The organism is Mesorhizobium muleiense (genome assembly GCF_900099905.1).
GTDB lineage: Bacteria > Pseudomonadota > Alphaproteobacteria > Rhizobiales > Rhizobiaceae > Mesorhizobium > Mesorhizobium muleiense.
The window spans coordinates 225,028-423,368 of sequence record NZ_FNEE01000003.1 but is presented as its reverse complement, the minus strand read 5'-3'; the positions used below and the strand labels follow the sequence as shown (position 1 = coordinate 423,368).

Annotated in this window: 192 protein-coding genes, 1 tRNA gene and 1 pseudogene (1 of these 194 running past the window's edge); 84 read left to right on the top strand and 110 right to left on the bottom strand. The window is 63.8% G+C overall.

Annotated features, from left to right (window positions below; genetic code table 11):
* Window positions 1–15: 15 nt before the first annotated feature.
* The 3 genes from BLT09_RS09590 to BLT09_RS09580 all read right to left on the bottom strand — a co-directional run bounded on the left by BLT09_RS09590 (window position 16) and on the right by BLT09_RS09580 (window position 3,698).
* Window positions 16–962, bottom strand: a protein-coding gene (locus tag BLT09_RS09590; RefSeq protein WP_091600579.1) for an IS630 family transposase whose coding sequence is annotated in 2 segments (ribosomal slippage) — window positions 16–621 and window positions 624–962 — 945 coding nt in all. Because the reading frame shifts where the segments join, the coding sequence is not laid out codon by codon here.
* 108 nt (window positions 963–1,070) lie between these two features.
* On the bottom strand, window positions 1,071–2,489 hold the full coding sequence (locus BLT09_RS09585) for a pilus assembly protein (RefSeq protein ID WP_091592507.1): 1,419 nt from the start codon (window positions 2,487–2,489) through the stop codon (window positions 1,071–1,073).
* Window positions 2,490–2,828: 339 nt separating this feature from the next.
* Window positions 2,829–3,698 (bottom strand): transglutaminase-like domain-containing protein, encoded by an 870-nt coding sequence (locus BLT09_RS09580; protein ID WP_091592407.1) that lies wholly within the window; start codon window positions 3,696–3,698, stop codon window positions 2,829–2,831.
* A gap of 172 nt (window positions 3,699–3,870) precedes the next feature.
* On the opposite strand from BLT09_RS09580, the gene BLT09_RS09575 reads away from it, so the two are divergent.
* Window positions 3,871–4,536, top strand: a complete 666-nt coding sequence (locus BLT09_RS09575) for an HAD-IA family hydrolase (protein ID WP_091592405.1) — start codon at window positions 3,871–3,873, stop codon at window positions 4,534–4,536.
* Between the two features lie 180 nt (window positions 4,537–4,716).
* Here the strand turns inward: BLT09_RS09575 and BLT09_RS09570 are convergent, their stop codons facing one another.
* The gene (locus BLT09_RS09570) at window positions 4,717–4,956 is read right to left on the bottom strand and encodes a DUF1674 domain-containing protein (protein ID WP_091592403.1); all 240 of its coding nucleotides are present in this window, start codon (window positions 4,954–4,956) and stop codon (window positions 4,717–4,719) included.
* A gap of 124 nt (window positions 4,957–5,080) precedes the next feature.
* Here BLT09_RS09570 and htpX point away from each other — a divergent pair, with 124 nt between their 5' ends.
* The 4 genes from htpX to purH all read left to right on the top strand — a co-directional run bounded on the left by htpX (window position 5,081) and on the right by purH (window position 11,050).
* A complete protein-coding gene (gene htpX, locus BLT09_RS09565; RefSeq protein ID WP_091592400.1) occupies window positions 5,081–6,094 on the top strand; it encodes a zinc metalloprotease HtpX in 1,014 nt (337 codons plus the stop codon).
* Window positions 6,085–7,485 carry an RsmB/NOP family class I SAM-dependent RNA methyltransferase gene (locus BLT09_RS09560; protein ID WP_167366381.1) on the top strand — a complete coding sequence of 467 codons (1,401 nt, stop codon included), beginning with the start codon at window positions 6,085–6,087 and terminating at the stop codon, window positions 7,483–7,485. Before htpX ends, BLT09_RS09560 begins: the two co-directional genes overlap by 10 nt.
* A gap of 133 nt (window positions 7,486–7,618) precedes the next feature.
* Complete coding sequence (locus tag BLT09_RS09555; protein WP_091592396.1) at window positions 7,619–9,343, top strand: heparinase II/III family protein; 1,725 nt, start codon at window positions 7,619–7,621, stop codon at window positions 9,341–9,343.
* 90 nt (window positions 9,344–9,433) lie between these two features.
* The gene (gene purH, locus BLT09_RS09550) at window positions 9,434–11,050 is read left to right on the top strand and encodes a bifunctional phosphoribosylaminoimidazolecarboxamide formyltransferase/IMP cyclohydrolase (protein WP_091592505.1); all 1,617 of its coding nucleotides are present in this window, start codon (window positions 9,434–9,436) and stop codon (window positions 11,048–11,050) included.
* Between the two features lie 155 nt (window positions 11,051–11,205).
* Here purH and BLT09_RS09545 read toward each other — a convergent pair whose 3' ends face one another.
* Both BLT09_RS09545 and BLT09_RS09540 read right to left on the bottom strand, forming a co-directional pair.
* On the bottom strand, window positions 11,206–12,582 hold the full coding sequence (locus BLT09_RS09545; protein ID WP_091592394.1) for an MFS transporter: 1,377 nt from the start codon (window positions 12,580–12,582) through the stop codon (window positions 11,206–11,208).
* A gap of 92 nt (window positions 12,583–12,674) precedes the next feature.
* Window positions 12,675–17,483 (bottom strand): NAD-glutamate dehydrogenase, encoded by a 4,809-nt coding sequence (locus tag BLT09_RS09540; protein WP_091592392.1) that lies wholly within the window; start codon window positions 17,481–17,483, stop codon window positions 12,675–12,677.
* Between the two features lie 136 nt (window positions 17,484–17,619).
* Between BLT09_RS09540 and BLT09_RS09535 the strand changes: the two are divergent.
* Together BLT09_RS09535 and BLT09_RS09530 are read left to right on the top strand one after the other, a co-directional pair.
* Window positions 17,620–17,787, top strand: a pseudogene (locus BLT09_RS09535) (peroxidase-related enzyme); the annotation flags it as partial.
* A gap of 159 nt (window positions 17,788–17,946) precedes the next feature.
* A complete protein-coding gene (locus BLT09_RS09530) occupies window positions 17,947–18,270 on the top strand; it encodes a YciI family protein (RefSeq protein WP_091592503.1) in 324 nt (107 codons plus the stop codon).
* A gap of 9 nt (window positions 18,271–18,279) precedes the next feature.
* On the opposite strand, the gene BLT09_RS09525 is transcribed toward BLT09_RS09530, so the two are convergent.
* Window positions 18,280–18,894 (bottom strand): LysE family translocator, encoded by a 615-nt coding sequence (locus tag BLT09_RS09525; RefSeq protein WP_023800471.1) that lies wholly within the window; start codon window positions 18,892–18,894, stop codon window positions 18,280–18,282.
* 396 nt (window positions 18,895–19,290) lie between these two features.
* On the opposite strand from BLT09_RS09525, the gene BLT09_RS09520 reads away from it, so the two are divergent.
* On the top strand, window positions 19,291–19,917 hold the full coding sequence (locus BLT09_RS09520) for a DUF1062 domain-containing protein (protein ID WP_091592390.1): 627 nt from the start codon (window positions 19,291–19,293) through the stop codon (window positions 19,915–19,917).
* A gap of 60 nt (window positions 19,918–19,977) precedes the next feature.
* On the opposite strand, the gene typA is transcribed toward BLT09_RS09520, so the two are convergent.
* Window positions 19,978–21,807 carry a translational GTPase TypA gene (typA, locus tag BLT09_RS09515; protein WP_027154593.1) on the bottom strand — a complete coding sequence of 610 codons (1,830 nt, stop codon included), beginning with the start codon at window positions 21,805–21,807 and terminating at the stop codon, window positions 19,978–19,980.
* A gap of 200 nt (window positions 21,808–22,007) precedes the next feature.
* Between typA and BLT09_RS09510 the strand changes: the two genes are divergently transcribed.
* Window positions 22,008–22,283, top strand: coding sequence for a hypothetical protein (locus BLT09_RS09510; RefSeq protein WP_091592388.1), 276 nt, complete (start codon window positions 22,008–22,010; stop codon window positions 22,281–22,283).
* Between the two features lie 274 nt (window positions 22,284–22,557).
* Here BLT09_RS09510 and BLT09_RS09505 read toward each other — a convergent pair whose 3' ends face one another.
* On the bottom strand, window positions 22,558–24,126 hold the full coding sequence (locus BLT09_RS09505) for an alkaline phosphatase D family protein (protein WP_091592386.1): 1,569 nt from the start codon (window positions 24,124–24,126) through the stop codon (window positions 22,558–22,560).
* Window positions 24,127–24,397: 271 nt separating this feature from the next.
* Complete coding sequence (locus BLT09_RS09500) at window positions 24,398–25,681, bottom strand: MFS transporter (RefSeq protein WP_091592384.1); 1,284 nt, start codon at window positions 25,679–25,681, stop codon at window positions 24,398–24,400.
* Window positions 25,682–25,762: 81 nt separating this feature from the next.
* On the opposite strand from BLT09_RS09500, the gene BLT09_RS09495 reads away from it, so the two are divergent.
* The 3 genes from BLT09_RS09495 (at window position 25,763) to BLT09_RS09485 (ending at window position 27,486) form a co-directional block, all read left to right on the top strand.
* Window positions 25,763–26,362 carry a TetR/AcrR family transcriptional regulator gene (locus tag BLT09_RS09495; RefSeq protein WP_091592382.1) on the top strand — a complete coding sequence of 200 codons (600 nt, stop codon included), beginning with the start codon at window positions 25,763–25,765 and terminating at the stop codon, window positions 26,360–26,362.
* Between the two features lie 76 nt (window positions 26,363–26,438).
* Complete coding sequence (locus tag BLT09_RS09490; protein WP_091592381.1) at window positions 26,439–26,879, top strand: hypothetical protein; 441 nt, start codon at window positions 26,439–26,441, stop codon at window positions 26,877–26,879.
* Between the two features lie 16 nt (window positions 26,880–26,895).
* A complete protein-coding gene (locus BLT09_RS09485) occupies window positions 26,896–27,486 on the top strand; it encodes a hypothetical protein (RefSeq protein ID WP_091592501.1) in 591 nt (196 codons plus the stop codon).
* A gap of 245 nt (window positions 27,487–27,731) precedes the next feature.
* On the opposite strand, the gene ppa is transcribed toward BLT09_RS09485, so the two are convergent.
* From ppa to BLT09_RS09460, 5 genes are all read right to left on the bottom strand, one after another.
* A complete protein-coding gene (gene ppa / locus BLT09_RS09480) occupies window positions 27,732–28,265 on the bottom strand; it encodes an inorganic diphosphatase (RefSeq protein WP_091592380.1) in 534 nt (177 codons plus the stop codon).
* A 112-nt stretch (window positions 28,266–28,377) separates the two neighbouring features.
* Window positions 28,378–28,884 (bottom strand): GNAT family N-acetyltransferase, encoded by a 507-nt coding sequence (locus BLT09_RS09475; RefSeq protein ID WP_023800479.1) that lies wholly within the window; start codon window positions 28,882–28,884, stop codon window positions 28,378–28,380.
* 116 nt (window positions 28,885–29,000) lie between these two features.
* Window positions 29,001–29,639 (bottom strand): TPM domain-containing protein, encoded by a 639-nt coding sequence (locus BLT09_RS09470; protein ID WP_091592378.1) that lies wholly within the window; start codon window positions 29,637–29,639, stop codon window positions 29,001–29,003.
* Window positions 29,640–29,647: 8 nt separating this feature from the next.
* Window positions 29,648–30,475: a TPM domain-containing protein gene (locus BLT09_RS09465; protein ID WP_208602486.1), complete on the bottom strand. Its 828-nt coding sequence runs from the start codon at window positions 30,473–30,475 to the stop codon at window positions 29,648–29,650.
* Between the two features lie 85 nt (window positions 30,476–30,560).
* Window positions 30,561–31,193 (bottom strand): LemA family protein, encoded by a 633-nt coding sequence (locus BLT09_RS09460; RefSeq protein WP_091592377.1) that lies wholly within the window; start codon window positions 31,191–31,193, stop codon window positions 30,561–30,563.
* A gap of 161 nt (window positions 31,194–31,354) precedes the next feature.
* On the opposite strand from BLT09_RS09460, the gene BLT09_RS09455 reads away from it, so the two are divergent.
* The 6 genes from BLT09_RS09455 (at window position 31,355) to BLT09_RS09430 (ending at window position 36,616) form a co-directional block, all read left to right on the top strand.
* The gene (locus BLT09_RS09455; RefSeq protein WP_091592375.1) at window positions 31,355–31,597 is read left to right on the top strand and encodes a hypothetical protein; all 243 of its coding nucleotides are present in this window, start codon (window positions 31,355–31,357) and stop codon (window positions 31,595–31,597) included.
* 7 nt (window positions 31,598–31,604) lie between these two features.
* Entirely contained in the window at window positions 31,605–32,489 is an 885-nt protein-coding gene (gene pdxY / locus BLT09_RS09450) for a pyridoxal kinase PdxY (RefSeq protein ID WP_091592373.1), read from the top strand.
* Window positions 32,486–33,241 (top strand): DUF429 domain-containing protein, encoded by a 756-nt coding sequence (locus BLT09_RS09445; RefSeq protein WP_091592371.1) that lies wholly within the window; start codon window positions 32,486–32,488, stop codon window positions 33,239–33,241. Before pdxY ends, BLT09_RS09445 begins: the two co-directional genes overlap by 4 nt.
* A gap of 154 nt (window positions 33,242–33,395) precedes the next feature.
* Window positions 33,396–34,040, top strand: a complete 645-nt coding sequence (locus BLT09_RS09440; protein ID WP_027154606.1) for a carbonic anhydrase — start codon at window positions 33,396–33,398, stop codon at window positions 34,038–34,040.
* 9 nt (window positions 34,041–34,049) lie between these two features.
* Window positions 34,050–34,460 (top strand): hypothetical protein, encoded by a 411-nt coding sequence (locus BLT09_RS09435; RefSeq protein ID WP_091592369.1) that lies wholly within the window; start codon window positions 34,050–34,052, stop codon window positions 34,458–34,460.
* Between the two features lie 101 nt (window positions 34,461–34,561).
* A complete protein-coding gene (locus BLT09_RS09430; protein WP_091592367.1) occupies window positions 34,562–36,616 on the top strand; it encodes a M3 family metallopeptidase in 2,055 nt (684 codons plus the stop codon).
* Between the two features lie 94 nt (window positions 36,617–36,710).
* Here BLT09_RS09430 and BLT09_RS09425 read toward each other — a convergent pair whose 3' ends face one another.
* Window positions 36,711–37,025, bottom strand: a complete 315-nt coding sequence (locus tag BLT09_RS09425; protein ID WP_091592365.1) for a DUF167 domain-containing protein — start codon at window positions 37,023–37,025, stop codon at window positions 36,711–36,713.
* A gap of 10 nt (window positions 37,026–37,035) precedes the next feature.
* The gene (locus BLT09_RS09420) at window positions 37,036–37,326 is read right to left on the bottom strand and encodes a YggT family protein (protein ID WP_023800489.1); all 291 of its coding nucleotides are present in this window, start codon (window positions 37,324–37,326) and stop codon (window positions 37,036–37,038) included.
* A 161-nt stretch (window positions 37,327–37,487) separates the two neighbouring features.
* Here BLT09_RS09420 and BLT09_RS09415 point away from each other — a divergent pair.
* The 7 genes from BLT09_RS09415 to BLT09_RS09385 all read left to right on the top strand — a co-directional run bounded on the left by BLT09_RS09415 (window position 37,488) and on the right by BLT09_RS09385 (window position 45,531).
* Window positions 37,488–37,563, top strand: a tRNA-Ala gene (locus tag BLT09_RS09415).
* A 515-nt stretch (window positions 37,564–38,078) separates the two neighbouring features.
* Window positions 38,079–38,993, top strand: a complete 915-nt coding sequence (locus BLT09_RS09410; protein ID WP_091592363.1) for a sugar phosphate isomerase/epimerase family protein — start codon at window positions 38,079–38,081, stop codon at window positions 38,991–38,993.
* A 46-nt stretch (window positions 38,994–39,039) separates the two neighbouring features.
* Window positions 39,040–40,074: an ABC transporter substrate-binding protein gene (locus BLT09_RS09405; RefSeq protein ID WP_091592362.1), complete on the top strand. Its 1,035-nt coding sequence runs from the start codon at window positions 39,040–39,042 to the stop codon at window positions 40,072–40,074.
* 202 nt (window positions 40,075–40,276) lie between these two features.
* Window positions 40,277–41,815: a sugar ABC transporter ATP-binding protein gene (locus BLT09_RS09400; RefSeq protein ID WP_091592359.1), complete on the top strand. Its 1,539-nt coding sequence runs from the start codon at window positions 40,277–40,279 to the stop codon at window positions 41,813–41,815.
* A complete protein-coding gene (locus BLT09_RS09395) occupies window positions 41,812–42,780 on the top strand; it encodes an ABC transporter permease (protein WP_091592357.1) in 969 nt (322 codons plus the stop codon). Before BLT09_RS09400 ends, BLT09_RS09395 begins: the two co-directional genes overlap by 4 nt.
* Before the next feature lie 280 nt (window positions 42,781–43,060).
* Window positions 43,061–44,041, top strand: a complete 981-nt coding sequence (locus BLT09_RS09390; RefSeq protein WP_091592356.1) for an ABC transporter permease — start codon at window positions 43,061–43,063, stop codon at window positions 44,039–44,041.
* A gap of 356 nt (window positions 44,042–44,397) precedes the next feature.
* Entirely contained in the window at window positions 44,398–45,531 is a 1,134-nt protein-coding gene (locus BLT09_RS09385; RefSeq protein WP_167366380.1) for an adenylate/guanylate cyclase domain-containing protein, read from the top strand.
* A 660-nt stretch (window positions 45,532–46,191) separates the two neighbouring features.
* On the opposite strand, the gene BLT09_RS09380 is transcribed toward BLT09_RS09385, so the two are convergent.
* The 20 genes from BLT09_RS09380 to BLT09_RS09280 all read right to left on the bottom strand — a co-directional run bounded on the left by BLT09_RS09380 (window position 46,192) and on the right by BLT09_RS09280 (window position 65,802).
* Window positions 46,192–46,626: an FKBP-type peptidyl-prolyl cis-trans isomerase gene (locus BLT09_RS09380; protein ID WP_077381007.1), complete on the bottom strand. Its 435-nt coding sequence runs from the start codon at window positions 46,624–46,626 to the stop codon at window positions 46,192–46,194.
* An 800-nt stretch (window positions 46,627–47,426) separates the two neighbouring features.
* On the bottom strand, window positions 47,427–48,233 hold the full coding sequence (locus BLT09_RS09375) for a cytochrome c oxidase subunit 3 (protein ID WP_091592351.1): 807 nt from the start codon (window positions 48,231–48,233) through the stop codon (window positions 47,427–47,429).
* The gene (locus BLT09_RS09370) at window positions 48,230–49,804 is read right to left on the bottom strand and encodes a cytochrome c oxidase subunit I (RefSeq protein ID WP_091592349.1); all 1,575 of its coding nucleotides are present in this window, start codon (window positions 49,802–49,804) and stop codon (window positions 48,230–48,232) included. Before BLT09_RS09370 ends, BLT09_RS09375 begins: the two co-directional genes overlap by 4 nt.
* Window positions 49,801–50,625, bottom strand: a complete 825-nt coding sequence (gene coxB / locus BLT09_RS09365) for a cytochrome c oxidase subunit II (RefSeq protein WP_091592347.1) — start codon at window positions 50,623–50,625, stop codon at window positions 49,801–49,803. Before coxB ends, BLT09_RS09370 begins: the two co-directional genes overlap by 4 nt.
* Window positions 50,626–50,630: 5 nt before the next feature.
* A complete protein-coding gene (locus tag BLT09_RS09360; RefSeq protein WP_091592497.1) occupies window positions 50,631–52,244 on the bottom strand; it encodes a GMC family oxidoreductase in 1,614 nt (537 codons plus the stop codon).
* Window positions 52,241–52,789 carry a sugar dehydrogenase complex small subunit gene (locus BLT09_RS09355; RefSeq protein ID WP_091592345.1) on the bottom strand — a complete coding sequence of 183 codons (549 nt, stop codon included), beginning with the start codon at window positions 52,787–52,789 and terminating at the stop codon, window positions 52,241–52,243. The genes BLT09_RS09360 and BLT09_RS09355 overlap by 4 nt, the downstream gene beginning before the upstream one ends.
* Before the next feature lie 315 nt (window positions 52,790–53,104).
* A complete protein-coding gene (gene ampH, locus BLT09_RS09345) occupies window positions 53,105–54,256 on the bottom strand; it encodes a D-alanyl-D-alanine-carboxypeptidase/endopeptidase AmpH (RefSeq protein ID WP_091592341.1) in 1,152 nt (383 codons plus the stop codon).
* A gap of 461 nt (window positions 54,257–54,717) precedes the next feature.
* Window positions 54,718–56,217 carry a helicase HerA domain-containing protein gene (locus tag BLT09_RS09340; RefSeq protein WP_091592339.1) on the bottom strand — a complete coding sequence of 500 codons (1,500 nt, stop codon included), beginning with the start codon at window positions 56,215–56,217 and terminating at the stop codon, window positions 54,718–54,720.
* 287 nt (window positions 56,218–56,504) lie between these two features.
* Window positions 56,505–57,719 (bottom strand): MFS transporter, encoded by a 1,215-nt coding sequence (locus BLT09_RS09335; protein WP_091592337.1) that lies wholly within the window; start codon window positions 57,717–57,719, stop codon window positions 56,505–56,507.
* Complete coding sequence (locus BLT09_RS09330; RefSeq protein ID WP_091592335.1) at window positions 57,716–59,104, bottom strand: NAD(P)-binding domain-containing protein; 1,389 nt, start codon at window positions 59,102–59,104, stop codon at window positions 57,716–57,718. Before BLT09_RS09330 ends, BLT09_RS09335 begins: the two co-directional genes overlap by 4 nt.
* 51 nt (window positions 59,105–59,155) lie before the next feature.
* The gene (locus BLT09_RS09325; protein WP_091592333.1) at window positions 59,156–59,476 is read right to left on the bottom strand and encodes an ArsR/SmtB family transcription factor; all 321 of its coding nucleotides are present in this window, start codon (window positions 59,474–59,476) and stop codon (window positions 59,156–59,158) included.
* Between the two features lie 87 nt (window positions 59,477–59,563).
* A complete protein-coding gene (arsH, locus tag BLT09_RS09320) occupies window positions 59,564–60,292 on the bottom strand; it encodes an arsenical resistance protein ArsH (protein WP_280141145.1) in 729 nt (242 codons plus the stop codon).
* Window positions 60,285–60,707 (bottom strand): arsenate reductase (glutaredoxin), encoded by a 423-nt coding sequence (arsC, locus tag BLT09_RS09315; protein WP_091592329.1) that lies wholly within the window; start codon window positions 60,705–60,707, stop codon window positions 60,285–60,287. Before arsC ends, arsH begins: the two co-directional genes overlap by 8 nt.
* A complete protein-coding gene (locus BLT09_RS09310; RefSeq protein ID WP_091592495.1) occupies window positions 60,704–61,393 on the bottom strand; it encodes an aquaporin in 690 nt (229 codons plus the stop codon). Before BLT09_RS09310 ends, arsC begins: the two co-directional genes overlap by 4 nt.
* Before the next feature lie 4 nt (window positions 61,394–61,397).
* Window positions 61,398–61,904, bottom strand: coding sequence for an arsenate reductase ArsC (locus BLT09_RS09305; protein ID WP_091592327.1), 507 nt, complete (start codon window positions 61,902–61,904; stop codon window positions 61,398–61,400).
* 16 nt (window positions 61,905–61,920) lie between these two features.
* Window positions 61,921–62,253 carry an ArsR/SmtB family transcription factor gene (locus BLT09_RS09300; protein ID WP_091592325.1) on the bottom strand — a complete coding sequence of 111 codons (333 nt, stop codon included), beginning with the start codon at window positions 62,251–62,253 and terminating at the stop codon, window positions 61,921–61,923.
* A gap of 278 nt (window positions 62,254–62,531) precedes the next feature.
* Window positions 62,532–63,515 (bottom strand): TonB family protein, encoded by a 984-nt coding sequence (locus BLT09_RS09295; protein ID WP_091592322.1) that lies wholly within the window; start codon window positions 63,513–63,515, stop codon window positions 62,532–62,534.
* Window positions 63,515–63,973, bottom strand: a complete 459-nt coding sequence (exbD, locus tag BLT09_RS09290) for a TonB system transport protein ExbD (protein ID WP_091592320.1) — start codon at window positions 63,971–63,973, stop codon at window positions 63,515–63,517. Before exbD ends, BLT09_RS09295 begins: the two co-directional genes overlap by 1 nt.
* Before the next feature lie 15 nt (window positions 63,974–63,988).
* Window positions 63,989–64,948, bottom strand: coding sequence for a tonB-system energizer ExbB (exbB, locus tag BLT09_RS09285; RefSeq protein ID WP_091592319.1), 960 nt, complete (start codon window positions 64,946–64,948; stop codon window positions 63,989–63,991).
* Window positions 64,949–64,977: 29 nt separating this feature from the next.
* Window positions 64,978–65,802, bottom strand: a complete 825-nt coding sequence (locus tag BLT09_RS09280; RefSeq protein WP_091592493.1) for an ATP-binding cassette domain-containing protein — start codon at window positions 65,800–65,802, stop codon at window positions 64,978–64,980.
* A gap of 199 nt (window positions 65,803–66,001) precedes the next feature.
* Here BLT09_RS09280 and BLT09_RS09275 point away from each other — a divergent pair, with 199 nt between their 5' ends.
* Genes BLT09_RS09275 through fhuB form a run of 3 tightly spaced genes read left to right on the top strand, consistent with a single transcriptional unit; the run spans window position 66,002 to window position 71,068 of the window.
* Window positions 66,002–68,176, top strand: a complete 2,175-nt coding sequence (locus BLT09_RS09275; RefSeq protein ID WP_236473020.1) for a TonB-dependent siderophore receptor — start codon at window positions 66,002–66,004, stop codon at window positions 68,174–68,176.
* Window positions 68,177–68,183: 7 nt separating this feature from the next.
* Window positions 68,184–69,065, top strand: a complete 882-nt coding sequence (locus BLT09_RS09270; protein WP_236473019.1) for an ABC transporter substrate-binding protein — start codon at window positions 68,184–68,186, stop codon at window positions 69,063–69,065.
* A 5-nt stretch (window positions 69,066–69,070) separates the two neighbouring features.
* Window positions 69,071–71,068, top strand: a complete 1,998-nt coding sequence (gene fhuB / locus BLT09_RS09265; RefSeq protein WP_091592489.1) for a Fe(3+)-hydroxamate ABC transporter permease FhuB — start codon at window positions 69,071–69,073, stop codon at window positions 71,066–71,068.
* 52 nt (window positions 71,069–71,120) lie between these two features.
* Here the strand turns inward: fhuB and BLT09_RS09260 are convergent, their stop codons facing one another.
* The 3 genes from BLT09_RS09260 to BLT09_RS09250 form a co-directional block, all read right to left on the bottom strand.
* A complete protein-coding gene (locus tag BLT09_RS09260) occupies window positions 71,121–72,059 on the bottom strand; it encodes an LLM class flavin-dependent oxidoreductase (RefSeq protein ID WP_091592487.1) in 939 nt (312 codons plus the stop codon).
* A 132-nt stretch (window positions 72,060–72,191) separates the two neighbouring features.
* Window positions 72,192–72,347: a hypothetical protein gene (locus tag BLT09_RS09255; protein ID WP_091592315.1), complete on the bottom strand. Its 156-nt coding sequence runs from the start codon at window positions 72,345–72,347 to the stop codon at window positions 72,192–72,194.
* A gap of 201 nt (window positions 72,348–72,548) precedes the next feature.
* A complete protein-coding gene (locus BLT09_RS09250; protein ID WP_023800517.1) occupies window positions 72,549–72,941 on the bottom strand; it encodes a hypothetical protein in 393 nt (130 codons plus the stop codon).
* A gap of 299 nt (window positions 72,942–73,240) precedes the next feature.
* On the opposite strand from BLT09_RS09250, the gene BLT09_RS09245 reads away from it, so the two are divergent.
* A complete protein-coding gene (locus BLT09_RS09245) occupies window positions 73,241–75,391 on the top strand; it encodes a DUF294 nucleotidyltransferase-like domain-containing protein (RefSeq protein WP_236473018.1) in 2,151 nt (716 codons plus the stop codon).
* A 6-nt stretch (window positions 75,392–75,397) separates the two neighbouring features.
* Here the strand turns inward: BLT09_RS09245 and BLT09_RS09240 are convergent, their stop codons facing one another.
* On the bottom strand, window positions 75,398–76,030 hold the full coding sequence (locus tag BLT09_RS09240) for a hypothetical protein (RefSeq protein WP_091592313.1): 633 nt from the start codon (window positions 76,028–76,030) through the stop codon (window positions 75,398–75,400).
* Window positions 76,031–76,331: 301 nt separating this feature from the next.
* Between BLT09_RS09240 and BLT09_RS09235 the strand changes: the two genes are divergently transcribed.
* The 4 genes from BLT09_RS09235 (at window position 76,332) to BLT09_RS09220 (ending at window position 79,208) form a co-directional block, all read left to right on the top strand.
* Entirely contained in the window at window positions 76,332–76,586 is a 255-nt protein-coding gene (locus BLT09_RS09235) for a DUF4212 domain-containing protein (RefSeq protein WP_077380838.1), read from the top strand.
* A gap of 14 nt (window positions 76,587–76,600) precedes the next feature.
* Window positions 76,601–78,466 carry a sodium:solute symporter family protein gene (locus tag BLT09_RS09230; RefSeq protein WP_091592309.1) on the top strand — a complete coding sequence of 622 codons (1,866 nt, stop codon included), beginning with the start codon at window positions 76,601–76,603 and terminating at the stop codon, window positions 78,464–78,466.
* Window positions 78,467–78,574: 108 nt separating this feature from the next.
* On the top strand, window positions 78,575–78,883 hold the full coding sequence (locus tag BLT09_RS09225; RefSeq protein ID WP_091592308.1) for a YggT family protein: 309 nt from the start codon (window positions 78,575–78,577) through the stop codon (window positions 78,881–78,883).
* Between the two features lie 4 nt (window positions 78,884–78,887).
* On the top strand, window positions 78,888–79,208 hold the full coding sequence (locus BLT09_RS09220; RefSeq protein ID WP_091592307.1) for a hypothetical protein: 321 nt from the start codon (window positions 78,888–78,890) through the stop codon (window positions 79,206–79,208).
* 20 nt (window positions 79,209–79,228) lie between these two features.
* Here the strand turns inward: BLT09_RS09220 and BLT09_RS09215 are convergent, their stop codons facing one another.
* The 8 genes from BLT09_RS09215 to BLT09_RS09180 form a co-directional block, all read right to left on the bottom strand.
* Window positions 79,229–80,173 (bottom strand): ABC transporter permease, encoded by a 945-nt coding sequence (locus tag BLT09_RS09215; protein ID WP_023800524.1) that lies wholly within the window; start codon window positions 80,171–80,173, stop codon window positions 79,229–79,231.
* Entirely contained in the window at window positions 80,173–81,225 is a 1,053-nt protein-coding gene (locus BLT09_RS09210) for an ABC transporter permease (RefSeq protein WP_023800525.1), read from the bottom strand. The genes BLT09_RS09215 and BLT09_RS09210 overlap by 1 nt, the downstream gene beginning before the upstream one ends.
* Window positions 81,225–82,736: an ABC transporter ATP-binding protein gene (locus BLT09_RS09205; protein WP_091592305.1), complete on the bottom strand. Its 1,512-nt coding sequence runs from the start codon at window positions 82,734–82,736 to the stop codon at window positions 81,225–81,227. Before BLT09_RS09205 ends, BLT09_RS09210 begins: the two co-directional genes overlap by 1 nt.
* Window positions 82,737–82,925: 189 nt before the next feature.
* Window positions 82,926–83,957 carry a BMP family protein gene (locus BLT09_RS09200; RefSeq protein ID WP_091592304.1) on the bottom strand — a complete coding sequence of 344 codons (1,032 nt, stop codon included), beginning with the start codon at window positions 83,955–83,957 and terminating at the stop codon, window positions 82,926–82,928.
* A 165-nt stretch (window positions 83,958–84,122) separates the two neighbouring features.
* Window positions 84,123–85,412 carry an NAD(P)/FAD-dependent oxidoreductase gene (locus BLT09_RS09195; RefSeq protein ID WP_091592301.1) on the bottom strand — a complete coding sequence of 430 codons (1,290 nt, stop codon included), beginning with the start codon at window positions 85,410–85,412 and terminating at the stop codon, window positions 84,123–84,125.
* Window positions 85,412–86,764, bottom strand: coding sequence for a glutamine synthetase family protein (locus BLT09_RS09190; protein ID WP_091592483.1), 1,353 nt, complete (start codon window positions 86,762–86,764; stop codon window positions 85,412–85,414). The genes BLT09_RS09195 and BLT09_RS09190 overlap by 1 nt, the downstream gene beginning before the upstream one ends.
* A gap of 37 nt (window positions 86,765–86,801) precedes the next feature.
* Complete coding sequence (locus tag BLT09_RS09185; protein WP_091592299.1) at window positions 86,802–88,085, bottom strand: glycosyltransferase; 1,284 nt, start codon at window positions 88,083–88,085, stop codon at window positions 86,802–86,804.
* A gap of 17 nt (window positions 88,086–88,102) precedes the next feature.
* On the bottom strand, window positions 88,103–89,041 hold the full coding sequence (locus BLT09_RS09180) for a GntR family transcriptional regulator (RefSeq protein ID WP_091592481.1): 939 nt from the start codon (window positions 89,039–89,041) through the stop codon (window positions 88,103–88,105).
* Window positions 89,042–89,282: 241 nt separating this feature from the next.
* Between BLT09_RS09180 and BLT09_RS09175 the strand changes: the two genes are divergently transcribed.
* From BLT09_RS09175 to BLT09_RS09135, 8 genes are all read left to right on the top strand, one after another.
* On the top strand, window positions 89,283–90,347 hold the full coding sequence (locus tag BLT09_RS09175; RefSeq protein WP_091592297.1) for a polyamine ABC transporter substrate-binding protein: 1,065 nt from the start codon (window positions 89,283–89,285) through the stop codon (window positions 90,345–90,347).
* Window positions 90,348–90,712: 365 nt separating this feature from the next.
* Window positions 90,713–91,555: an ABC transporter permease gene (locus tag BLT09_RS09170; protein ID WP_036269997.1), complete on the top strand. Its 843-nt coding sequence runs from the start codon at window positions 90,713–90,715 to the stop codon at window positions 91,553–91,555.
* Complete coding sequence (locus tag BLT09_RS09165) at window positions 91,548–92,339, top strand: ABC transporter permease (RefSeq protein ID WP_091592295.1); 792 nt, start codon at window positions 91,548–91,550, stop codon at window positions 92,337–92,339. Before BLT09_RS09170 ends, BLT09_RS09165 begins: the two co-directional genes overlap by 8 nt.
* Window positions 92,339–93,412, top strand: a complete 1,074-nt coding sequence (locus BLT09_RS09160) for an ABC transporter ATP-binding protein (protein ID WP_091592293.1) — start codon at window positions 92,339–92,341, stop codon at window positions 93,410–93,412. Before BLT09_RS09165 ends, BLT09_RS09160 begins: the two co-directional genes overlap by 1 nt.
* A 16-nt stretch (window positions 93,413–93,428) precedes the next feature.
* On the top strand, window positions 93,429–94,703 hold the full coding sequence (locus tag BLT09_RS09155) for a glycosyltransferase (protein WP_091592291.1): 1,275 nt from the start codon (window positions 93,429–93,431) through the stop codon (window positions 94,701–94,703).
* 238 nt (window positions 94,704–94,941) lie between these two features.
* Window positions 94,942–95,292, top strand: a complete 351-nt coding sequence (locus BLT09_RS09145; protein ID WP_091592289.1) for a cupin domain-containing protein — start codon at window positions 94,942–94,944, stop codon at window positions 95,290–95,292.
* A 24-nt stretch (window positions 95,293–95,316) separates the two neighbouring features.
* Window positions 95,317–95,661, top strand: a complete 345-nt coding sequence (locus BLT09_RS09140; protein WP_091592288.1) for a cupin domain-containing protein — start codon at window positions 95,317–95,319, stop codon at window positions 95,659–95,661.
* Between the two features lie 19 nt (window positions 95,662–95,680).
* Window positions 95,681–97,189 (top strand): aldehyde dehydrogenase family protein, encoded by a 1,509-nt coding sequence (locus BLT09_RS09135; protein WP_091592286.1) that lies wholly within the window; start codon window positions 95,681–95,683, stop codon window positions 97,187–97,189.
* A gap of 37 nt (window positions 97,190–97,226) precedes the next feature.
* Here the strand turns inward: BLT09_RS09135 and BLT09_RS09130 are convergent, their stop codons facing one another.
* From BLT09_RS09130 to BLT09_RS09115, 4 genes are read right to left on the bottom strand one after another with little or no spacing between them, the layout of a single operon-like run.
* Window positions 97,227–98,174 (bottom strand): ABC transporter permease, encoded by a 948-nt coding sequence (locus BLT09_RS09130; protein WP_091592283.1) that lies wholly within the window; start codon window positions 98,172–98,174, stop codon window positions 97,227–97,229.
* A gap of 4 nt (window positions 98,175–98,178) precedes the next feature.
* Window positions 98,179–99,159 carry an ABC transporter permease gene (locus tag BLT09_RS09125; protein WP_167366378.1) on the bottom strand — a complete coding sequence of 327 codons (981 nt, stop codon included), beginning with the start codon at window positions 99,157–99,159 and terminating at the stop codon, window positions 98,179–98,181.
* 1 nt (window position 99,160) lies between these two features.
* Complete coding sequence (locus tag BLT09_RS09120; protein WP_236473016.1) at window positions 99,161–100,681, bottom strand: ATP-binding cassette domain-containing protein; 1,521 nt, start codon at window positions 100,679–100,681, stop codon at window positions 99,161–99,163.
* Window positions 100,682–100,730: 49 nt separating this feature from the next.
* Window positions 100,731–101,744 carry a substrate-binding domain-containing protein gene (locus BLT09_RS09115; protein ID WP_091592281.1) on the bottom strand — a complete coding sequence of 338 codons (1,014 nt, stop codon included), beginning with the start codon at window positions 101,742–101,744 and terminating at the stop codon, window positions 100,731–100,733.
* 201 nt (window positions 101,745–101,945) lie between these two features.
* Between BLT09_RS09115 and BLT09_RS09110 the strand changes: the two genes are divergently transcribed.
* The 6 genes from BLT09_RS09110 to BLT09_RS09080 all read left to right on the top strand — a co-directional run bounded on the left by BLT09_RS09110 (window position 101,946) and on the right by BLT09_RS09080 (window position 109,740).
* Entirely contained in the window at window positions 101,946–104,342 is a 2,397-nt protein-coding gene (locus BLT09_RS09110; RefSeq protein WP_091592477.1) for a glucan 1,4-alpha-glucosidase, read from the top strand.
* 119 nt (window positions 104,343–104,461) lie between these two features.
* Window positions 104,462–105,478 (top strand): phosphogluconate dehydrogenase (NAD(+)-dependent, decarboxylating), encoded by a 1,017-nt coding sequence (gnd, locus tag BLT09_RS09105; RefSeq protein WP_091592278.1) that lies wholly within the window; start codon window positions 104,462–104,464, stop codon window positions 105,476–105,478.
* A 16-nt stretch (window positions 105,479–105,494) separates the two neighbouring features.
* The gene (gene zwf, locus BLT09_RS09100) at window positions 105,495–106,871 is read left to right on the top strand and encodes a glucose-6-phosphate dehydrogenase (protein WP_091592276.1); all 1,377 of its coding nucleotides are present in this window, start codon (window positions 105,495–105,497) and stop codon (window positions 106,869–106,871) included.
* 16 nt (window positions 106,872–106,887) lie between these two features.
* Window positions 106,888–107,592 carry an ROK family protein gene (locus BLT09_RS09095; protein ID WP_091592274.1) on the top strand — a complete coding sequence of 235 codons (705 nt, stop codon included), beginning with the start codon at window positions 106,888–106,890 and terminating at the stop codon, window positions 107,590–107,592.
* A 147-nt stretch (window positions 107,593–107,739) separates the two neighbouring features.
* The gene (locus BLT09_RS09090) at window positions 107,740–108,201 is read left to right on the top strand and encodes a Ros/MucR family transcriptional regulator (RefSeq protein WP_023800548.1); all 462 of its coding nucleotides are present in this window, start codon (window positions 107,740–107,742) and stop codon (window positions 108,199–108,201) included.
* A 297-nt stretch (window positions 108,202–108,498) separates the two neighbouring features.
* Window positions 108,499–109,740, top strand: a complete 1,242-nt coding sequence (locus tag BLT09_RS09080; protein WP_091592269.1) for an MFS transporter — start codon at window positions 108,499–108,501, stop codon at window positions 109,738–109,740.
* A gap of 37 nt (window positions 109,741–109,777) precedes the next feature.
* Here BLT09_RS09080 and BLT09_RS09075 read toward each other — a convergent pair whose 3' ends face one another.
* The 6 genes from BLT09_RS09075 to hemC form a co-directional block, all read right to left on the bottom strand.
* A complete protein-coding gene (locus BLT09_RS09075; RefSeq protein WP_091592267.1) occupies window positions 109,778–110,494 on the bottom strand; it encodes a glutamine amidotransferase in 717 nt (238 codons plus the stop codon).
* A gap of 12 nt (window positions 110,495–110,506) precedes the next feature.
* Complete coding sequence (locus tag BLT09_RS09070) at window positions 110,507–110,986, bottom strand: tellurite resistance TerB family protein (protein WP_091592265.1); 480 nt, start codon at window positions 110,984–110,986, stop codon at window positions 110,507–110,509.
* 64 nt (window positions 110,987–111,050) lie between these two features.
* A complete protein-coding gene (locus BLT09_RS09065) occupies window positions 111,051–112,652 on the bottom strand; it encodes a heme biosynthesis protein HemY (RefSeq protein ID WP_091592263.1) in 1,602 nt (533 codons plus the stop codon).
* A gap of 10 nt (window positions 112,653–112,662) precedes the next feature.
* Window positions 112,663–114,156, bottom strand: a complete 1,494-nt coding sequence (locus BLT09_RS09060; protein WP_091592262.1) for a COG4223 family protein — start codon at window positions 114,154–114,156, stop codon at window positions 112,663–112,665.
* A 91-nt stretch (window positions 114,157–114,247) separates the two neighbouring features.
* Window positions 114,248–114,964, bottom strand: a complete 717-nt coding sequence (locus tag BLT09_RS09055; RefSeq protein WP_091592259.1) for a uroporphyrinogen-III synthase — start codon at window positions 114,962–114,964, stop codon at window positions 114,248–114,250.
* 1 nt (window position 114,965) lies between these two features.
* A complete protein-coding gene (gene hemC, locus BLT09_RS09050) occupies window positions 114,966–115,892 on the bottom strand; it encodes a hydroxymethylbilane synthase (protein ID WP_091592257.1) in 927 nt (308 codons plus the stop codon).
* A gap of 232 nt (window positions 115,893–116,124) precedes the next feature.
* Here hemC and tsaD point away from each other — a divergent pair, with 232 nt between their 5' ends.
* The 6 genes from tsaD to BLT09_RS09020 all read left to right on the top strand — a co-directional run bounded on the left by tsaD (window position 116,125) and on the right by BLT09_RS09020 (window position 120,297).
* Window positions 116,125–117,210 (top strand): tRNA (adenosine(37)-N6)-threonylcarbamoyltransferase complex transferase subunit TsaD, encoded by a 1,086-nt coding sequence (gene tsaD, locus BLT09_RS09045; protein ID WP_208602488.1) that lies wholly within the window; start codon window positions 116,125–116,127, stop codon window positions 117,208–117,210.
* Entirely contained in the window at window positions 117,207–118,217 is a 1,011-nt protein-coding gene (locus tag BLT09_RS09040) for an NAD(P)H-dependent glycerol-3-phosphate dehydrogenase (RefSeq protein WP_091592253.1), read from the top strand. The genes tsaD and BLT09_RS09040 overlap by 4 nt, the downstream gene beginning before the upstream one ends.
* 25 nt (window positions 118,218–118,242) lie before the next feature.
* The gene (locus tag BLT09_RS09035) at window positions 118,243–118,539 is read left to right on the top strand and encodes a YciI-like protein (protein WP_027154810.1); all 297 of its coding nucleotides are present in this window, start codon (window positions 118,243–118,245) and stop codon (window positions 118,537–118,539) included.
* 123 nt (window positions 118,540–118,662) lie between these two features.
* On the top strand, window positions 118,663–119,088 hold the full coding sequence (locus BLT09_RS09030) for an EVE domain-containing protein (RefSeq protein ID WP_091592251.1): 426 nt from the start codon (window positions 118,663–118,665) through the stop codon (window positions 119,086–119,088).
* A 53-nt stretch (window positions 119,089–119,141) separates the two neighbouring features.
* Complete coding sequence (locus BLT09_RS09025; protein ID WP_198032686.1) at window positions 119,142–119,741, top strand: class I SAM-dependent methyltransferase; 600 nt, start codon at window positions 119,142–119,144, stop codon at window positions 119,739–119,741.
* Window positions 119,742–119,889: 148 nt separating this feature from the next.
* On the top strand, window positions 119,890–120,297 hold the full coding sequence (locus tag BLT09_RS09020; RefSeq protein WP_091592248.1) for a DUF1761 domain-containing protein: 408 nt from the start codon (window positions 119,890–119,892) through the stop codon (window positions 120,295–120,297).
* Window positions 120,298–120,357: 60 nt separating this feature from the next.
* Here BLT09_RS09020 and gcvA read toward each other — a convergent pair whose 3' ends face one another.
* Window positions 120,358–121,293: a transcriptional regulator GcvA gene (gene gcvA / locus BLT09_RS09015; protein ID WP_091592246.1), complete on the bottom strand. Its 936-nt coding sequence runs from the start codon at window positions 121,291–121,293 to the stop codon at window positions 120,358–120,360.
* Window positions 121,294–121,457: 164 nt separating this feature from the next.
* Here gcvA and BLT09_RS09010 point away from each other — a divergent pair, with 164 nt between their 5' ends.
* Window positions 121,458–121,694: a hypothetical protein gene (locus BLT09_RS09010; RefSeq protein ID WP_091592244.1), complete on the top strand. Its 237-nt coding sequence runs from the start codon at window positions 121,458–121,460 to the stop codon at window positions 121,692–121,694.
* A 192-nt stretch (window positions 121,695–121,886) separates the two neighbouring features.
* On the opposite strand, the gene BLT09_RS09005 is transcribed toward BLT09_RS09010, so the two are convergent.
* A complete protein-coding gene (locus tag BLT09_RS09005) occupies window positions 121,887–122,483 on the bottom strand; it encodes a L,D-transpeptidase family protein (RefSeq protein ID WP_027155920.1) in 597 nt (198 codons plus the stop codon).
* 84 nt (window positions 122,484–122,567) lie between these two features.
* On the opposite strand from BLT09_RS09005, the gene BLT09_RS09000 reads away from it, so the two are divergent.
* Both BLT09_RS09000 and BLT09_RS08995 read left to right on the top strand, forming a co-directional pair.
* Window positions 122,568–123,251: a response regulator transcription factor gene (locus BLT09_RS09000; protein ID WP_027155919.1), complete on the top strand. Its 684-nt coding sequence runs from the start codon at window positions 122,568–122,570 to the stop codon at window positions 123,249–123,251.
* Window positions 123,252–123,483: 232 nt separating this feature from the next.
* A complete protein-coding gene (locus BLT09_RS08995; RefSeq protein ID WP_091592242.1) occupies window positions 123,484–123,939 on the top strand; it encodes a cyclic nucleotide-binding domain-containing protein in 456 nt (151 codons plus the stop codon).
* Window positions 123,940–124,148: 209 nt separating this feature from the next.
* On the opposite strand, the gene BLT09_RS08990 is transcribed toward BLT09_RS08995, so the two are convergent.
* The 6 genes from BLT09_RS08990 to tesB form a co-directional block, all read right to left on the bottom strand.
* The gene (locus BLT09_RS08990) at window positions 124,149–124,955 is read right to left on the bottom strand and encodes an exodeoxyribonuclease III (RefSeq protein ID WP_027155918.1); all 807 of its coding nucleotides are present in this window, start codon (window positions 124,953–124,955) and stop codon (window positions 124,149–124,151) included.
* Between the two features lie 355 nt (window positions 124,956–125,310).
* Window positions 125,311–125,994: an outer-membrane lipoprotein carrier protein LolA gene (locus tag BLT09_RS08985; protein WP_027155917.1), complete on the bottom strand. Its 684-nt coding sequence runs from the start codon at window positions 125,992–125,994 to the stop codon at window positions 125,311–125,313.
* A gap of 165 nt (window positions 125,995–126,159) precedes the next feature.
* Window positions 126,160–128,805, bottom strand: a complete 2,646-nt coding sequence (locus BLT09_RS08980) for an FtsK/SpoIIIE family DNA translocase (RefSeq protein WP_091592241.1) — start codon at window positions 128,803–128,805, stop codon at window positions 126,160–126,162.
* Window positions 128,806–129,175: 370 nt separating this feature from the next.
* Window positions 129,176–130,603, bottom strand: a complete 1,428-nt coding sequence (locus BLT09_RS08975) for an ammonium transporter (protein ID WP_091592240.1) — start codon at window positions 130,601–130,603, stop codon at window positions 129,176–129,178.
* A 31-nt stretch (window positions 130,604–130,634) separates the two neighbouring features.
* Window positions 130,635–130,973, bottom strand: coding sequence for a P-II family nitrogen regulator (locus tag BLT09_RS08970; RefSeq protein WP_023800571.1), 339 nt, complete (start codon window positions 130,971–130,973; stop codon window positions 130,635–130,637).
* Between the two features lie 220 nt (window positions 130,974–131,193).
* Window positions 131,194–132,069: an acyl-CoA thioesterase II gene (gene tesB, locus BLT09_RS08965; RefSeq protein WP_091592239.1), complete on the bottom strand. Its 876-nt coding sequence runs from the start codon at window positions 132,067–132,069 to the stop codon at window positions 131,194–131,196.
* A gap of 158 nt (window positions 132,070–132,227) precedes the next feature.
* On the opposite strand from tesB, the gene BLT09_RS08960 reads away from it, so the two are divergent.
* A complete protein-coding gene (locus BLT09_RS08960; RefSeq protein WP_091592475.1) occupies window positions 132,228–133,487 on the top strand; it encodes a ubiquinone biosynthesis hydroxylase in 1,260 nt (419 codons plus the stop codon).
* Window positions 133,488–133,529: 42 nt separating this feature from the next.
* Here the strand turns inward: BLT09_RS08960 and BLT09_RS08955 are convergent, their stop codons facing one another.
* The 3 genes from BLT09_RS08955 to BLT09_RS08945 form a co-directional block, all read right to left on the bottom strand.
* Window positions 133,530–134,057, bottom strand: coding sequence for a hypothetical protein (locus BLT09_RS08955; protein WP_091592238.1), 528 nt, complete (start codon window positions 134,055–134,057; stop codon window positions 133,530–133,532).
* A gap of 112 nt (window positions 134,058–134,169) precedes the next feature.
* The gene (locus BLT09_RS08950) at window positions 134,170–134,526 is read right to left on the bottom strand and encodes a YciI family protein (RefSeq protein ID WP_091592236.1); all 357 of its coding nucleotides are present in this window, start codon (window positions 134,524–134,526) and stop codon (window positions 134,170–134,172) included.
* Window positions 134,523–134,741 (bottom strand): hypothetical protein, encoded by a 219-nt coding sequence (locus BLT09_RS08945; protein ID WP_091592473.1) that lies wholly within the window; start codon window positions 134,739–134,741, stop codon window positions 134,523–134,525. The genes BLT09_RS08950 and BLT09_RS08945 overlap by 4 nt, the downstream gene beginning before the upstream one ends.
* Before the next feature lie 194 nt (window positions 134,742–134,935).
* Here BLT09_RS08945 and BLT09_RS08940 point away from each other — a divergent pair, with 194 nt between their 5' ends.
* Complete coding sequence (locus tag BLT09_RS08940; RefSeq protein WP_091592234.1) at window positions 134,936–135,361, top strand: OsmC family protein; 426 nt, start codon at window positions 134,936–134,938, stop codon at window positions 135,359–135,361.
* Between the two features lie 99 nt (window positions 135,362–135,460).
* Here the strand turns inward: BLT09_RS08940 and BLT09_RS08935 are convergent, their stop codons facing one another.
* From BLT09_RS08935 to BLT09_RS08910, 6 genes are all read right to left on the bottom strand, one after another.
* Window positions 135,461–136,099 (bottom strand): YceH family protein, encoded by a 639-nt coding sequence (locus tag BLT09_RS08935; RefSeq protein WP_091592231.1) that lies wholly within the window; start codon window positions 136,097–136,099, stop codon window positions 135,461–135,463.
* An 89-nt stretch (window positions 136,100–136,188) separates the two neighbouring features.
* Window positions 136,189–136,968: a succinate dehydrogenase iron-sulfur subunit gene (locus tag BLT09_RS08930; protein ID WP_023800578.1), complete on the bottom strand. Its 780-nt coding sequence runs from the start codon at window positions 136,966–136,968 to the stop codon at window positions 136,189–136,191.
* A 64-nt stretch (window positions 136,969–137,032) separates the two neighbouring features.
* Window positions 137,033–138,871: a succinate dehydrogenase flavoprotein subunit gene (sdhA, locus tag BLT09_RS08925; RefSeq protein WP_091592471.1), complete on the bottom strand. Its 1,839-nt coding sequence runs from the start codon at window positions 138,869–138,871 to the stop codon at window positions 137,033–137,035.
* Between the two features lie 4 nt (window positions 138,872–138,875).
* Window positions 138,876–139,250 (bottom strand): succinate dehydrogenase, hydrophobic membrane anchor protein, encoded by a 375-nt coding sequence (sdhD, locus tag BLT09_RS08920; RefSeq protein WP_268929907.1) that lies wholly within the window; start codon window positions 139,248–139,250, stop codon window positions 138,876–138,878.
* A 23-nt stretch (window positions 139,251–139,273) separates the two neighbouring features.
* Window positions 139,274–139,693: a succinate dehydrogenase, cytochrome b556 subunit gene (sdhC, locus tag BLT09_RS08915; protein WP_023800581.1), complete on the bottom strand. Its 420-nt coding sequence runs from the start codon at window positions 139,691–139,693 to the stop codon at window positions 139,274–139,276.
* Between the two features lie 387 nt (window positions 139,694–140,080).
* Window positions 140,081–140,425 carry a hypothetical protein gene (locus BLT09_RS08910; RefSeq protein WP_091592229.1) on the bottom strand — a complete coding sequence of 115 codons (345 nt, stop codon included), beginning with the start codon at window positions 140,423–140,425 and terminating at the stop codon, window positions 140,081–140,083.
* 229 nt (window positions 140,426–140,654) lie between these two features.
* On the opposite strand from BLT09_RS08910, the gene BLT09_RS08905 reads away from it, so the two are divergent.
* Window positions 140,655–141,023: a hypothetical protein gene (locus BLT09_RS08905; RefSeq protein WP_091592469.1), complete on the top strand. Its 369-nt coding sequence runs from the start codon at window positions 140,655–140,657 to the stop codon at window positions 141,021–141,023.
* Here the strand turns inward: BLT09_RS08905 and BLT09_RS08900 are convergent.
* Together BLT09_RS08900 and BLT09_RS08895 are read right to left on the bottom strand one after the other, a co-directional pair.
* Window positions 141,007–142,230, bottom strand: coding sequence for a GGDEF domain-containing protein (locus tag BLT09_RS08900; RefSeq protein WP_091592227.1), 1,224 nt, complete (start codon window positions 142,228–142,230; stop codon window positions 141,007–141,009). The two genes, BLT09_RS08905 and BLT09_RS08900, sit on opposite strands and share 17 nt — an antisense overlap.
* A 176-nt stretch (window positions 142,231–142,406) precedes the next feature.
* Entirely contained in the window at window positions 142,407–143,618 is a 1,212-nt protein-coding gene (locus tag BLT09_RS08895) for a GGDEF domain-containing protein (RefSeq protein WP_091592226.1), read from the bottom strand.
* 161 nt (window positions 143,619–143,779) lie between these two features.
* Between BLT09_RS08895 and BLT09_RS08890 the strand changes: the two genes are divergently transcribed.
* Complete coding sequence (locus BLT09_RS08890) at window positions 143,780–144,091, top strand: hypothetical protein (RefSeq protein WP_023800585.1); 312 nt, start codon at window positions 143,780–143,782, stop codon at window positions 144,089–144,091.
* Between the two features lie 50 nt (window positions 144,092–144,141).
* Here the strand turns inward: BLT09_RS08890 and leuC are convergent, their stop codons facing one another.
* The 5 genes from leuC to rplS form a co-directional block, all read right to left on the bottom strand.
* On the bottom strand, window positions 144,142–145,551 hold the full coding sequence (leuC, locus tag BLT09_RS08885) for a 3-isopropylmalate dehydratase large subunit (RefSeq protein ID WP_091592223.1): 1,410 nt from the start codon (window positions 145,549–145,551) through the stop codon (window positions 144,142–144,144).
* Between the two features lie 272 nt (window positions 145,552–145,823).
* Window positions 145,824–146,459 carry a class I SAM-dependent DNA methyltransferase gene (locus tag BLT09_RS08875; protein WP_023800588.1) on the bottom strand — a complete coding sequence of 212 codons (636 nt, stop codon included), beginning with the start codon at window positions 146,457–146,459 and terminating at the stop codon, window positions 145,824–145,826.
* Between the two features lie 57 nt (window positions 146,460–146,516).
* Window positions 146,517–147,332, bottom strand: coding sequence for an amino acid ABC transporter permease (locus tag BLT09_RS08870; protein WP_091592221.1), 816 nt, complete (start codon window positions 147,330–147,332; stop codon window positions 146,517–146,519).
* Between the two features lie 250 nt (window positions 147,333–147,582).
* A complete protein-coding gene (locus tag BLT09_RS08860) occupies window positions 147,583–148,380 on the bottom strand; it encodes a transporter substrate-binding domain-containing protein (protein WP_091592465.1) in 798 nt (265 codons plus the stop codon).
* 256 nt (window positions 148,381–148,636) lie between these two features.
* Complete coding sequence (gene rplS / locus BLT09_RS08855; protein WP_023800592.1) at window positions 148,637–149,176, bottom strand: 50S ribosomal protein L19; 540 nt, start codon at window positions 149,174–149,176, stop codon at window positions 148,637–148,639.
* A gap of 333 nt (window positions 149,177–149,509) precedes the next feature.
* Here rplS and BLT09_RS08850 point away from each other — a divergent pair, with 333 nt between their 5' ends.
* Complete coding sequence (locus tag BLT09_RS08850; protein ID WP_091592219.1) at window positions 149,510–150,262, top strand: sulfite exporter TauE/SafE family protein; 753 nt, start codon at window positions 149,510–149,512, stop codon at window positions 150,260–150,262.
* Here the strand turns inward: BLT09_RS08850 and trmD are convergent.
* Both trmD and rimM read right to left on the bottom strand, forming a co-directional pair.
* Complete coding sequence (gene trmD, locus BLT09_RS08845) at window positions 150,244–150,942, bottom strand: tRNA (guanosine(37)-N1)-methyltransferase TrmD (RefSeq protein ID WP_023800593.1); 699 nt, start codon at window positions 150,940–150,942, stop codon at window positions 150,244–150,246. The genes BLT09_RS08850 and trmD overlap by 19 nt on opposite strands.
* The gene (gene rimM, locus BLT09_RS08840; RefSeq protein WP_023800594.1) at window positions 150,939–151,538 is read right to left on the bottom strand and encodes a ribosome maturation factor RimM; all 600 of its coding nucleotides are present in this window, start codon (window positions 151,536–151,538) and stop codon (window positions 150,939–150,941) included. The genes trmD and rimM overlap by 4 nt, the downstream gene beginning before the upstream one ends.
* A gap of 132 nt (window positions 151,539–151,670) precedes the next feature.
* On the opposite strand from rimM, the gene BLT09_RS08835 reads away from it, so the two are divergent.
* Window positions 151,671–152,609, top strand: coding sequence for a tyrosine recombinase XerC (locus tag BLT09_RS08835; RefSeq protein WP_091592217.1), 939 nt, complete (start codon window positions 151,671–151,673; stop codon window positions 152,607–152,609).
* Window positions 152,610–152,722: 113 nt separating this feature from the next.
* Window positions 152,723–153,805, top strand: coding sequence for a TraB/GumN family protein (locus BLT09_RS08830; protein WP_091592215.1), 1,083 nt, complete (start codon window positions 152,723–152,725; stop codon window positions 153,803–153,805).
* Window positions 153,806–154,518: 713 nt separating this feature from the next.
* Here BLT09_RS08830 and lpdA read toward each other — a convergent pair.
* From lpdA to BLT09_RS08750, 13 genes are all read right to left on the bottom strand, one after another.
* On the bottom strand, window positions 154,519–155,925 hold the full coding sequence (gene lpdA / locus BLT09_RS08820; RefSeq protein ID WP_091592213.1) for a dihydrolipoyl dehydrogenase: 1,407 nt from the start codon (window positions 155,923–155,925) through the stop codon (window positions 154,519–154,521).
* 38 nt (window positions 155,926–155,963) lie between these two features.
* Entirely contained in the window at window positions 155,964–156,719 is a 756-nt protein-coding gene (locus BLT09_RS08815; RefSeq protein WP_091592211.1) for an SDR family oxidoreductase, read from the bottom strand.
* Window positions 156,716–157,204 (bottom strand): hypothetical protein, encoded by a 489-nt coding sequence (locus BLT09_RS08810; RefSeq protein WP_091592210.1) that lies wholly within the window; start codon window positions 157,202–157,204, stop codon window positions 156,716–156,718. Before BLT09_RS08810 ends, BLT09_RS08815 begins: the two co-directional genes overlap by 4 nt.
* A 68-nt stretch (window positions 157,205–157,272) precedes the next feature.
* Window positions 157,273–158,580: a 2-oxoglutarate dehydrogenase complex dihydrolipoyllysine-residue succinyltransferase gene (odhB, locus tag BLT09_RS08805; RefSeq protein ID WP_023803368.1), complete on the bottom strand. Its 1,308-nt coding sequence runs from the start codon at window positions 158,578–158,580 to the stop codon at window positions 157,273–157,275.
* Between the two features lie 50 nt (window positions 158,581–158,630).
* Window positions 158,631–161,615, bottom strand: a complete 2,985-nt coding sequence (locus BLT09_RS08800) for a 2-oxoglutarate dehydrogenase E1 component (RefSeq protein WP_091592208.1) — start codon at window positions 161,613–161,615, stop codon at window positions 158,631–158,633.
* 133 nt (window positions 161,616–161,748) lie between these two features.
* Window positions 161,749–162,651 carry a succinate--CoA ligase subunit alpha gene (gene sucD, locus BLT09_RS08795; RefSeq protein ID WP_091592206.1) on the bottom strand — a complete coding sequence of 301 codons (903 nt, stop codon included), beginning with the start codon at window positions 162,649–162,651 and terminating at the stop codon, window positions 161,749–161,751.
* 15 nt (window positions 162,652–162,666) lie between these two features.
* Window positions 162,667–162,861, bottom strand: a complete 195-nt coding sequence (locus BLT09_RS08790) for a PIN domain-containing protein (RefSeq protein ID WP_091592205.1) — start codon at window positions 162,859–162,861, stop codon at window positions 162,667–162,669.
* Window positions 162,851–163,081 (bottom strand): hypothetical protein, encoded by a 231-nt coding sequence (locus BLT09_RS08785; RefSeq protein WP_091592203.1) that lies wholly within the window; start codon window positions 163,079–163,081, stop codon window positions 162,851–162,853. The genes BLT09_RS08790 and BLT09_RS08785 overlap by 11 nt, the downstream gene beginning before the upstream one ends.
* Window positions 163,082–163,103: 22 nt before the next feature.
* Window positions 163,104–163,475: a cupin domain-containing protein gene (locus BLT09_RS08780; protein ID WP_091592200.1), complete on the bottom strand. Its 372-nt coding sequence runs from the start codon at window positions 163,473–163,475 to the stop codon at window positions 163,104–163,106.
* A 4-nt stretch (window positions 163,476–163,479) separates the two neighbouring features.
* Window positions 163,480–164,673 (bottom strand): ADP-forming succinate--CoA ligase subunit beta, encoded by a 1,194-nt coding sequence (gene sucC / locus BLT09_RS08775; RefSeq protein WP_091592198.1) that lies wholly within the window; start codon window positions 164,671–164,673, stop codon window positions 163,480–163,482.
* Window positions 164,674–164,720: 47 nt separating this feature from the next.
* The gene (gene mdh / locus BLT09_RS08770) at window positions 164,721–165,689 is read right to left on the bottom strand and encodes a malate dehydrogenase (protein ID WP_091592197.1); all 969 of its coding nucleotides are present in this window, start codon (window positions 165,687–165,689) and stop codon (window positions 164,721–164,723) included.
* A gap of 534 nt (window positions 165,690–166,223) precedes the next feature.
* Entirely contained in the window at window positions 166,224–167,420 is a 1,197-nt protein-coding gene (gene zapE, locus BLT09_RS08760) for a cell division protein ZapE (RefSeq protein ID WP_091592195.1), read from the bottom strand.
* A gap of 203 nt (window positions 167,421–167,623) precedes the next feature.
* Window positions 167,624–168,172, bottom strand: a complete 549-nt coding sequence (locus tag BLT09_RS08750) for a protease inhibitor Inh/omp19 family protein (protein ID WP_091592193.1) — start codon at window positions 168,170–168,172, stop codon at window positions 167,624–167,626.
* Between the two features lie 308 nt (window positions 168,173–168,480).
* Between BLT09_RS08750 and BLT09_RS08745 the strand changes: the two genes are divergently transcribed.
* The 8 genes from BLT09_RS08745 to BLT09_RS08710 all read left to right on the top strand — a co-directional run bounded on the left by BLT09_RS08745 (window position 168,481) and on the right by BLT09_RS08710 (window position 175,750).
* The gene (locus BLT09_RS08745) at window positions 168,481–169,491 is read left to right on the top strand and encodes an MBL fold metallo-hydrolase (protein ID WP_091592461.1); all 1,011 of its coding nucleotides are present in this window, start codon (window positions 168,481–168,483) and stop codon (window positions 169,489–169,491) included.
* Between the two features lie 96 nt (window positions 169,492–169,587).
* A complete protein-coding gene (locus tag BLT09_RS08740; RefSeq protein ID WP_023803355.1) occupies window positions 169,588–169,749 on the top strand; it encodes a DUF1328 family protein in 162 nt (53 codons plus the stop codon).
* 176 nt (window positions 169,750–169,925) lie between these two features.
* Window positions 169,926–170,810, top strand: coding sequence for a diaminopimelate epimerase (dapF, locus tag BLT09_RS08735; RefSeq protein ID WP_091592191.1), 885 nt, complete (start codon window positions 169,926–169,928; stop codon window positions 170,808–170,810).
* The gene (mtaB, locus tag BLT09_RS08730; protein ID WP_091592459.1) at window positions 170,810–172,147 is read left to right on the top strand and encodes a tRNA (N(6)-L-threonylcarbamoyladenosine(37)-C(2))-methylthiotransferase MtaB; all 1,338 of its coding nucleotides are present in this window, start codon (window positions 170,810–170,812) and stop codon (window positions 172,145–172,147) included. The genes dapF and mtaB overlap by 1 nt, the downstream gene beginning before the upstream one ends.
* A gap of 11 nt (window positions 172,148–172,158) precedes the next feature.
* Window positions 172,159–173,805, top strand: coding sequence for a signal recognition particle-docking protein FtsY (gene ftsY, locus BLT09_RS08725; protein ID WP_091592189.1), 1,647 nt, complete (start codon window positions 172,159–172,161; stop codon window positions 173,803–173,805).
* A 62-nt stretch (window positions 173,806–173,867) separates the two neighbouring features.
* On the top strand, window positions 173,868–174,542 hold the full coding sequence (locus BLT09_RS08720; protein WP_091592188.1) for a septation protein A: 675 nt from the start codon (window positions 173,868–173,870) through the stop codon (window positions 174,540–174,542).
* 16 nt (window positions 174,543–174,558) lie between these two features.
* Window positions 174,559–175,179, top strand: a complete 621-nt coding sequence (locus BLT09_RS08715) for a pyridoxamine 5'-phosphate oxidase family protein (RefSeq protein WP_027153702.1) — start codon at window positions 174,559–174,561, stop codon at window positions 175,177–175,179.
* Window positions 175,180–175,219: 40 nt separating this feature from the next.
* Window positions 175,220–175,750 (top strand): NADPH-dependent FMN reductase, encoded by a 531-nt coding sequence (locus BLT09_RS08710; protein WP_091592457.1) that lies wholly within the window; start codon window positions 175,220–175,222, stop codon window positions 175,748–175,750.
* Between the two features lie 222 nt (window positions 175,751–175,972).
* On the opposite strand, the gene BLT09_RS08705 is transcribed toward BLT09_RS08710, so the two are convergent.
* A complete protein-coding gene (locus tag BLT09_RS08705; protein ID WP_091592455.1) occupies window positions 175,973–176,890 on the bottom strand; it encodes an SMP-30/gluconolactonase/LRE family protein in 918 nt (305 codons plus the stop codon).
* A 272-nt stretch (window positions 176,891–177,162) separates the two neighbouring features.
* Between BLT09_RS08705 and BLT09_RS08700 the strand changes: the two genes are divergently transcribed.
* Window positions 177,163–177,330, top strand: a complete 168-nt coding sequence (locus BLT09_RS08700) for a hypothetical protein (protein ID WP_023803346.1) — start codon at window positions 177,163–177,165, stop codon at window positions 177,328–177,330.
* 89 nt (window positions 177,331–177,419) lie between these two features.
* Here BLT09_RS08700 and BLT09_RS08695 read toward each other — a convergent pair whose 3' ends face one another.
* The 4 genes from BLT09_RS08695 to ccmA form a co-directional block, all read right to left on the bottom strand.
* Window positions 177,420–177,998 (bottom strand): DsbE family thiol:disulfide interchange protein, encoded by a 579-nt coding sequence (locus BLT09_RS08695; protein ID WP_023803345.1) that lies wholly within the window; start codon window positions 177,996–177,998, stop codon window positions 177,420–177,422.
* Window positions 177,995–178,162 carry a heme exporter protein CcmD gene (ccmD, locus tag BLT09_RS08690; RefSeq protein WP_023803344.1) on the bottom strand — a complete coding sequence of 56 codons (168 nt, stop codon included), beginning with the start codon at window positions 178,160–178,162 and terminating at the stop codon, window positions 177,995–177,997. Before ccmD ends, BLT09_RS08695 begins: the two co-directional genes overlap by 4 nt.
* Window positions 178,163–178,312: 150 nt before the next feature.
* Window positions 178,313–178,978: a heme exporter protein CcmB gene (gene ccmB / locus BLT09_RS08685; RefSeq protein ID WP_091592185.1), complete on the bottom strand. Its 666-nt coding sequence runs from the start codon at window positions 178,976–178,978 to the stop codon at window positions 178,313–178,315.
* Window positions 178,979–179,015: 37 nt separating this feature from the next.
* Window positions 179,016–179,624 (bottom strand): heme ABC exporter ATP-binding protein CcmA, encoded by a 609-nt coding sequence (gene ccmA / locus BLT09_RS08680; protein ID WP_091592182.1) that lies wholly within the window; start codon window positions 179,622–179,624, stop codon window positions 179,016–179,018.
* 284 nt (window positions 179,625–179,908) lie between these two features.
* On the opposite strand from ccmA, the gene acnA reads away from it, so the two are divergent.
* Window positions 179,909–182,599 carry an aconitate hydratase AcnA gene (acnA, locus tag BLT09_RS08675; protein ID WP_091592179.1) on the top strand — a complete coding sequence of 897 codons (2,691 nt, stop codon included), beginning with the start codon at window positions 179,909–179,911 and terminating at the stop codon, window positions 182,597–182,599.
* Window positions 182,600–182,684: 85 nt separating this feature from the next.
* Here acnA and BLT09_RS08670 read toward each other — a convergent pair whose 3' ends face one another.
* Window positions 182,685–183,380 carry a ceramidase domain-containing protein gene (locus tag BLT09_RS08670; RefSeq protein ID WP_091592178.1) on the bottom strand — a complete coding sequence of 232 codons (696 nt, stop codon included), beginning with the start codon at window positions 183,378–183,380 and terminating at the stop codon, window positions 182,685–182,687.
* Window positions 183,381–183,558: 178 nt separating this feature from the next.
* On the opposite strand from BLT09_RS08670, the gene BLT09_RS08665 reads away from it, so the two are divergent.
* Both BLT09_RS08665 and BLT09_RS08660 read left to right on the top strand, forming a co-directional pair.
* Entirely contained in the window at window positions 183,559–184,353 is a 795-nt protein-coding gene (locus BLT09_RS08665) for a DUF1223 domain-containing protein (RefSeq protein WP_091592176.1), read from the top strand.
* Window positions 184,354–184,926: 573 nt separating this feature from the next.
* Window positions 184,927–185,313: a DUF2794 domain-containing protein gene (locus BLT09_RS08660; protein WP_023803338.1), complete on the top strand. Its 387-nt coding sequence runs from the start codon at window positions 184,927–184,929 to the stop codon at window positions 185,311–185,313.
* On the opposite strand, the gene BLT09_RS08655 is transcribed toward BLT09_RS08660, so the two are convergent.
* The 4 genes from BLT09_RS08655 to BLT09_RS08640 form a co-directional block, all read right to left on the bottom strand.
* Window positions 185,314–185,886 (bottom strand): GNAT family N-acetyltransferase, encoded by a 573-nt coding sequence (locus BLT09_RS08655; protein ID WP_091592173.1) that lies wholly within the window; start codon window positions 185,884–185,886, stop codon window positions 185,314–185,316.
* Between the two features lie 116 nt (window positions 185,887–186,002).
* Entirely contained in the window at window positions 186,003–186,782 is a 780-nt protein-coding gene (locus BLT09_RS08650) for a Bax inhibitor-1/YccA family protein (protein ID WP_091592171.1), read from the bottom strand.
* 241 nt (window positions 186,783–187,023) lie between these two features.
* Window positions 187,024–189,573: an ABC transporter permease gene (locus BLT09_RS08645; protein WP_091592169.1), complete on the bottom strand. Its 2,550-nt coding sequence runs from the start codon at window positions 189,571–189,573 to the stop codon at window positions 187,024–187,026.
* On the bottom strand, window positions 189,573–190,283 hold the full coding sequence (locus BLT09_RS08640) for an ABC transporter ATP-binding protein (RefSeq protein ID WP_091592167.1): 711 nt from the start codon (window positions 190,281–190,283) through the stop codon (window positions 189,573–189,575). The genes BLT09_RS08645 and BLT09_RS08640 overlap by 1 nt, the downstream gene beginning before the upstream one ends.
* 85 nt (window positions 190,284–190,368) lie before the next feature.
* Here BLT09_RS08640 and BLT09_RS08635 point away from each other — a divergent pair, with 85 nt between their 5' ends.
* Window positions 190,369–191,013 carry an arylesterase gene (locus tag BLT09_RS08635; RefSeq protein ID WP_091592453.1) on the top strand — a complete coding sequence of 215 codons (645 nt, stop codon included), beginning with the start codon at window positions 190,369–190,371 and terminating at the stop codon, window positions 191,011–191,013.
* Window positions 191,014–191,152: 139 nt separating this feature from the next.
* A complete protein-coding gene (thpR, locus tag BLT09_RS08630) occupies window positions 191,153–191,749 on the top strand; it encodes an RNA 2',3'-cyclic phosphodiesterase (RefSeq protein ID WP_027153691.1) in 597 nt (198 codons plus the stop codon).
* On the opposite strand, the gene BLT09_RS08625 is transcribed toward thpR, so the two are convergent.
* Window positions 191,653–192,171: a low molecular weight protein-tyrosine-phosphatase gene (locus BLT09_RS08625; protein ID WP_091592165.1), complete on the bottom strand. Its 519-nt coding sequence runs from the start codon at window positions 192,169–192,171 to the stop codon at window positions 191,653–191,655. The two genes, thpR and BLT09_RS08625, sit on opposite strands and share 97 nt — an antisense overlap.
* Before the next feature lie 52 nt (window positions 192,172–192,223).
* Here BLT09_RS08625 and BLT09_RS08620 point away from each other — a divergent pair, with 52 nt between their 5' ends.
* From BLT09_RS08620 to BLT09_RS08600, 5 genes are all read left to right on the top strand, one after another.
* A complete protein-coding gene (locus tag BLT09_RS08620) occupies window positions 192,224–192,544 on the top strand; it encodes a 4a-hydroxytetrahydrobiopterin dehydratase (RefSeq protein WP_091592162.1) in 321 nt (106 codons plus the stop codon).
* A 115-nt stretch (window positions 192,545–192,659) separates the two neighbouring features.
* A complete protein-coding gene (locus tag BLT09_RS08615; protein ID WP_023803329.1) occupies window positions 192,660–193,022 on the top strand; it encodes a YkvA family protein in 363 nt (120 codons plus the stop codon).
* Window positions 193,023–193,256: 234 nt separating this feature from the next.
* Window positions 193,257–193,760: an invasion associated locus B family protein gene (locus BLT09_RS08610; RefSeq protein ID WP_091592451.1), complete on the top strand. Its 504-nt coding sequence runs from the start codon at window positions 193,257–193,259 to the stop codon at window positions 193,758–193,760.
* A 269-nt stretch (window positions 193,761–194,029) separates the two neighbouring features.
* Entirely contained in the window at window positions 194,030–195,265 is a 1,236-nt protein-coding gene (rlmN, locus tag BLT09_RS08605; protein ID WP_091592160.1) for a dual-specificity RNA methyltransferase RlmN, read from the top strand.
* Window positions 195,262–195,714: a hypothetical protein gene (locus tag BLT09_RS08600; RefSeq protein ID WP_091592158.1), complete on the top strand. Its 453-nt coding sequence runs from the start codon at window positions 195,262–195,264 to the stop codon at window positions 195,712–195,714. Before rlmN ends, BLT09_RS08600 begins: the two co-directional genes overlap by 4 nt.
* A 55-nt stretch (window positions 195,715–195,769) precedes the next feature.
* On the opposite strand, the gene BLT09_RS08595 is transcribed toward BLT09_RS08600, so the two are convergent.
* Window positions 195,770–196,411: a LysE family translocator gene (locus BLT09_RS08595; RefSeq protein WP_091592156.1), complete on the bottom strand. Its 642-nt coding sequence runs from the start codon at window positions 196,409–196,411 to the stop codon at window positions 195,770–195,772.
* Window positions 196,412–196,838: 427 nt separating this feature from the next.
* On the opposite strand from BLT09_RS08595, the gene BLT09_RS08590 reads away from it, so the two are divergent.
* Both BLT09_RS08590 and BLT09_RS08585 read left to right on the top strand, forming a co-directional pair.
* Window positions 196,839–198,062, top strand: a complete 1,224-nt coding sequence (locus BLT09_RS08590) for an argininosuccinate synthase (protein WP_091592154.1) — start codon at window positions 196,839–196,841, stop codon at window positions 198,060–198,062.
* Between the two features lie 151 nt (window positions 198,063–198,213).
* Window positions 198,214–198,341, top strand: the 5' portion of a protein-coding gene (locus BLT09_RS08585) for a hypothetical protein (protein WP_091592153.1). 181 nt of this gene lie beyond the right edge of the window; only the first 128 of its 309 coding nucleotides appear in the window; its start codon is at window positions 198,214–198,216; its stop codon lies beyond the right edge, outside the window.

The following is a 198,341-nucleotide window of genomic DNA, read 5'->3' as shown; positions in this document are numbered from 1 at the left end:
TAGAGCGGGATGAATTTAGGTTGGCGCATAGCCGGCCTCGATGAAGTAATTTCTGCATTCGGTTGACGTGACAGTGCCGAGGATTTGGCCGATGGCGTCACAGACGGTCTCGACCGTTCGCCTGGCAGCCTTGCGCAGCCAATGCTTGAGCTTGGCGAAGAATTTCTCAATAGGGTTGAGGTCGGGGGAGTATTTGGGCAGCAAGAACAGCCTGGCGCCGGCCGAGCGGATGGCACGGCGCACAGCCTTGCCCTTGTGCGAACCGAGATTGTCCATGATGACGATGTCACCGGGCTTGAGGGTGGGGACGAGAACCTTGTCGACATAGAGCTGGAAACGCTCGCCGTTGATCGGTCCGTCGATCAGCCATGGTGCATCGACACGGTCGTGGCGCAGTGCCGCCAAGAAGGTCATGGTCTTCCAATGACCGTGCGGCACCTTGGCCTTGATCCTCTCGCCGCGCGGCGCCCATCCTCTGAGCGGCGCCATATTGGTCTTGGTCCAGGTCTCGTCGATGAACACCAGGCGGGAAGGATCGATGCGGTCCTGATACTTTGCCCACTGGACCCGCCGGCGCGCCACATCGGGGCGATCCTGCTCAGCCGCGATCAGCGTCTTTTTTTGTGACTGAGCTTCTCGGCGTGAACGAACTCCCATACCGAGCGGTAATCGACCTTCAGGCCGTGATCGCCAAGCTCGGCCACAAGACCGCGCAGCGTGAACTCCGCCGCCCGGCAGCGTACCAACAGCCACTCCCGATGCTCTCCGGCAATCTTCTTCGGTCTGTGCCCACCCATCTTGCCAGGTGTCAGCTTGTTCGTCTCGCGCAAGCGGCGCACCCATCGGATGACCGTGCTGATTCCAACCCCGTAGCGCTCTGCCGCCTGACGTCGCGACAGGCCCTCCTGCTCAACCGACGCTACCACCCGCGTGCGAAGATCCATCGAGTAAGGCTTGCCCATCCATGCCGGCCTCCTGACCCAGCCAGCAGGTTGAATCAGATTTGCTCGCCTTCGGGAATCCCCTTTCGATTCAGACTCAATTCATCCCGCTCTAGCCGTCGGGGAAGATCAGCGTTTGATGGCAAGCTTCTCGATATTCTTGCTGATCTCGTAGAAGGCAGCGGCCAGTTCCGTGCCGGTGGCGGCCTCGTAGTAGTGCTTCAGCGAGGACGTGTCCGCTGTAGAGCAATTCTTGAGGACGCTCTTTGCCTGATCTCGCTCGGTCGCCGTCATGGTCGGATCGTTCAGGTCGAAGCCGATCGTGAATATCTCAATCCAATCGCGCTTCATGTTGGCGCAGATGGCTTCGGCATTCTTTCGCGAGGTCTGGCCCTGACCCTGCGAGCTGGGCGCACCGGGTCCCTTGGCAAAAGCAGTGTTGAATTGGCCGTCGGTCATCAGGATGGCGATCTTGGCCACCCTTCTTTTGTCGAAATTGGCGGGGCCGGCACCCAGACCGGCATCGGCAATTGCCGAGCGCCACGACGGCGAAAGCATGTAATAGCCCCATTGCGCGGCGATACCGCCGGCCGTCACGCCATCCGCCCTGAAATCCGCGATTGTGTTGAGCAGTTTGTCTTTGTCGGCGGTCAGGGGGATGAGCTCGGCGGACGGGCAGCTCCGCATATTGTAGTCCCGATTGACTTTGGCCAGATAGGTTTTGCCATTGTTGTCCAGGCGCGGCGTGTAAGGGCCGTCGGCCGAATAATCGGCGTAACCATCCCTGTCCTTGCGTTCAGTGGCACATTTATCGGACGCCAATGTCAAGGACACCGAGACCGGAGCATCGATCGGGGGCGGCACCTTTGATCCATATCTCGTCTCGACGAATACCGCGCTGGCCAGACCGCCTGTGTTGACGGCTTCGGCGTAGGGAACGATGGCGATGCGTACGCGGGGATTGTTCTCGTCGCGGTTCCATTTGAGCAGGTCTTCCACGGCTCCTGAAGCCGCGTCCCGCAGGTCGCCAATTTTGTCGGTCTTCTTATACCAGCTTTCCTCCATCGATCCGGTCACGTCGAGCATCATGGCCACTTCAATCTGCCTGTCCGAATAGAGTGCTGTCGTCGATACCGTGACACGCTGCATATCGCCCATGCCGAAGATCGGAAAATAAAGGCCGACATTGACATGCACGTCCGCCTGAACCGTGTTGGCGGTCCTGTCGATGGTCAATTTGTCGAGGACGATCCGATCAGCCTGCAGCATGCCCGCTCGGCTGTTGGCATCGAGAAACGCCTGCACCGACTTGTTGGCGTCGGCCTCGTTGATGACGCCGGTGGTCAGGTCGCGTGCCGTCGAGGTCACCGCCGCATCGACCACGCCCTGCAAGCTCGATTTGGTGTTGTAGAGCTGCGAAACATTGACGGCAAAGCCGACGCCAAGCGCCAGCACCGACGCGGCCATGCCGAACAGAACCGCTAAATTTCCGCTTCGATCTCCGGCAAAGCCGCCGATCGCGTGAACAAGACCCCCAAAACGCCGCATGCTCGCCTCCATTCGCCACGACTCGAGCCGTGTGAAGGCCGCATTGCAGGATTCCGGCCGGACGGCGTCGTCATCGCAGCAAAAGCCGGCGGCTCATCGTCAAGCCATTGTTTTTGCTTGGTTTCGAAATGCGGCAATGTAAACAAATGGTAAACGACAAGCCGCTGCGGCAGTTTCGTTTACTAAGCGCTTACCATGATCCCGACCGCTGCCGTGGAGCACAACAGCCCGATCCCGATCCGGCACAGAGGGTCTGTGCCGAAGCGGATCAGGCGCATCATATCCGTAGGACAGCCGATGATCGTAACCGCCGGACGCGCCGTTCGCGCTTGCGCGCTTCTATGCCAGCATCTGCGCGCTGGCCGTCCTGTCGACGCCGCGATGAGGCGGGTTGAACAGATTGCTTTCCTGCTCGTAGGTCCAGATCTTGAACAGGCTGAGCCGGTGCGGGCCGAAACTGTGCAGCAGCGGCACGTCGGTCGCGTCGCGGCCGCGCGCGATGACGACGCGGCCGATCCTCGGCATGTTGTGGCGGGGGTCGAACGTGTACCACTTGCCTTCGAGGAACACTTCCAGCCACGCCGAAAAATCCATCGGTGCCGGGTCGACCGGCACGCCGATGTCGCCGAGATAACCGTTCACGTAGCGGGCTGGGATGTTCATGCAGCGGCAGAGCGTGATCGCCAGATGAGCGAAGTCGCGGCAGACGCCGACGCGCTCCTCATGCGCCTGCGCCGCCGTGCGGGTCGGGCGCGCATAGCCGTAGCCGAACGACAGACGGTTGTGGACATAGTCGACGATCGCCTGCACCCGGGCCCAGCCGGATGGAACAGGCCCGAAAACCTGCCAGGCCAGATCGCTGAGATGATCGGTTTCGCAATAGCGACTGCCGAGCAGATAACAGAGCACCTCGTCGGGCAACTCCGCCACCGGCACTTCCCTGGCCAGCGTGTTGACCTCGTCGGTCTCGCCGCTGTCCTCGATGACGGCGTCGTAAAGAATGCGAAAGCCTCCGCCAGGCGCGGTGAAGCGGCGGCAGGTGTTGCCATAAAGATCGTGATAGAGCCTGGTTGGGACGGAGGGCGAGGTCAGCACGCGCGTCTGCCGCTTGATGTCGGCCTGGCGCTGCTTGTGGATCTCGAGCAGCGAAATCACCGGGGTGGATTCAGCACAGTCGATGGCGATTTCGTAGCCGAGCCGAATCAGCATTGCGGTTCCCCTCTTGTGAGTGTCGTGGAAGGCGATTGGATTAACGCGAGATGGCCGGCCGTGGTTCCCTGGTCTGTCGAAAAAGGCGATCTCGTGCCTTCCCATGCCGCCGGTGCGACGTTACGGTCGATCGACAGGCTTTGGTTCCTTCCGAAACAACTTGGGATAGCAGATGTTCGCAGGCAGAAAATTCGCAGCCTTGCTGTTCGACATGGACGGCACGGTGGTCAATTCGATTGCCGCGGCAGAAAGGGTCTGGGCAGATTGGGCACGCCGGCAAGATCTCGACGTTGCCGCGTTCCTGCCAACGATCCACGGCGTGCGGGCGATCGAGACCATCGCTCGGCTGGCGCTTCCAGGCGTTGACCCGATGCGTGAAGCCGATGCGCTTCTGCAGGCCGAGGTGGCCGATATCGACGGCATCCTTCCGATCGCCGGCGCCGCGGCGTTTCTGGCGTCGCTGCCACCCGATCGCTGGGCAATCGTCACTTCGGCGCCGCGCGAGCTGGCTGTGCTGCGCATCGCCGCCGCCGGCATCCCGCTTCCCGCCACCCTTGTCGCGGCCGAGGACGTTTCCCGCGGCAAGCCGGCGCCGGATTGCTTCCGGCTGGCGGCCGAGCGGCTGGGCGTCGACGCGCGCGACTGCCTCGTTTTCGAAGATGCGCCCGCCGGGATAGCGGCGGCCGAGGCCGCGGGAGCCACCGTCGTGGTCATCAGCGCCACGCACCAGCATCCGTTGCAAACGCCGCATGCTGCGATCGCCGGTTATGAGGGGATCGGCGTCACCGTCGACGACCGCGGCTGGATTGTCCTCGGCGCGGAGCGCGCTGCGGCTTAGGGTATGTTGAGATTCAGGTCAGGCCGAGCCGGAGTCGAAGACGGGCGCGAAGCGACCAGACTAGGTAGGTTCCGAGAACCGGAACGGAGCGGACTTTCAGGTCCGTGAGAAGCGCAGGAATCCGCTGTTCGCAGGCCGGCATCACCTGAATATCGACATACCCTTAGAAATCGCTGGCCCTTAGAAATCGCTGGTCAGGCCCTTCACTTCCCAATCGCCATAGCGGCCGGGTTCCCTGCCGCCACGGCCGCCGAGTTCCCGGGGCATCGCGGCTTCCTGCTGGCGATAGTGTTCGCGCCGTGCTTCCGCTTCCGCCAAAGCGCGGCGGGCTGCCGATGTCAGCGTCCTTTGCGGCGCGTCGCGACCGGGGCCGGCGTCTGCATTGCTGGTTTCGCCTGTTTTATTGGTTTCGTCGATCATGCGATATTCCCGGCGATTGAAACACGGCCCCAATTGAAACAGGGCCACACGTTTCCCATCATATAGCGATGAGCCAACAAGGATCGACCCTTTTTCCGGAAGGCCGGCAGAAACGGAGCAGACAATGAACACACTTCGCACCGCCATGCTTTTGGCAGCGATGACCGCGCTGTTCATGGGCGTCGGCTATCTGATCGGCGGATCGGGCGGCATGGTGATCGCCTTGCTGATTGCCGCCGCGATGAACCTGTTCAGCTATTGGAACGCCGACAAGATGGTGCTGTCGATGAACCGCGCCGTCGAGGTCGACGAAAGGAACGCCCCGGAATATTACGCCATCGTGCAGAGCCTCGCCAGACAGGCCGGCCTGCCGATGCCGAAAACCTATCTGATCGACAACCCGCAGCCCAACGCTTTCGCCACCGGCCGCAACCCGCAGAATGCCGCGGTCGCCGCCACCACCGGACTGTTGCAGCAACTATCGCACGAGGAAGTCGCGGCGGTGATGGCGCACGAGCTCGCCCATGTGCAGCACCGCGACACGCTGACCATGACGATCGTCGCCACGCTTGCCGGCGCGATCTCGATGCTCGGCAATTTCGCCTTCTTTTTCGGCGGCAACCGCGACAACAACAATTCCCTTGGCATTATCGGTGTGCTGGTGGCGATGATCGTGGCGCCCTTTGCCGCGATGATCGTGCAGATGGCGGTCAGCCGCACCCGCGAATACGAGGCCGACCGGCGCGGCGCCGAGATCTGTGGACAGCCGCTCTGGCTTGCCTCGGCCCTTGACAAGATCGCTCGCGGCGCCGAACGCATCCGCAACCCGGATGCCGAGCGCAATCCGGCAACTGCCCACCTCTTCATCATCAATCCTCTTTCCGGCGAGCGCATGGACAGCCTGTTTTCGACCCACCCGAGCACCGACAACCGCATCGCCGCCCTGCAGGCGATGGCGCAGGACATGGCCGGTGGCGCATCCGCCTCCGCGCGGCCGCAAACGCCGATGCCGCGGCAGGCAGACGAACAGCGGCCATCGGGCCCGTGGGAGAAAGCTGAGCAGCCGGCTGAACCGGCCAGGCCGAAGTCCAATCCCTGGGGCCGCAATCCGACCGGACCCAAGGGTCCGTGGTCGTGAGCGAAGCGAAACGCCGGCACCGAATTTCAGGCGATCATGAAAACAATGCAGCGAGCCCCGGCGAACCTGTTGCGGGCCTGGCCGCGCGCAAGGCCGCGGCACGATTGCTGGCCGCCGTCATCGATGCGAGGACGCCGCTGGACGGGCTGACCGACCACGAGAACGGCCATCCGCAATACAAGGCGCTCGATCTGCGTGACCGGGCGCTGGTGCGCGCCATACTGGTCACTGCGCTGCGCTTCCGCATGACCATATCAGGGTTGCTGGCCCGCCGCCTGGAAAAGCCGCTGCCACCCAACGCCACCGCGCTTTCGCATATCCTGCATATAGCAGCGGCGCAGATCCTGTTCCTCGATGTTCCCGACAGCGCCGCAGTCGACCTTGCCGTGACCCACGCCAAGTCCGATCCGCGCACGGTGCGCTTCTCCGGTCTCGTCAATGGCGTGCTGCGCACGCTGGCGCGATCCAAGCAGGCCGAACTCGCTGCAGCGCTTGCCGCCACCGACGAAGCGCCGAAATGGTTTTCCGACCGGCTGAAAGCCGCCTATGGCACTGAGAAAGCCAGGCAAATCCTCGCCGCCCACAGATACGAGGCGCCGGTAGACTTCACGGTCAAGACCGATCCTGCGCTGTGGGCCGAGCGGCTCGGCGGCATCGTGCTGCCGACCGGCACTGTGCGCGTGGAGAAACTCAGCGCCTCGGTTACTGAACTGCCCGGCTTCGAAGACGGCGCCTGGTGGGTCCAGGATGCCGCCGCCAGCCTTCCGGCCCGGCTTTTCGGCGACGTGAGGGGTTTGCGCGTCGCCGATCTCTGCGCCGCCCCCGGCGGCAAGACCGCTCAGCTCATTCTCGGCGGCGCCACGGTCACCGCGATCGATTCCTCGAAGAACCGGTTGGCGCGGCTCTCGCAAAATCTCGAACGGCTCGGTTTGTCCGCAGAAATTGTCCAGGCCGATCTGCTCAAATACGAGCCGGAACAACTGTTCGACGCCGTCCTCCTCGACGCGCCCTGCTCCTCGACCGGCACGGTGCGGCGGCATCCCGACGTGCCCTGGACGAAGACGGCGGCCGACATCGAAAAACTCGCCGATCTGCAACGCAGGCTGCTCGCCCGCGCCGTCAGCCTGGTCAGGCCTGGCGGGCGCATCGTCTTTTCCAACTGCTCGCTCGACCCGCTCGAAGGCGAGGCGCTTCACCGCGCCTTCCTCGCCGGGACGGCTGACATTGTCGACGATCCGCTCCGCCCGGGCGAGATCGCCGGCATCGATCCGTTCCTGACGCCGCAGGGCACGCTGCGCACCACGCCCGCAGATCTGGAGCTCGGCTCACCGGAACGGTCCGGCCTGGATGGCTTCTTCGCCGCCCGCATGCGCAGAGCCGGCCAACGCTGAAAGTTTGAAGACTGTTTTAGGAAGAATCCTGCGGAAAACAGGCTGAATTCCAAGGCCTCCGTGGAATTCGCCTTCGCATAAGTTCTTGAATCACATAAGCTTGTCTTCGGATTGGGCGCTACGAGGAGGGCTTTTGGCGATCGCTGCCGGCAGCACGACGCGTCTATGGACGCTTGTCGCGAAGGAGTTTTGGCGCAAGACGCGCCGGCGCCTGCGTGGCGGGCCGATCCATCGCTGGCGCTACTCCGGCCGCACACCGGAACGGGTGTTGATCGCGCCGCCGGACCTGCGCCTGGCCGACCGGCAGATCGCGCTCGAGATTTATTATGGCCGCTATCCGCTGTCGGGACATCTGGTCGAAACCGGCGGCAAGTCGCCCTTCCAGATCGCGGTGGCCAATCCCGGCTGGCAAAAGGCCCTGCACGGCTTTCGCTGGCTGCGCCATATGCGCGCCGCCGGCACCGAGCTTGCCGCCGCCAATGCCCGCGCGCTGGTCTCCGACTGGATCACCATCCATGGCAGCAATATTTCCGGTGTCGCCTGGGAGCCCGGCACGACGGCCAAGCGCGTCATTGCCTGGCTGCAGCATTCCTCGGTGGTGCTGCAGGGTGCTGAATTTCCCTTCTACCGGGCCTTCCTGAAATCGCTGGCCATGCAGATCCGCTATCTCAGGGCGATGGCACGCGAGATGCCGGACGGCAAGGACAGGCTGCGCGCCCGCATAGCGCTTGCCTTTGCCGCTCTGTCGCTACCGGCGCCGGCGTCGGCGCTGCGCGGCGCGACCCGCAACCTCGCCGAGGAGCTCGACCGTCAGATTCTGCCGGATGGCGGCCATATTTCCCGCAATCCGATGGCCGTGCTTGAAATCCTCGCCGACCTTCTGCCGCTGCGCCAGACTTATGCCAATCAGGCCGAAACGCCGCCGGCGGCGCTGATGGGCGCCATCGATCGCATGCTGCCGGCGCTGCGTTTCTTTCGCCACCAGGACGGCAGCCTCGCCCGCTTCAACGGCATGGGCGCGACCATCCACAACCGCATCGCCACCATTCTGCGCCACGACGACACCGCCGGCGCGCCGTTGCTGCACGCACCGCATTCGGGCTACGAGCGCCTCTCCATGGGCGGCGTCACCGTGATCGCCGATACCGGCCCGCCACCGCGCATCGATGTTTCCAACGCGGCGCACGCCGGATGCCTTTCCTTCGAGCTGTCTTCCGGCCGCCGCCACTATATTGTCAATGCCGGCGTGGACACCTATGGCGCTGCCGAATTCCGGCCGCTTGCCCGCGCCACGGCCGCCCATTCGACCGCCACCATCAACGACACCTCGTCGGCGCGTTTCAGCCACTCGCTGCGCGTCAACGATCTGCTCGGCACGCCGCTGATCGGCGGCCCGCAGCATGTGCCTTGCAAGCGCACCGACCAGCAAGGCAGCCAGGGTTTTCTGGCTCGCCATGACGGCTATGTCGCGCGCTTCGGCTTGCTGCATGAGCGCGAACTGAAATTGTCGACGAACGGCAATGTGCTCGCCGGCAGGGATCGCCTTCTGCGGCCGGGCAATGCTGCGATCCGCAACAACGGCCGCGATTTCGTTACCGTGCGCTTCCACATCCATCCCGACATAGGCCTGCTCAAGGACGAGCACGATCGTCTGGTGCTGACCGCCGATGAAGCCGACACATGGGTGTTCACCTGCACCGAGGTGGCGCCCGAGGTCGAGGAATCCATCTATTTCGCCGGCCTTGGCGGCCCGCGCCGCAGCCGGCAGATCGTGCTGGCCTTCAAGGCGTCAGAGATTTCCGAAGTCCATTGGCAACTGACACGGACGGCCATCGCCGGTCATCCGGCAAAAAGCTGAGACTGCGGTAGCCCCGCAGTTTGATTTCCAGGCCTCATGTGCTACGGCGCGCGGACACTGTCCCAACCAGCCGTGAAAGGCCGCCAGCCCATGGCCGTCGCCGCCAAGAACATTCCCGCGCCCGACCTCGTTCCCGTTCGTCGCGCGCTGCTTTCCGTTTTCGACAAGACCGGGCTCATCGATTTCGCCAGGGCGCTGGCCGCTGCCGGCGTCGAGCTGGTCTCCACCGGCGGCACGGCAAAGGCGATCGCCGAGGCAGGCTTGGCTGTGCGCGACGTCTCCGAACTCACCGGCTTTCCCGAGATCATGGACGGCCGCGTCAAGACCCTGCATCCGTCCGTGCATGGCGCGTTGCTCGGCGTGCGCGACGATCCCGAACACGTCGCGGCGATGCGCGATCATGGCATCGAGCCAATCGATCTCGTCGTCTCCAATCTCTACCCTTTCGAGGATGTCCGCCGCTCCGGCGCCGCTTACGCGTCGATCGTCGAGAACATCGACATAGGCGGCCCGGCGATGATCCGCGCCGCCGCCAAGAACCACGCCTATGTCGCCATCGTCACCGATCCCGAGGACTATGCCTCGGTGCTCAACGCGCTGGAGATGAATTTCGGCTCGCTCTCGCTGGATTTCCGCAAGAAGCTGGCGGCCAAGGCCTTCGCCCGCACCGCGACCTATGATGCGGCGATTTCCGGCTGGTTCGCCGAAGCGCTGGAGATCGAGCATCCCACCTGGCGCGCCTTCGGCGGCAGGCTCGACCAGGTGATGCGCTACGGCGAGAACCCGCACCAGAGCGCCGGCTTCTACGTCGATGGCGACAAGCGACCGGGCGTCGCGACGGCGCGCCAGCTTCAAGGCAAGCAGCTTTCCTACAACAACATCAACGACACCGACGCCGCCTTCGAACTGGTCGGCGAGTTCGATCCGGCGCGCTCCGCCACCGTCGCCATCATCAAGCACGCCAACCCATGCGGCGTCGCTGAGGGCGCTTCGCTGAAGGCGGCCTATGCCAAAGCGCTTGCCTGCGATCCGGTGTCGGCCTTTGGCGGCATTGTCGCGATGAACCGCACCCTCGATGCCGAGGCAGCCGAAGAGATCGTCAAAACCTTCACCGAGGTCATCATCGCGCCGGGCGCCTCGGACGAAGCAATCCGCATCGTCGCCGCCAAGAAGAACCTGCGCTTGCTGGTCACCGGCGGCTTGCCCGATCCGCGCGCGGCCAGCTCCACTGTGAAATCCGTTTCCGGCGGGTTGCTCGTCCAGGGCCGCGACAATGCGGTGGTCGACGACCTCGACCTGAAAGTCGTGACCCGGCGCGCGCCGACGCCGGCCGAAATGGCCGATCTCAAATTCGCTTTCCGCGTCGCAAAGCACATCAAGTCGAACGCCATCGTCTATGTCAGGGACGGTGCCACCGTCGGCATCGGCGCCGGCCAGATGAGCCGCGTCGATTCCTCGCGCATCGCCGCGCGCAAGGCGCTCGACGCGGCCGAGGCAGCCGGCCTGGCCGAGCCGCTGACCAAGAATTCTGTCGTCGCATCGGATGCCTTTTTCCCGTTCGCCGACGGGCTTTTGTCTGCGATCGAAGCCGGCGCCACCGCGGTCATCCAGCCGGGCGGCTCGATGCGTGACGACGATGTCATCGCCGCCGCCGACGCCCACGGCATCGCCATGGTGTTTACTGGCGTCAGGCATTTCAGGCATTAGCGCCTCTTGCCTTCTCCCCTTCTTGTGAAGGTGGATTGGCGCGCAGCGCCAAGACGGTTGAGGGGTGCTGGACGGAGTGCTTTTGGTGCCAGCTGGAGCACCCCTCGTCCGTCGCCTTCGGCGACACCTTCTCCCACAAGAAGGAAAAGGCGCTCCTACTCCGCCGGCTGGTCCGCCGGATACGGCGTGCGGACCAGGATCGCCAGGCCAACGCCGAGGAACAGGATGATAGCCGCCATGCCGAGGCGCGCCGATCCACTGGCGGCGGTGATGGTCGCCACCATGAATGGAGCGAGAAAACTCGTAGCCCGTCCGGCCAGCGCATAGAGGCCGAAATAGCGGCCCGACTCGGCTGGGGTGACGCTGCGCGCCATGTAAGAGCGTGACGACGCCTGGACCGGTCCGAAGGCTAGTCCGATCAGCAAGCCGTAAAGAATGTAGGCCTTTTCCGCCGCCGTGCCGAACATGCCACCCGAATCGGCGGTGGACAGCGGCAGCGCTCCGAACAGCGTGAAGCCTGGCCCGGTCGAGACGATGCCGATCGTGGCGACCGACAACATGACAAGCGCGATCATGACCACACCCTTGGAGCCGAGCACCGTGTCGAGACGGGCGGCAACAAGACAGCCGATGATGGCAACGATATTGAGGATGATACCGAACAGGCCGATCTCGGGAATCGACCAGAGAAACATTGCCGCCGCGAACGTACCGCCGAGCGCCAGAAGCGCATTGACGCCGTCCTGATAGATCATGCGGGCGACGAGAAAGCGGAAGATGCCGCTGCGCTTGCGTACTTCGGCCAGCGTCGACTTCAATTCCGAAAGGCCCTCCCGCACCGCCGGCCGAAAGGGGATGCCTTTCATGGCATCGGGCGTGAAGAAGAACATCGGCAGGATGAACAGGAGATACCACGCCGCTGACATTGGTCCGCTTGCCCGCGCGTCTTCGCCGAGTCGCGGGTCGAGGCCAAGGACGGGGCTGAGGCCGAGGATCGTCTTGCCGGTGTCTGGCGAACCGGCCATGAACAAGACCACGAAGATCAGCGCGATCATGCCGCCAAGATAGCCAAGGCCCATGGCGATGTTGGAGATGCGGCCGATTTCACTCTTCGGCATTAGACGCGGCATCATCGAATCGTTGAACACCGTCGAGAATTCCGCCGCTACCGAAGCCAGCGAGAAAAACAGCACGACCAGGAAAACGTTCGAACCGGGGGCGGCGAACCACAGCATGCACAGGCTAGTTATCTGGATCACTGCGAAAAAGCCGATCCAAGGTTTGCGAGGGCCAGTTTGGTCGGCGATCGAGCCGAGGATCGGCGACAGAACAGCTATGACTAGTCCCGCGGCGGCAATGCCATAGCCCCAGGCTGCCTGACCCATGACTGGATTGCTTGCCATGCGCGAGACGAAATAGGGGCCGAAGATAAAAGTGGTGATAACCGTGAAGAGCGGCTGCGCTGCCCAGTCGAACAGCATCCAACCCCAGATGCCGCGTCCCGACGCCCGCTGCACTGCTACTTCGGCCATATCCCCTCCCACGAACGGTGCCCCGAAGCGGGGAACTGTTTCGCTCTATAGCGCAGTTCCTGCCGGCAATCGCGCGCGATGTAGAAGACTTCTCACAGCGCCGTCAGGTCGCTGATCAGCCCCGATGCCACCGATAGCCGCGACACGGTGATGTCGCCGCCCTCGGTCAGCGCCTGCAGCCGCTCGCGGATGCGCCCGACCCTCTCGCCGCCGGCCTCCAGCCATGCCGCCACCGGGTCCGCCGCCCCGGCATGGCCGGTGAGCGCCGCCACGGCGATGCCGCGCCTGGCTGCGCCGATCGTGTCGGTGGCGCGGAAAAGCGCCAATTGATCGTAGTAGTCGGACGGCGCGATCGAGCGCGCCGCATCCTCGACGCGCGGAATGCGGAAGGCATCGCTGACCGCGAAAAACGCCTTCGCGGCGGCGATGATGTCGGCATTCGCCGTTCGGGCCGTCAGCGCGATGTCAGGCACGACGCCGGCCACGTCGGTCAGCGCCAGATGTTCTGCCAGCTGTTCGGGTGCGCCGCCCTTGGCCAGACCATGCCGTCGCTCCTCTATCCGCTCGCGCGAGAACGCCGGAAGCAGCGAAGTGAGCTTCGGCTCCAGTGCCTTGCGGGCGTTCTGCAATTCGGCGATCCGTTGGCCGAGCGGAGCGGTGCTGGCATCGTTCTTGAGATACCAGCCGCTGGCGACATAGGTGAGGCGGCTGACCGCCTGATACAGGTCGAGCTGCACCTGTCCGTCGATCTGGTTGTCGAGCGCGTCGATCTGGCGATAGAGCGCCGGCAAGCCAAAGCCGTCGCGCACCACAGCGAAGGTCCGGACCACGTCGGCCGTGCTGCGGCCGGTTGCTTCCTGCAGCCTGTTGACGAAGGGGGGGCCGCCGCGATTGACCAGATCGTTGGCGACGACACGGGCGATGATTTCGCGGCGCAGGCGATGGCCATGGATTTCGGCCGCGAATTTCTTCGTCATACGGTCCGGAAAATAGCCCATCAGGTCACGGTCGAAATGCGGATCGTCCGGCACGTCGCTGGCGACGATGTCGGAAAACAGCACGATCTTGGCGTAGGCCAGGAGCACGCCGAGCTCGGCCCTGGTCAGCGGCTCGCCGCGCGTCTCGCGCTCGGCAAGGGCTGCCGGCGACGGCAGAGCTTCGACATTGCGGTCGAGCAGGCCGCGCGCCTCGAGCGCTGCCATGAAACGGCTCTGATGGGCGATATCGGCAAGGCCGCGCTTGCGGGCAAGGGACAACGCCAGCGTCTGCTCGTAATTGTTGGACAGCACCAGCGCGCTCACCTCGTCGGTCATTTCGGCGAGAAGCTTGTTGCGCGCTGGGCGGGTCAGCGCCCCCTTGCGCATGGCGGAAGCCAGCGCGATCTTGATGTTGACCTCGACGTCGGAGCAGTTGACGCCGCCCGAATTGTCGATGGCGTCGGAATTGCAGCGCCCGCCATTCAGCCCGAACTCGATGCGGGCCCGCTGCGTCGCGCCGAGATTGGCGCCCTCGCCGATGACCTTGGCGCGCACTTCGAGCGCAGTCACCCGAATGGCATCGTTGGCGCGATCGCCAGCGTCCTGGTTGGTTTCCGTCGATGCCCTGAGATAGGTGCCGATGCCGCCGAACCACAAAAGGTCGACCGGCGCCTTGAGGATGGCGCTCATGATCTCGACCGGCGAGGCGGTCGTCTTGCCGAGGCCGATTGCCGCGGCCGCGGCCGGCGGCAGGGTGATCGATTTCTGGCTGCGCGAGACGATGATGCCGCCTTCGGACAGTTTTGTCTTGTCGTAGTCCTGCCAGCTCGAACGGGCGAGGGCGAACATGCGCCGGCGCTCGGCCATCGAAACCGCCATGTCGGGAGCGGGATCGATGAAGATGTCACGATGGTCGAAGGCGGCGATCAGCCGGGTCTGCTCGGACAGGAGCATGCCGTTGCCGAACACGTCGCCCGACATGTCGCCGACGCCGACAACGGTGAAGGGTGTGGTCTGGATATCGCGGTTCATCTCGCGGAAATGCCGCTTGACTGCTTCCCAGGCGCCCTTGGCGGTGATGCCCATCTTCTTGTGGTCGTAGCCGGCCGAGCCGCCGCTGGCGAAGGCGTCGTCGAGCCAGAAGCCATGCTTCTCGCTGATGGCATTGGCGGTGTCGGAGAAGGTCGCCGTGCCCTTGTCGGCGGCGACGACGAAATAGGGATCGTCCTGGTCACGCCTGATCACACCGGCCGGCGGAATGACGCCGTCGAGGCCAATATTGTCGGTGATCGACAACAGGCTGGAGACGTAATTCTTGTAGGCGGACGCGCCGGCTTCGAAGATGGCGTCGCGGCCGGCGCCCATCGGCAGCTTCTTCGGATAGAAACCGCCCTTGGCGCCAACCGGCACGATCACGGCATTCTTGACCTGCTGCGCCTTGACCAAACCGAGCACCTCGGTGCGGTAGTCCTGGGCGCGGTCCGACCAGCGCAGGCCGCCGCGGGCGACCGGGCCGAAGCGCAGATGCACGCCCTCGACCTCGGAGCCGTAGACGAAGATTTCCCGCCATGGCCGCGGCGCCGGCAGGCCGTCGACCGCTTGCGAATCGAGCTTGATCGCCAGCGACTGGCCCTTCTCCTTCAGATCGGGAACGAAATGATTGGTGCGCAGCGAGGCTTCGATCAGGTTGAGGTAGCGACGGATGATGGTGTCGTCGTCGATGTTGGGAACCTCTTCCAGCGCATCCCTGATCTTGGCCTTGAGGTGCCTGGCCGCGACCGCCCCTTCCGTCTGCGCTGTCGGTCCGAGGCGGGCGACGAACAGCTCATGCAGGCCACGCGCGATCTCCGGATAGCGGTTGAGCGCGGCGGCAATGAAGTCCTGGCTCTGCGGAATGCCGGCCTGCTGCAGATAGCGGCCATAGGCGCGCAGGATAGAAATCTCGCTCGACCACAGGCCAGCGGTCTGGGCAAGGCCGTTATAGCCGTCATTGTCGATGTCGCCGCGCCAGACGGAAAGGAACGCATCCTCGAACAGCGCGCCGCGATCACCTAGGTCGATTGGCCTGCCGTAGCTGTTTTCAAGCTCCATGTCGTGGATGAAGACCATGCCCGGCTGATCACTATCGATCATGCCGGAAGCCTCGTCGCCGACCTCGAAGGTGCGCTCGCTGATAACGCGGAAACCGATGTTCTCCAGCACCGGCACCCGCCGCGACAACGCCACCGGGCTGCCATGGTGATAAATCTTCAGCGCCGCCTGATGCGGTTCCTGGTTGGCATGACGATAGTAGTCGATGGCGATCGGATTGGCCGCGCTGATCCTGGCGATGCGCCCGGCATCGGCCAACGCCTCCGCCGGCGAGAAGCTGTCGCGATAGCTTCCCGAGAAGCGCGAGGCGATCGCGGTGAGCGCCGCGTCGGCGCCGGTCTCTTCGGCGGTCTCGCGCAGAATGTCGTCCCAGGTCCGCACGATGGCGCGGATCGCCGCCTCGATCGTCGTCTGGTCGACCTTCGGCGTCTTGCCGCCGGAACGGCCGATGATGAAATGGACGCGCGCCAGCCCGCCTTCCGGAAAGGCCGGGTAGTAGGCCGAAAGCCGGCCCTGGAACACCGTCTTCAGATAGGTGCCGATCTTTTCGCGAACGACGCTGTCGTAGCGGTCGCGCGGCACGAAGACGAGGACCGAGACGAAGCGGTCGAACTGATCGGCGCGCACCAGCGCTCTGACGCGCGGCCGCTCGATCAACCCCAGAATGGCTTCGGCGTGCTTGCGCAGGATCGGCACCGGAACCTGGAACAGCTCGTCGCGCGGATAGCTCTCCAGCACGTTGATCAGTGCCTTGCCGGAGTGATCTTCAGGGTTGAAACCGGATTTGGCGATGATGGTTTCGGCTTTCGACCTGAGATAAGGGATCTTCATCACCGAGCGCGTGTAGGCGGTCGAGGTGAACAGGCCGACGATGCGCAACTCGCCGGCAAGCACGCCCTTGGCGGTGTAGGTCTTGACGCCGATGTAATCGAGGTAGATGCGGCGATGCACGGTCGATTTGGCGTTGGCCTTGGTGACGATCAGCGGCTCCGGCCCGTGCAGGAAGGCGCGGATTTCCGGCGTCGTCGACACCGCTTCGGTGCCGCGCCGCAGCACCAGCACGTCGGGATCGGAGAGGATGCCGAGGCCGGGCTTTTCGGTGCGCTCCAGGGTGCCGCTCTTCTCGCCGCCGGTATATTTGAACTCGCGCATGCCGAGGAAGGTGAAATTGTCGTCGCGCAGCCATTCGAGGAAGGCGATCGCCTGAGCGACGTTGGCCTTGTCGAGCGGCACCGGAGCGTAGCGGAACTCGGAGATTGCCTGGTCGAGGCGGGCCAGCATCGGCTTCCAGTCGGTGACGGCGGCGCGCACCTGGCCCAATATTTTCTTCAGCCGGTCAGCCAATGCCTCGGCCTGCTCGGACGAAACACGGCCGATATGGACGTGGATGACGCTCAGCCGTTCATGACTGTGATCGCCCTTGACAAAGCCGCCATCGCCGAGGATTTCGTCGACACCGCTCTTGCCGTGCCTGACGACGATGACCGGATGGGTAACCAGCAGCGGTTCGCCAGCGCTCTCGGTGATCTCGCCGAGGATGGAATCGAACAGGAACGGCATGTTGTCGTTGACGACGGTGATCACCGTCATCGGCCTGCCCTGGCGCACGACACCGGAATCAACCTCTATGGCGACGACACAATCGCCCTTCTTGTGCCTGGCGACGGCGCGTCCGGCGAGATCGGCGGCGCGTTCGAGGGCGGTGACCTCATAGGCGGCGACATCTTCGGCCGGCGCACGGGCCAGCAGGTAATCGGCAAGCCTGCCGGGTTTCTCGCTGCCCTTGGCCGTGCTTATCTTTTTCAACTGGCTTGCAGATTTCAGGCCGGCCATGTCGCTAAATCCCTCCCGTCATATGTTTTGCGACTATGGTAGCAGATGACCGATATTTGGCGACAAAGGTTTGACCGCTTGCGACGAAATGTCGGGATTCGCCGGTGGGTCACCGAAAATGAGGAGAAAATCCGCCATAAAAGACAAAATCATCGCACTTGACCTCGTGCCTGCGGAACTGAGCGAAGCGACGAAAGCCTATTTCGCCAAATGCGAGGAGAAGCTCGGTCTCGTTCCCAACGTGCTTTTGGCCTACGCTTTCGATGAGACGAAGCTGCGCGCCTTCACCGACATACCACGCGATGGCGCGGTGAGAGCATGGCGGTTGCGAGCCAACCGGACCTCACATTAGTGATTCGCATTCTCGTTGCTTGTTTTTCGGTTTGGTCCGATGATCGCCCTGCGGCGTGACCGCATGTCGGTTCGACGCCCGCCGATCAACGGAAGATCAACGGAGGAGAACATGGCGAAATTTCTCTATGTCTATCACGGCTCCGGCAAGATGCCGACCGACGAGGCCGAACGGCAAGCGGCGATGGATGCCTGGAACGGCTGGTACGGCAAGCTTGGCTCGGCCGTGGTCGACGGTGGCAATCCGGTCGGCATGTCGAAGACCGTGCTGCCCGGCGGCAAAGTCGAGAACAATGGCGGCAGCAATCCGACCGCCGGTTACACAATCATCGAAGCGAACGACATCGACGATGCCGTCGCCAAGGCCAAGGATTGTCCTATCCTGAAGGACCCGGGTTTCAGCGTCGAGATCGCGCCGATCATCGAAATGGGCTGACGCACCGGCTCAGGATCGAGCCGCAATCGCCGCCGCGGCACCGGCCATGGTGGTGGCGCTGACGCGGTTGGCGATCTTCATCGCCCGCCTGCTCTTCAAGAGTTTTCGCGCCTGCGCTGCCGCCAGCACCCAGGCCAGATCGATGGCGACCAGAACCACGGCCATGGTCAGCGTCAGCTCGATCCAGCCGACGACCGTCACCGAGGCGAGATCGATGATGGTCGGCAGCAGCGCCAGGTAGAACATCATGATCTTGGGATTGCCGAGCGTCACCGCCATGCCGGCAAAGAACAGTTTGACGGCCGACTCCTCGCGCGGCATCTCGCCTTCGCGCGCCTCGACCGGGGCCGTCCACATCTTCCAGGCGAGGTAGGCGAGATAGGCGACGCCGACCCATTTCAGCACAACGAAGGCGAGATGGAAGGTCTGCGCCACCACCGCCAGCCCGAACACCGCCAGCGACAGCCAGATGGCCTCGCCGATCCACATGGCGAGCAGGAATGGAAACACGTCGCGAAAGCCCTTTGCGATAACCCGCGCCACCAGGGCGGCAATCGACGGGCCGGGCGAGCCCGCGGCGACGAAAAGGGCGGCGGCGAAGATCAAAAGCGAGGTGACGTGCATGACCGGGATCTTTGCTTGAAACGTTGATCGGTTCAATTGTAGCGGAAGTGTTCCACCGGCGGTAGCATCGGTCAAGGAAGAGGCTTGCCGGCTTGACACCGCGCGGCTTGAAGTTTCGTCCCGACACAATTTCGAGCTTCACTTTGCCTACGTAACCGCCGGTCTCGTCAACTCCCCCGACACAATGCATGGCGCCGCATTCGCAGCGTCTGTTTCATATCATGTGTTCCTCAGGGCGGCGGTTCGAGACCGGTTTGGCACTGCTGAACCGCTGTCGCGTTTTGCCACCCGCGACATCTGATTCCCGACCACCGCAGCCTCTCGCCACGCCGTCCCCGCATGGGCATCTCGACATCGCCGATCTGACGAACTTCCCGACGGGAAGGGCTTTTCGGCATGTCTTCGACACTGCGTATCCGCTGGACGATCGCACCCAAAACCGCACCTCGACCGCACATCAACTGCAACCGTTGCAACAGCCTGAAGGCTTACCACAGCAGCGGGAAATTCCGCGTCAACGCCAACGGCAAACGCATCGATGCGTGGCTGATCTATCGCTGCGTCGATTGCGACAATTCCTGGAATTTCGGCATTCTGGAGCGGTGCAACCGCCGCGACATCGAGTCTGCGCTGCTGCACGCACTCGAAAGCAACGACCCGGCCATGGCGCGTCGCCATGCTTTCGATGCTGTCGCACTGCGAAGCAGGGTCGGGCGCGTCGAGGAGTTTCCTGAAGCCGCCGCTCACAAGCAGGTGCTCGGGGAGAGGCCGGAAAACACCACCGCTCTAGAGCTCCAGCTCAGGCTCGAAATGCCGACAGCGCTGCGGCTCGACCGGTTGCTCGCCGGTGAACTCGACATCTCGCGATCGCGGCTCCAGGCCTGGGACACGAAGAGACTGCTGGTCGTTGATCCGGATGGGGCCAAAGCCTTGCGCAAGCCGGCTCGAGCGGGAACGGTGATGCGCATCGATCTGGCCCGCGAACCCGATCGCGAAGCCATCATCTCGGCTGCCGGTGGGTAAAGTAAAATGGGAGGAAGCACGCGCGTGCTCCCTCCCTCATAACCGCTGAGAAGAAATGGCTTACGCCGCGCCGACCACTTTCGCCGACTTCTCAAAACGCTTGCGCTCGTTGGGGTCGAGGTAGAGCTTGCGCAGCCGGATGGTCTTCGGCGTCACCTCGACCAGCTCGTCGTCCTGGATCCAGGCCAGCGCGCGTTCCAGCGTCATGCGGATCGGCGGCGTCAGCTTAACCGCTTCATCCTTGCCAGCGGCGCGGATGTTGGTCAGCTTCTTGCCTTTCAGCACGTTCACTTCGAGGTCGTTGTCGCGTGAATGGATGCCGATGATCATGCCCTGATAGACCTTGACGCCCGGATCGATGACCATCGGGCCGCGGTCTTCCAGGTTCCACATCGCATAGGCCACCGACTCGCCCTGCTCGTTGGAGATCAGCACGCCGTTGGTGCGGCCCGGCAGCTCCCCCTTGTAAGGCTCGTAGGCATGGAACAGCCGGTTCATGACGGCTGTGCCGCGCGTATCGGTCAACAGTTCCGACTGATAGCCGATCAGGCCGCGCGTCGGCGCGTGGAAGACGATGCGCTGGCGGTTGCCGCCTGACGGGCGCAATTCGACCATCTCGGCCTTGCGCTCCGACATTTTTTGCACGACGACGCCGGCATGCTCCTCGTCGACGTCGATGACGACTTCCTCGACCGGCTCGAGCAACTCGCCGTTCTCGCCCTTCTGCATGACGACGCGCGGACGCGACACGGCAATCTCGAACCCTTCGCGGCGCATCGTCTCGATCAGAACGGCAAGCTGCAATTCGCCGCGGCCGGAGACGAAAAACGAATCCTTGTCAGGCGATTCCTCGATTTTCAGCGCGACATTGCCTTCGGCCTCGCGCAGCAGGCGGTCGCGGATAACGCGGCTGGTCACCTTGTCGCCCTCGGTGCCGGCCAGCGGGCTATCGTTGACGAGGAACGACATCGTCACGGTCGGCGGATCGATCGGCTGCGCATGCAGCGGCTCGGTCACCGACAGGTCGCAGAACGTGTCGGCGACGGTGCCCTTCGACAGGCCGGCGATGGCGACGATGTCACCCGCCTGCGCCTCGTCGATCGGCTGGCGCTCGAGCCCGCGGAAAGCCAGGATCTTCGAGATACGGCCGGTTTCGACCTGGGTGCCGTCATGATGCAGCACCTTGACCGCCTGGTTGGACTTCAGCGTGCCGGATTCGATGCGGCCGGTGATGATGCGGCCAAGGAACGGATTGGCTTCCAGGATGGTGCCGATCATGCGGAACGGGCCGGGGTGGACGGTCGGCGCCGGCACATGCTTGATGACCAGGTCGAACAGCGGCGCCAGGCCTTGGTCCTTCGGACCTTCGGGGTTTTCCGACACCCAACCGTCGCGGCCCGAGCCGTAAAGGATCGGGAAGTCGAGCTGCTCGTCGGTGGCGTCGAGCGCTGCAAACAGGTCGAACACTTCGTTGACCACCTCGACGTGGCGGGCGTCCGGCCGGTCGATCTTGTTGATGACGACGATCGGCTTCAATCCGACCTTGAGCGCCTTGCCGACGACGAATTTTGTCTGCGGCATCGGCCCTTCGGCGGCGTCGACCAGCACGATGGCTGAATCCACCATCGACAGGATGCGCTCGACTTCACCGCCGAAATCGGCGTGGCCGGGGGTGTCGACGATGTTGATGCGGGTGTCCTTCCAGTCGACCGAGGTCGCCTTGGCCAGGATGGTGATGCCGCGTTCCTTTTCGAGGTCGTTCGAATCCATGGCGCGTTCGGCAACGCGCTGGTTGTCGCGGAACGAACCGGACTGTTTCAGGAGCTGGTCGACGAGGGTGGTTTTCCCATGGTCGACGTGCGCGATGATCGCGATATTACGAATTTTCATGTTGTGGTCTCGGGAGCGTTGCAGGCAGCAGGCCAAAAGGCGCTGCCTCTTTCGGTTGGGCGGCTCATACAGGGTTTTTCGCAATTGCGAAAGAGGAGGCGTGCCACCAAATACATGGTCACCAAATCTTAAGCGTCTTGGTGTGAAATTGAATTATTAACCAAAGCGGAACCTTTCACGGTCGGGACAGTTCAAATTTCATGAGCAAAACGGGCATCAGATACCGGCCAATCCTTGCATGGGCTGCCCTCGCCGTTCTGCTTGCGGCAGGCGTGGCACAGTCGGCCGCGACGTCGAAGGAGCCTGCCCTGCCGTCCGACACCCGAACGGCGGAGCAGTTGTTTGCCGACGCTCCTGATGGCGTCGACCCGGTGGTGACCGGGCCGGTCAGCGCCGCCTTCAGGCAAAGGCAGGAGGCCGCCAACTGCGACAGCGCTGTTTGGCCCAATATTCCGACCGTTTGCTATCCGGATTAGGACTGCTTTCCGCACATTGTCGGAAAGGTCGGATCGACCCTTCCTGAAGTTTTGCCAACGCCGGCGCAGCCCCTCATCCGCCTGCCGGCACCTTCTCCCTGTAAACGGGGAGAAGCCCGCTGCGCGAAGTGTCGGCTCTCCTTCTGCAACGTTCGCGATTAGCGAAATCTTCGATGCGGGCCACTTTCTCCCCGTCTACGGGGAGAAATGCCCGGCAGGGCAATGAGGGGCAGCGCGACGTCACCCAGGATTGATACAAAGTGACCCAGTCCCCTCACGCCGAATGCACCGGGTCGAGCGTGACCTTGTAGAGTTCATTGTCGTCGCGATCCATCAGCCGCACCGTCATCTGTTCAGTGGCGCCATCGATGTCGACGAGGCCGAAGAACTGCAGGCCGGCCGAGGGTGGCAGGTTCTGCCCCTGCTCGGCGGTTGGCGCCTTGATGAATTTCAGCTCCGGGCCGAAGGTCATGTCGAAATCATTGGGTCCATAGGTGCCGGCATGGAGCGGACCCGAGACGAATTCCCAGAACGGATTGAAGTCCTGGAACTGCGCCTTGTCGGGATTGTAGTAATGCGCCGCCGTGTAGTGCACGTCGGCGGTCAGCCAGACGGTGTTGGTGATGCCGGCATTCTTTATGTAGCGAAGGAGGTCGGCAATTTCCAGTTCGCGGCCCTTGGCCGGGCCATTGTCGCCATTGCTGACGGCCTCGGCGCCGGCCTTGTTGGTGGCGTCGTTCCAGACGACGAGACCAAGCGGCATGTCGGCGGCGATGATTTTCCAGGTCGCGTTGGACTTTGCCAGTTCGCGCTTCAGCCACTTCATCTGCTGTTCGCCGAGGATGCGCGATTGCGGCGTCACCGTATCCTGCATGCCAGGACCGTTGGCGCCGCGATAGGAGCGCATGTCGAGGAAGAACACATCGAGCAGCGGCCCGTAGGCGATCTTGCGATAGACGCGGCCCGGTTCCGACGGCTCGTAGCGGATCGTCGTCATCTCGTGGAAGGCGCGTGCCGCGCGTGCCGCCAGCACATGGATGTTTTTTTCCGAGTAGCGGTCGTCGGCGCTCAGGTTCTTCGAATCCGACCAGTTGTTGACCACCTCGTGGTCGTCCCACTGATAGAAGGTCGGGCAGATGGCGTTGAGCCCCAGCACATGTCTGTCCATCATGTTGTACTTCCACTGGCCGCGGTACTCGTCCAGCGTCTCGGCAACCTTGCGCTTTTCGTCGATGAGGACCTTGTTCTTCCACTTGCTGCCGCCGGGCAGCTCGACCTCGTCCTTCATCGGGCCGTCGGCATAGATGGTGTCGCCGGAATGCAGGAAGAAGTCGGGCGTATGCTTGCCGATCGTGGCATAGGTCTTCATGCCGGTGTCGTCGATGCCCCAGCCCTGGCCGGCGGTATCGCCCGACCATGCGAAGCGGATGTCGCGTTTCGAGGCCGGCGCCGTGCGGAAGCGGCCGACGATCGGCTCGGAGACGGCGTTGATGTCGGCAAGATCGGCCGCGACCATGCGGTAGAAGATGTCCTGGTCGGAGGTAAGGTCGGTGAGCAGCCGCTTTACCGTGTAATCGCTGGCCGGCGACGTATCGAGCGGCGCAAGGCGCAAGGGATTGGCGAAATTCTCCGTCGACGAGACTTCGAACATGACGCGCGAAGGGCGGTCGGTCCGCGTCCACACCACGCCACTGGTTGCGTCGACATCGCCCGACTGGATGCCATGGGTGAAGGCGGGCCGCTGATTGGCGCGCGAATAATAGGGAAGCGCGAGGCCCGATACGCCGACGAGGCCGGCGGCACTCGCCGACGTGACAAAAGCGCGGCGTGAAATCCTGTTCATGGCTGTCTCCTGGATGGCTTAAACGTCGCCGCCAAGCTCCAGGGTCAATGTTTCAGGCACATCTCGAAACCATGAAGGTTTTATTACAGTGAACAGGTAGTCTCCCCTTGAGGGGGAGATGTCGCCGAAGGCGACAGAGGGGGTCGTCTCGCGTCGAGCGCCGACCTCCTACGTCTGCGAGCAGGGCCGAGCCCGGTCGGACCGACCCCCTCTGGCCGCTTCGCGGCCATCTCCCCCTCGAGGGGGGAGATTCGCGCTCAGCCGTCGCGCCCTACGCCGGTTGGCCTTCCGGGGCGAAGGCCGGACGGCTGGTGTTGATCAACAGCGAGATGCAGGCTGCGGCTATTGCCGTCATGCCGGCGATGAGGAAGGCAGTTTCGTAATTGCCCTGCAATTCACGCATGGTGCCGCCGAAGAAGGCGGCCGCTGCCGCACCCACCTGATGGCCGGCGACGATCCAGCCGAAGACGATCGGCCCGCTGCGGTCGCCGAACGCCTCGTTCGACAGCCTGAGCGTCGGCGGCACGGTGGCGATCCAGTCCAATCCGTAGAGCACTGCGAAGATGATCAGGCTGGTCGACGAAAAGCCGGAATAAGGCAGATAGATCAGCGACAGGCCGCGGATGCCATAATAGACGCCGAGCAGCTTGCGCGGGTCGAAACGGTCGGTGAGCCAGCCCGACAGCGTCGTGCCGATCAGGTCGAAGATGCCCATCAGCGACAGCAGGCCGGCGGCTTGCACCTGGCCGATGCCCATGTCGCCGCAAAAGGCGATCAGGTGCGTTCCGACCAGTCCGTTGGTGGTGAAGCCACAGATGAAGAAAGTGGCGAACAGATACCAGAACACCCGCGTGCCGGCGGCACGACGCAGCGTGCTGAACGTGTGGGTGAGGAAGTTGCCCTGCGAGGCCGGCGGAACCGGCGGCACGTCGTCGACGTCCGCGCCGTAGCGCACCATGCCGATCGCGGACGGCCGTTCCGGCACCAGCAGCCAGACCAGCGGCACCAGGCAGGCGGTGGCGACCGCAATGGCGATGGCGACAGGCTTCCAGCCGCCCGACTGGGCGAGCGCGGCGAGCAACGGCAGGAACACCAGCAGGCCGGTGGCGGCCGAGGCCGACATCAGCCCCATCACCAGGCCGCGATTGGTCTTGAACCAGCGATTGACGATGGTGGCGCCGAGCACCGTGGCGACCGCGCCGGAACCGACGCCGGAGAATACGCCCCAGGTGAGAAGCAGGTGCCAGGGCTGGGTCATCAACAGGCTGAGCGCCGTCGAGCCCGACATCAGCACCAGCGACGCCAGCAGCGTGCGGCGCAGCCCGATCCGTTCCATCAGTGCCGCGGCAAACGGCCCGGTCAGGCCGTAGAGGAAGATGCCGATGGCCGCGGCGAGCGAGACGACATCGCGCCGCCAGCCGAAACTCTCCTCCAGCGGCAGCATCATGACGGCCGGCGCCGACCGCAGGCCCGCCGCGATCAGCAGGCAGAGGAAAATGACGGCGACCACGACGAAAGCGTAGCGCTGGCCAAACGGGCGGGATTGAGCTATCATGTTACTGACCGGTACGTTGCAATGCATGGAAGCATACGTACCGATCGGTAACATTGTCAAGCAGGCAACGGCACGTCCTAGATGAAAAGCATTGAACCAGCGATCAAAGCGGATGAACGGCCCCGCGCGGGCGAAAAAATCCTTCGCGTTGCCCGCGACCTGTTCTACCGGCAAGGCATCAGGGCGATCGGCGTCGACGAGATCGTGCGGCGCGCCGGCGTCACCAAGCCCAGCCTCTATCGCAGCTTTCCCTCCAAGGACGAATTGGCCGCGTCCTATCTGCGGCAATACGACCTCGAGTTCTGGGCCCGCTTCGACGCGGCGGTGGCTGCCCATCCCGGCAATCCGCGCGCGCAGATCGCCGCCTTCCTGACCCGCATCGGCAAGCGCACGCAAAAGCCCGACTATCGCGGCTGCGGCATGACCAATGCGGCCGTAGAATATCCCGAACGCGGCCACCCGGCCCGCGTGGTGAGCGAGGCCAACAAGCAGGAATTGCGCCGACGCCTGCGCGCCATGGCGGCGGCGATGGGTGCCGGCGACGCCGATACGCTGGGCGACGGGCTGCTGCTCCTGATCGAAGGCGCTTATATCAGCGGTCAGCTGTTCGGGGCCGGCGGACCGGCGAAGTCTGTGGCCCGCAATGCCGACCTGCTGATCGAAGCGAGCTTGAAGAAATAGACCTCTTGCGGTCCTTTCCAGCCAGAAGCAGTATGGCCGTCACGCTCGTGGTCTGCTGATAATTGCCGGTAACGACTTGAACCTTGCTCGAACGTTTTTAGACGACCTCGAAAAGATGTTCCTGCTTCACTACCTGAGGCGAGGGAGTTCGGGTTTAATTGGCGAGCAGGAGAAAAGAGACATTCGGACGGTCCTTGACCTGAACGAGTACACGGTCAAGGAAGCCGTCCTGCGCAGATTTTTGTTTCTCATACTTATTTCATCAGCCCTTGCCTATTTCTTATTTAAGGCTCCCGACTATAGTCCCACAGGGAGCGCTCTTATCGTCTTGATATCGGCCTCGGCTTTGATTTTTCTGTACACCGGCGTCGCTGTGCCGGTAACGCTGTTTGCAACCTTCGTGTCGTTCGTCGCAATTTCCTGGATGGACTACCAAACGTCCATTGTATCCATTTGTTTTTCCGCGTTGTACGCCCTGTATTTTTTTGCGAAGCTTAGAGCTGGGCAGCGAAAATGACCACAGGGTGTATCGCGTGCGTGCGCTTCTGATCCCGCTTGCCCTCGCCGGCCTCTGCCAGCCTGCCCAGGCCGGCGACATTTCCAGCGCCTACACCGATCTCGACCGGAAGAAGGACTGCGTGACCTACGCGCAAGCGGAGGAAGGCGACGGCGACTGGGCCAGTCTCGCCTGTTCGGGCTATCGCGGCTACCCGGTGCTGATCGCCTACGACGACGCCCGCGAATTGCTGTTTTATGGTTTTCCGCCCAGCGACATGACCGCAGTCTGGGAAAGTTTTGTCGCCTTCAACTCGGCGGCATCCAAACTCGAGTGGCGCATCGAGACGAACGGCGATCGCGCCGTCCCGTTTGCGGTCATTCATCGGCGCTCGATCAGCAATCCCGAGGTGGAGAACAAACCGATCGACGTGCTGATCATCGCCAAGGTCGCCCAACCAGAGACCTATGAAGGCTGCACCGTCGGCCTGGTGCTGGCCACCGGCAACCCCGGCGCCAACGACCAGGCCCGCAAGCTCGCCGACGAGAAGGCGCGGACCTTTGCCTGCGGCAAGGACAAGCGCGTGGTTATCGGCAACGCACCCGCTTTCGGCCGCGTCGATAATTAGGAGCGCGTCGCATTGAAAAGTAACGTCGGTCAGCGCTGCCCCTCATTGCCCTGCCGGGCATTTCTCCCCGTATAGTGACGGGGAGAAAGACGCAGCCATCAATGGTTTCGCCAATTACCACCGTTGCTGAATGGGCGCCAAGGTCGAGGTCAGCGGGCTTCTCCCCGTTCACGGGGAGAAGGTGCCGGCAGGCGGATGAGGTGCGGCGCTACGCCAGCAGTTTGCTCGCAACTTCAGGCGTTCGGCTACTTGGTTGCCTTGGCCCGTTCGATCGCCTCGACGATCATCTTCTTGGCGTAGGCGGCGTCGTGCCAGCCCTCGATCTTGACCCATTTGCCGGGTTCGAGATCCTTGTAGTGTTCGAAGAAGTGCTGCACCTGCTGGCGGGTGATGTCGGGCAGGTGCGTGTATTCGGTGACGTTCTCGTAGCGCAGCGTCAGCTTGGGCGACGGCACCGCGATGATCTTTTCGTCGAGGCCGGAATTGTCCTCCATCACCAGCACGCCGATCGGCCGCACATTGATGACGCAACCCGGCACCAGCGCCCGCGTGTTACAGACCAGCACGTCGATCGGGTCGCCGTCACCCGACAGCGTGTGCGGCACGAAGCCGTAATTGCCGGGATAGCGCATCGAGGTGTGCAGGAAGCGGTCGACGAACAGCGTGCCGGCCTCCTTGTCCATCTCGTACTTGATCGGCTCGCCGCCGATCGGCACCTCGATGATGACGTTGATGTCCTCCGGCGGGTTCTTTCCGATGGCGATGGCTTCGATACGCATGGCTTTTGTCCCTCTTTCGATTGGAAACCGATAGCGGGCAGCGGCGCATGGTGCAATGCGGCGAATGGTACTGAAATCGGCTGAGGCTGCTGGCGAGAGGCGTGTCGAGCCGTCATTCCCAGACGAAGGCGACCTTCTTCAGAGCCTTCTGCTCGAAAACCTCGACGCCCTCGGCGACGTCGCGGCCGCCGGCGCCGGCATAGAAGGTGAGCGCGTTCTGGTTGTCCTCCAGCGCCCACACCACCATGCCTTTCAGCCCGTGGTCTGCCAGTCGCGCCCGTGCTGCCGAGAATAGCCGGCTGCCGAGCCCGATGCCCTGATATTCCGGGCGCACGTAAAGTTCGTAGATCTCGCCCTGCTGCTTGAGCTCGCGGGCGCGGTTCTTGCCGATCGTGGCGTAGCCGGCAACCTTGCCGCCGATCTCGACAACCAGGACGGTGGCGGCGCGGCGGATGGCGTTCGCCCACCAGTCGGCGCCGCGGCGGTTGATCATCGATGTCAGCGTGCGATGCGGAATGATGCCGGAGTAGGCGCCGCGCCAGGCCAGCAGGTGCACGTCGGCGATGGCGCTTGCGTCGCGCGGCTCGGCTTTCCTGATGTCGATGCTCAGCGTCTTCATGATTGGTTAACCATAAACCCGCACCGCCCGATTGCAAGAGTCCGGTCAGCCGCTCCCAAGCTTTCGCACAGACGATAGACGTGCCGTTGAGTGCTGAAAAAACCGTTCGTAGCGACTCAGATTTCGACCAGATGATCGTCGAGCTCGTTGCTGTCGCCGGAAGAAACCGGGAAATGCTCGGCCAGCACCGCACCCGTCGCTTCGATCGCCTTGATGAAGCCGTCGGCGAGACGATCGTCGCGGGCATGCGCGGTAAGGTCGCGGACGACGCCGTCCCAGACATGCTGGCCGACGCGGCTGTCGATGCCGCTGTCGGCGATCACTTCGGCGTAGTGCTCGGCAATCGAAACGAACACCAGCACGCCGGTGCGCGCCGTGGTGCGGTGGACGTTGCGGGCGAGGAACTGCTTTATCGCATTGGCGTGCGCGGCCTGGTAACGCAGCCGTCTCGGCACCAGGTGGATGCGCAAGCCGGGCAGCGCCCACAACAGCACAAGCACCGAGGCCATCGCCAGAAGCTGGGCGATGACGAAATGCGGCAAGCGGATCGACAGCCACCACGCTTCCAGCCCGTAACTGACGGCGAGGCTGACGACGAGCATCGCCAGCGTCGCCATGAAGGCGGCCGGAAAGAAATAGCCGTCGCTGGCATAGGCGACGACGCAGTAGATTTCGCCGTCGGTGTTTGATTCGGCGACGCGGATCGCTTTGGCGATGCGGTCATGATCCTCGCGGCTGATCGGTCGAGTTGTCATGTCGTGTCTCACCAGCTTCCTGAAGATCCGCCGCCACCGGACGAGCCGCCGCCGCCCGAAAAGCCGCCACCGCCTGAGCCTCCTCCGCCCGACGACCAGCCTCCCCCGCCGGACGACCAACCGCCAGAAGATTGCCGGCCCGGCTCGAAAATCATGCCCAGCCAGCGATAGCGACCGGGGCCGATCTTCCGGCCGAAGATCGGCGGCAGAATGGAGGCGGCGATGCTGCCGAAGAAGATGATCGCCCATATGCTTATGAAGATCGCAAAGAACAGATCGTCGGTGTTGAATGGCGGCTGCTGGTTGCGGGTCCCGCGCGCTTCCAGCTCTTCCGGATTGCCTTCCAACACCATGACCATGTCGTCGACGGCCTTCATTATGCCGCCGGAGAAATCGCCGGCGCGGAAGGCCGGCACCATGTCGTTTTCGATGATCAGCCTGGTGTGCAGGTCGGTCAGCGTGCCTTCCAGCCCGTAGCCGACCTCGATGCGCATCTTGCGGTCGTCCCTGGCGACCAGCAAAAGCACGCCATTGTCCTCGCCGGCCTGGCCGAGCTTCCAGGCGCGGAACAGCCGGTTGGCGAAGGGCTCGATCTCCTCGCCGTCGAGGCCAGGAAGCGTCGCGACGACGATCTGGTCAGAGCTCTTGGCCTCGAAATCCGCAAGCTTGCGGGTCAGCGCCGCCTCGGTTGCGGCGTCGATGATGCCGGCATTGTCGACGACCCGCCCGGTCAGGGCAGGCAATTCGGCGGCAAGGGTGGCGAGGGGGAGGAAGAGGGCTAAGTAGAGAAGGGCTAGAGCAACCGGCAGGAATGCAAGGCTTGCGTTCCGTCCCACCCCCCTTGAGGGGGAGATGTCCGGCAGGACAGAGGGGGGTGGGACGGAGTACAAGGTCAATGGAACTGCGCTCGCCAAGCGCCGATCACCCACCCTGCTGCGTGCCGAAATCGACCTTCGGCGTCTGCATCTTGTCTTCCTCGATGGTGAAATTGGCGAATGGCTGATTGTCGCGGAACCACAGGGTCGCCCAAATCACCGACGGGAAGGTCCTCAGCGTCAGATTATACTCCCGCACCGCCTCGATATAGTCGCGTCGGGCGACCGAGATGCGGTTCTCGGTGCCTTCGAGCTGCGCCTGCAGCGCCAGAAAATTCTGGTTGGCCTTGAGGTCGGGATAATTCTCCACCACTGCCAGCAACCGCGACAGCGCGCTGGTCAGGCCGGCTTGACTGTCCTGGAATCTCTTGACCGCTTCCGGATCGCTCAGCGTGTCGGGCGTCACCGTCACCTCCGTCGCCTTGGCGCGCGCCTCGACCACGGCATCGAGCGTCTCCTTCTCATGCGCCGCATAGCCCTTGACCGTCTCGACCAGGTTGGGAATGAGATCGGCGCGGCGCTGGTACTGGTTCAGCACCTGGCTCCATGCGGCCTTGGCGTTTTCCTCTGCCGTCGGAATTGTGTTGTAGCCGCAGCCGGCCAGCAGCGGCAGCACGATCGCCATCATCAGCAAGGCTGGCAGGTTGCGGAAGACGAAAGGGGAGGAAAGGGCAGGCATGGAAAATCCCTCAACAAGACTGACGGGCGAAGCATTACCACAATCTGCGCGCAAGAACATGACCTCAACCTGGGGCGCTGCTGGTGCTTTGGCATTCACTCTCAGGCCCTGTGATTGACCGGGCGAACAGGTTAAAGTCGCTGCGAAAACAGGGCATAGCCATGGCGGGACGCCAGGACAGCGACGACGAATCGCGCCGCATCATCGAGCGCGTGGCAAGTGAAACCGACCCGGCCTCGTCCGTTGCGCGGACCGCGAAGGGTGCGCGCGATGACGTCACTGCAGCAGACGCCGACCGGGCGGACCCGATCGAATATTGGGGCACGCGCATTGGCCGGGCGCTGGGGTTCATTGTCGGCATTGGCCTGTTGATCTGGCTCGTGCTTTTCATCATCCAGGGTTAGGAACCTCGTGAGCAACGAAGAACACGACGCGCCGCGCGCGGTCATCGTCATTTCCAGCCATGTCGCGCGCGGCTCGGTCGGCAACCGCGCCGCGGTCTTTGCGCTGGAGACGCTGGGCTTTCCGGTGTGGGCGGTGCCGACCATCATCCTGCCCTGGCATCCGGGCCATGGACGGGCGACGCGCATCGTGCCGCCGCTCGATCAATTCAGGGCGCTGATGGCCGATCTCGAGCGCGCGCCGTGGCTGGGCGAGGTCGGCGCGGTGCTGTCCGGCTATCTCGGCGAAGGCGGCCAGGCCGACGCCGTCGCCTCGCTGGTCGGCGCGGTCAAGGCGAAGACGCCGGACGCCGTCTATATCTGCGACCCGGTGATGGGCGATTCGGGCGGGCTCTATGTGCCGGAGGCGACCGCCATTGCGATGCGCGACCGGCTGATGCCGATCGCCGACATCGCCACGCCCAACCGCTACGAGCTGGAATGGATGGCGGGAGCGCCGCTGCCCGACCTCAAAGCGGTGATGGCGGCCGCCCTTCATGCCGGGCCGTCGACCATGCTGGTCACTTCGGCGCCGGCGATGATGGCCGGCGGCACCGGCAATCTGCTGCTCAACGGCAACCAGGCGCTGCTCGCCGAGCATCGCCTCATCGACAAGCCGCCCAATGGGCTCGGCGACCTGACGGCGGCCGTCTATCTGGCGCGCATCCTGTCCGGCCAGCCGGCGATCAAGGCACTGCAGTCGACCACGGCGGCGGTCTACGAGATCCTGGCGCGCACCGCCAAGCGCGGCGGCGACGAATTGCAGCTCGAAACCGATGCACAGAGCCTGTCGCACCCGATGGCGATGGTGCAGCTTCGCCATCTCCTGCATCCGGGGCGGGACAAAAGAGCGTGACTGTCGTCGGCGTCGATGGCTGCAAGGCCGGCTGGATCGCCGTTCGCCGCGATCCGGGCGCAGCCCCCTCGGCAGCCGTTTTTCCAAGCTTCGCAGCACTGCTCGACGCATTGCCGATCGATGCGACAGTCGCCGTCGACATGCCGATCGGCCTGCCCGATGTTTCGCAAAAGGGCGGCCGCGGGCCCGAAGCGCTGGTGCGGCCGCTGCTTGGCAACAGGCAATCCAGCGTCTTCGCCATCCCCTCGCGTGCGGCGCTTTATGCGCATACGGACGGCTTCACCACGATCGAGGCCTGGCATGCCGCGCATCGCCAGGCAAGCGCAGTGGCCAAGGCGACCTCCGATCCGCCGCGCGGCGTCTCGATCCAGGCTTTTGGCATCTTTGCCAAGATCCGCGAGATCGATGCCGTGCTGATCGCACGTCCCGAACTGCGCCGCCGCGTCTTCGAATCGCATCCGGAAGTCGCCTTCTGCCGGCTGAACGAGGATCAGGCGATGCGCCTGCCGAAGAAGATCAAGGGCGCCGTCAACCCGGCCGGCATGGCGGAACGCAAGGCGCTGCTTTGCCGACAGGGTTATGTCAGGGGCTTTCTCGACCGGACGCCGCCGCCAGGCGCTGCTGCCGACGACCTTCTCGACGCCGCAGCGATGATGCTGATCGCCGGCCGCATCGCCAGCGGCGAGGCAAGGCCATTTCCGGATCCGCCGCTCGCCGACCGATTTGGCATCCCTGTCGCGATCTGGGCATGAATTTCTTGGTCCCGTCTATCGGCGAGGCAATCGCATTGGCGAATGGCAACCACGTCCTTCGCGATTCAGCATTGCTCGCGACCGGCTTTTGCCGCTAGAGCCTTCCTGACCCAAAGAGCTGCCGCCTAACCCGGAAAGGCTCCAGACGCCGCCAATGCCTCATCTCCCTGACCATCTGCTCACCGGCTACCGCAATTTCATGAACGGCCGCTATCTCGCCGAAAGCGGACGCTATCGCTCGCTTGCTCGCGAGGGCCAGGCCCCCGAAACGATGATCATTGCTTGCTGCGACTCCCGCGCGGCACCCGAGGCGATCTTCGACGCTGGCCCCGGCGAACTCTTCGTGCTGCGCAATGTCGGCAATCTGGTGCCGCCCTATGCGCCCGACGACCAGTTCCACTCGACCTCGGCGGCGCTCGAGTTCGCCGTGCAGAGCCTCAAGGTCAAGAACATCGTGGTGATGGGCCATGGCCGCTGCGGCGGCATCCGCGCGGCACTCGACAGTACCGCCGCGCCGTTGTCGCCCGGCGACTTCATCGGCAAGTGGATGAGCCTGATTGCGCCGGCGGCCGAGACCGTTTCGTCCAGCACCTTCATGACGGCGACCGAGCGGCAGACCGCGCTCGAGCGCATTTCGATCCGCTATTCGATCGCCAATCTCAGGACCTTTCCCTGCGTCTCGATCCTGGAAGGCAAGGGACGGCTGTCGCTGCACGGCGCCTGGTTCGACATCTCGACCGGCGAACTCTGGGTGATGAACAAGGACACCGGCGACTTCGAGCGGCCGGAGATGACGTAGGAGGGTTGCATGGCATGCCGTTCGATCGCTTTGGCCGCAGCGGCGCTGCTGTTTTCAGTCATATCCGCCCGCGCCGACGACGGTGCGCTCATCGGCCGCTGGTATGCGGCGCTGCTGGTCGCCGATCGCACGGAACTGTCGGACCTGCTTGCCGACGACGTCCGGATAAAACTCGACGATCTCGGCGTCGTCCAGACCAAGCAGGAATTCATCGCCTCCATCGACGACTGGGAGGGCGCAGTCGCCGGGGCTGAAATCCGGCATCGGATCGAGAAGACCGAGGGCGGCGTCACCACTGTGATCGCCTGTTATGATTTCCCCAATAACGACGTGCTGATGCAGGAAACCTTCGCGATCGCCGACAACCGCATCACTGCCAGCTCGCAGGCGGCGATCGCCGAAAACTGCGATAGCTACTGACCAGCCGCGATATTGCGTGCGGCAAGCCAGCGCCTTACATCGGTGATGCTCGCGCCCTGCCTCCACAGTCACTCAGCGAAAGCCCCTCACTTAACGGAAGAATGCCCATGCCGTCCGCCGTCGACCTCGCCGCCCATCCGCTGACCACCTGGCAAGGGCCGCTCGGCCTGCCCGATTTCACCCGCATCGGCGACGGCGATTTTTCCGGGGTTTTCGATGCGGCATTGACGGCGCACGAGGCCGAGATCGAGGCGATATCAGGCAATGCCGAGACCCCGACCATCGAGAATACGCTTGCAGCACTCGAGCTTGGCGGCGAGGCGCTCGACCATGTCTCGTCGATCTTCTGGTGCCGGGCCGGCGCCCACACCAACGAGGCGATCCAGGCGCTTGAGCGCGACATCTCGCCAAAGATGTCGCGGCATTTCTCGGCGATCTCGATGAACGAGAGGCTGTTTGCCCGCATCGACGAGCTCTACCAGCGCCGCGACGCCCTGAAGCTCGATGCCGAAACGCTGCGGGTGCTGGAAAAGACCTGGAAAAATTTCGTCCGTTCCGGCGCCAGGCTCGACGCCGCGGGCAAGAAGCGGCTGGCGGCGATCAATGAGGAACTATCGTCGCTGGGCACGAATTTCGGCCAGAACCTGCTTGCCGACGAGCGCGACTGGGCGCTGTTTCTTGACGAGGCCGACATTGCCGGCCTGCCGGAATTCCTGAAAAGCGCGATGGCCGAGGCCGCGGAGATGCGCGGCCAGAAGGGCCGCTATGCCGTCACACTGTCGCGCTCGATCTACGAGCCGTTCTCGACCTTCTCCGAGCGCCGCGACCTGCGCGAAATCGCCTTTCGCGCCTTCACCATGCGCGGCCAGAACGGCGGCGCCACCGACAACACCGCCGTGGTGCGCGACATGCTGCGTCTGCGCGCCGAAAAGGCGAAGCTGCTCGCCTATGCTTCCTATGCCGCGCTGAAGCTCGACGACACCATGGCAAAGACGCCGGAGGCGGTGCATAAGCTGCTCGACCCGGTCTGGGAAAAGGCGCTGGAAAAGGCCGCAAGCGATCAGATCGAATTGCACCGGCTGGCGGCCGAGGCCGGCAGCAACGAAGAATTCGCCGCCTGGGACTGGCGCTTCTATCAGGAGAAGCTGCGCGCCGAGAAGTTTGCCTTCGACGAGTCCGAGCTGAAGCCCTATCTGCAGCTCGACCGCATCATCGACGCCTGTTTCGACGTGGCGACAAAATTGTTCGGCATCAGCTTCGAGGAGAAGCAAGGCATCGCCACCTGGCATCCGGACGCGCGCGTTTTCATCGTCAGGAATGCCGACGGCAGCGAGCGCGGGCTGTTCCTGGCCGACTATTTCGCGCGGCCCTCAAAGCGCTCCGGCGCCTGGATGAGCGCGCTGAAGTCCGGCTACAAGCTTGGCGATGGCTCCAGGCCGGTGATCTACAACATCATGAATTTCGCCAAGCCGCCGGAGGGCGAGGCAGCGCTTTTGTCGGTCGATGAGGCCAAAACCCTGTTCCACGAATTCGGTCATGCGCTGCATGGCATGCTGACCGAGGTCACCTGGCCGTCGGTCGCGGGCACCTCGGTCAGCCGCGATTTCGTCGAACTGCCCTCGCAACTCTACGAGCACTGGCTGACGGTGCCGGCGGTGCTGGAAAAGCATGCGCTGCACGTGAAGACCGGCAAACCGATGCCGAAGGCGCTGGTCGACAAGATGCTGGCGGCGCGCACCTTCGGCGCCGGCTTCGCCACGGTCGAGTTCACTGCCTCAGCACTGGTCGACATGGCCTACCACGCACGGCCGGACGCGCCGGACGAGCCGCTTCGTTTCGAAGCCGAAACGCTCGAGAGGCTCAACATGCCCGACACCATCGCCATGCGCCACCGCACCCCGCATTTCGGCCACATATTTGCCGGCGACGGCTATTCGGCCGGCTACTATTCCTACATGTGGTCGGAGGTCCTCGACGCCGACGCCTTCGCCGCCTTCGAGGAGACGGGCGACCTGTTCAATCCGGCGCTGGCCGAGCGGCTCAGGAAAAACATCTATGCCGCCGGCGGTTCCAAGGACCCGGAAGAGCTCTACATCGCCTTCCGCGGCAAGATGCCGTCGCCCGAAGCGATGATGGCCAAGCGCGGGCTGGTGTAGAGCGAGGGCCAACGGAGGACCAATCGCCAACCTCGGTGGACCGACGATGTCTGATCACAAGCACCTCGCAGCAGGCCACCTCAACGCGGCGCGCTTAGCCGCCACCCAACGCCTCGACGGCTTTCGCCAGCGCCGCCGGATCGCCTGATATGCGCAGCGTCTTCAGCCGGGCCGTGCCGCCGGCGATGACCGAGACGGCCGATCGCGGCACGCCCAGCGCCTTGGCGACCAGCCGTTCGAGCGCCTGGTTGGCGGCGCCGTTTTCCGGCACGGCACGGACGCGGGCCTTCAGATGGCTTCGCCCGTCTGCCGAGATCTCGATGCCTTGGAGCCTGTCCATCGCCGCTTTCGGCGTCAGCCGGACGAACAGGTCGACGCCGTCGTTACGCGGGCGAAACGGCCCGGTCATGGAACCGCCGTCAGACGACCAGCGGCGCCACCGTGGTGAGCAGGAACTGCCGCAGGAAGAACAGGATCAGAAGCAGGATGATCGGCGAAATATCGATGCCGCCGAGGTCGGGCAGGAAGCGGCGGATCGGCCGCAGCGCCGGCTCGGTCAGCCGGAACAGCATGTTGCTGACGCTATCGACGAACTGGTTGCGCGAGTTGACGACGTTGAAGGCGTAGAGCCAGGAGAAAATCGCCGAAGCGATGATGATCCACCAATAAATGTCAAGCGCCAGGACAATGGTCTGAATGAGGGCTATCATGCCGGTCTCCGATTGTTGCCGACATGTAGCCATTGCAGGCGGAGGCGGCAAGAGCCAGCTTCGCGGCACGGCAGGCCGGTGGCTGGCCGCCCAGCTTTTGGGCAAAACGCCGTCTTGACAGGAAACCGCCGCGCCCGATAAATGCGCCCATTCCGCTGGACGGGGCTGTAGCTCAGCTGGGAGAGCGCGTCGTTCGCAATGACGAGGTCAGGAGTTCGATCCTCCTCAGCTCCACCAGCGGATTTTTACCTCAGTAAAATCAAGAAGATAGCTGTACCGGCACCCCGAACGCGCTCTGGCGGGCTTTGAGCTTGGGGCTTAAACCTGGCCATCAAGCCATTCCCTCAGATCGGGGTCCTCGTGACCTTCAGGGATAGGCGGTCTCGTTCTGACGTACCAGATCACGCCAAATCCAACTGCCGCCCACGCGCCAGCAACCACGAATGTGATGATGTCAGTCACTTCAAACCCCTAAGCCCAACCCACAATTAGCTCGGCCGAAAGCGCCCCACAAGAGCTAATCTGGTCGTTGCCGGAGTGGGCTGGCGCCCAGCCAAGGGAAGTCCTGCTGTTGTCAGACGCCTAACTAAATCCAGCCGTTCCGCACGGCTGTCACAGCCGCTCACGATGGCCTGCTCTGCGACGATCCGATGGCATTCGTCAGACAGGTTTGCGCATTGCCGGCGGCGACACGGTTGAAGCGGCCTGCACAATCGGCATAGTAGGCCGGTCGTGAACCACGGGAGGGCCACATGAAGCTCGGATTGCTCACCGCACCGTTTGCCGACACCCCGCTTGGCGAGGTCGCCGACTGGGCAAGTTCTGCCGGCTTCGAGGCGCTGGAGATCGCCTGCTGGCCGAAATCCTCAGGCGCAGCCCGGCGCTATGCCGGCACCAGCCATATCGACGCCGCCTCGACCTCGGCCTCGCAGGCCAAGGAAATCGCCGCCGCACTGGCGGAAGAGAACCTGTCGATCTCCGGCCTCGGCTTTTATCCCAATCCGCTGCATCCCGATGCCGCCCACCGCAAGGCCGTCGTCGATCATTTGAAGAAGGTGATCGTGCTGGCGAGCCATATGGGCGTGCCTGTCGTCAACACCTTCTGCGGCGGCGACGCCTCAAAAACCATCGACGCCAACTGGCAAGAGGCACTCAAACTGTGGCCCGATATCATCGCCCATGCGCGCGACAACGGCGTCAAGCTGGCTTTTGAGAACTGCCCGATGATCTTCAGCTACGACGAATGGCCGGGCGGCCACAACATCGCCTATTCGCCCTATATCTGGCGCCGCATCCTCGAGGCATGGGGCGGCGACGTCGGCATGAACTTCGACCCGTCGCATCTGGTCTGGCAGATGATCGACCAGGCCCGCTTCATCAGGGAATTCGGCCCGTACATGCTGCATGTCCATGCCAAGGACCTGATGATCGATCATGATGGGCTTTACGAGCGAGGTATCCTCTCGGCCGGCATGGGCTGGCAGGTGCCGCGCATGCCGGGGCTTGGCGATGTCGACTGGAATGTGATCTTCTCCGGCCTCTACCGCGCCGGCTACGACGGAGCCATCATCATCGAACACGAGGACCGGCGCTTTGAGGGAAGCGACGACGACGTCAAGCGCGGCTTTCTGCTCGCCCGCGACATGCTGCGCCCCTTCGTGAAATGAACCCCTTTTCGAACTGAACTGAAAAACAAGGTGGAGGAAGACTGAAATGAAAAAATATCTGGCAATGATCCCGCTGCTTGCCGGCGCGGCGTTTCTGGCTTCGGCGGGCGTCTCGTCCGCTGAAGCCAAATACACGATCGGCGTCTCCAACACGGTGCAGGGCAATGGCTGGCGCGAGGAGATGATCTGCGCCATCAAGGCGCAGGCGCTTGCCTCCGGCGAGGTCACCAAGCTCAACATCGCCCATCGCAACACCGACGCCGCCGGCCAGCTCGAGGACATCCGCAACCTGATCAGCGCCAAGGTCAACGCCATCGTCGTCAACCCGGCCGATCCCGCCGGCATCAAGTCAGCGCTCGAGGAAGCCACCAAGGCCGGCATCGTCGTCGTCGCCGTCGACCAGGCGGTCACCGAGCCTTCGGCCTACATCATTTCCAACAACCAGGAACAGTACGCCTATCTCGGCGCCAAATGGCTGTTCCAGCAGATCGGCGGCAAGGGCGACGTTGTCTACATGCGCGGCGCCGCCGGCGCCTCGGCCGACAGCGACCGCGACAAGGGTTTTAAGAAGGCGCTTGCCGAATTCCCCGACGTCAAGGTCGTGCATGAGGTCTTCACCGGCTGGCAGCAGGACCAGGGCAAGCAGCAGATCCTCGACTTCATCGCCACCGGATCGCCGTTCAACGGCATCTGGACCTCGGGCATCGACAATGTGATCGTCGATGCGCTGGTCGAGTCGCAGACGCCGCTGGTGCCGGTGGTCGGCGCCGACAATGCCGGCTTCGTCGGCCAGCTGAACTCGGTCGAAGGCCTTGTCGGCGCGGCGGTGACCAATCCTGGTTCGATCGGCGGCGCTGGCGTGACCCTGGCCCTGCAGATCCTGAACGGCAAGAAGCCGGCGGAGCAGACCGTTCTCGTCGAGCCGCAGCTGTGGGAGAACGCCACCGAAGAGGGCAAGGCCAAGCTGAAGGGCGTCGCCGATCCGTCGCTGAGCCCGGAATGGCCGGTCTCGATCTCCATTCCGGAATGGACCACCTACACCAAGGAGCAGATCATCGCCTGCAAGGGCCCTGGCGAGTAATCGCTGCCGCGCTTCTGCCTTCTCCCCTTGTGGGAGAAGGTGGATCGGCGCGCAGCGCCGAGACGGATGAGGGGTGCTGGAGAGACGTTGGTGTTCCCTGGAACACCTCTCATCCGACCTCGCTTCGCGAGGCCACCTTCTCCCACAAGGGGAGAAGGCAGGATCGCCATTTTAGACAACTTGCAACGAGAGCAACGCGATTTTGACCACCAACCCTCTCCTGGACGCCACCGGCGTCGTCAAGACTTACGGCGCAGTGGTGGCGCTGCGCAACGCGTCGCTGTCGGTTCTGCCGGGTGAGGTTCACGCGCTGATGGGCGCCAACGGCGCCGGCAAATCGACGCTGGTCAAAATCCTGACCGGCGCCATCCGCGCCGATGCCGGGCATATCCTGATCCGCGGCGAGACGCGCGACGTGCGCTCGCCCGCCGATGCGCGCCGCGCCGGCCTGCTTCCGGTTTACCAGGAACCGTCGCTGATCCCCGATCTCGACGTCGCCTCCAACCTTCGCCTGACCGACACGCCGGTCGAGCCGTTCCGCGCCTGGGTGCGCGAACTCGGCATTCCCGACCTCGACATACGCGACACCGCGCGCGACATCCCGCTTGCCGTGCTGCGCGTGCTCGATCTGGCGCGGGCGCTGGCGGTCGAGCCCGACGTTCTGCTGCTCGACGAGATGACCGCAGCATTGCCGGCTAACCTTGCCGAAAAGGTGCTTGAGGTCGTTCGCCGCCAGGGCGACAGCGGCCGTTCGGTGATCTTCATTTCTCACCGTTTTGTCGAGATATCGGCGCTTTGCGATCGCGCCACCGTGCTTCGCGACGGCGAGACTGTCGGCGTCGTCGACATCGAGCCGGGCGTCGAGGAGCGCATCGTCGAGATGATGCTCGGCGCAAAGATCGAGAAAACGCGCGTGGCGGCGCGCCAGGCGAGCCAGGTCGCTTCGCCTGGGGATAGCCGTCCGCGCCTCGGCGTGGCGAACCTTCGTGTCGGCAGCAAGCTCAACGATGTGTCGTTCGATCTGGTGAACGGCGAGGTCGCGGGTGTGGTCGCGCTCGAGGGGCAAGGCCAGGACGAGCTCTTCGCCGCGCTTGCCGGCTCCATCCGCCCGTCCGGCGGCACCATCGAAGTCGACGGAAAGCCGGTGAAATTCGCGCATCCGGCGGATGCGATCCGCGCCGGCATTGCCTATGTGCCCGGCGACCGCACCGAAGCGCTGACCATGCAGCGCTCGGTGCGCGAAAACATCGCGCTGCCGTTCAGCGCCGCCTTGCGCAACTGGGGGCCGATCAGCATGGCGCAGGAACGCTCAAGGGTCGTCAGTGCGATCGAGCGGCTGCAGATCGACACCCGCGCCCAGCGCGAGGTGCAGCGCCTGTCCGGCGGCAACCAGCAGAAGGTGACGATCGCCCGCTGGATCGCAGCCGAGGCACAGACCATCCTCTGCTTCGACCCGACGCGCGGCATCGATGTCGGCACCAAGCAGGAAATCTACAAGCTGCTGCGCGAACTCGCCGACCAGGGCAAGTCGGTGCTGTTCTATACATCGGAGCTCGAGGAGGTGCAGCGTGTCTGCGATCGCGTCATCGTCATCTTTGGGGGGCGCGTCGTCGACGTCTTCCCCGTCGAACTCGCCGACGAGCCGGCGCTGATGCGCGCCGCCTACGGTTTGCCGCGCGGCGCCAAGGTGGACGTCGGCATTCTTGCCGATATCCACTCGAGCCCGGTGGCGAAACCTTGACCCGCCTCGTCCGCCGTCAGGGCTGGGTCGCCGGTCTGCTTGTCCTCTTCGTGGTCCTGCTGGTGATCACCAGGCTCATCCAGCCGGGCTATGGCAGCGGCGATTTCGGCTCGCTGGTGCGCGCGGTGCTGCCTTACGCCTTTGCCGTGGCCGCCCAGACGATTGTCGTCATCGCCGGCGGCATCGATCTTTCCGTCGGCGCGATGATGGCGCTGACCAGCGTCACCGCCGCCTCGATGATGGACGGCGCCAGCGAGGAATACGCGCTTTTTGTCGTTCCGTTCGTGCTGGCGATGGGGCTGGTGCTGGGCGCCGTCAACGGCATGCTGATCGTCGTCACTCGCGTGCCCGATATCGTCGTCACGCTGGCCACCCTGTTCGTCCTGCAGGGCGCGGCGCTGCTGGTGCTCGGCGCGCCCGGCGGCGCGGTGGCCGAATGGCTAAGGGCGACCATCGTCGGCACCGTCTCGATCCCGGGCTTGCCAGAAATCTCTGCCTGGATACCGAAGGCGCTGGTGCTGCTGGTCGTCTGCCTGTGCGTCATCTGGATACCACTCAAGCGCTCAAAACTCGGCCTGTCGATCTACGCCATCGGCAGCAGCGAGCTCGCCGCATTTCGCAGCGGCGTGCCGGTCGCGCGCACCAAAATCATCGCCTATGCCCTGTCGGGGCTTTTCGCTGCCATGGGCGGGCTGGCGCTGACCATGAGCACAGGCATCGGCGCCCCCATTCCCGGCCCCTATCTTCTGGCCAGCGTGGCGGCGGTCGTGCTCGGCGGCGTTGCATTGGGCGGCGGCAAGGGCGGCCTGCTCGGCCCGATCGTCGCCGTCTTCGTGCTGCGGCTGGTGCGCACCGACCTGACGCTGCTGGCCATCGATCCCAACGTCACCGCAATCATCGAGGGCGCGATCATGGTAGCCGTCGTCATGTTCGGCGCGTTTATTACCATGAGGGGGCGGCAATGATGAGCAATGGCGTAAGGCTGGTTTACGGAGATGGCGCTCTACGGCGCCCCCCTCTGTCCTGCCCTCTTTGCCACCACTTGGCATCTCCCCCACTTGGGGGGAGATCGGACGGCGCGACGGCTTTCGCCAATTGTCGACGTTGCAAGAATGAGCGAGGCGCCGAAGCTGCCAATCTCCCCACCTGTGGGGGAGATGTCCGGCAGGACAGAGGGGGGCGCCGTAGAGCGCCATCTCCCGGCAAGCGCACCAACATCGCGCCACCCCAATCGCGAGCAACCCCATGAGCACAACCGCGATCCAACCGGTCCCCTTCGGCCGCCGCCTCAAGCGCTTCATGGCCGACCGGCCGCTGATCCCGCTGATCATCCTGCTGGTCATCCTGGTGGTGGTGCTGCAGATCCTGCGCCCCGGCATCGTCAACGAGCGGTGGCTTGCCAACACGGTCAAGTTCGCCATCCCGCTGGCAATTCTTGCCGGCTGCCAGACCATGACCATGCTGACCGGCGGCATCGACCTGTCGGTCGGAACCGTGGCGACGATGAGCGCTTTCATCATGGCGACGCAGGTCGTCAATCATGACCCGGCGGTGGCAATCCTGATCGCCTTGGTGCCGGCGGTGCTGATCGGCCTGGTCAACGGCATCGGCGTCGGCGTCTTTCGCGTGCACCCGCTGATCATGACGCTCGGCACCAGCCTGATCGGCACCGGCTGCCTGCAGGTCTATCAGCGCACAGTCATCGCTTCGGGCGCCAAGATACCGCCCTTCCTGGCCTGGCTCGGCACCGGCCTCACCTATGGCGTGCCCAATGCGCTGCTGCTGTTCGTGCCGATCGCCGTCCTCATCGTCTTCACCTTGAACCGCACCGGCTTTGGCCGCCTTCTTTACGCGGTCGGCGACAATGAAGGGGCGGCACGCCTGTCCGGCGTCCGCTACTGGCAGGTCATATCAGCGCTCTACGTCATCTCGAGCGTGCTCGCCGGCATCACCGGGCTGCTCTACATCGGCCTGATCAAGGCGCCGTCGCTGTCGCTGGCCGAACCGCTGGTGCTGCCTTCGGTGGCAGCCGCAGTGATCGGCGGAACCTCGATCTTCGGCGGCCGCGGCGGCTACACCGGCACCATCATCGGGGCGCTGATCCTCACCGTGCTGACGACCCTGCTGACCATCCTGCACATGCCCGAAGGCGCGCGGCGGATACTGTTCGGGCTGATCGTGCTGTTCGTCACGGCGGCTTATTTGAGGATTATTGAGGATCGGTAGAAGAGGGCTGACGCGAGCAGCTGCTTTTGACCCGGACCGGACATCGGCGATGGCCAAGGCGGAGGTCGGTAACAAGTGTGGTGAGGGGTCATTCGCGGACAATCAGCATGGCGAGCTAGCCTCGATCCCGGAATTTGATATCCTCCGGGCATGCGACTATAACCACGCACGGGCTAGGCAGCCCCAATTCTGACCGAGGCACTGTGATGCCATACTCAACGCCCGCCAACGAGGCGGAGCGGCTTGTCGCGGTTCGCGCGCTCAATATTCTCGATACCGCGCCGGAGATCGCTTATGACGACATTGGCGAACTGGCTGCGCAGATTTGCCATTGCCCCGTAGCCTATGTCAGCTTAATGGACGACGACCGCCTCTGGCTAAAGGCCAAGTACGGTCTTCCGCCGAACTTTAACCAGTGTCCGCGCGAAATCGCATTCTGCGCAACGACTGTTTGCGGCACCGAGATGGTCGTAGCGCCCGATCTGCTCATGGATGCCCGATTCAATCAAATCCCCTTTGTTACGGGCGAACCGCACTTCAAATTCTATTGCGGCATTCCGCTTGTGACCGAAGCAGGTTATGCGTTGGGGACACTTTGCGTGATGGATTTCGTGCCGCGTCATCTGACCTTTGAACAGGGTGAGGCACTACGCCGCCTTTCGCGCCAGGTGCTGGCCCAATTGGAGCTGCGCCGCAAACTCATCGAGTTCGACCAGGCACTGAAAGAGCTGGACCACGCGCATGTGGACTTGGTCGCAGAGAAGGCGCGTACCGAAGAGCTGCTCATCAACATCCTTCCAGTGTCAGTTGCCGACGAGCTCAAAAAGAGCGGCAAGGTGCAGCCGAAATATGAGCCATCGGCGACGATCCTGTTTGCGGACTTCAAGGGTTTTACCCTGTTGGCCGAACGCATGGAGCCAGCCGCGCTCATCGGGCTCCTGGACCAATATTTCACAGCTTTTGACGAGATCGTAACGCGCCATGGGCTGGAAAAGATAAAGACGATCGGCGATGCTTACATGGCCGTTGCCGGCGTGCCTACGGCCAATCGCCGGCACCCGATCGATGCCTGCCTCGCGGCGCTGGAAATCCACGCCGTCACGGCGCGCATGAAGGCGCAGCGCGAGAAGATGCGGTTGCCGGCACTGGAGTTGCGTGTCGGAATCCATACTGGGTCGGTCATATCGGGCGTCGTCGGCCGGCGGAAGTTCACCTTCGATATCTGGGGCGATGCGGTCAACACGGCTGCGCTCATGGAAGCGAATGGCGCTCCCGGACGGGTCAATGTTTCGGAGACGGTGGCCGGGAATGTCAAGACGTTATTCGAACTGGAGCCGCGTGGCGTCGTCGAGACCAAGCACGGTCGCAGGCTTGAAATGTTCTTCCTTAACCGGCTGAAGCCGGAGTTTTCGCGCGATGCGGATGGCCGCATGCCAAGCGAAAAATTCGTCACCGAATGCAACCGACTGCTCAGCGGCTTTCTCGGTTAGAGACAAGTAAACGCGGCTGGGGCGGAATGCGGTATGTCGAGCGATTCCGCCGGCAGCCCGGTCATGCGGATACTCCTTCACAACTCCCCAAGCTTCATTGTAGCGCTCAGGCTGTGAACCGGCGCCGCAGTGTGACCCACCTGCCACTGAGATTTCAACGGCTTATCGTGCCGATCGGCGCGGAGACCCGACGCCGATTGACAAACGTCCACAGCCGAGACTCTGCTCCGGCACTCGATAAAGGCGCGCAGCTCCTCGTCGGTGGCGGCTTCTAGTTTCGGCTCCCGGAACTCCGAAAGGAGATACGTGAGCTAGTCGATCGGATTGAGGATCCGGTGTACTAGCTCGCCTCGGCTTCGTGCGATGATCGGTGTTGACCCCATAAATGACGTCCGCGTGCTGGGCATCGACGACAGCTCGTGGCGCTACCTGTGCATTCCGGGAACGAGAAATTCGAAGGCTGGCCACTGACATCCACTGAGCGACTCGTGGCCGGAAAGTCGCATTAGATGCAGTGTCGAACCTTACGAATGTCGGCACGGTTTTGGCGATCGCCTAAGCGCGGAAAGCAGGGCGGCAGGTGGCACAAACCGCCGAAACCTCCGGCGGAAGTCCGTCACCCGAAATCATAGCCACCACGGCCTTGGCCGCATGGATACCCTACGCCGCCTGAACGATCTCGACCAGTTCAACGTCGAACACCAGATCCTTTCCGGCCAGCGGATGATTGCCGTCGAGCTTGACGCTGGCGTCGTCGACGCCGACGACCGTCACCTGCATGGGGCGCCCTTCGGGGGTTCTGGCCTGCAATCGAGTACCGATATCGACGTTGATGTTGTCCGGCACCCTGGCGCGGTCGACGGTCATGACCGCTTCGGGGCGGTGGGGACCATAGGCGGCGTCGGCGGGAACGGTGACGGTGCTTTTCGCGCCTACCTCCATGCCCTCGACATGGGTCTCAAGGCCGGGGATCACTTGCCCTTCACCGAGCTTGAATTGCAGCGGTTCGCTGCCGGAAGAATCGAATTGAGTGCCGTCGGCTAGACGTCCAGTATAATTGATGCGCACGGTGTCGCCATTCTTGGCCTGTGTCATGGCAGTCATCCTTTGGGATTTTTTGAGGGACCGGCCAGAGTTCACGGTCCCGTTTTCGATCATCCACGCACTAAGGTGCGCGGCGCGAAACTCTAAAACTAGGGGCCTGGCTGCCGATGTAAACCCACAATGCCGATTGAGCCACCTGCGTAAAGACAGGTCGCGGAGGCGGACTGGGATCTGTTCGCCAAGGATCTGGGGCGCGCATTTTCGAGCATGTCGTGGCGACAGAGATTGCGAAGACTCTGATCGGCCACCCACCCCGCGGTTTTTGGCGTTTGCTGATGTTGAGCGACGTCAGCTTTCGCCCAAGCGCATCAACCTTCAACAGCCAAGCTCCCCTGCTCCGCCTCCTCGGCATTAGGATCGCCCGGCGCCGTCGCCGATCACCTGGCTCGTGTTCCAGCCGCGCAAGCCATGGCGAGTCGCTATGGCATCGTGCACGGAAGACGCCACCGCCTTTACGGCAAGTTCGTGATCAATTGAATGACGCTCTGCCATTGCGGCCCTCATCCTGAAACGCAACTTGCCTTTAGGCAAAACCACGGCCGCAATTCTTTTGCAACTACAGCTTGAGATATGCTTGGTCGATTGATGATCGAGGAGGGGAGCCACTACACTACTTGATCCTGCAGGAAACTGATCGACTATGGAGTAAGATCACTTCCGCCAGAGGCAGCTCTTCTGGGTGCTTTCGAGTTTGCTTCTATGCAACTTTGAACCGCGAAGGCCCGCCCTCAGCCGGCTCCCAGATATGTTTCGGCAATGCCGATGCTAGTCGACGTCGCGTCGGCACGCTCCTAGCTGGCCCAGGCGTAGAAGACGGCGAACAGCAGAAGCCACACCGCATCGACAAAATGCCAGTACCAGGATGCCGCCGTCGGGATGAAGCCGGCGCCGCCGGCTGAGCGCGCGCGGATCACCCGATATGCGGCGATCGACAGCAACAAGATGCCGATAACGACGTGCAGGCCGTGGAAGCCAGTCGTAAGGAAGAAGATCGAGGGATAGACACCATCGCGGAATCCCACCGAGGCGAGGCTGAATTCCCGAAGCTGAAGGCCGACGAACACGCCGCCGAGCGCGATCGCCACGGTAAGCCCGATAGCCGAAAGCTGCCATCGCTCTTTCAGAAGCCAGTCGTGCGCCGCTGCGACGCAGACCCCCGACGCGACGAGGATCACTGTGTTGAGAAGCGGGCCGCCCCAAGGGTCGTCGGGGCGCATCGGCGTAGGTGGCCATGAGCTGAACCCCGCGACCTCCGGATAGATCGCGTATCGTAGGTAGGCGGCGAACAAGGCGGCGAAGAACGCTACCTCGGACGCGATTAAGGCGATGATCGCGATCCTCGGGCCAAAGGTGTTTTGCGGACCATTCGCACGCTCACCACTCGTCGCCCGCGACCACGCTGTCAGAGCGATGAACAATGGCAGAAGCCCCACCGCGATCACGAGCGGACCGAGTACCGCGATGCTGCCTGCCAGCGTGCCGAACAGCGACGGGTGGAAGAGCGCGAGACCGGCGCACGCTAGCAGGAACAGCGAGACGGCAATCGCGACAGGCCATCGGCCATCCGTGCCGCCGACCTCGGTGACAGTCTTGCTCACGCGCCTGCCTCCGCGCCCGCCGTGCCGCGCGGACGCGCCATCTCGGGATCGTCATCCCATTCATGCGTGAAAGCCGGACCCCACACATCGCGCGGGGCCAGCGCGCCACGCCGCAGCGAGACCGCAAGCATCACCAGGAACAGCAGCGTGGAGGCGAGCGCGAGCACAGCGCCGAGCGACGCAATCATATTCCAGCCCAAGAAACCGTCCGGATAATCCGCGATGCGCCGTGGCATTCCTGCCAGTCCGAGGAAATGCATCGGGAAAAACAGAACGTTGGTGCCGATGAAGAAGCACCAGAAATGCAGCCGTCCAACCCACTCCGGGAACATGCGTCCAGTCATGCGCGGAAACCAGTAATAGAAGCCGGCGAAGATCGCATAGGTCGCGCCGAGGCTCAGCACATAGTGGAAATGCGCGACGACGTAGTAGGTGTTGTGCAGCACTTGATCCGCGCCGGCATTGGCAAGCACGATCCCCGTCGTGCCGCCGACCGTGAACATGATGATGAAGCCCAGCGCCCACAGCATCGGCACGGTGAGGCGGATCGAACCGCCCCACATAGTGGCAATCCAGGCGAACACCTTGATGCCGGTCGGCACCGCGATCACCATCGAGGCCAGCGTGAAGAAGGCACGCGGCGCGAAGCCGCCACCGACGGTGAACATATGGTGCGCCCAGACGATGAAACCCAGCGCCGCAATTGATGCCATCGCCAGCACCATGCCGGGATAACCGAAAATCGGGCGACCTGAGAACCGCGAGACGATCTGACTGATGATGCCGAAGGCCGGCAGGATCATGATGTAGACCTCCGGATGGCCGAAGAACCAGAAGAGGTTCATGAACAGCATCGGGTCTCCGCCGCCGGCTGGATCGAAAAAGGCGCCGCCGAAATTGCGGTCGGCAAGCAGCATCGCCAGCGCGGCAGCCAGCACCGGCATGGCGAGAAGCAGCATGAGCGACGAAATCAGGATCGACCAAACGAACAGCGGCATGCCGAACAGCGGCAAGCGATCCTCGCGCATGTTGAGGATGGTAGTGACGAAATTGATCGCGCTGATCACGGAAGAAATGCCGGCCAAGTGCAGCGCGAGGATCGTCATGTCGACCGATGGTCCGGGCTGGCCGTCTATGCCCGACAGCGGCGGATAGAGGCTCCAGCCGGTACCCGTTCCGTCGCCGACCAGCAGCGACCCGATCAGCATGATCAAGGACAGCGGCAGCAACCAGAAGCCGAGACTGTTCAGTCCCGGAAAGGCCATGTCGCGCGCACCAATCATCAGCGGGACGAACCAGTTGCCGAAGCCGCCGATCAACGCCGGCATCACCATGTAGAAGATCATGATCAGGCCATGCGCGGTGATCAGCGCGTTCCAGGACTGGCCGTTAACGACATAGTCCATGCCCGGCTGCGCCAGTTCGAGCCGCATGTAGCCCGAGATCGCGCCGCCCAGCGTCCCCGCCATGATCGCGAATCCGAGATAAAGCGTGCCGATCGCCTTATGGTCGGTGGTGAACAGCCAAGCCGCAATCGACCGGCACTCGCGCCTATGTTCGGTGGCGCTCATTTCGCCACCTGCGCTGATATAGTCGCGGCGCTGACCACCGGATATCGCGTTGCAGCGTCCCGCACCCAGGCGTCGAAATCAGGCTGCGCCATGGCCTCGATCGCGATCGGCATGAAGGAGTGATTCAGACCGCAGATCTGGTTGCACTGCCCGTAATAGACGCCCGGCTTCTCGACGCGTGTCCAGGTTTCGTTGAGGCGCCCGGGCATGGCGTAAATCTGTAGGCCCAGTGCCGGCATGAAGAAGGAGTGCACGACGTCCGACGATGTCACCTGTATGCGCACGACAGCGCCGACCGGGACAACCATGCGATTGTCGACCGCTAGCAGACGCGGTTCACCGGCCGGAACGGAGGCCGGCGGCAACATGATGGAATCGTATGCGAAGCCGCCATTGTCGGGATAGGAATAACGCCAGAACCACTGATGGCCGCTGGCCTTTATCGTCAACTGTGCGTCGGGAATATCGCTCTCATAGGCGAGCAGCTGGAGCGACGGCGCGGCGATCGCGCCCAGCACCAGCACCGGCGCGATAGTCCAGCCGAATTCCAGCCAGGGCATGCGCGTGACTTTTGACGCCGTGGGGTGCCGGCTCGCCCGGAAGCGCAAGAGCGCGAAACCGATCAGCATGGCGACGAGCGCGACGATGCAGACGCCGATCAGCAATATGTGGTCGTGCAGCGCAACGATCCGCTCCTTCGTCTCCGAGGCTGAGACGCCGAAACTTGTCTGCCAGTTCGCCGGCGCCTGCGCCAAGCCGTGCCGTGCGTCGAGCATCATTGCGGAGACAAAACCGAGGAAAACAGTGCCCCGCCCGCGCATGACATCTACGCCTTCAGCAGGGAGATGAGATGCGCGCCGAGGCGCGCACTGAGCGCCGCAATGGTGAGCGTGGGCGCATTCGCCGTGATGGACGGGAAGACGGACGAGCCAACGATGTAGAGGTTTGGATGGTCGTGGCTCTTCAGGTCCCTGTCGACGACCGAGGTGAGCGGGTCATCTCCCATGCGTGTCGTGCCGCCCATGATCGCGCTGTCAGCGATCGGGCCGAGCTGCTTGATCTGCGTGGCGCCGAGTGCAGCCATGAGCTTGTTCTGCACATCGCGCGCGACCGCCAGCCCGCGCGCCGTGTAGTCGTCAGACTTGAAGGCGATGTTCGGCCGCGGAATGCCGATCCCGTCCATCTGATTGCTCAGCGTCACGCGATTGTCCGGATTGGGAAGCATTTCGGCAGAGCTGCCAATGATCAGCTCCCGCGCGACGTGCGAACGGACTGCCGCCTTAAGCGCATCGCCGCGCAGGCCCTGTTTGATGAAGGTCGTCGCAGCCTGGAACGGACCGACCGCCCGCGCCCAGCCCTCGTTGGAAGGCGAGATGCCGATGGCCGCACGCTCGTTGCGGAAATCGCCGTCCCGAAGCTCGGCAATGCCACCGGTCGAGACCGGTCCGCGATAGGTGAACACGGGATCCCTGGTCAGTCCCTGAATGCCGACATCGATCTGCGACAGCAGATTGCGGCCGACCTGGTCGGAACTGTTCGCCACGCCCGTCGGCGCATTGTCTCCCGTCGAAAGCAGTAGCAGCTTTGGCGTCTCAATGGTATGCGCCGCGATGACCACAATTTTTCCGGTCGCGCTGCCCTCGCTGCGATCTGGGCGACGGTAACGCACTTCGGCAATGCGTTTGTCCGGACCGACGACTAGCTCGTGCACCACGGCCTGCGGCTCGACATGCGCGCTGGCGCGCTCCGCGATGGCGAGATGATGCGTCGCGTCGTACTTCGCCTGGATGGGGCAGATCGGCACGCAACTCGCATTGCCGCAGCATTGCGGGCGGCCATCCCGCCACACCGAATTGCGCGCCTGTGGAAATGGCAACACCGAGTAGCCGAGCGCCTTGGCAGCGATGCCGACCTGCTTGTCGGCATAGGTCATGGGGATCGGTGGCATCGGAAACGACCTTGAGCGCGGCGCGCCGAAATCGGCGGTGTCGTCGCCCGCGACGCCGATCTCTTCCTCGGCGGCCTGATACCACGGCTCCATGTCGCCATAGGCGATAGGCCAATCGACGCCGACGCCGAACTTCGAGCGCATCTTGAAATCGTTTGGCCGGAACCGCGCGGCGAGCCCGCCCCAGTGCCACGTGGTGCCGCCGACGATCCTCGCCTGCTGTCCCCTAAAGGTGTCCGGCCCAGCCTCGACATAGTAGGCGGAGAAGTCGGATTCTTCCGGCTGCGGCGCATAGGGCTGGTCGGGGTAAGGCGAGTTCTGGCCCTTCGCGGACGAGTACTGGAATCGTGTCACAGCGGTGCCGCGATCGACGCGCGGTCCCGCCTCGAGGAACAGCACGCTGAAGCCTGCTTTCGCGATAGCCGCGCCGGCAAGCGCCGCGGCTACGCCTGAACCGACAAACACGACATCGGCGGACGCCGGCGCGGTCATTCGGAAAACCGTCCGGGCGGCGGTGCGTTCGCCCACGCGCCAAAATTCGTGTCGCATCGCGTCGGCGGCTTGGTGTAACCGCAGGCATGCCAGACGAACGCATCGAGATAGGTAAGGACGCGTTCTTCCGAGCCGTGCATGATGCTACCCGTATACCAGGCTTGGATGAGCGATTCCGACAGCGGTTTCAGCCCCGCCGACGCAACCGCGCTGTCCCATTCTGTCTCGGGCTGTTCCGTCACGATCGCATGCAGTTTTCCGAGATCGGCGGCGTCAGCCGAGAATGCCTGCAGGAACAATTCCGGCAGCGTGGCGTCGCTCGGCGACATGCCCGTCAGTATGCCTGTCAATTCGCGAAACGCGCCGAGGTCGATCGCGCTGCTCAACGCGACCTGGCTACGGGCCGCGGCGGGCAATCCGAAGAATGCGGCGAGCGTCGAGACGGCAATCAGAAGCTCCCGTCGCCGCACTGTTGCCGGCGCAGAATGATGCGGCGCCGGCTGACCTACCTGCTTGGGCAGACGCGCATCGTCACTGCCAGCCATCGGTACCCTCAAGGCGAGCCTCTGCTGAAACAACGAGGCCGCACGCTTATCTGAAGCTACGGCTCAATCTGAGATTGGTCAATCGACCCTTTCAAGCTCAGAACAGTCGAGCCAGAGAGCTCCACATTTGAGATCAAAAGCGCCGCTTGGGCCCGACCTTGCACGCGAATCCATGCGGTGGTCGTCCTCAGGAGGGGATAGCTAAGCCGTCGGCCGGAAATAGCCGATGTCGAGCTTGCCTTGCCACCAAACATGCGGTCCGCCAGGCCCTCCGCAGCGTTAATCATCGCGCACGTTCCCCGATCAGTGCGAAAATCAGCGTGGAGCGATCTCTGCGACGAAATCGTTCGTCGTCTTGACCCCCGCCATGAAGCCGGCGGCATTGAATTGGTTCATGACGAAGAAAGCGCCGACGCCGCGTGTCGGTGCAATCGCAACATAGAGAAACATCCCTTGCAGGCCGCCGCTCTTCTGGAGGATGAGCGGGCTATGCTCGGTGGGGAGCATGATGACCCATCCGAGACCCATGGCGTCCATCGGGCCGCCGTCATCCAGCCCCACCACCGACGCGAGCCCGTCCCGGTACAAAAAAGCCGCGTGGTTCAAAAGCCGCAACTCGGCATCGGCCGCAGAAGGCTTGTTCTCGACATGCCAGTTCATCCAGCGCAGCAGATCGTCCGCGGTCGAGTACAATCCACCGGCGCACTCCATGGCTGTGCTCGTCGGCACGATGGGCATGGCGCTGCCGTCGAAGTTATGGCCCTGCATCAGGCGCGGCTCGTCCTCCGGCCTTGCGTTGAAAACCGTGTCTTTCATGCCGAGAGGATCGAGGACACGCTCCCGAAGGAGCTCGACATAAGGCTTTCCAGAGACATTCGCGAGCGCCGCTCCAAGGAGGTCGTATCCGAAGTTCGAATAGAGAACGGCGGTGCCCGGCGCGAACAGCAGCGGATTGTCCTTGAGGGCGGCAATCTGCGCCTCTTTGGTGTTCGTAGAGAAGGGGTCGGAGGGGGGCGCATCGGCCACTGGCACCTCCCGCGGAAGGCCGGAAGCTTGCGCGACGAGATCGATCAGCCGGAGGGCGCGGCCATCCTTCTCAGGGAGCGTGACGTCCCAGCCGAGGCGATCCTGCAGCCGGTCGGTGAGCTGTACCTTGCCGTCGATCGCCAGCGAGGAAAGCACACTGCCGCAGAACACCTTGCTCACGGATGCGATGCGGAACATTGTGTCGCCGTCGGGCACTTTTTCACTCCCGTCGGCAATCTTGCCGAAACCAGCCAAGGCCGTCTCGCCGTTGCGCACGGCGCCGAAGATCAGGCCAGGCACTTCGGTGGAGAGATACAGGATCGTACCGTTGAACTGCACCGCTTCCGTCAGCAGCTTGTCCTCGGCATGTCCAGAAGAGGGAACGGCTGCGATTGCCGTCAAAGCGATGGCCATAAGTCGGCGCGATCGAGACAAACGCATTGCCGAAATCCTTTGATGAAGCTGCAGAATAAAATCTTCGGAAAAAGGGCCGCCGCGTAGTATCTTACCATCTCTCCAGAAGCAGGGGATGTCAACAGAATGAACCGAAGGGGGTAATCGGCGGCGGTAGCGTAGTTTCGGCGGCTATTTGCGCTACAGTCATGCCGTATTTCTTGTCATTCGTCAGTTGATCGGGGCTGATCTCTTCATTAGCAAACCGACCCGCGGGTAATTTAGAAGATATGTGAAGCGCCGTCGGCAGGAGGGAGTGCTGTAGCGTCGAACAATTTACAATAGGCGGATCTGCGTCGCGCCAATCGTCGTCGTATGATGAAGACCGGGCAGAAGAGCTGTGGCGGGCCAAGGCCCTATCTGCGCAAAAAAGACTCGCCGCTGTACCTGCCGCTTGGCCATACATCGCCTTGATGCGTGGCATTTCCCTTGCGCGCTCGGCCGCCGCCTCACACAGCCAAACGCCCCTGCTCCACCTCCGCAGCACCGGGATCCCCCGGCGCCGTCGCCCAGGCCAGTTCCACCAGCGTCACCGTCCGCCGTCCAACCCCGTCAAGCTGGCAGACGATCAGCCCCTGCTCCTCGATATAGGTCAGCAGGCGCCGGGCGCGGCGCAGCGAGTGCGAGCCGTAGGCGCGGGCGATCGCTGCGTCGCTTGGGCAGGGCCAGCCCTCTTTCGCTGCGCGGGCGATCATCATGAACACGCCTTGCATATCCTCGGGCAGCAGCGAGGCGCGCGCCGAGACGTCCTGCCAGGCGTCATCCCCTGCCATGTCGGAGCCGAGGCCGGCGCGGGCGCGCGTCAGCATGCGGCGAAAGGCGGGCAGGTCCGGCACCACCGAGGCGAGGCCTTCTATCCGGCAGCGGACCACGAACTCCTGATAAAGCACGCCGATGACCCGGAAGCCCGCGTCGGGCTGCACCAGAACGGCGCGCAGGACACGGTCGACGCGCTCACGCCGCTCCGCCAAATCCTCGGCGCTGATCGGCGGCTCCGACGGTTCGGGGCGGATTTCCAGCGCCGCCGACTTCGCCGCCATCAGCTGATCGAGAAGGTCCGGCGACGACCGGCGCTGCGGCCGGACAGTTTCCGGCGGCGGTGCTGCCAGGATGATGGCGCGTGCGTCCTCAAGGGCTGCTTCCGGCAGCGGCATCAGCCGCGGCGTGCCATTGCGCGGACTTGTGTCGGTCGGGCCGATGCGCAAGCCGAGCGGACGGCGCGACAGCGCCGGGCCGAGCGCCATGAATTGCCCGCGCTCCAGGTCGCGAAAAGCCTCCGCCTGGCGCCGCTCCATGCCCAAAAGGTCGGCGGCGCGCGCCATGTCGATATCGAGAAAAGTCCGGCCCATGAGGAAATTGGAAGCCTCGGCGGCGACATTCTTGGCCAGCTTGGCCAGCCGCTGAGTGGCGATGATGCCGGCAAGCCCGCGTTTGCGGCCTCGGCACATCAGGTTCGTCATGGCGCCAAGCGAGAGCTTGCGCGCCTCGTCCGAAACCTCGCCGGCCACAGCCGGCGCGAACAGCTGCGCCTCGTCCACCACCACCAGCATCGGGTACCAGTGGTCGCGGGCGACCTCAAAAAGCCCGCCAAGGAAGGCGGCGGCGCGGCGCATCTGGTTCTCGGCGTCGAGCCCCTCGAGATTGAGCACCGTGGAGACGCGGTGGATGCGCGCCCGCTCGCCGGCGCTCTGCAGGCCGCGCTCGGTATGCTCCTCGGCATCGATCACCAAATGGCCGAACCGGTCGCCCAGCGAGACGAAGTCGCCTTCGGGGTCGATGATGGTCTGCTGCACCCAAGGGGCACTCTGCTCCAGCAGCCGGCGCAGCAGATGGGATTTGCCGGAGCCCGAATTGCCCTGCACCAAAAGGCGCGTCGCCAGCAGCTCCTCAAGATCCAGCGCCGCCGGGGCGCCCGCGGTCGTGTGGCCCATCTCGATCGCAACGGTCATGTCTCGACTCTCCTTAGGGAGAGGGCTTATCAACCGCATCACAGCCCGTCGAGCGCCGATGGCCGGCGGCTCGGTGTTGCGCACAGGTCGACGCTGCTGTCCGCTCGAATGGAGCGGAACCATCAGACGCATATCGACCAGCTCACGACGATGTTTCTGGCGCCAGCGCTCAAGCGAGGCTGGGACGGGCGATCTCGAGACGGGCGATCACGGCGAATGAAGATCGGCGTCATCGCCTCGCAAGCTGGACATCGTTTGCTCGGCCGGCCGCCGAGCATGGTACGCGATCAAGGAACAGACTCTATTCCCAGCGCTCGAGGCCGGAAAAGCAGCAGCGCGAGCGCGCCGACCAACACCGCATTGACCAGGGCAAGTGCCGACAGGACGGCAAGCATGCCATGCGCACCGAGCTGTTCGACCAGCAGCGCGCCCACGGAAGGGGCGGCGGCTTGAGCAATCAGGCTTGGCATGGCCAGACGACCCATAAGCCTGGCATAGCCGGAGGCACCGAACAGGGCCAGCGGCAATGTTCCTCGGGCAATTGATTCCAGGCCGATGCCGGCACCGTAAAACGTCAGGGCCAGCGGGATGATCGGCATTCCCATCCAGAGAGCCGACACCCCGATCGCCACGCATCCGACCGATACGACCTTGGTCCATATCGGATGGTGGTAGCGGGCAACGACCATCTCGATCGCGCGAGCGCCGACCTGCGACGGACCGACAAGCGCGCCCAGTCCCACCGCCGCGGCCAGCGCCATGCCGGTCGACTGAAGGACAGTTAGAAGATGGACGGAGAGGGTCGAGGATATGACCGCCGCGAGCGTTATAGTCGTCGCCAGGATGACCATAACCGGCGTCGACCTCGTCACAGGCACGGAAGCCACGACTGTCTTCTGATCGGACTGGCTGGCGGGCCGGGCGACGCCACGCGGCAGGATAAGGAGATACAGCGGCAGAGCGACCAGCAATTGCACGGCGGCATAGACCAGACATGCCCCTCGCCATCCGATCTCTCCCATTAAAAAAGCAGAAAGCGGCCAGCAAACCGTGCTTGCGAAGCCGCCGAACAGAGTGAGCGTGGTGATGGCGGAGCGCGCGCCATGGCCATATAGCCGGCCCAGGGTCGCAAAGGCGGCATCGTAGAGCCCAGCCCCCATCCCAAGGCCGATAACAAGCCAGGCAACGATGTAGGCCGCTAAACTTGGAGCAATTGCCAGTCCGATCTGACCAGTCCCGATACATGCGGCGCTGAAGGCCAGCACATTCCGGCCGCCATGTCGTTCAATCGAGCTACCCACGCGTGGAGAAATCAGCCCGCCGACGAAAAGGCCGAGGGACAGGCCTCCGACAACCCATGCCAGAGGCCAACCCGTGTCGGCCACAACGGCCGGCGCGATCACCGCCGGGAGATAATAGGAAGACCCCCACGCCATGATCTGCGTCATGCCGAGCGCGGCGATGATCGCGCCGCGACTGCGCGTAGGCGGTGAAAGACTCATGCCGCGACGCCGCAGCCGCAGCCCGACTTGCCGCTCGCCTTCGCCTTGGCATCGTCGGCACAGCAGGCGTCGACAGCAGCCGGCGCTGGTCCGCCGCAGCAACCCTGGGACGACGCGCCTGAAAGTGACACCGGCACCGTGCAGACGCCGGTCTTGGGCAACACCAGCTGCACGGCATCGGCGGCAGCCATGTCGCCGGCGATCGCCGCGGCGACCGAGCGGACCTGCTCATAGCCGGTCAGCAGCAAGAATGTCGGCGCCCGGCCATAGCTTTTGACGCCGACCGTGTAGAAATCGGGCTCGGGGTGGCTGAGCTCGCGATGACCATGCGGCGGGACATCGCCGCATGAGTGCTCGTTGGGATCGATGAGCGGTCCGAGCGCCTTGACGCCTTCGAGCCACGGATCGAGCTCCAGCCGGAGCTCCCGGGTCAAGGCGAGATCGGGGCGCTGCCCCGTCGCGGCGATGATCCGGTCGACGGGTCCGAGCGTGCGCAATCCCTCTTCCGTCTGCCCTTCGACTACGAGCCGGCTGTCGACCTCGCGAATGGCAACAATGGCAAAGCCGGTCACCAGCCGCACGCGTCCGCTCTCGGCGAGCTGCCGGACATCGGAGCCAAGCTCGCCCCGCGCCGGCAGGGCGTCGGCATCGCCGCCGCCGTAGATGCGGGCAAGGTCGGTGCTGCGCGTCACCCATAGTGCCGAAGTGCCCGGTTCGGTTTGCGCAAGCCCCGCCAATTCCAGCAAGGCATTGGCAGCGGAATGGCCGGCGCCGACCACCAATGTCGTGCGACGTGCATAGAGATGACTGTCGCGACCGAGAACATTTGGGATGCCGTAGGCGAAGCGGTCGCCAAATTTCCTCTCGCCTTCGGCCGGCAAGCCGCCGGCGCCAAGAGGGTTCGGCGTCTGCCAGGTGCCGGACGCATCGATGGCGGCACGCGCGCTGTCCCGGCGCGTGCCGTTCGCCGTTTCGACCAGCAGCATGAACGGCCGCGTCTCCCGCGCCTTGCTCAACACCTTGTCGGCTCCCCAGCGGGAAATGGCGACAACACGGGCACTGGTCTCGATCGACGGCGCCAGTTCGGCAAGCTTGGCCAGCGGCGCGAGGTACTGGTCGACAATTTCATCCGCGGTGGGGAACGCCTCCGGCTCCGGCATTTGCCAGCCATGGCTCTCGAGAAGTTTTCGGGCGACCGCATCGACACAATAGCGCCATGGTGTGAAAACCCGCACATGACCCCAATCCCGAAGGTTCGAGCCGACAGAAGCACCGGCCTCATAAACCTTGACCGGCAGGCCACGGCTGACCAGTTGGGCGGCAGCCGCCAGGCCGACAGGTCCGCCGCCGATGATGGCGATCGGGAGATCGTTTTCAGAAACCATGACACCCCTTCTATGTTTCTAGGATTATAGAAATACCAGTCAAAAAAAGAGTTATGCAGCCGCCTCCCCGACAGCCGGGCCGCATGCGGCATCGGCACAACATTCATCGGCAAGAAAGCCAAGGAGATCGTTCATCACAGGGTAATTGGCACGGCAAATCAGCGTCGTTGCTTGGCGTTCCTGGGTGACCAGGCCGGTCAGGATGAGCCGGTGCAGATGATGCGACAGCGTCGACGCAGCGATGCCAAGGCTTTCCTGCAAATAACCGACCGGTCGCCCGGTTTCGCCTGCCCGCACCAGCGTGCGATAAAGCTTGAGCCGCGTCGGATTGCCGAGCGCCTCGAGCTGTTTTGCTGCTTGTTCGAGTTTCATGGAAATAAGATAGTGCTGAGACGACGTCCCGTCAATACTATTTCGAACATCATCGAATTAATCGTATACCGGTATCGCACACCCGCCTCACATCGACCGCTGGTTGACCCGCTTGGCGACTTCTTCGGCGCTTTCGACGCGCTCGGAATAACGGTCCGTGAGATAGGCGGACCGATCACGCAAGAGCAGCGTGAACTTCATCAGCTCCTCCATCACGTCGACGATCCTGTTGTAGTACGGCGACGGCTTCATGCGGCCGGCCTCGTCGAACTCGTTGAAAGCCTTGGCTACCGACGACTGGTTGGGGATGGTGATCATCCGCATCCAGCGGCCGAGGAGACGAAGCTGGTTCACGGCGTTGAAACTCTGCGAGCCGCCCGACACCTGCATCACCGCCAGCGTGCGGCCCTGCGTCGTCCTGACGCCGCCGGCCGACAGCGGCAGCCAGTCGATCTGCGCCTTCATCACTCCCGTCATTGAGCCATGCCGCTCCGGCGAGCACCAGACCTGCGCTTCCGACCAGATCGACAGGTCTCGCAGCTCCTGGACTTTGGCGTGGTCGGCCGAGGTCGAATCCGGCAGCGGCAGGCCGGCGGGATTGTAGATGCGCACCTCGGCGCCCAGGCGGCGCAAAATGCGAGCTGCCTCCTCCGTCGCAAGCCGCGAATAGGACCGCTCGCGCAGCGAGCCGTAGAGCATCAGCACGCGAGGTTTGTGGATCGACCGCGGCACGTCGAGCAGCGCCTGCAGGTCGATCGGCCGGAACTGGTCTTCGTCGACGTTCGGAAGCGAGTCTTCGGGCACTAGGTCAGGCAACGCGCTTGCCCTGCGCATCGATGACGACTTCGCCGTCTTCCTTGGCGAACGGCCCGATCTCAGGATTGGGCAGGATGTCGAGAACCGCTTCGGACGGCCGAGCAAGCATGGTGCCAAGCGGCGTCACGACGATCGGCCGGTTGATCAGGATCGGATGCGCCAGCATGAAATCGACGATCTCGTCGTCCGTCCATTTGGGATCGCCGAGATTGAGCTCGGCGTAAGGCGTGCCCTTCTCGCGCAGCAATTGGCGCGGCGTCATCCCCATCGCCGCGATCAGCTCGACCAGCCGTTCACGCGACGGCGGGTTTTTCAGATACTCGATCACCTCAGGCTCTTCGCCGGACTGCCGGATGATGGCGAGCGTGTTGCGCGAGGTGCCGCAGTTGGGATTGTGGTAGATGGTGATGGTCATTTCGCGGCTCTCATCTGTCTGATTGGCTTGGGTTCAGCGAGCAGCCATCCTGCCAACGCCATGGCAAGCAGCGCGCCCAGCAGCTCGGCGACAATAAACCCCGGCAGATCTATCGGCCGGATGCCCGTGAAGGTGTTGGAAACCGCCCGGGCAATGGCGACTGCCGGATTGGCAAACGAGGTCGAGGCCGTGAACCAGTAGGCCGCGGTGATGTAGAGGCCGACCAGCCATGGAATGGCATCCGAACGGAAGCGAAGACCGGCGAGAATGGTGAAGACCAGGCCGAAGGCGGCCACCAGTTCCGCAATCCATTGTCCGTTTCCGGTCCGCACGGTTTGCGAGATCTGGAGAATTGGCAGTTCGAACATGGCGTGCGCCAGCAGCGTTCCGGCGATGCCGCCGGCAATCTGGGCGATCACATAGGCCAGTGCAGCGTTCGCTTCGATTTCCCGCCTGAGGGCAAAAACCAGCGTCACCGCCGGATTGAAATGCGCCCCGGAAATCGGTCCGAGTATGGTGATCAGCACCACCAAAATCGCTCCAGTCGGCAGCGTGTTGCCGAGCAGGGAGAGACCCACATCGTCCGTCAGACGATCCGCCATGATGCCGGAGCCGACGACCGTCGCGACCAGCATTGCCGTGCCGAGCGCTTCCGCGACGATGCGGCGGGACAGGTCAGCCGCCATGATGTCAGCCGGCCTTCGGCAGATCGCGGCCGATTTCATCGAGCCGTTTCTGCAGGGCGAGCTTGTCGATCGTGTTCATCGGCAGGCTGACGAAGATCGAGATCCGGTTGTTGAGCATGCGATAGGCTTCGGCAAAGGCCAGATGCTTTTCGGCGTCGGTGCCGTCCACGGCGGCCGGGTCGGGCACGCCCCAATGCGCGGTCATCGGCTGTCCCGGCCAGACCGGACAGGCTTCATTGGCCGCGTTGTCGCAGACGGTGAAAACGAAATTCATCTCCGGGGCGCCAGGAGCCGCAAATTCCTGCCAGTCTTTCGAGCGGGCGAAGGACGTGTCGTGGTTGAGGGTTTTCAACAGCTGGAGCGCGTAGGGATGGACCTCTCCCTTCGGGCGCGATCCGGCCGAATAGGCCCTGAACTTGCCGGCGCCGACACGGTTGAGGATCGCTTCGGCAAGGATCGACCGTGCCGAATTGCCGGTGCACAGGAAAAGCACGTTGTATGGGTCATTCATGGGGTGGTCCTCCCTTCTAGCAGTTGCAAGTCACGGCCTGAATGACCGGCTGGCAGAGCTCCGGCGCGCCGTTGCAGCAATCCTCCATGAGATAGGCAAGCAGATCGCGAAAGCCGGTCATGTCGGCGACGTAGCGGATCGTCCGGCCGTCGCGCTCGGCGCGGACCAGGCCGGCATGGTCGAGGACCTTCAGATGCGCCGACATGGTGTTCTGCACCGCACCGAGGCGCGCGGCGATCTCGCCGGCTGGCACACCGACCGCGCCCGCCCGCACCAGCAGGCGAAACACTTCGAGCCTGGTGTCCTGGCCAAGCGCTGCCAATGCGAGAAGAGCGGTGTTCTTATCCATGTATCCTAGAATCCGGAATTATCGATGTATATGGCGGGTATGTGACAGTCAGATGACAGAGGCAAGAGGCCGGCCACTTCTGAGCCGCTGCATTCTTCGGCTGATGTCACGGAATGAATCCCAGGGTCTGCGCCGCGTCGCTTCGCTCCTTGCGCCGCCCTGGGATGACGAAGTGGAGGATGATTCGGCTAATCCTAGAGGTTGGCGGTTTGCCACTGGACCGAATTGTCGACGTTCGCTGCCGGCCCAGACCTGTCAAAATCACTGTGCCGAGGAACTTAGTTGCGCAGGGCGAACGAGAACGGCGCGGTGCGGGTTATGCGGGAGCCGAGTTCCGGCGGTGGCTCCGGCACGGACGCGCCCTGTAATGCACTGAGCGCCGCGCTATCGAGGTCTGGATCGCCGGAGGAACGAGCCAGCCGGGCGGACAGGACCCGGCCGGATCCGTCGATCGTGAAGGTCACGCTCGGACTGCCTTCCGCGCGCCGGGCCTTCGCGGCCCTTGGATAATTTGTGTGCCGTCTTATCCATGCACGCAACCGCGAATTCCACCTGTCCGGACTCACGCCGGATCTCGCAGCCGTTGCCTTGGTCGATTTCGGGGCGGCCGCCCCGGCTGCGGATGTCGCAGCGACACTGGCCGTCGTCCGCGGCGGTGCGGCCTTTTCCTTTTTCGGACGCTTTTTGGCTTCTTTGACAGGCTTCTTCGCCTTGACCTCAGCCGGCTCCTTTACCTCAGTCTTTGCTTGTTTCTTTGGCTTGGCCTCGACGGGTTTGTCGACCGGTTTCGGCTGCGGCAGCGGAACGACCACTTCCGGCGTGACGGCCTCGGCAATTTCGGGCACGACTTCCTCCAGCGGCGGCTGGTCGACCCGTTCCGCCACGGTCGGCGGGGTCGGCTCGACCGTGTCGACCGGAGCGACTTCCGACGGCTCGATGACCGGCTCGGCCTGCTTGACGGGCGGTTCGGGCGGAGGCTCCGTTTCGGTTATCTCGGGCTCCTCGGCCGGGTCCGGCTGATCGGGTGCTATCTCATCCGATATCGGCGCCGGCTCGGCCGGCGTGAGCGCCATTGGCGACAGCTCGATCACCTGCGCCTGCGGCGGCCCGCCATCGGGCTCGGCCGGGCGCCAGCTCTGCATCGCATAGCCGACCGCGGCATGCGCCATCAGGACCAGCGCAGCCGCGCCCGCCCACCAGGCGATCTCGCGCGCGCCGAACCGCCGCTGATCGGCCATCGGCAGGGCGGCCGCCGGCGACATTATTGGCCGGTTCCGACTTGCGGCGCCGCGGCATCGCTGGGCGCGGTCTCGAGGCCAACCAGCGCGATCTTCAGATAGCCGGCGCCGCGCAAAAGGTTCATCACCTCCATCAGCTCGCCATAGCCGACCGCCTTGTCGGCGCGCAGGAAGATGCGCGTCTGCCTGTCGCCTTTTGTCCTGCCGACCAGCGCAGCGGCGAAGGCTGCGCGCGGCACGCTGTCGTTGCCGATCGCCAGGCTGAGATCGTTCTTCAGCGTCAGGAACAGCGGCGTCTCCGGTCGAGGCGCAGGCGTTGCGGTCGAGCCCGGCAGGTCGACATTGACATCCACGGTCGCCAGCGGCGCCGCGACCATGAAGATGATCAGCAGGACCAGGATCACGTCGATGAACGGCGTGACGTTGATCTCGTGGTTTTCCTCGAGATCGCCGTCGATGTTCTCTCGAATTCTAGCCGCCATGGCGTCGCTCCGTGTTCATTCCGCGGCGAGCTGCGTTGCCGGCGCGGCCGTGCGGAAATCCAGATCCCGGCTGACCAGCCGCTCGACCCCTGCCGACGCATCGGCAAGGATCTGCCTGTAGCCGGCTATCGATCGCGCGAAGACGTTGTAGATGACCACCGCCGGGATCGCCGCGACAAGGCCCATCGCCGTGGCCAGCAAGGCTTCCGCAATGCCCGGGGCAACGACGGCGAGGTTGGTGGTCTGCGCCTGCGAGATGCCGATGAAGGCGTTCATGATGCCCCAGACGGTGCCGAACAGGCCGACGAAGGGCGCGGTCGAGCCGATTGTCGCCAGCACGCCGGTGCCGCGCGACATGCGCCGCGCCGCCGCCGCCTCGATGCGCGACAGGCGCGAGGTGACCCGTTCCTTCAGCCCGTCGCCGGACACATGGTCGAGCGAGCCGGCCGAAAGCGCGGTCTCTTCCTCGGCTGCCCGCACCAGCAGGGCGCCAGGACCGTTATTGTGGCCAAGCGCGCGCCCGGCCTGGTTCAACGTCGCGGCATTGCCGATCGCTTGTGCCGCGCGGCGGGCGCGCAGCTTGCCGCCAAGGATCTCCAGCGATTTGGCCAGCCATATCGTCCAGGTGACGAAGGACGCAAAAGCCAACCCGATCATCACCGCTTTCACGACGATGTCGGCCGCCATGAACATGCCCCATGGCGAGAGGTCACGCGGCAGGGTCAGGGACGTTGCCGTCGAAGGGCCAGTCTCGGTAGGCGTTGTCTCGATAGGTGTTGTCACGCCGGGCTGCGTCGCCGGTGGCGCGGCGGCGTCTGGCGCAGCCTGCCCAGGCACTGGAGCCGGCGCCTCGATCGCCGGGGCCGCGCCCGGTTGCTCCTGGGCGGCTGCCTCCGGTTGCTCCTGGGCGGCTGCGCCGCCGGCCGACAGGATGGCGGATGCGAGCAACGCCGCGAACAAACCATGTCTGGACAAGGGCTTCTTCCTTATTCTCAAGAGTGGCCTCATTGCACATAGCCGATGGGCTGGCCGGTGACGGGGTGCGCAAACACGCCCATCTTGACACCGAAAATTCCTTTGAGCACGTCGCCCTGCATGATCTGGTCCGGCGTGCCGCGCGTCAGCAGCCTGCCGTCCTTCAGCGCGATCAATTCGTCGCAGTAGCGCGCCGCCATGTTGGGATCGTGCAGCACGACGACGACGCACAGGTCGCGCTTGCGGCTGAGGTCCCTGACCAGCCCCAGCACCTCGACCTGATGGGCGATGTCGAGCGCCGAGATCGGCTCGTCGAGCAGCATGACGCCGGCATTCTGCGCCACCAGCATGGCCAGCCATGCGCGCTGGCGCTCGCCGCCGGACAATTCGTCGACCAGCCGCTCGGTAAAGTCAGCCATGTCGGTCAAAACTAGCGCCTCATCGACATGGCGCCTGTCCTCATGCCCGAAACGGCCGAGCGCGCCGTGCCAGGGATAGCGGCCGAGCGTCGCCAGTTCGCGCACCGTCAGGCCGGTCGCCGCCGGCATCGTCTGCGGCAGATAGGCGAGCGCGCGCGCCAGTTCACGCGCGCCCCACTGCACCAGCGGCCGCTGCGCGAAGGTTATGCCGCCCGAGCTTGCCGGCTGCTGGCGCGCCAGGAGCTTGATCAGCGTCGACTTGCCCGAGCCGTTGTGCCCGATCAGCCCATAGACGCGCGAGCGTTGCAACTCGAGTGTAACCGGACCGAGCAGCGTCCGCTCGCCGACAGCGAACCGCACCGCTTCGACATGAAAGGCAGTCTGGGCATGAATTCCTGCCACGGTCTCGGCCTTCCTCCAGCTTTGCGCGCGCATTTCGAAATCCGGTTTTCGGCAATCCGGTTTGCGGGCGCCGATGTCCGGTTGACTATGAAACATGAGTTTACTAGTCAACAATGAAGATGACTTTTTGAGTCAACAAAATGTCGTGACGCGCCGGATTTGCGTCGAAACACGAAATATGGAGCGCGCCGAGATGGTCGTTGGTTCAGGTCGCGGAAGAACTCAAAGCGAAGTGACTGCGCGCCGAAACCTGCTGGTCGCGGCGATGTCGCTGCCGGTGCTGCTTGGCGGCGGTCACGCCGTCGCGCAGGAGGCGACCACCACTCTCGACCCGATCAATATTCAGGAACGCGTCGAAAGCGCCTTTGGGACGGTCGACGGCTATGTCGCCACCCAGGGCTCCACCGCTACCAAGACCGAAACACCGCTGATCGAGACGCCGCAGTCGATATCGGTCATCACCAAAGACCAGATGGAAGCGCAGGCGGTGGACAGCCTGAACAGTGCGCTGCGTTATACGCCAGGCGCAACCGGCAATCTCTACGGCACCGACAATCGTGGCCACGGCTTGCAGATGCGCGGCATTTCGAACTCCAGCGGCGTCTTCTACAAGGACGGGCTGCAACTCAAGGAAAGCAATTTCACGCTGTTCACGGCGCTCGATTCCTACGGTGCCGAACGCTACGAAATCCTGCGCGGGCCGGCATCGGTTCTCTACGGCCAGGCAAGTCCTGGCGGCATCATCAACTATGTCAGCAAGCGCCCGACCGAGGAGAACCTCCGCGAGGTCGAGTTCGGCGCCGGAAGCTTCGACCGCTATGAAGGAAAGTTCGACTTCAGCGGGGCTGTCAACGCCGACAAGTCGCTGCTGTTCCGCCTCACCGGTGCCGCCCACACCGGCGATACGCAGACTGATTTCGTCGAGGACGAACGCATCTTCATCGCGCCGGCGCTGACCTGGCAGCCCGATGCCGATACCAGCCTGACCATCCTCGCCAACTATCAGCGCGACCGGTCCGGCTGGGCGATGCAGTATCTGCCGGCATACGGCACGATCAGGCCGGGCAGGGACGGAAAATACCTGCCGAACAGCATGTTCGTCGGCGAACCGGGCTTCGACACCTACGACAACGACCAGGCGTCGATCGGTTACGAGTTGGATCACCGCTTCAACGAGACGTGGCAGGTTCGCCAGCATGCCCGCTACGTCTATCTGAAGCACTATGAGGAAGGCGTCTTCGGCGGCGGGCTTCTGAATGATGAGGGCGACTATTCCCGCTATGCCGATGCCGGCGGCAGCAGGCTCAGCGGCGTGACCATCGACAACCAGGCGCAGGCCGATTTCGACACCGGGCCGCTCGCCCACACGCTGCTTCTCGGCTTCGACTATAAGCGCTACACCTACCGCGACTATGCCGCCAGCAACGATATGACCGACGATGATTTCAACATATTCGACCCGGCCTATGGCTACCCGGTCGGCGAAATGACGCCCTATACCGACACCGACACCACCCAATCGCAGGTCGGCCTCTACGCGCAGGACCAGATCAAGCTGGGCAACTGGCGGCTGACGCTGGGCGGCCGCCAGGACTGGGCCGACGCGAAAGTCCACGACAATCTGGCCGGCGCTTTCAATCCTCGCCAGAAGGACGACGCCTTCACCAGCCGCGCCGGTCTGCTTTATCTCGCCGACAATGGCCTTGCCCCTTATGTCAGCTATTCCGAATCGTTCCAGCCGGTGTCCGGCCCCGACAGCAACGGCAATCCGCTCGTGCCCGAAACCGGCAAGCAGTACGAGGTCGGGCTGAAATACCAGCCGGTCGGCTGGAACGCCTTCGTCACCGTTTCGGCGTTCGACCTAGCCCGGCAGAATGTCGTACGTTATGGCGGTGTTGGCGCGCCCAACGACATCTTCCAGACCGGCGAGATCAGGTCGCGCGGCATCGAGCTGGAAGCTGTTGCCAGCCTCGATTCAGGCTTCGATTTCCGGGCGGCCTATACATATCTCGACACCGAGATCACCAGGGCCACCTCGATCACCGTCGATGACGATAGTGGCGAGACAATCAGCGATGAGGGCAACACCCCATTCGGCGTGCCGGAGCATGCGGCCTCGCTGTGGGCGAATTACACCGTCGGCAGCGGCAAATTGGAAGGCTTCGGGCTCGGCGCCGGCATCCGCTATGTCGGCTCGACTTTCGGCGACGACGCCAACACTTTCAAAGTGCCGGCAGTCACGCTTGTCGATGCCGCACTCCACTACGAATGGAGGAACGCCGAGCTGAACCTCAATGTCAGCAATCTGTTCGACAAGCGCTATGTCGCCTCCTGCTACGCGGAAAGCTTCGGCTGCTTTTATGGCGAGGGTCGCCGGATCAACGGCTCGGTGAAGTACACATGGTGACCCGCGCGTGCAGGCCCGGACCCAATTGGCGCCACTGACGCGGCGCCGGTGCCTGGCCGGCCTGGCCGCGACGAGCCTAGGCGTGCGCGGCGACCCGGCGCATACCGCTCCGCCGCCGCGCGTCGCCTGCCTCGAATGGACCTCGGCCGAGATGGTCATCTCGCTCGGGATCGGCCCGGTGGCGGTCGCCGACTCAAAAGGTTACCGCGACTGGGTCGCGGGACCGGCTCTTCCTGCCGGCTGCCTCGATCTCGGCTCGCGCGGCGAGCCCAATCTCGAACTGCTCCTGGAACTCAAGCCCGATCTTATCACCGGCGCCTATGGCTATGGGCTGGACGAAGCTCCGTTCAGGCGGATCGCGCCGCTGCATACGGTGCCCTTCTACGATGGCACCGAAGCGCCTTATCGCCAGGCCGAGAATGAGACGCTGAAACTTGGCTCACAGCTCGGCCGCGAGGCTGAGGCTCTGCGCCTTGTCCAGGAAACGGCGGCGGCAATTTCCCAGATCAGGGCACAGTTTTCTGGGCGGGCAGACCAGCCGCTCGCGGTGGTCAGCATGTTCGACGATCGTCACGTCCGCGTCTACGGCAAGGGCAGTCTGTTCCAGGACGTGCTCGACCGGCTGAGCCTCACCAACGCCTGGACGGCGCCGACCGATAGCTGGGGCTTTTCCATGCTGGGCATCGAAGAACTGGTTGCGATCGGCGAGGCCCGCGTGATTTCGCTCGATCCGATCCCGCCGCATGTGAAGATCAGGATCGACCAGAGCAGCCTCTGGGCCAACCTTCCCTGCGTCAAGGCCGGCAACGTCAGGACAATCCCGCCGGTATGGCCGTTCGGCGGGCTAGCCGCCGCTACCCGTTTTGCGACGTTTTTGGCCCGGGCATGACCATCATGCAGTCCACAGCCGGCCATCGTGCTCGTTTCAAGGCAGGGATGCTCGTCGCCCTCGTCGGCGTGCCGGCGGTGCTCGCCGCCTATCTCACCGCTGCCGGGCTTTTGCGCCTGTTGCCCGCCGACATGTGGTGGCAGTCGCTCGGGGCGACCGACTTTGCCGATCCGCGGCAGCTGCTTTACCGGCATGCGTTTCTGCCGCGTTTGGCGATCAGTCTGCTGGCCGGCGCGGCGCTCGGCCTGACCGGCACGCTGCTCCAGCAGCTGCTGCGCAATCCGCTCGCCGAGCCGACGACCATCGGCACCAATGCCGGCGCCACCGTCGCCCTGACGATCGCCACGCTCTACGCGCCGTGGATGCTGGAGCAAGGTCGCGAATGGGTGGCGCTCGCCGGCGGCGCCCTGTCGACGCTGGCGGTTTTGGCTCTGGCCCGGGGCCGGAGTTTTTCGCCGGTCGCGATCATCATTTCCGGCCTGGTGGTCAGCCTCACATGCAGTTCGGCGAGCGCCCTGCTGATGGCGGCCAACCGCGAATATTCCGAGGAACTCTTCATCTGGCAGAGCGGTTCGCTAATCCAGAACGGCGATGCCGTGGTGCTCGGGTTCGCGCCATGGCTGGCGATGGCCGGCATTGCTGCCTTCCTTCTGCTCCGGCCACTGCGGCTTCTCGACCTCAGCGACGAGGGAGCCGAAAGCCTCGGCACGAAACCCGTGGTGACACGGCTGGCCGGGATGACCGTCGCCGTCGCGCTGAGCAGCATGGTGGTCGCAGCCGTCGGCGTCATCAGCTTCGTGGCGCTTGCGGCGCCGGCGCTGGTCAGGCTCGCCGGCGCACGGACCCTGCGCCAGCGCATGATCTGGGCGCCGCTTGCGGGCGCCATGCTGTTGTGGCTGACCGACCGGCTGGTGCAGGTCCTGCCGTTTACCTCCGAAATCCCGGCAGGCGTGGCGACTGCTTTCCTCGGTGCGCCGCTGCTGTTTCTTCTCCTGCCGAAATTGCGCACCAGCCCGGATCGGGACGGCACCATGCTGGCTTCCGTGCGCAGGCGCAGCGGGTGGGCCTATCTGCTGCTGGGGCTCGTCGCGATGGCGCTTCTTCTCTGCGCCGCGCTTGTTGTCGGGCGAGGCGCGACCGGCTGGCACGTGGCCTCGGCCGCCGAACTTGCCGACCTGCAGCCGCTCAGAGCGCCTCGCATCGTCGTCGCGGTTTGCGCTGGTATGATGCTGGGCGTGGTCGGCACGCTGATGCAGCGGATGACCGGCAATCCGATGGCGGCGCCCGAGGTGCTGGGTATCTCAGGCGGCGCCTCGCTAGGCATCCTGCTGCTCTTCGTCGCGACTTCTGATGTCAACCGTCCGGCGATGATCGCGGCCGGTCTCGTCGGGGCGCTGGTCAGCCTGGCGATGGTTTCGCCGGCCGGCCGCCAGCAGCCTCTCGCGCCTGATCGGTTGCTGCTTTCCGGGGTCGCCGTGGCGACGATGGCGTCGGCATTCTCGGCGGTGATGCTCGCCAGCGGCGATCCTCGGCTCGATACGCTGATCGGCTGGCTGTCCGGCTCCACCTACCGGGCCACCGCCGCCGATGCCACAATCGCCGCCGTGGCGGCGACTGCTCTGCTCGCCATCGTGCCCCTCACCAGCCGCTGGCTGGAAATCCTGCCGCTTGGAGAAGCCGCCTCGCGCGGGCTCGGGCTTGGCCTGTTTCGCGTGCGGGTCGTGCTCCTGGTGCTTATCTCGGTGCCGACGACAATAGCCACGCTGGTCATCGGGCCGCTGAGTTTCGTCGGATTGATGGCGCCGCACCTGGCCCGCATGCTCGGTCTTCGACGCGCCTTGCCGCAGCTTTTCGCATCGGCGATGCTTGGCGGCATGATGCTTGTTTCGGTCGACTGGGCCGGCCGGATGCTGATTTTCCCGTGGCAGATTCCTGCGGGTTTGCTAGCTGCCCTGGTTGGCGGGCCCTACTTCATGGTGCTGATGTGGAAAGGCCGGCAATGAGCGGCCCCGCCACGCGCTTCGGGTTGGCGACCACAAAGCGCATAGCACGCGCTCAGCCGGCGCGTGCTTCGCGGATCACGCGAGGCGCAAACGCCCCGGGCGGTGGAGCCTCGCGGCGCGCCAGAGTGTTGCGCAGCAGCGCGATCGTTTCACGGCCAGCCATTGCGATCTCGCGTGGCCTGTCGACGCCGACGATCATGAGTTCCTCGATTCCCAGGGCAGCATAAGGAAGCAGGGAAAGCGCGACTTGTGCCGGCGGTCCGGCAAATTCGACCGCCTTCTGGCAGGAAGCGTTGCCCTCCGAACGGATCCGGACCGGGAGCGCGAAACGCAGCTTGCCGGCCCGGCCGTGTTCGGCGGCGGCATTGCGAACCCGCTCCATCAGTTGCCGGATCTCGTCGAGCGAACCCGGCGTCAGCTCGAAGACATCGGCATGCCGCCCGGCGACCCTGAGCGCCGTTCCGGACCGTCCCCCCATGCGGATGCTCACGCCGGCGCTACGCGGCCCCTTGCGCGGCACATAGCCGCCGCTGACGCTGTAGAAGGCGCCTTCATGGTCGAACGGCCTGTCGTTCGACCACAACCGTTTCAGCAACACCAGATATTCATCGATGCGCTGCCAGACAACCGTATGACCGACCGGGCGTGTTTCGGCATCGTCGTCGTTCAGCGGCTCGCTGAGCATCCTGAGCGACAGCCGACCGCCGCTTTTCGCGTCGAGGGCCGCCAATTGCCGTGCCGCCACCGTCGGGTCGATCACACCAGCCCAATGCGTGAGAACGATCTCGAGCGAAGAAGTGCGGTCCAGCGCCCGGGCGGCAATATCCATATTGGTCAGCAGCCCGGCCGGATCGTCGACGACGATTTTCTGGAAACCGATGTCCTCGATCAACGACAGCTTTGTCGCGGTTTCCGCGAAATCGTAGAAAAACGGCGCGGTTGGGTCGGCCGGGTGAGTTTTACCGGGAACATGCGTGAACTCGAACGGCATTGCCATCTCCTCCATCACGTTGGGGTCAAGCGCGCGAAAGCGCACCGGGGACTCGGTTCATTCAACTCCGATATCGCGAAACGGCAGACAGCTATCTCTTTAGTCAGGCCCGATGACTCGCGGGCTCCATAGTCAGGGAACAAAACCCAGAACGACCGCCCCGGTGAACACGAACGCAAGGGCAAAGACGAGATAGGCAAAGGCGCCCGCATAGGCCGGCCGCCAAGTCTGCTCGGAACCGAGCCTTTGGCCTTTGCGGGCAGTGTGGGCGTTCTGGAAATAGGACATATCGAGCTCCGTCTCGGCAGTTAATCTATTAAATCTGTAGACTTTGTCGAGTGCTATTTTCCAGCAATCCTTAGAATGTTTTTCTCCAACCTGAGGACAATTTGGTTTGTTCGCTGCTTAGCGCGGCACTTTCCGAGGCCGATCGGCCCGATGGCAAAACGCCCGGTCGTGCGGGCGGGCAGGGATGGGCGGAGCGGCCGCCTAGTTGGCGGGCGGCCTGTAAGCTTCCAGGCCGAACAGCATCAGCACGAGCGACACAAGGAAGAACCCGACTGCGACGCCGAGCGCGATCCGGGCGTAGAGTCTATAAACGTCGCCCATGATGGTGCCGAACACCCGTCGTGCCGAGGCATCGGCTGGGCGCGATTTCTCATCGAGGTAGAGCCAGACTTCGGTGTGCTTGGGATTTTTGAAGGCTGCGGTCGTGGCTTTCCACATCAGCGCCAGAACCATGGTCAGCGTGAGGAACGCGCCGGAGCGAAATGCAGACACCGGGTTGAAGGAGAATCCGACCATGACACAGCCAATGGCAAGCGAGCCGAACATGACGGCGCGCCCGATGCACCCCACGGCAACCCGCCTGATCTCATCCATCGGCGCCCTCGGCAGCAAGCTCGCCGACAATGTGCGAGCGCTGCGACCGTATCAAATCACTTTAAGGCGAATGTGCCGCCAGGACGGGTATACCTCTGGGGGTTCAGCATGGGCGTGCAGGCGCGCAACTCCCCGGCGCAACTTTGCGAACCCAACAGCCTGAAATACGGCCATCGACGCGGCCGGCCGGCGCGCTCTATGTTGCATGGCAAGCCGGATCGAACCTTTCCGCACCGACAGGCGCTGCCTCGGACAGGCATTGTCTGGGCAAGACATCCGGCAGAGGAAGGCTATCGGCTATGCCGAAGGAGACGGAATTGAAGCCGGCGAGCGGCGCGACACCGCTGATAGCAATTGCGGCTGCCGCCGTCGACACCGAAACAACCGGGCCCGACGCCACCAAGGCGCGCGTGGTCCAGATTGGCGCGATCGGCATCGCGCATGGCAAGGTCGTACGGCAAGCTCAGCTCGATCTGCTCATCGATCCCGGTGAAGCAATCCCGTCCGAGGCTTCGCTCGTCCACGGCATCACCGATACCGATGTTGACGGAGCCGGCAGCTTCCCGGATGCATGGGCACAATTCCAGGAGTTCGTCGGCGACCGCATCCTCGTCGGCCATTCGATCGGCTTCGACCTGGCGGTATTGGAGCGCGAATGCCGACGCGCCCGATTGCCCTGGAAAAAGCCTCGGGCGCTGTGCGTCCGGCTTCTTGCAACCATAGCAAATCCCAATCTGGCAGACCATTCGCTGGAAACGATCGCCGAATGGCTTCGCCTGGAGATAACCGGCCGGCATTCGGCTCTGGGCGATGCGATTGCGGCCGGAAACATCTTTGCCGCGTTGATTCCGGAGTTGCGCAAGCGCAACATCCGAACACTTGGCGAGGCCGAGGTTGCCTGCCTTGCCCTTTCGGACGCTCTCGAAGCCGGCCATCGCGCCGGCTGGGCCGAGCCGGTGTCGCGACCCCAGGCTCCGGCGTTTCAGCCGGTTGATCCCTATGCCTATCGCCATCGCGTCGGCAGCCTCATGAGCAGCCCGCCAGTCGTGGTGAAGTCGACCAAACCGACAAGGCAGGTGATCGACCTCATGGTCAAGCGCAAGATCAGCTCGGTCCTCGTGTCCGAGCGTGGAACGCCGGATCAAGCGATCGAGGCGTATGGCATCGTTACCGAGCGTGACCTGCTGCGCCGCATATCGTCCGACGCCGAGCGGGCTTTTGACATGCCGGTCGGAAACATCGCGGCGCGACCGCTGATAAGCATCCGCGCCGCCGCCTTCGCTTATCGGGCGATCGGCCGCATGGATCGGCTGAAAGTCCGCCACCTCGCCGTCCGCGACGAAGGCGGCATGCTGGTCGGCGTGCTTTCGGCGCGCGACCTGCTGAGGCTTCGCGCCGCCGCTGCCATCGATCTCGACGACACGATCGAACATGCCAGGGACGCCGCCGAACTGGCGGCCAGCTGGTCGATGCTGCCGGGCGTGGTACGTTCGCTCATCGGCGAAGCGATCGACCCGCGCGTGGTGGCGGAAATCATCAGCGACGAACTTTGCTCGCTTACCCGCCGCGCCGCCGTGCTTGCCGAACAGCAGATGCAGATCGAAGGTCACGGCCCGCCGCCCTGCGCCTACGCCGTGCTCGTGCTCGGCTCAGGCGGCCGTGGCGAAAGCCTGATGGCCCCCGACCAGGACAATGCAATCGTCTTCGCAGATGGCGAGCCGGATGGGCCCGAAGACCGCTGGTTCAAGAAACTCGGCGCCAGGCTCGCCGACATGCTCGACGTCTCAGGCGTGCCGTATTGCAAAGGCGGGGTAATGGCCTCGAATGCCGCATTCCGCGGTAGCCTCTCCACCTGGAAGGGGCGCGTCGAGGATTGGGTTCGCCGCCTGCGGCCTGAGGACCTGCTTAACGTCGATATCGTCTACGACCTGCGACCGGCGCATGGCGACACGACGCTGGCCGCGCAGTTCGTCGAATATGCCTATGACCGTGCCCACGCCGAGCCGGTGTTCGCGAAGCTGCTCGGCGAGCAGATGACGACCGGCAATCCCTTCACTGTCTTTGGCGGCCTTCAGCTTGAAAATGGCCGGCTGGATATCAAGAAGCATGGCCTTTTTCCAATCGTCGCGACCGCACGCACGCTCGCAATTCGTCACGGCATCCGCGAGCGGAGCACGCGTGCCCGGCTCGAGCGACTGATCGCGCTGGATATTGGCGGCGGGCCCGACATGAAGGCGATGCTGGCCGGTCACGCCATGTTGGTCGGCTTGCTGCTCGCTCAGCAGACGCGTGACATCTACGCCGGTATACCGGTATCCAACCGCGTCGAGATCAATGCGCTGGCGCGCGATCAGCAGGCACAGCTCAAGAGCCTCATCAAGCGCCTTCAGTCGGCACCCGACCTGGTGCGGGACCTGATGTTCGCATCGCCGGCGACGCTCGGACAGTAAACAAACTCAACTGCGCGCGGCGCCAAGCAGTTGGTCGACGAGGGCGCTGCGGTCGGCCTGCACCAGGAAATCCTCATGCGCGCGCAGCAGATTCATTCTCAGGAAGTTGAAGATATAGTCGTAATCGTTGGTCAGCAGATTGGGGTGGATCGGTACCATCTCGAAAACCGTTCGCGCCAGCGGCTCGGGAATCTCGCGCACCGGCCGCGGTGGGCCGATCTGGGTGGCGGCGAGGCGCTGACGGGTGAGCTCGGCGGCGTGTTCCCAGAAAGTGGCGGGCGAGCCCTCCGGAACGGCATATTTGGAGAAGCTTGCCAGGGCGACTTTTTCCAGCGCCGCTGGCAGGCCTCGCTGGCGCAAGCCGGCGGGTTGGCGCAGCGCACCCTCCACCATTTCCGCCATCATCGCGTAACACGCAGGGTAGGCGCGCCAGCGTGAATGGTTGAGCGCCGCCTGGAATTCCTTCTCGCTGAACAGCTTCTGCCAGTAGACTCCTGCCCTGACGCGGCAGAACTCGACGATGCTTTTCTGCGCCAGGAAGGCAGCGCGAGAATCCATGAAGTCAGCCAGTTCGCCGACGCTGACGATCGGCTGCGGCTTGCGCAGGAACTCGGGCAACAGATCGTTCAGCAGGCCCATGGCGCTCTCCCTTCGGTCTTGTTTCCAACCTATATTGACCGTTTAGCCCTCGCGACGCCGCACGGCCAGCCCTCTTACCGATTCAAGTCCTCCCACCGATTCTCCAGTCCTCTCACCGATTCTAAAGTCGTATGAACAGGCGCGACAAGAAGTGATACTCATACAAAGTTACGGTCGGCTGATTCTATACCTGGCCGCGACCTATGCCGGAGGGCTTCCGCGTCAGCGGAAGAGGCAAGCTTTAAACGGCGCCTTGCGGTCGAGACGGTTCGCAAGCTGCCAACCAGGGAGGGTTCAAGCTATGGCGACGCCAGACCGCGTAAGTTATTGGAACAAGACCAAGAGCCTCATGTTCGTCATGCTCGGCCTGTGGGTGTTCTTCGGTTACGTCATCCACATGTTCGTGGAGCAACTCAACAGCATCGTCATTTTTGGTTTTCCGCTCGGCTTCTACATGGCCGCTCAGGGTTCGCTCATCGCCTTCGTCGTCATGCTGTTCTGGTTCGCACGGCGCCAGAACGCGATCGACGAAGAGCATGGCGTCCATGAAGATTGATCGGGGGAACGTCAATGGCTAACACGACATCTACCACCGCAGGCGGTGGCGACTTCACCTCCAATCTCGGCCGCATCTACGGCATCTACACAGGCGGCTTCATAGCCTTCATCATCCTGATGGCTATCTTGAGCGCCATGGGCGTCGAAAATGTTGTCATCGGCTACCTGTTCATGGGCTTTACCATTGTCATCTACGCGGTGATCGGCGTCCTGAGCCGCACCATGCATGTCGGCGAATATTACGTCGCCGGGCGTCGCGTACCGGCGCTCTACAACGGCATGGCGACCGGCGCCGACTGGATGTCAGCGGCCTCCTTCATCGGCATGGCCGGCTCGCTCTACCTGCTCGGCTACGACGGTCTCGGATTCGTGCTCGGCTGGACCGGCGGCTACGTGCTCGTGGCCATCCTCGTTGCGCCCTATCTGCGCAAGTTCGGCGCCTACACGGTTCCCGACTTCCTGTCGGCGCGCTACGGCGGCAATCTTGCCCGCTTCATCGGCGTGATCGTTCTGTTCTCCTGCTCGTTTACCTATGTCGTCGCGCAGATTTTCGGCACTGGCCTGATCTCGGCGCGCTTCCTTGGCATCGACTTCAACGTCGCGGTCTATGTCGGCCTGGCCGGCATTCTCGTCTGCTCAATGCTGGGCGGCATGCGCGCAGTCACCTGGACGCAGGTCGCCCAGTACATCGTGCTGATCATCGCCTATCTCATCCCTGTCATCTGGATGTCGACGGTGAAAACCGGCGTGCCGATCCCACAATTGATGCAAGGCCAGGCGCTGGCGAACATCACCGCGCTTGAGACGGCGCAGGGCATCACCGTGCATCACATCACCCCATTCGTGCATGGCGGCTACGATGCCAAGAACTACTTCCTGCTCATCCTCTGCCTGATGGTCGGAACGGCATCATTGCCGCATGTCCTGATGCGCTACTTCACCACCCCGTCGGTGCGTGAAGCGCGTGTTTCAGTCGCCTGGTCGCTGCTGTTCATCTTCATCCTCTACTTCACCGCGCCGGCCTATGCGGCGTTCGCCAAGTGGACGATGCTCGACTTGGTGGCGTCGGGCCTTACGCCCGAAAACATCGCCGAGAAAGCCGGATGGATGATGCGCTGGGCCGCTGCCGACAATACGCTCGTGCAGATCTGCGGCAAGGCGGCGACAGACTCCGCGGCGATCGTCGCGGCCTGCGCCGAAAAGGGGGTGACGGCACTTTCGTTTGCCGACATCAACCTCAACGCCGACATGATCGTGCTGGCGACGCCGGAAATGGCCGGCATGCCTTACGTCATCTCGGGCCTCGTCGCCGCCGGCGGTCTTGCCGCCGCGCTGTCGACGGCGGACGGCCTGCTGCTGGCCATCGCCAACGCACTCAGCCACGACATCTACTATAAGATGATCGACCAGAATGCGCCGACGTCGCGGCGCCTGATCGTGTCCCGCATCCTGCTGGTTATGGTCGCGGTGCTGGCCGCCTACGTCGCGTCGACCAAGCCGTCGGACATCCTGTCGATGGTGTCGTGGGCGTTCTCGCTTGCGGCAGGCGGGCTGTTCCCGGCGCTGGTGCTCGGCGTCTGGTGGAAGCGGGCGAACTCGGCCGGTGCGGTCGCCGGCATGATCGCGGGCTTCGGCATCACCATCTTCTACCTTGTCATGACCCAGTACGGCGCCGACTTCGACAAGGCGACGCCGAATATGGAACTGTGGTGGGGCGTGAAGAACATTTCGTCGGCGACTTTCGGACTGCCGGTTGGCTTCGCCGTGATGATCATCGTCAGCCTTCTGACCAGGGCGCCGGCCCGGGAGATGCAGGATTTCATCGAGGAAATCCGTGTGCCGCGCGGCAAGCAGATGATGGAAGAAAAGACTGCCTGATCGCGCATGGCGATCGGCGCTCAAGGCGGGGTCCGGTGACGGACCCCGCTTTCATTTCGGGGGCGTCGCTGGCATAACGCGCCGCCGCCGCTGCTTGGAAACTCCCCCATGAACGATTTCTGGTCCTATTGGTATTTCCACATCCCGAACTTTATCCTTGCCGCGGTGATGTACACGTTGATCGGACGTCTCGTGCTCGGCCTCTTCGTGCCCGAAAGCTGGGACAACTACATCTGGCGCTTCTTCAAGAGTGTCACGGACCCGTTCCTGCGGGCCGTGCGGAGCATTACGCCGTCGATCCTGACCCAGCCGGTGGTGATCGTCTTCAGCGTGCTCTGGCTTATGGCCTTGCGCGTGTTCTACCTCGTCTTTCTGATCAATTTCGGCATTGCGCCGATGGCTTCGCAGGGAGGTTGAGGCAATGGACAGAAACGGTCTTGTCCCGGTCATGGCGGTCGCCATCGTCAACGGCATCTTTTCGCCGTGGGTGCTGATGGTGTTCCTGTTCTATCCGATCTGGTATCCGGGCTGGGCGCCTCCCCTGAGCCAGATCGTCTACATGGCAAGTGCGCTGATCCTGTCGACGATGACCATCATGCTCGCCGGCGTGCCGGCCGCGCTCTATGAGCGCTGGTCGGCGCGCCCCAGGAGCATCGTCGTCGCGTCGATCTGGCTTGCCGGCACGGTTTTGCTGACGCTGCCGGCGCTGCCGAATGTGATGCGGGCGCTAAGCGGCGGCTGAGAATTCCCTTCCCCGCCCTGTCAGCGTTCTTCGCGGCGGAACGGCTTGAGCAGCGCCGAAGGCGCGACGGCGTTGCGCGACATCACCGCCATGGCGACGATGGTGAAGATGAAGGGCAGCATCAGGAACGCCTCATAGGGGATATGGCCGAGCCCGCTCGCCTGCATGCGCAGTTGCAGGGCATCGACGAAGGCGAACAGCAGGGCGGCCCCCGCCGAACGCCAGGGATCCCAGCGGCCGAAGACGACGAGCGCGATCGCCACCCAGCCACGCCCGGAGACGAGGCCGAAGGTGAAGGCGTTGAACTGCACCATCGACAGGAAAGCCCCGGCCAGCCCCATCAGGGCACCGCCAAGGATCACCGCCTGGAAGCGAGTGGCGATGACGCCGACGCCGGCCGAATCGGCGGCGCGCGGATTTTCGCCGACCATGCGCACCGACAGGCCCCACGGAGTCCGATAGAGCACGAAGGCGGCAAGGGGAACGGCTGCCATTGCCATGTAGACCAGCGAAAACTGGTTGAACACGGCTGGTCCGAGCACCGGGATGTCGGAGAGAACAGGGATCGGCAGCGTTTCGAAACTCTTGATGCTGGGCGGCACCGATTGCTGGCCGAAGATCAGCCGGTAAAGGAAATAGGCGAGGCCCGACGAGAACAGCGTCACGCCGATGCCGCAGACATGCTGGCTGAGGCCGAGAGCCACCGTGAACAGCGCATGCACGGCACCCATCAACGCACCGGTCAGCACCGCCGCAAGCACGCCGAGCCACAGGCTGCCGCTGAGGCTGGTCGCGGTGAAGCCGGTCATCGCCGACAACAGCATGATGCCTTCGATGCCGAGATTGAGCACGCCGGCCCGCTCGGAGAACATCTCGCCCAGCGTCGCGAAAGCCAAAGGCGTGGCGATGCGGATGATCGCGGCGAGGAAGCCGACCTGAAAAATCTGTTCGAGCACGACGCTCATCATGCGGCTCCGACGCGGCGGATGCGATAGGCCGTGAACAGCAGCGCCACCAGCATGGCGAGCAGCGCAGTGCCCTGGATGACGTCGCTGAGGAAGGCCGGAACGCCGGTGGCCCGCGACATCGCCTCGGCGCCGGTCATGACGGCGGCGAGGAACAGCGCCGCCGGCATCACGCCAAGCGGGTTGAGCCTCGCCAGCATGGCGACGACGATGCCGGAATAGCCATAGCCCGGCGAGATGTCGCTCATCACCTGGAAATGCACGCCGCCGACCTCGCTGACGCCGGCAAGCCCGGCGAGCGCGCCGGACAGCAGCGCCGTCGAGATCAGCACCCGCTCGACATGGATGCCGCCATAGCGCGCGGCCTCGGGATTTTCGCCGATGACCCTGATCCTGAAGCCGAGCGTCGTGCGCGCGATCAGGAACCAGATGACCGGCGCGGCCACGAAAGCCGCCACGACGCCGAGATGCAGCCGCGTGCCTTCGAGCAGCACCGGGAAATTCGCTGAATCCTCGATCGGCGGCGAGATCGGGTAGCCGCTGAAACTGTCTTTCCAAGGGCCTTCGATCAGTGCCATCAACGCGTAGAAGATGACCGAGTTGAGCAGCAGTGAACTGACGACGTCATCGACTTTGAATTTCACCCGCAGCGTTGCCGGGATCAGGGCGACCGCAGCACCGGCGGCGGCGCCGGCGAGCGCCATTAGCAGCATGGCAAGCGGCCCCGGCATCGGAATGGCGCCGACCGCGCAGCTCGCCACCGCACCGGCAAGCAACTGCCCCTCGGCGCCGATATTCCAGAATTTGGCGCGGAAGGCGACCGCCACGGCAAGCCCGGTGAAGATCATCGGTGTTGCGCGCACGAGCGTTTCGGTGATCGCGTAGCTGTCGCCCAGCGACGCCGCGAACATCACGCCATAGGCCTCGATCACCCCGGCACCGGCCAGCGCGATGAGGCCGCTGCACAGCACCAATGTCGCGCCGATGGCCAGCAACGGCAGAGCCAGGTTGAACCAGGCGGGTGTTGAGGTGCGGGCTTCGAGGCGGAACATCAACTATGGCCCTCCGCTCCGGTCATCATCAGTCCGAGCCGCGCGATCGTGGCGTCGGCGCTGTCCAACGTGCCGACAATGCACCCCTCATACATCACCGCAATACGGTCGCAGAGCATGAGCAACTCTTCGAGATCTTCGCCGATGACGACGATGCCGCAGCCCCTGGCGCGCATGTCGAGGAACTTTTCGTGGATGAAGCGCGCCGCACCAATGTCGAGGCCGCGCGTCGGCTGCGACACGATCAGCACCTTGGGGTCGAAGGCGAGCTCACGCGCCAGCAGCGCCTTTTGCAGATTGCCGCCGGACAGCGCTCCGGCCCGCGTCATCGGCCCGGGGCAGCGTATGTCATAGGCCTTGATCTGTTCTTCGGCGAAGGCGTGGATCGCATCGGGCCTGAGCAGACCGTTGCGGCTGAACGCCCCGGTGCCGATGCGCGGCAGCACCATCGAATCGGCAAGCGGCAGGTTGGTGACCAGGCCCGTCGTCATGCGGTCTTCCGGGATGCGCCCGAGACCGAGCGCCTGCACCTCGCGCGGCGAGAACCGCGAGACAGATTTGCCGGCTATCGTCATCCGCCCGGCATCGGGCGCGCGAACGCCGGAGATCACCTCCGCCAGCGCCCGCTGGCCATTGCCCGAGACACCGGCAATGCCGAGGATCTCGCCGGCGCGCACCGAAAGCGAGACATCGCGCAGCGCCATGCCGGAATGGCGCGACGTCGAGATGCCGTCCAGGGTCAGCACCGCGGCACCCGGTGTCGACGGTCCCCTGGCTGGCGGGACGATCTCGTGGCCGCACATCAGCCGCGCCATCTCCGAGGAGGTCGTGCTGGCAGGTGCGTCGACGCGCCCGGTCACGCGGCCATGCCGCAGCACCACGCAGCGATGGGTCAACGCCCTGACCTCGTTGAGCTTGTGCGAGATGAAGATGATGCCGAGACCCTGGGCCGCCATCGATCGCAGCGCCGAAAACAGCCCGTCGACCTCTGTCGGCGCCAGCACCGCCGTCGGCTCGTCGAGGATCAGCAGCCTTGCACCGCGAAACAGCGCCTTGACGATTTCGAGCCGCTGCTGCTCGCCGATCGAAAGCGCCGAGACGGGAAGGTCCGGATCGAGCGTGAGCCCATGCTGGTGGCCGATCTCCGCCAGTCGCGCCAGCCCGCCGGCGCGGTCGATCCGGCCCGATTTGCCGGGAATGCCTATCAGCAGGTTTTCCAGCACCGAAAGCCGCGGCGCCAGATGAAAATGCTGGTGCACCATGCCGATGCCGGCGGCGAGCGCATCGGCCGAGTTGTTGATCGTCACCGGCCGGCCCTCAACCAGGATCTCGCCGGCGTCGGGGGCATAGGCGCCGAACAGCACGTTCATCAGCGTCGTCTTGCCGGCGCCGTTTTCACCCAGCAGCCCGAGAATTTCGCCGGGTGCGACGCTAAGATCGACGGCCTCGTTCGCCATGACGGCGCCGAAGCTCTTGGAGATGCCGCGCATTTCGATGAGAGGGGCGGGCAAAGGCGAGGGTGCTCCTGGTGGGAGATGGCGCTGATATCCCTCCCCCTCGAGGGGAGGGTGGCCCGAAGGGCCGGGTGGGGTCCGCTGTGACGCGCTCCATCCTTATCGGTCTGAAGGTCGAGGCAGCTGAGGTGACCCCACCCGCCTCGCTTCGCTCGGCACCCTCCCCTCAAGGGAGGGCTGCGCCGCTCAATCCGAAACCGGCGTGTTCTCGTCGACGACGACACGGAAATTGCCGTCGAGGATTTCGGCCTTCTTCTTCTCGACCAGCTCCTTGACGTCGGCGGGCAGCGTCTTGTCGAACTTGCGATACGGCGCCAGAAAGGAGCCGCCCTTGGCCATGCGCGAGAAATCGCCATAGTCCTGCGCGGTGAAGACGCCGGCCTTGACCAGTTTGATCGCATGCTCGACCGTCGGATACATGTCCCAGACCGGGCCGGTGATCACCGTGTCCGGGCCGAGGTTGGACTGGTCGGACATGTTGGAGATGGCGAGGATCTTCCTCTCGACTGCAGCTTCGATGACGCCGAAACGTTCGGCATAGATCACGTCGACGCCGGCGTCGATCTGGGCGATAGCCGCCTCCTTGGCCTTTGGCGGGTCGAAGAAGGAGCCGATGAAAGCGACCTTCCTCTTGATGTCAGGATTGACCTCGCGGGCGCCGGCAAAGAAGGCATTGACCAGCCGGTTCACTTCCGGAATGCCCATCGCCGCAACGGCGCCGATCGTGCCTGATTTCGACATCTTTCCGGCGATCAGGCCGGAGAGATAGGCGGGCTCGTGGATCCAATTGTCGAAGACTGCGAAATTCGGCTCGGCCGGCCCGGCGCCGGAGCCGAATAGGAAGGCGACCTTCGGAAATTGCTTGGCGGTGCGGCGGGATTCGCGTTCGGCAGCGAACGCATCGCCCAGCACCAGCTCATAGCCGCCTTGCGCATATTCGCGCATCACACGGCTGAAATCGGCCGTCTGCACCTTCTCCGACCATTTGTACTCGATGCCGAGTTCCTTCTCGGCCCTCTGCAGGGCGACATGGATCTGGTGGACCCATGGCTCCTCGGTCGGCGTGGCGAAGATCGCCGCCACCTTCAGCTTCTTGTCCTGCGCCAAGACCTGGCCCGGCAGCATGGTTGCCGCCAGGCCGAGCGCGCCGAGTTCCAGCAAATTGCGTCGCGAAAGTCCTTCGTGTTTCGACTGGATTTTGCTCTTCCCGTTTTCCATTGCATGCCCCTCTGATTGGCGCCGTGTCGAGCCGGCTGTTTCTTTGGATATCAGGCGAGGGGAACTATGGAACGGCGTCCGACCTTTGTCCACATGGTCAAATTTGTCGGGAAGCTGCAGCCGGCTGCCCTCCTCGCAAGACCACGGCGGCAGTGGATTGCTTGCTCAATGCTTGATGCGATCGCGCATGGCGTACCAGAGCATGCCGAGCACATAGAGCGGGCCGCGCAGGGCGGTACCGCCGGGAAACGGCATTGGCCTCAGCGTCGAGAACAGATCGAGCCGCGACGCATCGCCGGTGATCGCCTCGGTAAGCAGCTTTCCCGACAGCGTCGACAGGATCACGCCCTTGCCGGAATAGCCATGCGCAAAATAGACTTCGCCATAGTGGCCGACATCCGGCAGGCGCGACGTCGTCACCGAGACCAGCCCGCCCCAGGCATGCTCGATGCGGCGGCCGCGCAATTGCGGAAAGGTCTTTTCCATATGCGGCCGCACGAAGCCGGCAATGTCGGCGGGCGGCGACGGCGTGTAGCGCTCGCCACCGCCGAACAGCAGGCGGCCGTCCGCCGACAGCCGGTAGTAGTTGACGACGAAGCGTGTGTCGGAAACGGCGGCATTGCTTGGGATGATGTCGCTGGTGTCGTCCAGCGGCTCGGTGGCGATGATGTAGTTGCCGACCGGCATGATGCGGCTGTTGACGCGCGGTTCGAGCCCCTGAAGCAGGGCGTCGCCGGCCAACACGACATGTCTGGCCCGGACCGAGCCCTTGGCCGTGGAAACCCGGATGGAAGGTTTCCGCTCCAGCCGCAGCGCTACCGAATTCTCGTGGATGGTGACGCCTGCCGCTGCCGTGGCGCGGGCAAGACCCAGCGTGTAGTTCAGCGGATGCATATGGCCGCCGAGCTTCTCGTACATGGCGCCGTGATAGGGTGTGTTCACCATTTCACGCGCCTGCGCTGCCGACAGCATCTCGACGTCATGAAAGTTCATCACGCTGGCAAGGCACTCGGCCTCTTCCTCGAGGTCGCGCAGGTCGGAGCTGTTGACCGCACCGGCCAGATGGCCGGTGAGCCGGAGGTCGCAATCGATGGCATGGCGCTCGATCAGGTCGAGCACCAGCCCGCGCGCCTCGAGGGCGAGAGCGAAAAGCGCCCGCGCCCGTTCGGGCCCATAAAGTTTGACCAGGCCCTTGGCGCCCTTGCGCAGGCCGGGGATGATCTGGCCGCCATTGCGCCCCGACGCCCCCCAGCCGATCTTGCCGCCTTCGAGGAGAACCACCCTCAGCCCGCGCTCGGCGGCATGAAAGGCTGCGGACAGGCCGGTGCAGCCGCCGCCGACCACCACCAGATCGGCGTCGACGTCGCCCTGCAGCGCCGGATGATCAGGCGCTGGATTGGCGGTCGCGACATAGTAGGATCTGCCGATGTCCAGGCCGGAATTGAAGCCCATCATCAGACCTTGAGCAGCAGGTGGTCTCGTTCCCAGCTGGTGACGACGCTCTGGAACAGGTCGAGCTCGACGCTTTTGACGCGCAAATAGGTTTGGACGAAATCCTCGCCGAGCAGGTCCCGAACCGGACTGCAGGCGGCGAAACGGTCGAGCGCCTCCTCCATGGTTTTCGGCAGCGTGCTCTTGCTGCGATAGGCGTTGCCCGATGCCTCGGGCGAACGCGAGAGCTTTTCCTCGACGCCGAGATAGCCGCAGAGCAGCGAGCCGGCCATCGCCAGATAGGGGTTGGCATCGGCGCCGGGCAGCCGGTTTTCCACCCGCCGTGCGGCCCGCCCGCCGGCCGGCACGCGCAGGCCGCAGGAGCGATTGTCATGCGACCACTCGATGTTGGCGGGGGCGCTGTGGTTCGGCCGGATGCGGCGGAACGAATTCACGTTCGGCGCAAACAGCGGCATCACCTCGGGAATGTATTTCTGCAGGCCGCCGATGAAATGCCCGAACATCTCGGTGTCGGCATCGTCACGCCCGGCGAACAGCGTATTCCCGGCCTCGTCGATGACCGACATGTGGAGATGCATGGAGCTGCCGGCTTGTGCGGCGATCGGCTTGGCCATGAAGGTGGCATGCATGCCATTGTCCTGCGCGGCCCGGCGCGTCATCCGCTTGAACAGCAGCACCTTGTCGGCCAGCGGCAGCGCGTCGCCATGCAGGAAATTGATCTCCAGCTGCGCCGTGCCTGACTCGTGGATCAGCGTATCGAGCGGCAACCCGGCCTTTGCGGCATAGTCGTAGAGCCGCTGGATCACCGGCTCGAATTCCTCCAGCGCCGCCATGTCATAGGGGTGCTGCACGGTTTCGGAGCGGCCATTGCGCCCGACCGGCGCGATCAACGGCCGATCGGGATCGGGATTGGGCGCAGTCAGGTAGAATTCGAGCTCCGGCGCCACCACTGCCCGCCAGCCGCGCTGGTGATAGAGATCGAGCACGGCCCTCAACACATGACGTGGCGAGGCCATCCACGGCCGGTCGTCCATGTGAAACGCATCGGCGAAGACATAGGCCTTTTCAGCTCCAGCGCCGGGCGCAAGGCAGAGCGTCGCGACATCCGGCACCATCCGCATGTCGGGATCCTGATAGGCGAAGCCCTCGTCGTTGGAACCGGAATAGCGGCCGTCTATGCAGACCAGGAAGGCGCTGCTCGGCAGGTAGAGCGCGCGGTCTTCGAGCGACTTCAGGAACTTAGCCGTTGGCAACGCCTTGCCGCGCAACACGCCATTCACGTCCGGCACCAGGCATTCGACTTCCCTGATCCCCTGCTGCTCCAGCCATCGCTTCGGATCGTCCGTTGGGGTCATTTGCGGTGCATCCGTTGTCGTGGTGTTGAGCATCAGGTCACGTCCTTACGAGGGCGAGAATGGATTCGGCGGCGATTTCGGTTCCCGGCGCCCGTGCCATGGTGGCTGCATTCTCCTTGAGACGAACGCGCATCTCGCCATCGGCCATTAGGCCAAGGATGGCGTTTTCCAGTTCGTCGTCGCTCCAGCCATCGCGGCTGAGGTGGCGGCCGACGCCGGTTTCCTCGGCGCGTTGCGCATTGTCGTGCCCGTCCCAGCAATAGGGCATGATCAGCGACGGCACGCCGAAACGCAGCGCTTCGCAAAAGCTGTTGTTGCCGCCGTGATGGATGAAGAGGTCGGATTTCGCGACAACCGACGGCTGCGGAAACCAAGCATCGAGATAGACATTGTCCGGAACCGCGCGATAGCTGTCGCGCAGACCGCCGACATTGACGATGAAGCGGGCCGGAAGCCGGTCGAACACGGCGAGCATGCGCTCGATCAGGCCGACATCCATCGCGCCCAGGCTGCCGAAGCTGAGATAGACCAGCGGCCCGTCATTGCGTGGAAAGACCGGCACGTCGAACGGCCCTTCCGAACGGACGCAGCCTTCGAGATAGACGAAGCGGGCCGGGTCGAGCGGCTCGGCGCGCTGCCTGCGCACGATGGTTGGGGTCAGCAGCAGATTGAGATCGGGCGAAGCTTCGAGAAAAAGCCCCTTCGGCAAGGGCGCAAGGCCGGCGTCGGTCCGAAGCCGGTTGAACCGGTCATGTGCCGGAGCGACGGCTGCCAGGTAGCGCGCCTCGAAGGCCGCGCGACCGGGGTCGTCGGCGGCGAGACCGGACAGATAGGGCGGTACATCGGCGTCGGGCAGCTCGGTCTCGGCGCAGGAGACGACGCGCACCCATGGGCAACCGGCGGCAGCAAGTGCTGGAAACATGACGACGTTGTCGAGCACCACGGCGTCCGGCTTCAACCGGGTCAGCAATTGGCGCAGCGGCGCCTCGGCATTGACCGCGGTATCGACGATCGCTTGCCAGGTCGGGGCGACGTAGGTTTCGAGTTGGTCGATCGGGCTTAGCCTGAAATGCGGCAGATGCCGGCGCACGAAAGCCTGCCAATAGCTCTGGCGTTCGCTGTCGGTCAGCGGATCGTCGGTCGGCAACTGGTATTCCTGAAACCCGTAGTCGGCGAACACGCCGGAAAAGCCGGCGTGACAGATGAACACCGGCCGCGCACCCCTTGCGCGCAAGGCCTGCGCGATGCCGACGCAATTGAGCGCGGCACCGAAGCTCGCTTCGGGAAACAACGCGATAGTCGGGCTGGTTTTGCGCGTCACTGTTCTCGTGGTCCTCGTCAATCCGGCCGGCTGATCATGCCGAACAACGCGGGGGCGCCGCGACTGGCCGCCTGCGGTCGCTGGCTGCGGGACAATCGCAGATGGACGCGAAGCAGATCGGCTGCAACCTCATACTGCCGGCTTTCCAGTTGGTCGAGTATGGTCAGGTGCTCGCGCAGCGATTGCTTCAGCCGGAAGACGTTGACGCCGGCATAGGTCCCCGGCAGCCGGCGCAGCCTGAGATGATCGGACAGCGCGTCGGTGACGAAGCGGTTGCTGGAGCCGTCGGCGATCATGCCGTGAAAGTCGATGTCCAACCGCTGGAACTCTCTGATATCGAATGTGGCGTCGGGCAGCGCCAGCAGCGCTTCCATGCGCTGGCGCAAGGCTGCCGCGCGGGTCCCGTCCAGCCGAAAGCCAGGCGCCAGAATGGCGGCGGGTTCCAGCAGCAGGCGGAACTCGTAGCTTTCCCCTTGCGCCTCCGGATCGTCAGGCGCCCGCCTGAACAGCCAGGCCTGTCCCGGTGCGCGATCCAGAAGATTTTCGTCTGTCAGTTTCTTTAGCGCTTTTAGTACTGTCTTTCGTTCGGCACTGTAGCGCCGCATCAACGCGCCAACGGTCACCGTCTGATCCAGCCGGCGCGCCGACCGATCGCGCAGGATCATCTCCGCGAGTTCGTCCTCCTCGGCGCTTGGCAGGTCAGTGGCAAGCGTCGCCTGCTTGGTGAGGTCAACGGCCAGCCGATAGCCGGATTCGGCTTCCCATCGCACGACGCCTTTTTCGGTGAGCAGGCGCAGCGCGGCCCGCACCGGGGTCCGCGAGACGTTGCAGAGCGAGGCGATTTGCTGTTCCGGGAGATGGGCGCCGGCCTCGAAGCCGCGCTGCCGGGCTACGTCGAGAATGCGCTGCGCGAGATCAAGATGATTGGTGCGCGGGCGTCTGGCAACGGCTTGCATGGCGTTTCTCGTGAACGGGCTCGACCGCTGCGGTTTGACCGATTGCCCTTGCGGGCGCAATCGGCTGGATTTCGCGTGCGATTTTGACAAATTATGGATTGACGTACTTTTTTCTGCAATAGTACTGTGGGTTCAATCGGCAATAAAAAGACCGGGGAACAGGATCGAAGCGGCGGCATGGCCGCAAGCGCTGGTCCGACGATTGATTGAATTCGACGATCAACCAGAATGGGAGTCTGTCATGACCGCCACCACCCTGCGGCACCGTTCGTTAAAAACTTCCGCGATCGCGCTTGGCCTCGCCTTCGCGCTGTCGGCGCCGGCCGCCGCCGCCGACCTCGTCATTTCCAACTGGGACGGCTACATGGCGCCGGACGCCATGGCCGCCTTCAAAGCAGCGACCGGCGTTTCCGGCGAAGTCGTCGTTCACGCCACCAATGAGGAGATCATGGGCAAGCTCGTCGCTTCGGGCGGCAAGGGCTATGACGTGGTCTTCGTTTCCTCGCCGTTCGCAGAAGTGCTGAACAATCTCGGCCTGATCGAGACGATCGACCACGCCAAGATCCCCAATCTCGCCAATCTCTATCCTGAGGCGGCCAAGCTGCCGCACGATGTCGGCAACAATTTTTCCGTGCCTTACACCTGGGGCACCACCGGCCTCTGCTACCGCTCGGATCTGGTGAAGACCGAGCCGGCCAGCTGGAACGATCTTCTCGCCCCGTCCGAGGCGCTCAAGGGCAAGACCACGATGCTGGCGACCGACCGCTGGCTGCTTGCCGCCGGGCAGCTCGCCAAGGGCTATTCGGTCAACGAAACCGATCCGGCCAAGCTCGCCGAGGTCAAGGACCTGCTGATCTCGGCCAAGAAGACCTTGCTCGCCTATGACGACACCACCTTCTATTCGAAGCTGGTTTCGGGCGAGGCGCTGATGGTGCAGGCATGGGATGGCTGGTGCAACTATGGCATCGCCGAGAATCCGCAGATTAAATACACCATACCCAAGGAAGGCTCGGACCTGTGGGTCGATACGATGGTGGTGATGAAGGCATCGGCCAACAAGGACGCCGCCTTCCAGTTCATCAACTTCATGCTGGACGCCAAGAACCACGCCTGGGCGGCTCAGAACATCGATTACAAGGTGCCGAACAAGCCGGCTATGGAAAGCCTGCCGGCGGATTTCCTCGCCAAATTCCCAAATATGAACATGCCTGTGGCCGAACTGGTCAAGTTCGAGCAGTTGCGCGACGTCGGCGACGCCCAGCGCGACTATTCGAAGATCGTCAGCGAGATCAAGGCGGCGCAGTAGTTTCGGCATCTGGAATCAGGCTTGCGTTCCTTCACGCCCCCCTCTGGCCTGCCGGCCATCTCCCCCTCAAGGGGGGAGATCGGCTGGATTGCGACCTGTCGCCAAGCTCCGGCGCAGCACCCCCTCATCCGGCCGCTTCGCGGCCACCTTCTCCCCGCTGGGGAGAAGAGGCTGACGCCAAGGTCGGCGACCTCCTCTCCCCTCGGGGAGAGGTCGGATTGCCCCGAATTGCCCTTCGCAATTCGGTTGGCAATCCGGGTGAGGGGGCGCTTGTCCAAACACAATTTCGATGCCTTTGAGATGGCCTCAAGGCCAGAGGAGAGTGCGACATGAGATCGTTCACACCTTCTCGCTCCTCCTTGCTGATGGCGCCGGCGCTGGCCTGGCTCACCGCCTTGATGGTGGTGCCATGCGCGCTGGTGCTGGCGCTCGCCTTCTTCCGGCGCGGCATTTATGGCGGCATCGAATACAGCTTCACGCTGGAGAATTTCGGGCTGGTGCTCGACCCGCTCTATGCCGGCATCTTCCTCAATTCGGCGCGCATCGCGGGCACGGCAACGCTGATCGCCGTGGTGATCGGCTATGCCGCCGCCTATGCGATCGCGGCAGCACCGCGCCGGTGGCAGCCGGTGTTCCTGTTCTTCGCCGTCTTGCCTTTCTGGTCCAATTACCTGATCCGCACCTATGCATGGATCGTGCTGCTCAACCGCGAAGGCCTGATCACCCAGCTCTTGCGCTGGTTCGGCTATACCGGCGAGCCGCCGTCGATGCTCTATACCGAAGGCGCCGTCATCGCCGGTCTGGTCTACAATTACCTGCCTTTCGTCATCCTCGCCTGCTACGCGCCGCTGTCGCGGCTCAATCCGGAGCTGGCCGAGGCCTCGCGCGATCTCGGCGCTTCGGCCATGACCACATTTCGCCGGGTTATCCTGCCGCTGACGGTGCCGGGCATCGCCGCCGGGGCGGTGTTCGTCTTCGTGCTGTCGATCGGCAATTTCGTCACGCCGGCACTGCTCGGCGGCGGCCGCTTCCAGATGATCGGCAATCTTGTCTACGACCAGTTCCTGACCGCCAATGACTGGCCGTTCGGCGCAGCGCTGGCGATGGCGCTGATCGCCATCATGCTTTTGGTGCTGACGGCGCAGGCCCTGGCTGCCGATCGCGCCGCCGGCCGTATCGCCGAAGCGAAAGGAGGCGCCGATGACTGAGCGCTCGCCCGCCACACGGCGCACGCTCTGGCTCGTGCTGACGCTGGTCTTCGCCTTCCTCTACATTCCGATCGCCGTACTGGTGGCGCTGTCGTTCAACCAAGGCGGGCTGCCGACCGTCTGGTCGGGCTTTTCGCTGAAATGGTATGCCTCGCTCGCCGGAAACGCCGCGATCCTTTCCGCCGCCCTCAACACGCTGATCGTGGCGCTGGTCTCGACAGCCATCGCCACGCTGCTCGGCACCTTGCTGGCCATCGGCGTCGAAATGCGCCGGCAGTACGGAAGCGGCCTCGAGGCGCTGATCTTTGCGCCGATGATCATTCCCGACATCGTGCTGGCGGTGGCGCTGCTCAGCTTCTTTTCCATGCTCGATTTCACGCTCGGCCTGCACACCATCATCCTCGCCCATGTCGTCTTCAACCTCGCCTTCGTCTGCTCGGTGGTGCGCGCGCGGCTAAAAAGCTTCGACTGGTCGATCGTCGAGGCCTCCGCCGATCTCGGCGCTTCCGCGCTCACCACCTTCAGGCGGGTGACATTGCCGGTCATCCTGCCTGCGGTCGTCGCCGGCGCGCTGCTCGCCTTCACCCTTTCGGTCGACGAGTTCATCATCGCCTTCTTCACCGCCGGCGCCGGCCGCGCCTCGACTACGCTGCCGATGCAGATCTATTCGATGATCCGCTTCGGCATCACGCCGGAGATCAATGCATTGGCGACCATAGTCATGGCGGTCTCAATCACCGCGCTGACCCTGTCGCAGCGGCTCAACCGCGGAGTCATCGGCTAATGAGCGAGCCCCGCACGCTGCTGGCGATCGACAAGGTGTCGAAGAACTTCGGCCGGGTGACGGCCGTCGACGGCATCTCGCTCGATATCCGCGAGAACGAGTTCTTCGCCTTGCTCGGACCTTCCGGCTGCGGCAAGACCACGCTGCTGCGCATGCTGGCCGGTTTCGAGATGCCCAATGAGGGGCGCATCCTGCTCGACGGCCGCGACATCGCGAAAACCCCGCCCAACAGGCGGCCGGTCAACCTGATGTTCCAGTCCTACGCGCTGTTTCCGCATATGAGCGTCCGGGCCAATGTTTCCTACGGCCTTGAAATGGAGCGCTTGCCGGCAAACGAAATCCGCTCCCGCGTCGACGCCATCCTGGCGACGACCGAGCTTGTCGCCTTCGCCGACCGCAAGCCGGAGCAATTGTCGGGCGGCCAGAAGCAGCGCGTCGCGCTTGCCCGGGCGCTGGTCAAGCGGCCGCGGCTGCTGCTGCTCGACGAGCCGCTCGGTGCGCTCGACAAGAAATTGCGCGGCGCCATGCAACTGGAGCTGAAGCGGCTGCAGCACGAAGTCGGCATCACCTTCGTCATCGTCACCCATGACCAGGAGGAATCGCTCGTTATGGCCGACCGCATGGCGGTGCTGAGGGACGGCAAGCTGCTGCAATGCGACACGCCGCATGCGGTCTACGAACATCCGGCCGACCGTTTCGTCGCCGACTTCATTGGCGTCATGAATTTCGTGCCGGGCAAAGCCGCCAACGATGGCGTGCTGGCAGCCAATGGTGCGCGGATATCAGGCATGGTTCCCGAAATACTTTCGCCCGGCGCTGCGGCGGTCGCTTCGGTGCGGCCCGAGCGCATCCGGCTGTTCCCGCCGCCAGAGACGGCCAACCGTGTTGCCGGCATCGTCGAGGCGCTCGCCTATCACGGGCTCGACCTGCAGCTGCATGTCCGCACCGCTCTGTCACAAAAACCGTTCCTGGTGCGCGTCACCGCCGACGCCGCCGACCGCCGCCCGGTCGCGTCGGGCGATGCGGTCGAACTCGGCTGGGATGCCGCCGACGTCAGAATTTTCGCAGATTGATTGAAGGAGAACTTTCATGGCGCAGAAGACCATCGCGTTTTTTCCGGAAGCGGCCTACGGCCCGGCGCTCAACTCCGTCGGTATCGCCCAGGCGGTCGAGGCGCGCGGCCACAGAGCGGTGTTCCTGTCGGACCCCGGCTTCGTCGACGTCTACAAGGGCTACGGCTTCGAGGCGCATCCGGTGAACCTGTCCGAGCCGATGCCGCCCGAGCAGATGGCCAAGTTCTGGGAAGACTTCATCAACGGCCACATCCCGAATTTTCGCAAATCGCCCTACGACCAGGTCGACAATTACGTGAAGGACTGCTGGACGGCGATCGTCGACAGCGCCAAATGGGCTGAGAAGGACCTGCCCGGCGTGCTTGCGACGATCAAGCCCGACGTCATCTGCGTCGACAACGTCATCCTGTTCCCGGCGATCAAGCAGTATGGCAAGCCATGGGTGCGCGTCATCTCCTGCTCGGAAAACGAGATCGAGGACGAGGACATCCCGCCGCATCTGTCCGGCTGCGGCGAGAACGACCACGCCTGCCATCAGCGCTACCGCGACCATTTCAACGCGGTAATCAAGCCGATCCATGACGACTTCAATACGTTTTTGAAAGCCAACAACGAAGCGCCGTATCCGATCGGCCAGTTCTTCGAGGCCTCGCCTTACCTCAACCTGTTGCTTTATCCCGAGGCGGCAAAGTTCAAGCGCCGCCATCCGCTCGACCCGGCAAAATTCCAGTATCTGGAAGGCTGCGTGCGGCAGGAGAAGCCCTACACCGTGCCGACCTTTGCTGAGAATAGTGACGGGCCGCTGCTCTACGTATCGTTCGGCAGCCTTGGCGCCGGCGATGTCGATCTCTTGAAGCGCATCATCGCGACGCTGGCCGAGACTCGCTACCGGGCGCTGGTCAATGTCGGCGGCTACAAGGACCAATACGCGCAAGTGCCCGGCAATGTCATCGTCGAGAGCTGGTTTCCGCAGCCCTCGGTGATCCCGCAGGTCGATGCGGTGATCCACCATGGCGGCAACAACTCGTTCACCGAGTGTCTCTACTTCGGCAAGCCGGCGATCATCATGCCCTATGTCTGGGATGGCCACGACAACGCGACCCGGGTCGAGGAGACCAGCCACGGCTTCGGCATGCCGCGCTACGACTGGAGCGACGCCGAGCTGATCGCCAAGATCGAAACCTGCCTGACCGACCCGGCAATCAGGGCCAAGCTGGCGAAGACGTCGGCGCAGATGCAGGCGCAGAACGGCCCGGAGAAGGCAGCGGGGCTGCTGGAGAAACTGCTGTGACCGGGCTGATGGGTATGGCATTCCTTCGCGCCCCCCTCTGTCCTACCGGACATCTCCCCCACTTGGGGGGAGATTGGCCGTCATCACTGATTTCGCCAATCACAAATGTCGCAAGAAGAGTGCCGCCGCCAGAGCTGCCAATCTCCCCCCTCGTGGGGGAGATGTCCGGCAGGACAGAGGGGGGCGCCGTAGAGCGAGACGATCGCGAAGTCATGCATCGCGCCGGCGGAGCACCCACATGACCTCCTCCGCGCCACATCTCCACCAAGCCTCGACCCGCACCGACCTCGTCGACTGGGGCGCTCAGCCGGATGCGCTGGAAGGTGCTTCGCACTCCGCCGGCAGGCTCGTCCACAAGGGGCCGAACAAGCAGCCGGAATCCGGCATCTGGGTCTGCACGCCCGGCCGCTGGCGGCTGGCGATCCCGCGCGACGAACTGTGCCATTTCGTTGCCGGCCGCGCGACCTACCGATCGGACAACGGCGAGGTGATAGAAGTCTCCGCTGCCACGGTGGTCATGTTCCCGGCCGGCTGGATCGGCGAATGCACCGTCCACGAGACCATCCGCAACATTTACATGCTGGCCTGAAGCCAGCCACTGGAGCTTCACGACATGCCGACACCGATCATGAAATCGCCGCTTGCCCTCACGGACCTCGTCGACTGGGGCGTCATCCCCACGATGATCGAGGGCGAATCCCGCACCTGCGGCAAATTGCTGCACAAGGGACCGGAAGGCCGCTCCGAATGCGGGCTGTGGGTCTGCACCCCAGGCAAATGGCACTGCCACGTCACCCGCGACGAGTTCTGCCATTTCCTCGAGGGCCGCTGCACCTATGTCCACGAATCCGGCGAGGTGATCGAGATCGAACCCGACACCGCGGCGTTCTTTCCGCAGGACTGGAAGGGCGTCTGCACCGTCCACGAGACCATCAAGAAGGTCTACATGATCCGCTGAGCGGCTTGAAAGGACGCCCATGGACTTCTCACCTGACCGGCCGGCCTTCTTCGTCAATCCGGATTATCGGCCGATGACCGGCGCGGCAAAACCGGTGATCGATCCGGCGACACTGGAAACCGTCGGCGCCATCGCGACTGCAACCGACGGCGAGATCGACGCCGTGCTCACCGCTGCGGCGAGGGCGCAAGCTGCCTGGAAAAAGCTCGACGCCAAGAGCCGCGCCAGGCATCTGCATGCAGTCGCCAACGCCATCGAGGCGGCCGACTTCACCTGCTGCGCCGAGCTGATGGTGCGCGAGATGGGCAAGCCCTATCCGGAAGCAGTCGGCGAGATCGCCAATTGCGCGCCGATCTTCCGCTACTACGCCGAAATGGCGCGCGACGATGCCGGCAAGATCGCCGGCACGACGCAGGCGGGTTCGTTCCAGTATGCGCGCTACGAGCCCTACGGCACGTCGGTGCACATCATGCCCTACAATTTCCCGATCCTGTTGATGTGCTGGACCGTTGCCGCCTCGCTTGCCGCCGGCAATGCCTGCGTCATCAAGCCGGCCGAAGCGACGACACTGTCGACGCTGGATTACATGACCGTGTTCCGTTCACTGCCGGAGGGCCTGGTTTCCTGCCTGCCCGGCGCGGCGGCCACGGCGCAGGCTTTGATCGCCTCCGATCGCACCCATGCGGTTGCCTTCACCGGTTCGGTCGCCGCCGGCAAGGCTGTCGCCGTCGCCTGCGCCGAGCGCATGAAGCCATGCGTCATCGAGGCCGGCGGCAGCGATCCGCTGATCATCAGCCGACACGCCCCGCTCGACGTGGCGGCCGCCGGCAGCGTCACCGCCGCGTTCCATCTCACCGGCCAGGTCTGCACCTCGGCCGAACGGTTTTTCGTCGTCGATGCCGTTCATGACCGCTTTGTCGAGCTGTTTGCGCAGAAGACACGGGCGCTGCGCATCGGCAACGGCCTCGACAAGACCGAGATCGGGCCGCTGGTCAGCGAGGCGGCGCGGGCGAAAGTCATGCGGCTGGTCGACGATGCCGTGCGCAATGGTGCCAAGGCGATCACCGGCGGGCGTATTCCGCCGGCGCACAATGTCGGCTGGTTCTACGAGCCGACGATCCTGACCGGCGTCACCCCCGACATGGCGATCGTGCGCGAAGAATGTTTCGGGCCAGTCGCCGCGATCTGCCGGGTCAAGGATTTCGACGAGGCGATAGAACTTGCCAATGACAGCCCGTTCGGGCTCGGCGCCTCGGTGTTCACCACTGATCTTGCCGAGGCGCATGAGGCTGCGGAGCGGCTTGAGGCAGGGATGGTCTGGGTCAACAATCCGCTGATCGACAACGACGCACTGCCGTTCGGCGGCTGGAAGGCGTCGGGCCTCGGCCGCGAACTTGGTCGCCAGGGGCTGGATGCCTTCCGCCGCTCGAAGATGGTCATCATCGACCACAGGCCAGCGATCCAGGACTGGTGGTATCCCTATCCCGACAGCTGGTTCCGCGAATCTGGCGGGCGCAAGCACGTATGAGATGACACAGGTCAGCGCCGCCAAGGGCCGCCGCTTGCTAGCGCAGCGCTTTCTGCCCGCCGGCGGCAGTGATGACGCCGACGATGATCAGCCCGGTCAGCAACAGACGGACGCCGGCGCTGACGCCGAACGTGTTGAGCATGGTCAAAAGCAGCACCAGGAACAGGGCCGCGCCCCATACACCCGGCACATTGGCCTTGCCGCCGGCTACCGACGTGCCGCCGATGACGACGACGGCGATCGAGGCCAGCAGGTACTCATTGCCGATATCGACATTGGCGCCGCGGAAATAGCCGGCGAGCAGCGCCCCGTCGAGGCCGCCGAGCGCGCCCGACAGCGTGTAGGTAAGAAAGCGGATGCGGCCGACATTGACACCGGCCAGCCACGCCGCGCGGATGTTCTGGCCGATCGCCAGCACCGAACGGCCATAGATCATGCGCTGCAGCGCGATCGCAGCGCCGATGGAGAACAGCACGGTGAGGATCGCCAGCACCGGAATGCCAAGAATCTGCCAGTTGGTGAAACTGGCAAAGCCCGGCGGCGGCTTGATCTGCAAGCCGCGGCCATAGCTGATGTCGATCGACTGGATGATGAAGCTCGCCGACAGTGTGGCGATGATCGGTGGAATGCGCAGCGCCCAGATCAACAGATAATTGGCGGCGCCGATCGCCATGCCGCAGGCCATCGCCGCCAGCAGCCCGACCGCGATCATTGAATCATTGCCGTCCATCACCTTCATGGCGACGGCGCTGGCGAGGCCGATATTGGCGGGCAGCGACAGGTCGACATTGCCGGGACCGAGCGTGATCACGAACATCTGGCCGACGCCGACGACGACGGTGAAGACGGCGAGCGAAAGTGCTGCCGTGATCATGCCGCCGCCGCCATATCCGCCGGTGAAGGTGACCGTCGCCAGCCACACCAGCAGCGCGCCGATGAAGGACCAGATCCAGGGTTTGGCGAGCAGCAATCGCAACGATGCCATCCCCTCACCTCTCTTTGCGGCTGATCAGCACCCGGGCCGCCAGCACGATGATGAGGATGGCGCCGTTGGCGGCCACCTGCCAATCGGGCGGGATGTGCATGAAGGTCAGCAGCGGCGACGCGGCGAGCGCCAGCGTCAGCGCGCCGATCACCGCGCCGATCGGCGATACCCGGCCGCCGACGAATTCGCCGCCACCGAGGATGACGCCGGCGATCGAAAGCAGCGTGTAGCCATTGCCGATATTGGCATCGGCCGAGGTGGTGATGCCGATCAGCGCCATGCCGGATAAAACGCCGAACAGGCCGGTCAACGCGAACAGCACGATCTTGGTCTTGAGCAGCGACCAGCCGGCACGGCTGAGGGCCGCGGCATTGCCGCCGGAGCCGCGCAGGATGACGCCATACGAGGTGCGCATCAGCCCGAAGTGGACGACCGCGGCAATCAGCAGCGCCGCAATGATCGGGAACGGAACGAAGGGCGGTTTGAAGGCCATGAGCGACAGCAGCCAGTCCGGCGCCTTGCCGCCGGGCTTCGGCAGGATGAGGATGGCCAGACCCTGCCAGACAAAACTCATGCCGAGCGTCACCACGATTGAAGGCAAATTGCGCAGATGGATCAGCGCGCCGAGCAGCGCATAGACACCGATCGACCCGAGCAGGATCAAGACACCGACCAGCGGCGCCTCCTTCAGCCATGTCGCCGTGACGCAGCCGACGAAACCGACGAAGGTGCCGATCGACAGGTCCAGCTCGTTGCCGGCAATGACGAACATCTGCGCGATCGTCGCCAATGCGATCGGGATCGCCAGGTTGAGCATCAGGCTGAAGCCGAAATAGCTGATGGCGCGCGGGTTGAGCCAGGCGATCGCCAGCAGCACCAGCACCAGCGACATCGCAGGCAGCAGCCCGCGCAGCAGGCGCGCCCGCGCCAGCGCGCTTCGCTCGGAAGAACTCTTGGGACCGCTCTCGACGGATGCTGCCGTCATCTCAGGCCGCATCGCCGAACGAGGACTGGATGATCTTTTCCTCGGTCAGCTCGTCGCGACCAAGCTTGGCGACGATCCGGCCGTTCTTGAAGACATAGACGTGGTGGCAATTGTCGAGCTCTTCGGTTTCCGTGGTGTACCAGAGGAAGGTACGGCCGCGGCCAGCCTCTTCGCGCACAAGGTCGTAGACCTCGAGCTTGGTGCCGATGTCGACGCCGCGCATCGGGTCGTCCATCAGCACGATCTTGGCGTCGGAACCGAGCGCCCGGGCAAACAGGGCTTTCTGCTGGTTGCCGCCGGACAGCGAGAAGATGTTGCTGTTCATGTCGGGGGTGCGGATGCCGATTTTCTTTTGCCAGAAGTCGGCGAGCTCGGCTTCGCGCCGCGGCGAGATCAGCAGGCCGTTGCGCAATCGCGCCAGCGAGCGGATGCCGATGTTTTGCGCAATCGACCATTGCGGAAAGATCCCGTCAGACTGGCGGTCGCCGGCCACCAGCGCCACCGGCGCGGTGACCTCGATGCCAGTTTTGGTGCGCGCCGCGGCTGCGAAAATCGCCAGCAGCAGATCGGTTTGGCCATGACCGGCAAGCCCGGCAAGGCCGATGATCTCGCCGGCATGCGCCACAAGTTCGTTGCCGTCCTGTTGCCGCGCCGGGCGGGCCCGGACCCGCAACGGGCCGGTCTCCGGCTTTTGGGTCGCGATTTCGGCCGCGATCTTCTCACGCGCTGCCGCTCCGCCCATGGTCGTCACCAGCCTGTCGCGATCGAAAGCCTTAGCCGCATCCGACGCAACGACCTTGCCGTCGCGCATCACCACGATGCGGTCGGCATTCCCGAGCACCTCGCCCAGAACATGCGAGATCAGGATGCAGCTCTTGCCCCCGGCGACAAAGCGTCGGACGAAGGCCAGCAACTGGCCGGCCGTGTGCGCGTCGAGCGAGGATGTCGGCTCGTCGAGGATGACCAGCTCGAGCGGATCCTGCGTCACGGTGAAGGCGCGCGCCACCTCGACCATCTGCCGCCTGCCGATGGAGAGGTCGCTGGCAATATCGGCGGCGGAGATGCTGTGGCCCGGGAATATCTCGTCGAGCTTGGCCGCGATCAGATCGGCCGCCTTGCGCCGCCAGCCGAAGCCGCGCAGCGCCGGGTGGTTGATTCGCGTGTTCTCGGCAACGCTGAGGTTCGGGCACAGCGACAGTTCCTGGAATACGCAGCGTATGCCGAGTTGTTGGGCGCGCGGCACCGAATAATTGTCCTCGATGCCGCCACGCACCGCGATCCGACCGCTGTCGGGCACGAGCGTGCCCGCCACCATATGCATGAGCGTCGACTTGCCCGCGCCATTGTGGCCGACGAGACCGACGCATTCGCCGGCGCCGACGTGGAAATCCACCCCGGCGAGCGCCCGGACGGCGCCGAAATGTTTTTCGGCTCCGTCCAGCCTGATGATGTCGACAGTGGCGGCGCCGAAATGTTTTTCGGCTCCGTCCAGTCTGATGATGTCTACACCGGCCTCGGGCATCCCTAGCGAAATCCGGAAGACGACGCGCGCGGCATTGGATGTGCCACGCTCACTTGATGTTGGCTTTGATCGCCGCGATGGCGTCTTCCTGCGTGTATTCGTGGCTGGCGACGCCGCCCTTGGGGATGTTCGGCAGTTCGGCCTCGAAATTGTCCTGGGTGAAGGCGAGGTATGGCACCAACAGGTCATGCGGCACATCGGTGCGGCCGTCGAGCACCTGCTGCGCTACCCAGAAGGCCAGCGACGACACGCCCGGCGCAATCGACGCCGACCAGGTCTGGTAGCCATCCTTGTCCTTCTGTTCCTTCCACCACTGCAATTCGTCCTGGCGGTTGCCCATGATGATGGTCGGGCGCGGTTTGCCGGCGGCGGCGAAGGCCTGTGCCGCGCCATAGCCGTCGCCGCCCTGATCGACGACGCCGACGATTTCCGGCAGCGACGGCAGGATCGTCGCGACCGCCTTCTGCGCTGTAGTCTGGTCCCAGTCGCCGGTCACCGAACCGACGATCTTGAACTCGGGATGGGCGGCGACGCCCTCCAGAATCCCGGCGTGGATGGCGTCGTCGATCGACGTGCCGGCAAGGCCGCGGATTTCCAGCAGATTGCCGCCCTCGGGATGGAACTTGGCCATCTGCTCGACTTCCTGCCTGCCCATGTCCTTGAAGTCGACGACGACGCGGTAGGCGCAGGGCTCGGTTACGATGCCGTCAAAGGAGACGACGACGATGCCTGCATCGCAGGCCTGCTTGACGGCGCCGTTGAGCGCGTCCGGCGAGGCGGCGTTGATGACGATGGCGTCATAGCCTTGCAGGATCAGGTTCTGCACCTGGGCTGCCTGGGTCGGTACTTCCTTGTCGGCCGTCGTGAAGATGTCCGCGGCAGCGACCACCCCGTCGGCGACCGCCTTCTTGGTGACGATGGCATAGCTGTCGAGCATCGCCTGTCGCCACGAATTGCCGGCATAATTGTTGGAAAAGGCGATCTTCTTGTCGCTGGTGTCGGCAAACGCGGCGCCTGACGCGAGCATCGCCGCAAGCGCACTCAGGACGAGTATCTTCTTCATCTGTTATCCTCCCATGGATTGCTGGTCGTTGTTGGCTGCTGGCGGCTGTTGTGACGACCCTCGTTTCAATATTGTCAGACAAATTTAGATGGGCGCACTTGTCAACAGCGATCGATGAAGGTTTGACGATCAACTTGCGGTGCAATGATTGAAAAGGCTTCGGCTCCTGGTCTAGGGATGGGGCAGGAGACCAAAATCAAGATGGCAGCGACGCCGACTGATGCGCTGGGCGCACCCGGAATTCCGGCGCGCTGGACGTCGAGCACCAAGAGCGGCGTCGGAACCGCGCTTTCGCCGGCCTGCCCTGTCTGGTTCACGATCAGCCACGGCATCCTCAACGAGGTCTATTATCCCCGCCTCGACAGCGCCTGCACGCGAGACATGGGACTGGTCGTCACCGGCCCCGGCTTCTATTTCTCGGAAGAAAAGCGCGATGCCGTGCACAGCCTCGAGCCGTTCGAGGATGGGGTGCCCGCCTACAGGCTGGTCAACACCGCCGCCACCTACCGGATCGAAAAGAGCATCGTTACGGATCCGGAACATCCTGTTTTGCTGCAGGAAATCAGCTTCACGCCGCTACGCGGCACATACGCCGACCATCGCGTCTACGCGCTGCTGGCGCCGCATCTGGTCAACGCCGGCATGGCCAACACCGCCTGGGTCGGCGACCACGACGGAAGGCCTGTCTTGTTTGCATCGGGACGTGGCGTTTGCCTGGCGCTCGCCTCGTCGCTGCCCTGGGGAGCATGCTCGGCCGGCTATGTCGGTGTCTCCGACGGCTGGCAGCAACTCCGTCGTGACGGCCGGCTCGACCCGGCTTGCCGCAGGGCCGAGGACGGCAATGTCGCGCTGACCGGCGAGATCGGCTTTTCGGTTGCGAACCCGACGGCGCTGCTGGCGCTGGGTTTCGGAACGACGCCGCAAGAGGCGGCGGAAAATGCCTCGGCCAGCCTGAAGCGGGGTTTTGCGCCCGCAGCCAAATCCTACGTCGAAAAATGGCGCAAATGGCAGGCTGGCTTGCTGCCGCTGGACCGGCGTGGTGCGGGGATCAACACCTATCGTGTCAGTACGGCGGTTCTGGCAACGCATCGCTCATCCACCGGCGCGGCCGTCGCCAGCCTGTCGATCCCGTGGGGCTTCAGCAAGGGCGACGACGATATCGGTGGCTATCATCTGGTCTGGCCGCGCGACCTGGTCGAAACCGCGGGCGGTTTCCTCGCCGCCGGCGATCCGGCGCAAGCGCTTGAGATCCTCGCCTATCTCCGCTCGATCCAGCAGCCGGATGGGCATTGGCCGCAGAACGCCTGGCTCGACGGATCAGCCTATTGGCCGGGCATCCAGATGGACGAGTGCGCGTTTCCGCTGCTGCTCGCAGACGCGCTGCGCCGGGCTGGGCATCTGGCAGACGCCGCGTTGCGCTCCTTCATGCCGATGGTCGAACGCGCCGCTTCCTATGTCGTGCGCAACGGTCCGGTCACCGGCGAAGACCGCTGGGAGGAGGATGCCGGCTACAGCCCGTTCACGCTGGCCGTCGAGATCGCCGCCCTGCTGGCCGCGGCCGACCTGTTCGAAACTTGCGGCAAAGCAGAGCCGGCAAATTATCTGCGGGAAACCGCCGATGTCTGGAACGACCAGATCGAGCGCTGGACCTATGTCACCGGCACTCCACTCGGCGAAGAGGTCGGCGTCGAGGGCTATTACGTCCGCATCGCGCCGCCCGACACCGCCGGCGCGGCGTCGCCGAAGGACGGCTATGTGCCGATCAAGAACCGGCCGCCGGGCGATAGCGACCGGCCGGCCGAGGCGATCGTCAGCCCGGATGCGCTGGCGCTCGTCCGCTTCGGCCTCAGGGCCGCCGACGACCCGCGCATCGTCGACACGGTCAAGGTCATCGATGCGCGGCTGCGCTGCGACCTGCCGCAGGGGCCCGTCTGGTATCGCTATACCAGCGACGGCTATGGCGAGCGCGCCGACGGCGCGCCCTTCGACGGAACCGGCCAGGGCCGGCCCTGGCCGCTGCTGGTCGGCGAGCGCGCCCATTACGAACTGGCGGCGGGACGCAAGGACAAAGCAGCGAGCCTGTTAAAGACCCTGGAGAATTCTGCCGGGTCTGGCGGCCTGCTGCCCGAGCAGGTCTGGGATGGTCCCGACATCGCCGAACACGAACTGCGGCACGGCCGACCATCGGGCAGCGCCATGCCTCTGGTCTGGGCGCATTCGGAGCATATCAAGCTGCTGCGCTCGCTCAAAGACGGCGCCGTCTTCGACATGCCGCCGCAAGGCGTGAAGCGCTACATCGAGGACAGGACCGTGGCGCCGCGCCGGACATGGCGCTTCAATCACAAGCTCCGCGCCATGCCCGCCGGCAAGCTGCTGCGCGTCGAACTGCTGGCCCGGGCGGTGGTCCATTGGAGCAACGACGATTGGGCAACCATCCGTGACGCCGCGACGATCGAGAACGCCTTCGGCATCCATCTCACGGACCTGCCCGTTGCCGATGTCCCGCCGGGCAATATGATCGTCTTTACTTTTTTCTGGCCCGATGCCGGCCGTTGGGAGAATGTCGACTTTTCCGTCGGTATCGACAAGCCGGACTAGAGCATGATCCCGAACCGAAGGTCCGCGTTAGCGAAAAGTGGAAACCGGTTTTCGGAAAGATCATGCTCCAACGATAGAGCCAGTAGATCTTCTATCCCTCAAGAAGCAGGACGAAAAACATGCAGATCGGAATGATGGGACTGGGCAGGATGGGCGCCAACATGGTGCGGCGCCTGCTGCGCGATGGCCACGAATGCGTGGTCTACGACATCAACCCGGCCAGCGTTGAAGCCCTTGTGACGGCTGGCGCGATCGGAGCCGCTTCGATGGAGGAGTTCGTCGGCAAGCTGACCAAGCCGCGCAGCGCCTGGCTGATGCTGCCGGCGGCGATCACCAGCCGGGTCGTCGACCAGGTGGCCGACCTGATGGAGCCGGGCGACATCATCGTCGACGGCGGCAATTCCTATTATCACGAGGCTGTCGACCATGCCGCGCGCCTGGCATCGAAAGGCTTGAACTATGTCGATGTCGGCACCAGCGGCGGCGTCTGGGGTCTTGAGCGCGGCTATTGCCTGATGATCGGCGGCCCCGACAGCGCGGTCCAGCATCTCGACCCGGTCTTCGCCACCCTGGCGCCGGGCGCCGATGCCGGGATGCCTGCCCCTGGCAAGGATGCCGGAACCGCACCGTTCGGCTATCTCCACTGCGGACCGAGCGGCGCCGGCCATTTCGTCAAGATGGTCCACAACGGCATCGAGTACGGCGTCATGGCCGCCTATGCCGAAGGCATGAACATCCTGAAGTCGGCGAATGCCGGCAAGAGACAGCGGACCGCCGACGCCGAAACCAGCCCATTGGAAAACCCGCAATATTACCAGTTCGACATCGATATCGCCCAGGTTGCCGAGGTCTGGCGGCATGGCAGCGTCATCGGGTCCTGGCTGCTCGACCTCACGGCGGGCGTATTGAAGGCCGATTCGGGGCTGACGCAGTTCGGCGGACGGGTTTCGGATTCCGGCGAAGGCCGCTGGACGCTGAAGGCGGCGATCGACACCGGCGTGCCGGCGCCGGTTCTGTCCTCGGCCCTGTTCGACCGGTTCGCCTCGCAAGGCGAATCCGAATTCGCCGACAAGCTGCTGTCCGCCATGCGCTATGCCTTTGGCGGCCATGTCGAAAAGCCGAAGACCGGCTCGTGACGGGAAAGACACGCTCATGAACCAGGAACGGTCCGACACGCTGGTGCTTTTCGGGGCGACCGGCGACCTCGCCCACAAAAAAATCTTCCCGGCACTTTACGCCATGGTCGCTAAGGGAACGCTCACCGAACCGGTGATCGGCGTCGCTTTCGACGCCTGGGACCTGAAGCAGTTGCAGGCGCGGGCCCACGACGGCATCGTCAAGGCCATCGGCAAGGTCGACGAGAAGATATTCGCGAAACTTGCCTCGCTGCTTCGCTATGTCAGCGGCGACTACCGCAGCGCCGCGACATTCGAGAAGCTGAAAAGCGCGCTCGGGACCGCGCAGCACCCGCTGCACTATCTGGCGGTGCCGCCGACCATGTTCGAGACGGTCATCCAGGGCCTGGAACAGTCGGGCGCAGCCCAGGGCGCGCGCCTGATGGTGGAAAAGCCGTTCGGTCACGATCTGCAATCGGCGCGCTGGCTGAACCGGGTCCTTCACCTGGTGTTCGACGAGCAGTCGATCTTTCGCATCGACCATTATCTCGGCAAGGAGGCGATCCAGAATCTGCTCTATTTCCGCTTCGCCAATTCCTTTCTCGAGCCGATCTGGAACCGCAATTTCGTCGAGAGCGTGCAGATCACCATGGCCGAGGATTTCGGCGTCGAAGGCCGCGGCCGCTTCTACGACGAGGTCGGCTGCATCCGCGACGTCATCGAGAACCATCTGCTCAACATCCTGCTGCTGCTGGCCATGGAGCCGCCCGTTGGCCGCTCGGCCGACGATCTGATCGACGAGAAGGTGCAGGTGCTGCGGGCGATCCGGACGCTGAGCAGTGACGATGTCGTGCGCGGCCAGTTCAAAGGCTATCTCAGCGAGCCGGGCGTCGCGCCGAATTCGCCGGTCGAGACATTCGCGGCGGTGCGTTTCTTCGTCGACACCTGGCGCTGGCGCGACGTGCCCTTCTTCATCCGCGCCGGCAAATGCATGCCGGTGCACGCCACCGAGGTCATCGTGCGTTTGAAGCGGCCGCCGCTAGACGTCTTCGACCCGATCAAACCCGGAGATGCGAATCACGTCCGTTTCCGCATCGACCCGCAGGTGGCGATCTCGATCGGCGCCCAGCGCAAGGCCGCTGGTGACGACATGATCGGCGAGCAGGTCGAACTCACCGCGCTCGACGACAGCAAGGGCGACATGCCGCCCTATGAGCGGCTGATCGGCGACGCCATGAACGGCAACGGCCAGTTGTTCACTCGCCAGGATGCCAGCGAGCTTGCCTGGCGGATCGTCGGCCCGGTGCTCGGCGATACCACGCCGCCACACCTCTATGAGCCGGGAACATGGGGTCCCGCCGAGGCGATGGCCGGGTTCGGACCGCCGGACGGCTGGATCAACCCGGCGAAATGAACTCGGAGGCGACGCAATGGCCAAGGCGGCGAAAAAGCAAGCACCGGACAGCGAAAAGATCGTGCTTGCGATCGATATCGGCGGCTCCCATGTCAAGATCCTCACCAGCGCCGGCGGCGAGGAGCGCAGAGCCGATTCCGGGCCCGGCCTGACGCCGCAGCAAATGATCGCCGTCGTGCAGACGCTCGCCGATGGCTTGCCCTACGATGTCGTCTCGATCGGTTATCCCGGCCCGGTGCACCACAACAGGCCACTGGCCGACCCCGCCAATCTCGGCAAGGGTTGGGTCGGATTTGACTTCGCAACGCAGTTCGGCAAGCCGGTGAAGCTGGTCAACGACGCGCTGATGCAGGCCGTCGGCAGCTATGAAGGCGGGCGCATGCTGTTCCTGGGTCTCGGAACCGGACTCGGTGCTGCGATGATCCTCGACAACGTCGCCCAACCGATGGAACTCGCGCATCTTCCCTACAAGAAGGGCAGCAGCTTCGAGGACTATGTCGGCGAACGCGGCCTTGAAAAGCGCGGCAAGAAGAAATGGCGCAAACACGTTTTCGACGTCGTCGAGCGGCTGCGCGGCGCCCTTCAGCCTGACTATGTGATCATCGGCGGCGGCAATGTCGACAAACTCGACGAATTGCCTGCCGGTTGCGAGCGTGGCGACAACACACGCGCCTTCGAAGGAGGATTTCGACTGTGGCGCGACAAATCCCTGATTGTCTGATATTATAGCGGTTCGAGGCCAAACCTGTTGATCTGGCCCGGCCGTTAGTATTGTTATTCAAAATAATGTGTAGCGTGGTGCGGCGTCATTGCGTTATGCAGATTTGCCGACTAGGAATTCTGCGACCCCACTAACGGAGAAAATAGATTGACCGACGACAGCAACAAAGCCCGCAAGGACATCGACCTTCTCGAGCTGACCGCTCACATCGTGTCCGCTTACGTCGAGAAGAACCGCTTGCCCGCTTCCGGCCTCGGCGATCTCATCGCCAGCGTCAGCGCGTCGATAGGTGGGCTCGGCCAGCCCGCCGTTCCGGTCGCAGCACCGCTGATCCCGGCGGTCAATCCCAAGAAATCGGTGACGCCGGATTACATCATCTGCCTCGAAGACGGCAAGAAGTTCAAATCCCTGAAACGCCATATCGGTGTTCATTTCGGACTGACGCCGGATGCCTACCGCGCCAAATGGGGCTTGCCGGCTGACTATCCGATGGTCGCCCCGACCTATGCGGCCTCGCGCTCGCAGTTGGCGAAGGCGATCGGCCTTGGCCGCAAGGCCGCCCCGCCGGCGCCGGTCAAGAAGACCAGGAAGCCGAAGGCCACGGTCTGACGCGCTCGAAGCCGCCTTTGACGCTCGAGATTGGCGAAAGCCGCCGCGACGTCCAATCTCCCCCCTTGAGGGGGAGATGTCCGGCAGGACAGGGGCGCGGGGAGAACTCGACCTGCGCGCCTAATAACCCTTCCACCTCCGCCTCGCTGTGCAATTAGCATGGTAGCCGGAAATCCTTGATCCAGAGCCGATTTTTGCGCGCGCCTCGCACCGAACTGCGTTAAAAGCGCTGTGGTCGGACCAGCGCCCTCGTGGAAGTGCCCCGCCGGCCGACTTCCTTGCCACGGGGCCTGATTCATGACACCCGAACCTCACGCACCGCCCGACCGGCGCTATGCCGCCTTCCGGCACAAACCCTTCCTGAGCTATTGGGCGGCACGCTTCCTCGCCACATTCGCCACCCAGATCGTGTCCGTCGCCGTCGGCTGGCAGGTCTACGACCTGACCCGCGATCCGTTCGATCTCGGCCTTGTCGGCATTGTCCAGTTCCTGCCTTCGCTGCTGCTGGTGCTGATCACCGGGGTGGTCGCTGACCGTTTCGGCCGCCGCCTGATCATGGCGCTGATGGTGCTGCTGGAGGCGATCTGCGCGCTGGCCCTGCTGCTGCTGACGCTGCGCGGTCTTAGCGGACCGGGATTGATCTTCGGCGTGCTCGCCATGTTCGGCATCGCGCGCGCCTTCTTCGGACCGGCCGCGGCGTCGCTGTTCGCCAACCTCGTGCCGCCGGAGGATTTCGGCAACGCGATCGCCTGGAATTCGTCCGCCTGGCAGACGGCGACCATCGTCGGACCGGTCGCCGGCGGCCTGCTCTACGGGCTCTCGGCGCAAGCGGCATACGGCACCGCTGCCGTTCTGATGTTTGTCGCCGCGGTGCTGGTCTTCACCATCCCAAAGCCTGCCCAGCGCAGCGAGACCGACAGGCCGACGATGCAGACCCTGTTTGCCGGCTTCGGCTATATCTGGAGCGAGAAGATCGTGCTCGGCGCCATTTCGCTCGATTTGTTCGCCGTGCTTTTGTCCGGCGCCACGGCGCTGCTGCCGGTCTATGCGCGCGACATCCTCGAACTCGGCCCTTGGGGCCTGGGACTGTTGCGTTCGGCGCCGGGCATCGGCGCCATCTGCGTTGCCATCTGGCTGGCCGGACATCCGATCCGCAACCATGCCGGCGTGGTCATGCTCGGCTTCGTCGCGCTGTTCGGCGCCTTCACGGTGCTGTTCGGCCTTTCCACCATCACCTGGCTGTCGATCGCAGCGCTCGCCTTGCTCGGCGCCGCCGACATGTTCAGCGTCTACATCAGAGAGACGCTGATCCAGCTGTGGACGCCGGACAAGGTTCGCGGCCGCGTCAACGCCGTCAATCAGGTTTTCGTCGGCGCCTCCAACGAGCTCGGCGAATTCCGCGCCGGCACCATGGCGGCATTGATCGGCACCGTGCCCGCGGTGGTGATCGGCGGCGTCGGCGCAGTCGTTGTCGCCGGGCTGTGGGCGGTGCTGTTCCCGCAGCTGCGCAAGGTGCGCCACCTCAACGGGCGAAACTGATCCCAGGGCGCACTGATCCGGGCAAAACTAGATCAGATCAGGACAGCGCCGGCTTGCCGAAGATCGTCTGCAGGAATTCGCCGAGCCAGCGCTTGAGATGCATGTCCCAGATCAGCCGGCCGCCGAGATGATCGCGACCGGGCTGCGCGCCGGGCAACTCGAAGCGATGCGCGCCGCGAACGACCCAGCGCTGCATCATCGCCCTTGTCAATTCGCCATGGAACTGGATGCCCCAGGCATTGTCGCCATAACGAAAGGCCTGGTTTGGATAGGTTTCGGCCGTCGCCAGCAGCGTCGCGTCCTTGGGCAGCGAAAAGCCCTCGCGGTGAAACTGATAGACCATCTCAGGCCAGCGCATCAGCTTCTTGCCGTCCTCGGTCGCTGTCAGCGGATACCAGCCGATCTCGACCAGCCCCTCGCCATGACCCTCGACCTTGCCGCCAAGATGGTTGACCAGCATCTGCGCGCCGAGGCAGATGCCGAGCAACGGCCGGTTCTCCCTGAGCGGAATTTTCAGCCAGTCGGTCTCACGGCGGACGAAGTCGTCCTCGTCATTGGCGCTCATCGGTCCGCCGAACACCACGGTTCCGGCATGACCGTCCAGTGTTTCCGGCAAGGCGTCGCCGAGCGGCGGGCAGCGGAGATCGAGGTCGAAGCCTTCTTCGATAAGCATGTGGCCGACGCGCCCGGGGCTCGAACTCTCCTGATGCAGCACGATCAGGATTTTTGGTCTCGGCCTCGGCGTGGATGGCATGGGGAATCCCGTCTATTCGTCGCTCGATGTTCCAGCCGCGCCCGGCACTTCGGCGGCCGCCTTGCGGCGTGCCTCGACGCGGTCGTGGCGTTCGACATCCATCAGCTCGGCGACGCGCCAGACGATATTGTCCTCGAGCTCGTGCAATTCGCCATCGGCATAGACGATTTCCCACATCAGGCCGATGAAGGCTTTTCGCGCGTCCGGATCGAGCTGACGCTTCAAAACGCTGGTGAAGGCGTAAAGGTCGATCGCCTCATTGTCGGCCCGCTCGCCGGCAGCGGCAAGCGCGTCGAGCTCGTCGCCGCTGATCGAATAGCTTTCCGCCAGCACCGCCTTGAACCGCTCCCATTCGGCATCCTGACGCACGCCGTCGGCACTCATCACATGGTAGAGAAGGGCGGATGCGGCAACGCGCGGATCATCGGCGTTGTTGCGGGCGCGGCCGTCTCCCGGCAGGTCCTTCAGAAACGACAGAACGCGTTCGAACATGTGATTCCTACTTCCCATCCGCCAAAACTTTCAAGCTCAGCCAAACTTTTCAAGCTCAGCCAAATCAAAACAATCGAAACCTGCGTGGTGATTTTTGCTCTTCGTCGTCCGGATCGACGCCGGGATCGTCGGGCAGCCGAGCCATTTCCTCCACCGGTTCGGCAGCGTCGCCATCCGGCGGCACTGCGGCAGACGCCGTGGCGGTGACCGGCGCAACATCGTCTCCGCCAGTTTCCGATGCCGCCGCGGTGGTCGGCCTTTCGGCCGAACCAGCGGGGTTCAGCTCGATCACATTTTCCTTTGCCGGCTTCGTTGGCGCCGCAATTGTCGGCACCGCGGCGGCCGGCGCATCCTCGTCACTGTCGATGAGCTGGCCGAGCCGCTCCATCGGCGCACGCCACTCGAAGGCGTCGAGCTTGCCGGTGATCGGCGACATCGGCGCCCAGCGTTCGGAAACGACGCCGTCGGCGACCCAGGCCGGATCGCGCGGTGCACGCACTGCCTTGGACAAAAGCTGCCGCACCTTGCCCTGATCGCCGGTCTCGGCCTCCTCGATGTCGGCCAGAAGCAGATAGGCGCCTTCGCGGCGATCCATGCGGATAGCCGCCTCGGCCTCTTTGCGGGCGGTTGAAAAGTCCTGCGCGTCGAGCGCGGCGCGCGCCACCGCCAGCGACGATTCGGCGTGGTTCTTCTTCATCTCCTGCAGCTTCTTCGCCCGGTTCAGCCGGTCGAGCACGGCATCGCCTGGCCGGGCGTGGGTGTAAAGCTCGGCGATCTCTGGATGCGGCTCGGCTTTCCACGCCGTTTCGAGGATCTTCGCGCCCTTGCGCACATCATTCTGTCTGAACAGCAGTTTGGCTGCGTTCACCGCCGCCGGCGCGAAATCCGGCCGCAGCCGGTTGGCCTCCAGAGCAGCGGTTTTGGCGGCATTGGGATCGCTGTCGATCAGCCCCTGCGCCTTGGCGGTGAGCAGCACGGCGCGACGCCGGTTGGCGGCATCGCGCTCGATCTGCCGCGTCGATTTCTGCGCCTCGACCAGTTTCAGCGCGCCGTCCCAGTCGCCGCGCCCGGTCAGGTCTTCCAGCGTAGATTCGGCGGCCCAGGCCAGTTGCGGCGCCATCGCCGCAGCGCGGCCGGCGTAGTGCCGCGCCGCGTTGCGGTCGCCGAGGCGTTCGGCCTCGAGATAAAGCCCGCGCAGGCCGAGCAGCCGCATTTCGGGATCGTCGAGCATGGTCTCGAACTTTTCGCGGGCACCCTCATGGTCGCCTTCGAGCAGCGAGGCTTGCGCCTCCAGCAATTGGATCAGCGGCTCCTGGTCGGAGCGGATCAGCTTTGCCGCTTCCTTGGTCTTCTTGCGGGCGAGCGCCCCGTCACCGGCGCCGGCGGCAATCATGCCGGTCGACAGCGCCTGATAGCCACGATCGCGACGGCGCACGCGGAAATAGCGCGAGATGGTGTAGGGGCTGTTCCACAGCGCCTTGAGCAGCCACCAGACGATCATCACCGCGGCAACCACGGCAACGACCGCCACCGCCGCCACCATCAGGCTGACCTGGTATTGGTAGCCGCTGAAGGTGACGACCATCTCGCCCGGCCGGTCGGCCAGCCAGGCGAAACCCAGCCCGAGAGCGAAAACCACGACGAGGAAAAGCAGAATGCGAATCATCGGGTTTCCCTCACGCCTTCATCGCACTGGCGATCAACGCGTCGACCTGCTTCTCGACCTCGATTCGCGCCTTCAGTTTGCCGGCAAATTCGGCGCCGGCAGCCTTCACCGCCTCGGGCAGCGTATCGTATTCGCTGAGCGCCTTGGCGTAATCGCCCTGATTGACCGCTACCTCCATGCGGGCGACGGCTTCCGGTGCGCCAGCGCCTTCGACGGCACCAATCGGCCTGACCTTGACCAGCGATTGCGCGCTCGACAGCAGGTTTTGCAGGAAGCCGGCATTCTGGTCGACGGGCTCGGAGGCAGCGACCATGGCATTGGCGGCGGCAGGCATTTCGGTTGCGATCTCCGACCGGGTCGGAACGCCCTTTTCGGCGTAGGCACGCAAGGCTGCGATCTCTGGAGCATCCGGCGAAATCGCCGTAAAGGTTTCGAGTTCGGCGGCGAATGGCGCGCCACGATCGAGTGCTGCCTTCAGCGCCGATGCGGCGATGGCGAGCGCAACCTTGGGCTGCCCGGCCTGTGCCTCGACCTTGCCGGAAAGCTGAGACACCGACTGTTCCAGCGCCGCAAGCCGGCCGTCCTGTGCCTTCGCCGCCTCGCCGGCGGATTTCACCGCCGCGTCGAGCCCGGCCAGCTTTTCATTGAGCGGTCCGAGATCGACCGGCGCCGTGTTGCCGGTCTGGCCAAGCGCCGCAACCGCCGTCTCGATCTGCCTGACCTTGTCGCCGAGGGCTGCAAGCCCGGCAGTGTCGCCTGCTCCGCCCTGCTCGATCGCCGATTTCAGCGCCGCAACATCCGTCTTGACCTGATCCAGCGCTGACGACAGCCCGTCCACCTTGGCCGAGGCGTCATTGTTGCCGGCTGTATCCTTGAGCCCGGCAATCTCGCTCTTCAGCGCAGCGATTTCGCTATTGACGCCATCGAGCGACACGCCGCCCGAGGACGAATCGCCAGCCCCTGGCGCGCCGAGCAGGCCGGCAAACTGCAGCCCTCCGGCGGCAGCCAGCGCGATGACGCCGCCGATAATGCCGGCGGCGATGCCGTTGATGCCGCCACGCTTCGGCTGCGCTGCCATGTCTTCAGTCCCTGCCTGGGTTTCCTTCGGCGCGTCTGCGGCGCCCGCCTTGGCCGAAGCGTCCTTGGCCGATGCGTCATCGAAACTGTAGTCGAAGGCCCGCTCCGCCGGTCCCCCCGAGCCGGCCGGATAAGTCGGTTTGGGCCCTTCAGGAGTTTTGGCGCCACCCTCTGCCGGCTGTTCCGACCCGGCCGGCGGGGCCGCTTCGGTATGTTCCCACGGCTCGATGTCGGTCTGGTCGGCATGGACGGGTTCTTCAGGCGCTTCCGGCTGCGACGCGCTTGCCGCCTCCTCCGCCTTCGCCTCGTCGGTCCGCCCGTTGGCGGCATCCTCGTCGGCAACGCGCGAGACAGCGCCGGGATCGAGCTCGATGGTCACCGGCTCGCGACGGCTTTTCGAATGCCGCATCTTCGGCGTCTTGACCATGCTTGGGCTCCGCAAATTTCGCTTCGGGATGGTTCAGAAAGGGTCTAGCACATCACCAAGCGGTGAAAAGGGGCGGCGTGATGACACGGGGTCAAGGCGACGTCCGCAAAAGCTCCAGCAGGGCCTCCTCGCTGGCCTCCGGCGCAACGCGGAGCTGTTCTGAGGCAACAGTCTCCAAGGCTGCGGCGATACGTCCGGACAGCGCAAAAAAACATGTGTTTTTAAACAGCTCACGCAGCGCCGGCCGCCCAGCCAGCGCCTGCAGCGCTGTGGCGGCCTTGGCCGAATAGAGCAGCACCGCCTCGACCGGCAGGCCGGACAAGCGCGCAAGAACGGCCCCGTCGGAATAATCCAGCGCGACAGTGTCATAGGTCTCGACGGCGCGAACCTGAACGCCTGCCGGCTGCAGCCGCTGCTCGAAACCCGAATAACGCACCCGCCCGCACAGATAGACGATGGTTTGTCCAGCGTAATCGCCGGCAAGCGCATCCGCCAGCGCCTCGGCATCGCCCGGCCCTTCGCTGACCGACAGAAACCCGGCCGCACGGGCGGCCTGCGCTGTCCGTCTGCCGACGGCATGGCAAGGCAAACCGGCGAGCGCCGCGCTGATTTCTTTCGGCGCATGGCGCACGGCATTGGCGCTGGTGACGGCAACGGCCGCGGCATTGGCTGCGACCCTGTCCGGGTCAACCGGCAGCGCCACCGTTTCGGTCAGCGGCAGCAGGATCGGCTTAAAACCCAGGTCCTCGAGCCGCTGTGCCGTGCGCGAGGCGCCCGGCTCCGGCCTCGTCACCAGGACGCGACGCATGTCAGGCCCAGTCGTCGAAGAATTTTTCGCCGGCCTTGGCCCGCACGGTCCTGGCGGCTTCGTCGCCGATGCGCGCGGCATCCTGCGCCGGGCCTTCCGCCTTGACCTCATGGGATTGCACGCCGTCCGGCGAGATGATCAGTCCGCCGAAGAACACGGTTCCGGCCGATATCGTCGCATGGCCGGCAATCGGCGTGCGGCAGGAACCGTCGAGCGCCGCCAGGAAAGCGCGTTCGCAGGCCAGCGCCTGCCCGGTCGGCACGTCGTGGACTGCCGTCAGCATTCTTTCCACATCGAGGTCGCCGATGCGGCTTTCGATGCAGATCGCGCCTTGCCCCGGCGCCGGCGGAAAGCTGTCGAGCGGCATCAGGTCGGTGACGACATCTTCGAGCCCGAGCCGCTTCAGCCCGGCATAGGCAAGGATGGTACCGTCGGCGACGCCCTCGTCGAGCTTGCGCAGCCGCGTCTGCACATTGCCGCGGAACATCACCACGTCGAGATCCGGCCGCATCCGCCGGATCAGCGCCTGGCGTCGGAGCGACGACGAACCGACCTTCGCGCCGTGCGGCAATCCGGCGATCGTTTTGGCCGCCTTGCCGACGAAGGCGTCGCGGGCATCCTCGCGCGGCAGGAAGGCAGACAGTTCCAGCCCGTCGGGCAACACCGTCGGCATGTCCTTCGACGAATGCACGGCGATGTCGATGCGGCGCGCCAGCAGCGCCTCCTCGATTTCCTTGGTGAACAGCCCCTTGCCGCCGGCTTCCGACAGCGGCCGGTCCTGGATGCGATCGCCGCTGGTCGAGATGACGACCACCTCGAATGCCTCAACCGGCATACGGTGAGCGGCCATCAGCCGCGCCTGCGTTTCATGCGCCTGCGCCAGCGCCAGCGGGCTGCCGCGTGTTCCGATTTTCAAGGTTGTTTGCATGGCGCGCTGTCCGTGATAACCGGCAGATAGAGGTCTGTTGAGATTCAGGTCAGGCCGAGCCGAAAATGGTGGTTTCCGAGAACCGGAGCGGAGCGTACTTTGAGTACGTGAGCACCGGAAGCGCAGGAACCCGCTATTTGCAGGCCGGCATCACCTGAATATCAACAGACCTTGGGCTTTCTCCTAACGGGGAAAGCCTGGTTGCACAATCTCCAGGGATGGCAACGAATTGATCCGCGTTCTGGGCATTGAGACGAGTTGTGACGAGACCGCCGCCAGCGTCGTAGCGCTGGACGGCGGCGGCGCGCCGAAAATCCTGTCTGATATCGTGCTCAGCCAGATTGAAGAGCATGCCGCCTTCGGCGGCGTCGTCCCGGAAATCGCCGCGCGCGCCCATGTCGAGGCGCTGGACGGCATCATCGAGGCCGCGCTTGCCGATTCAGGCGTCGATCTCGCCGATATCGACGCGATCGCTGCGACCGCCGGCCCCGGCCTCGTCGGCGGCCTGATCGTCGGGCTGATGACGGCCAAGGCGATCGCAGCCGCGGCGAACAAGCCGCTGATCGCCATCAACCACCTCGAAGGCCATGCGCTGACCGCGCGGCTGACCGACGGGCTCGACTTTCCCTATCTGTTGCTGCTGGTGTCCGGCGGCCACACGCAGATCGTCGCGGTGCGCGGCGTTGGCGACTACCAGCGCTGGGCGACGACCATCGACGATGCGCTCGGCGAAGCTTTTGACAAGACGGCCAAGATGCTCGGCCTGCCCTATCCAGGCGGGCCGAATGTCGAGAAGGCGGCGGCGACCGGCGACGCCGCGCGCTTCGCCTTCCCGCGGCCGATGAAGGGCTCGGCGCAGCCCGATTTTTCCTTTTCCGGGCTGAAGACCGCCGTGCGCCAGGCAGCGACGGCCATTGCCCCTTTGAGCGACCAGGACGTCGCCGACATCTGCGCCTCCTTCCAGGCGGCGGTTGCGGATGCGCTGGATGACCGTGTTTCGAGGGCACTGAACCGTTTCCGCCAGGAGTTTCCGAGCGAGCTGAAGCCTGCGCTCGTCGTTGCAGGCGGTGTCGCCGCCAACCGGACGATCAAGACGACACTCGAAGCCCTGTGCGAGAAGGCCGGTTTTGCTTTCGTCGCGCCGCCGCTCAAGCTCTGCACCGACAATGCGGCGATGATCGCCTGGGCCGGCATCGAGCGGCTGCGCGCCGGCATATCGGGTGAAAACACCGCTGATTTCGTGCCGCGTTCGCGCTGGCCGCTGGACAGCATCTCCGCTCCGATGGTCGGCTCGGGCCGGCGCGGAGCCAAGGCATGAGCGGCAGCGGGCACGAGGTACCAAGCGGCTGGCGCATTGCCGTGCTCGGCGGCGGTGCCTGGGGCACGGCGCTGGCGCTGGCCATGCTGCGCGCCGGCCATTTCGTCCGCCTTTATGCGCGCGACCCGGAGACCGTCGCCGCGATCGACCGTGGCGAAAATCCGCGCTATCTGCCGGGCATCGCGCTCCAGGCCGGCATCGTGGCAACGAGCGACATCGAGGCTGCGCTCGACGGCGCCGACTGCGTTCTGGCGGTGGGGCCGGCGCAGTCGCTGCGCGCCATGCTGGCCACCGCGAAAGCCCATATGCCGAAGGACGTCCCGCTGGTCCTCTGCGCAAAGGGCATCGAGCGCGACACCGGCGCATTGCTGTCGGCGGTCGCTGGAGAGACCCTGCCTGAAAATCCGGTCGCCGCCCTGTCCGGGCCGAGCTTCGCCACTGACGTCGCCAGGGGGCTGCCGACGGCCGTGGTGGTCGCCGCCGGCAATGAGGGTCTGGCGGCCGACCTGGCCGCGCGCTTTTCGGCGCAGAATCTGCGCTGCTATTCGAGCGACGACCTCATCGGCGTCGAGATCGGCGGCGCGCTGAAGAACGTCTTCGCCATTGCCGCCGGTGCGGTCACCGGCGCCGAGCTCGGCGCCAGCGCCCAGGCCGCCATGGTGACGCGCGGCTTTGTCGAATTGCGCCGCATCGGCGCCGCCTTCGGCGCGAGGCCGGAAACGCTGATGGGACTTTCCGGTCTCGGCGACCTGTTGCTCACCTGCTCGTCCGCCCAGTCGCGCAATTTCGCCTACGGGCTGGCGCTGGGGCAAGGCAAGCCGCTTGCCGGGCTGCCCCTGGCCGAAGGGGTGCCGACGGCGGCGATCGCCGCCCGCATCGCCACCGAGCGCAACATCGACGCGCCGATCATCACCGCCGTCGCCGCCATACTGGACGGCACGATCACCATCCGCCAGGCTGTGTCGGCGCTGATGACAAGGCCGCTGAAGACCGAAACCGACGTGTAATGTTGAACAATCCGGAGATGGAAAGATGCTGTTTGCGCTGATTTGCAAGGACAAGCCTGGAAGCCTGCAGGTGCGGCTCGATACGCGGCCCGAGCATGTTGCCTTTTTGGAGGGACTGAACGGCGAGAACAAGCTGGCCTTCGCCGGTCCGTTCCTCGACGCCGACGGCAAGCCGAACGGCAGCCTCGTCGTGGTTGAGGCGCCCGATCTGGAGGCGGCAGAAGCGCTATCGGCGGCAGACCCCTTTGCCAGGGCAGGGCTGTTCGAAAGCGTCGAAATCCGGCAATGGAATTGGACCTTCAACAAGCCAGTGAGTGCATGACTCCGAAAATCGGAATCGATTTTCGGAAAGGATCATGCGCAAAATCAAAGTGCTACAGCGTCCTTTGCGCGTCTGAAAGACGCGCGGCGCTGCAGCTGATCTCCAGCCGCGGAGGAGCAAAAAATGAACTACTGGCTGTTCAAATCCGAACCCTCGGTCTTCTCCTTCGAGGACCTCAAGGCGAAGGGCAAGGCCGGCACGCAATGGGACGGCGTGCGCAACTATGCGGCGCGCAACAACATGAAGGCGATGCAGATCGGCGATCTCGGCTTCTTCTACCATTCCAACGACGGGCTCGACGTGGTCGGCATCGTCGAGGTCTGCGCGCTGGCCCATCAGGACACCACTACTGACGATCCGCGCTGGGAATGTGTCGATATCCGCGCCGTCAAGGATGTGCCGAAGCCGGTGACGCTGGAGCAGGTCAAGGCCAACCCCAAGCTTGCCGAGATGGCGCTGGTCCGACTCGGACGGCTTTCCGTGCAGCCGGTGACGTCGGCCGAATGGAAAGAGGTCTGCCGCATGGGCGACCTGACGCCGGCGCCGTGACGGCGCTGACGCCAAACAGCGCGAGAAACTTCATCCTCGACAACACGGCGCTGATGGCACCGCCGCATGTGCCGGAGATGCTGCTGCATCTGGCCGACGAGGCGCATGATCTGTGGCAGCGGACAGAGGACGAACTGGCCGAAATCGGTCTGCCGCCGCCTTTCTGGGCCTTCGCCTGGGCCGGCGGCCAGGGCCTTGCCCGCTACATCCTCGACAATCCGTCTGATGTGCAGGGCAAGCGCGTGCTCGACTTTGCCTCCGGTTCCGGCCTTGTCGCCATTGCGGCAGTGAAGGCCGGCGCGGCAGAGGTGATCGCCGCCGACATCGACCCGTTCTGCGCGACCGCGATCCGCCTCAACGCCGAGGCCAATGGCGTCGGGATAATGTTTCTTGGCACCGACTGCATCGGAACCGATGCGGGCTGGGATGTGGTCCTGGCCGGTGACGTCTTCTACGACAAATCCTTCGCCGACCGGCTGAAGCCATGGTTCGCGACGCTCAAGGCGCGTGGCGCCGACATCCTCGTTGGCGATCCCGGCCGCTCCTATCTGCCGAAAGCTGGACTGGAGCCGCTCGCCGTCTACGAGGTGTCGGTAACCCGGGCGCTGGAAGACGCGCTGGTCAAACGCACCACCGTCTGGCGGTTTTCTTGACGGCATCGCCGAACAGGCGTTCCATCACGCTTCGATTTTGAGAATACGCATGCCGTTGTCCCAAAACCGCTGGGCACCCCCCGGCTCGGGCCCGGGGGCATGCTTTTGAGCGACATGCTTCCGGGGAGGAAATCATGGTTTTTCAGCAGTGAACTGGCTGGCGGTGATCGTCGCCGCGGTGGTGGCGTGGTTGTTCGGCGCTGCCTGGTACATGGGCCTGAGCAAGCCGTGGCTAAAGGCCACCAGGCTTGATCCGGCGACCATGAGTAAATCGCCGCTGCCCTTCGTAATCAGCTTCGTCGCGGAAATTGTCATGGCGCTCGTCATGTCTCTGATCGTCGGAGCGATGACCGGTGGCGAACCGAGCCTCGTTGCCGGGCTCGTCTTCGGCTTCGTTCTCTGGTTCGGATTCGTCGCCACGACGCTATCCGTCAATCATCGCTACCAAGGGTTCGACTGGGACTTGACCATCATCGACTGCGGCCACTGGCTCGGCGTGCTGCTTATCATCGGCGCGGTGATCGGTTGGTTCGGCGCGGCGGATGTCGCGGGCTGACGCTGCCGCCATGAAAATAGGTCGACGACTGCCAGCTGATCACTCAGGGCGACCTGAAGCTCATCCAAGCGTCGGCTCCGGCTGCGGGTTGTGAACTTCGTTGAGGAGCCAATCCCTGAACGCCACGATCCTGGGATCATTGGCGGATGCGATGGGATAGACCAGGAAGTAGGCGAAGTCGGGCGGAACCTTGATGCCAAGTTCGAAGGGCCGGATCAGCCGGCCCTCGGAAAGGTCGTTCGCCACCATGGCAAAATCGGCGAGCGCAACGGCATTGCCGTCGAGCGCGGCCTGAACGGCGTCGGTCGAGGTGCCGAACACGATCGTCCGGCTGTCGTCGAAATCGTCGACGCCGGCCGCCGCCATCCACATCCGCCAGTTTGGCCAGGTCACGCCCTGTCGCGCCCACTCGATATGGGCGAGCGTGTGATGGAAGAGATCGCGTGGCTCGCGCAGCGGCGGGCCGGAGGCCAGCAGGCTGGGGCTGCACACAGGGATGATGATGTTGTCGAACAGCCGGTGGGTGCAAAGGCCGGGATATTTTCCCGCGCCGAAACGGATGCCGACATCGACGTCGTCCAGGTCGAAATCGCGCAATTCAGAGGCAATGTCGAAGCGGAGCTCGATGCCCGGTCGCTGCTTGCGAAAATCATCGACGCGTCGCATCAGCCATTTTGTCGCGAACTGGGCGTCGAGTGTCACTTTCAGCAACGCCGTTCCACGCGCCAGCTTGTGCGCCCGTGAGACGGCGCGGCCAAGCAGGTCGAGCGCGTCGGTCGAGGCCTCGAACAGCACCGCGCCCGCCTCGGTCAGCCGGATGGTGCGGCTGGTGCGCGTGAACAGCACGATGCCGAGCTGATCCTCGATTTCCTTGATCTGGTGGCTGACCGCGGCCGGGGTCAGGCCAAGTTCGTCCGCGGCGCGGGTGAAATTGAGGTGCCGGGCGGCTGCTTCCAGCGTCCTCAGTGCACGGGTTCCTGGCAGCAGGCGCGCCATCAGAATAGGACGAGGAGAGGCCGGTCGAGCATTTTCAATCCTCAAACAAAACTTGAAGATACGGAGAAAACTACTCGTTTCTCGTTTTAATTTCAATCCGTCATGATGTGACCATCGAACAAACATCAAACCGGACTTGATGTCCGGAGAAGCCGGATTGCACCATGTCTCACATCGTCTTGAGTCCTGTAACCATCCGCCCGGCCTGGCTGCGCGCGGTGTCTGATTGGTTCCGCCATGCAAAAATGGCGGTCAACCTCCCGCCCGAGAACGTCGACGACCTTCCGGACCGGCAATTGCGCGACATCGGCGCCGAACGCAAGGATGTCGCGCGCGCGATGGACCGGGAACTCGGCCGGTTGGGTCTGCTCGACATCGGCTGGCAGAGGCCGCGGACGTAGGGGAGTAGGGGAGTAGGGGAGTAGGGGAGTAGGGGAGTAGGGGAGTAGGGGAGTAGGGGAGTAGGGGAGTAGGAAAACGAAAAGGAAGCGGCGCGCCTGCGCAACCCTACTGACACTTTCTTCCTGCCCTACTGCCCTACTGCCCTACTGCCCTACTGCCCTACTGCCCTACTGCCCTACTCCCCTACTCCCCTACCTCACCACCCTCATCACCGTGCGGTCCGACAGCAGCGGCAGCAGCCGGGCCATCGTGCGTGCTGTCACCGCGACGCAGCCTTGCGTCGGTGTGAAGTCGGGGCGGGCCAAATGAAAGAAGATGGCGCTGCCGCGTCCGCGGCGACGCGGCGCAATGTTCCAGTCGAGCACCAGGCAGGCGTCATAAAGGCGGTCGGCGCGCAGCATCCGCTCGTGGCTGGCGCCATAGGGAATCTTGACCGGACGGTTGTAGTTGCGGTCCTCAGGCACTTCGCACCAGCCAAGATCGCGACCGATCGGCGCCATCGCCAGCCGGGTTTTGCGGCCGCCGGGAAAATGATCGTTACGGAAATATCCCGACAGTATCCGCATCGACCCAAGCGGCGTGGCGCCATCGCCTTCGCGCTTGCCGGCCGATATGCCGCCGCGCCCCAGCGCACAGGAAAACACCAGTTTGCCAGCCTGCAGAAGTCCCTGGCTGGGGTGGCCGGGCCTGGCGCGCACGGTGAGAACACGAAGCCCTTTTCGCAAAAATGCGCTCGCCTCATTGCACGCGCGTTTTTTCTTGTATGATCGTGCCACGGAACAAATCATTGTGATCGGCTGTTGTGCCGGTCAGCTTCCGCATAAACAGGCAGCGGTCAACTGAATTTTCTTTTCAAAACAACGGATTGATCCATGACTTCACGCACCATTCTGATCGTCGATGACGATGACGACCTGCGCGGCACGCTCGTCGAGCAATTGTCTCTCTATGAAGAATTCGACGTCCTGCAGGAATCAACAGCCGCCAAAGGCATCGCCACGGCCCGCGGCGGCATCATCGATCTGCTCATCATGGATGTCGGCCTCCCCGACATGGATGGCCGAGAGGCGGTGAAAATACTGCGCAAGGGCGGCTACAAGTCGCCTATCATCATGCTGACGGGACACGACACCGATTCCGATACGATTCTCGGCCTCGAAGCCGGCGCCAACGACTATGTGGTCAAGCCGTTCCGCTTCGCGGTTCTCCTGGCCCGCATCCGTGCCCAGCTTCGCCAGCATGAGCAGAGCGAAGACGCCACCTTTTCGGTTGGCCCCTACACTTTCAAGCCTAGCCAGAAGCTTCTGATCGACCAGCGCGGCGCCAAGGTGCGGCTGACCGAAAAGGAAGCCTCGATCATCAAATATCTCTATCGCGCCGACCAGAAGGTGGTGACGCGCGACGTGCTGCTCGAGGAAGTGTGGGGCTACAATTCCGGCGTCACCACGCACACGCTGGAAACCCATGTCTATCGGCTGCGCCAGAAGATCGAGCGCGATCCTTCCAACGCAGAAATTCTTGTGACAGAAAGTGGTGGCTACAAGCTGGTTCCTTAAACATTTAATCATTCAATCAGCGGTTAGGGGAGGCGCCGCTTTCGGGTACGATCCTGAGACTGGAGGTGGTTCTGGATCGAGCTCGCTGACGCAACGGCCCAAAAACCGGATTCGTTTTTTGGAAAGCCCGGTGCGTCGATTTCAAAGCGTTTAGAGCGTCCTTTGCCGCGTCAAAAGGAACGCTCGGCGCTCCAATGGAGGGATTGGACTGGCCGTTCGGGGACACAGCTAGATGGCGTTGGATGACGACATCCGCATCCTGTCCGCCGTGAGGCTCTTCGAGAGCTTCACGGAGGAACAGCTGCGTCTGCTCGCCTTTGGCGCGGAAACCACCAGGCTGCAGGCCGACCACAAGCTCTACCGCGAGGACGACGAGGCCGATTGCGCCTATATCGTGGTCAGCGGGCGCATCGTGCTGTATCGCGAGCAGGATGGCGCCCAAGTCCCGATAGGCACGGCCGGCCCCGGTACGATGCTGAGCGAACTGGCGCTGATCGCCGACACCAACCGGCTGACCAGCGCATCCGCCGAGATCGATTCGGAAGTGCTGCGGCTCAGCCGCAAGATGTTCCACCGCATCCTGGAGGAATATCCCGATATCGCGGTCCACCTGCACCAGCGCATCTCCGAGGATTTTCTGGCAATGATCCGCCGCATCGAGAAGCTGGCGCCGCGTTTCGACGACTGAACCCGGATGCTTTCAACTCGCTCTCACACAGACCGTGAAAGCCAGTCGGATCAGGGCGGCAAGGGCTGAGGTGTGCCGAGATTCAGATCAGGCCGAGCCGAGAATGATGGGATCCGAGAACCGGAGCGGAGCGTACTTTTGGGTACGTGAGCACCGGAAGCGCAGGAAACCGTCATTCGCAGGCCGGCCTCATCTGAATATCGATACACCTAATCCAGGTCGAACCGCGCTATGACCGGCACATGGTCCGACGGCCGTTGCCAGCCGCGCGCCGGCCGCAGGATCTCGTAGCCGGCAAAGCTCGGCACCAGGTTTGGCGACGACCAGACATGGTCGAGCCGCCGGCCGCGATCCGACGCTTGCCAATCCTGCGCGCGATAGCTCCACCAGGTGTAGAGCTTCTGCTCGTAAGGCACGTTGAGCCGCATCAGGTCGACCCAGTCGCCGGCGAGCCGCATCGCCTCGAAATTTTCCGTCTCGACCGGCGTATGGCTGACCACTTTCAGGAGCTGCTTGTGCGACCAGACATCGTGCTCGAGCGGCGCGATGTTGAGGTCACCGACCAGAATCGAGCCGGACACTTCGTCGTGCTCGGCGCGGATGGCGTTCATTTCGGCGACGAAATCCAGCTTGTGCTTGAACTTGCGGTTGATAACGGGGTCGGGCTCGTCGCCGCCGGCCGGAACGTAGAAATTGTGCAGCAGGATCGCCTTGCCGCCGGCTCGCACGGTGACCGACAGATGTCGGCAGTCCTCGATCTCGCAGAAGCGGCGCTTTTCGACAATCGCGATCGGCCGGCGCGCCACCGTCGCCACGCCGTGATAGCCCTTCTGGCCGTGGAAGGCGATGTGCTGATAGCCGAGCTTGCGGAACGCCTTCTCGGGAAACAGTTCGTCCGGAACTTTGGTTTCCTGCAGGCAGAGCACGTCCGGTGCCTGTTCGACAAGCAGGCGTTCGACGAGCGGCATGCGCAGGCGGACGGAATTGATGTTCCAGGTCGCGATCGAAAAGGGCATGTTTGGGATTCCGGGACAGCGCAAGGTCCGCCAGATGGCTCCGACGGAAAGTCAATCCCGGAAACTACTGCCAGCCGCGCACCGCAAAAACAAGCCGGCAGCGGTTGGCCGGGCCTGTTGATGTCATGGTCGACCTCGGCGCCGCCCCTCATCGCCCTGCCGGGCACTTCTCCCCGTATAGTGACGGGGAGAAGGGGCTGACCTCACCCTTGGCGCTCGTTTTGCTACGCTGACAATTGGTTGGCGAAATCATTGATGAAGGGTCCCCTCTCCCCGTCCCTATACGGGGAGAGGATGCCGGCAGGCAGGTGAGGGGCAGCACCAACGCCTGGAACCTTCCGACAGCGTTGGCAACCTACCGCGACTTGGTGTTCAGTTCGCGGTTGGCCGTGTAGTCGATGGCAAAGGTGTCGGGGGCGAAGCTTACGCCTTCCCTGACGTTGAAGATCATCACCGTCGTGTCCTTGCCTTGCGCGTCGGTGATCGTCCACTGGCGCAATTCGTAGGTTTTCGGATCGAACATCATGGTGATCTTCGAACTGCCGAACACCGATTTGTCGGCGAGTTGGATGGTGGTGACGTCGTTCTCTTCCTTGACGCTTTTGACGCGGCCGCCGGAGAGGTCGATCCTGGTGTCGAGCAGCAGCTTGAGCGGCGTCTTCGACAGCGGGTAGAGATCGGACGTTTTCAGCCGCTTGTTCAGGATGACCACCGACTTGCCGTCGGAAATCACCCGGAAATTCGACGTCCCATCATAGTTGAAGCGTATCTTGCCCGGCCGTTCCAGAAAGAACTTGCCGCCGGTCTGCTCGCCCTTGGGTCCGAACTGCACGAATTCGCCGGCCATAGATTTGACCGAGGAAAAATGGTCGGCGATCTTCTGCGCGGTGGCTGGCACCGCCGCTTGCGCCGACGCCAGCAACTGGACCCCGGGCACGACATTGATGGCCGCGGCGCCGGCCAGGACCAGGCCGAGGCCAAGCAGTTGGCGGCGGGTCGGGGCAAAATCGCTGATCGTGGCGAAAGAAGAGTTTTTCATGCCGGTTACTCTCGTCTGGTTCATCTGTTGTCGCAGTGTTTGGCCCCCCAGTTGGGCTTAAGTTTGGCGGCCGAACAGCGCTTGGTCGTTGCAAACGCGCCAGAAGGTTCAAAGTTGCTGCCGTCAGGTTGCAGCCGCGAAAATCCTGTCGGCTTGGCGGGCGGATCAGAACTTGTCGTCCTCCGTCGGCACCAGAATTTCGCGTTTTCCGGCATGGTTGGCCGGGCCGACAATGCCTTCCTTCTCCATCTTCTCGATGATCGAGGCGGCGCGGTTGTAGCCGATGCCGAGCCGGCGCTGGATGTAGCTGGTCGAGGCCTTGCCGTCACGCAGCACCACCGCAACCGCCTGGTCATAGGGATCGTCGGAATCCTCGAAATTGCCACCGCCACCGCCCGAGCCACCCTTGCCCGACGGCTCATCGTCGTCCTCGTCGTCATCCTCGGTAATGGCATCGAGATATTCCGGAACGCCCTGCAGCTTCAGATGCGCGACAATCTTCTCGACCTCGTCATCGGAAACGAAGGGACCGTGCACGCGCTGGATGCGGCCGCCGCCGGCCATGTAGAGCATGTCGCCCATGCCGAGCAGCTGTTCGGCGCCCTGTTCGCCCAGAATGGTGCGGCTGTCGATCTTCGACGTCACCTGGAAGGAGATGCGGGTCGGGAAGTTGGCCTTGATCGTGCCGGTGATGACGTCGACCGACGGCCGCTGCGTCGCCATGATGACGTGGATGCCGGCAGCGCGCGCCATCTGCGCCAGGCGCTGCACCGCGCCTTCGATGTCCTTGCCGGCGACCATCATCAAATCGGCCATCTCGTCGATGATGACGACGATGTAGGGCATTGGCTCGAGATCGAGGTTTTCCGTCTCATAGACCGCTTCGCCGGTCTGCCGGTCGAAGCCGGTCTGCACGGTGCGCGAGATTTTTTCGCCCTTCTTCTCGGCCTGCTGCACCCGCGCGTTGAAACCGTCGATGTTGCGGACGCCGACCTTCGACATTTTGCGGTAGCGGTCCTCCATTTCGCGCACGGTCCATTTCAGCGCCACCACCGCCTTCTTCGGATCGGTGACGACGGGCGTCAAAAGATGCGGGATGCCGTCATAGACCGAGAGCTCCAGCATTTTCGGGTCGATCATGATCAGCCGGCAGTCCTGCGGCGTCAGTCGATAGAGCAGTGACAGGATCATGGTGTTGATGGCGACCGACTTGCCCGAGCCGGTGGTGCCGGCGACCAGCACGTGCGGCATCTTGGCGATGTCGACGATGACCGCCTCGCCGTTGATGGTCTTGCCGAGCGCCAGCGCCAACTTAGCCTTGGTGGTCTCGAAATCGCGGCTGGCCATGATTTCCCTGAGATAGACGGTCTCGCGCTTGGCGTTCGGCAGTTCGATGCCGATGGCGTTGCGGCCGGGCACCACGGCGACGCGGCAGGCGATCGCGCTCATCGAGCGGGCGATGTCGTCAGACAGGCCGATGACCCGCGACGATTTGATGCCGGGCGCCGGTTCCAGCTCGTAAAGCGTGACGACCGGGCCGGGGCGGACATGGATGATCTCGCCCTTGACGCCGAAATCCTCCAGCACGCCCTCGAGCAGGCGGGCATTCTGCTCGAGCGCGTCCTTGGACAGGCTGGCGTCGCGCACGACGTTCTTCGGCTCGGACAGGAAATGCAGCGACGGCATTTCGAATTGTTCGGAGCCGATCAGCGAGGACTGCGCTTCGCGCTGGACACGCGCGCCCGGTACCGGTCGCGGCGCCGGCGCCGCGACGCGGGTGGCCGCATCGGAGCGGAACGGCTGCACCTTCGCATTGGGCGCAGCGCTGCGCTGGCCCGCGGGCTCCGGCGCAAAATCCATGTCGTCATTGTCAAAAACATCGGCGTCGTCGGGATCGAGCGAGGCGCTGCGGTCGTTGACCATGGCGGCGAAGAATTCCGGCTCGACGCGGGCGCGGCCATCGGCACTCATCCGCGATTCGGCGAATTCGGCCGATTCGACCCGTTCGGCAGCGCGCCGCCAGGCGCTGGCGCGCGGCTCCGGTTCGAAATCGTCGCGCTCGCGGCGGCGGGCGGCGCGGCGGCGGAGGTAGGCCCGCAACGATAGCCACCAATGCGTGATCGCGCCAAGCGCCAGAATGCCCTCGTCGCCCTCATCCTCGTCATTGTCGAAAAGCAGGTCGTCCTGGTCCCTCGGATCGGCTGCGGCCGGTTGCTCCAGGACGGCGAAACCGTTCTTGCGTGCAATCAGCGCCGAGCCGTAGGCAAACAGCCACAGTGCCGGCGCGGCCAGAAGCACAGCGAGCACGCTGGCGATGAGACCGGTCGGATAGCCGCCGACGACGAGCCCGGGAATCTTGAGCACCATGTCGCCGAACACGCCGCCGAGACCGGTCGGCAGCGGCCAGGTCTTGGGCGGCACCACGCAGCCGGCCATGGCCGCGGCAAGCACCGCGTAGCCGAACCAGGCGAGCCCGCGCTTCGGCAGCCTGTCGACGCCGCGTGCCGAAAACAGCAGAGATCCCCACACCACCGCCGGCACCAGCGCCGCGACCGCAGCAAGGCCGAAGAACTGCATGGCTAGGTCGGAGAAGACAGCGCCCACATAGCCCATGGCGTTGGTGACGATGTTGTCGGTGGCATGGGAGAAGCTTGGGTCGGCGACGTTCCAGGTGGCGAGGCTGGCGACGCCGAAGGCGACCAGCGCAAACAGGCCGGCGCCGAGCAGCCGGCCGACCTGACGCCGCGCGAACGCCCTGATGCCGTGCTCCGTATCGGCCAGCGCAAGCGGTGCTGAAGCCCCTGAACGCATTCGTCGTTCCCCGTCTGTCTTGGACTGGCCGGACGCATGACGCACTCCGGCAGATTCGGATGCCAGACTATCGGCGGGAAGGTTAAGGCCGCATTAACCATGGGTGCGTGCCGGCGCTCCCCGAGTGGAAACCGGTCACACAAATGGCGGGCACGCTGGCCGGCCGATGTTTCATCGCCCAGGGTCGATCAGCCGCCCGATCAAGCGATTGTGACCGAGCCTGGACTGCCACCGGCGCGGCATCGCACGAAAAAGAGGCCCGGAACCGGTCCGGGCCTCAATGCGTGAGCCCTTTTCGGGAGCGTCACGACGGGAGGAGAGGTCCGGGGCGGCCGAGGCCGACCCAGACAAGACCCACAGATTACCAGGCTTACGGGTGATAGGCCGCTTCGCCATGCGCGGTGAGGTCGAGCCCTTCGCGCTCTGCATCGGCTGTCGGGCGCAAGCCTACGATCATATCGACGATCTTGTAGAGGATGGCGCTGCCGATGCCCGACCACAGGACCGTTACCAGGACACCCTTGAACTGCGACCACAACTGGGTCGCCGTGCCGGCATAGCCGGCGGCGAAGTCGGCCGTCGAATAATCGACGATGCCGGCGCCGCCGAGGGCGGGGTTGACCAGGATGCCGGTGCCGAGCGCGCCGATGATGCCGCCGACGCAGTGGATGCCGAAGACATCAAGGCTGTCATCGTAGCCGAACTTGTTCTTCACGACCGAAACGAAGAAGTAACAGACGCAGCTGGCGACGATGCCGAGCACGATGACGCCCATCGGTCCGCCAAAGCCGGCGGCGGGCGTGACGGCGACAAGGCCGGTAACAGCGCCCGAAACCGCGCCAAGCATGGAGGCTTTGCCGCGCAGCAGCGTTTCGAGCACGATCCAGGTCACTGCCGCCGCGGCTGTGGCGACGAAGGTGTTGACCATGGCCAGCACCGCATAGGCGTTGGCTTCGAGGTTCGAACCGGCATTGAAGCCGAACCAGCCGACCCACAGCAGCGAAGCGCCGACCATGGTCAGTGTCATCGAATGCGGCGCCATGACGTCCTTGTTGTAGCCGATGCGCTTGCCGATCATCAGCGCGCCAACAAGGCCGGCGATGCCCGCATTGATGTGAACGACGGTGCCGCCGGCGAAGTCGATGGCGCCGAAGCTGAAGATGAGCCCCGACGGGTCGCTGTAAGCGCTCGGGCCGCCCCAGAACCAGACCATATGCGCGATCGGGAAGTAGACGAATGTGACCCACAGGATGGTGAAAAGGATCACGGCCGAAAACTTGACGCGTTCGGCGAAGGCGCCGACGATCAGGGCAGGCGTGATGCAGGCGAAGCTCATCTGGAAGATGACGAACACCAGTTCAGGAATGGCGACGCCCTTGGTAAAAGTTTCCGACACCGTCGTCACGTCGACGCCGGCGAGAAACATCTTGGAAAGGCCGCCGACGAAGGCGTTGCCGGGGGTGAAGGCAAGGCTGTAGCCGTAGAAAACCCAGACGATCATGACCACGCTGGTGATGGTGAAGACCTGCATCAGCACCGACAGCATATTCTTGGCGCGAACCAGGCCGCCGTAGAAAAGGGCAAGGCCGGGAATGGTCATCAGCAGCACCAGGATGGTGGAGATCATCATCCACGTCGTGTCGCCCTTGTCGACGGTAAAGGCCGGCGCTGCTGGCGCGGCCGGTGCGGCCGGCGCCGCTTCCTGCGCGAATGCGGCGACCGTGCCCAGCGCTGCGATAGCGAGTGAGCCCAGCAGCGCGGTGCGCGCCACCGACTTCAAAGTAGAAGGAATATTCATTGAACTCTCCATTGGAATACGTTTCCGCAGCTCAAAGCGCGTCGGTGTCTGTTTCGCCGGTGCGAATGCGCACCGCCTGGTCGATGCCGAAAACGAAGATCTTGCCGTCGCCGATCTGACCGGTCTTGGCCGCCGCAGTGATGGCTTCGACGGCCTTGTCGACCATGTCCAGGCCGACCGCGACTTCGATCTTGATCTTCGGCAGGAAGCTGACCGCGTATTCCGCCCCTCGATAGATTTCCGTGTGTCCCTTCTGACGCCCGTAGCCTTTGACTTCGGTGACGGTCAGGCCCTGGATGCCGACTGCGGTGAGCGCTTCGCGCACCTCGTCGAGCTTGAACGGCTTGATGATTGCCATCACGATTTTCATAAGGTTTCACCCTTTACTGTTGCGGGTCCCCCGCGTTTGCACGACTTCGCCGATCCCCATGAGAGCCGGAGAGTGCCCGCTAGGATTCAAGCTCCGTGCCAGTTGCCGAAGCAGGGTGTTAAGCTGCTGTTAAATAACGACTTGGGGAAGGTTTGTCGGCTGACTGTTCATAGTCGCGGCAGCGCAGCTGATTAAAAAGTAGGCAATTTTGCAAAATTGCCTATTCCGCGGGCGGCCGCTTCAGCCTGATGAGGCCTTCCTGGGCAACCGAGGCGATCAACGTGCCGTCGCGGGCAAACAGCGACCCGCGCGTGAACCCCCGCGACCCTTGCGTCGACGGGCTGTCCTGCGTGTAGAGCATCCAGTCGTCCAGCGCATGGCTGCGATGGAACCACATGGCGTGATCGAGGCTCGCCGCCTGGATGTCGCTATCGAAGATGGCGCGGCCATGCGCAAAGGTGGAGGTATCGAGCAGCGTCATGTCGGAAAGATAGGCAAGCACGGCCGCCTGCGCGGCGCGATCGCCCGGAACCGGGCCGGTCGTGCGGATCCAGATGTTCTGTTTCGGCTCCAGCTTCTCCCGGCTGGTGTAATGCTCCAGCATCACCGGCTTCATCTCGATCGGCCGGTCACGCTCCCAGTAGCGCCTGATGCCGTCGGGCACGGCCGCGCCGAACTTGCCGATCAATTCGCGCTGCGACAGCAATGTGTCGGGCGCCGGCACGTCCAGCGGCATCGGCACCTGGTGCTCGAGACCGACCTCGTCCTGCTGGAACGAGGCTTCCAGCGAAAAGATCGCCTGGCCGTGCTGGACAGCCACGACACGGCGCGTGGTGAAGGAGCCGCCGTCGCGGATGCGGTCGACCTGGTAGATGATCGGCACCTTGGTGTCGCCCGGCCGCATGAAATAGCCGTGCAGCGAATGCACGTGGCGTTCGGGCTCGACCGTTCGCTGGGCGGCGACCAGCGCCTGGGCGATGGTCTGGCCGCCGAAGACACGCTGCCAGTCGAGTTTGGGGCTGCGACCACGGTACAGGTTGTGTTCCAGCTGCTCGAGGTCGAGAATGCCGAGAAGCTCGTCCATGGCCGCCGTCATGTTTCGCGCCCTCGTGTCGTTTTGATTCCGAAGTTCGCCTTAATTTCGATATTTCACTCGAAGCGAGCTTCAGAAGCCGCAAAAGTGTTATGGCGGTTTCCGACAGGAATGACGGGCAGTCAAGGCCGGAAAGGAATTTGGCCGGAAAGGAATTTGCCATGGTCGACAAGGCGGATGCAAAAAACCGAACCGCGCTCGACATTCTGGTCGCCGGCGCCGGCTATGTCGGCCTTGCCGCCGCCGTATCGCTGAAACAGGCACGACCGAGCCTGGCGGTCGCTGTCGTCGACGCCGCGCCCGCCGGCATCTGGCAAAAGGACGGCCGCGCCTCGGCGATCGCCGCTGCCGCTTGCCGCATGCTCGACCAACTCGGCGTCTGGGCCGAAATCGCCCCCGAGGCGCAGGCGATCACCGAGATGATCGTCACCGATTCGCGCGCTTCCGATCCGCTGCGCCCGGTGTTTCTCACGTTCGATGGCGAGGTCGCGCCCGGCGAAGCGTTTGCGCATATGGTCGCCAACAGGGATTTGAACGGCGCCTTGCGCCGGCGCGCTGAAACACTCGGCATCGACATCATCGAAGGCGTCGCCGTCAGTGCCTTCGACGTCAACGGTGCCGGCATCACCGTGCATCTTGCCGACGGCGCGACACTGAAGGCGCGGCTGCTGATCGCCGCCGACGGCGTCAACTCGAAGCTGCGCGACATGGCCGGCATCAAGACGGTGAAATGGGACTACGGCCAGTCCGGCATCGTCTGCACCGTCGCGCATGAACGACCGCATAATGGCCGCGCCGAAGAGCATTTTCTGCCAGCCGGCCCGTTCGCCACGCTGCCGCTCAAGCCGGATAAGGACGGCACCCACCGCTCGTCGATCGTCTGGGTCGAGCGGTCGGAAGACGCCGAAAAACTGGTCGACGGCGACGACCTCGTCTTCGAGCACGAGCTGGAACAGCGGTTTGGCCTGAAGCTCGGCGAAATTCGCGTCGCCGACAAGCCGCGCGCCTGGCCGCTCGGCCTGACCATCGCCCGCCATTTCGTCGCGCCGCGCATTGCGCTCGCCGGCGACGCCGCCCACGGCATCCACCCGATCGCCGGCCAGGGCCTCAATCTCGGTTTCAAGGATGTGGCGGCGTTGGCCGAAGTGGTGGTCGAGGCCGACCGGCTCGGCCAGGATGTCGGTGCGCTCGACGTGCTCGAACGCTACCAGCAGTGGCGGCGCTTCGACACGCTGCAGATGGGCATCACCACCGATGTCCTGAACCGGCTGTTTTCCAACGACATCGGCCCGTTGCGCGCCGTCCGCGACATCGGCCTCGGTCTCGTCGAACGCATGCCGCGGCTGAAGGATTTCTTCATCCGCCAGGCGTCCGGTCTGTCCGGCGACACGCCGAAACTGCTCAAGGGCGAGGCGATCTGAACCCGACTGACGGGCCGGCATCACCTGAATATCAGCACACCCTTAGTTGACCTCGAAGCCGAGCTTCTGGCGCAGCCGCAGTATCCTCTGGTCGGATATTTTTAGGGGTTGCTCACCAGCCTGCGCCGCGCGGTTCACCATCTGCAGCAAATCGTTTCGCTCAGTCACATCGAGACGTTCGCGCAGGAACGGCGCCAGTTTGTCGATGACGATCGTGGCATCGTCGATCTGGGACGCCGCCCATTTGGCGTAGACCACGGCCTCATCGGTCTTCTTGTCGTCTGCAATCTCCGAAATCACCGACCGAACCACGGCTTCGCGCTGCGGCAGGACAGGGCCGTTCTCGGAAATGATTGCGGTGATCAGCGTCGCGGCCGCCACGACCGGATCGTCGATCGCCGTCAGCGGTGAGAGCGCCGCCTGATTGCGCAACCTCTTGCGCCGAATGTTGCCTTGCACCCGCCCGACGACGTCCGCGACCTCGCGCGCCGCATCGTTCATGGCCTTCATCCGATACCACCAGAACGCCGCCACTCCCAACAGCCCAATTGCGGCAATCAGTATATGCATGCCCGAAATCCCCCAACCGCAGCGACGATAGGAGAAGTGCTGTCTCGCTTCAACACGCAAAAGTTGCGCCCGCCGAAGAAATCGATTCCGCCGGACGCAACCGGAATAATGTTCAGGATCCCGGCACGTTGTAGATCGCCCTGACCTCGATCGTGCCGATTTCGGCCAGCGGGATCCCGCCGGCAATCTCCAGGGCCTCGTCGATATCCGCCGCCTCGATCATGACGAAGCCGAGCAATTGCTCCTTGGTCTCGGCGAAGGGACCATCGGTGATCAGCCGCTTGCCCTTGCGCCGGCGCACGGTTTTCGAGGTTTTTACCGATTGCAGCGCCTGCGCGATGATCAGCCGGCCGCTTTGCTCCACCGATTTGTCATAGGCGAGCGAGTCGGCGTCGAGCCTGGCCAGCCTCTCCGGGCTCATCGCGTAAAGCTCTTTTTCCTCACCATAGACCAGGCAAACGTATTTCATCTGTCATCTCCTTGTTGGGACGAACCGTTGGCGGCCAAGGTCCTAGCCGGGCTTTTGACCGCCGCATGATCGAGAAGGGATACCGCAACCCCTATCATGGCGACCGCAGCAAGCAGTCGACCGAAACCGGAAAATTGCCGATCCAACCAGTCGGCTTCCTGTTCAGCCGCCTTTCGGCAGGTGTCTCTCCAGTGAGCAGAAAACAGATTATTCATGGTGTCCTCCATTCGGCCACGAAACCCGTGGCCGCCCGCAGGACGGCCGAGGCAGATGGAAGTCGACATTTTTGCACACGGTTTTTTTTGCGACTGGCCATTGGCGCGAAAGCACGGGTGGCCTTCGTGCCCGCGCGCGCTATAGTCGACCAGACGCCGATCACGGCTCAGCCACCACAATCAAGGAGGAATTCATGGACCGCACCGCAAACGCCGTCTGGAAAGGCAATCTGAAAGAGGGCAACGGCACGCTCGACACGCAGAGCGCGGCTCTGAAAGCCACGCCCTACTCGTTCAAGGCGCGGTTCGAGGATGAAAGCGGCAAGGCCGGCACCAATCCGGAGGAACTCATCGCCGCCGCGCATGCCGGCTGCTACGCCATGCAGTTCTCTCACTTCCTGGCCGAGAACGGCACCCCCGCCACCGAACTCGACGCCAAGGCGGTGGTGACGCTGATCCCTGGCACGGGGATCACAGGCAGCGCGCTCACGGTGGTCGGCAAGGTGCCGGGCATCGATGCGGCGAAGTTCCAGGAGCTGGCCGAGAAGGCCAAGGCCGAATGCCCGGTCTCGAAGGCACTCGGCGCCATAAAGGTTTCGCTCGACGCCAAGCTCGGCTGAGCAGATGGCATGAGGTGATAAACGCCGGCTCCAGGGCCGGCGTTTTCATTTGTGGGGCGTAGGCGATCCTTCACGTCCCTCCAACGCCTCAATAGGTCATCAGCGTCCGTCGCCGGTCAGCGCGTCGATGCGTGCGCGCATCTGTGCGACCTCTTCCTCGAGAGCCTGCACGCGCGCTTCGAGATCCGAGGCCGGCGAAGGCGCTTGCAAGGGCGCTGCGGCAGCCGACAGCTGCACCGGCCCGCCCAGGAGATGCACATAGCGGTCCTCACGCTGGCCGGGACCACGATCGATCTGCTGAACGAGCGGCGGCTTGCGGCCGATCAACAGGTCGAGATTGCTGCGAAGCTCGTCGATGGAGGGCAACCGCGCCATGCGCTCGCTGCGCGCCAGCAATTCATAGGCGGTCTGCGGACCGCGCAGCAACAGCAGCCCAAGCAGCGCAATCTGCGCCGAGGTCAGCGAAAAGCGCTGCGCGACGACATGCTCGTAGCGCTCGACACGCGAGGCAAAGACCTGCCTGACCAGCCCCTTGTGCTCGAGTTGGCCAAGCGCTCGTCTCACCTCGACAAGCTCGACCGACATCACCGGCTCGCGCGCCGTCTTCTGGTTGGCGGCGGCAAGTGCCGCATTGAGCGTCAGCGGGTAGATGTCGGGCGTCAGTTCCTTCTTTTCGATCAGGCAACCGAGCACGCGCGCTTCGACGGGAGAGAGGATGGGGAGTTCGGTATCGGTCATGGGTCGGCTTCCTTTGAAGTCGGCGGGACAGCGCCGGCGCGAAGGATCACTACCGACGAGATGATCCCTGCAGCAACCCCCGTCCGAAGCTAAACCCTTCTCTCCACCATCATCTTCTTGATCTCGGCGATCGCCTTGGCCGGGTTCAGCCCCTTGGGACAGGTCTGGGCGCAGTTCATGATGGTGTGGCAGCGATAGAGCCGGAACGGGTCTTCGAGATTGTCGAGCCGTTCGCCCTTGGCCTCGTCCCGGGAATCGATCAGCCAGCGATAGGCCTGCAGCAGCGTCGCCGGACCGAGATAGCGGTCGCCGTTCCACCAATAGCTCGGGCATGAGGTCGAGCAGCAGGCGCACAGGATGCATTCATAGAGCCCGTCGAGCTTTTCGCGGTCCTCATGGCTCTGCAGCCATTCCTTGGCCGGCTCGGGCGACACCGTCTTCAGCCACGGCTCGATCGAGGCGTGCTGGGCATAGAAATTGGTCAGGTCGGGCACCAGGTCCTTGACCACCGGCATATGCGGCAGCGGGTAGACCTTGATCGCGCCGGAAATGTCATCGCAGCCCTTGGTGCAGGCGAGCGTGTTGGAACCGTCGATATTCATGGCGCAGGAGCCGCAAATGCCCTCGCGGCAGGAGCGGCGCAGCGTCAGCGTCGGGTCGATCTTGTTCTTGATGTAGAGCAGAGCGTCGAGCACCATCGGCCCGCAATCGTCCATGTCGACGAAATAGGTGTCCATGCGCGGGTTCTCGTCATCGTCCGGCGACCAGCGGTAGATGCGGTATTCCCGCAGATTGGTCGCACCCTCCGGCTTCGGCCAGGTTTTTCCGGCCTTGATCTTCGAGTTTTTCGGAAGGGTGAGTTCGACCATTATCTCAGGTCCTTTCGGATGACGAGCTTCAGCCCTGACCAAGTCCCGTTTACCGCGGCCATCATCAATACACCCTGGCCTTGGGCGCGATCTTGGCCAGGTTGATGCCGCCGTCTGCTTCCCTGAGCAGCGGCTCGGTGTGCACCGGCCGATAGCTGAGCGACACCTCGCCGGCCTCGCTGAGCCGGGACAGCGTGTGCTTGCGCCAGTTCGCATCGTCGCGCGCCGAAAAATCTTCTCGCGCATGCGCGCCACGGCTCTCCTTGCGCGCCTCGGCGGCGTAGACCGTGGTGATGGCGTTGGCCATCAGGTTTTCCAGCTCCAGCGTCTCGACCAGGTCGGAATTCCAGATCATCGAGCGATCGAACACTTTTACGTCCTTGAGCTCGCCCCAGATCTGCGAAATGCGCTTGCAGCCGCTTTGCAGCGATTCCTGGGTGCGGAACACCGCCGCATCGTCCTGCATCGCCTTCTGCATCTTTTCGCGCAAGACCGCCGTCGGCGTCGAGCCATTGGCGTGACGCAGCCGGTCGAAGCGGTCCATGATCCTGTCGACCGAGGCTTCGTTGGGCGACGGGATCGCCGCGTTGCGGTCGATCACCTGGCCGGCCCGGATCGCCGCCGCGCGGCCGAACACCACCAGATCGATCAGCGAGTTGGAGCCCAGCCGGTTGGCGCCGTGGACGGAGGCGCAGCCGGCTTCGCCGACCGCCATCAGCCCGGGCGACACCTGGTCCGGGTTCAAGGCGGTGGGGTTGAGCACCTCGCCCCAGTAGTTGGTCGGCACGCCGCCCATATTGTAGTGGACCGTCGGCAGCACCGGGATCGGCTCCTTGGTCAGATCGACGCCGGCAAAGATCTTTGCCGACTCCGAAATACCCGGAAGCCGCTCGTGCAAGACGGCCGGATCGAGGTGGTCGAGGTGGAGGAAAATATGGTCCTTGTTCTTGCCGACGCCGCGTCCCTCACGGATCTCCAGCGTCATGCAGCGCGAGACCACGTCACGCGAGGCAAGGTCCTTGGCCGACGGCGCATAGCGCTCCATGAAGCGCTCGCCCTCTGAGTTGACGAGATAGCCGCCTTCGCCGCGCGCGCCCTCGGTGATCAGGCAGCCGGCGCCGTAGATGCCGGTCGGGTGGAACTGCACGAATTCCATGTCCTGCAGCGGCAACCCGGCCCGCGCCGCCATGCCGCCGCCATCGCCGGTGCAGGTGTGCGCCGAGGTCGCCGAGAAATAAGCACGGCCATAGCCGCCGGTCGCCAGCACCACCATTTTTGCCGAAAAGCGGTGGATGGTGCCGTCGTCGAGGTTCCAGGCGACGACGCCGGTGCAGGTGCCATCCGGCTCCATGATCAGGTCGAGCGCGAAATACTCTATGAAGAACTGCGCGTTGTTCTTCAGCGACTGGCCGTAGAGCGTGTGCAGGATGGCGTGGCCGGTGCGGTCGGCGGCCGCACAGGTGCGCTGTACCGGCGGGCCGTCGCCGAAATTCATCATGTGGCCGCCGAACGGCCGCTGGTAGATCTTGCCCTCTTCGGTGCGCGAGAACGGCACGCCGTAATGCTCGAGCTCGTAGACGGCGGCGGGTGCTTCGCGCACCAGATATTCCATGGCGTCGACGTCGCCGAGCCAATCCGATCCTTTCACGGTGTCGTACATGTGCCACTGCCAGGAATCGGGGCCCATGTTGGACAGCGAGGCGGCGATGCCGCCCTGAGCGGCGACAGTGTGCGACCGCGTCGGGAAAACCTTGGTGATGCAGGCGGTGCGCAGGCCCTGTTCGGCCATGCCGAGCGTGGCGCGCAGGCCGGCGCCGCCGGCGCCGACCACAACCACGTCGAATTTGTGGTCGACATAGCTGTAGGCGGACGCCGTGTTGGCGTTGTTCGCGTCCTTGGCCAAAATTTCAGCCTCCAAATGCCAGTTTGAGCAGGGCGAAGATCGAGGCGACGCCGACCACTACGGGAAAGAATGTGTTGAGGGCGAGCAGCGCCAGCCTCATGCCCTCGCCATGCACATAATCCTCGATGATCGCCTGCATGCCGAGCCGCATATGGTAGAGCCCGGACAACAGCACCAGGGCCAGGACCAGCGCCACGAACGGGTTGGCAAGTGCGGCGCGCACTTGCGCATAGCCGGCGCCGTTCAGCGCGATCAGAAAGCCGACGAAGAACAGGATCAACGGAATGTTGGCGATCGCCGTCAGGCGCTGGCGCCAGAAATGCTCCGTGCCCTCGCGGGCGGAGCCGAGGCCGCGGACCTTGGCCAGCGGCGTGCGCATGTCGGTGTTGTGGTGGCTCACGATCAGGCTCCCCGCGCCATGTAGCCGGCGATCCAGATCAGCAGCGTCAGTACGACCGAGCCGGCCAGCGTCGCCCAGGCGACCCTGGAGGCGGTGTCCTTTTCAAGACCGGCCCCGGTGTCCCAGATCAGATGGCGCACGCCGCCCAGCATGTGGTGCATCAGCGCCCAGGTATAGAACAACAGCACCAGCCGCCCCAGCCACGAGCCGAAGGCCCAGTTGACGGCATCGAAGGTGGATTGCGAGCTCGCCGCCGCCATCAGCCACAGCGCGACCAGCAGCGTGCCGAAATAGAGCGCCCCGCCGGTGATGCGATGGATGATCGACATCGTCATCGTGATCGGCGGTCGATAGACGGTCAAATGCGGCGACAGCGGCCGTTCACGTCTGGCAAATTCGCGGGTGGCTGGTGATTTGCTCATGGCTCCCCCAGTTCGGCGTCTCTGGAGCCCCAGGTGGAAATGCGGCATTACCGCTTCCGGTTGCGACTTTGGACAGCCCGGTTTCTAATGCTCTTTTTGCACCGCGTCAAAGCCGGAAAATCGTTTCGAAAACCTAATTTAGTCTGACAAAAGGCAGTGTTTGGCTTCAATCGATTAGGGCGCGATCCAAAGCCGGCGCAACGTTCGCTGCAGCGCGGTATATGGTTTCGGTCCGGCGGCTTGGGGCATGTTTGAGATTCAGGTCAGGCCGCGCCGAAAATGGTGAATGCCGAGAACCGGAGCGGGGCGTACTTTCGGGTACGTGAGCACCGGAAGCGCAGGGATCCACCATTTGCAGACCGGCCTTACCTGAATATCGGCATGCCCCTAACGCTTGCAGGTCAGCGGCGTCCTCCCGCCCTTCATCACCAGCGCGTCGCGCCCGTCGATCACGATTGCGTCATGCGCCGCGCCGAAGCGGCTATTTTGATTGGCTGGCGAGGCCGGCAGGTCCTCGCTGGCGCCGTCCGGGCCAAGCACCCGCACCGAAGTGCCGAGGTTTTCGACGGTGATCCTGGCGCCGTCGGCGCAAGTATAGGTCGCGGTGCGCGGCTGCGGTGAATCGGCGAGCGGATTTCCGGCCTTCGGCGCATTGGTCTGAGACACGCAGGCAACTGTGGTCAGCAATGGACAAAGGGCCAGCGTCACCCGAAACGTCCGGCCTAACGCCATATGCTGCCTCCCTGCGCGTCAATCCAGCCGCGATGCTTTGCCAAGATCACCGATGTTGCGCTCGGCGCCGGCTGCGATGGTGGCGGCAAGCATGGCCGAAAGATGGCCGCGGATATTAACCATGTTTGCCGAGACCTGGCGGCCAGCAGGGCTGGCCACTTAACAATGGTTAAGAAAAGGTTAATTTGTGATTCGAGCAAGACTCGGCCTCTAACAAATGGGGGACGCCATGCGTTCGAATTCAGCCAGATCGCGCCTTCGGGCGCCCCTCTCGATGGCCATCGTCCTGGTGGCGGTGGCCATCGGCTTCGCAGCGCCGGCACGCGCCGGGACGCGCGACCGCGTCTATGCCGATTCGTTCGGCAATCTCGTCATCGAGAGCGCCGCCGGCTACAAGCGCATCCTCGTTGGCGAGGGCGAATTGGCCAAGGAAATGTCGGATTACGTCGGCGCCGGCCGGCCCAAAATCGTCTATCAAGACGAACCGGACGATGTCAGCAGCCGCGACTGCTACAGGCCGCCGGTTTTCGTCAAGGGCCGCAGCTATATGTACGGGCTTTCCGACGGCGAGATGCCGGAGCTTAGCCCCTGCCGCTGATCTTCGGCCCGGCATTGGCGACAGCCGGCTGCCGGGCGGCGATTGATCCTATCGAGATCCGCACGCAATTGCGTCCGCTGCCCTTCGCTTGATAGAGCGCTTCGTCGGCGCGCCGCAGCAGGTCGGAAAAATTCTCAGTCGGGTGGAGCTCGGCAACGCCGAAGCTGGCGGTGCAACGATGGTTCGCCGGCAGACAGTCGATCGGCAACGCCCCGAAAGCGCTGCGCGTGCCTTCGGCGAAGAGCCGCGCGGCGGCGAGGTTGGTTCCCGGCAGGATGATGGCGAATTCCTCACCACCGATGCGGCCGGCGACGTGATGCTTGGCGGCCGCATCACGCAGGAAGCCGGCAAAGGCCTCGATGACCCTGTCGCCGGATGCATGGCCGAAACTGTCGTTGATGCTCTTGAAATGGTCGAGGTCGGCGATGACCAGCGCGACCGGAATACCCCTGCGCACGGCGTCACGCATCGCAAGCTCGGCATGACGCTCGAAGCCGCCACGGTTGAGCAGCCTCGACAGCGTGTCCGTCTCCGACTTCGACGTCGCTTCGGCGAGCACGTCGCGGACCAGAATGATCAGGATGAGAAGCGCGATTGTCATGGCAAACACCGTGCCAAGCGATTGCGACACCAGAGCGTAGTTGCTCTGCAGATAGGCCTGCGGATTGGCTCCCCAGCCGCCCATGGCATGGGCGATGAACGGCTTGCTCACGAATTGCAGGGCGCTGGCCGCCAGGACGGCCATCAGCGCATGGTCGAGCCAGTCGCGTCTTTGCCTTGACGACCAGACGATGCCGACGCCGACGAACTGCATGGCGGCATAGGGAAGCTGGTAGGCCATCATGCGGGCAAGCGACTGGCGCGGCAGATCCTGCACGAAATACACGGCCACGGTGGCCGCAAACAGGAAGACGAGCATCGGCACCCAAGGCGGCGCCACGCCGTATTTATGGGCAAGCCCGCCATTGAAGGCGATGGTGGCGCCCAGGAAAACGGCGAAGCCCGCGACGACTGCGGGTCGTGCATTGTCGAAGAGCGGAATGCTGAACTCGATGGCGAAATAGGCCATCCCGAGCAGATAACCGAAGACCAGCCAGCGCGCCGGCGCGCGCGCCACGTCGTTGAACGATATGGTCATGAAGGCGGCCGCCAGCAGGCCGGCGACGAGCAGGTTGATTGCAAGGATGAACTCTGCGCCGCCGCCCATGTGGTCTTTCACACTCCCTGCGACAGCAAATCACGAACGGGCGAAAAAGACGTTAACGTGGGCGTAGGACGGAATGCGCTCGAATTGAACCGCGCACCCCGCGCTGTTTGTTTGTTTGGCGCGATTTCTGCGGCGCCAAGCGATTCCTTGGCTGCAAATGCTCTAGACGAGGACGATCAGCCGGCTTTGAGCGGCTCCACGACCAGCGCCGTTTCCGACCGTCCATGGGGCGACCGTTCATAGGATAGCCGCACGCTGTCGCGGCCGTTCCGTTTGGCCTTGTAAAGTGCCTCGTCGGCGCGGCGCATCAGCGGCTCCAGCCCCTCCTCGCCGGTGCGGGCCGCCACGCCGAAGCTCGCCGTTACTCTTGTGCCGGGCAGAAGCCCGTCGACGCTGCCTGCCGAATAGACCGTGCGAATGGCTTCGGCAAACAGCCTTGCCGCGCCAAGGTCGCTCAGTGGCAAAAGCACGGCGAACTCCTCGCCACCGATGCGGCCGGCGACGCAGCTGGTGCCGGCAGCCGATCGAAGCTTGGCGGCGAAATCGGCGATCACGCGATCACCCGCCGCATGCCCGTGCAGATCGTTGACTGCCTTGAAGTGATCGAGGTCGGCGAGCACCAGCGCGACCGGCAGTTTGGCGGTGGCGCAGTGCCGCAGGAGATGCGTGGCGCGTTCCTCGAAGCCGCGCCGGTTAAGCAGGCCCGACAGCGGGTCGGTGTACGCCTCGGCCTTCAGCGTTTTCATCACGTCGAGCGCAGCCGCGCAGAACAGGCTAAGCGCGATGAGCAGCGACAGCAGCGCATGCGACAGCAGCGCCGTCGTCCAGTAGGACGAGGCATAGAACCCGTCATAGCTTTGGTAGGGCCCATGCGCGATGACGATAACGAGGGTGCGCGCGACGAAATTCAGCCCGGAAAGCAGCGACAGCACGAACAGCATCATTTCCGTCGGGCCCCTGTCGCGCACCACGCGCAGTTCGGCGGCGACAACCAGGCTGAGCCCGCCGAAAGCGAAATTCATCGCCAGGATTCGCCAGGTGAGATCGGGCTGGATGAACATGAACCAGCAAAAAGCGGCCAGGCCGCTGCTCGCCAGAAAGCCGATCGCAACAAAGGGCACGCGCCGTCCATAGCGTGTCACAATCGCGCCGGCGAGACCACTGGCGGCAATCGTGAAGCAGGTGACGGAGAGCAGTTTGGTCGGCGCCATGCCGATGGGCAGGGTGAAGTACTGCAGCAGGAAGCCGGCCGCCGAAAGCCAGTAACTGGCGGCGAGCACAGCCAGATAGGGGCAGTGACGCTGATAAAACCACAGCACGAGAAACACCGCGCCGAGCGCAAGCGCGATCGTCGGGTTGAGCAACCCTGTCAGCAGACCGTTGTCCAAAGGACCGTGAACCCCCACGCTTCCGTGAGAGAGACCTTAGGGCGCAAGCCCCAACAAGCGGTTAAGCAAAGTCGAATATGCGCGAGGCTGCCATGAAGCCGCTGCACGGAACTTGAAACCGCGACCGGCGTTTTCCAGCAGCAATCGATGGAGACGCTTTCATGGCCGATACGATCATGCTGACCGACCACGAGGCAATTCGCTCTTGGGCCGCGTCACGTGCCGGATTTCCGGCAATCGTCGATGTATCGCCCGAAACAGGCACGCAAGCCATGCTGAGGCTGGTTTTCGGCCAGCATGCCTATCAGGACCAGGACCAGGCCGAACGCCCGGCCAACGCCGGCGGCTACGAACTGGTCGAATGGGACGAATGGTTCAAGCTGTTCGACGAACGGCAGCTGGCGCTCGTGGTGGCAAAGGATGAACCCGGCCGCCGTGAGCAATTCCACGAATTCGTCAGGCGCCCGGCGTGAAGAGAACCCGAACCGCATCGCGGTTCGGGTTCTGGCAACTCGTCAGCGGGTTATTTCCACTCGCGGATGTCGACGAAATGGCCGGCGATCGCCGCCGCCGCCGCCATCGCCGGCGACACCAGATGGGTGCGGCCCTTAAAACCCTGGCGGCCCTCGAAATTGCGGTTCGAGGTCGAGGCGCAGCGCTCATGCGGCTTCAGCCGGTCGTCGTTCATGGCAAGGCACATCGAGCAGCCCGGCTCGCGCCAGTCGAAGCCAGCGGCGACAAAGATCTTGTCGAGACCTTCGGCCTCCGCCTGCTCCTTGACCAGACCGGAGCCCGGCACGATCATCGCATCGACGTGAGGGCTGACTTTCTTGCCCTCGACCACCTTGGCGACAGCGCGGAGATCCTCGATGCGGCCGTTGGTGCAGGAGCCGATGAAGACGCGGTCGAGCGCGATATCGGTGATCTTGGTGCCTGGGGTCAGGCCCATATAGTCGAGCGCGCGCTGCTTGGACGTACGCTTGTTCTCATCGGTGATATCGTCTGGGTTCGGCACGATGCCCTGGACCGAGACGACGTCCTCGGGCGAGGAGCCCCAGGAGACGATCGGCGGCAGTTTCGCCGCGTCAAGCACGACCACCTTGTCGAAATGCGCGCCCTCGTCGGACTGCAGCGTCTTCCAGTAGGCGAGCGCGGCGTCCCATGCCTCGCCCTTCGGCGCGCGCGGCTTGTCCTTGACATAGGCGAAGGTTGTCTCGTCAGGCGCGATCAGGCCGGCCCGGGCACCGCCCTCGATCGACATGTTGCAGATGGTCATGCGGCCTTCCATGGACAGCGCGCGGATCGCTTCGCCGGCATATTCGATGACGTAGCCGGTGCCGCCGGCAGTGCCGATCTCGCCGATGATCGCCAAAATAATGTCCTTGGCGGTGACGCCTTCCGGCAGCACGCCGTCGACGCGCACCAGCATGTTCCTGGCCTTGCGCTGGATCAGCGTCTGCGTGGCCAGCACATGCTCGACTTCCGACGTGCCTATGCCGTGCGCCAATGCGCCGAAAGCACCATGCGTCGAGGTGTGGCTGTCGCCGCAGACGATGGTCATGCCAGGCAGCGTAAAACCCTGCTCAGGACCGATGATGTGGACGATGCCCTGGCGGATATCCTTCTCGGAATAGTATTCGACGCCAAAATCCTTGGCGTTCCTGGCCAGCGCCTCGACCTGGATGCGGCTTTCCTCGTTCTTGATGCCGAACTTGCGCTCGGGCGAGGTCGATACATTGTGATCGACCACGGCCAGCGTCTTTTCCGGATGGCGGACCTTTCTGCCGGTCATGCGCAGGCCTTCGAAAGCTTGCGGGCTGGTCACTTCATGGACGAGGTGACGGTCGATATAGAGCAGGCAGGTGCCGTCGTCCTGGCGGTCGACGACATGGTCGTCGAATATCTTGTCGTAGAGGGTGCGCGGTGCGCTCATGTGCGTAAATCCGTCGATATGAAAATGGGAAGCGACTAGCGCCGGCTAGCCGGCAAACACGGCCTAGCCCGGATATCTCAGCGAAGTCGGCTGGTCAGAGCGCCGGAAACGCGCGCCGAGAACCGCGACGGCAGGCGTTTTCTGTCCTGCAGCACGAACCCCTTGTAAGCCGGATCGCCAAAAAGCTGTTCCATCGCGTGGCTCATACCAATGTTTTGGCTTTTCGGCAATCGCGGCGGCGTTCGCAGAACCTGGGTTCTGAAAACCGGTATTCAAACCACCTCGAACACAAATGTCTTCACCAGCGCCTCGGGCTCGGCGATCGCGTAGCAGCGGAACCACGGGCTTTCTTCGACCGGCCGCCATTTTTTCGCCTGCTCCAGTTCGTCGAACGTCGCCTGAAACCCGCCGCTCGCAAAAACCTGGTCGCGAACGGTGAAGATGGCGTGGCCGCCCTTCCTGGTGATGCGCACCAGTTCATGCAGGCCGGAGGCCGGTGCATGGCTGATGGTGAACACACCGGTCGAGAAGAAGGCGCGGAAATGCCCATCCGGCCAGGGCAGCGGATCGCCGAGCATCGCCTGTTTCAGCTCGCTGTAAGCCTGCCGGCTGCCGGCGATTTTCAGCATTTCAGCCGACAGGTCGAGCCCGGCGATGTCCTCATAGCCCAGCGCCTTGAGCGACGGTCCCGACAGGCCGGTGCCGCAGCCGGCGTCGAGCAGCGGCCCTTCGCCTGACGGCACATGGCGCGCCACCCAGGCGGCGATCAGGAACGGCAGGAGGTAGCCGAGCGCGGCGGTTTCGCTGTCATAGGTCGCAGCCCAGGCGGCGTAGGCCTTGGCAAGCGCTTCCGGCGTGTCGGCCGTATAGACCGCATCCAGCGCCGCATTGGCTTTGTCGATGTTCATGGAACTGACCCTCCAAAACGTATTGGCCGCAATCGTAGCGCCGCCTTCGCCTGCCGGTTATTGCTCATCTTGGCGGCGCAGCCGCTTCTCCAGCGCCCGCAGGGCCAGCGACAGGCCGACCGTCAGGATGAGATAGATATAGGCGACGATCGAATAGGTCTCGAAGAAGCGGAACGAGCCGGCTGCATAGATCTTGCCCATCTGGGTGATGTCGGCGACGCCGAGCACCGAGACCAGCGAGGAATCCTTGACCATGGCGACGAAATCATTGCCGAGCGGCGGCAGGATGGTGCGGATCGCCTGCGGAAAGACGATCAGCCGAAAACGCTGGGTGCGCGTCAGCCCCAGCGCCTTCGCGGCCTCGATCTGGCCCTTCTCGACCGCCTCGATGCCGGCGCGGAAGACCTCCGAGATGAAGGCCGAATAGCCGATGGTCAGCGCCATGATGGCGCGCCATAGCAACGATACGTCGCGTATCATTAGCTCGCCGAACAGGCCGGCGCTTTGCAGCGGCGCCGTCAGCGCGTTCCATCCCGCGACGAAGGCCGGCGCGCCGGCGAAGGCGATCCAGAACAACAGCACCAGCATTGGCACGCCGCGAATGATCTCGACATAAAAGCGCGCGATCTGGCGCAGCCAGCGCGACCCCGACAGGCCCATCAGCGCAATGCCGAGCCCGATCGCCGAGGCCAGCGCGAAGGCGACCATTGTGACGAACACGGTGATGCCGATGCCCTTGGCAACAGTTGCGAAAACCTGGGCATAGAGGTCGCTTGCGGCGATGAAGATAGCCGCTGCCAGGGCGAGCGCCGCGGCCACGGCGAGCCACCAGGGGAAGTCGGATTTGGCGGTGGAAGCTGCGGGCGTTGCCATCAGGGCGCGCCGACGAACCAACGGCGCGCCAGGCCACCCCCCTCTGGCCTGCCGGACATCTTCCCCTCAAGGGGGGAGATCGGCAGCCTTGACGTCGCCGCCCATTCTGCAACGCTGAAAATTGGCGAAAGCCGATGCGAAAGCCAATCTCCCCCCTTGAGGGGGAGATGTCCGGCAGGACAGAGGGGGGTGCACGGGCGCAGAGTCAGCGCGAGTTCCTGCGCGTCCCGCAACGTCCGCGACAAAAGTCCTACTGCCCCATCTTGTAATCAAGGAACCATTTCTTGTTGAGCGCATCGAGCGTGCCGTCGGCCTTCAGCGCGGCGATGGCCGCATTGACCGGTTTCACCAGATCCGAGCCTTTCGGAAAAATAAAGCCGAAATCCTCGGTGCCGAGTGGTCCGCCGATCAGCTTCAGCCCGCCATTGGACGCCTCGACATAGCCCTTGCCGGCAGTGCCGTCGGTCAGCACGACATCGACGTCGCCGGTCTTCAGCGCCTGCACCGTGGCGCCGAACGTCTCGAACAGTTTTATGCGCGGGTTCTGCTCATTGCCGTCGAGGACGCTGTAGACAGCGGTGTAGAACGGCGTGGTGCCGGCTTGCGCACCGATCAGCCCGTCCTTGAAAGCGCCGAGCGTCTTGGCGTCGGTGAAGCGCTTCTCGTCGCCGCGCACCAGCATGAACTGTTCCGAGCGCATATAGGGGTCGGAGAAATCCACCTTCTGCTTGCGATCGTCCTTGATGGTGATGCCGGTCATGCCGATGTTGTACTGGTTGTCGGAAACTGCCTGGATCATCGCGTCCCAGGAGATGTTCTGGTATTCGACCTGGAAATTCAGCCGCTTGGCGATCTCGTTCATCGCGTCATATTCCCAGCCGATCTGCTTGCCGGTCTTGGCGTCGATGAACTGCAGCGGCGGATAGGCGTTTTCCGTCACCACCACCACCTTCTTGCCGCCGAGATCGGGCAGCGCCTGCGCCAGGGCGGCGACGGGCGCAAGTACCAGAGCCAACAGGCCGGCCAACAGCAGTTTCGATTTGATCATGGTACACCCCGAGCATTTGAACGGCCTCGACATGGTCGAGGCTTGCAGGAAATCCGGCGCCGACTTTAGCTTTCCGCAGGCGCCTTGCAAGCCGGCTTGATGCGGCTTCGCGCAAAAATGGATTCCATGCTTTCACGGCATTACGGAACGATCCGTTTCGATTGCGCACCGGCGGCCCGGCAAAATCGAAACCCATTCCGCGAGGCAAAAAAGGCGGCCGAAGCCGCCTTTCCGAAACATGGTTTTTGAATTCGCCTTATTCGGCGGCAGCGGCTTCCTCGGCCTTGGCGGCCTCGTCGGCGGCCTTCTTCTCGGCGGCTTCCTGCGCGGCCTTCTCGGCGGCCAGCGCCTGGGCGGCTGCCACCTTCTCGGCCTCGATGCGGGCCTTCTCGGCGTTCAGCGCATCGCGCTCCTCATCGTTCAGCTTGCGGGCGCGCACGCCGGTGTTTTCCGAAATGCGGGCCGACTTGCCGCGACGATCGCGCAGGTAATAGAGCTTGGCGCGGCGCACCTTGCCGCGGCGCACGATCTCGACGCCCTCGACCATCGGCGAAAAGACCGGGAACACGCGCTCCACGCCTTCGCCGTAGGAAATCTTGCGAACGGTGAAATTCTCCTGGAAACCGGCGCCGGCGCGGGCGATGACGACGCCCTCATAGGCCTGGACGCGGGTGCGGGTGCCTTCGGTCACGCGGACCTGGACGCGTACGGTGTCGCCGGGCTGGAATTCGGGAAGCTTGCGCTTGGCTTCGATCTTGGCGGCCTGTTCGGCCTCGAGCTGACGGAGGATATCCATCTCTACAAATCCACTTCTTGTTCTTCCGACAGTCAGAGCGTCCGACACTCGCCTTGCAGTTCCATTGACCGCTCGGCTATGCCCTTTGTTCGAGAACATCTGGGTTCGAGAACATCGGGCAGGGGCGACTACACCGTCATTGTTGACGGGTCCGGCAGATTTTCTCCCGGTTCGGCGCGCACATACAGCTATTTCGACGCTTTGTCACGCCTTTGCCGCGTTCTTTTTTGGTCGTTGGTCAACGTCGCAATCTTCCGGCACAGGGGTTGCGTTGAAGGCCCAAGCTTTTTAAGCCGGGCAGAACGTGACTTTCCTCCGGCGGCAACACCCTCCATGCCAGTTCTCGATGCGGCCCTGCTCTTTTTCGCGGGCTTTCTCTCAGGTGCCGTCAACGCCATAGCCGGCGGCGGGACATTCATAACCTTCGGCGCCATGTCGCTGGTCGGCTTGCCGCCGATCGTCGCCAACGCCACCTCGTCGCTGACGCAATTTCCCGGCTACATCACCTCGACGCTCGCCTACTGGTCCGACATCAAGCATTTCTGGCGCACCGCGTTGCTGCTCGGCCTTATCTCGGCTTTTGGCGCGCTGGCCGGTGCGCTCATCCTTCTGGCGCTCGACAATCCGTCGTTCCGCGTCCTGGTGCCCTGGCTGCTGCTCGCGGCAACCGCGCTGTTCGCCGCCGGGCCGTGGCTGAAGCCGGCGCCCAAGCCGGGCCGTCAGGCCGCGGTGGGTTCGCTGGTCGGTTCCCTGGCGCAGTTCGCCACCGCCGTCTATGGCGGCTTCTTCGGCGCCGGCATGGGCGTCATGATGCTGGCGACGCTCGGCCTCACCCAGGCCGGCGACTATCACCGCCTCAACGCGCTGAAGAACCTGCTGGCCGTGGTCATCGCGGCAGTAGCCATCCTGGTCTTCGTCTCCGGCGACGTCATCGCCTGGCGGCAGGCGATCGTCATGATACCGGGCGGCGCGCTGGGCGGCTATGCCGGCGTCTGGATCGCCAAGCGCGTGCCGCAAATTGCCGTGCGTGGCTTCGTCGTCGGGGTCGGCGTGTTTCTTGCCTTCTATTACTTCACCAAGGGCTGAGCGGCTAACAGGTCCGGCCGCCGCTCTTTCGTCAATCTTTCCGATTCGGCGCGTCGCCACGCGGCGATCTTCTGATGATTGCCCGAGGTGAGAACCTCGGGGATTTGCCGGCCCTCGAATTCCTGCGGACGCGTGTAGTGCGGATGTTCGAGCAGGCCGTTTTCAAAGCTCTCTTCATCGCCCGACACCGTATTACCCATCACGCCGGGCAACAGCCGCACCACGGCGTCGAGCAGCACCAGCGCTGCCGGCTCGCCGCCGGAGAGGATGAAGTCGCCGACCGAGACCTCCTCCAGCCCCCGCGCATCAATCACCCGCTGGTCGACGCCTTCGAAGCGTCCGCAGACGATCACCGCGCCCGGCCCCGCGGCCAGTTCGCGCACACGCACCTGCGTCAGCGGTTTTCCACGCGGGCTCATCAGCAGCCGTGGCCGTGGATCGCCCGGTGGCGAGCTATGGTCGATCGCCTTGGCCAGAACGTCGGCGCGCATCACCATGCCGGCGCCGCCGCCGGCCGGCGTGTCGTCGACGGTGCGATGGCGATCGGTGGCGAAATCGCGGATCTGGATTGCTTCCAGCGACCATGTGCCGGCCTCCAGCGCCCGGCCGGCCAGCGACACGCCGAGTGCACCGGGAAACATTTCGGGATAGAGCGTCAGCACCGAGGCGGAAAAACTCACCGGTTGCCCCCGGCGTCCTTCGGCCCGCGCGGCCTGCCCTTCGGGTCGAAACCATCGCTGCCAGGAGCATCGCTGTCTTCGTCATCGATCAAGCCCGCCGCCGCCGGATCGATGCGGACGAAACCGTCCTTGATCGACACGTCAGGAACGGCAGCCTGCGTGAACGGGATCAGCACGCCTTTGCGCCCCGCCAATATCACGTCGAGGATATCGCCACCGCCGAAATTATGCACGGCGACGACCTTGCCGATGTCAGCACCGGTATCGTCCCGGACCGCCAGCCCGACGAGATCGGCATGATAGAACTCGTCCTCTTCGCCGTCGTCCGGCAGCATCGAGCGGTCGACGAATAATTCCGTGCCGGCGAGCGCCTCGGCAGCGTTTCGGTCGCTGATACCTTTGAAGCGCACCACCACGACGTTATTGGCCGGCCTGATGTCGACGATCTGGAAGGCGCGGCCGTCCCTGGCATAGAGCGGCCCGTAGTCGGCCAGCGCCAGCGGATCGCCGGTGAAGGTTTTCACGCGCAATTCGCCCTTGATGCCATGGGCGGCGCCGATCACGGCCATCTGGACAGGGTTTTGCGGTTTGGTCATCGGTGGAAAAATCCTTTGCCTTGCTCTAGCTCCACGCTCTTGTCATTTCAATGACGCGGCTCTTCACCGCTTCCTAACCCGGCTGCCGGAAGATCGCCCGGAAATGGAAGAGCGGCATATCGGAAGAGCGCAATGCAGGAATTCCTCATCCCGGCCAAGCCAGACCTTCAGGCGGCCCGCGAAAGCTGGCTCAAGATGCTGGCGCGCGAGCGCCGGCTGTCGCCGGAAACCGTGGAAGCCTATGAGCGCGACACGCGCCAGTTCCTGCACTTCCTGACCGGCCATTGCGGCGGCTCGCCCGGCATTTCGGATATAGCCGATCTGCGCCCGGCCGATCTGCGCGGCTTTCTGGCTGCCCGCCGTGCCGGAGGCGCCGGCGCCCGCACGCTCGGGCGGGGGCTCGCCGGCATCCGCTCGCTGCTGCGCTTTCTGGAGCGGCGCGGCCTCGTCAATGCGGCGGGTGCTGCGGCACTGCGCGCGCCGCGGCAGCCGAAGTCGCTGCCCAAGCCGCTGACGGCAAGCGATGCGAAACACGTCGTTTCGGTGGAAGGCCAGCTGGCGGAGCAACCGTGGATCGCCGCCCGCAACGCCGCCGTGCTGACGCTGCTCTACGGCTCGGGCCTGCGCATTTCCGAGGCGCTCGGCCTGTCCGGCGCCGATCTGTCGTCGCCTGATGAAACGGTGCTGCGCGTCACCGGCAAGGGCGGCAAGACGCGACTGGTGCCGGTGCTGCCGATCGCGCTGCGGGCGATCGCCCAATACCGCCGGCTCTGCCCCTATCATCTCGATCCGAAGGGTCTGCTGTTTCGCGGCGCCCGCGGCGGCCCGCTCAACCCGGCCATCGTCCAGCGCGACATGGCCAAGCTGCGCTCGGCGCTCAATCTGCCGGACACCGCCACGCCGCATGCGTTGCGCCATTCCTTCGCCACACATCTGCTTGGGCGCGGCGGCGACCTGCGCACCATCCAGGAACTTTTGGGCCACGCCAGCCTGTCGACGACGCAGATCTATACCGGCGTCGACACTGCGAGGCTGCTCGAAATCTATGAAGCGGCCCACCCGCGGGCGTAGCCGACGCATGATTTCGCAAGTTGCAGCCAGGGTATGCGCCGTGGAACGATGTCCGAGACAATTTTGCCGCGCCGGTTAACCGTTTCGCCGTTCTTTGTCTCTAAAAGCGAGCCATGAAACGCGTCATTGCTATCGCCGACCGCACTGCCTTTGCTTCGCTGAAGCTGCTCGTCGCGCTGAACGTCCTGTTTTTCCTCTCTTTCCTCGTCATCGCGCTGCTCGCCGCCGGCAGGGCGCGCGCTGAAACCCCAGCGGCTGAAACCCAGGTCTGCGCCGGCGCCGACATGCTGTCGGCCTTGCAGAAGGACGACCCGGCCGCCTACCGCAAGATCGAGACGGAAGCGGCCGCGACACCGAACGGTAAGGGCCTGTTGTGGAAACTGGAAAAGGCGGGCGAAAGACCGTCCTTCCTGTTCGGCACCATGCACATGACCGACCCGCGCGTGACCGCGCTGCCGCCCGCCGCGCAAAAGGCCTTTGACGCCGCCGACACTGTCGTCATCGAGACCACGGAGGTGCTCGACAAGCAGAAGATGATGGCGGCGTTCCTGAAAGAGCCGGAGCTAATGATGTTCACCGACAGCACCACGCTGTCCTCGCTGCTGTCGCCGGACGATGCGGCGGCGGTGAACAAGGCGCTCGACGCGCGCGGCATTCCACCGGCGAGCGTTGCCAAGATGAAACCGTGGATGCTGTCGACCATGGTCGCGCTCCCGGCCTGTGAACTGGCCCGCCAGGCCGGCGGCACGCCGGTGCTCGACATCAAGCTTGCAGAGGACGCCAAAGCCTCGGGCAAGGCCGTCGACGGTTTGGAGACCGTCGCCGACCAGCTTCGCGCCATGGCCTCGCTGCCGCTTGCGTTTCACATGAAGGGACTCGTCGACACCCTGAAACTCGGCGACCGGGTGAACGACGTCAATGAAACCATGATCGTGCTTTACCAGCGCGGCGACACCGGCATGCTCTGGCCGCTGTTTCGTGCCGTCCTTCCCGGCGACGAAGACGATTCGGCAAGCTATGCCGCCTTCGAGGAAATCATGATCACCAGCCGCAACCAGGTGATGATCGACCATGCCAGGCCGATCCTCGCCAAGGGCAACGTGTTCATGGCGGTCGGCGCCCTGCACCTTCCGGGCGCCGAAGGCCTGGTCGAGAATTTCCGCAAGGCCGGCTACACTGTCACCGCCGCCGACTAGTTGCACGGTCGAGTTGCAGACCCGGCAAGGCGTGATTCGAGGCTACGCTTTGCCCGACTCGCCCGAGGTTTGTCTCAGTACAGGACGGTCGAAAGGTTTAATTTGGCTCGATCACGGTGGGTTTTGCGAGTAAAGTGCTTGCAGACAAACGATTCCCGGCGAAGAATGCCCTGTTTTCGGCGTTTTCGATTCCTAGCGTGAAACCTGTTCAACGATTGCGCGTTGATGTGTGTTGATTGATACTTTTCATCCACGGAGGACACTTTTATGGCGAATCCAAACGACCCGTACACCACTCCGACCCCCCCTCCCAAGTCGGGTGGCGGCAGCACCGGCTGGCTGATTGCCCTGGTCGTCGTTATCCTGGCCATTGTCGCTTATTATATTTTTGGAACAAGCGGTGAGGCGCCAGAGCCTGGTGAACCGCCAGCTGCAACCACGCCGGCCCCGGCGCCAGCGCCCGCTGAACCGACGCCTGCCCCGGCCCCTGCAGAGCCTGCACCTGCCCCGGCGCCGGCAGAACCAGCGCCCGCTCCGGCGCCAGCAGAACCAGCGCCTGCTCCGGCTCCGGCACCCGCAGAGCCAGCACCTGCTCCGGCGCCCGCACCAGCCCCGCAGTGATCGGCTGCTGACTTCAAATACGAACGGCCCGCTGAAAAGCGGGCCGTTTTTGTTTGAGCCGTCAGATGGCTGCCGGGGTTCCTTGGGAAGGCCTACATGTGGATCGGCTTAAAGAAGGTCGCCAGTGCCGCTTCCTTCACCGCTTCCGACATCGTCGGATGGGCGTGGCAGGTGCGGGCAAGATCTTCCGACGAGCCGCCGAACTCCATCAGCACCGCCGCCTCGTGGATCATCTCGCCGGCGCCGAAGCCGACGATGTGGACGCCGAGCACGCGGTCGCTCTGCTTGTCCGCCAGGATCTTCACGAAGCCGTCGGTATGCAGCATGGCGCGCGCCCGGCCATTGGCGCTGAACGGAAACTTGCCGGCCTTGTAGTCGATGCCGGCCGACTTCAGCTCTTCCTCTGTTTTGCCCACCGAGGCGATTTCCGGACTGGTGTAGACGACGTTCGGGATCACCCCGTAATTCACATGGCCGGCCTGGCCGGCTATGATCTCGGCCACCGCCACGCCCTCGTCCTCGGCCTTGTGGGCGAGCATCGGCCCGGCGATGACGTCGCCGATGGCGTAGATGCCGGGGACATTGGTCGTGAGATGGCCGTCGGTCTTGACTCGGCCGCGCTCGTCGACCTCGACCCCGGCATCCTTCAGCCCGAGACTGTCCGAATAGGCCCGGCGTCCGGTCGCGATCAGCACCCCATCCGCCTCGATCGTCTCGGCCGCGCCGCCCTTGACCGGCTCGAAGGTGACGGTGGCGCCCTTCTTGGCCTTGGCGACACCGGTCACCTTGGCGCCGAGCCTGAATTCGATGCCTTGCTTGGACAGCATGCGCTGGAACTGTTTGGCGACCTCGCCGTCCATGCCGCCGAGAATGGTGTCGAGGAACTCGACGACGGTCACCTTGGCGCCGAGCCGCGCCCATACCGAGCCGAGCTCCAGCCCGATGACGCCGCCGCCGACCACCACCAGGTGGCCCGGCACCTTGTCCAGCGACAACGCGCCGGTCGACGATATGATTACCTTCTCGTCGATGTCGACCTTGACCCCCGGAATGCCGGCGACGTCGGAGCCGGTGGCGATGACGATGTTCCTGGTCTCGATCTCCTCGACCTTGCCGTCCTCGCCGGTCACCGACACTTTTTCGGCAGACAGGACCTTGCCGGTGCCGCGAAAGCTGTCGATCTTGTTCTTCTTGAACAGGAAGGCGACGCCGTTGACGTTGGACGCCACTGTCGCGTCCTTGTGCGCCATCATCTTTTCCAGATTGAGCTTCGGCTTGCTGATTTCGACGCCGAGTGTATCAAAGGAGTGGCCGGCCTCAGAAAAAATCTCGGAGGCATGCAGCAGCGCCTTGGACGGGATGCAGCCGATATTGAGGCAGGTGCCGCCGAAGGTCGGGTTCTTCTCGACCACCGCCGTTTTCAGGCCGAGCTGCGCCGCCTTGATGGCGCAGACATAGCCGCCTGGTCCCGATCCGATGATAACGACGTCATAAGCCATGATTTGTCCTTCTGGTCTGCACTCAGCCTTGGCTGGGATTAGCGGCCGCCGCCCACTTCCAAATTCGCGCCTGTCGTATAGGACGCCCCGTCCGACAGGAGCCAGAGAATTGCCGCGGCGACCTCTTCGGTGGTCCCCGCCCTTTGCATCGGCACGCCGTGACGCATCCTCTCGACGCGATCCGGCTGTCCGCCGGAGGCATGAATTTCGGTATCGACAATCCCTGGACTGACCGCGTTGACGCGAATGCCTTCGCCGGCTACCTCGCGCGCCAGGCCGATCGTGAAAGAATCGATCGCGCCCTTCGAGGCAGCGTAGTCGACATATTCGCCCGGCCCGCCAATTCTCGCTGCAATCGAGGAGACATTGACGATGGCGCCGCCGTTGCCGCCATGGCTGGTCGACATGCGCTTCACCGCTTCACGGGCACAGAGCATGGGGCCAATGACGTTGATGCGCATCATGCGCTCCAGCCGTGCTCCGCTCATTTCGTCGACACGCGCCCTCTGGTCGACCACGCCAGCGTTGTTGACGAGCGCATCGAGCGGCCCGAAGACATGATCGATCCTCTCGAACATCGCCTGGATATCGGCCTCGCTGCCAACGTCGCCCTTGATGGCCAGCGCTTCGCCGCCGGCCTGTTCGATTGCCTCGACAAGCGCCGCGGCAGCAGACTCATTCGATGCGTAGTTGATCGCAACACGGTATCCAGCCGTGACGGCAAGCCTGGATGTGGCAGCGCCGATGCCGCGGCCGCCGCCGGTCACCAGCAGCACTTTTTTGGCCGCGCTCATTCCTGACAGCCCTTCAACGAAAAAACATCCCACGGCACCTTTGAAAACCCGTTGGCGCCATAGGCGGTCGACCTCTGCAGCGACGGTCCGAGGTCGGGAAAGATCAGGGTCTTCGGAGCATCTACCCCTTCGGCCGGCAACAGAGCGATGTTGCCCTTGTCATCCGCACTGTAGACGACCCCCTCCCACAGCGTGCAGGCGGCGAGCTCGTCGCCGGTGACGTCGCCTGTCGGGCATTTGTACATCAGCGAACCATGCGGCCGCGCCACGCCTTGCGTCCACATGACGATCCCGTCGAGAACGACATCGTTATCGAGCACCATCTTGAAGGTGTTGGTGACGACAGCCGATCCCCCGGTCGGCCTGAAATCGATCTCGGCCGCACTTTCGGCATCGCCATAGACGGCGAGTTCGAGCGGGCATGCGGCAAAGGCTGCCGATCCCGTCTGCGCAATGCCGGCCGCGAGCACAGCTGCGAAAAACATTCCGGAGTGCAAACGAGAGGAACTCATTCGGTGGCGCAGATCCATTCTCCGGCTCACCTCGACCGGGCCTAGAGATCGAGCACCAGCCGTTCCGGATCCTCCAGGCTTTCCTTGACCCGCACCAGGAAGGTCACCGCTTCCTTGCCGTCGACGATGCGGTGATCGTAGGAGAGCGCCAGATACATCATCGGCCGGATCACGATCTGGCCGCCGACCACCACCGGCCGCTCCTGGATCTTGTGCATGCCCAGAATGCCCGACTGCGGCGCGTTGAGGATCGGCGTCGACATCAGCGACCCGTAAACGCCGCCGTTGGAAATCGTAAACGTGCCGCCCTGCATGTCGGCGACCGACAGCTTGCCATCACGCGCGGCGATGCCCAGCCTGCCGATATCTTTCTCGATCTCGGCTATTCCCATCTGGTCGGCATCGCGCACGACAGGCACGACGAGGCCTTTTTCGGTGCCGACTGCGACGCCGATATGGGCGTAGTTCTTGAAGATGATGTCGGTGCCGTCGATCTCGGCATTGACGGAAGGGATTTCCTTCAGCGCATGGGTGACGGCCTTGGTGAAGAAGCCCATGAAGCCCAGCTTCACGCCGTGCTTCTTCTCGAACACATCCTTGTATTTGCTCCTGAGCGCCATCACCGCGCTCATGTCCACCTCGTTGAAGGTGGTCAGCATGGCGGCGGTCGACTGCGCTTCCTTGAGGCGGCGGGCGATGGTCTGCCGCAGCTTGGTCATGCGCACCCGCTCTTCACGCGACGCGTCGTCGGCCGAGGACGGCGCACGGGCGGCGACCGGCGCAGGGGCCTTCGGCGTCTCGGACGGCTGCGACGGAGCGCCCCTGGCGATCGCGTCGAGCACGTCGCCCTTGAGCACCTGGCCGCGCTTGCCGGAACCCGAGATCTGGTCGACCGCGAGATTGCTCTCGGCCAGCAGCTTCGCCGCCGCTGGCGCCGGCGGCATCGCGCGCGCCTCGATCGGCCCGGCATCGCCGGCGATCTTTGCGGTCTCGGCCGCGGCTTGCTTGACGGTGGCTGCGGCGGTCGGCGCCGAGGCCTGCGATACCGCGTCCTGCTTCGCTTCGGATGTTGACGGCTTCGCGGCTTCGGGTGCTGCCGCCTTTGCCCCGTTGCCCGCCGAAATCATGCCGAGCAAAGCACCGACTTCGACCGTCTCGCCTTCCTTGACGGCGATCTCGCTGAGCGTTCCTGCGGCCGCGGCCGGCACTTCGACCGTGACCTTGTCGGTTTCGAGCTCGACCAGCGGCTCGTCGGTGGCGATCGCGTCGCCCACCTTCTTGAACCATTTGCCGATGGTCGCCTCGGTGACGGATTCGCCAAGAGTGGGGACGCGGATTTCGGTAGCCATTGTGCCTGTCCGTTCTTCTGTCGGTTCTGTTCTATTCGCCGAACTCTGTTCTATTCACCGAGCGCGTCTTCGAGCAAGGCGGCAAGCTGGGCGAGATGCTTCGACATCAACCCGGTCGCCGGCGACGCGGCGGCCGGCCGGCCGGTATAGCGCACCCGCTGGTGCTTGGCGTCGATATGCGCCAGCACCCATTCCAGATACGGATCGATGAACGACCAGGCGCCCATATTCTTGGGCTCCTCCTGGCACCAGACCATCTCGGCGTTGCGGAAGCGTGACAGTTCGGTGATCAGCGCCTTGGCCGGGAACGGATAGAGCTGTTCGACGCGCAGCAGGTAGATGTCGTTGATGCCGCGCTTCTCGCGCTCCTCGTAGAGGTCGTAATAGACCTTGCCCGAGCAGAGCACGACGCGACGAATCTTCGAATCCTTGGTGAGCTTGATCGCCTGGCCGGGGAGTTGCTGGGCATCGTCCCACAACAGCCGGTGGAACGCGCTTTCGCCCGACATCTCCGGCAGTGTCGACACCGCCCGCTTGTGGCGCAGCAGCGACTTCGGCGTCATCAGGATCAGCGGCTTGCGGAAATCCCGCTTCAACTGCCGGCGCAGGATGTGGAAGTAGTTGGCCGGCGTCGTGCAGTAGGCCACTTGCATGTTGTCTTCGGCGCAAAGCTGCAGGAAGCGCTCGAGCCTGGCCGACGAATGTTCCGGCCCCTGGCCTTCATAGCCATGCGGCAGCAGGCAGACGAGGCCCGACATTCTGAGCCACTTGCGCTCGCCCGACGAGATGAACTGGTCGAACACCACCTGGGCGCCATTGGCGAAATCGCCGAACTGTGCTTCCCAAAGCGTCAGCGCCTTCGGCTCGGCCAAGCTGTAGCCATATTCGAAGCCGAGCACGGCCTCTTCCGACAGCATCGAGTTGATGACCTCGAAACCGGCCTGCGCCGCCGACAGATTGTTGAGCGGGATGTAGCGTGTCTCGTCGCGCTGGTCGTAGAGCACGGAGTGGCGTTGCGAGAACGTGCCGCGCTCCGAATCCTGTCCAGACAGCCGGACCGGATTGCCGTCGAGCAGGATGGCGCCGAAGGCCAGCGCCTCGGCCGTCGACCAGTCGATGCCTTCGCCCGACTCGATCGCCTGGCGGCGGTTCTCGAGAAACCGCATGATCGTCCTGTGCGCCTCGAATTCCTTCGGCACCTCGGTCAGCTTCTTGCCGATTTCCTTCAGCGTCTTGACCGGCACGGCGGTTTTGCCGCGCCGCTGTTCGTCCTGGTTGTCGGCTGTGCGCAGGCCCGACCAGGCGCCATCCAGCCAGTCGGCCTTGTTGGGCTTATAGTGCTGGCCGACCTCGAATTCCTGCTCGAGATGTGCCCGCCAGTCGGCCTTCAGCTTGTCGAATTCGGCCTGGCCGATATGGCCTTCGGCGATCAGCCGGTCGGCATAGATCTGCACCGTCGTCTTATGGTTGCGGATGTTGCGATACATGATCGGCTGGGTGAAGGCCGGTTCGTCGCCCTCATTGTGGCCGAAGCGGCGGTAGCAGAACATGTCGACCACGACAGGCTTGTGGAACCTCATGCGGAATTCGATGGCCACCTTGGTGGCATGGACCACGGCTTCCGGATCGTCGCCATTGACGTGGAAGATCGGCGCCTCGATCATCTTGGCGACATCCGACGGATAGGGCGACGAGCGCGAAAAGCGCGGGTTGGTGGTGAAGCCGATCTGGTTGTTGATGATGAAGTGCAGCGTGCCGGCGACGCGGTGGCCGCGCAAGCCGGACAAGCCGAGGATTTCGGCAATCACGCCCTGGCCGGCAAAGGCGGCGTCGCCATGCAGGAGCAGCGGCAGCACCTTGGCGCGCTCTTCCAGCGGCACGATCTCTTCGCGGCTGCGGCCGAACAGAGAGTCCTGCTTGGCCCGCGCCTTGCCCATCACCACCGGATCGACGATTTCCAGGTGCGATGGATTGGCGGTCAGCGACAGGTGGACCTTGTTGCCGTCGAACTCGCGGTCCGACGAAGCACCGAGATGGTACTTCACGTCGCCCGAGCCCTCGACCTCGTCGGGCGCGGCCGAGCCGCCCTTGAACTCGTGGAAGATGGCGCGGTGCGGCTTGGCCATCACCTGGGAGAGCACGTTCAGCCGGCCGCGATGCGCCATGCCGAGCACGATCTCCTTCATGCCGAGCTGGCCGCCGCGCTTGACGATCTGCTCCAGCGCCGGGATCAGCGCCTCGGCGCCGTCGAGGCCGAAGCGCTTGGTGCCCTTGTACTTGACGTCGATGAACTGCTCGAAGCCTTCCGCCTCGACCAGCTTCTGCAGGATCGCTTTCTTGCCGGCGGCGGTGAAGGAGATCTCCTTGTCGGTGCCCTCGATGCGCGCCTGGATCCAGGCCTTCTCCTCAGGATCGGAAATATGCATGAACTCGACGCCGAGCGTCGAGCAATAGGTGCGGGTCAGGATGTCGAGCATCTGCCGGATGGTGCCGAATTCGAGCCCGAGCACGTTGTCGAGGAAGATCGGGCGGTCGTAGTCGGCTGATGTGAAGCCGTAGTTTTCCGGCGACAGCTCGTTGTAATCCTCGAGCTTGGCGATGCCGAGCGGGTCGAGATTGGCGTGCAAATGGCCGCGCATTCGGTAGGCGCGGATCATCATGATAGCGCGCACGGAATCGCGCGTCGCCTGATGGACGTCGGCGTCGGACAGGGTGACGCCGTTCATCACCGCCTTGTTCTGGACCCTCTTCTCGATATGCTTCTCGACGATGCCCCAATCGCCGTCGAGCGCCGAGACCAGTTCGCCATTGGCCTGCAGCGGCCACGAGGGCTTGGCCCATGAGGCGCCCTTGGCATTCTTGCGGACATCGCCGGCATCGTCCTTCAGCGCCGCAAAGAAATCCTGCCATTCGGGGTCGACCGAAGCGGGATCGTCCTCATAGGCGGCGTAGAGCGCGTCGATATAATCGGCATTGCCGCCATAGAGGAAAGAGGTAAGCGAAAATTGGTCGTTGGCCTGATCTTGTCTTGCCATTTTTTTCAGCGGAGGCTGCGCTCCGTCTCCTGTTTTTGGGAAGGGGAATAGGGGAATAGGGGAGTAAGGGAATAGGGCATTTTTGCCGCTGGTCCTTTTCCCTATTGCCCTACTCCCTTACTCCCCTACTCCCTTAACCTTTTATCGCTTCGACCAGCGTCGTGCCGAGCCGAGCCGGCGACGGCGAAACCTTTATTCCGGCCGATTCCATCGCCGCGATCTTGTCCTCGGCGCCGCCCTTGCCTCCGGAAATCACCGCGCCTGCGTGACCCATGGTGCGGCCGGCCGGGGCCGTGCGCCCGGCGATGAAACCGGCCATCGGCTTCTTGCGGCCACGCTTGGCTTCGTCCTTGAGGAACTGCGCGGCGTCTTCCTCGGCCGAGCCGCCGATCTCGCCGATCATGATGATCGACTGTGTCTCGTCGTCGGCGAGGAACATCTCCAGCACGTCGATGAACTCCGTGCCTTTGACGGGGTCGCCACCGATGCCGACGGCGGTGGTCTGGCCGAGACCGACATTGGTGGTCTGGAACACTGCCTCATAGGTAAGCGTTCCCGAGCGGGAAACAACGCCGACCGAGCCCTTGCGGAAGATGTTGCCGGGCATGATGCCGATCTTGCATTCGTTGGGGGTCAGGACGCCGGGGCAGTTGGGACCGATCAGCCGCGATGTCGAGTGGTCGAGCCGCGCCTTGACCTTGATCATGTCGATCACCGGGATGCCCTCGGTGATGCAGATGATCAGCGGGATTTCTGCTTCGATCGCCTCCAGGATCGCCTCGGCGGCGCCTGCCGGCGGCACATAGACGACAGATGCATTGGCGCCGGTCTTCGCCTTGCCTTCAGCGACGGTGGAAAAGATCGGCAAGCTCTCGCCCGCGGCGCCGGTCCACGTCTCGCCACCCTTCTTCGGGTGGATGCCGCCGACCATTTTTGTCCCGTGATAGGCCAGCGCCTGCTCGGTATGGAACGTGCCGGTCTTGCCGGTCAGGCCCTGCACGAGCACCTTGGTGTTCTTGTCGACGAGAATGGACATTTTTTAGCGACCTGATCAGTGAGTGCGGAAGGGGTTGACGGCGACCACGGAGCCGTAGGCCTGCCCGTGGTTGAGGTCTTCGGTGTAAAGTGTCTTGACGCCAAGGCGCTCGGCGGCGGCGATGATTGCGCCATAATCCGCGCGCTTGGAATCGTGTCCGATGGCGGCACAGACGAGAATGTTCGTGTCGAGGCGGCACTCAGCGGTCATGGAGAGCTGCCCGGTTCCAAGTCTTGCTGCCCATGTCGCCTGAAGCCTCGTAGGCAAGCCTAAGCAGGGCTTGCCGAGCCCCGTCGTTGGCATGGCGCTTCGCGGCCACTGTCGCGAAAAACTCCCGCACCAAGGCGTAGACGGTCGTTCCCTGTTCAGCGGCCGTCAGCTTGACCTGCTCCAGAACCTCGTCTTCGACCGCCAGAGTGATGTTCTTCATTTCTCTTCCCCGCACAAGCTCCCTAAAGCCGCTTGAGATCGGCGACTGTGAGGTCGCTCTTGGCGTTGCCAGTGTTGAGCGTCGTCGCCGGCTCGAACATCAGCACCACCGGCTGTTCGCTCAGCGAGCGCGGCCGGTGCTCAATGGCGCGCGGCACGACGATGAACTCGCCGCTGCCAAGCTCGACCGTGCCGTCGCGGAAATCGATGGCGATGCGGCCGCGCAGCACCAGGAACGCTTCGTCCTCGTTGTCATGCGCGTGCCAATCGAAGATATCGCCGAACTTGGCGATCTTGACCTGGGCGTCGTTGACGTCGCCGGCGATATGCGGATCGAAGACCTTTTTGATCTTCTGATCCGCCGCCTCGACCAGGTTTATCTTGTGCGGAGGCACCAGATCAGCCCTTCACCGCCGCCACGATTTTCTTGGCCGCGTCGTCGAGGTCGTCGGCCGAGACGACGTTGAGCCCACTGTCGTTGATGATCTTCTTGCCGAGCTCGGCATTGGTGCCTTCCAGCCGCACCACCAGCGGCACTTGCAGGCCGACTTCCTTGACCGCCGCGATAACGCCCTCGGCGATGATGTCGCACTTCATGATGCCGCCAAAGATGTTGATCAGGATGCCTTTGACCGCCGGGTCCTTGGTGATGATCTTGAACGCCGCCGTCACCTTCTCCTTCGACGCGCCGCCGCCGACATCGAGGAAGTTGGCGGGCTCGGCGCCGTAGAGCTTGATGATATCCATCGTCGCCATGGCGAGGCCGGCGCCGTTGACCATGCAGCCGATATTGCCGTCGAGCGCGACATAGGCGAGGTCGTATTTCGACGCCTCGATCTCCTTCTCGTCCTCTTCGGTGATGTCGCGCAGCTCCATCACGTCGGGATGGCGGAACAGCGCGTTGTTGTCGAACGACACTTTTGCGTCGAGCACGCGCAACCGGCCATTCTTCATGACGATCAGCGGGTTGACTTCGAGCAGGCTCATGTCCTTCTCGACGAAGGCTTTGTAGAGGATCGGGAACAACGTCTCGCCGTCCTTGGCGGCGTCGCCGTCGAGCCTCAGCGCGCCGTTGAGTTCTTTCAAATCATCCGCCGTTATGCCTTTTTCCGGGTCGATGGCGACGGTGATGATCTTTTCCGGCGTGTCGTGGGCGACCGCCTCGATATCCATGCCACCCTCGGTCGAAACGACGAAGGCGATGCGGCCGACGGAGCGGTCGACCAGCAGCGACAGATAGAGCTCGCGCTCGATGTCGGCGCCGTCCTCAATGTAGAGGCGGTTGACCTGCTTGCCCGCCGGGCCGGTCTGCTTGGTGACCAGCGTGTGGCCAAGCATTTCCTTGGCGTTGGCGACCACTTCGGCCACCGATTTCGCCAGCCTGACGCCGCCCTTGGCGTCGGGGCCAAGCTCCCTGAACTTGCCCTTGCCGCGGCCGCCGGCATGGATCTGGCTTTTCACCACATAGAGCGGGCCGGGCAGTGCCTTGGCGGCGGCTTCCGCCTCGCTTGCCCTAAACACCGGCACGCCTTCGGCCACCGGTGCGCCAAAGCCCTTCAGCAGCGCCTTGCCCTGATATTCATGGATGTTCATGCTAGATATCTCCAGATCACTTTACTGGCGGGTCGCTTGGCAGCGGGTCACTTGGCGGCAAGTTGCGGCGCGATCTTGACGCAAGCCTCGCACAGGCCCTGCACCGCCGCCACCGAATTGTCGAACATCTTCTGCTCGGCCTTGCCGAGCTCGATCTCGATGACGCGCTCGACACCGCCGGCGCCGATCACCACCGGCACGCCGACATAGGTGTTCTTGACACCATACTGGCCGGAGAGATGCGCAGCACAGGGCAGCACGCGCTTCTTGTCCTTGAGATAGGCTTCGGCCATGGCGATCGCCGAGGCGGCCGGTGCGTAGAAGGCCGAGCCGGTCTTGAGCAGGCCGACGATCTCGGCGCCGCCGTCGCGGGTGCGCTGCACGATCTGGTCGAGCTTTTCCTTCGAGGTCCAGCCCATCTTGATGAGGTCGGGCAGCGGGATGCCGGCGACCGTCGAATAGCGGATCATCGGCACCATGGAATCGCCATGGCCGCCGAGCACGAAGGCGGTGACATCCTCGACCGACACCTTGAATTCCTCGGCCAGGAAATAGCGAAAGCGCGCACTGTCGAGCACGCCGGCCATGCCGACGACATGGCTCTTCGGCAGGCCGGAGAACTTCTGCAGCGCCCAGACCATGGCGTCGAGCGGGTTGGTGATGCAGATGACGAAGGCTTTCGGCGCGTATTTCTTGAGACCTGCGCCAACCTGTTCCATGACCTTCAGATTGATGCCGAGAAGGTCGTCGCGGCTCATGCCCGGCTTGCGCGGCACGCCGGCGGTGACGATGCAGACGTCGGCACCCTCGATGCCGGCATAATCGTTGACGCCGGTCAGCCTGGAATCGAACCCATCAACCGGCGACGACTGCGCGATATCCAGCCCTTTACCTTGCGGGATGCCCTCGGCGATATCGAACAGCACAACATCGCCGAGATCCTTGAGGCCGATCATGTGGGCGAGCGTGCCGCCGATCATGCCCGAGCCGATGAGCGCTATCTTGTTGCGTGCCATGTCAGGATGTTTTCCCTTTAGACTGTGACGGCGCCCAATCCCTTGACGAATTGGATGACGGCGTCGAGGAAGGAGGCCGGAATGCTGCGGGGAAGCCGCGAAGATTTCGCCGCACCCAATAGCCCCGGCGCATAGAATATTCAAACGATTATTTTGGAGTGAGATTTTTCAATCGGTTAGATGGGTTGGGATTTACGTAAACGTCAAAATTTGTAAGCTGACTAGGAAAGTTACGCAATGAAGATGGAAATAAGAAGGCTGTTTCCCGGCGATGACGCCCTTGTGAAGCGGGTCGCCGAAGATGTGTTCGATGAACCGGTCAGGCTGGCCATTGCCGCGGGACAGCGCCCCCTCTGTCCTGCCGGACATCTCCCCCACATGGGGGGGAGATCGGCAACTTCGACGCTCCGCTCACGCCTGCCACGCAGGAGATTGGCGAAGGCAGGGATGACGGCCAATCTCCCCACTTGTGGGGGAGATGTCCGGCGGGACAGAAGGGGGGCGCGAAGGATCGCGACCTTCCGGAGACTATCTTCAGGCTCGAGCCTGCTGCGCTTCGGTCAGCGTCGCCTTCTGTCTCTCCATCCAGTCTTCCAGCCATTCGTGGCTCTGCATCTCTATCAGCCGCGACGCGGTGCGCTCGAACTCGAAGACCTCGTTGCCGCGCTTGGCCGTATAAAGCTCCGCTGGCGGCGCGGCGGCGCTCACCACCAGCCGCACACGATGGTCGTAGAGCGTGTCGATCAGCAGGATGAAGCGCTTTGCCTCGTTGCGCATGCCTTCGCCAAGCACCGGCACATGATCGATGAAGACGGTCGAGAAGCGGCCGGCAATCGCCAGGAAATCGCGGGCACCGAGCGGGTTTTCGCAGAGATCGGCAAAGGAAAACCGCGCTGCGTCGCCGGCGGCGCGCGGCACGACGACCTGCCGGCCCTTTACCGTCAGGGCCGCTGCCTGCGTCGGCCTGCCATGCGTCATCACTTCCCAGGCCTCGTCGAGAACAGCATCGGCGGCGGCATCGGCAGGGGTGACATAGACCGGCAGGCGGCTGAGCTTGTCCAGCCGATAGTCCTTGTCGGCATCGAGGGCAATCACCTGCGCATGCCGCTCCAGGATGCCGATGAAGGGCAGGAAAAGCTTGCGGTTCAAGCCGTCGCCGTAGAGATCCTGCGGCGCGACATTGGACGTGGCGACCAGCACGACGCCGTTGCCAAACAGCGCCGAGAACAGCCGCGACAGGATCATCGCATCGGCGATGTCGGTGACGGAAAACTCGTCGAAGCACAGCACCCAGGCTTCCTCGGCCAACGCGCGGGCCACCGGCGCGATCGGGTCGTCTTCCCTGACGGTGCCCTCTTTACGCGCCTGCCGGTGCTTCTGGATGCGGTCCTGCACATCGGCCATGAAGTCGTTGAAATGCACACGGCGCTTGCGCCGGACCGGCACCAGCTCGAAGAACATGTCCATCAGCATGGTCTTGCCGCGGCCGACGCCGCCGTGGATATAGAGCCCCTTGACGGCCTCGCGCGTCTCGCGCTTGCGAGCGAACAGCCAGCCCAGCGCGCTCGATTTGTGCGCCAGCCGTTTTGCCGAAATCTCGTCGATCAGCCGGTCGAGTGCCGCGACGATCCGCTCCTGCGCCGGATCGCGGTCGATCATGCCCGTGTCGACCCAATGGTCGTAACGCTGCCGGACGGTCGCATGGGTCTGAAGGCCGTCACGCAGATGCATCGGTCACGTCGTTCCGGAGCAATTCCAAGAAAAGTGTGTAGCGGTTTTCTGTCCGGAATTGCGTAAAAACAAAAGAGAGCAATTCCAGGAAAAGTGTGTAGCGGTTTTCGGCCCGGAATCGTGTAAAAACAAAAAAGAGCAATTCCAGGAAAAGTGTGTAGCGGTTTTCCGTTCGGAATTGCGTAAAACAAATAATCGGCGGGTCAGCCTCTTGTAAGCGAGATCGGCAGGCCGTTGGAAGTCTGGCCGTCGAATTTCTCTCCGCCAGAGGAATAGAGCCGTGCCAGCGTGCCGCCATTCGCGTCGTACAGCGTCAACTGCTTGCCGGCGACGTTCCAGGATTTGATGCCGTCGATCGGCGCCGGGCAATGCAGCGGTCCAGCCCGATAGCCGGAGCCGAATTTGGTCTGCGGCGTCGCCACCTGGCAGCTCTGGCCGGACACGCTGGCCTTCCACACGCCGGCGACGCTGCTTGCGGTAAGATCCGGGGCTCCGGCCGGAGCCGTCCCGTCCGCCGGCAGCGCGGCGACCTGCGGGTTTAGCGTGCCTTGCGGCGCCGTCGGAAATTTCGACGGGTCGGCGGTGCCGGGCGACGCCGGCGGCGGCAGCTGGTTGGCGGTCACCTTGCCCGAGGGCGCGGCTTGCAGCGGCGCCGGCTGCTGGTCCATAGGCGAGAACCTTGACGTTGAACAGCCGCTTGCAAAGAGCGCGGCCAGCGATACGGCCAGCAGACCGGTTTTCGAAAAATTCATTTCAAACCTCCGTCGGATCCGGCTGGGCTGCCGTCCGCACAATATCCCCCTTACCAAGACGGAGAAGGTGGCAAAATTTCAACCCTGTATGGTTAAAATAGCATTTGCGGCGGCACCTGTTGCAACTTTGCCACAAGTGCGTGCCGCCCGAAAACCTGCCCCAGGGGTCTAGCCCGAGAGTCTGACCCGAGAGACTGCGCAGCGGTTTGCCTGGACAGGCCTGCCCCTGGCGTCCGGCCGCCAAATGCTTGCGCCAATCGGCTTCGGTCCTATCTCTGATGAAACCGAACCTTGCCGGAGGCGAAATCTTGGCTGCGAGGAAAAGGGTGGCCAACCGCTATTATAGCGGGCCGCCCAGCGATCATTTCGACGGCACCTTGTTCTTCAATCCCAACGGCAAGTCGCCTGCCCGCTTTTCCGATCTTTTGAAGTGGCAGCTGGGCGGCGAACGCTCGAAATGGCCGACGGCGGATCCGAGTCCGTTTCATCAGGCGACACCGGCCAAGCGGATCGACGGCTCCGGGCTGAGGCTGACCATGGTCGGCCATTCCTCGCTGCTCATCCAGACAGCCGGCCTGAATATCATTACCGACCCGGTCTGGTCGCAGCGCGCCTCGCCGCTCGCCTTTGCCGGGCCGAAACGGGTCAATCCGCCGGGCATCGCCTTTTCCAGCCTGCCGCCGATCGACCTCGTGCTGGTCAGCCACAACCACTACGATCATCTCGACCTCGCCACGCTGAAGCGGCTGAAGACAAAGCACGACCCGCTGGTGCTGGCGCCGCTCGGCAACGACGCCATCATCGATGCCGGCGTTCCCGGCATGCGGCTTTCCGTGCATGACTGGGGCGAACGGGTCGAGATCGGCAACGACGTCGCCGTCCATGTCGAGCCGGTGCACCACTGGTCGGCGCGCGGCACCCGCGACCGGCGCATGGCGCTGTGGGCGGGTTTTGTGGTCGAGACGCCGGGCGGAAAGGTCTATTTCGCCGGCGACACCGGTTTCCACGATGGCATCAACTACCGGCTGATGGCCGCAAGGCACGGCGGCTTCCGCCTCGCCATCCTGCCGATCGGCGCCTACGAGCCGCGCTGGTTCATGGCGCCACACCACCAGAACCCCGAGGAGGCGGTGCAAGGCATGCTGTTGTGCAACGCCGCCTATGCCGCCGGCTGCCATTGGGGCACGTTCCGGCTCACCAACGAGCCGATCGACGAGCCGGCAAGAAAGCTGGGCGAGGCCCTCAACGATCAAGGTGTCCCGCAAGAACGCTTTCGCGCCCTGCGTCCCGGCGAAGTCTGGGACGTGCCGGCGCTCTAGGCTGGCGACCCGGCCCCCCAGAGGCCCCCGGGGGAACCCGGGACGTCGTAAACGCGTTGGTGGTGGTCCACAACCGTCGGCTGCGAGGGATTTCCCATGATCAAATGGATTGTGATTCTTCTGATAATCGCGGCCGCGGCCAGCCTGCTCGGCATGCCGGCATTGGCCGGAGCCGCCGCCACCGGTGCCCGCATTCTCATCGGCATTGTGTTGATCATCTTCCTGCTGGTCATGCTTGGCGTCTTGGCGGTGGCATAGACCGCATCCGCCCGAAAATCGTAATCGATTTTCAGGAAGCACGATGCGCAGGTTTAAAAATGTCAGAGCGTACTTTGTGCGTCCAAGTCGACGCACGTCGCGCTGGCGTCTCGCACTGGTAATTCCGGCCGCTATCCGCCATATAGGCGCCAAACCGGCATGAGACCTTTCGATCCATGGCAAGCACTGCCCCCTTCGCCAAGATGAACGGCATCGGCAACGAAATCATCGTTGCCGACATGCGTGGTCGCGCCGACCGGGTGGCGCCGGCTGCCGCCCTTGCGCTCAATGCCGATGCCGCGACGAAGTTCGATCAGATCATGGCGATCCACGACGCCAGAACGTCGGGCACTGCCTTTTTCATCGACATCCTGAATTCCGACGGAACCGGCGCGCAGGCCTGCGGCAACGGCATGCGCTGCGTGGTGCAGGCGCTTGCCGCCGAGACCGGCCAGAAGACATTCGCCTTCGAGACCGTCGCCGGCATCCTCAACGCTGAAGAACATGCCGACGGGCTGATCTCGGTCGACATGGGCAAGCCGCATTTCGGCTGGCAGGATATTCCGCTCGCCGAGGAATTCCGCGATACCCGCATGATCGAGCTGCAGGTCGGCCCGATCGACGCGCCGGTGCTGCACTCGCCCTCGGTCGTGTCGATGGGCAATCCGCACGCCATCTTCTGGGTCGACCGCGACGTCTGGTCTTATGAGCTCGACCGCTTCGGTCCGCTGCTCGAAAACCACCCGATCTTCCCCGAACGCGCCAACATCACCATCGCGCGGGTGACCTCGACCGAGACGATGGTCATCCGCACCTGGGAGCGCGGCGCCGGCCTGACCAAGGCCTGCGGTACAGCGGCCTGTGCCGCCGCCGTCGCTGCCGCGCGCACCAGGCGGACCGGACGCAGCGTCTCCCTGGTGACGCCCGGAGGTGGCTCCTTGCATGTCGAGTGGCGCGGCGACGACCACGTCATCCTCACCGGCGCCGCCGAATGGGAATTTTCCGGCAGCTTCGACCCGGCGACCGGCGTGTGGGCCCGCGTCACCGAAAGCGCCGCCTGATGGCCGCGCTTGCCAAGAAGGGTCCCGCTCTTTCCGGGGATCCCGTTTTCTCCAAGGGTATTGACGTCGTCACCTTCGGCTGCCGGCTGAACACCTATGAATCCGAGGTGATGCGGCGAGAGGCGGAAAGTGCCGGCCTTGGCGCGCTGGAAGGCGGCGCCATCATCTTCAACACCTGCGCCGTCACCGGCGAGGCGGTGCGCCAGGCAAAACAGTCGATCCGCAAGGCCCGCCGCGAGAATCCGGCCGCCCGCATCATCGTCACCGGCTGCGCCGCGCAGACCGAGCCGCAGAATTTCGTCGCCATGGACGAGGTCGATCTCGTCCTTGGCAACGAGGAAAAGCTGAAGGCGCATTCCTATCGCGCGCTGCCGGATTTCGGCGTCAACGACACCGAGAAGGCTCGCGTCAACGATATCTTTTCGGTGCGCGAGACGGCCGGCCACATGGTCGACGCCATCGAAGGCCGGGCGCGGGCGTTCGTCCAGGTTCAGAACGGCTGTGACCACCGCTGCACCTTCTGCATCATACCGTATGGCCGCGGCAATTCGCGCTCGGTGCCGATGGGCGCCGTGGTCGAGCAGGTCAAGCGGCTGAGCGGCAATGGCTATGCCGAGATCGTGCTGACCGGCGTCGACATGACCAGTTTCGGCGCCGACCTGCCGGGCAGCCCGAAGCTCGGCAAATTGGTCAAGACAATCCTGAAGCAGGTGCCTGACGTGAAACGCCTGCGCCTTTCCTCGATCGATTCGATCGAGGCTGACGACGATCTGCTCGACGCCATCGCCACCGAGCCCCGGCTGATGCCGCATCTGCATCTGTCGCTGCAGTCCGGTGACGACATGATCCTGAAGCGGATGAAGCGCCGGCACAACCGGGATCAGTCGATCCGTTTTTGCCAGGATTTGCGCAAATTGCGTCCCGGCATCGTCTTCGGCGCCGACATCATCGCCGGCTTCCCGACCGAGACGGACGCCATGTTCGAAAAATCGCTGGAGATCGTCGCGGAATGCGGCCTGACGCATCTCCACGTTTTTCCGTTTTCGCCGCGCGAAGGCACCCCTGCCGCGCGCATGCCGCAGCTTCGCCGTGAACTGGTCAAGCAGCGTGCGGCACGGCTGCGCGCCGCCGGTGACACCGCCTATCGCAGCCACCTTTCCTCGCTCGCCGGAACACGCCAGTCGATCCTGATCGAGCGCGACGGGCTCGGCCGCACCGAAGGGTTTACGCTTGCCGCGATCTCCGAGGGTGCGCCGGGCGAAATCGTCGAGGCCGATATCGCCGGCGATGACGGTGTCAGACTGATCGCGGCGCCGCTTGCCGCCCGCGCCGCCTGAGACGCAAGAACATGGCTGGTTTTCTCAAGAAGATTTTTTCGTTCGGCAAGAAGGAAGTGGTCGAGGAGCGGATCGACGAGACCGCACCGCTGCCGCCGATCAAATGGGACGCGCTCGAGGCGCTGAAACCGGCGGCTGTTGAAGAGGCCGAGCCCGCTCCGACGATTCCACCCGAGCCTGAAATCCAGCCGGAACCTGCTTCGGTCGAGGAGCCGGAGACGCCTGCCGAGGTGCCGGCGCCAGAGGAGATTCCTGAGCCAGCACCGACGCAGCCTGAGATCGTCCAGACTGAGGGGCCGTCATCCGAACGTGGCGCTGCCCCTCATCCGCCTGCCGGCACCTTCTCCCCGTATAGAGACGGGGAGAAGGGTGCTGATCGTCCCGCCGAGCCTCCTTTTGAAAGCGGCAAAGAAGAAGCGCCGACGCTGACGCCCCCCTCTCCCCGTCCTTCACGGGGAGAGGGTAAGGGTGAGGGGCAGCGCGAACCTGCGCAAGATATCGCACCGCCCGCCGATGCCCCCTCGACGGCGCCCGGGCCTGAGGCGCCGGCGGCCGAAATCCCGCCCCCGATTCGCCAGCCGGCGCCGGTCCAGACACAGCCGATCCTTGCCGAGATCGCGCCCGAGCCTGAAGCCGTTCCGCAACCACCGCCGGAGCCGAAGCCGGCTCCCGGCAAGGTCACCGTCACCAGGAAGGTCGAGCAGAGAGCCGAGCCGCAGAAGGCGCCGGAACCGGCACCGAAACGCTCGTGGTTCCAGCGCATGAAGGAGGGGCTCGCCCGCTCTTCCCGGGAACTGTCCGGCAACATCGCCGGCGTCTTCACCAAGCGCAAGCTCGACGAGGACACGCTGCAGGATCTGGAGGACGTGCTGATCCGCGCCGATCTCGGCATGGAGACGGCTTTGCGCATCACGGATTCGCTGGCTGCCAGCCGCTACGGCAAGGACGTCTCCGAGGCGGAAGTGCGCGCGATCATGGCGGCCGAGGTGGAGAAGGTGCTGACCCATGTCGCCTTGCCGCTGGAGCTCGACCTCAGCCACAAGCCGCATGTCATCCTTGTCGTCGGCGTCAACGGCACCGGCAAGACCACGACCATCGGCAAGCTGGCGGCAAAGCTGACCGACGGCGGCCTGTCGGTGATGCTCGCCGCCGGCGACACGTTCCGCGCCGCCGCGATCGAGCAATTGAAGATCTGGGGCGAGCGCACCAGGTCGCCGGTCATCGCCTCGAAGCTCGGCGCCGACGCCGCCGGCCTCGCCTATGATGCCTTCGAACAGGCCAGGCAAGCCGGCTCGGACGTGCTGATCATCGACACCGCCGGGCGGCTGCAGAACAAGACCGAGCTGATGGCGGAACTCGAAAAGATCGTCCGGGTGCTGGGCAAGCTCGATCCGGAGGCGCCGCACACCGTGCTGCAGACGGTCGACGCCACCACCGGCCAGAACGCGCTCAACCAGGTCGAGATCTTCCGCAACGTCGCCGGCGTCAACGGCCTGGTGATGACCAAGCTGGACGGCACGGCACGCGGCGGTATTCTGGTGGCGATTGCGGCAAAGCATAAATTGCCGGTTTATTTCATCGGCGTCGGCGAACAGGTCGACGACCTCGAACCATTCTCCGCAAGCGAGTTCGCCAGGGCGATCGCTGGAGTGGCGTAACAAGCTTGATCCCAAAAAGTTGCAGACTTTTGGACCAGGATCATGCGCAAGAAGGAAAGCCTATGAACCCGCGCATCCTCGAACGCGACCCGTCCGACCCGCAGAAACAGAAGAAGGAAAGCGTCAATCCTCTGCTCAAGCTGGTGCTGGAGCTCGGCCCGTTGATGGTGTTCTTCTTCGCCAACGCCCGTGGCGCATGGCTGTCGCAGAAGTTTCCGGTGCTGGCCGAATTCGGCGGACCGATCTTCGTCGCCACCGGCCTGTTCATGGCCGCGACCGCGATCGCGCTGGCCGCGTCCTGGCTGCTCACCCGCACCTTGCCGATCATGCCGATGGTGTCGGGCGTCGTCGTCTTCGTCTTCGGCGCGCTGACGCTCTACCTGCAGGACGACATCTTCATCAAGATGAAGCCGACAATCGTCAACATGCTGTTCGGCGGCGTGCTGCTCGGCGGCCTGTTCTTCGGCAAGTCGCTGCTCGGCTACGTCTTCGATTCGGCCTTCAGCCTCGATGCCGAGGGCTGGAAGAAACTCACCTTCCGCTGGGGCCTGTTTTTCCTGTTCCTGGCCCTTGTCAACGAAGTGGTCTGGCGGAATTTTTCCACCGACGCCTGGGTTACCTTCAAGGTCTGGGGCATCATGCCGATCACCCTTCTTTTCACCTTCAGCCAGATGCCGCTGATCATGCGCCATTCGCTTGAAGGCAAGACCGGAACAGAAGGGAAGCCCGGCAAGTAACGATCAAGGAGACGGCATGGAATTCGTCACCACGCGCGAAGAGCTGAGAACGATCTACAAGACGCCTCGGCCGACCGACGGTTCGATCCGGAAGGAACTGAAGGCGCTGGATGGCCACAGCCGTTCCTTCATCGGCAAAAGCCCCTTCGTGCTGATTGGCTCCTCGGACGGCGCCGGCAATGCCGATGTGACGCCGAAGGGCGACAGGCCGGGCTTTGCCGCCGTGCTCGACGAGAAGACCATCGCCATCCCCGACCGGCCCGGCAACAACCGGCTCGACACGCTGGAGAACATTCTTCTCAACCCTTCGGTCGGGCTGCTCTTCCTCATCCCGGGCATGAACGAGACGCTGCGCGTCAATGGCGACGCCCGCATCACCGTCGATGCGGGCCTGCGCGAGCGGCTCGCCGTCGACGGCAAGGAACCGCAAAGCGTCGTCCTGGTGACGGTCAAGGCCGCCTACATGCATTGCGCAAAGGCCTTCATGCGCTCCGATCTGTGGAAGCCGGAAACCTGGTACGACCGCGCGACGCTGCCGACACTCGGCCAGATCCTGCGCGACCAGCTGGCGCTCGCCGATTCGGCCGAGGCGACCGACCGCTGGCTGGACGAAGAATACAAACACACCATGTGGTAGTGTGCCCGGCAACGAATCGTCCAAGCTGATCTCCATTCCTTTGCTCAACATCCTTGCAATCTCTGGCAGCCTGCGCGCCGCCTCAACCAATTCGGCGTTGAGCGCGGGTTTGGCGCAAAATGCGCCGACTGGCTGCCGCGTCATCGTCTATGACGGGCTTGGCCGGCTGCCGATTTTCAATCCGGATGACGAAGGCGAGCGGACGCCACCGCAAGCATCCGCGCTGATCGACGCGGTCACCGCCGCTGACGGCGTGATCGTCTCCTGCCCTGAGTATGCCCATGGCGTACCGGGCGGGCTGAAGAACGCGCTCGACGTGGTGTCGCGCGATGCAGCTGTCGGCAAGCCGGCCATGCTGGTGCACGCCTCGCCGCGCTCGCTGTTTGCCCGCGCGGCTCTGGCCGAGATCATGCGCACCATGTCTTTCGCGCTTTTTGAAGACACCGCGCTCGAAATCGCCCTGCTCGGCAAGAAGCCACCGGAGGTGGACAGAATCCTGTCGGAGCCGGCAAGCCAACTGGCAATGCACAACGCCATTTCGGCCTTCACCGATTTCATCCGGTCGCGTTAAGCGGCGGCCACCGTGCTTTCGTTGTCCCGGAGCGGAGCGAACGCTAAGGGCGTCGGCGATAAAGCTGCCGATCTCCCCCCACGTGGGGGAGATGCCCGGCAGGGCAGAGGGGGGCGCTGTCCCGCAGCCTCTCGCAAACTTCCTTCCGTCTCAACGTCTCGACATTGGTCTCGCCGCCGAACCAGTCGCGCGCAGCGACCTCTTCGAAAACCCCGCGGCCTCTCAAAATGTCTTTGCGCCGTTGACCATCAGCCGGACCATGTAGAGGGAGGTCGTGCCGGCGATGTAGAGGCAGTTCAGCTTGTTGCCGCCGAACACGCAATTGGCGACGACTTCCGGCACCTTGATCTTGCCGATCAGCGTCCCGTCCGGATCGTAGCAATGGATGCCGTCGGCGGCACTGGTCCAGATCCGGCCCTGGTCGTCGAGCCTGAAACCATCGAACAGGCCGGCCGTGCAATCGGCGAAGACCTTTCCGCCGGAGACCTTCTTGCCGGCCTCGTCGACATCGAACACCCGCATATGCGCCGGATTCTGCGCGCCATGCGTGCGGCCGGTATCGACGACGTAGAGCTTGCTCTCGTCGAGCGAGAAGGCAAGCCCGTTGGGCCTGATCATGTCGGTGATCACCGCTTCGATCTCACCGGTGCCGGGATCGGCCCGGTAGACATGGCAGGCGCCGATCTCGCTCTCGGCCTTGTCGCCCTCATAATCCGTATCGATGCCGTAGGTCGGGTCGGTGAACCAGATCGAACCGTCGGACTTGACCACCGCATCGTTCGGCGAGTTCAGCCGCTTGCCGCGCCATTTGTCGGCGATGATGGTGATCGAGCCGTCATGCTCGGTGCGGCTGACGCGGCGCCCCGAATGCTCGCAAGTGACCAGCCGGCCCTGCCGGTCGACGGTGTTGCCATTGGAATTGCCCGACGGCTGCCGGAACACGCTGACGCTGCCGTCGGTCTCGTCGTAGCGCAGCATGCGGTTGTTGGGAATGTCGGACCAGACCACATAACGGCCGGCCGCAAACCAGGCCGGCCCTTCGGCCCACCGGCACCCGGTGAACAGCTTGTCCACCTGCGCGTTGCCGTTGAACAGCCGCGCAAAGCGTGGATCTAGAATTTCGTAGTGTTCGGCGGCCATGGTTTCCTCCCGGGTCATGCAAATCGCTGGTGCCGGCGCGATCAAGCCAGCCGGCGATCGATATGGCAAGATCGTTGTATCGGACAGGCAGTGCCGCCTTGCTCGACTGACGGATGGAAGAACGGGCCCATGCGCCGTTAACCGGCTATGCGCCCAGCGCAATGGTGCATTGCAACATCTTCTTTTTGCGATGCACCATAACTATGTCATGCTGCGTATCGATCAGGGAGGAACAACCTGCCGCAACAATGCGGCACAGAAGGAACCTCGCTATGATTCTCGACAGCCTCATGAGCCGCGCTCGCACCAGCATCGCCAAGCGCCGGCAATACAACCGCCTCATCGCCGAAATCGATTCGTTTTCCAGCCGCGATCTGGCCGACATGCGCGCCGACCGCAGCGAAATGCTCTACCAGGTCCACAAGCAGGTCTACGGCTGAATCTTCGGTCGACCTCTCACGTTCGTAATCCTTGGGCGAAACGACGCAAAGCGGAGTGAAGACCCAAGGATGACGAAACGGCGGGGCCATCAGCCGGGTGCTGCCAGCGCCTTCTCGATCTCCGGCAGCAGCAGCGCTTGTGCTGAGCCCGGCGTCAGCGGGCCGACGTGCTTGTAGGCGATCTTGCCGTCCTTGCCGACGACGAAGGTTTCCGGCACGCCGTAGACCCCCCAGTCGATCGCCGCGCGCCCTGCCGTGTCGACGCCGATCGCCTGGAACGGGTTGCCGAGATCGCCGAGGAACCGGCGGGCGTTTTCCGGCTGGTCCTTGTAGTTGAGGGCGGCGATGACGAAGCGCTTGTCCTGCGACAGCGCCAGCAGCAGCGGATGTTCGTCGCGGCACGGCCCGCACCACGACGCGAAGACGTTGACGAGCGTGACCTTGCCGGCGAACTGCCTGGAATCGAGCCCCGGCAAATTCATGCCCTCCAGCGCCGGCAGATTGGTCTGCGGCGCCGGCAGGCCGATCAGCGCTGATGGCACTTCCGAAGTGTCGCGGCCGGACAGCAGCTGCGTCAGGAACAGCCCCGCCAGCCCGAGGAAAATCAGCAGCGGCAACAGCACGATCAGGCGGCGTGAGCGCGCCGGCGTTTCCGTCTCCATGCTCATGATTTCCCCGCCTTGTCGGAGCGCCGCCGCACGCCGGACGCTTCCAGCTCGGCGAGGTCTCGTCTGCGTGCACGCTGGTCGAGCAGGATCCAGCCGATCAGCCCGGCCAGCACCACGGCCGTGATGGCATAGGCAGCGGTCACATAGAGCGCATGCGCGCTCATAGGGGTCGCTCCTCCGGTGCAAAACCTTTCAGCCGGACCATTTCGCTTCGTTCCAACATGCCTTCCTTTAACCCTGCGCCATCGGCTTCGCAATCGACAGCAGCGCCGCAGCCTTTGACGCCCTGCAATCACCAACGATGGCCGGCCAAATCAGTCGGTTCCATGGCGCAGCGCCAACGCTGCCGCAACCGGCCCCAGCACGGCAAGAAACAAGGTCAGCGCGGCAAGAATGAGGAAAGGCTGCAGAAACGGATCAGGGTTCGCCACCGCGCCATAGCTTGCCGAGACGCCGAAGATCAGCACCGGGATGGTCAGCGGCAGCACCAGCACCGAGATCAGCAGCCCGCCGCGCGGCAGTGCCACCGCTACCGCCGCACCGGCAGCGCCGATGAAGGTGATCGCCGGCGTGCCGACCAGAAGGGTCAGCGCCGTGGCGCCGATGCCGATCGGCTCCATATTCATGAACAGGCCGAGCAAGGGTGCGGCGATGACCAGCGGCAGCACGCTTCCTGCCCAATGCGCCAGGCATTTCGTCAGCACGGTCAGCGCCAGCATCTGCCGGTCGTCGCCGAGCACCAGCAGATCGAGCGAGCCGTCTTCCCGGTCGGCTTGAAACAATCGGTCGAGACCGAGCAGGCAAGCCAGCAAGGCGCCGATCCACAGGATCGCCGGGCCGATGCGGGCAAGCAGATTGATGTCTGGCCCAACGCCGAAGGGGATCGTGGCGATCACCGCGAGAAAGAAGATCACGCCGGTCAGCGCCCCGCCGCCGGCCCGGATACTCAGGCGGATATCGCGCAGGAAGAGGGCTAGCATGGTTTTAGATGCCCTTGCCCAGGCGGGAACGCCGACATTACCGAGTTTCCCCCATCCTCAATTCCTGTGCCCCCTCCAACCCCAGTGGCAGATGCGTCGCCGCAATAATGATTCCGCCCTCGTCCAGATGCTCCCGCATCAGCCGGCCGAATCGCTCTTCCGAAGCCTTGTCCAATCCGGCCGTCGGCTCGTCGAGCAGCCACAGCGGCCGCCGGCTGACCAGCAGTTTTGCGATCGCCGCGCGGCGGCGTTGCCCGGTGGAGAGATAGCCGAACGGCAGATGGCCGATACCGTCAAGCCCGACCATTGCCAGCGCCTCTTCGGCGCTCAAAAAATCCGCGCCCGAAAAATCGCGCCAGAAGCGCAGATTTTCCGCCACGCTCAGCGCCGTCTTCATCGCGTTCTGATGGCCGAGATAGTGGCAGGCCGAGGCGACCGACGGAAAATCCTCACCGCCACCTTCGACAAGCAAACGGCCTGCCGCCACCGGCAGAAGCCCGGCAACTATCCTGAGCAGCGTCGATTTCCCCGCGCCGTTCGGCCCGGTGACGATCAGCGCCTGGCCTTTGCCAAGGGCAAAGTTGATGCCGGAAAAAACCGCCTCGCCGCCGCGTTCGCCGCCCAGATTTTCGGCGATCAGCCGCATTCCATGCCCGTCCCGAAAACATCGCGCCACGGCAGCTGCCGCATCGCACAAAATAGCCGTTCGACTGTCTAGAACTATTCCAGGAAATTCTCTATATGCGGGGCATCCGTGCCAGCGGTCGGCACGGGAAGCGAATTAGCGCCGAACCAGCGCACGCGCCGCCTTGAACGGCTCGGGTTGGCTGGGAACGGACAGCGGAAATGGCCGTACCCGCACCTTTGCGCGTGATTGCATGCCATCGGCGTCCGTTCCCTTTCAGGCTGAACAGACAGGACGGATCGCACGTGTCAAAATCCCTCGATAGTTTCAATTGCCGTCGCACGCTGACCGCGGGCGGCTCCGACTATGTTTACTACGACCTCGTCGAGGCCGAGAAGAACGGCCTCACCGGCATCGCCCAGTTGCCCTATTCGATGAAGGTGCTGCTGGAGAACCTGCTGCGCAACGAGGACGGCCGTTCCGTCACCAAGGAGAGCATCCAGGCGGTTGCCGGCTGGCTGACCGACAGGGGCACCGCCGGGGTCGAGATCGCCTATCGCCCGGCCCGCGTGCTGATGCAGGATTTCACCGGCGTTCCGGCAGTGGTCGACCTGGCCGCCATGCGCGATGCCATGGCCTCGCTCGGCGGCGACCCGCAAAAGATCAATCCGCTGGTGCCGGTCGACCTGGTCATCGATCACTCGGTCATCGTCGATGAGTTCGGCACGCCGCTGGCTTTCGCCAGGAATGTCGAGCTTGAGTACGAGCGCAACGAGGAACGCTACAAATTCCTGAAATGGGGCCAGCAGGCCTTCCGCAATTTCCGCGTCGTGCCGCCCGGCACCGGCATCTGCCACCAGGTCAATCTCGAATATCTCGGCCAGGTCGTGTGGACCAACACTGAAGGCGGCGAAACCACCGCCTACCCCGATACCTGCGTCGGCACCGATTCGCACACCACCATGATCAATGGCCTTGGCGTGCTCGGCTGGGGCGTCGGCGGCATCGAGGCCGAGGCCGCGATGCTCGGCCAGCCCGTCTCCATGCTGTTGCCCGAAGTCATCGGCTTCCGGCTCACCGGCAGGCTCAGGGAAGGCGTCACCGCCACCGATCTCGTGCTCACCGTCACGCAGATGCTGCGCAAGAAGGGCGTCGTCGGCAAGTTCGTCGAATTCTTCGGTCCGGGTCTGTCCAACATGACGCTGGCCGACCGCGCCACCATCGGCAACATGGCGCCCGAATATGGCGCGACCTGCGGCTTCTTTCCGGTCGATGGCGAAACCATCCGCTACCTCACCATGTCCGGCCGCGAGGAAAACCGCATCGCGCTGGTCGAGGCATACGCCAAGGCGCAAGGCATGTGGCGCGATACCGGGTCGGCCGATCCGGTCTTCACCGACCTGCTCGAGCTCGATCTCGGCAGTGTCGTGCCGTCGATGGCCGGCCCCAAGCGTCCAGAGGGCCGGGTCGCGCTTGAAGGCATTCCGGCCGGCTTTGTCAAGGCGATGGAAACCGAGTACAAGAAGGCGGTCGAAATCGACAAGCGCTATGCCGTCGAGGGCACCGACTACGACCTTGGCCATGGCGACGTCGTCATTGCCGCCATCACCTCCTGCACCAACACGTCGAACCCGAGCGTGCTGATCGGCGCCGGGTTGCTGGCACGCAACGCCAACCGGCTCGGGCTCAAGCAGAAGCCGTGGGTCAAGACATCGCTGGCGCCGGGCAGCCAGGTCGTCGCCGAATATCTGGAGAAATCCGGCCTGCAGAAGGAACTGGACCAGATCGGCTTCAATCTGGTCGGCTTCGGCTGCACCACCTGCATCGGCAATTCCGGCCCGTTGCCGGCGCCGATCTCCAGAACCATCAACGACAAGGGCTTGATTGCTGCCGCGGTGCTTTCCGGCAACCGCAATTTCGAAGGCCGCGTCTCGCCCGACGTGCAGGCGAACTACCTCGCTTCGCCGCCGCTGGTGGTCGCCCACGCGCTCGCCGGGACCGTGACCAAGGACCTGACCACCGAACCGGTCGGCGAGGACCGCGACGGCAACCCGGTCTACCTCAGGGACATCTGGCCGAGTTCGGTCGAGATCCAGGAGTTCATCGAGAAGAACGTGACGCGCGAACTGTTCGCCCGCAAATATGCCGACGTCTTCAAGGGCGACGAATACTGGCAGAACGTCAAGGCGCCGGAAGGCCAGACCTATTCCTGGGACAACAATTCGACCTATGTGCAGAACCCGCCCTACTTCGCTGGCATGACATCGGGCTTCGGCACAATCGGCGACATCAAGGGCGCCCGCGTGCTCGGCCTGTTCGGCGACAAGATCACCACCGACCACATCTCACCGGCCGGCTCGATCAAGGCGGCCTCGCCGGCCGGCAAGTACCTCATCGATCATGGCGTCGGCGTTGCCGACTTCAATCAATACGGCACACGGCGCGGCAATCACGAGGTGATGATGCGCGGCACCTTCGCCAATATCCGCATCCGCAACCACATGCTGGGCGAGAACGGCCGCGAGGGCGGCTACACGATCCACTATCCGTCGAAGGAAGAGAAATCGATCTACGACGCCGCCATGGAGTACAAGAAGGAAGGCGTGCCGCTGGTCATCTTCGCCGGTGTCGAATACGGCAACGGCTCGTCGCGCGACTGGGCGGCCAAGGGCACCAACCTGTTGGGTGTTCGCGCCGTCATCGCTCAGTCCTTCGAGCGCATCCACCGCTCGAACCTGGTCGGCATGGGGGTCATCCCGTTCGTCTTCGAGGAGGGCACCTCATGGGCCTCGCTCAACCTCAAGGGCGACGAACTGGTCGAAATCGACGGGCTGAGCGCCATCAAGCCGCGCCAGAAGATGATTGCGAAGATCACTTATGGCGACGGCACGGTGAAGAACATTCCGATCATCTGCCGCATCGATACGCTGGACGAGCTCGACTACTTCAAGAACGGCGGCATCCTGCAATATGTGCTGCGCGATCTGGCCGCATAACGTGAAGGGAATAGGGGAGTAGGGCAGTAAGGCAGTAAGGCAGTAGGGGAAAGTCGCCTCCGCTGCCTCGTCCTATTCCCTACTCCTACTGCCCTACTGCCCTACTGCCATACTGCCCTAATTTCGGCCCTCCGAACCGCGCCGCCGCCGCCAGCAGCACGCCGAGCATCAGCCCGTTGAGGATGTGCCACAGGAAATGCGTGCCGAGCGGGAAGCTGCCGCAGACCAGCGGATCGATCGTCCTGAAGATGACCGACACGACGAAGATCGCCGAGCCCGCCAGATTGTACCAGCCGGCGCGGTTGCCGCTCGCCGCCACCCAGGCGCCGAAGAAGGCGAGCGCCAGGAAGGGCGGCAGGTAGCCGGTCGTGCCGTTCGATGCCTGGCGCAGCCAGTCCGGCACGGCCCAGGTCAACAACCCGGTGACGGCATAGAAGGCGAAGAAGATGGCGATCGCCTTGCCCCATCTCATAGCGAGGAAACGGCGCAGGTTGAACAGCGTGTAGGCCAGCGTGAACCCGCCGATCGGCAGCACGTCGGCCCAGACCGTGGCATGGTTGGCAAAGGTGTGGAACAGCGCCGAGCCGATGCCGATCGCCACCACCCACCAGGCCAGCATTTCGGCAAAGATGCCTGTGCCGCGCCGGCGCACCTCCCGGACACCCCATAGCCCGGCGACAAGAAAAGCCAGATTGGTCAGTGCGTTGACCGGCTCGGCCCAGAACTCTGGCCCGACCCGCTCGCAGTACAGGTCGACCGGCGTCAGGAGAGTTTGCCACATGCTGATTGTCGCCCGAATCGGTATCTACCTTGAAGTGTAGCCCATCCTGTTGCGCCCTTGCAGTTTGTCGCAACGGTAGAATTTCACCGCAACGTGACTTCCCGTTGACTGCCGCTTCTGCCACATATTTCGCCAACCAGAACAAAGCCGGCCATCACCGGCGGGAGTCGAAACGGCCATGACACCTCGAAGACCATTGCGGCTTGCGGCGTTTGCGCTGGCCCTCTCGGTGCTTGCCGGAGCTGGCCTTGCCGCCAATGCGCTTGCCGGCGAGGCCGACCGCTCCCAGACAGATAAATCCCTGGTCGGCCAGCCCTTGGGCGTGGTCGAGCTCTTCACCAGCCAGGGCTGCAGTTCCTGCCTGCCGGCCGATGCATTTTTCGCCGAGCTTGCCGCCAAGGAGAACATCGTCGCGCTCGCCTATCACGTCGACTACTGGGATTATCTCGGTTGGAAGGACACGCTGAGCCGCAAGGAGAACACCGAACGGCAGTATGAATATATGCGTGCCTTCGGCAGCCGCTCGGTCTATACGCCGCAGGCCGTCATCAATGGCCGCAGCCATGTCAACGGCGCCCGCCGCGAGGAAGTCGACGGCGCGCTCGCCCGCATGGAAACGTCCGGCGAAGGCATGCAGGTCCCCATCGACGTCAGCCGGACCAGCGACCGCGTCATCATCGACGCCGGCGATGCCGGGAGCGGCCCCAGCGATGCCCATGTCGTCATCGTCTATTTCGACCCGCCGCAGACGATCAAGATCGGCAAGGGCGAGAACACCGGCCGCAGCATGACCTATTGGAACGCCGTCTCCGGCATCCAGACCGCCGGCATGTGGCACGGCAAGGCGCAGCGCTACGAATTGCCGATGAGCGTGATTGCCAAGAAAGGCGGCTGCGCCGTGCTGCTGCAATCGGTGGGCAAGGACGGCATGCCAGGCCCCATCCTGGGCGCCGCCCTGATCCACAAGCCTTGAGGTCTCTCCTTCTCCCCTTGTGGGAGAAGGTGTCGCCGAAGGCGACGGATGAGGGGTGTTCCAGCTTGGCAATTGCTTGAAATCGCCGCCGCCTCATTCCTTCCAGCACCCCTCATCCGTCTCGGCGCTGCGCGCCGATCCACCTTCTCCCACAAGGGGAGAAGGGAAGGCCGCGCATTCACTCGGCCAATAAAATAAAAAACCGACGTCAGCTTGCTTCTGACGCCGGTCATTTAGGTTTTGGGATCGTCGCGCTCGATTTCTCCAAGGGAGAAACCGAGGTTGGTTCGATCCGACGCAGACCCGTGGGCGGGGGGCTTGGGGTTTACGAGCCAGTGCCGGACCGAACCGTCTCAGGCAACACCCGTAAATTCGTCGGAGATTGGGGCTTTAGCGCGGTTAAAAGAAGGCAGGATTGTGGCAAAGCATCACCAATTTCAACGGGCGTTTTTATAAACGTGACTGGACACCGCGGAAGCGTTGCGCCGCCGCCCTTTCCCCAGCCGGGCTTGCAATTCCATGGCGAAAGCGCCAACTTTGATTAATGTAAGATTCATTCGAAGGGATCGAGGCATGACTGATCACGGCAGTGGGACGGAGGATGGGGACGCATCCGCAATACTGATCCCGCTGCATGAGGCAAGACGTGAACGCCTCGACCAGCCGGTGCGGTTCGACCGGCGTGAATTGGACCAGATCCTGAGGCTTTACGGGCGCATGGTCGCCGCCAATGAATGGCGCGACTACGCCATCGACCATCTTGCCGACCGCGCCGTCTTTTCCGTCTTCCGTCGCACCAGCGAGGTGCCGCTGTTCCAGATCGTCAAGGATCCGAAGCTGGCGCGCCGGCAAGGGGCTTTCGCCGTCATCGCCGCCGGCGGCCGCATCCTTAAGCGCGGCCAGGAGCTTGGCCGCGTGCTTGGCGTGTTCGACCGCACGCTGAAACTTGTCGAGGCCTAACTACTTGTTGTGCTTCCGGAATCTCCGTTCCGGCAGTGAGTTGGGATCGGGCGGAACCTGAGACCCGCCATTGATCGGCAGTTGCATGAACACCGTGTCGAGCCAGCGTCCGAGCTTGTAGCCGGAGGCTTCCAGACGGCCCGAATGGCGAAAGCCGAGCTTTTCATGCAGCCGGACCGAGGCACTGTCCGGCCGACCGTCGCCGATCACCGCGATGATCTGGCGGAAGCCCGCCGCCTCGGCCGCCGCGATCAGCCCTTGCATCAGCTTCAGCCCGATGCCATGGCCCTTGGCCTCTGGCGCGACATAGACGGAATCTTCGACGATGAACCGGTACGCAGGCCGCGCCCGGAAGGCGCCGGCATAGGCATAACCGAGCACGATGCCGGCCTTTTCCGCCACCAGATAGGGAAAGCCGCCCGCTATCAAACTGTCGAAGCGCTCGCCCATCTCGGCACGATCAGGCGGCTCCAGTTCGTAGCTCGCCGTGCCGTGGATCACCGCATCGGCATAGATGGCGGTGATCCGGTCGAGATCGGCCGCTGTCGCGCCGCGTATCGTGATGCTGCTCATAATTTGTGCAAGCCGTTCATCTGCCTTCTATAACAGCAAGGCCGGCACAGAAGGAAAGGGCGGCCGTTGGGCCGCCCTTTCCAAATTCGCTGGTCCACAGACTCAAGGGGCCGTTATTAACGGCGATCGCCCATGAACTGCAGCAGGAACATGAACAGGTTGATGAAGTCGAGATAGAGCCTCAGAGCGCCCATGATAGCCTTGCGGCCGGCGACATCAGTCTCGTCGCCCTCGAAATACATCTCCTTGATGTTCTGCGTGTCGTAGGCGGTCAGCCCTGCGAAGATCAGCACGCCGATCGCCGAAACGGCGAAGGAAAGCGCCGACGACTGCAGGAAGATGTTGATCACACTTGCGATGATCAGACCGACCAGGCCCATGATCAGGAACGAACCGAGCGCGGAAAGATCGCGCTTGGTCGTGTAGCCGTAGAGCGACAGTCCGCCAAAGGCGGCGGCGGTGGCGAAGAAGGTCTGCGAGATGCTGGCGGTGGTGTAGACCAGGAAGATCGACGACAGTGACAGGCCGACGAGGCCGGCATAGACCCAGAACGTCGTCTGCGCGGCCGAAACGCTCATCGACTGGACGCGAAACGACAGGAACAGCACCGCTGCCAGGGGGGCAAAGATCACCAGCCATTTCAGCGGCGAGCCGAAGATCGCGTAGCCGAAGGATGTCAGCATATCGCCGTTCGGCAGCGTAGCGACCGCCGAAGCCGGATCGGTGGTGGTGGCCAGCATGATCGTTCCGACCGCGGCGAGGCCGGTGATGAGGAGGCCAAGCCCCATCAGATTGTAGACCTTGATCATATAAGCGCGCAGGCCCTGGTCGATAGCAGCATCGACGCCGACGCCGGGCACGGCACGCGTCTGATAATTGCGAACGGGTTCAGCCATGGAAATCCTCATATTGCTTCTGCCCCGTCCGGTGTCCGGTCGATTTGGACCGAGGCGCCGCTGGCGGGGCTCCAGCATGCCTGCCGCGAAATATGATGGTTATTGGCGTCAAGAACAAGACCGTAACCGGGCGTAATGCTTCGTGAAGTAGCAAAAATCCGGATTTATCGGCCGTCCGAAGCCCAACATTAACAAGATTTAACCAAATCCCGGTCGCGTTGAGCTTGCCGACCCTTGCAGATCAGAGATTGCGCAGCACCGGCGCCGCCTTGTGGCCCAGCACCCGCCAGGTGCCGGCGAGGCCGATGCCGACCGTGACCAGCAAAGCAAAGACTATTGTGGCCACCGCCACATCGGGCATGAAATGCGACGGCAGCGTCATGACGCGCGCGACAACGAACCACGCCGCAATGCCGCCTGCCGCCAGCGCGAAGATCGCGGTGGCGAGGCCGATCAGCATGTATTCCAGCGAAAAGGCCGCGATCAGCGTCTTCCTGGTGGCGCCCAGCGTCTTCAGCACCACCGCATCGTGGATGCGGGCGCGGTTGCCGGCCGCCAACGCGCCGGCCAGCACCAGCACCGAGGCGATCAGCGCCACCCCGGCCGCGGCCCTGATCGCGGTGCCGAGTTGCGCCACCAGCCGGTTGACGATGTCGAGCGCGTCCTTGACCCTGACTGTCGTCACCGCGGGAAAGGCACGGGTGACGGCGTTGAGAAGACGGGCATCGTCGGCCGGCGACGCGCCCTTTTCGGTGAGCGTCGCCAGCCAGCTGTGCGGCGCGCCGGCAAATGTGCTGGGCGAGAACACCATGACGAAATTGATGCCCATCGTCTCCCACTCGACCTGGCGGAAATTGGCGATCTTCGCCGTCACGTTGCGGCCAAGCACGTTGACGGTGACGGTATCGCCGAGTTTCAGCCCGATCTCTTTGCCTTCCTCGGCCGAAAACGACACCAACGGCTCGCCGGCATAATTGTCCGGCCACCATGTCCCTTCGGTCAGCGTCGCATTCGCAGGAATTCTGGCCTCGTAGGTCAGCCCGCGATCGCCGCGCAGCACCCAGGCCCCTTCCGCCGGGACCTTGACCTTGTCGACGTCGACGCCGTTCAGCGCCATCACCCGGCCGCGCAGCATCGGCACCTTGACCAGCGTGCCTTGCCGCGCCTCCCTGCCGACCAGCGCCGAGAACGCATCGACATCGCTGCTCTGGATGTCGACGAAGAAGAAGTTCGGCGCCCGCTCCGGCAGGTTGCCGGAAATCTGCCGCCTGAGATTGCCGTCGATCAGCGCCAGCGTCACCAGAAGCGTCAGCCCCAGTCCCAGCGACAACACCACCGACGGCGTCAAGGCGCCTGGCCGATGGATGTTGCCGAGGGCGAGCCTGAGCACCGTCGAGCCAACGCGCGGGCTCCTTTTGGCGGCCCACTGCACCAGCGCGCCGACAAGGCGCAGCACCAAAAAAGCAAAAATGGTGGCGCCGACGAAGATCGAGGCGATGTAGCGGTCGCCGGAAAACAGAATGGCCAGCGCCGCCAGCAGCAGCGCGATGCCGAGCGCCGCCGCCGTGTAGAGCGGGCGCGGAAAACCGCGGCCCTCAAAACCCATTTCACGAAACAGCGCCGTCGCCGGCACGTCGCGCGCCCGGCCGAGCGGCAGCAAGGCGAAAGCCAGCGTCACCAGCAGCCCGAACAGCGCCGCCATGCCGAGCGCGCCGGGATAGAATCCGCCTTCCGCCGGCACCGGAATGATCGACTGCAGCGCCGCGCTCGCCGCGAACGGCATCAGCGCGCCAAGCACGACGCCGAGCGTGACGCCAAGCACGGCGATCATCAGGATCTGCACCAGGTAGACGGCAAAGACGAAACCGCCCGAAGCCCCCAGGCTCTTGAAGGTGGCGATGACGCCGCGCTTGCCGTCGAGATAGGCGCGCACCGCATTGGCCACGCCGACGCCGCCGACCACCAGCGCCGTCAGCCCGACCAGCGTCAGGAACTGCGAAAACCGCTCGATATTGGCGGACAATGCCGGTGCTGCGTTGCTGCGCGTGCGGATCGACCAGCCGGACTCGGGAAACTCCTCCGCCGCCTGATCCTGAATGGCTTTTATGCGCGCCTCGCCGGTGCCGCCGGGCAGGCGCACCTTGTAGGCGTTCTCGACCAGGCTGCCGGGCTGGATCAAACCGGAAGCGGCAAGCCCGTCGGTCGAGATCATCAGCCGCGGCGCAAAGCCGAAGCCGTCGGATACCGCGTCCGGCTCGTTGACGAGCCGGGCGCGCAGTTCGAAGGTGGCGCTGCCCAGCTTCAGCCGGTCGCCGATCCGAAGGTTCAGCCGCTCGAACAAAAGGTCGGGTGCGGCGGCGCCGAAAACACCGGATTGTTCGCCGAACAATTCCTGCTTCGACAGCGCCGGCTCGGTCTGCAGCGCGCCATAGAGCGGATAGGCGCCGTCGACCGCCTTGGCCTCGACCAGCGCCTGGTCGGAGCCGTCCTCGAGCCGCGCCATCGAGCGCATGTTGGCGCTGTGCGAGACCGTGCCCAGCCCGTCAAGAAAGACGTGCTCGGCCTGCGTCGCGGCGCGCTGATTGAGCTGGAAACGAAGATCGCCGCCGAGCAGCGACTGGCCTTCGTTGGCGACACCGGCGGTAATCGCCCGGGCCACCGAATTGACACCGCCGATCGCCGCGACGCCAAGCGCAATGCAGGCAAGGAAGATCAGGAAGCCGGACAGCCCGCCGCGCATCTCGCGCAGCGAAAAGCGGAAGGCGAGCTTCAGCGTGCGCGACAGCGGCATCAGGCCGGCACCTTGCCAAGCTTTGGAACTGGTTCTGGCGCATCCTCGATCCGGCCCGACCGCATCGACACCTGCCGGGAGCAGCGTGCGGCGAGCGCCGGATCGTGGGTGACCAGCACCAGCGTCATGCCGCGCTCGGCCGCTTTGGCGAACAGCAGATCGGCTACCTGCCGTCCCGTTGTCTGGTCCAGGTTGCCGGTTGGCTCGTCGGCGATCAGGATGCGCGGCGAAGGCGCCAGCGCCCGGGCGATCGCCACACGCTGCTGTTCGCCGCCGGACAATTCGCCGGGATAGTGAGTGACGCGGTCGCTCAAGCCCACCGCCTCGAGCTCCCGCGCCGCCACCTCGAACGGATCGGCATGGCCGGCTAGTTCCAGCGGCACTGCGACATTTTCGAGCGCTGTCATGTTGGGAATGAGGTGGAAAGACTGGAAGACGATGCCAATGTTTCGCCCACGAAACGATGCGATCTGGTCTTCGCTCTTGCCGTTCAGCAGTTCGCCGGCAATTCGAACCGTCCCCGAATCGACACTTTCCAAACCGGCCAAAACCATCAGCAGCGTCGACTTTCCCGAGCCCGACGGCCCGACAATGCCGGTCGCCTCGCCACTTGCTACGTCGAGGCTGACGCCTTTCAGGACATGGACGGAAGACGCTCCTTCGCCGAGCGTCAGCGATACGTTTTTCAGCGCGATGACGGCTTCTGTCAAAATAAAATCGTCCTATATGGGAAAGGGAGGGCAGAATTCCGCCTACCGCCAGTATAATGTTCTCGGTCATATGGGGCCCTGCCGCATGGCTTTCAAACACCGACTTGCCGCAGCCTTCGTCCTTTTCCTCGGAATTTGCGGCGCCATTTCTTCGGCGCGCGCCGAGCCGTTCACGATCGTCGGTTTCGGCGACAGCCTGATGGCAGGATTTGGCCTCGGACCGGACGAAGGCTTCACCCGGAAACTTGAGGCAGCACTCCGCGCCAAGGGCCACGATGTGACCGTCGCCAATGCCGGCGTATCCGGCGATACGTCGAGTGGCGGCCTGTCGCGGCTCGACTGGTCGGTGCCGGACGGCACGCAGCTTGTCATTCTCGAACTCGGTGCCAACGACATGCTGCGCGGCGTTTCTCCCGATATCACCCAAAAAAATCTCGACGCCATGCTGGCGAAGCTGAAGCAGCGCAACATCGCCGTGCTGCTGGCCGGCATGCGCGCCGCCCCCAATCTCGGCGCCGACTACCAGAACGGCTTTGACGCGATCTTCCCGAAACTGGCGGAAAAACACGGCGTCACGCTCTATCCATTCTTTCTCGACGGCGTCGCCGGCGAACCAGCTATGCAACTTGAGGACGGTCTGCACCCGAATGCCAAGGGCGTCGACCGCATGGTCGAGCGCATACTGCCGGATGTCGAGAAAGCCATTGCCGTGGTTAAGGGCAACTCTTGAAGGGACCGGATTTCGATGATGCCACGCATTCCCCGCACGATTTGATTTTAGGCCAGGTGCAACCAACAAACCGCTTGCCCCGCTCGATTTTCGATGATTCGCTAGGGGCAGAGTTCGATTCGAGGACAGGAGGCTTGCCATGCCGCGTCTTTTCACCGCCCTCGAAATACCGCGTGATGCCGCCCTTTCGCTGTCCCTGCTCCGGGGCGGCCTGCCCGGGGCCCGTTGGATCGACGTCGAGAACTACCATATGACGCTGCGCTTCATTGGCGATGTCGAGGGCCATGTCGCCGACGAGATCGCCAACGCGCTCGACCGTGTCCACCGCCCATCCTTCGCGCTGACACTGTCCGGCGTCGGCGCCTTCGGCCAGAAAAAACCGCACGCGGTGTGGGCCGGCGTCTCCTTCTCGCCCGATCTTGCGGCGCTGCAAGCCGAGATCGAGCGCATCTGCCAGCGCCTCGGCATCCCCGCCGACCCGCGCAAATTCATGCCGCATGTGACGCTGGCCAGGTTGCGCAATTCGAGCCCGCTCGACGTCGCCCAGTATCTTTCGGCGCGCGGCAATTTTTCGACGCTGCCCTTCCGTGTCGGCCGCTTCGTCCTGATGTCGTCGCGCGATTCGGTCGGCGGCGGACCCTACATCGTCGAGGAGGCCTGGCCGCTGTCGGGCGCCGACAGCCGTGCATCGAGCCGCGTCGCCAGCGCCTCCGACGCTTCGCGGATCATGCGGTAGACCGAGGCAAACGCCTCCGGCCCCTGATGATAGGGGTCCGGCACGTCGCCCACCTTTCCCTCGGCGAACTCGAGGAACAGATGGACACGGTCGCGCATGGCGGCAGGCACCAGCGCTTTAAGATCCCGGAGATTCGATCGGTCCATGGCGAGAATGAGGTCGAAACGCGAAAAATCGTCCGGCGCCAGCTTGCGCGCCGTCTGTCCGGAAATATCGACGCCGTGCCGCTTGGCGATCGAGATCGAGCGCGGGTCGGGTGCCGAACCGGCTTCCCAGTCGCTGGTCCCGGCCGAATCGAGCAGGATATCCCGATCGAGGCCGCGCTCTGCCAGGACGGCGCGCAACACGCCCTCCGCCAGTGGCGAGCGGCAGATATTGCCGAGACAGACGAAGAGAATGGATTTTATCGGCTTGGCGCTCATCGATCCGGCACTATGCTGAAGACTGCAAATCCAGATAGCACGGGAAGCGACCATGGCGAGAGAGAAACTGGGCAGGGAGGCGGCCGCCGAGGCGCTGGCCGGGCTCGACGGCTGGTCGCTGGCCGAGGATGGCGGCTCGATCGCGCGCAGCTTCACATTCAGTGATTTTTCCGAAGCCTTCGCCTTCATGACCCGCGTCGCCCTGGCGGCGGAGAAGATCGACCATCACCCCGACTGGTCGAACGTCTACAACACGGTGAACGTGACGCTGAACACCCATGATGCCGGCGGCCTGACCGCGCTCGACTTCGAACTGGCCAGGACGATGAGCCGCTATTTCGGTCAGGTCGTTGGAGAACTGTCGACGCCGTAGCCTGATTTTCAGACCGCAGAACGGCCGAGCTCTTGTAGTGGACTGGCGCTTTCACCACATTTTCCGCTGGCAGGCGCGCGTGGAACGCCATGCGCAGCCTCGTTAGGAGAGACTGATGGCGCAAAAATCAGGTTTTGATTTCTTCGGCTTTGGCGGCAAGCCGGGCGACGAGAGCGAAGTGCGCGAGAAATTCTGGCGCACGGCCAAGCGGGCTGCCCGGCAGATCCCGTTCATGGAGGAACTGGTCGCCGCCTACTACTGCGCCATGGACAAGAACACGCCGCTGCGCGCCAAGGGCATCCTGGTGGCGGCGCTGGGCTATTTCGTGCTGCCGGCTGACGTCATCCCCGACTTCGTCCTCGGACTGGGCTTTACCGACGACATCGCCGTGCTGACCGCCGCGATCACCACCGTCAAAGCCCACATCACGTCAGCGCATCGGCTCGCCGCCAAACAGGCGATTGCCGACAACGGCTGAGCCGGCGATAAGGCAGAAAAGTCAAACTCTTGCCGCTTTCGTGGCATCCAAGTCGCGAAAGGGACGTTGCAACTGCCGCTTTCGAGCGACGGGCGCAAGGATGGCGGCGGTTTCCTGGGGTGGATGTCCTTTTCCTGAGGGAACTTCACCGTTTGGTAACCCAGATTAAATCAAAATGAAGCGACGGGCAGGACGCCGAGCCGGCCTGCCTCCGCACCATATATGGGAAAAGCGATGCGCGGATTGATTGCTACAATTTCGAGCCTGGCACTGGTGGCCATGACAGCGCCGGCTCTGGCGCAGTCGGCAACCAAGATCGGCCAGCACAATGCCTGGGGCACCTACAGCTACCAGGCGTCGGGCGGCAAGGTTTGCTATGTGTTGACCGTGCCGACCGACAAGCAGCCGCCGACGCTTGACCATGGCGACATGTTCTTCTTCGTCAGCCAGCGGCCGGGACAGCAAGTGTCTTACGAGCCGCAATTCATCGCCGGCTACAATTTCCAGGAAAACTCCAAGGCCACCGTTACCATCGACGGCAAGAGCTTTTCGATGTTCACCCGCGGCAAGTCGGCCTGGGTCGAAAACGCCGCCGAGGAGCCGGTGCTGATCGCAGCGATGAAAACCGGCAGCGACATGAAGGTGCAGGCGAAGTCCGGCCGCGGCAACACCACCACCTACGTCTTTTCGCTGAAAGGCATTTCGGCGGCGCTGTCGTCCATCGCCAGGTGCAAATAGCCAATAATTAGGTGCGGTCTTCCCTTCTCCCCTTGTGGGAGAAGGTGTCGCCGAAGGCGACGGATGAGGGGTGTTCCAGGGAACACCAACGTCTCATTCCTTCCAGCACCCCTCATCCGGCTCGGCGCTACGCGCCGATCCACCTTCTCCCCCAAGGGGAGAAGGAAACCGCCGCCTGCATGACTCCGCCGTCAAGCTGTGCTATGCGCCGCGCTTCATTTCGGGCACGATGCTGTAATCGGCCGTAAATCGCTTATATTGGCGCAACAATGACCCTCTCATTCGACCTTACCACTGAAGGCGCCCGTGACGCGTTGCGCGCCCGCGCCGCGCCGGCGGAAAATCCGTCGCTGATCGGCCTGACCCGCGCCGAGCTTGGCGCTGCGCTCGTTGAATCAGGCATCGTGCCGGAGCGCCAGGCCAGGATGCGCGCCCAGCAGCTCTGGCACTGGATGTATGTGCGCGGCGTCTCCGACTTTGCCGGTATGTTCAACATCTCCAAGGATCTGCGCGCCGAGCTCGGCAAGCATTTTACCGTCGCCAGGCCCGAGATCGTCGAGGAGCAGATTTCCTCCGACGGCACGCGCAAATGGCTGTTTCGCTTTCCGCCGCGCGGCGCCGGCCGGCCGGTCGAGATCGAGACCGTCTACATTCCCGAAGAAGGCCGCGGCACGCTCTGCATCTCCTCGCAGGTCGGTTGCACGCTGACCTGCTCCTTTTGCCACACCGGCACGCAGAAGCTGGTGCGCAACCTGACCGCGGAGGAAATCCTCGCCCAGCTTCTGACCGCCCGCGACCGGCTCGGCGATTTCCCCGACCGCGACACGCCCGATGGCGCCGTCGTTCCGGCCGAGGGCCGGAAAGTGTCCAACATCGTCATGATGGGCATGGGCGAGCCGCTCTACAATTTCGAGGCGGTGAAGAAGGCGCTGCTGATCGCGTCCGACGGCGACGGGCTTTCCCTGTCGAAGAGACGCATCACGCTGTCGACTTCCGGCGTCGTGCCGGAGATCTTCCGCACCGGCGACGAGATCGGAGTCATGCTGGCGATCTCGCTGCACGCCACCAATGACGATCTGCGCGACCTTTTGGTGCCGATCAACAAAAAATATCCCTTGAAAGAGCTGATCGCCGCCTGCCGCGCCTATCCCGGCCTGTCGAACGCCCGCCGCATCACCTTCGAATATGTCATGCTGAAGGACGTCAACGATTCGATCGAGGACGCCAAGGGACTGATCAAGCTGCTCAAGGGCATTCCAGCCAAGATCAATCTGATCCCGTTCAATCCGTGGCCGGGCACCAACTACCAGTGCTCGGACTGGGAGACGATCGAGAAATTCGCCGACTACATCAACAATGCCGGCTATGCCTCGCCGATCCGCACGCCGCGCGGCCGCGATATCCTCGCCGCCTGCGGCCAGCTCAAGTCGGAATCCGAGCGCATGCGCAAGGTCGATCGGCTCGCGCTGGAAGCAATGATGATCGCGGGGCACGGCGAGGCGTGACCCGCCTTGTCGCCTACTTCATCCGCTTCGCCATCATCCTGATCGGTTATGGCGTTGCCGCGCTGGCGGCCAGCGCTTTCCTCAACGTCATGTTCCTGGCGTCGCTGGGCTATACGCCGGAGCATGTGCAGCCGGCGGCGACGGCCTCGCTGTATTTTTCAATCCCCTTCGTTGCGCTGTTCGTCGCCTATTTCGCCTTTATGCCGGCAGCGGTGGCGATTCTCGTCTCGGAAATCCTCGGACGGCGCGACTGGCTGTTCTATGCGCTGGCGGGCGCGGTGGTCGCGGCGGTCTTCCTCGGCTTCGCCCACCAGACCGCCGACGCCAATTTCGAGATCACCGACCCGCGCGTCGTCGCTGCCGTGATCGGCAGCGGCATGGTCGGCGGCATTTTCTACTGGCTGAGCGCCGGGCGCTCGGCCGGAAGCTGGCGGCAGATCGGACCATGATCCCGAAAAGTGGAGGCCGGTTTTCGGAAACGATCATGGTCAAGCAAAAATAGGTCTACTTCGCCTGGGCGGTCAGGATCTTGAGCGCGAAGGCCGAAAACACCCCGGCGAACAGATAGTCGACGACGCGCGTTACCCGCGGGCTTGCTTTCATCGCGCTCGAGAACTTTTCTGCCGCAAAGACCATCGGCGCTGTTACCGGGATCGACAAAACGACGAACATCGCGCCGAGGAAGAACAGTTTTCCGGGCGCGTTCGGATCATGGGCCGAGACGAACTGCGGCAGGAAGGTCATGAAGAACAGGATGATCTTCGGGTTGAGCAGATTGACGCCGAGCCCTGCCGCCCAGGCACGGAACAGTGAAATCTCCGGCCCGCTCTTCTTCTCGGGCGAAAACGCCGATCCCTTGGTGATCGCTTGCCACGCCAGGAAGACGAGATAGGCAGCGCCGAAGATCTTCAGGGCCAGGAAAGACATCGGCGAGGCGACGATCAACGCCGAGATGCCGACCACCACCAGCGTGGTGTGGATCAGCGTGCCGAACAGCGCGCCGGCCATCGAGGCAAAGCCGGTGGCGCGGCCATGGCTCAGCGTGCGCGACACGAACAGCGTCATGTCGGGGCCTGGCGTGATCGCCAGGATCACGGTGGCGATGGCGAACTGGATCAGCGTGGTGGTGTCGGGAATGAAGGACATCTGCGGGCCCCTGGATAAAGAAAGCGCAGCCTATAGCGCAGGTGCCAAGCCCGCGCCAGCTTCTCGCAAGCACGGCGTCTGGTATAGCGAGACTCCGACAAACAATCGCGCCCAACTCGGGAAGCCAATCGTCAAATGTCGGCGCCGCCCCTCATTGCCCTGCCGGGCATTTCTCCCCGTATAGTGACGGGGAGAAAGGGGCTGGCCGCAGCCTCAGCGCCGTTCTTGCAGCGTTAGAGTTTGGCGAAACCGATGAAGCCGCCTCCTCTCCCGGTCACTATACGGGGAGAGGATGCCGGCAGGCAGGTGAGGGGCGGTGCAAACGCCAGGAAGGAACGATTGCCCTCCGGAACACTGTTCGTCCCTTGCGCAAGGCGGAAACGCCGTGATACCTCGCCCGCAAAGAACCCTGTCGTGGAATAGCCAAATGTCGAAAGCAAAAGCCGTCAAGAAGGTCGTGCTCGCCTATTCCGGCGGCCTTGACACCTCCATCATCCTGAAATGGCTGCAGACCGAGCTTGGCGCCGAGGTGGTCACCTTCACCGCCGATCTCGGCCAGGGCGACGAGTTGGAACCGGCGCGGCGCAAGGCCGAGATGATGGGCATCAAGGATATCCGCATCGTCGACGTGCGCGAGGAGTTCGTCTCCGACTTTGTCTTCCCGATGTTCCGCGCCAATGCCGTCTATGAAGGCACCTATTTGCTCGGCACCTCGATCGCCCGCCCGCTGATTGCGAAACATCTGGTCGAGATCGCAAGGGAGACCGGCGCCGATGCGGTTGCGCATGGCTCCACCGGCAAGGGCAACGACCAGGTCCGTTACGAGCTTTCGGCCTATGCGCTAAACCCCGACATCAAGGTCATCGCGCCATGGCGCGACTGGTCGTTCAAATCGCGCACCGACCTGATCAACTTCGCCGAGCAGCACCAGATTCCGGTGCCGAAGGACAAGAAGGGCGACGCGCCGTTTTCGGTCGACGCCAATCTTCTGCATTCGTCCTCCGAAGGCAAAGTGCTTGAAGATCCATGGAGCGAGCCGCCGGAATTCGTCCATCAGCGCACCATCTCGCCGATGGACGCGCCGGACAAGGTCACCGAAATCGAGATCGAATTCCTGAAGGGCGATCCGATCGCGCTCGACGGCAAAAAACTGTCGCCGGCGACGATGCTGGCGGCGCTAAACGATCTCGGCCGCGACAACGGCATCGGCCGGCTCGATCTTGTCGAGAACCGTTTCGTTGGCATGAAATCGCGCGGCGTCTACGAGACCCCCGGCGGCACCATCCTGATATCAGCCCACCGGGCGATCGAATCGATCACGCTCGACCGTGGCGCCGCCCACCTCAAGGACGAGTTCATGCCGCGCTACGCCGAGCTGATCTACAACGGCTTCTGGTTCGCGCCCGAGCGCCTGATGCTGCAGGCGATGATCGACAAGAGCCAGGAAGATGTCGAAGGCACGGTGCGGCTGAAACTCTACAAGGGCAACGTCATCGTCACCGGCCGCAAGTCGACGAAGACGCTCTATTCCGACGCGCTGGTCACCTTCGAGGACGACCGCGGCGCCTACGACCAGAAGGACGCCGAAGGCTTCATCCGCCTCAACGCGCTGAGGTTGCGGACGCTGGCGGCGCGCAGTCGAAAGAGCTAACCAGAATAGGACATGTAGAACCCGGTGAAAGCTGGGTTCCTTATTTGTATCCCCTAATATACCGACATCAAAAGACTAGACCAGATGCTTTCTCGCTTGACCTCTCGGCGATCTTGTCCAACTGCTTTCGCAATGGGCAGGGGAATTTGCTATGAGATTGAGGTTTTTGATTTTGCCGGCGATGGTCGGCGCGCTGGCAGGTTGCCAGACTGGGCAGGACACCGCGAAGAAGAATCCCGAGGCTGGGTACAACCGCTGCATCGCCGCTGTCGCTGTATG

What these genes read in the sequence shown, in the direction of transcription:
- BLT09_RS09585 (WP_091592507.1), bottom strand. Translation starts at nt 2,489, where the DNA reads ATGCGGCGTTTTGGGGGTCTTGTTCACGCGATCGGCGGCTTTGCCGGA.
- BLT09_RS09580 (WP_091592407.1), bottom strand. Translation starts at nt 3,698, where the DNA reads ATGCTGATTCGGCTCGGCTACGAAATCGCCATCGACTGTGCTGAATCC.
- BLT09_RS09575 (WP_091592405.1), top strand. Translation starts at nt 3,871, where the DNA reads ATGTTCGCAGGCAGAAAATTCGCAGCCTTGCTGTTCGACATGGACGGC.
- BLT09_RS09570 (WP_091592403.1), bottom strand. Translation starts at nt 4,956, where the DNA reads ATGATCGACGAAACCAATAAAACAGGCGAAACCAGCAATGCAGACGCC.
- htpX (WP_091592400.1), top strand. Translation starts at nt 5,081, where the DNA reads ATGAACACACTTCGCACCGCCATGCTTTTGGCAGCGATGACCGCGCTG.
- purH (WP_091592505.1), top strand. Translation starts at nt 9,434, where the DNA reads ATGGCCGTCGCCGCCAAGAACATTCCCGCGCCCGACCTCGTTCCCGTT.
- BLT09_RS09545 (WP_091592394.1), bottom strand. Translation starts at nt 12,582, where the DNA reads ATGGCCGAAGTAGCAGTGCAGCGGGCGTCGGGACGCGGCATCTGGGGT.
- BLT09_RS09540 (WP_091592392.1), bottom strand. Translation starts at nt 17,483, where the DNA reads ATGGCCGGCCTGAAATCTGCAAGCCAGTTGAAAAAGATAAGCACGGCC.
- BLT09_RS09530 (WP_091592503.1), top strand. Translation starts at nt 17,947, where the DNA reads ATGGCGAAATTTCTCTATGTCTATCACGGCTCCGGCAAGATGCCGACC.
- BLT09_RS09525 (WP_023800471.1), bottom strand. Translation starts at nt 18,894, where the DNA reads ATGCACGTCACCTCGCTTTTGATCTTCGCCGCCGCCCTTTTCGTCGCC.
- BLT09_RS09520 (WP_091592390.1), top strand. Translation starts at nt 19,291, where the DNA reads ATGTCTTCGACACTGCGTATCCGCTGGACGATCGCACCCAAAACCGCA.
- typA (WP_027154593.1), bottom strand. Translation starts at nt 21,807, where the DNA reads ATGAAAATTCGTAATATCGCGATCATCGCGCACGTCGACCATGGGAAA.
- BLT09_RS09510 (WP_091592388.1), top strand. Translation starts at nt 22,008, where the DNA reads ATGAGCAAAACGGGCATCAGATACCGGCCAATCCTTGCATGGGCTGCC.
- BLT09_RS09505 (WP_091592386.1), bottom strand. Translation starts at nt 24,126, where the DNA reads ATGAACAGGATTTCACGCCGCGCTTTTGTCACGTCGGCGAGTGCCGCC.
- BLT09_RS09500 (WP_091592384.1), bottom strand. Translation starts at nt 25,681, where the DNA reads ATGATAGCTCAATCCCGCCCGTTTGGCCAGCGCTACGCTTTCGTCGTG.
- BLT09_RS09495 (WP_091592382.1), top strand. Translation starts at nt 25,763, where the DNA reads ATGAAAAGCATTGAACCAGCGATCAAAGCGGATGAACGGCCCCGCGCG.
- ppa (WP_091592380.1), bottom strand. Translation starts at nt 28,265, where the DNA reads ATGCGTATCGAAGCCATCGCCATCGGAAAGAACCCGCCGGAGGACATC.
- BLT09_RS09475 (WP_023800479.1), bottom strand. Translation starts at nt 28,884, where the DNA reads ATGAAGACGCTGAGCATCGACATCAGGAAAGCCGAGCCGCGCGACGCA.
- BLT09_RS09470 (WP_091592378.1), bottom strand. Translation starts at nt 29,639, where the DNA reads ATGACAACTCGACCGATCAGCCGCGAGGATCATGACCGCATCGCCAAA.
- BLT09_RS09460 (WP_091592377.1), bottom strand. Translation starts at nt 31,193, where the DNA reads ATGCCTGCCCTTTCCTCCCCTTTCGTCTTCCGCAACCTGCCAGCCTTG.
- BLT09_RS09455 (WP_091592375.1), top strand. Translation starts at nt 31,355, where the DNA reads ATGGCGGGACGCCAGGACAGCGACGACGAATCGCGCCGCATCATCGAG.
- BLT09_RS09440 (WP_027154606.1), top strand. Translation starts at nt 33,396, where the DNA reads ATGCCTCATCTCCCTGACCATCTGCTCACCGGCTACCGCAATTTCATG.
- BLT09_RS09435 (WP_091592369.1), top strand. Translation starts at nt 34,050, where the DNA reads ATGGCATGCCGTTCGATCGCTTTGGCCGCAGCGGCGCTGCTGTTTTCA.
- BLT09_RS09430 (WP_091592367.1), top strand. Translation starts at nt 34,562, where the DNA reads ATGCCCATGCCGTCCGCCGTCGACCTCGCCGCCCATCCGCTGACCACC.
- BLT09_RS09425 (WP_091592365.1), bottom strand. Translation starts at nt 37,025, where the DNA reads ATGACCGGGCCGTTTCGCCCGCGTAACGACGGCGTCGACCTGTTCGTC.
- BLT09_RS09420 (WP_023800489.1), bottom strand. Translation starts at nt 37,326, where the DNA reads ATGATAGCCCTCATTCAGACCATTGTCCTGGCGCTTGACATTTATTGG.
- BLT09_RS09410 (WP_091592363.1), top strand. Translation starts at nt 38,079, where the DNA reads ATGAAGCTCGGATTGCTCACCGCACCGTTTGCCGACACCCCGCTTGGC.
- BLT09_RS09405 (WP_091592362.1), top strand. Translation starts at nt 39,040, where the DNA reads ATGAAAAAATATCTGGCAATGATCCCGCTGCTTGCCGGCGCGGCGTTT.
- BLT09_RS09390 (WP_091592356.1), top strand. Translation starts at nt 43,061, where the DNA reads ATGAGCACAACCGCGATCCAACCGGTCCCCTTCGGCCGCCGCCTCAAG.
- BLT09_RS09385 (WP_167366380.1), top strand. Translation starts at nt 44,398, where the DNA reads ATGGACGACGACCGCCTCTGGCTAAAGGCCAAGTACGGTCTTCCGCCG.
- BLT09_RS09380 (WP_077381007.1), bottom strand. Translation starts at nt 46,626, where the DNA reads ATGACACAGGCCAAGAATGGCGACACCGTGCGCATCAATTATACTGGA.
- BLT09_RS09370 (WP_091592349.1), bottom strand. Translation starts at nt 49,804, where the DNA reads ATGAGCGCCACCGAACATAGGCGCGAGTGCCGGTCGATTGCGGCTTGG.
- coxB (WP_091592347.1), bottom strand. Translation starts at nt 50,625, where the DNA reads ATGCGCGGGCGGGGCACTGTTTTCCTCGGTTTTGTCTCCGCAATGATG.
- BLT09_RS09360 (WP_091592497.1), bottom strand. Translation starts at nt 52,244, where the DNA reads ATGACCGCGCCGGCGTCCGCCGATGTCGTGTTTGTCGGTTCAGGCGTA.
- BLT09_RS09355 (WP_091592345.1), bottom strand. Translation starts at nt 52,789, where the DNA reads ATGGCTGGCAGTGACGATGCGCGTCTGCCCAAGCAGGTAGGTCAGCCG.
- ampH (WP_091592341.1), bottom strand. Translation starts at nt 54,256, where the DNA reads ATGCGTTTGTCTCGATCGCGCCGACTTATGGCCATCGCTTTGACGGCA.
- BLT09_RS09340 (WP_091592339.1), bottom strand. Translation starts at nt 56,217, where the DNA reads ATGACCGTTGCGATCGAGATGGGCCACACGACCGCGGGCGCCCCGGCG.
- BLT09_RS09335 (WP_091592337.1), bottom strand. Translation starts at nt 57,719, where the DNA reads ATGAGTCTTTCACCGCCTACGCGCAGTCGCGGCGCGATCATCGCCGCG.
- BLT09_RS09330 (WP_091592335.1), bottom strand. Translation starts at nt 59,104, where the DNA reads ATGGTTTCTGAAAACGATCTCCCGATCGCCATCATCGGCGGCGGACCT.
- BLT09_RS09325 (WP_091592333.1), bottom strand. Translation starts at nt 59,476, where the DNA reads ATGAAACTCGAACAAGCAGCAAAACAGCTCGAGGCGCTCGGCAATCCG.
- arsC (WP_091592329.1), bottom strand. Translation starts at nt 60,707, where the DNA reads ATGACCATCACCATCTACCACAATCCCAACTGCGGCACCTCGCGCAAC.
- BLT09_RS09310 (WP_091592495.1), bottom strand. Translation starts at nt 61,393, where the DNA reads ATGGCGGCTGACCTGTCCCGCCGCATCGTCGCGGAAGCGCTCGGCACG.
- BLT09_RS09305 (WP_091592327.1), bottom strand. Translation starts at nt 61,904, where the DNA reads ATGAATGACCCATACAACGTGCTTTTCCTGTGCACCGGCAATTCGGCA.
- BLT09_RS09300 (WP_091592325.1), bottom strand. Translation starts at nt 62,253, where the DNA reads ATGGATAAGAACACCGCTCTTCTCGCATTGGCAGCGCTTGGCCAGGAC.
- BLT09_RS09295 (WP_091592322.1), bottom strand. Translation starts at nt 63,515, where the DNA reads ATGTCGCCGGCGGCCGCCCTGCCGATGGCCGATCAGCGGCGGTTCGGC.
- exbD (WP_091592320.1), bottom strand. Translation starts at nt 63,973, where the DNA reads ATGGCGGCTAGAATTCGAGAGAACATCGACGGCGATCTCGAGGAAAAC.
- BLT09_RS09280 (WP_091592493.1), bottom strand. Translation starts at nt 65,802, where the DNA reads ATGCGCGCGCAAAGCTGGAGGAAGGCCGAGACCGTGGCAGGAATTCAT.
- fhuB (WP_091592489.1), top strand. Translation starts at nt 69,071, where the DNA reads ATGCAGTCCACAGCCGGCCATCGTGCTCGTTTCAAGGCAGGGATGCTC.
- BLT09_RS09260 (WP_091592487.1), bottom strand. Translation starts at nt 72,059, where the DNA reads ATGCCGTTCGAGTTCACGCATGTTCCCGGTAAAACTCACCCGGCCGAC.
- BLT09_RS09255 (WP_091592315.1), bottom strand. Translation starts at nt 72,347, where the DNA reads ATGTCCTATTTCCAGAACGCCCACACTGCCCGCAAAGGCCAAAGGCTC.
- BLT09_RS09250 (WP_023800517.1), bottom strand. Translation starts at nt 72,941, where the DNA reads ATGGATGAGATCAGGCGGGTTGCCGTGGGGTGCATCGGGCGCGCCGTC.
- BLT09_RS09245 (WP_236473018.1), top strand. Translation starts at nt 73,241, where the DNA reads ATGCCGAAGGAGACGGAATTGAAGCCGGCGAGCGGCGCGACACCGCTG.
- BLT09_RS09240 (WP_091592313.1), bottom strand. Translation starts at nt 76,030, where the DNA reads ATGGGCCTGCTGAACGATCTGTTGCCCGAGTTCCTGCGCAAGCCGCAG.
- BLT09_RS09235 (WP_077380838.1), top strand. Translation starts at nt 76,332, where the DNA reads ATGGCGACGCCAGACCGCGTAAGTTATTGGAACAAGACCAAGAGCCTC.
- BLT09_RS09230 (WP_091592309.1), top strand. Translation starts at nt 76,601, where the DNA reads ATGGCTAACACGACATCTACCACCGCAGGCGGTGGCGACTTCACCTCC.
- BLT09_RS09225 (WP_091592308.1), top strand. Translation starts at nt 78,575, where the DNA reads ATGAACGATTTCTGGTCCTATTGGTATTTCCACATCCCGAACTTTATC.
- BLT09_RS09220 (WP_091592307.1), top strand. Translation starts at nt 78,888, where the DNA reads ATGGACAGAAACGGTCTTGTCCCGGTCATGGCGGTCGCCATCGTCAAC.
- BLT09_RS09215 (WP_023800524.1), bottom strand. Translation starts at nt 80,173, where the DNA reads ATGAGCGTCGTGCTCGAACAGATTTTTCAGGTCGGCTTCCTCGCCGCG.
- BLT09_RS09210 (WP_023800525.1), bottom strand. Translation starts at nt 81,225, where the DNA reads ATGTTCCGCCTCGAAGCCCGCACCTCAACACCCGCCTGGTTCAACCTG.
- BLT09_RS09200 (WP_091592304.1), bottom strand. Translation starts at nt 83,957, where the DNA reads ATGGAAAACGGGAAGAGCAAAATCCAGTCGAAACACGAAGGACTTTCG.
- BLT09_RS09195 (WP_091592301.1), bottom strand. Translation starts at nt 85,412, where the DNA reads ATGATGGGCTTCAATTCCGGCCTGGACATCGGCAGATCCTACTATGTC.
- BLT09_RS09190 (WP_091592483.1), bottom strand. Translation starts at nt 86,764, where the DNA reads ATGACCCCAACGGACGATCCGAAGCGATGGCTGGAGCAGCAGGGGATC.
- BLT09_RS09180 (WP_091592481.1), bottom strand. Translation starts at nt 89,041, where the DNA reads ATGCAAGCCGTTGCCAGACGCCCGCGCACCAATCATCTTGATCTCGCG.
- BLT09_RS09175 (WP_091592297.1), top strand. Translation starts at nt 89,283, where the DNA reads ATGACCGCCACCACCCTGCGGCACCGTTCGTTAAAAACTTCCGCGATC.
- BLT09_RS09170 (WP_036269997.1), top strand. Translation starts at nt 90,713, where the DNA reads ATGGCGCCGGCGCTGGCCTGGCTCACCGCCTTGATGGTGGTGCCATGC.
- BLT09_RS09165 (WP_091592295.1), top strand. Translation starts at nt 91,548, where the DNA reads ATGACTGAGCGCTCGCCCGCCACACGGCGCACGCTCTGGCTCGTGCTG.
- BLT09_RS09160 (WP_091592293.1), top strand. Translation starts at nt 92,339, where the DNA reads ATGAGCGAGCCCCGCACGCTGCTGGCGATCGACAAGGTGTCGAAGAAC.
- BLT09_RS09155 (WP_091592291.1), top strand. Translation starts at nt 93,429, where the DNA reads ATGGCGCAGAAGACCATCGCGTTTTTTCCGGAAGCGGCCTACGGCCCG.
- BLT09_RS09145 (WP_091592289.1), top strand. Translation starts at nt 94,942, where the DNA reads ATGACCTCCTCCGCGCCACATCTCCACCAAGCCTCGACCCGCACCGAC.
- BLT09_RS09140 (WP_091592288.1), top strand. Translation starts at nt 95,317, where the DNA reads ATGCCGACACCGATCATGAAATCGCCGCTTGCCCTCACGGACCTCGTC.
- BLT09_RS09135 (WP_091592286.1), top strand. Translation starts at nt 95,681, where the DNA reads ATGGACTTCTCACCTGACCGGCCGGCCTTCTTCGTCAATCCGGATTAT.
- BLT09_RS09130 (WP_091592283.1), bottom strand. Translation starts at nt 98,174, where the DNA reads ATGGCATCGTTGCGATTGCTGCTCGCCAAACCCTGGATCTGGTCCTTC.
- BLT09_RS09125 (WP_167366378.1), bottom strand. Translation starts at nt 99,159, where the DNA reads ATGACGGCAGCATCCGTCGAGAGCGGTCCCAAGAGTTCTTCCGAGCGA.
- BLT09_RS09120 (WP_236473016.1), bottom strand. Translation starts at nt 100,681, where the DNA reads ATGCCCGAGGCCGGTGTAGACATCATCAGACTGGACGGAGCCGAAAAA.
- BLT09_RS09115 (WP_091592281.1), bottom strand. Translation starts at nt 101,744, where the DNA reads ATGAAGAAGATACTCGTCCTGAGTGCGCTTGCGGCGATGCTCGCGTCA.
- BLT09_RS09110 (WP_091592477.1), top strand. Translation starts at nt 101,946, where the DNA reads ATGGCAGCGACGCCGACTGATGCGCTGGGCGCACCCGGAATTCCGGCG.
- gnd (WP_091592278.1), top strand. Translation starts at nt 104,462, where the DNA reads ATGCAGATCGGAATGATGGGACTGGGCAGGATGGGCGCCAACATGGTG.
- zwf (WP_091592276.1), top strand. Translation starts at nt 105,495, where the DNA reads ATGAACCAGGAACGGTCCGACACGCTGGTGCTTTTCGGGGCGACCGGC.
- BLT09_RS09095 (WP_091592274.1), top strand. Translation starts at nt 106,888, where the DNA reads ATGGCCAAGGCGGCGAAAAAGCAAGCACCGGACAGCGAAAAGATCGTG.
- BLT09_RS09080 (WP_091592269.1), top strand. Translation starts at nt 108,499, where the DNA reads ATGACACCCGAACCTCACGCACCGCCCGACCGGCGCTATGCCGCCTTC.
- BLT09_RS09075 (WP_091592267.1), bottom strand. Translation starts at nt 110,494, where the DNA reads ATGCCATCCACGCCGAGGCCGAGACCAAAAATCCTGATCGTGCTGCAT.
- BLT09_RS09070 (WP_091592265.1), bottom strand. Translation starts at nt 110,986, where the DNA reads ATGTTCGAACGCGTTCTGTCGTTTCTGAAGGACCTGCCGGGAGACGGC.
- BLT09_RS09065 (WP_091592263.1), bottom strand. Translation starts at nt 112,652, where the DNA reads ATGATTCGCATTCTGCTTTTCCTCGTCGTGGTTTTCGCTCTCGGGCTG.
- BLT09_RS09060 (WP_091592262.1), bottom strand. Translation starts at nt 114,156, where the DNA reads ATGGTCAAGACGCCGAAGATGCGGCATTCGAAAAGCCGTCGCGAGCCG.
- BLT09_RS09055 (WP_091592259.1), bottom strand. Translation starts at nt 114,964, where the DNA reads ATGCGTCGCGTCCTGGTGACGAGGCCGGAGCCGGGCGCCTCGCGCACG.
- hemC (WP_091592257.1), bottom strand. Translation starts at nt 115,892, where the DNA reads ATGCAAACAACCTTGAAAATCGGAACACGCGGCAGCCCGCTGGCGCTG.
- BLT09_RS09040 (WP_091592253.1), top strand. Translation starts at nt 117,207, where the DNA reads ATGAGCGGCAGCGGGCACGAGGTACCAAGCGGCTGGCGCATTGCCGTG.
- BLT09_RS09035 (WP_027154810.1), top strand. Translation starts at nt 118,243, where the DNA reads ATGCTGTTTGCGCTGATTTGCAAGGACAAGCCTGGAAGCCTGCAGGTG.
- BLT09_RS09030 (WP_091592251.1), top strand. Translation starts at nt 118,663, where the DNA reads ATGAACTACTGGCTGTTCAAATCCGAACCCTCGGTCTTCTCCTTCGAG.
- BLT09_RS09025 (WP_198032686.1), top strand. Translation starts at nt 119,142, where the DNA reads ATGGCACCGCCGCATGTGCCGGAGATGCTGCTGCATCTGGCCGACGAG.
- gcvA (WP_091592246.1), bottom strand. Translation starts at nt 121,293, where the DNA reads ATGGCGCGCCTGCTGCCAGGAACCCGTGCACTGAGGACGCTGGAAGCA.
- BLT09_RS09010 (WP_091592244.1), top strand. Translation starts at nt 121,458, where the DNA reads ATGTCTCACATCGTCTTGAGTCCTGTAACCATCCGCCCGGCCTGGCTG.
- BLT09_RS09005 (WP_027155920.1), bottom strand. Translation starts at nt 122,483, where the DNA reads ATGATTTGTTCCGTGGCACGATCATACAAGAAAAAACGCGCGTGCAAT.
- BLT09_RS09000 (WP_027155919.1), top strand. Translation starts at nt 122,568, where the DNA reads ATGACTTCACGCACCATTCTGATCGTCGATGACGATGACGACCTGCGC.
- BLT09_RS08995 (WP_091592242.1), top strand. Translation starts at nt 123,484, where the DNA reads ATGGCGTTGGATGACGACATCCGCATCCTGTCCGCCGTGAGGCTCTTC.
- BLT09_RS08990 (WP_027155918.1), bottom strand. Translation starts at nt 124,955, where the DNA reads ATGCCCTTTTCGATCGCGACCTGGAACATCAATTCCGTCCGCCTGCGC.
- BLT09_RS08985 (WP_027155917.1), bottom strand. Translation starts at nt 125,994, where the DNA reads ATGAAAAACTCTTCTTTCGCCACGATCAGCGATTTTGCCCCGACCCGC.
- BLT09_RS08980 (WP_091592241.1), bottom strand. Translation starts at nt 128,805, where the DNA reads ATGCGTTCAGGGGCTTCAGCACCGCTTGCGCTGGCCGATACGGAGCAC.
- BLT09_RS08975 (WP_091592240.1), bottom strand. Translation starts at nt 130,603, where the DNA reads ATGAATATTCCTTCTACTTTGAAGTCGGTGGCGCGCACCGCGCTGCTG.
- BLT09_RS08970 (WP_023800571.1), bottom strand. Translation starts at nt 130,973, where the DNA reads ATGAAAATCGTGATGGCAATCATCAAGCCGTTCAAGCTCGACGAGGTG.
- tesB (WP_091592239.1), bottom strand. Translation starts at nt 132,069, where the DNA reads ATGACGGCGGCCATGGACGAGCTTCTCGGCATTCTCGACCTCGAGCAG.
- BLT09_RS08960 (WP_091592475.1), top strand. Translation starts at nt 132,228, where the DNA reads ATGGTCGACAAGGCGGATGCAAAAAACCGAACCGCGCTCGACATTCTG.
- BLT09_RS08955 (WP_091592238.1), bottom strand. Translation starts at nt 134,057, where the DNA reads ATGCATATACTGATTGCCGCAATTGGGCTGTTGGGAGTGGCGGCGTTC.
- BLT09_RS08950 (WP_091592236.1), bottom strand. Translation starts at nt 134,526, where the DNA reads ATGAAATACGTTTGCCTGGTCTATGGTGAGGAAAAAGAGCTTTACGCG.
- BLT09_RS08945 (WP_091592473.1), bottom strand. Translation starts at nt 134,741, where the DNA reads ATGAATAATCTGTTTTCTGCTCACTGGAGAGACACCTGCCGAAAGGCG.
- BLT09_RS08940 (WP_091592234.1), top strand. Translation starts at nt 134,936, where the DNA reads ATGGACCGCACCGCAAACGCCGTCTGGAAAGGCAATCTGAAAGAGGGC.
- BLT09_RS08935 (WP_091592231.1), bottom strand. Translation starts at nt 136,099, where the DNA reads ATGACCGATACCGAACTCCCCATCCTCTCTCCCGTCGAAGCGCGCGTG.
- BLT09_RS08930 (WP_023800578.1), bottom strand. Translation starts at nt 136,968, where the DNA reads ATGGTCGAACTCACCCTTCCGAAAAACTCGAAGATCAAGGCCGGAAAA.
- sdhD (WP_268929907.1), bottom strand. Translation starts at nt 139,250, where the DNA reads ATGCGCACGCCGCTGGCCAAGGTCCGCGGCCTCGGCTCCGCCCGCGAG.
- sdhC (WP_023800581.1), bottom strand. Translation starts at nt 139,693, where the DNA reads ATGAGCAAATCACCAGCCACCCGCGAATTTGCCAGACGTGAACGGCCG.
- BLT09_RS08910 (WP_091592229.1), bottom strand. Translation starts at nt 140,425, where the DNA reads ATGGCGTTAGGCCGGACGTTTCGGGTGACGCTGGCCCTTTGTCCATTG.
- BLT09_RS08905 (WP_091592469.1), top strand. Translation starts at nt 140,655, where the DNA reads ATGCGTTCGAATTCAGCCAGATCGCGCCTTCGGGCGCCCCTCTCGATG.
- BLT09_RS08900 (WP_091592227.1), bottom strand. Translation starts at nt 142,230, where the DNA reads ATGGGCGGCGGCGCAGAGTTCATCCTTGCAATCAACCTGCTCGTCGCC.
- BLT09_RS08890 (WP_023800585.1), top strand. Translation starts at nt 143,780, where the DNA reads ATGGCCGATACGATCATGCTGACCGACCACGAGGCAATTCGCTCTTGG.
- leuC (WP_091592223.1), bottom strand. Translation starts at nt 145,551, where the DNA reads ATGAGCGCACCGCGCACCCTCTACGACAAGATATTCGACGACCATGTC.
- BLT09_RS08875 (WP_023800588.1), bottom strand. Translation starts at nt 146,459, where the DNA reads ATGAACATCGACAAAGCCAATGCGGCGCTGGATGCGGTCTATACGGCC.
- BLT09_RS08870 (WP_091592221.1), bottom strand. Translation starts at nt 147,332, where the DNA reads ATGGCAACGCCCGCAGCTTCCACCGCCAAATCCGACTTCCCCTGGTGG.
- BLT09_RS08860 (WP_091592465.1), bottom strand. Translation starts at nt 148,380, where the DNA reads ATGATCAAATCGAAACTGCTGTTGGCCGGCCTGTTGGCTCTGGTACTT.
- rplS (WP_023800592.1), bottom strand. Translation starts at nt 149,176, where the DNA reads ATGGATATCCTCCGTCAGCTCGAGGCCGAACAGGCCGCCAAGATCGAA.
- BLT09_RS08850 (WP_091592219.1), top strand. Translation starts at nt 149,510, where the DNA reads ATGCCAGTTCTCGATGCGGCCCTGCTCTTTTTCGCGGGCTTTCTCTCA.
- rimM (WP_023800594.1), bottom strand. Translation starts at nt 151,538, where the DNA reads ATGACCAAACCGCAAAACCCTGTCCAGATGGCCGTGATCGGCGCCGCC.
- BLT09_RS08835 (WP_091592217.1), top strand. Translation starts at nt 151,671, where the DNA reads ATGCAGGAATTCCTCATCCCGGCCAAGCCAGACCTTCAGGCGGCCCGC.
- BLT09_RS08830 (WP_091592215.1), top strand. Translation starts at nt 152,723, where the DNA reads ATGAAACGCGTCATTGCTATCGCCGACCGCACTGCCTTTGCTTCGCTG.
- lpdA (WP_091592213.1), bottom strand. Translation starts at nt 155,925, where the DNA reads ATGGCTTATGACGTCGTTATCATCGGATCGGGACCAGGCGGCTATGTC.
- BLT09_RS08815 (WP_091592211.1), bottom strand. Translation starts at nt 156,719, where the DNA reads ATGAGCGCGGCCAAAAAAGTGCTGCTGGTGACCGGCGGCGGCCGCGGC.
- BLT09_RS08810 (WP_091592210.1), bottom strand. Translation starts at nt 157,204, where the DNA reads ATGTTTTTCGCAGCTGTGCTCGCGGCCGGCATTGCGCAGACGGGATCG.
- odhB (WP_023803368.1), bottom strand. Translation starts at nt 158,580, where the DNA reads ATGGCTACCGAAATCCGCGTCCCCACTCTTGGCGAATCCGTCACCGAG.
- BLT09_RS08800 (WP_091592208.1), bottom strand. Translation starts at nt 161,615, where the DNA reads ATGGCAAGACAAGATCAGGCCAACGACCAATTTTCGCTTACCTCTTTC.
- sucD (WP_091592206.1), bottom strand. Translation starts at nt 162,651, where the DNA reads ATGTCCATTCTCGTCGACAAGAACACCAAGGTGCTCGTGCAGGGCCTG.
- BLT09_RS08790 (WP_091592205.1), bottom strand. Translation starts at nt 162,861, where the DNA reads ATGACCGCTGAGTGCCGCCTCGACACGAACATTCTCGTCTGTGCCGCC.
- BLT09_RS08785 (WP_091592203.1), bottom strand. Translation starts at nt 163,081, where the DNA reads ATGAAGAACATCACTCTGGCGGTCGAAGACGAGGTTCTGGAGCAGGTC.
- sucC (WP_091592198.1), bottom strand. Translation starts at nt 164,673, where the DNA reads ATGAACATCCATGAATATCAGGGCAAGGCGCTGCTGAAGGGCTTTGGC.
- mdh (WP_091592197.1), bottom strand. Translation starts at nt 165,689, where the DNA reads ATGGCACGCAACAAGATAGCGCTCATCGGCTCGGGCATGATCGGCGGC.
- zapE (WP_091592195.1), bottom strand. Translation starts at nt 167,420, where the DNA reads ATGCATCTGCGTGACGGCCTTCAGACCCATGCGACCGTCCGGCAGCGT.
- BLT09_RS08750 (WP_091592193.1), bottom strand. Translation starts at nt 168,172, where the DNA reads ATGAATTTTTCGAAAACCGGTCTGCTGGCCGTATCGCTGGCCGCGCTC.
- BLT09_RS08740 (WP_023803355.1), top strand. Translation starts at nt 169,588, where the DNA reads ATGATCAAATGGATTGTGATTCTTCTGATAATCGCGGCCGCGGCCAGC.
- dapF (WP_091592191.1), top strand. Translation starts at nt 169,926, where the DNA reads ATGGCAAGCACTGCCCCCTTCGCCAAGATGAACGGCATCGGCAACGAA.
- mtaB (WP_091592459.1), top strand. Translation starts at nt 170,810, where the DNA reads ATGGCCGCGCTTGCCAAGAAGGGTCCCGCTCTTTCCGGGGATCCCGTT.
- ftsY (WP_091592189.1), top strand. Translation starts at nt 172,159, where the DNA reads ATGGCTGGTTTTCTCAAGAAGATTTTTTCGTTCGGCAAGAAGGAAGTG.
- BLT09_RS08720 (WP_091592188.1), top strand. Translation starts at nt 173,868, where the DNA reads ATGAACCCGCGCATCCTCGAACGCGACCCGTCCGACCCGCAGAAACAG.
- BLT09_RS08715 (WP_027153702.1), top strand. Translation starts at nt 174,559, where the DNA reads ATGGAATTCGTCACCACGCGCGAAGAGCTGAGAACGATCTACAAGACG.
- BLT09_RS08705 (WP_091592455.1), bottom strand. Translation starts at nt 176,890, where the DNA reads ATGGCCGCCGAACACTACGAAATTCTAGATCCACGCTTTGCGCGGCTG.
- BLT09_RS08700 (WP_023803346.1), top strand. Translation starts at nt 177,163, where the DNA reads ATGATTCTCGACAGCCTCATGAGCCGCGCTCGCACCAGCATCGCCAAG.
- BLT09_RS08695 (WP_023803345.1), bottom strand. Translation starts at nt 177,998, where the DNA reads ATGAGCATGGAGACGGAAACGCCGGCGCGCTCACGCCGCCTGATCGTG.
- ccmD (WP_023803344.1), bottom strand. Translation starts at nt 178,162, where the DNA reads ATGAGCGCGCATGCGCTCTATGTGACCGCTGCCTATGCCATCACGGCC.
- ccmB (WP_091592185.1), bottom strand. Translation starts at nt 178,978, where the DNA reads ATGCTAGCCCTCTTCCTGCGCGATATCCGCCTGAGTATCCGGGCCGGC.
- ccmA (WP_091592182.1), bottom strand. Translation starts at nt 179,624, where the DNA reads ATGCGGCTGATCGCCGAAAATCTGGGCGGCGAACGCGGCGGCGAGGCG.
- BLT09_RS08670 (WP_091592178.1), bottom strand. Translation starts at nt 183,380, where the DNA reads ATGTGGCAAACTCTCCTGACGCCGGTCGACCTGTACTGCGAGCGGGTC.
- BLT09_RS08665 (WP_091592176.1), top strand. Translation starts at nt 183,559, where the DNA reads ATGACACCTCGAAGACCATTGCGGCTTGCGGCGTTTGCGCTGGCCCTC.
- BLT09_RS08660 (WP_023803338.1), top strand. Translation starts at nt 184,927, where the DNA reads ATGACTGATCACGGCAGTGGGACGGAGGATGGGGACGCATCCGCAATA.
- BLT09_RS08655 (WP_091592173.1), bottom strand. Translation starts at nt 185,886, where the DNA reads ATGAGCAGCATCACGATACGCGGCGCGACAGCGGCCGATCTCGACCGG.
- BLT09_RS08650 (WP_091592171.1), bottom strand. Translation starts at nt 186,782, where the DNA reads ATGGCTGAACCCGTTCGCAATTATCAGACGCGTGCCGTGCCCGGCGTC.
- BLT09_RS08645 (WP_091592169.1), bottom strand. Translation starts at nt 189,573, where the DNA reads ATGCCGCTGTCGCGCACGCTGAAGCTCGCCTTCCGCTTTTCGCTGCGC.
- BLT09_RS08635 (WP_091592453.1), top strand. Translation starts at nt 190,369, where the DNA reads ATGGCTTTCAAACACCGACTTGCCGCAGCCTTCGTCCTTTTCCTCGGA.
- thpR (WP_027153691.1), top strand. Translation starts at nt 191,153, where the DNA reads ATGCCGCGTCTTTTCACCGCCCTCGAAATACCGCGTGATGCCGCCCTT.
- BLT09_RS08625 (WP_091592165.1), bottom strand. Translation starts at nt 192,171, where the DNA reads ATGAGCGCCAAGCCGATAAAATCCATTCTCTTCGTCTGTCTCGGCAAT.
- BLT09_RS08620 (WP_091592162.1), top strand. Translation starts at nt 192,224, where the DNA reads ATGGCGAGAGAGAAACTGGGCAGGGAGGCGGCCGCCGAGGCGCTGGCC.
- BLT09_RS08615 (WP_023803329.1), top strand. Translation starts at nt 192,660, where the DNA reads ATGGCGCAAAAATCAGGTTTTGATTTCTTCGGCTTTGGCGGCAAGCCG.
- BLT09_RS08610 (WP_091592451.1), top strand. Translation starts at nt 193,257, where the DNA reads ATGCGCGGATTGATTGCTACAATTTCGAGCCTGGCACTGGTGGCCATG.
- rlmN (WP_091592160.1), top strand. Translation starts at nt 194,030, where the DNA reads ATGACCCTCTCATTCGACCTTACCACTGAAGGCGCCCGTGACGCGTTG.
- BLT09_RS08595 (WP_091592156.1), bottom strand. Translation starts at nt 196,411, where the DNA reads ATGTCCTTCATTCCCGACACCACCACGCTGATCCAGTTCGCCATCGCC.
- BLT09_RS08590 (WP_091592154.1), top strand. Translation starts at nt 196,839, where the DNA reads ATGTCGAAAGCAAAAGCCGTCAAGAAGGTCGTGCTCGCCTATTCCGGC.